The sequence below is a fragment of the Frateuria sp. GZRR35 genome (genome assembly GCF_051900415.1).
Taxonomy (GTDB): Bacteria; Pseudomonadota; Gammaproteobacteria; order Xanthomonadales; family Rhodanobacteraceae; genus Frateuria_A.
This window is the reverse complement of record NZ_JBHZGL010000005.1, coordinates 1-222,872: the sequence shown is the minus strand read 5'-3', so window position 1 is coordinate 222,872 and position 222,872 is coordinate 1. Positions and strand designations below refer to the sequence as shown.

The window sequence follows — 222,872 nt, the reverse complement described above, 5'->3', positions numbered from 1 at the left end:
ACGAGCCCTATGTCGCCAGCGTGTACGGCGGCGCGGTCGCCAGCCTGCGCCAGCCGGACGGCACACTGGCGCCGCTGGAGTCCACCTTTCGCGTGCGGCTGGATCATTGCGATGCGGCTCATGCGCTACCGCGCGAACTCTCCGGCCAGGCCGCGATCCACGGCCAGGCGCAAAGCCTGCTCGGCCGTTTCGCGCGGTGGCTGGGCGCGATCGTGCGGCGCGAAATCACCTTCTGACCGCCGCGCGGATCACCGCGCACTCACCCCGCCTGCGCTTGCATGACCGCTTCGGTGGCAAGGAGGGGACGCGTGGCGGCGCTGCGCATCGGCATTTCCGGCTGGCGCTATGCGCCCTGGCGCGGCGTGTTCTATCCGAAGGACCTGCCGCAGCGGGCCGAACTCGAGTACGCCTCGCGCCAGGTCCGCAGCGTCGAGCTCAACGGCTCGTTCTACAGCCTGCAGCGGCCATCGAGCTACGCGTGCTGGAACGCCGACACACCGCGCGGCTTCGTGTTCGCGGTGAAAGGCCCGCGCTTCATCACGCACATCAAGCGCCTGCGCGACTTCGACGGGCCGCTGGCCAATTTCCTCGCCTCCGGGCTGTTCGAGCTGGGCGCCAAACTGGGGCCGATCCTGTGGCAGTGCCCGCCGAACCAGCGCTTCGACGAGGCGCTGTTCGACCACTTCCTCGGCGCGCTGCCCCGCGACACGCTCCAGGCCGCCGCGCTCGCACGCCATCACGACCATCGCCTGAAGCATGGCGCGAGCGTGACGCCCGACCGCAAGCGCCGCCTGCGCCACGCGCTGGAGATCCGCCACGAGAGCTTCATCTGCGAGGAGTTCATCTCGCTGCTGCGCCGGCACAAGGTCGCGCTGGTGGTGGCCGATACCGCCGGGCGCTGGCCCTACCTGGAAGACGTCACGGCCGACTTCGTGTACCTGCGCCTGCATGGCGACGAGAAGCTCTACACCAGCGGCTACAGCGACGAGGCGCTGGAACGCTGGGCCGTGCGCATCCGCGCGTGGTCGCAGGGTGGCGAGCCGGCCGATGCGGTACGCGCCAGCCCGCGGCCGCCGCCGAAGCGTGCCCGCCGCGACGTGTACTGCTACTTCGACAATGACGCCAAGGTGCACGCGCCTTTCGACGCGCAAACGCTGATGCACAAGCTAGGTCTCTGAACGGATAGGATGGGCTTCAGCCCACCAGCAGGCCTGCGGCGGGGCGGCGGTGGGCTCAAGCCCACCCTACGGCGGTCGTGGCTTGTTCGCTGGCGATGAAGACGGCAGCGCACGATCCCTTCGAGGCCACGGCTCTGAGCGACAGGTAGGGCGGGCTTCAGCCCGTCATCGCGCTTGCGGCGGGGCGACGGTGGGCTGAAGCCCACCCTACGTGCACTATGACTTGCTCGCGGCCTTGGCTTCGTTGGCCTCGTTGCCCGGATCCTCGTGCAGCAACCGCCGCGTCACCCCGTTGGTCCAGCCGAAGCCGTCCTGCAGCGGGTACTCGCCGCCACCGCCACCCTCGGCGTCCTCGCCGTCGTGGGTGACCACGTACTTCTCCACCAGCTTGCTCTCCTTCTTGTAGAGCGCGCCCACCGTGCGCAGCCAGCGGCAGGCGATGTCGTCGGCGTCGATGTCGTAGTTGCGCATGCCGCGGATCGCCATCCACTGCAGTGGCGCCCAGCCGTTGGGCTGGTCCCACTGCTGGCCGCTGTCCTGTTCGCTGGTGCCCAGGCCGCCCTCGCGCAACAAGCGGTCGCGCAGCGCCTGGGCGGTGCGTTGGGCCTGCTCGCGGCTGGCCAAGCCGATGAACAGCGGCGCGGCGGTGGCGCTGTTGAGTGCCTCGCGCGGTGCAGCGCGCTCGAAGTCGTAGTCGAGAAAGGCGCCGGCCTGCTCGTTCCACAGCAATCGCTCGATGCCCTGCTTGCGCAGTTCGGCGCGCTGCTGGAACTTCTCCGCCTGCTTGCGCTGGCCCACCGCGTGGTTGAGCAGGCAGATCTGCCGCTCCAGCTTGTACAGGAAGCAGTTGAGGTCCACCGGCAGGATCGAGGTGGTGCGGATGGTCGACAGCTCCGAGCCGTCGCACCAGCGCGAGCTGAAGTCCCAGCCCGAGGCTGCGCCCGCGCGCAGTTCGCGGTACACCTGGTGCGCCGGTCGATCGGACTTGCGCGCGGTGAGCACGTCCTCGCGGTAGGACTCCTCGCGCGGCGTGTCGCGGTCGTCCCAGTAGCGGTTGAGGATGCTGCCGTCGTCCAGGCAGACGCAGTGGCCGCGCGTGTCGCCCGGGCGCATCTCCTCGGCGCCGGCCATCCAGAAGTTGTACTCCTTGCGCAGGCGCGGCAGGTATTCGATCGCCTTGCACACGCCGTTGGATTCGAACAGTTCCACCATCAGCGCGAACACCGGCGGTTGCGAGCGGCTGAGGTAATAGGTGCGGTTGCCGTTGGGCACGTGGCCGTAGGTGTCGATCAGGTAGGCGAAGTTATTCGCCATCGACGCCAAGAGGTCGTGCCGGCCGCTCTCGGCCAGGCCCAGCATGGTGAAGTAGGAGTCCCAGTAGTACAGCTCGGCGAAGCGCCCGCCGGGCACCACGTAGTCGTTGGGCAGCGGCAGGATCGACGCGTTCGGCGGATGCTGGCGCGGGTGGCGGGTGAGCACGTCCCACAGGCTGTCGATGTGCGCCTTGAGCGGTTGCCCCGGCGGTGACTTGTAGTGGCTGGTGTGCACCTGCGGCGGGTCGAAGTTCGCGTGCACGAAACCGGCCAGGTCGAAACCGTCGTCGTCGCATTGCTCGCGGTACTGCTCCAGGATGTCCTCCGGGTCGCCGCGCGGCACGCAGTCGACGAAGGTCTTGCTGTCGGTGAACACGCAGCCCATCTGCACCGCGATGAACAGCTCCTGGTAGCGGTCCGCCGGCGTGAGGGTGTCCGCCTTGGGGACGCTGGCCGCCTTCTCCTCGTTCTGGCGCTTGGTCTGGTCGGTCATTGCTCGGAGTAGTTCCACAGCAGCCCGCCGTCGATGAACAGCGTGCTGCCGGTCATGTAGCTGGCGTCATCGCCGCACAGGAAGGCCACCGCGCCGGCGACCTCCTCGGGCGAGCCGAGTCGTTGCAGCGGGATGTTGCGCTTGAGCGCGGTCATCAGCGCCGGGTCGCTCATCAGGTGCGCGTTGATCGGTGTCTTGATCGCGCCGGGCGCGATGTTGTTGATGGTGATGCCCAGCGGGGCAAGCTCGACCGACAGGTCGCGCATCAGCATCTTCACGCCGCCCTTGCTGGCGCAGTAGCTGGCGAAGTGCGGGAACGGCAGTTCCTCGTGCACCGAGCTGATGTTGACGATGCGCCCGCCGTCGCCGCGATCGCGTACGTGGCGCGCGAACGCCTGGGTGAGGAAGAACACGCCCTTGAGGTTGACGTCCAGCACCAGGTCGTAATCGGCCTCGGTGACGTCGAGGAACCCGGCGCGCCGCTCCACGCCCGCGTTGTTGACCAGGATGTCGACCCGGCCCATCTGCGCCACCGCCTCGGTCATCACCTGTCGGACGGCCTCGACCTGGGCGACGTCGCCCTCGATCAGGCAGGCGCGTGCACCGGTGGCCTGCACCTGCGCGAGGGTCTCGCGGGCGCGGTCGTTGGCGACGCGGTCCTCGATCACCACCGACGCGCCTTCCTGCGCCAGCCGCAGCGCGATCGCGCGGCCAATGCCCTGCGCCGCGCCGGTGACCAGCGCGACCTTGCCTTGCAGCCCCATCGCGGCTCCTTCGGAAGTGGATGAGGTCGCCCACCTTATGCCGGCGGGGGTGAAGATCGCGCTATCGGTCATGGCGGCACCGCTTCGCCGACCACCGGGCACGGTCCGCCGCAGCGCGCTGGCGGCCCGGTCCGCACGTGGGTCCCAATGACGCTCCCACCCACCGGAGCGATGCATGAACAAGCAGCTACTTTCCGTCCTGTTCGCGGGCCTCGCCGGCCTGGCCCTCAACAGCCCGGCCCGCGCCGCCGGACCCGACGAGGCGCAGATCGAACAGCTCATCGAGCGCTTCAAGACCGCGATCGTCGCGCATGACCAGAAGGGTCTGGAAGCTCTGTTCGTCGACCAGGGTGGTTCGTGGTTCGAGGTGCTGGGCGAGGATGCCTTCAGGCAGATCAAGGCGCGCAAGCCGGACCTTTCGCGCGTGCATCCGGACAACTACCGGCATTTCGCCAGCTTCGTGGCGGGCGCCAAGCAGCCGATCGAGGAGAAATTCGAGAACGTGCGCATCCACACCGATGGCGCCGTGGCCGCGGTGTACTTCGACTTTGTGTTCCTGGTCGATGGCAAGCGTAACAACGTCGGCAGCGAAACCTGGCAGCTGGTGCACACCAACGACGGCTGGAAGATCAGCGCGATGGCTTACTCGAGCTACCCGGACCGGGCGCGCTAAAGTGCGTGCGGGGGGCGTCCGGGCCTCCCGCCTCGAGGGGAATCCGCATGCTCCGTTCCAGCGCCGATCCGGTGGTCGCGCCGTTCTGGCTGCCGTGGCTGGCCGGCGTGCCGATGGTCGCGTGCATGACGGTGATGGCGCTGCCGGAGGTGGGCCACGCGCACGCCGTGGCCTTCCGCGTCCTGTACGCGGCGGCCTATCTGCTGTGGACGCTGCCGCTCACCTTCGTGCAGCGCTGGCTGCGCCGGCGCGCGCCATGGCCGCTCGCGGTCTTTGCGCTGCTGGCGCTGACCTACCTGATGTCGCTGGCCAACAACGCGCTGGCCGAGCTGCTGGCGTTGCACTGGCACGCGCTGCCGCGGTTCGACTGGCTGCGCCTGTTCGGCAGCCTGGATGGCTGCTGGCTCGCGCTGATCGCCTTTTGCGCCATCCACGCCGTGGTCGACCACACGCTGGCGCTGCAGGCCGAGCGCGCGCGGGTGCGCGAGGCGCAGGCCGCGGCGCGCGACGCCGAGCTGCGCGCGCTGCGCTACCAGCTCAACCCGCACTTCCTGTTCAACACGCTCAACGCGATCTCCACGCTGGTCGCCGAGCGGCGCAACACGGACGCCAACCGGATGCTCGCGCGGCTGGCCGACCTGCTGCGCGCCACGCTCGAGCGCGGCGAGGCGCACGAGGTGCCGCTGGCCGAGGAACTGGCGCTGACCGGGCATTACCTGGATATCGAGAAGATTCGCCTCGGCGAGCGCCTCGCACTGGAACTGCGCGTCGGGCCCGAGCTGCTGCAGGCCGCGGTGCCGGCCCTGCTGCTGCAGCCGCTGGTGGAGAACGCGATCCGCCACGGCATCGCGCCGCGCGCCGAGGGTGGCCGGGTGCGGTTGCAGGTCGAGCGCGCGGGCGAACGCCTCACGTTGCACCTGTTCAACGACGGCGTGCCGGTGCCGGCGAAAGACGAGCCGCATCCGGCGATCGGCCTGCGCAATGTGCGCGAACGGCTGGCCCGTTTGTATGGCGCGGCACACGCGTTCGACTTCTGCCTGGCGCCCGGCGGCAACTGCCGGGTCGAGATCAGCCTGCCGTTCCGCACCATGGCCGCCCCCGCATGACCCTACGCGTGCTCATCGTCGACGATGAGCCGCTGGCCCGCGGCGGCGTGCGCGCCCGGCTGGCCGGCCATGCCGATGTCACGCTGGTCGGCGAGTGCACGGACGGGCCTTCCGCGCTCGCTGCACTGCAGGCGCAGGCGCCCGACCTGTTGTTCCTGGACGTGCAGATGCCGGGCCTGAGCGGTCTGGACGTGCTCGAAGCGTTGCCGCCGGAGCGACGCCCACTCACCGTGCTGCTCACCGCCTATGAGCAGTTCGCGCTGCGCGCCTTCGAGTTGCGCGCGCTGGACTACCTGCTCAAGCCGATCGACGAGGAGCGCTTCGCCGACGCGCTGGACCGCGCGCGCCAGGCGCTGGCGTGGCAGCGTGGCGACGCGCCGGCGCGCGCATCGCGCCATGCCACGCGGTTCCAGGTGCGCCTTGGCCACCGCGTGCGGCTGGTGCAGGCGGACCAGATCGACTGGATCGAGGCGCAGGGCGACTACGCCGGCCTGCACGTGGGCGAGCAACTGCACCTGTTGCGCGAGCCGCTACAGCGGCTGGCCGGACGGCTGGACCCGGCGCAGTTCATACGCGTCCACCGCTCCGCCATCGTGCGGCTCGATCGCGTGGCCGAAATGCAGGCGCTGTCCAACCGCGACCACCTGTTGCGCCTGCGCGACGGTACGGTGCTGCGCGCCAGCCGCACCTATGTCGATGCGCTGCGTGCGGCACTGCTGGCCAGCGAGGCGTCTTGAACCGGCCTTGCGCAAGCCCGTGTTCTGCCCCGGCGTTGCCCGAACCGCCTCCACGCGGTCCGGCAGACTGCCGTTTCCGTGGCGTAGACAAGGACTCCTGATGCAACGCCTTCCCGGCCTGGACCTGCTGCGCGCGTGGGCCATCGTGTGGGTCATGCTGTTCCACTCCTACGTGGTCGGCGGGCTGGGCGAGCGTTTCGCCTGGCTGGGCAACGACGGCTGGATGGGCGTGGACCTGTTCTTCGTCCTCTCCGGCTACCTGATCGGCTACCCGCTGCTGGCGTCGCTGGCGCGCGGGGAGGCGTTGGCGTGGCCGGCGTTCTACCGGCGCCGCGCATTCCGCATCCTGCCGGCCTTCCTGGCGGTGCTCGCGATGTATCTGGCCTGGCCGGCGCTGCGCGAGGCGCCGGGTCTGGCGCCGGCGTGGCAGTTCCTGAGCTTCACGCTCAACCTGCTGATCGACTACGAACACGACAAGGCGTTCTCGCACGCTTGGTCGTTGTGCGTGGAGGAGCACTTCTACCTGCTGTTCCCGTGGCTGGCCTGGTGGCTGGTGCGACGGCCATCGCTGGGCAAGGCGCTGGCGGTGGGACTGGGCGTGGCCGCCATCGGCATGGCCGTGCGCGGCTACGTGTGGCTGCACGCGATGGGGCCGGTGATCGGGCAGCCAGGGCCGGCGTTCGGCCTGCGCTTCGTCGAGGGCATCTACTACCCGACCTGGGCGCGGCTGGACGGCCTGCTCGCCGGCGTGGCGCTGGCGGCACTGCGCGTGGGCCGGCCTCAAGCCTGGATGCACCTGCAGCGGCATGCGGGAGTGGTGCTCATGGCGGGGCTGGGCCTGTTCGCGCTGGCGTGGTGCCTGTTCCGCGAGCGGCTGGGGTTCTGGCCCTCGGTAGTGGGCTATCCGCTGCTGTCGCTCGCGCTGGCTTTGTGCGTGGGCGCGGCCACCGCGCTGCCCGCGGGCTGGGCGGTGCCGGGGGCGGGTTGGCTGGCGCGGGTTTCCTACAGCCTGTACCTCAGCCACAAGCTGGCGCTGCATGCGGTGGCGACGTGGTGGGTGGGTCCGTGGCAACTGCATGGGCTGAGCGCGTTCGCGCTGTACGCGGTTGGCGTACTGGCGGCCGGTGCGGCGCTGTACTACGCGGTGGAGCGGCCGTTCCTGCGTTGGCGCGAGTGGCTGGATGGGCGCCGGCCGCGCATTACTGCAGACATGCCCGAGGCTGCCTAGCTTGTTGTAGGAGCGCACCCGTGCGCGATCGGGAGGTTCACGGTCGCGCACAGGTGCGCTCCTACAGGGGGCGTGGCGCTCCATTACGCGGTGGAGCGTCCGTTCCCTGCGTGGCGCGAGCGGCTGGAAGGGCGCCGGCCGCATCACCGCGGACATGCCCGAGGCGCCTGGCTTGTTGTAGGAGCGCACCTGTGCGCGACCGGGATGTTCACGGTCGCGCACAGGTACGCCCCCACAGGGGGAGCTGTGCGTCAGCGCCGGCGCGAGCCGCGCAGGCTGGACAGCGAGAAGGTGGCGATCTCGCCTTCGGGGGTGCGGCGTGCCTGGCCGGGCGGCGGGCCCCAGGCATGCGCGGTGACCACTTCCCAGGTGGCCGGGATGCGGCCGTCCACACGCATCGCCTCGTAGGCGGCGAGCATGCCGCGGTAGTGGCTCTTGCCGGTGAGATTTCGCTCGCGCCCGCGGTCGGCATGGGTCGCGCCCAGGCCCTTGAGCTCCTTCAGCAGCGCGCGCGGCTCGCTGTAGGTGAGCGTGTAGCGGTTCACGTCCAGCACCGGGTCGCGCAGGCCCGCGTTGATCATCGCGTCGCCCACGTCGTGCATGTCCAGGAAGCGGCTGACGTGCGAGTGCTCGTCGACCGCCGCCCAGGCGGCGCGCAGTTCCTTCAGCGTATCGGGGCCGAAGCTGGAGAAGGCGAGCAGGCCGCCGGGCTTGAGCACGCGCACGCACTCGCCGAACAGCGCGGGCAGGTCGTCGATCCACTGGAAGCACAGGTTGGAATGCAGCACGTCGACGCTGCGGTCGGGCAGCGGCAGCGCGGTGGCCTCGGCGCAGACGCGCTGGAACGGGCGCAGCAGCGCCTGGTGCTTGCGCGCTGCGTGCAGCATGGGCTGCGCCAGGTCGACCGCGATCACCTGCGCCTTCGGGTAGTGCTTCTTCAGCAGCGCGCTGCCGCGGCCAGTGCCGGCGCCGACGTCCAGCACGCGTTCGGGCGTCTGCAGATAGAAGTCCAGACGGCCAAGCAGATCGGCCTGCACCTCGCGCTGCAGCACGTCGTGCTGCTCGTAGGTCGCCGCGGCGCGCGCGAAATTGCGGCGCACGCGGGCGCGGTCGAGATGGAACGTGCTCATGCCGGGATGTCCGCGAACAGGGGATGCAGTGCCTCGGCCACGGCATCGGCGTGGCCGATGAAGGGCGCGTGGCCGGCGCCGGGGATTTCCACGAAGTGGCCGCCGCAGCGCTCGGCCGACCAGGCCATGGCGGCCGGCGGCACCAGCCGGTCGCGGCGGCCGGCGATCCACGTGCTGGGTATGGCCAGTTGCGGCAGGCGCGCGCGCAGGTCGCTGCCTTCGAGCAGGCCGATGCCTTCCTGCAGCACGCGCAGTTCCGGTTCGCCGCGCTCGAAGGCTTCCGCGCGCAGGCGGCGCAGCTCGGCCTTGGGGTCGTTGCTGCCCATCGCCTCCAGCGCGAGGAAGCGCTCGAGCGTGGCGTGGTAGTCGGTTTCCAGGTCGAGCGCGAGCTGGTGCACCAGGGTGGCGTCGCTGCCGTGCGGCCAGTCGGCGCCGCGCACGAACCTGGGCGTCGCGCAGAGCATCGCCAGGCCGCGTACCTGTGTCGGCATGTCGAGCGCCGCCGTGAGTGCGACCAGGCCGCCCAGCGACCAGCCCAGCCAGGGAGCCGGAGGCGTGGCGGCGGCGATGGCACCGGCGATCGTGTGTGGTTCCAGCGGCAGGCCGCAGGCGCGCGAGTGGCCGTGGCCGGGGAGGTCGACCACGTAGAGCGTGCACTGCGCGGCCAGCGCCTCGACCAGCGGCGCGAATACGCCGCCGTGCATGGCCCAGCCGTGGAGGAGGACCAGCGGTTGCGGGCCGTGGCCCAGCTTGTCGATATGCAGGGTCATGCTATTGCTCCCTCTCCCCCGGCTCTTGTCGAAGCTGGGGGAGAGGGCTGGGGTGAGGGGTCGGGGCTCGAGGTGAAGGGCGTCAGTGCCGGGGCTTCCGATGCGGGTTCCGCGCAAGAGCCGTCCCTCACCCCAATCCTCTCCGCGGAGGGGAGAGGGAGCTCAGTCGGTCGCAAGGTGCGATCCACTGCCCCTCGCCCATCGAACACGAAGCAATCGCCTTCCCAGTGACTACCGTCGGTGTCTTCGAGGTACTTGAGGATGCCGCCCTCCAGCTGCAACACCTCGCCCAGTCCCAGCCCGGCCAGGTGCAGCGCGGCCTTCTCGCAGCGGATGCCGCCGGTGCAGTAGGAGACGATCGTCTTGCCCAGGTAGCGCTCGCGGTCGGCGAGCACCGCCTCGGGCAATGCGGTGAAACTCGCCAGTCGATAATCGACCGCACCGGCGAAGCGCCCCACGTCGGTCTCGTAGTCGTTGCGCGTATCCAGCAACAACACCTCGCGACCGGCATCGTCATGCCCCTGGTCGAGCCAGCGCTTGAGCGTGGCCGCCTCGACGGCAGGCGCCCGGCCCTGGTGGGGCGCGACCGGCGCGCGCAGGGTGATGATCTCGCGCTTGAGCCGCACCCGCAGGCGTCCGAACGGGACGTCCGCCGACAGCGATTCCTTCACCGGCAGGTCGGCGAAGCGCGCGTCTTCGCGCAGCCAGCCGAGGTAGGCGTCGATCGCCTCGCGGGTACCGGCCAGGAACAGGTTGATGCCCTCGGGCGCGAGCAGAATGGTGCCCTTGAGCGCCAGCGCGTCGGCGCGGGCGTGCAGGGATGCGCGCAGCGCGGGAAGGTCCGCGAGCGGGACGAAGCGGTAGGCGGCGACGTTGACGATCATGGGAATGGGATACGGCGAGCCGCCGATTATACCGGCGCGCCGTCTTCGCCCCGCGGCAGGGTCGCCAGCGCGTCGAGCAGGCGGTCGACGTGCTCGTCCTCGTGCGCTGCGCTCAACGTGATGCGCAGGCGCGCCTGGCCGGCCGGCACCGTGGGCGGGCGGATCGCGGTCACCAGCAGGCCCTGTGCCTCAAGCGCGTGCGCTGCCGCGAGTGCGTCGGCGGCATCGCCCAGCAGCAAGGGCTGGATCGGCGTGTCCGAGGCGGCGAGCGGCAGGCCCAGCTGCGCCGCGCCGGCGCGGAAGCGGGTGATCAGCGCGGCGAGCCTTTCGCGCCGCCAGTGTTCGCTGCGCGCCAGTTGCACCGCCGCGAGCGTCGCGGCGGCCACGGCCGGTGGCATGGCCGTGGTGTAGACATGGGTGCGGGCGAACTGGGTCAGCCCTTCGATCAGCGCGGCGGAGCCGGCGACGAAGGCGCCGTGGGTACCGAGCGCCTTGCCCAGCGTGGCCATCAGCACCGGCACGTCGCGCGGGCCCAGTCCCGCTTCGGCGACGCCGCCGGCGCCGTCGGGGCCGAGCACGCCCAGGCCATGCGCGTCGTCGACCATCAGCGTGGTGCCTTCGCGTCGGCACACTGCGGCCAGTTCGCGCAGCGGCGCGCGGTCGCCATCCATGCTGAAGACGCCGTCGGTCGCAAGCAGCGCGGCGGCGTCCGGCATGCCGGCGAGCTGGCGGGCGGCGGCCGCGGCATCGCCGTGCGGATAGCGGCGCAGCGTGGCGCCGGCGAGCGTGGCGCCATCGAGCAGGCAGGCGTGGTTGAGCTTGTCCTGCACGCACAGGTCGCCGCGGCCGAGCAGCGCCTGCAGCACGCCCAGGTTGGCCATGTAGCCGGTGGAAAACAGCAGTGCACGCTCGCGGCCGGTCCAGTCGGCCAGCGCGTCCTCCAGCATCGCGTGCTCGCGGCGGTGGCCGCAGACCAGGTGCGCGGCGGTGCTGCCCACGCCTTCGTCGTCGGCCACGCGCTTGAACGCGGCGATCAGCTGCGGGTGCTGGGCCAGCCCCAGGTAGTCGTTGGAGCAGAAGGCGAGCAGGCGGCGCTCGCCGATCTCCAGCCAGGGGCCCTGGGCGTGGTCGATGGCGCGGGCGCGGCGCAGCAGGTCCGCCTGTGCGCGTTCGGATGTCTGGACGGCCAGCCGCTGCAGCAGGTCCGCGCGCATGGCCGCGGTCAGGCGGATTCGAGGGTGTCGGCGTGCACCGTGCCCGAATGCTCCACCACGTCCAGCGGATGCAGGTCCAGCCGCGCGAACAGCGCGCGGTCGGCGGCGACGTCCGGGTTGCCGGTGGTCAGCAGCTTCTCGCCGTAGAAGATCGAGTTGGCGCCGGCGTGGAAGCACAGTGCCTGCACCGCCTCGTCCATCTGCTGGCGGCCGGCGGACAGGCGCACCATCGAGGCCGGCATCAGGATGCGCGCCACCGCAATGGTGCGCACGAACTCGAACGGATCCAGCGCCGCGGTGCCGTGCAGCGGCGTGCCCTCGACCTGCACCAGCTGGTTGATCGGCACCGACTGCGGGTGCTCGGGCAGGTTGGCCAGCGTCTGCAGCAGGCCGGCGCGCTGCTCGCGCGATTCACCCATGCCGACGATGCCCCCGCAGCAGGTCTTCAGGCCCGCGCAGCGCACGTGTTCGAGCGTGTCCAGGCGATCCTGGTATTCGCGGGTGTGGATGATCTGGCCGTAGAACTCCGGCGCGCTGTCGAGGTTGTGGTTGTAGTAGTCCAGGCCCGCCTGCTTCAGCGTGCCGGCCTGCTCGCCGCTCAGCATGCCCAGCGTCGCGCAGGTTTCTAGGCCCAGTGCCTTCACCGCGGAGACGATTTCCGCCACCTTGGCGACGTCGCGGTCCTTCGGGCTGCGCCAGGCCGCGCCCATGCAGAAGCGACTGGCGCCGGCGTCCTTGGCCGCCTGAGCGCGTTCCAGCACGGCCTCCACGCTCATCAGCTTCTCGGCCTTCACGCCGGTCTGGTAGCGCTGCGCCTGCGGGCAATAGGCGCAATCCTCCGGGCAGCCGCCGGTCTTGATCGAGAGCAGGGTCGACACCTGCACCGCGTTGGGATCGTGGTGTTCGCGGTGCACCGTATGGGCGCGGTGCAGCAGGTCGTTGAACGGCAGCGCGAACAGCGCGGCGACTTCCGCTCGTGTCCAGTCGTGGCGGATCGGGGCAGGGGACATGGGATGGCGACTCCGCGTGAGGACGCGGCAGTGTGGGAAGGGGGCCCGCCTCTGTCAACTGATGTCGAATGCATAGGGTTGACGCGGTGGCATCCACGCCGGTCCGCTACCATCGAGGCCTCCACCCCCAACGGAGCAACCAGATGAGCGCAGGTCAGGGCAGCACCGGCAATGTCATCGCGGCGGTGTGCAGTTTCTTCATCCCCGGCCTGGGCCAGCTCGTGCAGGGACGGTTGCTCAAGGCGATCATCATGTTCGTGCTCGCCGCGGCACTATGGGTCGTCTGGATGGGCTGGATCATCCACCTGTGGTCGATCCTCGACGCGGCGCTGTACAAGCCCAAGGACTGACATCCCCGATGCGCATGGATGCGCTTGCCCATCTGCTCTCCCGCCTGCACGCCTGGCTGCTGCCGTGGCGCTGCCTGCTGTGCGGCGATGCCGGCGGCGACGGGCTGGACCTGTGCCACGCCTGCGCCGCGGAGCTGCCCCGCAACACCAGTTGCTGCGCGCGGTGCGCGCTGCCCTTGCCCAGCGCGGTGGCGATGTGCGGCCGGTGTCAGCGCAAGCCGCCGCCGTGGGACGCGGCCTGGGCACCGTTTCGCTACGGCTGGCCGCTGGACCGGCTGGAGGCGCGCTACAAGTTCGGTAGCGACCTGGCGGCCGGGCGCACGCTGGCGCGGCTGTGGCAGTGCGCGGCGCCGCCGGTCGCACGGCCGGCGCTGATCCTGCCGGTGCCGCTGCATCGCTCGCGCCTGCGCCAGCGTGGCTACAACCAGTCGCTGGAGCTGGCGCGGCCGCTCGGTCGTGCACTCGGCGTGCCGGTGCGGCATGACGGACTGCTGCGCGCGCGTTTTACCGAAGCGCAGACCGAGCTGGATGCGGCGGCGCGGCGTCGCAACGTGCGCGGGGCATTCGCGCTGTGCGAAGGGCTGGCGCTGCCGGCGCACGTGGCGTTGCTGGATGACGTGATGACCACCGGCGCGACGCTGGCCGAGTGCGCGCGGGTGCTTAAGCGGGCGGGCGTGGCGCGGGTGGATGTGTGGGCATTGGCGCGGGCGCCTGCGCCGCGGCAGCGCCCTTTGTAGGAGCCCGCTTGCGGGCGATGCTGTGGTTCCGGCCTGCATCAGGGCATCGCCCGCAAGCGGGCTCCTACAAGGGGGCGCGCTTCACTTGACGGCCAGGCCCAGCACGATGCCGATCCACAACGTCAGGCCGACCCAGTTGTTGTGACGGAACGCGGCCAGGCAGGCGTCGCGGGCGCGAGTGCGGATCAGCCACAGCTGGTAGCCGAACAGGCCGGCGGCGGCGAGCAGGCCGAGCCAGTATGGCCACGGCAGCTGCGCGCGCTGGCCGACGAACAGCATGGCCAGCAGGAAGGTGCCGATCAGCATCCCCAGGATCGGCACGTCCGCATCGCCGAACAGGATCGCGGTGGACTTGGCGCCGACCTTGAGGTCGTCGTTGCGATCGACCATCGCGTACTCGGTGTCGTAGATCACCGACCACAGGATGTTGCCCAGGAACAGCAGCCAGCCCAGCGGCGGCACCGTGCCGGTCACCGCCGCGAACGCCATCGGGATCGACCAGCCGAACGCCGCGCCGAGCACCACCTGCGGCAGGTAGGTCCAGCGCTTGGTGAACGGGTAGATCGCCGCCAGCGCCGCGCCGGCGAAGGAGAGCTTGATGGTCAGCGCGTTGGTGAACAGCACCAGCACGAAGGCGAACGCGAGGAGCGCGCCGAACACGATCAGCGCCTCGCGCGGGCTCACCCGGCCGCTCGCGATCGGCCGCCCGGCGGTACGCGCCACCTGCGGGTCGAGCTTGCGGTCGGCGAAATCGTTGATCGCGCACCCGGCCGAGCGCATCGCGAACACGCCCAGGGTGAAGATCACCAGCGCGCCCCACGGCGGGAAATCGCCGGCGGCCAGCCACAGTGCCCACCAGGTCGGCCACAGCAGCAGCAGCGCGCCGATCGGCCGATCCATGCGGGTGAGCACGAGGTAGTCCGCGGCCTTTTCGCGCCAGTGCGGCGGCAACGGGCGCAGCAGCAGGTCGAGCACCCGCGTGGCGCGGGTCGAGCTGTCGGCCGGGCGGATCGGGCGGGCAGGAGTGGGTGCGGCGGGGCGCGGTCGCGCCGTGGTCGGCGGCGTGCGGCGCTGGCGCTTGCGGGGAGGAGGGGCCATGCGCGGCAGTTTAGCCCGGCCCGTCGCCCGGCGATTGCGCGGCACCACGCTTTTCCGTCCGGCGCGGCATCTCACCGCTTACGCGGTCGCGGCCCGGGACCCGTGGGCCGTGGCGATGCTCAGGGCGGCGGCGGTTGTAACGGATCGTTTTCTTCCAGCGGGCTTCCAAGCGGGTCCGGATCGGCGTCCCGCGCGGGACTGGCATGGCCAGGGTTGCGGATTTCCTCGTCGGGCCGCAGCTTGCCAGGCTGGGCGATCGGCGGCTCGGGATGCTGGGGATTGTTCGGCATGGCGTGGCTCCGTTCGGCGAGGCGGATGGCCGCCAGCCTCGCGCAAGGCCCGTCAAGCGCGCGGCAAAAAAATTTGCGTCTCGGCACGGCGTGCCGTTTGGTTCGAACCGCTCAAGTGCACGCTGCGGCCGCCGATAAGTCAGGCGAAGGTTCCGTTGCGCGAGCGACGGCCAAGCGTTGAAGCCATCCCCGGGAGCCGGGCATGTCCGTGGCATACGACATCGTTGCGCAGGAAGCCGCGTCGGCGCGCGCCTTGTCCGCATTGGCGCCGGCGCCGCGAAGCCCGATGGCGCCGGCGCAGGCGCGTCTGCTCGCCTCGGTCGCCGCCTTCACCCACCACCGCGACATCGACGCGCTCGACCACAGCCTGGCGCTGTCGCTGGCCGAGCTGGCACCGGCGTGCGCGGTCGTGCTGTGCAAGCGGGCAGCCGACGGCCGCCGCTTGGAAAGCCTGGTGCGATGCGCCGCCGATGCGCAGGGCGTGTTCTCGCTGCACGCCGGCGAGCCGGACGCCGACGATCCCGCGCTGGATCCCGTATGGCGTTGCATGGACCAGCAGCAGAGCTTCGCCGAGACGCTGGCCGACGAGCACCGCCTGTACGTGCCGATCCTGCACGAAGGACGCGCGCTGGGCGCGCTGCAACTGGAATCCGATACGCCGCTGGACGGCGCCCATGCGCTGGCCGAAGGCTTCGCGCGGATCTACGCCAATTACATCACCCTGCTCAACGAGAGCGAGCGCGACAAGCTCACCGGCCTGTACAACCGGCGCACTTTCGAGCGCCACCTGCAGCGGCTGTTCCACCATCCGGTCCCGGCGCGGGCGCCCGACGAGCGCCGCGCCGGCTACGCCGGCCCGGACAACGTGTGGCTGGCAATCTTCGACATCGACCATTTCAAGCGCATCAACGACACCTACGGCCACATCTACGGCGACGAGGTGATCCTGCTGCTGGCGCAGCAGATGCGCGCCAGCTTCCGCCAGGGCGACGTGCTGTTCCGTTTCGGCGGCGAGGAGTTCGTGGTGCTGCTGGCCGGCCACGACGAAGCCGAGGCGCGCGGAGCGCTCGAACGCTTCCGCCAGCGGGTGGCCAGCTACCTGTTTCCGCAGGTCGGCCACGTCACCGTCAGCGTCGGCTACGCGCTCGCCGCGATGGGCGATTACCCGGAGACGGTCATCGACCGCGCCGACAAGGCGCTCTACTTCGCCAAGGAACACGGCCGCAACCGCACCCACGGCTACGAGGAACTGGTCCGCCGCGGCGCGCTGGCCGCCGAGCCGGTGAGCACCGGCAGCATCGATCTGTTCTGAGCGAAGCGCGGCTTTCCGCTCCCCTCGTTCGGGGATCGCGCTCGTTCGGCGTTCTTCTCCGCTGCGGCCGCTCTTGCGGCTTGCCTCGACGTCGGCGGCATCTGTTCAGTGACGAAGTGCAAGCTCTCGAAGTTCACGTGCGCGCAGATCGCCGGTGTGCGTGAGCGACAGTGGAAGCGGAAGCGGAAGCGGAGCTTCGATCGCTGGTTTGGCGCCAGCCCGGGCACCCACGCCAGCGCAGGGCGCGCTGCTCCGCAGTGGCCGTCACGCGGGATCGTCTTCCATTCTCACGCTACGGTGCCGGGCGGCGACGCCGAAATCCTCGCGCAGCCGCCGGACCACTGCCGCGTCGTTCAACGCCGCGGCATAGTGCAGCCGCTCGTCTTCGCCCTGGTCACCCATGAGGATATTGAACGTCACGCCCTCGTCGAAGATGCCCGCGCGCCGCACGCCATCGAGGGCTTCTGCGCTCGCCTGGACGACGAAATCGCACAAGCGCGAATAGTCGTCGTCCCCCCACTCATCGTCGAAATCCTCATCGTCCACGTCGTCCTCGTCGATGGCGTCCCAGAGCATGTCCAGCTGCGCCTGCGCGGCAGCGAAGCCATCTTCCAGCGCCACGTGGTGTGGCGAATCGCAGGGGCTCCATTTCAGCTGCACCATCGCGACATCGAGGGTTTTCCAAGTGCGCCGGAAATCCGGCTTCTCCAGATAGTTGCGGGCGACCCGCTCGAGCCCGGCCTGCGTCGAAACCGAGGCGAACAGGTAGTTGTATTCGCCGTTGGTATACAGCGCGAACGAATAGATCCGCTCGGAACCGAAGCGGGCGACCGCTTCCCTGGCAGCGCGAAGTGTCGCGGCAGTCAACTCGGATCGAAATGCGTCCCTGGCGTCCATGGGGCTTCCTGCGTGTGTTGGTGCGCCAAGTATGCAGAAGCGAAGCCGCAGGCCGCGACCTCAATCGCGGGCCTTGGCCGACTCCCGGCTGCAAGCACTGACGGTGGATTTCATCCGCTGGGTGTTGGGCCTGCTTTACCAGTCGCTGGCCACCACTGCCCGTCGAGCACTGTCGGTCCTTGGATGAGATGACAGGAGCGCCATCGGCCGTTCGCTGGCGCTCCGCACAACCGCGCCGCAGCCACCTTCGGTTGCGCAGGACGCGACTGGGGCTTTGGGCTGGCAGCTACGCGGACGTCGGCGCCATCGAGCGCGCATCCGCGCTCCCTTTCCATTTCCACATCAACCCTACGGCCACCGCGTCCACCAACACCGCGAACACGCTCGCTTCCGGGCCGAACGCGCCGCCGGTGAGCCATTGCGGCTTGCCGAGCAGCTCCGGCAGCAGCCAGCCGGCCTGGCCGAAGCCGCTCACGTCGAAGCCGAGCAGCGCGCCTTGCGCCCAGTTCCAGCCGAAGTGGATGCCGATCGGCAGCGCCAGCGAGCCGGTGCGCAGGTAGGCAAGGCCCAGCAGGAGCGCACCGAGCACGGTGTCGATCGAAGCCCAGGTCAGCGTCGGCCCGTCCATGCCGGGGTTGCCCCAGTGCGCGAGCGCGAACAGCAGCGCCATCGCCAGCAGCGCAGGCCAGCGACCGAGGCCATCGATCAGGCGCTGGAATACGAAGCCGCGGAAGAGCAGTTCTTCCAGCAGCGCGACCCAGACGAACGCCCACGCGCCCATGGCCAGCGCGCCGAGGCCCCGCGCCGGATCGAGACGGAAGCGGACGCCGCCGGCAAGCGCGATCAGGCCTGCCACGATCAGGATCAGCGCGGTACCCAGGGCCGCGCCGCCGAGGACGCCGCGCGCCCACGCAAGATCCAGCCGAAGCCCGACCGCGGCGAGCGGCTCCCTGCGCAACCGCAGGCAGGCCCAGGTCACCAGCACCAGGAACACCACCGGCAGCGGCGCGAGCCACGACTTGTCCACGCCCAGCCCTTGCAGCGCCCTGGACGCGACGGTGTACGCCGGCTGGCTCGCCACGAACAGGGCGAGGAAAAGGAGGATCCACCAGCCGTTGCGCAGCGACCCCTGCCGGTCGCGGAAAAACTGTTTCATGTGCGTTCCCTGCCCGTTGAGTGGATGCAGGGTCGAGGCTTGCCGCCGCGGCGTAAATAGCCCGTTCGGCCGGATGCCCTTCGTCACGGGGGCCGGTCCGGTTTCAACCTTTTTGCCGTTCCCGGCATCGCGGATGGCCGCTCAGCGCAGCGCCCGCAGCCATCGCCCGAACGCGGTGTCGTCGGCGGGCATCGGCGCGGCCCGGCTCGGCCGATCGAGCATGGTGGCCAACGCGGGCGGCACCGGCACCAGGTGGCCGAGCAGGGGTTCGAGCACCAATTCGAACTTGGCCGGATGCGCTGTGGCGACGACCGCCCAGGCGTGCCCGTCGCGCCGCGGCGTCTGATCGAGCACCGCCAGCGCGGTGGCGGTGTGCGGGCAGACCACTTCGCCGTGGTCGCGCGCGTGGCGCAGCAAGGTGGCGCGGATCGCCGCGTCGTCGACGCTGGTGGCGCGCAGCGCGCGGCGCAGGGCATCGTCGTCGCCGTCGAACGTCCAGCGCAGCCGTTCGAAGTTGCTCGGCGCGCCCACGTCCATGGCGTTGGCCAGCGTGGCGATGGCATCGCGCGGGCGGTAGGCGGCACCGGCGAAGAACTCCGGCAGCGTGCTGTTGGCGTTGCAGGCCAGGCGGACGTCGCCGATCGGCAGCCCCATGCCGCGCGCCCACACGCAGGCCAGAGCGTTGCCGAGGTTGCCGGTGGGGATGACGAAATCGAGTGGCGTGCCATGGCGGCGCCACCAGCCAAGGGACGCGTGCGCGTAGTAGCTCATCTGCGGCAGCAGGCGGCCCAGGCTGATGCTGTTGGCGGAACTCAGTGGCACGGCCCGCTGCAGTGCCGCGTTGTTGAGTGCCGCCTTCACCATGCGCTGGCAATCGTCGAAGCTGCCCGCCACGCGCAGTGCATGGACGTTGTCGCCAAAGCTGCCGAGCTGTTGCGCCTGGCGCGGCGAGACGCGGCCGTCCGGATAGAGGATCGCCACGCGCACGCCGGGTTGGCGGTGGAACGCGGCGCCGACCGCGGCGCCGGTGTCGCCGGAGGTGGCGACCAGAATGGTGAGCGGCGGCGCATCGGTGGTGCGCAGGCGACGCAGACAGGCGGCGAGGAAGCGCGCGCCGAAATCCTTGAAGGCGGCCGTGGGGCCGTGGAAGAGCTCCAGCAGCGAGGCGTCCGCGCGCGCCAGCGGGCGCAGCGGCGCTTCGAAGGCGAACGCCTCGGCGCAGATCGCGGGCAGCGACTCGGCCAGCACGCCGTCATCGAAGAAAGGCGTGAGCAACGTGGTGGCGGTCGCGGCCAGGTCATCGTCCGGGTCGAACGCCGAAGGATTGACACGAGGCAGGCGCTCGGGGACATACAGCCCGCCGTCCGGCGCCAGGCCGGCGGCGATCGCCTCGCCCAGCGACACCGCGGGCGCGTGTCCGCGCGTGCTCAGGTAGCGCGGCGCGCTCATGCGAGCAACTGCGCGCCGGGTCCGTCGATGGGGCCGACCAGCACGTCGCTGTCCAGCCCTGCCTCGGCGAACGCTGCGCGCATTGCCTCGGCCGCGGCCTTTGCAGTGTGCGCATCCTCGAACCAGCCGAACACGCTGGGGCCGGCGCCGGAGATGCTGGCGCCGAGCGCGCCGTGGTCGAGCGCGGCCTGCTGCACGCGGGCGAAATTCGGCACCAGCGGCGCGCGGCGCGGTTCGACCAGCACGTCCTTGAGACCCTCGCGCACCAGCGCCGCGTCGCCCTGCCAGCAGCCGGCGATCACCTGCGCCAGATTCGCGCTCTGTGCGACGAACTCGGACAACGCATAGTTGCCCGCCAGCGCCGCGCGCGCGCGGCGTGTTTCCAGCACGCAATGCGGATGCACCAGCGCGCAATGCCAGTCCGACGGCACCGGGATGCGCACCAGCCGCGTGGCGGTAGCGAGCACCAGGCCGCCGAGCAGCTGCGGACCGACGTTGTCGCCGTGGCGGCCACCACTGGCCACCGCCTCGCCGTCCATCGCGAAGCCGTACAGCGCCTCGCGCGGCAGCGGATCGTCCAGCAGTGCATTGGCCGCGACCAGCGCGGCCACGCAGGAGGCGGCCGAGCCGGCCATGCCCGAGCCCAACGCAATGCCCTTGTGCAGGATCAGTTCGAAGCCGTTTTCCAGCCCGAGCCCCTCGCGCAGGGCGAGCAGCGCGGCGCCGGCCGTGTTGCGTTCGGCGTCCATCGGCAGGTCGCGCACCACACCTTCGATGCGCGCGATGCGCACCACCGGTTCGTCGATACGCCTGACCTGCGCGCGGTCGCCCGCGCCGGCCAGGGTGTGGCCCAGGATGTCGAAACCCACGCCCACATTGCCCACGCAGGCGGGGGCGAAGGCGCTGGCGGTGCGGACGGACGACATGGGCGGTTCCTTGATGAGGTTCATGCGCGTGCTCCCTGGGCCTCGGCGATGCGCAGCACGTCGGCGAACACGCCGGCGGCGGTGACCTGCGGCCCGGCGCCGGGACCCTGCACGATCAGCGGATTGTCGCAGTAGCGGGCGGTGCGCAGTTGCACGATGTTGTCGGTGAGCCGGGTATGCGCGAACGGATGACACGCGGACAGGGCTTGCAGCCGCACCGTCGCGCGGCCATGGGCGTCGAGGCTGGCGACGTGGCGCAGCACGCAGCCGGCCTCACGCGTGCGGGCGAGACGCTCGGCCAGCGGGGCGTCCAGTTCGGCCAGGCCGCCCTGGCCCAGACGATCGAGGAAGGTGTCGGCCGAAAGCGCAGCCAGCGCCGGCGGCACCAGGCTTTCCACCTCCACGTCCTCCAGCGACAGCGGCCAGCCGGCTTCGCGCGCCAGGATCACCAGCTTGCGCGCCACGTCGGTGCCGGAGAGATCCTCGCGCGGGTCGGGCTCGGTGTAGCCCTGTGCATGCGCCTCGCGCAGCAACGCGGAGAACGGCAGGGTGGCGTCGTACCGGCTGCACAGCCAGGCCAGCGTGCCGGAGAACATGCCCTCGACGGCGTGCAGGGTGTCGCCGGTGTCGAGCAGGTCGCGCAGCGTCTGGATCACCGGCAGGCCGGCGCAGACGGTGGCCTCGTAGCGCCAGCGCGAAGCACCGGCCGCCGCCGCGGCGCGGATCGCCTGCCAGCGTGCCAGCGGGCCGCTGCCGGCGAGCTTGTTGGGCGTGACCACGTGGGTGCCCGCGGCGAGCCAGTCGGCGTAACGGTCGGCCACGGCTTCGCTAGCGCTGCAGTCGACCAGCATGGCCATGTCCTGGGTACCGCGAATGTACGCGGCAAAGGCGTCAAGGTCGGCCGGGCGCCAGGTCTGCGCGCCGTTGCGCTGGTCGAGCTGCGGATCGTCGCAATCCAGCCACATGCGGCTGCGGGTGGCTATGCCGCGCAGTTCGAGCGCAAGGCCTGCCTGGTTGGCCAGGCGCGTGCGCGCCGCTCGCAGTTGATCGAGCAGGGCGCCGCCGACGCGGCCCGGTCCGATCACGCCCAGCGCCAGAAGGCGTGGGGTCGGCGAGGCGACGGGGTGCGGCCGTGGCCGGGAAAGTTCGACGGATGAAGCGACGATGTCCACGTGAGCCTCCTTGGGTAGGGGCCCCTGGCTCGCGTGGCGGATTCGGTGAGTGCTGCAGCCGGCCCGCCTCGTCGAGGGCGGGGCCGATGCGTGATGGAACTTAAGCGCGCACGGACACCCACCCGGACCGGGTCGTGGTCGTGGTGGTCGTGATCGTGGCGGCGAGCGAGTGCATGATGCCGCCGGCGCGCGCGGCCGTGTCCGGCAGGGCCGGAAGCGGGGGCATGCGCGGGTGGGCGGAAAGCGGCGACATGCGCCAGACGTTACGGGGTCGCCGGGAGTGGGTCAATGGCAGGCATCGCTTGCCGGTGCAACTTATCCGTGCAGGCGGTGAGCCTCGCCGCTGGCGGCGCGCCCTTCGGCTTGCGCGCTGCGAGCCGACGCCAAGGGTGGTCGGCGGCACCCGGCAACGACAAGCATCCACCCCTCCCGCTCCTCTTCCGGCGGGAGGGGTTTAGTGCGAGCTATTGGCGCGTGCGCTGGTGGACGGTCGGCCTGGAAGCGCCGGCCGGCGCCTTGCCCAGGTCGATCGCATACGTCGCGCTGCCGTCGCCGTGGTCGCGCAACTGGCGGATGTTCCGCAGGTCATCGGCCGCAGCGAGGGCCTGCTTGCCCGCCGCGGCGGTGAAGGTCACCGGACCGCGGGTCGTCATCGGCGCGAAGTGCCAGGAGGCCGCGGGCAGGTCGGTGCGATCGAGCGTGCCGGTGCGCTTGAGCCACGCGGCGACGATCTCGCGCACGCCATCCTGCGAGGCAAGCACGGTGTTGCTGCCGTCCAGCCCGGGGAAGTTGCCACCGCCGCTGGCGCGGTAGTTGTTGGTGGCGACGACGAAAGGCTGGCTCGGCGTCACCGGCTTGCCCTGGTACGTCAGCGACACAATGCGCTGGCCGACCGGCCTGCTCACGTCGATCGTGTAGCTGAGGTCGCCCTGGATCTGGTCGAAGTTGAATCCCGGCACGTGCGTGTTGATGAGCGCCTGTTCGCCGGTCGATGCCGGATCGATGCGATTGAAGCGCGCGGCGGATTTTTCCAGCCACGCCTTGACTCCGGCGCCGTCGGTCTTCACCGCCGCGAGCGTGTTCGGATAGAAGTACAGGTCCGCCGCGCTGCGCAGGGTGAGCGGGCCGGGCGGCACGTCGGTGTAATCGTCGGGACCACCGAAGCCGGTGCGGAACGCGGCTGCCGCGGCGAGTACCGGGACGCCGGCCAGTTCCGGATGCAGCTTGGGCAGCTCGCGCTGTACGTAGTCGCGCTGCGCAGCGTTGACCACGCCCAGCGCGGTCATGTCGCCCTCGTCGGCGAAATAGCTGGACAGGCGCACCGTGCTCTGGCCGATCGGCGTGTTCACGTAGGTTACGGTCGCCGCATGCGCCTGCGCCACCAGCGGAGCGATCGCCGGATCGGGGGGCACGCACTGGTTCTTCTGCGGGCAGATCGGGCGCACCTCGCTGTGCGTGTCATCGCGATCGATGGTCCAGCGGCCGTTCTCGCGTTCCAGCGCCAGCTTGATGACACCCAGGTCCTTGCCGAAGAAGCCGCCCATCACGGCTGGCTTGCCGCGCACGAAGCCGCGCGTGGCGTCCACGTCCTTCATGTCGGCGTAGCGTGGCCCCGGGAACTCGGTATGGGAGTGGCCCAGCAGCAGCACGTCGATGCCCGGCACGCCGGCCAAGTACCAGCCGCCGTTCTCCATGTCACTGGTGTAAGGCGCGGTGTTGAGGCCACCGTGCAGGATCGCCACCACCAGGTCCGGGTGCTGCGCCTGGATCTGCGGCAGGTAGCGCTGCGCCGCCTCGACCACGCCGCTGACGGTGACCTTGCCTTCGAGATGGCGCTGGTCCCACTTGAGGATCGGCGGCGGCGTGAAGCCGATGATCGCCACCTTGATCGGCACCTGCAGGCGGCTGCCATCGGGCGTGTAGGCCTCGATGGTCTTCTTCACCATCGTCCACGGCTTGAAGATCGGCTTGCCGCTCCCGGCGTCGAACACGTTGGAGAGCACCAGCGGGAAGTGCGGGCCGGCGCAGCGGTCGGTGCGCTTGCCGTCGATATCCATCGGCGTGCCGGTGACCTGCGACAGGAACGGCAAGCCATAGTTGAACTCGTGGTTGCCGGCGGTGCCGCCGTCGTAGCCCATCGCGTCCATCGCCTTGTAGATCGCCAGCTCCTGGTCGCAGCCGACCGGTGCGACCAGCGCCTGGTAATCGGCCAGCACGGTGCCCTGGATAGTGTCGCCGCTGTCGAACAGGAAGCTGTTGGCGAACTCGGCGCGCGCGCGGCGAATCAGCGTGGCGACGCGCTCGTAGCCGACCGTCGGGTCGTCCTTGGCCTTGAAGTAGTCCCAGCTAAGAACATTCGCGTGAACGTCGGTGGTTTCCAGGATCGCCACGTCGGCGCGCGTCCCGTCCGGCGTCGGGACCGGCGAGGTGGGGCTTGAGGCGCAACCGGCGAGCGCGGCGGCGGCGAGCAGGGACAACAGCGGGCGGAGCGACATCGGGAAGCGTCCAGCGGCAAACGGGCAGGGCGGGGAACGTAGCAGATCGGGAGGAGAGCGGCGGCGGGTTGCGCTGTCTTGTCCTTCCGAGTCCCTGCAGGAGGGCGCGCGTGCCCTGCGTGGTGGTATGTCGGTCGCGGAGTGGCCGCCATTCGACTTTTGCACCACAGATGTACCACCGCGTGAGCTGCGCCACGGTGAGTGCGCATGCAGCAGACTGAGACGGGCATTTGCCGCAAATCGCGTCACACAGCCGTTTCCACCGGGAAAGCGCGGTGACTTGAGATGTCTCGGGATGGTAATTGGTGGGCCCACCAGGACTCGAACCTGGAACCAAGGGATTATGAGTCCCCTGCTCTAACCATTGAGCTATAGGCCCGCCCGGGAGGGTGCATGGTAGCGGCAGCAGGGGAAGGGTCCAACGCGCCGCGGCCCTGCTCTTGTAGGAACCCGCTTGCGGGCGATGCTCTTCGGCACACTCAAGCCAGCAGCATCGCCCGCAAGTGGGCTCCTACAACGGCGTGGAAACGACGACGCCCGCGAGGCGGGCGTCGTGGTGGTGCATGAGGCTTGGCGCTTACTCGAGGTCGAGGAACGAGCGCAGCTGCTCCGAACGGCTCGGGTGGCGCAGCTTGCGCAGGGCCTTGGCCTCGATCTGGCGAATGCGCTCGCGGGTGACGTCGAACTGCTTGCCGACTTCCTCGAGGGTGTGGTCGGTGTTCATGTCGATGCCGAAGCGCATGCGCAGCACCTTCGCCTCGCGCGGGGTGAGGCCGGCGAGCACGTCGCGGACGGTCTCCATCAGGCCGGTCTCGGTCGCCGACTCGATCGGCGAGGAGGCGTTGGTGTCCTCGATGAAGTCGCCCAGATGCGAGTCTTCGTCGTCGCCGATCGGGGTCTCCATCGAAATGGGTTCCTTGGCGATCTTGAGCACCTTGCGGATCTTGTCCTCGGGCATCTCCATCTCCTTGGCCAGCTCCTCCGGCGTCGGCTCGCGGCCGAACTGCTGGAGCATCTGGCGGGAGATACGGTTCAACTTGTTGATCGTCTCGATCATGTGCACCGGGATGCGGATGGTGCGCGCCTGGTCGGCGATCGAGCGGGTGATCGCCTGGCGGATCCACCAGGTGGCGTAGGTGGAGAACTTGTAGCCGCGGCGGTATTCGAACTTGTCGACCGCCTTCATCAGGCCGATGTTGCCCTCCTGGATCAGGTCCAGGAACTGCAGGCCGCGGTTGGTGTACTTCTTGGCGATGGAGATCACCAGGCGCAGGTTCGCCTCGACCATTTCCTTCTTGGCGCGGCGGGCCTTGGCCTCGCCGATCGACATGGCACGGTTGATTTCCTTGATGTCGGTCAGCGGCAGGAACAGCTTCTTCTCGATCGCGGCCAGCTTGTCCTGCTCGGCGTCGATCGCCTCGCGGTGGTTCTTGATGTTCGGCGACCACTTCTGGCGCTTGCGACCCAGCTCGGCGGCCCACTCGACGTTGCCCTCGTTGCTCGGGAACGTCTTGAGGAACTCGGCCTTGGGCATCTTCACCTGCTTGACGAAGATGTCCATCAGCACGCGCTCGTGGTGGCGGATGTCGCCCACCACTTCGCGCAGCTTGCGCACGAAGCTGTCGATCAGCGCGGACGGCAGCTTGAGCTTGAGGAACTCCTCGGCCATCTGGTCGCGCAGCTTGACGATCTTCTTGTCGGTGATGCCGGTCGCCTTCGGGGCGGCCTTCTGGAACTTGGTGTAGTAGTCGCGCAAGAGCTCCATGCGGCGCTTGACCTCTTCCGGGTCCGGACCGGTCGGGCCGGCCTCTTCCTCTTCGGAGTCGTCGCCGTCGTCCTCGTCCTCGTCCTCGTCGGACTCGACGACTTCGCCGTTCGCGGCCGCTTCCTCGGCCTCGGCACGTGCTTCGTCGGCCAGCTGCTCCAGGTCGGCGAAGCCGGCCAGGATCTCGGACAGGCGGCGCTTGCCGTCCAGGTGCTGGTCGTACTCTTCCAGCAGCAGCTCGATGGTCAGCGGGAAGCTGGCCAGCGCGGTCTGCACTTGGCCCAGGCCTTCCTCGATGCGCTTGGCGATGGCGATCTCGCCCTCGCGGGTGAGGAGCTCCACCGTGCCCATCTCGCGCATGTACATGCGCACCGGGTCGGTGGTGCGGCCCACTTCGGCGTCGACCGCCGACAGCAGGGCGACCGCTTCCTCGGCGGCGGCCTCGTCGTCGTTGCCCGAGCCTGGGGCATTGTCGGCCAGCGGGTCGGCGTCCGGCGCGGCGTCGTGCACTTCGATGCCGACGCCCTTGAGCACCGCCATGATGTCTTCGATCTGCTCCGGATCGACGATGTCGTCGGGCAGGTGGTCGTTGATCTCCGCGTAGGTCAGGTAGCCCTGTTCCAGGCCCTTGGAAATGAGCGCCTTGATTTCGGACTGTTGCTCGGGAGCTTTGTTGTTCATACCTACCGCCGCAGATGCAGGAACCGATCAGTATAGCGATGTGGCGCTTTTTTGACCAGTTTCAAAGGGAAAAATTTCGCGTGGCCTACACGCAAAAATCGCGCCAGACGGGCGTTTGCGTGGGGATCGCGTGTCGTATGCCATCAAGTCGTTGGGGATCCGGTCAGGGCGCTTCGAGCCAGAAGGTGACCGGGCCGTCGTTGACCAGCCGGACTTCCATGTGGGCGCCAAAGCGCCCGATTTCCACCCCTCCCCCGTGTGTGGCGCGGGCCAGTTCCACCAGCCGCTCGAACCAGCGCCGGCCATGCTCGGGCGGGGCGGCGCGGGTGAAACTGGGGCGCATGCCCGAGCGGGTGTCCGCGGCGAGCGTGAACTGGCTGACCAGCAGCAGGCCGCCGCCGGTGTCGGCGAGCGAGCGATTCATCCGCCCGGCGTCGTCGGCGAACACGCGGTAGCCCAGCAGCCGTTCGAGCATGCGCTTCGCCTGTGCCTCGCCGTCGTCCGGCTGGACTGCCACCAGTGCGAGCAGGCCCGGGCCGATTGCGCCCACGGTCGCGCCGTCGACGTCGACGCTGGCGGAAAGCACGCGCTGGATGAGACTGATCATGGGGGCGGCAGGCGTCGGCAGGGCGTCCCTGCAAGAATAGGCAAAAACGGTGGAGCGTCTCCGGTCCTGGGCTTAACGGCAGGGCCGGCGTTCCCTTTACTTGCGCCGTCCGGCGCGGCAAGCGGCAATCCCCCATGCGCCCTGACATCTACCTGCTCTACCTCCTGCTGCGACTGTTCGGCCTGCTTCCGCTGCGCCTGCTTCATGCGATGGGTGCGGGCCTGGGCCGGCTGTCCCTGTGGTCGCACGGGCGTACTGCGCACGACACCACGGTGAACCTGTCGATCGCCCGGCCGACGCTGGACCGGCCAGCCCACGCCGCGCTGCTGCGCCGGGTGATGGCCGAGGGCGGCAAGTCGGTCACCGAGATCGTGAAGGTCTGGGGCGCGGGGCCGGAGAAGATGCTGGGGCTGGTGCGCGAGGTGCGCGGTGGCGAGTTGCTGGAGGCCGCGATGGCGCGGGGCAAGGGCGTGATCATCGCCGCGCCCCACCTGGGCTGCTGGGAGCTGCTCAATTACTGGCTGTGCAGCCGCATGCCGATGGCGATCCTGTACCGGCCGCCGCGTCTGGCCGCGATCGAGCCGCTGCTGCGCCGCGTGCGCGGTGCGCTGGCGCCGGAGCAGGTGCGCGCCGAGGGCGCGGGCGTGCGCACGCTGTACAAGCGCCTGGCCGCGGGCGGTGCGATCGGCATCCTGCCCGACCAGAAGCCGCGCGCCGGCGAGGGCGAGCCGGCGCCGTTCTACGGACGCGACGCGCTGACCATGGTGCTGCTGCCGCGGCTGGCGGCGCGCACGGGGGCGACCGTGCTGTTTGCGTTCGCCGAGCGGTTGCCGCGGGGGGAGGGCTTCCGCATCCACCTGCTGCCGGCGCCCGAGGGCCTGGACGATGCTGATCCGCAACGCGCCTGCGCGGCGCTCAACCGCGGCGTGGAAGCCTGCGTGGAACGCGCCTTCGTGCAGTACCAGTGGCATTACCGGCGCTGGTCGGGGCATGGGCTGCCTAACCCGTACAGGCGTGGCTGAACCTGGTCCTTCCCCCGTTCACGGGGAAAGGTACCCGGAGGGCGGCTGGGGGAGGCTTGCGAGGACGGGTCCCTCTGGATCCCGCCCAAAGGCGCCCCCATCCGCCTGTCGGCACCTTCCCCCGCGTTCGCGGGGGAAGGCTCGGACGTGGGGGCGGAAGCCGGGTGGGCGCTAGCCTGTTTGCGCGAGGCGGCGCAGGAAGAAGGCCATTTCCTCTTCGCCTGCTGACGCCGCGCTGGCTGGCCGCGGCGATGCCTGGCGCCAGTCCGGGGCATGGGTTGCCCAACCCGTACAAGCGCTGAGCGTGTCCTCGTTTACGGGGCAAGGTGCCCGGAGGGTGGCTGGGGAAGGCTCGGGCGTGGGGGCGGAAGCCGGGTGGGCGCTAGCCCGTTTGCGCGAGGCGGCGCCGGAAGAAGGTCATTTCCTCTTCGGACTGCTGACGCCGCGCTGGCTGGCTGCGGCGATGCCTGGCGCCACACCGGGGCATGGGTTGCCCAACCCGTACAGGCGCAGAGCGTGTCCTTCCCCCGTTCACGGGGGAAGGTGCCCGGAGGGCGGATGGGGGAGGGCTTGCGAAAGACTGGCCCCCGCTGCATCCCGCCCAAAGGCGCCCATCCGCCTTGTCGGCATCCTCGCCCCGGGCTCGCGGCGGAGGGCTCGGCCGTTGGGGGGAGGCAGCCCGAAGCCCACCCTACGCGAGGCGGCGAAGGAAGACCGTCATCTCCTTCTCCGCCTGCTTGTCGCCGCGCTGGCTGGCGGCGGCGATGCCCCGGCGCCAGGCTTCGGCGGCGCCGGGGCGATCGTCCATCGCCAGGCAGGCCTTGCCCAGCAGCTTCCACGCGGCCGAGTACGCCGGATCGAAGGCCAACGCCCGGCGCAGCTCGTCGGCGGCCTCGGCCGCCTGTCCTTCGCCGAACAGGGCGTTGCCCAGGGAGAAGCGTAACAGGGCGCCATCACGCGGGCCGCCGCACTGCGCACGCAGGCCGGCGATCGGGGAGGAACTCATGGCAACTGCCGCGAGCGGGCGTCGAGACTGAAGATGCGTGGTGGCTGGGACGGTTCCGGCGGGCGGTGGCCCGCGCGCAGGTCGGCCAGCGAGGTGGCCGGCCAGATCACCACCCAGGAAGAGCGGAACGGCTGGGCGAGTAACGGATAGCGCAGCGCGGTGGCGTCGAGCTTGTCCGGATGGGTCACGATCAGGCCATCGGGATGGGTACGGGCAAACGCCGCGATGGCCTCGTCGCTGTGCAGTTCCTCGATCGGGTGATCCAGCCGCCCGGCGAAATGGAACTGGCCCTCGTAGACGCCGGTGTAGCCGATCGCGCGGTTCTGCACGTCGGCCGCGGCAAGCAGTCGGGTCGCCGGCGTCAGGTCGTAGCGCGGCCACAGGGTCAGCGTGAACAGCGTATTGATCGCCAGCGTGCCCAGCAGTCCGGCGAACGCCAGCCGGCGCATCTCGCCGCGGCCGCGCAGCAGCAGCAACGCGCCCAGCAGCAGGAACACCACGGCGAAGAAGCGGCTGTAGCCGGCGGTGGTATCGAACCACTCGCCGTGCAGCCGCCCGCTCGCGACCAGCCACGGCAACACGAACAGGAACACACCGAAGAGGATGCCGCCGACCGCCAGCGGCCAGGTGCCCAGCCAGCGGTTGTAAGCCAATTCGGGCCGGCGCTCGCGCAGCAGCGCGATGGCGCCGGCCAGCAGCAGCACGGCGCCGGCAAACTCCGGCAGCGGGTAGTAGAGCTGCTTGCCGCTGATCAGCGAGAAGGTCACGAACACCGGCACCACCCAGCACAACGCGAAACGCACGCCGGCATCCAGCGGACGGCGCAGCGAGGCGAGCGCCACCCAGGCCCGCGGCCAGCCACTGAACGGGAACATCAGCAGCGGCAGCGCCAGCACATACCACCACAGCGGTCGCGCATGATCGAACGCATTCACCACGCGCCCGGCGGTCTGTGTGAAGAACAACCGCTGCCGGTACGCCTCGCCGCCGCTGAAGCCGGCCGGCAACGCCCACGCCAGCAGCATGGCAAAACCGAGCAGGAAGCCGAGCAGTCCGCGCCCGTACCAGCGCACGCGATGCTGGTTGGCCCAGTCGTTCCACAAGGGGCCGAGCAGCCACGGGAACACCACGTGCAGGGCCATCACCGGCCCCTTGGTGAGCAGCCCCAGGCCGAGACAGAGGCCGAACAGCCACCAGCGCGGCTCGTCCCGCGTGCGGGTGCGGGTCAGGCACAACAGCGCCGCCAGCGACCACACCGCCAGCAGCACGTCGTACATGATCTGCAGGCCGAACAGGAACGCGTAGGCCAGCGCCAGCAGCATCCAGGGCGCGGCGCGCGCCACCCACGGACGGTCCGGAAACAGCCGCCGCGCCAGCGCCGAGATCAGCACCAGCTGGCTGGCGCCGAAGATCACTTCCAGCACGCGCGGCCACACGTCGCTGACGCCAAAGACGAACCAGCCGGCGTGGATCAGCCAGAACAACAGCGGCGCCTTCTCGCTGTAGGGCGCGCCGTTGTTGTAGGGCACCAGCCAGTGGCCGTGGTTCCACATTTCCCAGGCGACCGCCAGCGTGCGGGTCGAATACAGCGGCATCGGACCGTGCGAGAAGATCGCCAATAGCGCCGCCGCTACCCACAGCGGCAGCCAGGGCCAGAGGGCGCGCAGGTGTTCGGTTCGGCTGTAGGCGTTGGGCGGCACGGGCAGACTCGTGGTGCAGGGAACCCGGATTCTAGCCGGGCCAGACGATCGACGCCGGCTATCGCGGCAGGCGCGCCGGTCCCCAGTAACCGATGCGCCGGCGCAGCTTGAACTTGCGCCAGAAGTTGAGCGGTTTGCGCCTGCGGTTGCGCCCGCCCGAAGCGACGAAGGCGTCGATCGCCGCCAGCACGCGCTCGCTCGCGTGGCCATCGCGGCAGGGATGGATCGCATCGGCATAGTCCTGGATCGCGGCCATCAGCTCGGGCGGCCGCGAAAGCGCACGCTCGATCGCCGGCTCGAACTGCGTCGGGTCGTCGATGTCGATCAGCTGCGGCCCCGGCCGGCGGTTGCGGAACGTGACCACCGGCTTGCCGGTGAGCAGGAATTCGTTGAGTGCCGAGGAAGTATCCGAGCACATCATGTCCACCTGCGTGAACAACTCCAGGATGTTGTCGTTTTCGGCAAAGGTGAGGAAGTCATTCTCCAGCGCCTTGTACCTGGCCACCGTCTCCGGGTTCATCTTGGGATGGAAGGTCACGATCCAGCGCCAGCGGCCATCGCGCGAGAGTCGCCTGACTTCCTCGTACAGGGTTTCGGCCGCACTCCACGAGGGCGAGAAAGTGGAGTGATAGAGGATCACCGGCGGCTGGCGCACCGGCGGAACGGGGCCGGCGATTTCCTTGAGGAAGGGATCGAGCTTCGTCCAGCCGGTCTCGGCCACGCTGAAATGGCCGAGCCGGTCGGCCAGCGCCTGGAACTGGGCGGTGTCGCGCGGGCCGGTGGTGCAGTAGAGATCGAAGAAGCCACGGATATAGATGTGCCGCGGCTTGCCCGCATCGAAACCGTGGAACACCTCCACTTTCACGCCCGGGAAAAAGTGCGGCAGGTGGTTGCCAGGCGTGAGTACCGCCACCGGGTTCCAGCGGCGTACCTCCTCCACGCTCAACAGGCGTTCGTCCGCGCTCAGGTCCTGTGCGCCGGGGCCATCGAAGAACCACGCCGCCTCGTCGCCGCGCGCACGGATTGCGGCCTGCAGCGGGCGCAGGATGGCAAGCGCATAGCGTTCGGAGCCGTAGAGCAGGTAGTGCCGTTTCGGAGGCGTATGCATGTCGGTATCGCAATGGAAAGGAGGATCGTCGGCGGACGAAGACTCGAAGGAGGTGTGCGCGATCAGCGGTCCAGCCCGTGTCGCGACAGCATCGTGCCGGCGCGCGCCACCGAGGGCGGGTTGTGCGTCATCTCGTAGTAGCGCATGCGCTTGTACAGCGCATAGCTCGCCGCCGTCTGCGCGATCATGAAGCCGCGCCAGCCATCGAGGAAGGCGAGCCGCGCGAAGTAGTCCTTCACGAACGCAAGCAGGTACACGAACGGCGCCTGCCACATGCGGACGGGCTTGCCCTTCTCCAACCAGTCGCGGCACTTGAGTTCGGCATAGCGCAGAACCTTCAGCTGCTTGTGCACCAGGGTCGGGTTGTTGACGTGGTCGAACGGCGCGTCGAAGGTGGGCGCCCGGCCGGTGAAGCGCAGCGACTCGTGCACCCGCGCATCGCTCCAGCGCGCGCGGTCGCGGTGGTAAAGGCGGGCCAGCTTTTCGCCCACTGCGGGGCGATACCAGCGCATCGGCCGGCCCATGTAGACCGTGCGCCGGCGCAACCAGGCTGCCGGTGCCTCGCCGGCCATCAGCGCGGGCAGGACCCGTTCCATCTCCGCGATCAGTGCGGGCGACAGGAATTCGTCCGCGTCCAGCACGAGGATCCACTCGTGCGCGCACTGGGTGGTGGCGAAATTGCGCTGCGCGCCGAAGCCCAGCCAGTCCTGATGCACCACGCGCGCGCGATGTGCCTGCGCGATCGCCACGGTGTCGTCGTCGCTCCCCGAATCGACCACCAGCTTCTCGGCCGCGAACGGCACGCTGTCCAGGCAGCGCGCGATGCTGTCGGCTTCGTTGTACGTGATGACGGCGAGCGTGAGGGGCAGGGTCGGCATGGCGGCATTCTAGCGGGCAGGCGCTACGGTCGTTTCCGCCGGCCCATCGTCATTGACGAAACATGAATCGGGTTTATGTTGTGCGACCGCCCGGTGGTATCCGGCGGGTGCCCTTCAGTCGCGCCCAGGCATGATGCGGATGCCGGCGCACGTGGGTACGGGTAGCAAGTGGAGTGACGATGAGGCAAGACGGCAAGGACACGGCGGAAGCGAATGGACGCGATACGTGGGTGCCCTCGCCGGCGCAGCACGCCGGATCAACGGATTTTCCGACCGGAGCGAAGCCGGACATGCGCAACCTGCCCTTGGCCTCCAGTCGATGGGAGAGCGTGATCGGCCTGGGCCTCGGTTGGCTGATGATCGGCATGCTGGTGATGCCGGCGGGTGTGTCCTTCAACCCCGGCCGCCTGTATCAGGTCAGTCTCGTCGTGCTGTTGTACCTGCCCGTGTTCTGCCTGGCGGTTCGCCAGCGCAGCGCGCTCTGGCGTGGACTGTGGCATCAGCCGGCGTTCCGCGCCTTCCTGTTGCTGGTGGCCTGGGCCACGCTGTCGATGTGCTGGGCGCAACAGGATCGGCCGGGCGACGAGTTCGGGCGCATCGTCAGCGTGGTGTTGTTCGTGCTCGGTTGCCAGTTGTGGGGCGGCGAGCGGACGGCGCGTATGGAGATGCTGTTGACCGCGGTGGGTTGGGCCATGGCGGTGACCGCGCTGGCCTACAGCATGGTCTTTCTGCGCGCGCCACACCCCGAGGACCTCGACCAGGCGCGCATCGCCGGCGAAGGCGTGATCGCTACCTCGAACTATGCCGCCGCAGCCATGGGCGCGGCCTGCGTGTGGTTGGCGCAATTGCCCGGCCGGGGGCGTGCGTGGCGGGTGGCGAGCATGGGGGCGTTCATGGCGCTACTGCTGTTCGTCGCGCTCACCCAGTCGCGCAGCGTGTGGCTGGCGCTGGCCGCCTGCGCCCTTGCAACGCCACTGTGGCAGCGCAGCCGCGCGGGCGTGCTGGTGGCGGCGCTGGTGGCGGTGGCGGTGCTGGTGCTGAGCGTGGTCGCACTGGCCTGGCCTTTGCCGGTGCTGATGGAGCGCGGGGCTTCCTACCGGCCGCAGATTCTGTTGAAGGCGCTGCACCTGATTGCGGCACATCCCTGGCTGGGGCTGGGCCAGGGCACGGATTTCACCATCGTGGTGGGTGGCCAGCACCTTACCCACAGCCACAACGTGCTGACCCAGGCGGCGATCCTGCTTGGCCTGCCGGGGCTTGCGGTGATGGCGGTGATGTGGGCGCTGGTGGCCTGGAGCGGCTGGCGGCACCGTAGCGAACCGCTGGGTCGCGTGACGCTGGGACTGTGGGTGTATGCCAGCGTGGCGCTGCAGTTCGATATGCCGCAGCTGCTGGACAGTCCGCGTCCGGGCTGGCTGCTGATCTGGTTGCCGTTCGCGCTGGCGCTGGGCCTGGAGGCGCGCACGCGGCGCGCGGCGCCGGCTCGCCTACACTAGGCGGCCGGCGCACGGCGCAGCTCAACCCACGAGGACGCATGAACAAGGTACTGGTCACCGGCGGCTCCGGTTTCCTCGGCTCGCACCTGTGCGACCGCCTGCTGGCCGATGGCCACGACGTGCTGTGCGTGGATAACTTCTTTACCGGCAGCAAGCGCAACGTGGCGCACCTGCTGAACCATCCGTACTTCGAGCTGATGCGCCACGACGTCACCTTCCCGCTGTACGTGGAAGTGGAGCGCATCTTCAACCTGGCCTGCCCGGCCTCGCCGGTGCACTACCAGCACGATCCGGTGCAGACCACCAAGACTTCCGTGCACGGTGCCATCAACATGCTGGGCCTGGCCAAGCGGGTGAAGGCGCGCATCCTGCAGGCCTCCACCAGCGAGGTGTATGGCGACCCGGAAGTGCACCCTCAGCGCGAGGAGTACTGGGGCCGGGTCAACCCGATCGGCTTCCGTTCCTGCTACGACGAAGGCAAGCGCTGCGCCGAGACGCTGTTTTTCGACTACCACCGCCAGCACGACCTGGACATCAAGGTGGTGCGCATCTTCAACACCTACGGTCCGCGCATGCATCCCAACGATGGCCGCGTGGTGAGCAATTTCATCGTGCAGGCGCTCAAGGGCCAGGACATCACCATCTACGGCGATGGCAGCCAGACGCGCAGCTTCTGCTACGTGGACGACCTGATCGAGGCCTTCGTGCGCATGATGGAATCGCCGCGCGGCTTCACCGGCCCGGTGAACATCGGCAACCCCGGCGAGTTCACCATGCTGCAATTGGCCGAGAAGGTGCTGTCGCTGGTAGGCGGCAGGTCGAAGCTGGTGTTCCGCCCGCTGCCCGCCGACGACCCGCGCCAACGCCAGCCCGACATTGCGCTGGCGCAGGAGAAGCTGGGCTGGCAGCCCAGGGTGGGGCTGGAGGACGGCCTGAAGGAAACCATCGCCTACTTCCGCCGGCTGCTGGAGGCCTGAGGTGGACGCGCCCACGTTCTCGGTCGTCGTCACCAGCTACAACTACCGCGACTTCGTGGCCGAGGCGGTGGACGGCGCACTGGCGCAGACGCATGCCCCGCTCGAGGTGATCGTGGTGGACGACGGTTCCACCGACGGCTCGCCCGACTATCTGCGCGGATGCTACGGCAGCGAGCCCCGCGTGAAGCTGCTGTGCGGCGAGAACGGCGGCCAGCTCGCCGCCTTCCAGCGCGGCCTGGCGGCGGCCCGCGGCGAGGTGGTGTGCTTTCTGGACGCCGACGATCGCTGGGGGCCGGACTACCTGCGCCAGCTGGCCGCGCTGTTCGCCGCGCGCCGCGACATCGACTTCGTGTTCTCCGACGTGCGCCTGGTCGGCAACGAGTCGGGCACACAGGGTTATGCGAAGGAAGCGGTGGACCTCGGCTACACCGTGCTGGGCACCTGGGTGCACGCGCGCTGGTACGGTGCGCCCACCTCGGCGCTGGCGCTGCGCCGCGGACTGGCTGCGCGGGTGCTCGACCTGCCGCCCGGGTTTGTGGCGAACTGGCGCATCAGCGCCGACAACTGCCTGGTGTTCGGCGCCAGCCTGCTCGGCGCGAAGAAATACTTCTTGCCGACCGGCAACGTCGACTACCGCATCCACGGCCGCAACGGCTGGTGGCACGAGCAGGCGCGCATGCGCGAGTTCGCCGCCCAGTTCCGCTCGCGTTGCCTGATCAACCACTACGCCGCACTCATGCACCTGGACGCACACGTGCTGGACCTGGCCAAGTCCGAGTTCAAGACCCGCGAGCGCCCGACCTGGGCCGAGGCCCGCCTGTACGCGGGCATCGCCATGCGTGGGCCGTCGCCGTGGCGCAAGCGCGTCGAGCGCGCGCTGGCCATCCTGCGCCGCGGCCTGCGCGGGCGTTGAGGAAGCCATGCGGGTCAGCGCCATCGTCCTCACCTACAACTGGCCAGCCGCGCTCGAGCGCGTGCTGGCCAGCCTGGCGGCGCAGGTGCGGCTTCCCGACGAGGTGATCGTGGCCGACGACGGCTCGGGCGCGGAAACCCGCGCGCTGGTCGAGCGCATGGCGCGCGGTTTCCCGGTGCCGTTGCGCCACCTGTGGCAGGAGGACAAGGGCTTCCGCGCCGCGCGCGCGCGCAATCGGGGCATCGCCGCCTGTCACGGCGACTACGTGATCCTGATCGATGGCGACATGCTGCTGCATCCCCATTTCGTGGCCGATCACCGGATGCTGGCCGAGCCCGGCTTTTTCCTGCAGGGCGGGCGCATCAAGGCCACCCGCGAGGAAACCGCGCGCCTGCTGGCCGGGGCAGCGCCGGTGTTCGCGCCGTGGTCGCGTGCGGATTTCCACGAGTTCGACGGCAGCAAGCGCCTGTATGCGTTCCGCCAGCCGCAACTGGCGCGCTGGAAGGCGCGCTCCAGGAGCGGCGGCCGGGTGATGAGCTGCAACATGAGCTTCTGGCGCGACGATCTGCTGTGCGTCAACGGCTTTGACGAGCGCATGGAAGGCTACGGCGCCGAGGACCGCGAGCTGGTGGCGCGGCTGGAGAACGCCGGCCTGCGCCGCCGTGCGTTGAAGTGGGCGGCGCTGGCGGTGCATCTGTGGCACGACTCGCGTGCCCAGCCCGACGTGAACGACCTGAGCCTGCCGAACAACCGCCTGTTCCACGCCACCCGCACAGAGGGCGTCGTGCGCTGCGAGCATGGCATCGATGGCCATCTTGCGGAGTTTGCGCGGGCGGATCGCCCGGACGGCTAAACGGCGCCGAGCGCCGCCTTCAGACGTGCCCCGAAGGCGGCACGTTCGGTGTCGTACCAGTCGCGCGCGGCAGTACCCAGCGCAGCGGCCTCGGTTTCCGGCATCGCCACGCAGCGCTCGATGGCCCGCTCCATGTCCGCGCCGGCGAAGCCGTACAGCGTGGCCAAGTCCTGCGAGCCCGTCGCCGTCGCCGGTACCAGCACGCCGCGTTCGGCCGTCACCAGCTCGTTCATCGGCTCGGCGTCGAGCGTTACCACCACCGCGCCGCAACTCATCGCCTCGACCAGGTGGTGGCCGTAGCCCTCGGTCTGCGAGGGACACAGGTGGAAACGATGCGCGTTCTGCAACTGCCGGTAGGCGTCGTCGTCGAGGTGTTCGCGGATCAGGTGGACGTTGGCCGGCAGCGTGTCCAGTTCGACGCGCTTGCGCCGCCAGGCGACGGTGAGCGTGGGCCATTCGGGGTGCGCGGCCCACAGTTTCAGCAGCGCCGCAGTGCCCTTGTTGTTGCTGCGGCCCGGGCCGTGGAAGAAGGCCTGGCGGCGCGGCACCGCGGGGTCCCGCCGGTCGGGGCTGGTGAAGCCGATGTAGCGCACCGGCATGCCCAGCGCCGCGAACAGGCGTTCGGCATGGCGGGTCTTGACCCATGCCTCCTCGACGCGAGCCAACGCAGCGCGGTCCCGCGCGCGGAAGTATTCGGGATTGGGCACCAGCACGTTGTGCCGCGCCGCGCGTGCGAATTCCGGCCGTACGCGCTCCAGCATCAGGGTGAAATCGAACGCGGGCGCACGACCGGCCAGGCGTGCGCGGGTCAGCCACTCGGCGACGCGGCCGCGGTGCGGCAGCGCGGTCGTGCGCACCGCGGCGCCGGCCTCTTCCAGTGCAGCGGCGAGCAGGGCCATGTCGCGACTGAGGCCGGCGCCGTTGTCGCGCGCCAGCAGCTGGATGCGAGGAGCGGCCATCAAGGACCGACCGGTGCGGGGGCTTCCGGCGCCGGGACGGCGCCGGCATCGGCATCGTCGTCCGGCAACTCATCCACTGCGGCGCTGGGTACGCAACCGGGCACCACCGCGTCGGCCTTGAACATCCACCAGTCGCGCTGGTTGGCGTGGCCGAGGTAGATCGCCCGGGTGCGGTCCACGCAATCGCCCATGGCCGGCTGCTGCACGAACAGCCAGCGCGTGGCCGGCGCCTGCGCCTGCCACTGCGTGGCGCGGGCGAATTGCAGGTGCCAGGGCACCTTGAAGCCGAAGTCGACGGCGGGGTGGTCCAGCATCAGCAGGTTCTGCTCCTTCCAGGCCACCAGGCCGAGCTCGTCGCCGGGGGCGAGGTGGCTGCGCACGTCCCGCATCAAGCCGGCCGACGAGCTGGAATCATTCAGCTGCGGCACCGCCCAGTAGCCCCAGGCTAGCCACAGTGCGGCCATGCCGCCGCACACGGCCCAGACCGCACGGCGCACGCGCAGCGTGGCGACCAGCACCAGCTGCACCGCGCCCAGCACCACGCACATCCACCACAACGCGGCACCGCCGTTGGCCAGGTCGCGGCGGGCGACGAACTGCGCCACCTTCGGCGAGTGCGAGTGCAGCGCCCACAGGCCCAGCCCGAGCATCGCGGCGCCGAGCACGGCGATGAACAGCAGGCCCATCACGCGCAGCCAGCGCCTGGGCAGCAGTTCGTCCAGGAACGGTGCGGTGGCCAGTGCCAACATCGGCAGCGCGGGCATGACGTACACGTCGCGCTTGCCCGGCGAGGCGCTGAAGAACAGCAGCACCAGCACCACCCAGCAAAGCGGCAGCAGCACGCGGGCGTCGTGTTCGCGCAACCGCTGCCACCAGCGCGGTACGCTGCCGGCGTAGGTCAGGGACAGCGGCAGCCAGCTGAACAGCACGATCGGCAGGTAGTACCACCACGCGTGGATGTGATGCCACGCATTGGCGTAGCGGTGGGCGGTCTGGCGGAACAGGATGTCGTGCACGTAGGCCGGGTAGGCAGGCATGTCGGCGCGTGCGTGCGCCGTCAGCAGCATCGGCGCCAGCCAAAGCGCGATCGCCGCCAGCACCGCCACCAGCCCCAGCACCCAGCGCCACCATGCGCCGCGACCGGGCCGCGCCACGCCGTCCCAGCCGCGCCAGGCGGCCCACGCATAGGGCAGCAACATGAACAGCGCGATGAAGCCCACGCCCTTGGTGATCACGCCCAGGCCGGCGCAGAAGCAGCCCAGCCAGAACATGGGCCAGTTCGCGCTTGCGCCGGTGTCCGCTGGCGCCAGCAGATGCCGCAGCAGGCCCCAGTTCGCCGCGGTGATGAAGAACATCACCAGCGGATCGATTTGCGCGCGCTGGCTCTGGTAGACGAACTGGAACGCCAGCAGCAGTCCGCCCGCCGCGTACAGGCCGGTGCGCCGGTTCCACAGTCGCCGGCCAAGGTCGTAGACCAGCAGCAGCGTGCCCAGCCCGGCCAGCAGCGAGGGCAGCATGAAGGCAAGGCGCCAGCTGCGCACCAGCTCGAAGCTGGCGGCCTGAAGCCACATCAGCATGGGTGGCTTGTCGGCGTAGAGCTCGCTGCCGCGGTGCGGGAACAGCCAGCCGCCGCTTTCCACCATCTGTTTGGCGGCCAGCGTGAAGCGCGGTTCGTCCGACGGCCAGGGATCGCGCAGGCCGATGCCGGCGCCGAGGATCACCAGTGCGATCAGAAGCAACAGCCAGAAACGGCGGCGCTCCTGCGGCGTGGCCGGGGAAAAAGCGGGCATGGCGGGGTTCTCAGCGCGGGGCAGATTTTTCGATGACCGCATAGTACATACCGTCCAGATCCCCATCGCCGGGCAGGATCTGCCAGCCGACCGCGGCGGCCTGGCCCTCCGGCAGGGTGAACGGCAGCGGGCGGGCGTCAGGCCCGGTGGCGAGCAGGGATTGCACGGCCGCCTCGTTCTCCGCGCGCAGCAGCGAGCAGGTTGCGTAGACCAGTTTTCCGCCCGGCTTGAGCAGCGGCCACAGCGCGCCGAGGATGCGCTGCTGCAGCGTGGCGAGCGTCGGGATGTCGCTTTCGCGGCGGTGCAGCCGTACGTCCGGTCGTCGGCGCAGCACGCCGGTGGCCGAGCAGGGTGCATCGATGAGGATGCGATCGTACGGCTCACCGTCCCACCACGCGGCGGGCGTGGCGGCGTCTCCGGCGACGAGGTCCGCATGCAGGCCGAGGCGGTCGAGGTTCTGGCCGATCCGGCGCAGGCGCGCGGGATCGGAGTCCAGCGCGGTAAGCGCCAGATCGGTGCGTTCGAGCAGGTGGCAGGCCTTGCCGCCCGGCGCGGCGCAGGCATCGAGCACGCGTTGGCCCGGTCGGGCGTCGAGCAGGTCGGCGGCGACCTGGGCGGCGCCGTCCTGCACCGCGAACAGGCCCTCGGCAAAGCCGGCGAGGCGGGTGACATCGCCACTGTGCGGCAGCACGATGGCGTCGGTGAGCCAAGGGTGGGCTTTGGCCGTCTGGCCGTCCGCGTGCAGGCGTTCGAGCAGCGCCTCGCGCGTGGTGCGGCGGCGGTTGGCGCGCAGCATGAGCGGCGGCTCGAGGTTGTCGGCGGCAAGCACCGCGTCGGACGACTCCGGCCAGTCGCGGGCGATGGCGTTAGCCAGCCAGACCGGGTGCGCGTGGCGGGTCGGCGGCGCGGCGTCGAGTGCAGCCAGCAGGCCGATGCGTTCGCGCTGCCAGCGGCGCAGCACGGCGTTGACCAGCCCGGCCAGGCGCGGGCGCTTGAGCGCACGGGTGGCCTCGACGGTGGCGGCGACCGCGGCGTAGTCCTGCAGTCCGAGGACCTCAAGCTGTACCAGCCCCAGTACCAGCAGCGCGTGGATCTGTGGCTCCTTGCGGCGCAGCGGCTGCTCGAGCAGGCGGTCGAGCGCCGGGTCGAAACGCAACCACCAGCGCGCGCCCTCGCTGAGCAGGGCCATCAGCAGGGCGCGGTCGCGCGGGTCGGGCAGCTTGGGCGCGTGGCGTTCCATCGCCTCGCGCAGCGAGGTGCCTCGCAGTGCGATCTCGGCGAGTGCGGTGGCGGCCAGGGCGCGGGTATCGGCCATCACCGATACCTGCTCCCTCTCCCCGCCGGAGAGAGGGCTGGGGTGAGGGGCCGGGGCTTGCCCGAAACTCCGCCGGAACGACAGCCTTTTATCAGCCACACCTTGCCCATCTTTCCCCGCAAGCCTTGGCCCTTCACCCCAACCCTCTCTCCCATCTTTGATAAAGGCCGGGGGAGAGGGAGCGAGTACGCGTTCACTTCGTGGCTCCGCGCAGTTCCGGGCGGGCGTTGAGGTAGTCGGCGGCGCTGATGCGCTTGCCGCCTGGGCGCTGCACCGCGGTCACCCGCAAAACGCCTTCGCCGCAGGCCAGTTCGATGCCGTCGCGGCCGGCCGCCATCACGGTGCCGGGCGTGGCGCCGTGCTGGCGATCGACGGCACGCGCACTCCATATCCGCAGGTTTTCACCGGCGATCACCCCCTCCGCCACCGGCCACGGATCGAACGCACGCACGGTGCGCTCCAGCTCGATCGCCGGTCGCGCGAAATCCAGCTTCGCCTCGGCCTTGTCGAGCTTGTGCGCGTAGGTCACGCCCTCGTCCGGCTGCGGCGTGGCGACCAACGCCTCGCCGGCAAGCGTGCGGCGCAGGCCGTCGGCGAGCACCTCGGCACCCAGCATCGACAGGCGGTCGTGCAGCGTGCCGCCGGTGTCATCCGGAGCGATCGGCGTGCGCTTTTCCAGCAGCACCGGGCCGGTGTCCAGCCCGGCTTCCATGCGCATCAGGTCCACGCCGCTCTCGGCATCGCCGGCGAGGATCGCGCGCTGGATCGGTGCCGCACCGCGCCAGCGCGGCAGCCGGCTGGCATGCACGTTCCAGCAACCCAGCCGTGGGATGGCCAGCACCTTGCGCGGCAGAATCAGCCCATAGGCGACCACCACCATCAGGTCCGGCGCGTAGCCGGCCAGCGTGGCCTGGGCTTCGGGCGACTTCAGCGTTTCGGGTTGCTCGACCGGCAGGCCGGCAGCCAGTGCCGCCTGCTTCACCGGGCTGGGCGCGAGCTTGCGACCGCGACCGGCGGGGCGATCAGGCTGGGTATAGACGGCCACCACCTGCGCGCCGCTGGCGCGGCAGGCTTCCAGGCAGGGAACGGAAAACTCCGGCGTGCCGGCGAAGACGATCCTCAAGCGCTCGCCGCCTGCTTGCGCTGCTTTTCCATGCGCTTGAGCAGCATGTTGCGCTTGAGCGGCGACAGGTAATCGACGAATACCTTGCCGGCCAGGTGGTCCAGCTCGTGCTGGATGCACACCGCCAGCGGGCCTTCGGCCTCCACCGTGAATGCCTTGCCATCCACATCCTGCGCCTTGACCGTGACCTTCAGCGCCCGGGTGACGTCGGCATAGATGCCGGGGAAGGACAGGCAGCCCTCCTGGTACACCTGGGTGCCTTCTTTGCCGACGATCTCGGCGTTGATCAGCGCCAGCGGCTGGTTGCGCTCCTCGCTCATGTCGGCCACCAGCACGCGCTTGTGCACGTTGACCTGGGTCGCGGCCAGGCCCACGCCGTTGGCGTCGTACATGGTCTGGAACATGTCGGCGACGAACTGCTTCAGCTCGGCGTCGAACGCGGTCACCGGCGCGGCCTGGGTACGCAGGCGGGGATCGGGGAATTCAAGGATGGTCAGCACGGACATGATTCGTTACCTCGGGGCGCCGTCGAAGATGCGGGCGAATCGTCGTAACGAAAGCCCCGGCGCAAACTAGAATGGGCCTCATTGTACGGCGGCAAGCTCCCGTGCGGCAGGCGATTTTGCCAACTGCTCCCGGTTGCGGGTCTTCACCATTCGGTTACACTCGCCCGAGCCTCGGGGTAGGGGAATCTGAGCACATGATCAAGAAGTCCATCGGGCTGCTGGCCGGCATGCTGGTCACCGTGGCCGTGTACGCCGCCGGAGCGCAGTTGCGCGCCGATCATCCCGATACCTACACCGTGCGCCGCGGCGACACGCTGTGGGACATCTCGGCCAAGTTCCTGTCCAAGCCGTGGCTGTGGCCGGAGATCTGGCAGGCCAATCCGCAGGTGCGCAACCCGCACCTGATCTACCCGGGCGACGTGCTCAACCTGTCCTTCATCAACGGGCCGCGGGTCAAGCTCGAACCGAGCGTGCACCGCGAGGCGGACGCCATTCCGGCGATCCCGCTCGACCAGTTGCGCCTGTTCCTCAAGGACATGCGCGTGATGGATGCGGACGAGGTCAAGTCCTCGCCCTACATCGTGGGCTTCGAGGAAGCGCGCCTGCGTGGCGCGGTTGGCCAGAACCTGTACGTGCGCGGCCTGAAGGCCGAGCCGGGCCAGCGCTTTGCGATCGTGCGTCCGACCCACGCCTTCCGCAGCTATGCCGCCGGCGATGGCGACAACACCGAAGAAGAGGTGCTCGGCCATACCCTCGACAACGACGTGTCCATGATGAACACGCCGTGGGAAGAGGACTTCCGCGACGACGGCCACTATGGCGAGGGCGACCCGCTGGGCGTGGAAGTCAGCGTGATCGGCACGGCCGAAGTGCTGCGCGGGGGCGATCCGTCCACCCTGCTGCTGCTCGATTCCACCCAGGAAATCCGCAGCGGCGACCGCGTGCTGCCGCTGGATGGTCCGGCCTACGATCCCTACTACTACCCGCACGCCCCGCGTTCGGTCCCGGCCAACGCCCGCGTGATCGCCTTCGCCGATGCCATGGACGCGGCCGGCCCGCGCCAGGTGGTGGCGTTGTCGATCGGTGCGAAGGACGGGGTGGACAACGGCCAGACCTTTGCCCTCTTCCAGCCCGGAGAGTCCATCCATGACGACGTCGCCAGCAGCAGCTGGAGCCGTGGCAGCGGCGAGCGCGTGACCTTGCCGGACGAGTTCGTCGGCCATGTGATGGTCTTCCGCACTTTCGATCGCGTGAGCTACGGCCTGGTGATGGACGGCCTGCGCCCGGTGCATCGCGGCGACCGCCTGGTGATGCCGGAGTAACCCCGCTTCGGGGTTATCCCACACGACGGCGCGGCCTTGGCCGCGCCGTTTTTCGTTGGGGCCGACCTAAACTGGCCGGATGAGTGACACGGATGCACTTCGCGCCTGGCTGATCTTGCTGCGCACCCCGGGCCTGGGGCTGGCCTCGCTGCGCGAGCGGCTGGCCGCAGCCGGCGACATCGAGGAGGTGCTGGCCGAGCTGCAGCACACGCCGACGGGCCTTGGCGCATCCGCCGGTGCCTGGCTCAAGCGCCCGGACGAGGCGCGGCTGGCGGCGGACCTGGCCTGGCTCGACAACCCCGGCCGTCGCCTGCTGTGCTGCACCGATGCCGACTTCCCGCCGCTGCTGGGCCACATCCCGCAGCCACCGGTGGCGCTGTTCGTCGACGGCGACACGGCGTTGCTGCTGCATCCGCAGGTGGCCATCGTCGGTGCGCGCGGCGCCACCGCCGGCGGCCTGGCGCACGCGCGCCACTTTGCCTCGGCGCTGGCGCAGGCCGGTTTCGTGATCACCAGCGGCATGGCCGACGGCGTCGACGGCGCTGCACACGCCGCTGCGCTGGCCGCCAAGGCGCCGACCATCGCGGTGGTCGGTACCGGTCCCGATCGCGTCTATCCGCGTAAACACCACGCGCTGGCGCAGGCCATCGCCGCCCGTGGTGCGGTGGTCAGCGAGTTCCCGCCGGGCACCGCGCCGCGGGCAGACCACTTCCCGCGCCGCAACCGCCTGATCGCCGGGTTGTCGCTGGGTACGCTGGTGATCGAGGCGGGGTTGAAGTCCGGTTCGCTGATCACCGCGCGACTGGCCGGCGAACAGGGGCGCGAGGTTTTCGCCCTGCCGGGCTCGGTGCAGAACCCGCTGGCAAGGGGCTGCCACCGGCTGATCCGCGAGGGCGTGCGGTTGATCGAGGAGCCGGGCGAACTCATCGAGGCACTGGTGCCGGCGGCGCGCGCGCTGGGTGTGGAGCTTGCCGCCCGGCTGGCGGAGCGCCCGGTGTCCGGAGCACCGGCCTCCGGAACACCGGCCTCCGGAACACCGGCGCCCGACACGCCAACCGCGTCGCCCGCCCGTCCGGAACACCATCGCCTGCGCCAGGCCATGGGCCACGATCCGGCCACGCTCGACGAGCTGGCGGGCCGCACCGGGCTGGCCCCGGCGGCGTTGTCCTCCATGTTGCTGATGCTCGAGCTCGAAGGGCAGGTGGAAAGCCTGCCGGGCAATCGTTACCACTGCGTGGCCTGACCGGCAGGCGCGCCCTGCGCCGCCGGCCGAGCCCCGCGAAAACCGCGCCGCATCGCGGTTTCACGCGATCCGGCTTGACAGTTCCGGCGAGCGCATGGCTCAACTAATAAAGAGTGTGCCCGCCAGACCGGCGGCACGGACGTCCCCGGAACCCCCCGCCCCATGGCCAAAAACCTCCTCATCGTCGAGTCGCCCGCCAAGGCCAAGACGATCAACAAATACCTCGGCAACGACTTCCAGGTCCTGGCCTCCTACGGCCACGTGCGCGACCTGAAGCCCAAGGAGGGCGCGGTCGACCCGGACAACGGCTTCGCCATGAAGTACGAGGTCATCGAGCGCAACGAGAAACACGTCGACGCGATCGCCAAGGCGGCCAAGGCGGCCGACGACATCTACCTCGCGACCGACTTGGATCGCGAAGGCGAAGCGATCTCCTGGCATATCAGCGAGATCCTCAAGGAGCGCGGCCTGACCGAAGGCAAGCGCATGCACCGGGTGGTGTTCTCCGAGATCACGCCCAAGGCGATCAAGGCGGCGGTTGCCGCGCCGCGCGACCTTTCCTACGACATGGTCGACGCGCAGCAGGCGCGCCGCGCGCTGGATTACCTGGTCGGCTTCAACCTCTCGCCGGTGCTGTGGCGCAAGGTGCAGCGCGGCCTCTCCGCCGGCCGCGTGCAGAGCCCGGCGCTGCGCATGATCGTCGAGCGCGAGGAAGAGATCGAAGCCTTCGTCGCCCGCGAGTACTGGACCGTCGAGGCGAAGCTCAAACATGCCGACGGCGACTTCGGCGCGCGCCTGACCCGGCTCAACGGCAAGAAATTCGAACAATTCGACCTCACCAACGAGGCCGACGCGATGGCCGCGCGCGGTGTGCTGAAGGACGCCGCGCAGGGCCGGATGACCGTCAGCGAGGTCACCTCGAAGGAACGCAAGCGCCGGCCGGCGCCGCCGTTCACCACCTCGACCCTGCAGCAGGAAGCCGCGCGCAAGCTCGGCTTCTCCACCAGCCGCACGATGAAGGTCGCCCAGGGCCTGTACGAGGGCGTCGGCCTGGGCAGCGAGGGCAACGTCGGCCTGATCACCTACATGCGTACCGACTCGACCGCACTCTCCAACGAGGCGACCGACGAGCTGCGCGCGCTGATCGCCCGCGACTTCGGCCGTGGCGCGCTGCCCGACGGCGTGCAGGTCTACCGCACCAAGTCCAAGAACGCGCAGGAAGCGCACGAGGCGATCCGCCCGACCTCCGCCATGCGCACGCCGCGCCAGGTCGCCGCCTTCTTGAACGAGGAGCAGCGCAAGCTGTACGAGCTGATCTGGAAGCGCACCGTCGCCTGCCAGATGATCCACGCCACCCTCAACACCGTGTCGGTCGACTTCGACCTGCCCAACGCCGCGGGCGGTCCCGCCGCGTTCCGCGCCACCGGCACCACCGTGGTCGATCCGGGCTTCCTGGCCGTGTACGAGGAAGGCCGCGACCAGAAGAGCGCCGAGGACGACGAGGAAGGCCGCCGCCTGCCGCGCATGGAGAAGGGCGAGCAGGTCGCGCTTTCGGACATCCTGGCCGATCAGCATTTCACCGAGCCGCCGCCGCGCTATTCCGAAGCGAGCCTGGTCAAGGCGCTGGAGGAGTACGGCATCGGCCGTCCGTCCACCTACGCCAGCATCATCCAGGTGCTGCAGAACCGCGAGTACGTGTTCCTGGACAGCCGCCGCTTCAAGCCGACCGACGTCGGCCGCGCGGTGGGCAAGTTCCTCACCCAGCACTTCAACCAGTACGTCGACTACGACTTCACCGCGAAGCTCGAGGACGAGCTGGACGCGGTCAGCCGCGGCGAGGAAGCCTGGGTGCCGCTGATGGAGCGCTTCTGGCAGCCGTTCAAGACCCAGGTCGAGGAGAAGACCGAGTCGGTCGACCGCAGCGAGGCGACCGGCGCGCGCGAGCTGGGCATCGATCCGAAGAGCGGCAAGCCGGTGTCCGTGCGGCTGGGGCGCTATGGGCCGTATGCGCAGATCGGCGACAAGGACACCGACGAGAAGTTGCAGTTCGCCAGCCTGCGCCCCGGCCAGAGCATGCACACCATCACGCTCGAGGAGGCGATGGAGCTGTTCAAGCTCCCGCGCCAGCTCGGCCAGTCCGAGGCCGGTGAGGACGTGAGCGTGGGCATCGGCCGCTTCGGCCCGTTCGTCAAGCAGGGCAGCACCTACGCCTCGCTCAAGGCCGAGGACGATCCGTACACGATCGAGCTGCCGCGCGCGCTGCAAATCGTGCGCGAGAAGCTGGAGATGCTCGCCAACCGCGTGATCACCGACTTCGGCAACGGTGTGCAGGTACTCAACGGACGCTACGGGGCGTACATCACCGACGGCGAGAAGAACGCGCGCATCCCCAAGGACACCGAGCCGAAGGACCTGACCGAAGCGCAGTGCCTGGAGCTGCTGGCCGCCGCGCCGGTCAAGAAGGGCCGCTTCGCGCGCAAGGGCGCCACCAAGCAGGCAGCGGCAAAGAAGGCGCCCGCGGCAAAGAAGGCGGCACCGAAGAAAGCCGCAGCCAAGAAGGCGCCGGCGAAGAAGACCGCGGCCAAGAAAACGGCGGCCAAAAAAACCGCTTCCAAGAAGACCGCGAGCAAGAAGGCGGCCGCGAAGAAGACCGCTGGCGCCTGATCGTGACCGAACGTTTCTCCCTCTCCGACTGCGACGCTGCCGTTGCGCTGATGCGGCGCGGTGGCGTACTGGCCTATCCGACCGAAGCGGTCTACGGCCTGGGTTGCGACCCGCGTGACCAGGACGCTTTCGAGCGCCTGTTCGCGCTCAAGCAACGCCCGCCCACCCAGGGCGTGTTGCTGATCGCCGCCGACTTCGCCCAGGTCGAGCGCTACATCGACCTGGCCCGCGTGCCGGCCGAGGTGCTGGTGCAGGTCAAGGCGAGCTGGCCGGGCCCGAACACCTGGATCTTCCCGCGCACCGCGGAAGTACCGGATTGGGTCGCCGGTGCGCATGCGGGCATCGCGTTGCGCGTCACCGCCCACGAACCGGCTGCCGCGCTGTGTCGCGCCTGGGGCGGCGCGCTGGTGTCGACCAGCGCCAATCCGCACGGTTCGCCACCGGCGCGCAGCGCACAGCAGGCGCTGGAATACTTTGGCGACGCCCTGGACGGCGTGCTCGATGCCCCGCTCGGCGGCCAGGAGCGCCCGACCGTGATCCGCGATGCCCTCACCGGCGCTATCATCCGCGCCTGAGCGTCCAGGGGGCGCCGCGGGCCCGTTGGACGGCCCACGGCCGGACAGCAGCACACACGCGCTTCACGCCGGCTTGCAACGGCCGGTCGCCATGCTGTGTGCGTCTGGCGCATGGCGAACTGGGAGATAGCGGCTTGGCCATCGTTTACGACACGTTCCAGCGCGAGGCGCCGCAGCGCCTGGCGCTGCTGCACGCGGACACGCCGGAGCGCGTGCTGGCCTGGCGCGATGGCGCGCCGGTCAGCGCCGCCCGGTTCCTGGGCCACGTGCGCCAGGTGGCGGCCACGCTGCCCGGTGCCGGTGCGGCGGTGAACCTGTGCGAAGACCGCTACGCCTTCCTGGTCGCCTTCTGCGCCATCGTGCTGCGCGGCCAGACCAACCTGCTGCCTTCCTCGCGCGCGCCGCAGGCGGTCGACGAGGTAATGGCCGCACACCCGGGTTGCTATGCGCTGGGCGAGCAGGCGCTCGATCCGGCTCCCACCGGCTACCACCGCATGCCGGCGTTGACTGCCGAGGCGCTGGACGAGGAGGTCGAGAGCTGGCCGCAGATCCCGGCAGACCAGGTCGTGGCGATCGGCTACACCTCCGGTTCCACGGGCGTGCCCAGCGCCAACCTGAAGACCTGGCGCAGCTTCCACGCGAGCAATGCGGGCAACCTTTCGATGTTGCGCACGGCCGTGGGCGAGCGCTTCGCCGTGGTCGCCACGGTGCCGCCCCAGCACATGTACGGCATGGAGATGAGCGTGCTGCTGCCGCTCCTGGGTGGCATCGGCGTACATGCAGGACGGCCGTTTTTCCCGGCCGACGTCGCCTCGGCGCTGGCCGAGGTGCCGGAGCCGCGCGTGCTGGTGACCACCCCGGTGCACCTGCGCGCGCTGGTCGAATCGGGCATCACGCTGCCGCCGCTGGCCGCCATGGTGTCGGCCACCGCGCCGATGCCGACCGAGCTGGCGCAGGCGGCGGAAGCGCGCTTCGGTGCGCCGCTGCTGGAAGTGTTCGGCTCGACTGAAACCTGCGTGTTCGCCAGTCGCCGCACCACGTCCGAGGAGGACTGGACGCTGTATCCGGACGTCCATCTCCACCCGCAACCGGATGGCACCCAGGTCGACGCGCCGCAACTGGACGCGCCACGGCTGCTGGCCGACATCGTCAGCCTGTCCACCGACGGCCGTGTCTTCCGCCTGCGCGGGCGCCAGGCCGACATGCTGGAGATCGCCGGCAAGCGTGCCTCGCTGGGCGACCTCACCCGTCGCCTGCTGGCCATCCCCGGCGTCGAGGACGGCGTGGTGTTCCAGCTCGATGGTGGCGACGCGCTCGGCGTGCACCGCATCGCCGCGCTGGCGGTAGCGCCGGGGCTGGACGAACACACCATCCTCGACGCGCTGCGCCGGGCGATCGATCCGGTGTTCCTGCCGCGACCGCTGCTGAGAGTCGCCGCATTGCCGCGCAACGAGACCGGCAAGCTGCCGCGCGCCGCGCTCCTGGCGCTGCTCGAGCGCCATCACGCCTGATTCCGCTCCCCTTGCAGGAGCCCGCTCGCGGGCGATGCTCGCCCCGCCCGGTGTGAGGCAAGGCATCGCCGCGCAAGCGGGCTCCTACAGGACGGCGCCCGGCCGCTACAATGCGCGCCTGCGCCGCGGGGCGCGCGACTTGGCTTCGGAGAGCGCATGAAGGTTCTGGTGATCGGCAGCGGCGGGCGCGAGCACGCACTGGCGTGGAAGCTCAAGCAGTCGCCGCGGGTCAGCGAGGTGATCGTCGCGCCCGGCAACGCGGGTACCGCGCGCGAGCGCGGCGTGCGCAACGCCGAGGTGGCGATGAACGACCTCGACGGGCTGCTCAAGCTGGCCAAGGCCGAGAAAGTCGAGCTCACCGTGGTCGGTCCCGAAGTGCCGCTGGTCGCCGGCGTGGTCGACCGCTTCCGCGCCGCCGGGCTGCGCATCTTCGGGCCGCGTGCGATCGCCGCGCAGCTGGAAGGCTCCAAGGCCTTCGCCAAGGATTTCCTGCTCCGCCACAACATTCCGACCGCGCGCTACGCGGTGTTCAACGAGCTCAACGCCGCGCTCGCCTACGTGCGCGAACAGGCCCATCAGAGCAGCGGCGCGCCGATCGTGATCAAGGCCGACGGCCTGGCCGCCGGCAAGGGCGTGGTGGTGGCGCTGACCCTGGCCGATGCCGAGCAGGCGCTGCACGACATGCTGGGAGGCCACATGTTCGGCAACGCCTCGGCGCGCGTGGTGATCGAGGAGTTCCTCGAGGGCGAGGAAGCCAGCTACATCGTGATGAGCGACGGCAGCCACGCGCTGCCGATGGCTTCCAGCCAGGACCATAAGCGTCGCGACGAGGGCGACCTGGGACCCAACACCGGCGGCATGGGCGCCTACTCGCCGGCGCCGGTGGTCACGCCGGCGGTCGAGCAGCGCATCCTCAAGGAAGTGATCGAGCCGACCTTGCGCGGCATGGCTGCCGAGGGCGCGCCGTTCATCGGCTTCCTCTACGCCGGGCTGATGATCGACAAGGCCGGCACGCCGAAGGTCATTGAGTTCAACGTGCGCTTCGGCGACCCGGAAACGCAGCCGATCATGCTGCGCCTGAAGTCCGACCTGGTCGAGTTGATTGAAGCGGCGCTGGACGGCGAGCTGCACCACACCCGCGCGCAATGGGACAGCCGCCCCTCCATCGGCGTGGTGGTCGCTGCCGAGGGCTATCCCGGCCGCGTGCGCAGCGGCGATCCGATCGGTGGCCTCGATGCCGCGTTCGATCCGACGGTAAAGGTGTTCCATGCCGGTACGAAGCTCGACGAGCAGGGCCGCGCAGCGACCGCCGGCGGACGCGTGCTGACCGTCTGCGCGTTGGGTAGCGACCTGGCCGTGGCGCGGGAACACGCCTACGAGGCGGTTTCCAAGATCCATTTCAACGGTGCGTTCTGTCGCCGCGATATCGCGCACCGGGCGCTGCGGCGCGCGGGCTGAACGGTGGGTCGCCGAGCGCCACACCGCGCGTGGCGTATATATAGCCGCACGCTCGTCGCTTACCCCAGGCTCCGTCTGGAAACGGCGAGCCAAGCGTCATGGCGGCAAAGGGAATGACCGATCAAGTGCTCGACCATCGGCGATCGATCCTGCGCGTCGGCATCGCGTTGTTGGGTGTCTCGGTCCTCCTCATGTGGCTGCCGGCGTTGCGCACGCCCTTCTGGGGAGACGATTACCTCTACATCTACGGCGCCCATGCGACGAACGCCTCGTCGGCGCCTTGGTGGTCGGACTTCGTGCCGAGGGTGCTCCCCAGGTTCTGGCGGCCGCTCTCCCAGGAAGGCTACTGGCGCCTGATCGACGGGGTGCTGCACGACAGCCCGTTGGCCACCCACGCGGTGAGCCTGGCCCTGCACCTGCTGGCGAGCGCGGGTGTCTTCCTTCTGGCGCTTGCCATCGGTCGTGCCTGCAAGTGGAGCGCGCCCCGGCTGACCGCGGCACTGGCGGGGGTCATCTACGCCGGGCTGGGCATGCACATGCTTCCGGTGCACTGGGCGGCGGCGGTCAACAACTCGTTGCTGACGTTGTTCACCACGTTGTGCCTGGCCGCCTGGGTCGAGGCAGCCAGCGCGGAAGGCTTGCGCCGCGCCCTGTGGCTGGCAAGCATGCCGCTGTCGCTGGCGCTTGCGTTGTTGAGCAAGGAATCGGCCGCGATGACGGTGGCCCTGATGGTGGTCGTGCGGCTGTTCACCGGGCAGCTGCGCGTGCGCGCCGGCGAGGTCGTTGCGATCCTCGCTTGCGCAAGCGTCACCGCGATCTGGCTGGTGCTGCGCGCGCACTTCGCGGCACAGGTCGATGCGGCCTACGAACTGACGTTCGGTCGCAACGTGGTTCGCAACATGGTTGCGTTCGCCGGCTGGATGGCCGGTGTTCCGCGCGAGGCCGTGCGCATGGCCGTCGGCGGCGACCGCTGGCGCGCCCTGGCGTGGATGGCGCTGACGGCACTGCCCTTGCTGGCCGCTTCGGCGATCGCCTGCTGGCAAGGTCGTTCGTTGCTGCGTGCGCGCCAGTGGCTTGCCATCGTGCTCTTTGCCGGTATCGCCTACGGTCCGTATTTCCTGCTCGCGTGGAACAGCTACCCGTATTACGCGGCGATCGCCGCGATCTTGCCCGCGATCGTGCTGGCGCACTGTTCGGCGGCCAGTCCGCGGGTGGCGATCATTCTTGGGTTGCTGGCGCTCTCCTCATGGTCGGCGGTCGAGGGGACGCGCCAGCTGGATCACCCGGGCCTGATCGGGCGTGCCCATTGGGGTGAGCGCCTGCTGGAGGATTTGGCGCGTCGAAACGTCCAACCGCCGTTGTGGGTTGCCGTCCGCGATGACCACCGCTTTTACGCGGTCGGGCAGTACGGCCTGGCGTGGCGCCTGCAGCTTCCGGTGGACAGCATCCACCTGGCCGGACAATGCCCGGCCACCGCCCGCCAGTGCCTGAGGATCGATGACGATGGCGCGTGGCACCTGGAGGGTTCCGCTCATCCCTCGGTGCCGATGCCGGGTGGGGCGCACCAGGAGTCTGGCGACAGGAAACTTTCGAGGCCGCTTTGAAGCCCTGAACGTTTCTGCCGCCCAGGCTTCTAGATCGCTGCCTTGTCCGTGGGTGATCGTCCGACCACCGTCGCGGTGCCAGGGCGCACCACCATGTAGAGCATCAGCAGCATGCCCAGCAGCACGCCGACCGAACCGATGCCCAGCAGCGGTTCCAGCGTCTCCTCGCCGGCCTTGCCGCCATAGAGCAGGAACAGGCCGGTCAGCAGCAGGATGGCCGCCAACTGGTGCAGCACGAACTGGGTCAGGGCCAGCGCGCGGCGCGGCGCATCCAGCCACAGCCGGTGGATGAGCCCGTAGACCAGCGAGAGCACGAAGCCGACCAGCAGCACGTGCGCGTGTGTCACCAACTGCCCATGGTTGTGCGAGGCGGCCATGTAGATGCCCAGCGCCATGCCGATGGCGGCATAGCACAACGCCCAGACCAGATATCTCCGGCTCATGTCCATCGCTTTTCCCCCGCTCGAAACGCAGGCACCAGGTCGGCGGGCGCCGTGTGCGCCGCGGAAGGCCTCACTGGCACGGGATACGGCCAGGCCACCCCCCGGTGGCAACCTCCGCGCGCCGAAGGTATGCCCATCGCGGCCTCCCCGCAACGAGGCGGTGGCCAAAGGCGGCTTTCACGCTAGGCTAGCGCCAGCTCTCAGCCCAGGACCCGCATGAGCCAATTCGCCTTGCTCGGCCAGCGCCGCTTCGCCCCGTTCTTCTGGACCCAGGCGCTGGGCGCGTTCAACGACAACGCCTTCCGCAACGCGTTGGTGATGCTGGTGGCGTTCCAGATGGGGCTGGACGACAAGAGCGTGTCGCTCTACACCAACCTGGCGCCGGCGCTGTTCATCCTGCCGTTCTTCCTGTTCTCGGCCACCGCCGGGCAGTTGGCGGAGAAATACGAGAAGACGCGCATCATCCGCGCGGTGAAGTTGTTCGAGATCGGTGCGATGGCGCTGGCGGCGATCGGCTTCCACACGCACGACACCACGCTGTTGCTGGTGGTGCTGTTCCTGATGGGGCTGCACTCGACCACCTTCGGGCCGATCAAGTACGCGATCCTGCCGCAGGCGCTCAAGCCCGGCGAACTGGTCGGCGGCAACGGGCTGGTGGAGATGGGGACGCAGCTGGCGATGCTGGTCGGCATGATCGCCGGCAATTCGCTGATGCTGGTCGCCGGTATCGGGCCGTGGCTCGCCTCGGCCGCGACGATCGCGGTGGCGGTGGCCGGTTATCTGGCCAGCCGGCGCATCCCGGCGGCGCCCGCGACCGCGCCGGATCTGAAATTCAACTGGAACCCGCTGAGCGAGACCGCGCGCGTTCTCGGGATCGTGCGGCGCGACCGTGCGGTGTTCAATGCGGTGCTGGGCATCTCCTGGTTCTGGTTCTTCGGCACGGTACTGATCGCGCAGTTGCCCAACTACACGCGCGAGACGCTCGGCGGCGACGGTTCGGTCAACACGCTGGTGTTGACCCTGTTCTCGATCGGCACCGGCGTGGGCGCGTTGCTGTGCGAGCGGATGTCGGGCAGGCGCGTGGAGATTGGCCTGGTGCCGCTGGGCGCGTTTGGCCTGACCGTGTTCGGCGTGGATCTCTACTTCGCGCGGCACGGCGCGGCGCTGGCGCAGGGGCTGGATTGGCTGGCCTTTCTGCAGGCTGCCGGCAGCTGGCGCGTGGCGCTGGATCTGACCTTGATCGGCGTGTTCGCCGGCTTCTATGTGGTGCCGCTGTTCGCGTTCGTGCAGGCACGCGCGCCGCGCGAGCAGCTCTCGCGCGTGATCGCCGGCAACAACATCGTCAACGCGCTGCTGATCGTGCTGGCGGCCGGTTTCGGGCTGGGCATGGGCGCGCTGGGTTTCGATGCGGTGGAGACCTTCCTTGGCGCGGCGCTGCTCAACGTAGCGGTGGCGGCGTACATCTTCACGCTGGTGCCCGAGTTCCCGATGCGTTTCATCACCTGGGTGCTGGTCAACACGCTCTACCGCGTGCGCGTGGAAGGCATGCGCCACGTGCCGGAGGAGGGGCCGGCGCTGCTGGTGTGCAACCACGTAAGCTTCATGGACCCGCTGCTGCTGATGGCGAACCTGCGCCGCCCCGCGCGCTTCGTCATGTACTACCGGATCTTCAACATCCCGCTGCTGCGCTTCGTCTTCCGCACGGCCAGGGCGATTCCGATCGCCGGCCAGAAGGAGGACCCGGCGGTGCTGGCGGCGGCCTACGAGGCGATCGACCAGGCGCTCGCCGCCGGTGAAGTGGTGTGCATCTTCCCCGAGGGCGGGCTCACCCGCGACGGTGAGATCGGACCCTTCCGGCCGGGTGTGTTGCGCATCCTCGAATGGCGGCAGGTGCCGGTGGTGCCGATGGCGCTGCGTGGTTTGTGGGGCAGCGTGTGGAGCCGGCGCGACACGCGCCTGGGACGGGCGCGCCTGCCGCGGCGTTTCCGCGCGCGGGTGGAGCTGGTGGTGGATGCACCGGTGATGCCGGAACAGCTGCGGCTGGACGCGCTCGAAGCGCGCGTGCGCGAGTTGCGTGGCACGCTGGCCTGAGGCCCTCTCTATGCAGGAGCCCGCAAGCGTGCTCCTGCATGGGTCATGTGAGCCAGCCGCCCAGCACGATCAACGCGACCACGCTCAGCCACGCCAGCAGGGCCCGCAGGAACGCGCCGCGCATGCGCACTAGTTCCAGCAGCGGGTCGGTACGCTCCTCGGCATAGCCATCGCCCGCCTCGATCTCCACCTCGATGTCGGCGCAGGCTGCGGCCGCCAGGAAATCGGGGCCCTCGGTGTACCAGCTGGTCGGCGCCGCGTGCAGGCGCCAGCGACGCCAGGCGGACATGACCGCATCCCAATGACCCACCAGCGCCAGGGTGAACACGAGCAGTTGCGCAGGCAGCCAGTCCAGCGCGTTGGCGACGTAGCGCGCGTGGCGGCGGCTGGCGGCATCGAGTGCCAGTGTGTCGTCACGGCCCAGCGTCTGGGCCAGCCGATAGAGCAGGGCACCGGCCGGCCCCAGCACGAAGAACCAGAACAGCACCCCGAAACGTCGCCGCAACGCGGCAAGCGCCACCGCCTCGCCCAGCGCATGCGCACTCCAGGCGACCTGCGCACCCGGTTCGGCCAGGCGCTGTGCGACGGCCTGGCGGGCGACCGGATCGGGTGCGTGCAGGATCGCCTCCAGGTCCGCCTCGAAGGCGTGCGGTCCGAGTCCGTAAAGCAATACCATCACGGCGAACGCCAACTGCAGGAAGCCGCCCAGCGGCACGCGGCCGAGCAGTTCGGCCACCAGCAGGCAGAGCACCGTCGGCACCACCAGCGTCAGCAGTACGCGCCCCCGTCCGGCGGTGTCGTCCAGCTGCTTGACCCAGCCACGGAACACGCCATCGCCGCGCCACTGCGCAAGCTGCGGCAGCAGATGCAGAAGGCCGAGGGCGAGGAGGGCGGCAAGCAGGCTGAGAGCCATCGGAGATTTCCTTGATACGCCTGGCCATTCTAGGACAAGCGATGCAGTCTCCCTGTAGGAGCGCTCCTATGCGCGACCGACACGCACGGCCTGGCCACGCGGTCGCGCACAGGAGCGCTCCTACAGGGGGTCGGCCGTGAGCTCGTCGAGTTCCAGTCCTGCGCGTTCGCGCAACCAGTGCGCCAGCAACTGGTAGGACACCGACAGCCGCGTCGGCGTGGCGAAGCTGCCGTCGGCCAGGCCGTCCACGATCTGCGCGGGCGTGAACCAGCGTGCCTCTTCCAGCTCGCCGTCGCGCAGGTCGATCGTCGTGTCGACCGCCTGGCCGATGAAGCCGACCATCAAGGATGCGGGTAGCGGCCACGGTTGCGAGGAGTGGTAATGCACGTCGCCAACGCGCACGCCGGCTTCTTCGGCCACCTCGCGGCGCACGGCGTCTTCCAGCGATTCGCCCGGCTCGACGAATCCGGCCAGCGCCGACCAGCGACCCTTCGGCCAGCTCGCCTGGCGCCCGAGCAGGCAGGCGCCCTCGTGTTCGACGATGGTAATGATCGCCGCATCGGTTCTCGGAAAATGGAGTCGGCCACACGACGCGTTGGTGCATCGCATGCGATGGCCTGCGGCGACCCGCTCCAGTGGCGCGCCGCAACCGCTGCAGAAGCGCGTCTCGCGCTGCCAGTGCGCCAGTCCCTTGGCGTAGGCGAACAGTCCCGCCTCGGCGGCGGGCAGGCGCAACCCGGCTTCGCGCAGGCCGATGCGGCGGGCGGCGAGACGGTCCTCAAGTGCTTCGGCCAGCGGCACTTCGTCCAGCGCGAGCAGGAAATGCGGGCAGCCTTCGGCGATGCCCAGCAGGCTGGCGGGCACGTCGGCGAACAGCTCGCGGCGCTCGGCTTCGCCCAGCCAGCGCAGATGTTCGGCTTCGCGCAGCAGATAACTCTCGCCCGAAGGATCCAGCACCAGATAGCGCGCCTGAGCGCAGCGACATTGCTCGGCGACCCACGCTTCCTCGTCGCGGCGCTCGGCCATGCGGTCGAGCACCAGGCTCAGCCCAGCGAAGATGTTGGTGACGGGCATGGCCATGCGGTTCAGGTGGAGAACGAGGAGCCGCAGCCGCAGGTGGTCTTGGCGTTCGGATTGCGGATCACGAACTGCGCGCCGGACAGGCTTTCTGCGTAGTCGATCTCGGCGCCGGTGAGGTACTGCAGCGACAGCGGATCGACCAGCAGGGTCACGCCCTCGCGGTCGAGCGCGAAGTCGTCCTCGGCCTGGGCTTCGTCAAAGGTGAAGCCGTACTGGAAGCCCGAGCAGCCGCCGCCGGAGATGTACACGCGCAGCTTCAGCGCGGGATTGCCCTCCTCGACGATCAGCTCGTGCACCTTGCGCGCGGCGGCCTCGGTGAACACCAGCGGCGCGTTGGCCTGGCGGTAGTCGGGGATCGGGACGAGGGTTTCCATGGGGCGAATGTGCGGTTGCGGAGGCGCGATCTCAAGGATAACGCCTGCCGGGCGGCCGGCGCTCGCGACACCGATTCCTCCGGATATCAGGCTGGCACGGCTTCGTCCAGCTCCGCGTCGGGCTGCGCCGGCGAGGGCAGCTCGCGCGCGGTCGGTTCCACGCGATGGCTCATGCGGCCGTTCACCTGCGCGCCGCCAGCCATTTCCAGCGTGCGGTAGTGGACGTCGCCGGTGATGCGCGCCAGCGGCGCCAGTTCCAGCCGCTCGCCGGCGTGGATGTCGCCCTGCACGGAGCCATTGACGATCACGTGCGGCACGTGGATGTCGCCCTGCACCTGGCCATACTCGCTCACGGTGAACACGGCGTCCTCGCCATCGGCCAGCACGGTACCTTCGATGCGGCCGTCGAGGTGGAGCGCACCGCTGAAACGCAGGTCGCCGCGGATCACCGTGCCGCGGGCGATCAGGCTGGTGTCGTTGCTGCTGTCGGAGCGGTCGGTGCGGCGTCGATTGAACATGATCAGTTTCCCCCTTCGATCGTGGTGAGGTTGCCGGACAACGCATCGTTCCACGCCACGGCGCGGTCGACGGCGGCGCCATCCCCGGGTTTGACGTGGATGCGCAGCCGCGTCGGCTTGAAGTCGGCCGGCAACATGAACGTGGCATGCAGCTGCTGGAAATAGCGGAAGCGGAAGGGCAGGCCGTCCTGTTGCGCGGCGTCGCCGAGCTGGGACCAGCCCAGCGCCACCACCTTGTCGCCACGCACGCCTTCGACGCTGAGCGTCACCGCGCCGCTGACGTCGCTGCCACGCTTGGCGTTCTGGGTCAGGCTGAGCGCGAGGTTCCAGGCGTGCGACCCATTGACCGGGCGCAGCTGCACCTCCTGCACCTTGAGGCCCTCGCGCTGCGCGTTGCCGCCGACCAGCCGCGAATAGAAGCCCAGGTCCGCGCGCAGGCCGTTGATCTCCTCGTCGCGCTCGGTGAGCGTGCCGCGCAGCGACTTGGTCGCGATGTCCGTTACCTGCTGCGCGCGCTTGAGATTGGCGAGCTGCTGCTTGAGCTGTTCGTTCTCGGCGGAAAGCTTCCTGGCCTCGCGATGGTCGACCGCGGCGGGCGTCGTGCGCCAGGCCAGCGTTCCAACCACGGCGCCGGTCAGTAGCACGCTGGCCAGCCAGGCCGCGCCCAGCCACAGCCGTCGGCGGCGCAGGCTCGCCTCATCGTGCGGGCGCACGACGAAGCGCGGAGGCGGGCGTGAAGCCATGGGAAAATCCGGGACTACTGGGGTGACCGGTATAGCCGCAGCGTGACGAAAGCGTCAAGGAACGGCCGCACGCTTTGCGCAACGAACCTCGCAGCGTGGCCCTCAGCCCAAGCGCGTCGCCGCGTCACCCAAGGGGGGGCTGACGCCCGCCTTGAAAGTCAAATCAGCCCATCTTGCTTTGCAGATAGCGCTCGGCACCGATGTCCTTGACCAGGTTCAGCTGGGTTTCCAGCCAGTCGATGTGCTCTTCCTCGTCGTGCAGAATGGTCTTGAACAGGTCGCGGCTGATGTAGTCGGCGATGCCTTCGCTGTGCGCGATCGCGGCACGAAGATCGATCGCCGCGGCCAGTTCCAGGTCCAGGTCGCCCTGGATGCATTCGAGCACGTTCTCGCCGATGCGCAGCTTGCCCAGATGCTGGAGGTTCGGCAGGCCATCGAGGAACAGGATGCGTTCGATCAGACGATCGGCATGCTTCATCTCCTCGATCGACTCCTTGTACTCGTGCTCGGCCAGCTCGCCGTAGCCCCAGTCCTTGAACATGCGGTAATGCAGGAAGTACTGGTTGATCGCGGTCAGTTCGTTGTAGAGCACCTTGTTGAGGTACTCGATGACCTTGGCGTCGCCTTTCATGGGGAAGTCTCCGGTGCAGGGTCGGCCGGTGACTATACGGGCTTGGGCGCCCGCAGGTAGAAACGCGAATGGTTGCGGTTTGGTGTTCGCCCGAGGCGGATCAGGCGGTGACCAGCGGCAGCGGGAACGTCACCTGCGCCAGCGCGGCGTCCAGTGTGGCGCGCGCTTCGGGTTCGCAACAGCCGCAGCAGTCCGAACAGCCCGTGCGCGCCTGCAGTTCGGCGAAGGTGCGTACGCCATCGGAGACGGCGCGGCGGATGTCGCCGTCGGTCACGGCGTTGCAAAGGCAGATGTACATGGCCGCGCATTCCAGCGCGAATGCGAATGATTGTCAACTAGGTTTCGCGGTGTCGTTCAGGCGACCGCCCGGTTGCCCGGCCGGGAGCCGTCGGCATGGCGTGGCAGGGCGCCGAGCTCGACGCTCAGCAACGCCTCCACCAGCGGCGCGAAGTGGCGCAGCGCCCGCTCGTAGACCTGGCGTTTGAAGCTGACCACATGCACGGCGGGATACCAGAAATCGACCCAGCGCCAGATGTCGAACTCCGGCTTGTCGCAGGCGTCCAGCTTCAGTGCGTCCTCGCCGCCGACCAGGCGCAGCAGGAACCACACCTGCTTCTGGCCGATGCAGGTGGGGCGCTGATGGTGGCGCACGTAGCGGTTGGGCAGGCGATAGCGCAGCCAGCCGCGGGTACTGGCGACGACTTCGACATGTTCGGGATGCAGCCCGGTTTCCTCGGCCAGCTCGCGGTACATGGCCTCCAGCGGAGTCTCGTCGCTGCGCATGCCGCCCTGCGGGAACTGCCAGCCGTCGTGGCTGACGCGACGCGCCCAGAACAGGCGGCCTTCCGCGTTCAGCAGCACGATGCCTACGTTCGGGCGATAGCCATCCGCATCGATCATGTCGCCTCCTCGAGCCCGCGTACCGCCCATCGAGCGGCCTGGAGCTTCGAATCCAACCATAGCGCGCGTGGCGATGGAAAGCGAAGAGGCTTGAACCGGCCGGGTGGGCCAATTACACTGCCGGGCTCCGTTGGCGCCCCGCGCCGGCGACGCCCCATGGCTATGTAGCTCAGCCGGTTAGAGCACAGCACTCATAATGCTGGGGTCGGTGGTTCGAGTCCACCCATAGCCACCACGCGCCCGCGGCGCCGTGCCTTCTTCCGAATCTTCTTTCGTCGTCCGGCGTTCGTCGTGGAACGACATACAATCGTTCGCCATGCATATCCATAAAGTGTTCCAGATCGAGGCGGCGCACCGGCTGCCCAACGTGCCGCCCGGACACAAGTGCGCGCGGTTGCACGGGCACTCGTTCCGCATCGAGATCCACGTCGAAGGCGAGCTGGACCCGGCCATGGGTTGGGTCATGGATTTCGCCGACGTCAAGGCGGCGTTTGCGCCGCTGTTCGAGCAGTTGGATCACCACTATCTGAACGAGATCGAGGGGCTGGAGAACCCGACCAGCGAGATGCTGGCGCGCTGGATCTTCCGCCGCCTGGAGCCGCGGCTTCCGGCATTGGACCGGGTGGTGGTGCACGAGACCTGCACCTCGGGTGCGAGCTGCAGCCGCGGGAGCTTCTGACGCGGCGCAGTACCGCACTGAGCGGGCATCGATGCCATTTCCAATGCGGAAATGTTGCGTTGCACAAAGATTGTTGCTAGGCTTGTCCTACTCCCAAGACTCCCGTGAGGGACAAGCCATGACCAAGTCGTTCGATTTCCAGGCGTTTGCCTATGCCCGCCAGTTCGCCGACAACGCCTTCAAGGCGCAGGCGCTGGTCCTCAAGGGTCTCGAGCAGGCCGCGGGCCTGCAGCTGGGGGCGCTGGAGCAGCAGTCCCGCTCCAGCGCCGATTTCCTGCTTGCTGCTGGCGAGGCGCGCGATCCCGAGGCCATGCGCGGCCTGTGGGACAAGGGTGTAGCGCTGGGTCGTGCGCAGGCCGAGCAGGCCGTGACTCTGAGCCAGAGCCTGGTGGCCGTTGGTCGCCAGACCGCCGAGTCGCTGGGTGCGCTGGTGCAGCCGCTCGCAGCCGCCAACGATGCGGTCGTTCCGGGTACAACCGGCGCCCGCAAGGCGGCCGCCCGCTAAAGGCTTCTGCCCGCGCCCCGTCCTCCCCGCCGAAGGCGCATTCCTGAGGGTCGGACTTTTGTCCGGCCCTTTTTTTCGCCCTGCGCAAGAAGTTGCGCCCCGTCCAAAGTGAACGTCAGCGCCCGCACGACAAGATGTCGCAGGCCTGCGGCTTGTCCCTGCAAATGGCCGGCTGATATACTTTTGCGGATTGGATCGTGGCCCGTAGCTGCAAGGGTGACGCCTGGTGCGAAGCCGCGCGGGAACACACGTGCTCAACAGTCTTGCCTCCGGTCGTCGTCTGGCCCTGCGCATCGTGATGTGGCAGGTCGCCGTGGCAGCGCTGGTCGGCCTCGTCTTCCTGATGCAGGGGCGCCGCGAAGCCTTGGCGGCCCTTGCAGGCGCCCTCGTGGTGGCGCTGGGCAACGCGCTGCTTGGCGCGCGGGCCTTCGCCGGGACGCACGGAGCGGGCATGGCGCTGGGACGTCTGCTGGTGGGCATGATCCTCAAGTGGATCGCGGTCATCGGAGGGATGGGCGTGATCCTGATCAAACTAAAACTGCCGCCGCTGGCCGCCATCACGGGGCTGGCGGCTGCTTACGCGGTTCATCTGCTGGCGTTTCGATTCAAGGGTTGACACATGGCAAGCGAGCCGCAGGGCGGTCTTACCGAATACATCTCGCACCACCTGAAGCACCTGACTCCGCACACCAATCCGGAGGGTTTCTGGGCGGTGCACATCGATTCGATCACCGTTTCGCTGGTGCTCGGCGTGCTGTTCTGCCTGTGGTTCTGGATGAAGGCGCGCAAGGCCACCGCCGGCGTGCCGGGCAGGGGGCAGGCGTTCGTCGAGATCGTGCTCGAGTTCGTCGACGGCCAGGTCAAGGACGTCTTCCACGGCGATCGCCGCGTGCTCGGCCCGCTGGCGTTGACGGTGTTCGTCTGGGTGTTCCTGATGAACGCGATGGACCTGCTGCCCGTCGACCTGCTGCCCTGGATCACCGAGAAATTCGGCATCGGCCATTTCCGCGCCGTTCCTACGGCCGACACCAGCATGACTTTCGCGATGTCGCTGACGGTGTTGGTGCTGATCGTCTTCTACAGCTTCAAGGCCAAGGGCTTCAACGGCTACATGCACGAGATGTTCACTGCGCCGTTCGGCAAGCATCCGCTGCTGTGGCTGCCCAACTTCGCGCTGAACCTGGTCGAGCTGCTCTCCAAGCCGGTGAGCCTGGCGATGCGACTGTTCGGCAACATGTATGCCGGCGAACTCGTGTTCATGCTGATTGCCGGGCTCTTCAGTGCCGGCAGCTGGCTGCTCTACGGCATGGGCATCGTCGGCTACACCGTGTGGGGCATCTTCCACATCCTGATCATTTCGATCCAGGCCTTCATCTTCATGGTGCTGACCATCGTTTACATCTCGATGGCCCATGAGCACCACTGATTTGCTGTCCGCTTCTAGTCGAACAATTTACTAGTCGAACAATTTTCAACCGAACAACGTTCAATCGAACAACAAAGCTTTTCTTTCTGAGGAGATCGTCGTGGAAGCTATCGTTCAAATCGCGCAAGTCCAGGGTTTCACCGCCATCGCGCTGGGTCTGATCATCGGCCTGGGTGCCCTCGGCGCCTGTATCGGCATCGGTGTGATGGGTTCGAAGTTCCTCGAAGCCGCTGCCCGCCAGCCGGAGCTGGTGCCGCTGCTGCAGGGCCGCATGTTCCTGCTCGCCGGCCTGATCGACGCGGCGTTCCTGATCGGCGTGGCGCTGGCGATGTACTTCGCGGTGGCCAACCCGCTGCTGGCCAGCCTGACGGCCGCCGGCTAAGTCGCCTTGACGGCGCTTCGGCGCCGTTCCCCTACGGGCGTCACCGTGGCGCCCGTAGCCGTACCACCCGCATTTACAGGTAATGCAGCGATGCTTCCCAACGCGACCTTGATCGGCGAAATGATCGCTTTCGCCATCCTGATCTGGTTTTGCGTCCAGTTCATCTGGCCGCACATCAACAAGGCCATCGAAGAGCGCCAGCTCAAGATCGCCGAAGGCCTTGATGCCGCCGAGCGCGCCCGCGCAGAGCTGCGCGATGCCGACAGCAAGGTCGCCGCCGAGATCAAGGTGGCGCGCCAGCAGGCCGCCGAGATCATCGACCGCGCCCAGCAGCAGGCCAACCAGATCCTGGACAAGGCCCGCGCCGACGCGATCACCGAGATCAACCGGCTGAAGGCCAGCGCGCAGGACGACATCGCCTCGATGGCCCAGCGTGCCCGCGAGGAGCTGCGCGAGAAGGTCGGTGCGCTTGCCGTGCAGGGCGCCGCCAAGATCGTGCAGCGCGAGATCGACCCGAACGCGCACAAGGCGCTGCTCGACCAGCTCGCCACCGAGATCTGACCATGGCCCAGGCAATCACCCTCGCCCGTCCGTACGCGCGCGCTGCTTTCGAGCTGGCGCACGAGGCCGGCACGCTCGGCGAATGGTCGCAGGCGTTTGCCTTTGCCGCCGCGGTGGCCAAAGATCCGCGCGTTTCCGCGCTGGTCGGCGACCCGCGCGTGCAGCCGGCGCAGCTGGTGGCGCTGCACCTGCCGCAGGGCATGGGCGCCGACACCGCGTTCGCGCAGTTCCTGCAGACGCTGGCCGAACAGCGCCGTCTTGCACTGCTGCCCGAAGTGGCGGATCTGTACGAGGAACACAAGCGCGAGGCCGGCTCTCAGTTGAAGGTCAAGGTGACCAGCGCGATGGCGCTGGATGCCGCCCAGGCCGAGCAGCTGAAGGCTTCGCTCAAGCGCCGCTTCAAGCGCGAGATCGAGCTCGAGGCCAAGGTCGACCCGGCGCTGCTCGGCGGCGTGGTGATCGATACCGGTAGCGAGGTGATCGACGGTTCCGCGCGCGGTCGCCTGCAACGTCTGGCCTCGGCGCTGGCAAGTTGATTCAAACGCGGCTTGCGTGCCGCGAGGCAGCACCGGCCATCCGGTGCTGAGAAAACATCGAAGAGCAAGCCGGCCATCGGGCCGGACGCTTGAAAAAGCATTCCCAAATTCAGGAAAGCGACCATGTCCAGCACCACTCTGAACCCGTCCGAGATCAGCGAACTGATCAAGAGCCGCATCGAGCAGTTCAAGCTCGGCGCCGAGGCCCGCAACGAAGGCACCATCATCAGCGTGTCCGACGGCATCGTGCGCATCCACGGCCTGGCCGACGTGATGCAGGGCGAAATGATCGAGCTGCCGGGCAACGCCTTCGCACTCGCGCTCAACCTCGAGCGCGACTCGGTCGGCGCCGTGGTGCTGGGTGAGTTCCAGCACCTGAAGGAAGGCGACACCGCCAAGACCACCGGCCGCATCCTCGAAGTGCCGGTCGGTCCGGAGCTGCTCGGCCGCGTCGTCGACGCGCTGGGCAACCCGATTGACGGCAAGGGTCCGCTCAACGCGAAGAAGACCTCGCCGATCGAGAAGGTCGCGCCGGGCGTGGTGTGGCGCAAGTCGGTCGACCAGCCGGTGCAGACCGGCTACAAGGCGATCGACTCGATGATCCCGATCGGCCGCGGCCAGCGCGAGCTGATCATCGGCGACCGCCAGACCGGCAAGACCGCCGTGGCGATCGACGCGATCATCAACCAGAAAGATTCGGGCATCTACAGCATCTACGTCGCTATCGGCCAGAAGCGCTCGTCGATCGCCAACGTGGTGCGCAAGCTCGAAGAGAACGGTGCGCTGGCCAACACCATCGTGGTCGTCGCCTCGGCTTCCGAGTCGGCCGCGCTGCAGTACATCGCGCCGTATTCGGGCTGCGCCATGGGCGAGTACTTCCGTGACCGCGGCGAAGACGCGCTGATCGTCTACGACGACCTGTCCAAGCAGGCCGTGGCCTACCGCCAGATCTCGCTGCTGCTCAAGCGCCCGCCGGGCCGCGAAGCCTACCCGGGCGACGTGTTCTACCTGCACTCGCGTCTGCTCGAGCGCGCCGCGCGCGTGAACGAGGCCTACGTCGAGAAGGAAACCAACGGCGAGGTCAAGGGCAAGACCGGTTCGCTCACCGCGCTGCCGATCATCGAGACCCAGGCCGGCGACGTCTCGGCGTTCGTGCCGACCAACGTGATCTCGATCACCGACGGCCAGATCTTCCTGGAGACCGACCTGTTCAACGCGGGCATCCGCCCGGCCGTGAACGCCGGTATCTCGGTGTCGCGCGTGGGTGGCGCAGCCCAGACCAAGATCGTCAAGAAGCTCTCCGGCGGCGTGAAGCTGTCGCTGGCCCAGTTCCGCGAGCTGGCTGCGTTCGCGCAGTTCGCCTCGGACCTGGACCCGGCCACCCGCGCCCAGCTCGACCGCGGCCAGCGCGTGACCGAGCTGATGAAGCAGAAGCAGTACGCGCCGCTGTCGATTGCCGAGCTTGCGCTGTCGGTGTACGCCGCCGAGAAGGGCTACCTGGACGACCTGCCGGTCGCCAAGGTGCTCGATTTCGAGCGTGGCCTGCACGCCTTCTTCCATCAGAACCACGAGGAACTGATGAAGAAGATCGTCGCGACCGGCGACTGGAACGGCGAGATCGAGGGCGTCTTCAAGGGCGGCCTGGACGAGTACAAGAAGACCGGTTCCTGGTGAACCCCGCCGGTGGGCCGTGAGGCCCGCCGCGCACGTTGACGGCGGACCTTGAGTCCGCCCCACGCAGGTCGAACCCAAGAGCAGACAGATGGCAAGCGGACGCGAAATCAAAACCAAGATCAAGAGCACGCAGAACATGCGCAAGGTGACGCGCGCGCTCGAGATGGTCTCGGCCTCGAAGATCCGCAAGGCGCAGGACCTGATGAAGGCCTCGCGCCCGTATGCGCGGATGATGCGCCGGGTGATCGCCCACGTGGCCCAGGCCAACACGGACTTCAAACATCCGTTCCTGATCGAGCGTGACAACGTCGCGCGCGTGGCCTTCATCGTGATCTCCACCGACCGCGGCCTGTGCGGCGGCCTGAACTCGAACCTGTTCCGCCGCGTACTGCCGGCCGTGCGTGAGTGGCAGGACAAGGGCGTGCAGGTCGACGTGGTGGCGATCGGCCAGAAGGCGATCCAGTTCTTCCGCCGCATCAAGGGCGTCAACCTGGTCGGCAGCGTCAGTCACCTGGGCGAGCGGCCGAAGCTCGAGCAGCTGGTCGGCGTGATCAAGGTCGTGCTGGACGCCTATACGGCCAACGGCCTGGATCGCGTGTTCCTGGCCTACAACGACTTCGTCAACACCATGACGCAGAAGCCGATGGTGGACGCACTGCTGCCGTTGCCGCTGGTCGCGGCGGAGCTGGCCGCGCAGCAGGGCTCCGGCGACAACGCGTACGCCGGCATCACGCTGGAGCAGACGCACGACTGGGACTACATCTACGAACCGGATGCCGCCGCGGTGCTCGAGCACGTGCTCGGCCGCTACGTCGAGTCGGTGGTGTACCAGGGCGTGCTGGAGAATCTCGCCAGCGAACACGCGGCGCGCATGGTCGCCATGAAGAGCGCCTCGGACAACGCCAACAAGGTCATCGCCGAGCTGACGCTCAGCTACAACAAGGCGCGCCAGGCGGCGATCACGCAGGAAATCTCGGAAATCGTTGGCGGCGCAGCGGCTGTATGAGTGCAGGCATCCATGCCTGCAAGAGCAAGTCAAAAAGCGGCCATCCATGGCCGCACTGTTGAACTAAGAGCGATCGCCTTGCGGTTGCACTAAATCAAGAGCGACGCTTCGGCGGCGCTGTGACGAAAACTCGAAAGAATCCATCCGGAGCACATCCATGAGCCAGGGCAAAGTTGTTCAGATCATCGGCGCGGTCATCGACGTCGAGTTCGCGCGCGATCAGGTGCCGCAGGTGTATGACGCACTGAAGATCGACGGCATGGACATCACGCTGGAGGTCCAGCAGGTGCTGGGCGACGGCGTCGTCCGTACCATCGCGCTGGGCTCCACCGAAGGCCTGCGTCGCGGCCTGGTCGCGCACAACACCGGCGAAGGCATCAAGGTGCCGGTCGGCAGTGCCACGCTCGGCCGCATCATGGACGTGCTCGGCAACCCGATCGACGAAGTCGGTCCGATCAACGCCGAAGACCATTGGGTCATCCACCGCGAAGCGCCGACCTACGACGAGCAGGCCGCCGCCAACGAGCTGCTGGAAACCGGCATCAAGGTCATCGACCTGGTGTGCCCGTTCGCCAAGGGCGGCAAGGTCGGCCTGTTCGGCGGCGCCGGCGTGGGCAAGACCGTGAACATGCTGGAACTTATCAACAACATCGCGACGCAGCACGCGGGCCTGTCGGTGTTCGCCGGCGTGGGCGAGCGCACCCGCGAGGGCAACGACTTCTACCACGAGATGCAGGACGCGGGCGTGGTCAAGCTCGACAACCTGCCGGAGTCGAAGGTGGCGATGGTGTACGGCCAGATGAACGAGCCGCCGGGCAACCGTCTGCGCGTGGCACTGACCGGCCTCACCATGGCCGAGTACTTCCGCGACCAGAAGGACGAGAGCGGCAAGGGCAAGGACGTGCTGCTGTTCGTCGACAACATCTACCGCTACACGCTGGCCGGTACCGAGGTGTCCGCGCTGCTCGGCCGTATGCCGTCGGCAGTGGGCTACCAGCCGACCCTGGCCGAGGAAATGGGCGTGCTGCAGGAACGCATCACCTCCACCAAGACCGGTTCGATCACCTCGATCCAGGCCGTGTACGTGCCCGCGGACGACCTGACCGATCCGTCGCCCGCCACCACCTTCGCGCATCTGGATGCGACCGTGGTGCTGTCGCGTAACATCGCCGCGCTGGGCATCTACCCGGCGGTGGATCCGCTGGACTCGACCAGCCGCCAGCTCGATCCGAACGTGATCGGTGCCGAGCACTACGACGTCGCCCGCCGCGTGCAGGGCACGCTGCAGCGCTACAAGGAGCTCAAGGACATCATCGCGATCCTGGGCATGGACGAGCTGTCCGAGGAAGACAAGCAGGTCGTCTCGCGCGCCCGCAAGTGCGAGCGCTTCTTCAGCCAGCCGTTCCACGTGGCCGAGGTGTTCACCGGCGCGCCGGGCAAGTACGTGTCGCTGGCCGAGACCATCCGCGGCTTCAAGATGATCGTGGACGGCGACGTCGACCACCTGCCGGAGCAGGCGTTCTACATGGTCGGCGGCATCGACGAGGCGATCAAGAAGGGCGAGGAGATGTCCGCCAAGAAGGCGGCCTGATCCGACGGCGGGCCGTCCGGCCCGCCTTCCCCTGAGCAGAACGAGACATCCACATGGCAACCACCATCCGCGTCGAAGTCGTCAGCGCCGAAGCCGCGATCTACTCGGGCGAGGCCACGATGGTCGTCGCCACCGGCGACCAGGGCGAGCTGGGCATCACGCCCCGCCACGCGCCGCTGATCACACGCCTGAAGCCCGGCAAGGTCGTCGTGACCGAGGCCGGTGGCGAGAAGGTCGACATCTCGATCACCGGCGGCGGCATTCTCGAAGTGCAGCCGCACGCGGTCACCGTGCTGGCCGACACCGCCGTGCGTTCCGAGGAAATCGACGAGGCTGCCGCGCTGGCCGCCAAGAAGGAAGCCGAGGAAGCCCTGGCCAACCGCTCCGACGCCATCGACGTGGCCGAGGCGCAGGCCAAGCTGGTCGCCGCGCTGACCCAGTTGCAGGCGCTCGAGCGCCTGCGCAAGAACCTCAAGCACTGATTGGCTGCGAAGCCTGATGAAGACGCCGGCCCCGGGCCGGCGTTTTCGTTTTCGCGGCCCTCGTCGTCGCCTGGTTCCCCTGCCGGGGGAAGGGTTGGGGTGAGAGCCGCCGTTGCGAAAGCGCCACCCATCCTGCCGCTATCCAACGCCTTCCCGTAAGTCCGGCTCCAGCGCCCCCTCCACACACATCACCGAGGGACGGGGGAGAGGGAGCAGAGGAGCATCCCGCTGATTGGCGCATGAGGTGCTCCCCGGTAGGCTGCCTCATGGCTTCCAGGAAGGACCGACCATGACTCGTACCGCCACGCTGTTCGCAGCCATCATTCTGTTGGCCGGCTGCGCTCACACTTCGCAAAAGCCCACCGCCGCGCCCGGCGTGGGCTCGGCCAGCTACCGCACGGCGGGAAACAGCAGCCTGGCGCACTACAACCTGGCGATAGGCCAGATCGCCATGGGCGCGACGCTTGACGCGCACGAGCCGCCCGCCTATCCCGCGGCCATGCTCGCCACCTGTCCGCCTGTGATCGAGCTGCCGGCGCGCGTGATCGTCAGCACCCAGGGCAATGTCGACGAAGTGCGCATGAACCCGCCAGCCGCGCAGCAGCCCTTCGCGGAGTCCGTGCGCGCAGCCGTTCGACGTTGGCGCTATACGCCGTTGACGATCACGCGCTGGGCCGCCGATGCCGATGGCACCAGCCATCCCGTGGACACCGAGGCCAAGCCGTTCAGCCTTGACTACGTCTTCACCTTTCGCTGCGAGCACGGCCGCACATCGGTCGCTTCCGGGTCGGAGTCGACCGCGCGGTGACCTGAACGCCGCGCCCACACGCGGCCGCCTAGACTTCGGCGGACTGGGCTGTCAGGAACGCGCATGAAACACGTCGCCCGCCGCACGCTGGTCATCGTGCTGGTTATCGTCGCGCTGCTGGTGGTAGCCCGACTGGCCCTGCCCTATGTGGTCAAGGACTACCTCAACCGCAAGATGGACCGCATGGGCGACTACCACGGCCACGTCGCCGACGTGGACATCCATCTGTGGCGCGGCGCCTATAGCCTGGGTGACCTGCGCATCGACAAGGTGGATGGCAAGGTGCCGGTGCCGTTCTTCTCCTCGGCCACCACCGATATCGCGATCAGCTGGCGCGCACTGACCCACGGCACGGTCCGTGGCCGCGTCGAATTCGACCACGCCAGCCTCAACTTCGTCGACGGTGGAAGCCGGGCGCCGAGCCAGGCCGGCACTGGCGTGGACTGGCGCCAGCAGCTCGAAGGACTGGTGCCGATCCGCCTCGACGAAGTGACCGTGCACGACAGCCAGGTCACCTTCCACAACTTCGTATCTCACCCGAAAGTGGACATGAAGATGACCGACGTGGAAGCCACGGCGGTCAACCTCAGCAACGCCGACCGCAGCCAGGGCAGCCGCGTGGCCGACTTCCACGCCACCGCGAAAGTCCTGGGCAACGCGCCGCTGATGGCCGACGCCAGTTTCGATCCATTGGACCCGAAGCTGCTGGACTTCACCTTCGACCTGCGTATCCGGCAGATTGAGCTCAAGCGCCTCAACGACCTCGCCCGTGCCTACGCCAAGCTCGACTTCGCCGGCGGCAATGGCACGTTCGTCATGCAGCTGCAGGCGCGTAACGGCGAACTCAACGGCTACGCCAAGCCGCTGCTGCACGACGTCAAGGTCTTCAGCTGGAAGCAGGACGTCGAAGAGGACAAGGAGAACCCCCTGCGGGTCGCCTGGGAGGCCATCGCCAGCGGCGTCACCTGGCTGTTCAAGAACCACGAGAAGGACCAGTTCGCCACCAAGGTGCCGATCAGCGGGCGTATCGACAGCAAGGACGTCGGCGCCTGGCGCGCAGTGATCAATGTGCTGCACAACGCCTTCGTGCAGGCCTACACGCCCAAGCTCGAGGACCTGGAGCCGGCGCCCCAGAAGCAGGACTGACCAGTCCGCTTCACGAACGCGCTGGTATCCTTCCCGGCCATCGAAAGCTTCCCCCGGTACCCGCATGCCCGCTTCGCCCCTGCACGTCGTGATCCTCGCCGCCGGCGAGGGCAAGCGCATGAAATCCCGCAAGCCGAAAGTGCTCATGCCGCTGGCCGGGCGGCCGTTGCTGGCGCATGTGCTGGATAGCGCCCGGGCGCTGTCCCCGCGCACCATCCACGTCGTTTACGGCCATGCCGGCGAACAGGTACACGCCGCCTTCGCCGCCGCGACGGATGTCGAGTGGGTCGAACAGGCCGAGCGCCTGGGCACCGGTCACGCCGTGGCGCAGGCGCTCGCTCACATCCCCGATGGCGCGCGTGTGCTGGTGCTCTACGGCGACGTGCCGCTGCTGCGCGCCGAGACGCTGGCGCCCCTGGTGGCTGCCGATCGCCTTGCATTGCTGGCCACCGTGCTGGAGAACCCTTACGGCTATGGCCGCGTGCAACGCGATGCCGACGGACGCATCGCCGGCGTGGTGGAGGAAAAGGATGCCGACGCCGCGCAGCGCGCCATCCGCCTGGTCAATACCGGCATCCTGGCCGGCGAGGCGGCCACGCTGCGGCGTTGGATCGGCAGGCTGGAGCGCAACAACGCGCAAGGTGAGTACTACCTCACCGACATTTTTGCGATGGCCGCCGCCGAAGGCGTTCCCGCCGACTGCATCGAGTGCGCCGACCCGGTCGAGGCCGCTGGCGCCAACAACCCATTGCAGCTCACCGAGCTGGAAGACCACCACCGCCGTCGCGCGACCCGCGAATTGCTGCTGGCGGGCGTGCGCATGGCCGATCCGGCGCGACTGGACGTGCGTGGCCAGGTGCAGGCAGGCATGGACGTGGAGTTGGACATCGACGTGGTGCTGGAAGGCCGCGTGACGCTGGGCGATGACGTACACGTGGGCCCGTTCGTGCGCCTGAAAGATGTGCAGCTGGCCGCCGGTACCGTGGTGCTGGCGCACTGCGACCTCGAAGGCGTCATCACCCACGGCCCGTGCACCATCGGTCCGTTCGCGCGCCTGCGCCCGGGCACCGAGCTTGCCGCCGGCGTGCACATCGGCAACTTCGTCGAGACCAAGCAGGCGCACCTGGGCGAGGGCAGCAAGGCCAACCACCTCACTTACCTGGGCGACGCGCGCATCGGCGCGGGCGTCAACGTCGGCGCCGGTACGATCACCTGCAACTACGATGGCGCCAACAAGCACCTGACGCGGATCGAAAATGGCGCGTTCATCGGTTCCAACAGCGCGCTGGTGGCGCCGGTGACGATCGGCGCCAATGCGACCATCGGCGCCGGTTCCGTGATCACCAAGGATGCGCCCGAGGGCGAGCTGACACTCGGGCGCGGGCGCCAGCAGACCATCCCCGGCTACACGCGCCCCATCAAGACGCCGAAACGGTAGGAGCGCACCCGTGCGCGACTGCAGGCTGCACGAGTCCGTGCGTTCCGCGGGCATGCGCCAAAAGACAGTCCGGCCAATCTAGGAGCGCGCGGGTACGCGATCTCCATGCATGAGCGTGCCGCACGGTCGCGCACGGGTGCGCTCCTACAAGGCGATACGCCGCTGCCAGGGATGTACGTCAGGCGTAGCGCCAGCCGTCGATTTCGACCAGCAGTTCGCTGCGGCAGATATCGCCGTGCAACAACAGCACCGGCACGCCGGGCAGGCGGTGGGCGATGAACTCGCGCACCTGCGCGGCATCGGCCGGGTGGCGGACGTAGGCCTTCAGCGGCGACTGCGTATCGAAGCCCGGTGCCAGCCGCCCGCGCGCCAGCAGCGCTTCAAGATTGGTGAAGGTCTCCTCCAGCTGCGCCTGCAGGTCGTCCTGGTGCGCCGAGGCGTGGCCGACCACGGCCGCAGTGCCGGAGATGGCCAGCGCGTCCTGCGCCGGCAGCAGCATCGCGCGGGCGAAGCTCGGCGGCGTGCGGCCGTACTGGCGTGGATAGCACCAGGCGCTGACCTGGCGCGGGTTCTCGATCCGCTCGCCCGGCTGATCGCAGGCCAGCAGGTAGACCTGCAGGCGGCCGGCGGGCTCGTGGTGCCCGATCGCGGTGGCGGCCGGGAAGCCCTCGGCGAAGAAATCGCCCATGCCGGCGGCGCGACCCTCGCAGAACAGCTTGTAGCGTTCCGCATCGCCTTCGCCCTGGTTGATCGCTTCCAGGTAATTCCAGATGCGCAGCACGTGCCGTTCCGGGCGGCTTTCGACCAGCCGGCGCAAGGCTTCGTAGGCATGCGTGGCCGCCGGGCAGGGGCCACCGTGGTCGTCCTCGTCCAGGTCCACTGCGGCGAACAGCCAGCCACCGCCGGCCGCCCAGCGCACGTCGCCGTCATGGCCGTGGTCCACCTCGGCATCCACCTGCCACAGCTCCAGCGACGCGGGCGCATCGAAACTTTCCAGCGCCACGCGGAACCAGCGCGGATCCTCTTCTGCCCGGGCGCCGCTGCCAAAACCGAACACCGCCAGCGTGCCGTACTCGGCCAGTGCGCTCGCCACGTCACCGCTGCGGTAGGCGACCCGAGGCGCGCGGCGCGGCAGCGGCTCGGCCAGTGCGTTTTCACAACCCTGCATCATGCCTTGCAAACCAGGAGCAACAGGGCCGCTATGTTACACTCCGCGCCTGTTGCCGCCGGGGGGAGGCACGCATGGGGTACGGAAAAAAGCATGGCAGAACAGACTGCGGCCCAGCACGAGCTGGCCACCTTGATCGTCCAGAGCCTCAACCTGGAATCGGTCGCGCCCGAGCAGATCGAGCCGGACGCCCCGCTGTTTGGCGGCGACCTGGGACTGGATTCGATCGACGCGCTGGAAATCGCGCTGGCGGTGTCCAAGCGCTACGGCTTCCAGCTGCGTTCGGACAATCCGGACAACAAGCGCATCTTCACCAGCCTGGCCACGCTCTCGGCGCACGTCGAGCAGAATCGCGCCGCCTGAGCCGGCGCGTCGGCGTCCTCGTGGCGCCCTCGCTCACCCGTCGCGCGGATCATCGCTCTTTCCCACTCTGATGCACGCGCACGTCATGTCCGATTTTCGGCGCCCCGGTGGGCGCCCGCTGCCGCTGTTGTTCGCCTATCCGCTGCTGGCCCTCGCCGGTGCGTTGCTGCACCGGCAGTTCCTGTCGCTGGCGGCGCTGTCGCTGCTGCTGGGCCTGCTGTGGTGGCCGGCCCTGCGCGAACGCCGCCCTGGCATCTGGCTGCTGTGGCTGGGCCTGTCGGGCGTGATGGCCGGGCTTGCCGCGCGAGGCCTGGCCTCGCTGCTGCTCGATGCGGTGCCGGTACTGCTCAACCTGCTGCTGGCGTGGGTGTTCGGTCGGACCCTGCAGGCTGGCCGCCAGCCGCTGGTGGCGCAGTTTATCGAGGCGATCGAAGGGCCGCCGCGGTTGCTCATGCCCGGCATTGCCCCGTACGCGCGCCGGCTCACTGCCTTCTGGAGCCTCCTGCTGACCGCCCAGGCGCTGCTGCTGGGCCTGCTGCTGTCCTGCCAGGTGCCCGGCGGGTTGCTCGAACGCGTCGGCGTGCCCTCGCCGTGGCCGCTGCCGCAGGCATGGGTGCAGGGCTACGTGCACCTGGGCGCCTACCTGCTGATGGCGGTGGTTTTCGCGCTGGAGTACGTGTTCCGTCGCTGGCACCTGCGGCACTTGCCGCACCTGAGCCTGCATGATTTGTTGCACCGGCTGGCGCTACGCTGGCCCCAGCTGATCCGCGGCAGGAACCGCGCGCCATGAGCACCGACAGCTACCACGCCACCTTCTCCTTCCCCGCCGGCCACCCGAGCCTGCCAGGCCATTTCCCCGGACGACCGCTGGTCGCCGGCGTGCTGCTGCTGGAGAAGGTCGCCGACGCCCTGCGCGTCTGGCGCGGCCAGCGTCTGGCCTGCGTGCGCGAGGCCAAGTTCGTCGCGCCGCTCAAGCCGGACGAGTCTGCCGAACTGCAATTGACGCCGTCCGGCGCGCAGGTACGCTTCGAGCTGCGCCGCGACGGTACCCTGCTGGCGCGCGGCCTGATCGAGGGAGCGACGGACGCATGACCCATCACTGGCAAAGCCGGCCCGAAGGCGGCGGACGCTTCGCGTTGTGGTTGATCCGCAATATCGCGCTGTACGGCGGGCGGCGGTTCGGGCGGCTGTTCCTGTACCCGATCACGCTGTACTTCTTCCTGCGCCGCGGTCCCGAGCGCGCCGCCTCGCGCGCGTATCTCTCGCGCGTGTTCGGACGGCGGGCGTCGGCGTGGCAGGTGATGCGGCACATCCATTGCTTCGCCGCCACGATCATGGACCGGATCTTCCTGCTCGCCCACGGCGAGAAGCCCTTCGAGATCGAGACGGTCGGGCTGGAGATGCTCGACGAGCGCCTGGCGCTCGGTCGCGGCGTGCTGCTGTTCGGTTCGCACCAGGGCAGCTTCGAGGCCTTGCGCGCGATCGGCGCGCGACGCCCGCAGATGCCGCTGCGCGTGCTGCTGGACAAGCAGAAGACCCCGGCGATGACCGAGCTGCTCGAAGCGCTGGCGCCGGAAGTGGGCGCGTGCGTGATCGATGCCTCGCAGGATGGCACCTCGATCACCCTGGCCATCGCCGAGGCCTGCCAGCAGGGTGCGCTGGTCGCGCTGCTGGCCGATCGCGGGCGTAGCCACGAGGCGTTGCGGCACGTGCCGTTCCTCGGGCAGAGCGCGCCGTTCCCGGTCGGTCCCTGGCTTCTGGCCCATTCGCTGAAGGTGCCGGTGGTTCTGTGCTTCGGCCTGTACATGGGCGGCCGCCGCTACCGCCTGGTGTTCGAGCCGATGGCCGACCAGGTGGACATTCCGCGCCACGACCGCGGCCCGGCACTGGATGCGCTCATCGCCCGTTATGCCCAGCGGTTGGAGCATTACGTCCACGTCGCCCCCTACAACTGGTTCAACTTCTATGACTTCTGGCAGCAAGATCAGCGCGGCGCTGTGCATCCTGGCCCTGACCTGCTCGGCGAACGCCTCGGCACCTGACGCCACCGACGCGCTGATCGGCCAGCTCGGCCGCCCCGCGCCCGCGCGCACCGCCTTCGCCGAAGCGCGTTTCATGCAGGTGCTGGAGCGGCCGCTGGTGGTTTCCGGCGAGCTGGCCTGGCTGGGCGGCGACACGCTCGAACGCCACGTCACCACGCCGCATGAGGAAACCGCGCGCATCGCCGACGGCAAGGTCACGCAGCAGCGCGAAGGCAAGGGCGAGCGCAGCTTCTCGCTGGAGCGCGCGCCGCAGCTGAAGGTGCTGGTGGACAGCTTCGTGGCGCTGCTCGGCGGCGACCCGGGCCGCCTGCGCCAGGCCTTCGCGATCGCCCGCCGCGGCGATGCCACGGGGGCCTGGACGCTGACCCTCACGCCGCGCGACCTGGAGGTCGCGCGCACCGTCGCCACCATTCGCATCGACGGCGAGGGCAATCAGGCGCGCTGCATGTGGATGCGGGAAGCCGATGGCGATGTCGCCGTCGACCTGCTCGGCAAGCTCGCGGCGAAGATGCCGTCCGAGCCCACCCGCGAGGCGCTCGCCGCGCTCTGCAAGGGCGCCTGACATGCCCCTGCGCGCGCGCGTCGCGCTGCTGGCCGGATGGCTGCTGGTCCTTGCCCTGCTCGGCCTGTGGGTGGTCAAACACCTGCAGGTCAGCTCCGACCTGCGCAGCTTCATGCCTGCGCCAACCACGCCCGACCAGCGCCTGCTGATGGAGCAGGTCGGCGAGGGTCCAGGCTCGCGCCTGTTGCTGCTGGCGATCACCGGCAAGGATGACGCCACGCTGGCGAAGCTGAGCCAGGCGCTCGCCACCAGGCTCAAGGGCGATCCGCGCTACGCACAGGTGCTCAACGGCAGCTTCGATCTCACAGCGCTCGACCCGAAGCTGCTGCCCTACCGCTACCTGCTCTCGCCCACGCTGGACACGCACGCGCTGGACGCAGAGTTCCTGGCCGATGAACTGCAACAGCGCCTGGACGAACTCGGCTCGCCCGCGGCCAGCCTGTTCAAGGGCCTGCTGCCGCGCGATCCCACGCTGGAAGTGCTCAAGCTCGCGCAGCGCTGGGCCCCGGCGCGCTCGCCGCAGATCCGCGACGGCGTGTGGTTCTCGCCACAGGGCGAGGCGCTGCTGCTGGTGCAGACACGCGCGGCCGGCTTCGATCCGGAGGCGCAGCAGGCAGCCATCGCCGGCATCGCGCAAACGTTGCATGCCTTGCCGGGCGGCGGCGATGCGAAGCTGATCGTCTCCGGGCCCGGCTACTTCAGCGTGGTCGCCAGCACGCAGACCCGCGAGCAGGCCGACTGGATCGGCCGCATCTCGACGATCGGGTTCATCGCCCTGCTGCTGCTCGCCTACCGCAGCATCGGCTCGCTGCTGCTGGCCGCGCTGCCAGTGGCCAGCGGCGCGCTGGGCGGCATCGCCGCGCTGACCGTCATCTACCCGCAGGTGCACGGCATCACGCTGGCGTTCGGTTTCACCCTGCTCGGCGTGGCGCAGGAGTACCCGATCCGCGTGTTGAGCCACCGCCGCGCCGGCGAGGACGCGGTGGCCAGCGTGCGCGACCTGTGGCCGCTGCTGCTCACTGCGATCGCCTCGGCGTGCATCGCCTACCTCGCTTTCTACGCGTCGGGTGTCAACGGCCTGAAGCAGCTGGCCGTGTTCACCATCGTCGGCCTGCTCGCCGCCGGCTTCAGCACGCGCTACCTGCTGCCGTACCTGCTGCCGGCGCGGGTGCGCGACGTCGCCGCGCTGCCGTGGCTCAAGCGCCTGCGCACGGCGGCCGACGCGTTGCCGCGGCCGCGCTGGATTCCCTGGGCGGTGGCCGTGCTGATCGTCGCACTGCTCGCGCTGGGGCGCGGGCCGTTCTGGCAGAACGATCTGGCCGCGCTCACCCCGCTACCGACCGACCTGCTGCAGCGCGACGCCCGCCTGCGCGCGGCGCTGGGCGCGCCGGACGTGCGTTACCTGCTGGTGCTGGAAGCGTCGACGCCCGAGGCCGTGCTTGCGCTGTCAGAGAAACTCGAGCCGAAGGTGGACGCGCTGGTCGCGGGCAAGGCGGCCGACGCCATCGAGCTGCCCTCGCGCTACCTGCCCAGCGCGGCGACGCAGCTTGCGCGCCAGCACAAGCTCCCGCACCGCGCGACGCTGGAACAGGCGCTCGCGCAGGCCACCGACGGCCTGCCGTTCCGGCGCGACCTGTTCGCGCCGTTCGTGGCCGACGTGGAAACCGCGCGCAGCCTGCCACCGCTCACGCCACAGGCGTTCGCGGCCAGCCCGCTGGGCCAGCGCCTGGCCGCGATGCTGGTCGAGCGCGATGGCCACTGGCTGGGCCTGGGTACCGTCAGCGGCGTGCACGATGCCGCGGCGCTGGCGACCCTGGCGCAAGGCGGCAGCGGCGCCGTGCGCGTGCTCGACCTCAAGGGCGCCGCCGAATCGCTGGTGGTCGCCTACCGCACGCGCATCCTGCAGGCCTTGCTCGTCGCCACGATCCTGCTGGTGCTGACCATCAGCCTGGCCCTGCGCAGCCTTCGCCGCGCCTGGCACGTGCTCGCGCCGATGACCCTGGCGACCTTCCTGGTACTGGCGGTCGAGCGCGTGGCCGGCGTGCAGGTCTCGCTGTTCCACCTGGTCGCGCTGATCCTGGCCGGCGGATTGGGGCTGCACTACGCACTGTTCTTCGAACGCGACACCGGCGACGCGGCCGAGCAGCGGCGCACGCTGCACGCCACCCTGGTGTGCGTGCTGTCCGCGCTGCTGGTATTCGGCATGCTGGCCTGGGCCACCATCCCGGTGCTGCGCGCGATCGGCCTTACCGTGAGCCTGGGCGTGGCCTTCCATTTCTGCCTTTCCATCCTGATGGCGCCGCACGCGCAGGCCGGACATGCTGCCGAAGAGTGACTGGGCGCACCTGATCCCGCACGCCGGCGGCATGTGCCTGCTCGATACGGTGCTCGACTGGGACGCGGACACCCTCCACGCCACCAGCGAGGGCCATGCGCGGGCCGACCACCCGCTGCGCGGCCCGGATGGCCTGCACGCGGTGCACCTGGCCGAATACGGCGCGCAGGCGATGGCCGTGCACGGCGCCTTGCGCGCGCGGGCGCAGGGCGTCGAAACGGTGCGTCCGGGCATGCTGGTGAGCCTGCGCGAGGTGCGGCTGGCGGTCGAGCACGTCTCCGCAAATGGACGCCTGGACGTCCATGCGCAGTGTCTCTACGCCGATGATGCCGGCGCGCAGTACACCTTCCGCGTCGAGCAGGGCGGGCAGCTGCTGGCCAGCGGCCGCGCCGCGGTGATCCATCCCGAAGGACCGATGCCATGAACACGAATCCCTCTTCCCGCCGTGCCCTCGTCACCGGCGGAAGCGGCGACCTCGGTGGCGCGATCTGCCGCGCGCTGGCGACGGCCGGCTACCAGGTGATCGTGCACGCCAACACCTGGCCCACGCGCGCCGAAGCGGTGGCGGCGGCGATCCGTGAGGAAGGCGGGCAGGCCAGTGCGATCGCCTTCGACGTCACCGATGGCGTCGCCACGCACGCCGCGCTGGAAGGGCTGCTGGCCGACGGCCCGATCCACGCCGTGGTCAGCAACGCCGGCGCGCACGACGACGCGCCGATGGCCGGCATGCGCGCCGAGCAGTGGCAGCGGGTCATCGACATTTCGCTCAACGGTTTTTTCCACGTCGTGCAGCCGCTGCTGCTGCCGATGGCGCGCGTGAGCTTCGGCCGCGTGGTGGCGGTGGGCTCGGTGGCGGGCCAGGTCGGCAACCGTGGCCAGGCCAACTACGCCGCGGCCAAGGCGGGCCTGCACGGCGCGGTGAAGTCGCTCGCGCGCGAGATGGCCTCGCGCGGCATCACCGCCAACGTGGTGGCGCCCGGCGTGATCGAGGGGCGGATGATCGGCGAGGCGTTCCCGCCCGAGCGCCTCCGCGAGATGGTACCGGCGCAGCGCGCCGGCAAGCCGGAGGAAGTCGCTGCGCTGGTGGCGTTCCTTTGCTCGGACGCGGCCGGCTACATCAACGGCCAGGTGATCGGTATCAACGGCGGCATGGCTTGACGCGATCGGGCAACGGCTGTCCCGAGCCTCCTCGCTAACGCCGGGCTCGGCCCCACTGCGGCGCCAACTACCGAGCCTTCCCCCGCGAACGCGGGGGAAGGTGCCGACAGGCGGATGGGGGCGCTTTTGGGCGATATCCGCAGGGAGCGTTTTTCGCAAGACCTCCCCCCATCCGCCCTTCGGGCACCTTCCCCCGTAAACGGGGGAAGGACTAGGCAGCTCTCCAGCCCGCGCAACGCGACGGGACTTGGTCAACCGCGGCGCCAACTACCGAGCCTTCCCCCGCGAACGCGGGGGAAGGCGCCGACAGGCGGACGGGGACGCATTTGGGCGATATCCGCAGGGAGAGTCTTTCGCAAGACCTCCCCCCATCCGCCCTTCGGGCACCTTCCCCCGTAAACGGAGGAAGGATTCGGTAACCACTCTTTTCCAGCCGGCGCAAGCGATGGGGCTTGGTCCACCGCGGCGCCAACTACCGAGCCTTCCTCCGCGAACGCGGGGGAAAGGATTCGGTAAACGCTCGTATCCGTCCCTGCAACCGCGACGGAGCTCGCCATCTCAGCCGCGGGCCGGTTGTGCCTTGCCCGTGCGGATGGCTTCCTGCAATAGCTGCTCCATCTGCTGCTCGGCCTTGTGAGTAACGTCCTGCTGGCGTTGTGCGAGCTTCTGCTGCTGCGCATCGAAAGCTGCCTGCTGCGATTCCAGTTCGCGCTGCTTTGCGGCGATGTCGTGCCGCATGGCGGCGTGCCGCTGCTCGAGCCGGGCCTGCCGCTGCTCGAGCGAACGCTGGCGTGCCTCATGCGCACGGGCGGCGGCTTCCTCCGAGCCTGCGCCGACTTCCACCGCCTCGGCAGCAAGTTCGGCTGCCTGGCCGGCAAGTTCCGCCTGTTGGCGGGCAAAGTCTGCGTCACGCTCGGCCAGCCCGGCCTGCTGGCCGGCCAGGCGTCCTTGCTCCCCGGCCAGCCTGCCCTGTTCGCTCGCCATGTCGGTCACCGGCGCGTAGATCGCCTTGGCCTGCGCGATCACAGCCGGGTCGTGCACGACATACGTCTTGTCTTCATGCCGGAACCAAACCAGGGGGTCGCCGCCACGATGCATCCGCTGCGCGGCGGACACGTCGGCCCGGGTACCGCTGATGATCGTGGTGTCGCCATCGAAGATCGCCAGGCCACTGCGCGCACCCGCGTCCATCTCGACATGCACCTGGTTGCCGAAGCTGGCCAGGCCCGGCGGCGGGGGCGGCGGGGGCGAGGGCGGAGCCGGCGGAGCGGGGGGCGCCGGCGGCAGCGCGGGAGGAGCCGGTGGTGGCGGCGGCGGGATGCGGACGTGCGCTGCCCGGGTGGCCGGTGTCGGCCGTGCAGCGGGTGACGCAGACGCCGCGGGCGCCGGCCGTGCTGCCGGAAGCGGCGTCGCAACCGGTGTTGGGGTGGCTGGCGCAACCGCACTGCCGGCGGTGACGCGGTAGGGCACCACGCCCGCCACCGCGATCGCAACAAGCAGCAGCCAGCCGCGGCTGCGGCGGGAAGTGGCCTCGATGTGCTGCAACATGGTCAGTCGCCTCTTGAGGTTGTGGAACGTGGGGGACGCACCGGCCAGGCCGGAGGGGAGCGGTGTGGCCACGCCCAGCCGCAGCAGCAGCCGACCGTAGGCCTGTGGGGCGCCGCCGGTCGCAGCGAGCGCCTGGGCGTCGCAGGCGGCCTCGCGGCTGAGCGCGTATTCGCGCATCGCCCAGGCCACCAGCGGATGGAAGAAGAACAGCCGTTGCGCCAGCGCGGGGATCCACCCCAGCCACAGGTCGCCGCGGCGCAGGTGCGCCAGTTCGTGCGCGATGGCCATCGCCGTCTCCTCGTCGGAGAGGCGTGCGTCGGCCGGAAACAGCACCAGGGGATGCCAGGCACCGAGTACCTGCGGCGAGCCGATGCTCGGCGAGAGCGCAAGCTGTGGCGCGCGGCGCAGGCCCAATCGCCCGGCCAGCGCCTGGCAGGCGCCCTGCCAGGCCGCTGGCGCCGGCTGTGCCCCGATACGGGCCCGTGCGACACGCCAGCGTTGACGCACGACCTGTGCGATCTGCAGTGCCACGCCGCCGAGCCAGGCCGCAAGCAGCAGCGCAGCCCATGGGAATGGCGGTTCCTGCGCGGGCAGGTCGGTGGCCGCGGTCGTCATCGGCGTCGTGTGGGTCGCCATCGGCAGCATCACGACCGGGGGCGCGCGCGTGACCATGACCGGCGATTCCTTGGGCGCCGGCAGCCAGTGCAACTGCAACGGCGCGTGCCAGGCCAGGCCCAGCACCAGCTGCGCGCCGACCAGCCACCAGAGCATGCAGCGCACCGCGGCCGGCAGCCGCGGGAGCAGGCGGCAGACCAGGGCAACCGCGCCGATCAGCAGGCACGCCTGCGCCGAGGTCCACAGCAGACGGGCCGAAAGCGCGTCGAGCAAACCGGCAAAGAGAGACATGGCTTTAGGACTCCTTGCGCCGTGACTGCAACTGCGCCACCAGCGCCTCCAGTTCAGCCAACTCGGTGTCGCTCACTTCGGCGCGTTCGGACAGGTAGGCGACGAACGGCGAAACCGAGCCGCTCAGGGTTTTCTCCACGAAACTGCCGACCGCGTGGCGCATGGCCTCGCCGGGCGCGGTCGCCGGGCTGTAGCGGTAGACGCCACCGGCCTGGCGGCGCTTGAGGTAACCCTTGCCGCGCAGGCGCTCCATCATGGTCAGCACGGTCGAGCGGGCCAGGCCACGCGTTTCGCCGAAGCCGGCGGCGACCTCACCGACCGAGGCGGGGGCGTGTTCGGCCAGGTAATGGAGCAGGGCGAGTTCCTGGTCACCGATGGTGGGGCGGGGCATGGCGGCTTTCCTGACTACAGTTGTAGTCAAGCTAGCGCTGACTACATTTGTAGTCAATAGGTCGATGGTTTAGCGGATAAGGCCCCCTCGTCCCTGTGGAGAGCGGGCTGGGCCCGGTTGGCTCCCTCTCCCCCAGCACTTATCAGGGATGGGGGAGAGGGCTGGGGTGAGAGGGCACGGCTTGCGGGGAGGGCCGGCGGGAGCGCTGCGGAAAAGCCTCGCCGTTTCGAATACCCCGGCGAGCCCCGGCCCCTCACCCCAACCCTCTCCCCGCAGGGGAGAGGGAGCTGGGAGGTCTATGGCAGGGGGATGTGGGGGCCGCCGGTAAAGACCGTCTGCCGCCCGCCGAGTGCGTGCACTCCCGGCCATCGATGCCGCGCGGATGCCGGCGTTCGATGCCGGTAATCGACAGCAGCGGGCTGTGGGCAGCACGTCACCCAAGCCAGGCTCATCGGTGCCTCGCGCATGCGAGACATGAGCCTCTCAGAACGCCATGTCGAACGCCACTTCGCCCTGCACGCCGACCTGGTAGGCCGACACCCGCCGTTCGAAGAAGTTGGTGACTTCCTGCACGTCCTGCAGGTCCATGAAGTCGAACGGGTTGGTGGCGCCGTATTTCTTCGGCAGGCCGAGCTGCACCAGGCGCTGGTCGGCGCAGTACTCCAGGTACTGGCGCATGTCCTTGACCGACAGCCCGGCCACGCCGCCGGAGAGCACGTCGTGCGCGAATTGCGTCTCGCAGTCGATGGCTTCCTCCAGCATCTGCTCGACCTGCAGGCGCAGCTCATCGTCGAACAGCTCAGGCTCCTCCGCGCGCACGGTGCGCACCACTTCAAAGGCAAAGGCCATGTGGCCCGATTCGTCGCGGAACACCCAGTTGGTGCCGGAGGCCAGCCCGTGCAACAGGCCGCGCGAGCGCAGGTAGTAGACGTAGGCGAAAGCGGCGTAGAAGAACAGGCCCTCGATGCAGGCGGCAAAGCAGATCAGGTTCAGCAGGAACTGCCGGCGCTGCTCGCGGGTTTCGATGCGGCGCAGATGGTGGACCGAATCGATCCACCGGAAGCAGAACGCGCCCTTGGCGCGGATCGAGGGAATCGCCTCGATCGCCGCGAACGCCTTGTGCCGCTCGGCCGGGTCGGGAATATAGGTATCCAGCAGGGTCAGGTAGAACTGCACGTGCAGCGCTTCCTCGTACAGCTGGCGCGAGAGGTACATGCGCGCTTCGGGCGCGTTGACGTGCTGGTAGAGGTTGAGCACCAGGTTATTGGCCACGATGGTGTCGCCCGTGGCGAAGAAGGCGACCAGTCGTTGGATCAGGTGGCGCTCGGCGGGCCCCATTTTGCCGTTGAGATCGTTGAGGTCGGGCGCGAAGTCGACCTCGTCCACCGTCCAGGTGTTGCGAATGGCGGCGCGGTACATCTCATAGAACGCCGGGTAGCGCATCGGGCGCAGGGTGAGGGCGTAGCCGGGGTCGAGCAGTTGGCTGGTCATGGGTGTGCCTTTGATTCTTCTTTCTCCCCTTCGGGAGAAGGTGCCCGAAGGGCGGATGAGGGTGCGGACCTTGCGCGGGATTCGGACGCACGGTCCTTCGGCTTGGGCGGTGCGCGCTTACGCGCGGGGCGAGCGCGCTTCGTGCACGCGGACACCCTCCTGTAGGAGCGCACCCTGTGCGCGACCGGACGTCCAGACTGCGTCGTTCGTGGTAGGGGCCGTACCCTCACCCCCGCGGTGTCCCGGTGGCAGAAAGGCTTTCAGACCTCGTAGTCGTCGTGGACGAACTTGCTGATGTACGTGGCCAGGCCCTCGCCCGCTTCCGCCAGGATCTGCATGTTCCGCACGTGCTCGGCACCCGCGCTGGCTGCCGAATACCGGTAATCCTTGCCGTTGACGAACCAAACCTGGATCCAGTCGGCGCCCAGTTCGTAGGCGACTACCCCCGAATGGCCGTCCAGATTGCGATATGGCTGCATGCGCCTCTCCCATCACTGGCAGGCCTCGCAATACTCCGGATTCTCCAGTGAACAGAACACCGCTGCGCTCGCCTGTTGCTGGTCCGGCGCGGCGACGGTGGTCTTGGCGATCTTCGTCGCCGGGCGCGAGCGCAGGTAATAGGTGGTCTTGATGCCCGCCTTCCAGGCGTACATGTACATCGAGGAAAGCTGCCCGATGTTTGGATTCTCCATGAACAGGTTCAGCGACTGGCTCTGGTCGATATACGCCCCGCGCGCGGCGGCCAGGTCGATCAAGGCCTTCTGCGGCAGCTCCCATACGGTGCGGTAGACCTGGCGCAGGCGCTCGGGAATCGCCGCGATGCCCTGGATCGAGCCCTCGGCCAGCTTGATCGCGTCGCGCACCTCGGCGGTCCACAGCCCCAGTGTCTTGAGCTCCTCGACCAGATAGCGGTTGACCACCAGGAAGTCGCCCGAGAGCGTCTCGCGCTTGAACAGGTTGGACACCTGCGGCTCGATGCACTCGTAGCAGCCGGCGATCGAGGCAATGGTGGCGGTGGGCGCGATGGCGATCAGCAGCGAGTTGCGTAGGCCGCCGGCCTGGATGCGCGCACGCAAGGCATCCCAGCGCGCGGAGTCGCTGACTGACGCCTGCGGCCAGTAGTCGAACTGCAGCTCGCCGCGGGCGGCGCGGGTCTGGCCGAAGCCCGGGTGCGGGCCGGCCTGCTCGGCCAGCGTGCAGGACTCGTCCAGCGCGTGGAAGTAGATTTCCTCGGCGATGCGGGTCGACAGCGCCAGCGCCTCGGCCGAGTCGAACGGCAAGCGAAGCTGGAACAACGCATCCTGCAGGCCCATCACGCCCAGGCCCACGGGACGCCACTTCTGGTTGGCGCGCCGGGCCGTCGCGATCGGATAGAAGTTGAGGTCGATCACCCGGTCGAGCTGCCGCACGGCGGTGCGCACGGTGTCGGCGAGCTTGTCGAAGTCGAAGGCGCCATCGCCGAGGTGGCGCGCCAGGTTGATCGAGCCCAGGTTGCACACCGCCGTCTCGTCGGTGCCGGTGACTTCCAGGATTTCCGTGCACAGGTTGGACAGGTGGATCACGTTGTCCGGCTCGGCCGTCTGGTTGCCGGTGGCGTTGCAGCGATCCTTGAAGGTCATCCAGCCGTTGCCGGTCTGCGCCAGCGTGCGCAGCATGCGCGCGTAGAGCTCGCGCGCCTTGACCGTCTTCACGGCAAGGCCCGCCGCTTCCGCGTCGCGGTAGGCGCGCTCGAAGGCCACGCCCCACAGGTCCACCAGTTGCGGCACCGCCTTCGGATCGAACAGCGACCAGTCGCCGTCGGCCTCGACGCGGCGCATGAACTCGTCGGGGATCCAGTTGGCGAGATTCAGGTTGTGCGTGCGCCGTGCCTCGTCGCCGGTGTTGTCGCGCAGCTCCAGGAACTCCTCGACGTCGGCGTGCCAGGGCTCGACGTACACGCAGCACGCACCCTTGCGCTTGCCGCCCTGGTTGACCGCGGCGACCGAGGCATCGAGCGTCTTCAGCCACGGCACCAGCCCGTTGGAATGGCCATTGGTGCCGCGGATCAGCGAGCCGCGCGAGCGCACGCGGGTGAACGCCAGGCCAATGCCGCCGGCGAACTTGGACAGCTTGGCGACGTCCGCGTACTTGTCGTAGATCGCTTCCAGCGAATCGGCCGGCGAGTCGAGCAGGAAGCAGGAAGAGAGCTGCTCGTGCGCGGTGCCCGCATTGAACAGTGTGGGTGAGCTGGGGATGTAGTCGAGCGAGGAAAACAGGCGGTAGAGCTCCAGCGCCTCGCCCACGTCGTTGCCGCCGAGCGCGCAGGCGATCCGCATGAAGAAGTGCTGCGACGTCTCGATCACCTTGCGCGTCTGTGGGTGGCGCAGCAGGTAGCGGTCGTACACCGTGCGCAGGCCGAAGTACTCGAAGCGGCGGGTCGCGAGCGGATCGATCGCGTCGTTCAACTTGCGCGCGTGCGCGGTGACGAAATCGCGCAGGCGCGCGTTGAGCAGGCTTAAGCTCGCGCCGCGCGCGATCGACTGCGAGAAGCTCTGGATCTCCTGCCCGCGCACTTCCTTGTCGATGTAGGCGCCGAGCAGGCGCGCGGCGAGCTGGCCGTATTCGGGCTCCTCCGCGGTGAGCGCGGCGGCGGTACGGATCGAGAGCTGGTCCAGCTCCGCCGTGCTGGCGCCGTCGTACAGGCCGCCGATGGTTTTCAGCGCCACGCGCAGCGGGTCGACCGCGTGCAGACCATCGGCGTTGCGCGTTACCGCGCGCACGATCTTGTTGACGTCCACGCTTTCGGTGGCGCCGTTGCGCTTGGTCACGCGCATCTGCGCGGGACTGTGCGGAGGGGTCAGGGCAAAGCTGTCGTCGGCATGCGCGGGCGTGCCTTCGGGGGAAGGAGTGTCGAGGGTGTCCATGCGGAAGCTCCGGAAGGGAAGCCGCCGCGCCGATACGGAGGAGAACGCACCGACGCGACGGTTCCGAAAACGTCAAACGCCTGCTCCCGCGCGCAGGGCCTGAGGGCTCGCTTCCGATGGACGGCACGCCCCACGCGGGCGCCAGAACGCCCGCATGCGACGCGCCTCCCCGCGGAAGCGGTCACCCGCGCTGGGTCGCGACAGGGTCGGGCGGCCGCGTCTCATGGAGCGCGACCGCCGGCCCATGGGGCCCGGCGTGCCGGCAGGTCTTCGGACTCGCGGACACCGGATCGTTCGATCCGTCCTACTTGCCCTCGCTTCCCAGGCGCTGCGGCCCAGTGCATGTGAGGACGTTCGTTTCCGCTTACCGCTGCGGGGCAGTTCCGGATTCGCACCGGATTCCCTTTTAAGCCCGACCGACAGTCGCGTCTGGACGGGCACCGACGAGACACAACATATCGGGGAGGTTGGCGGCGGTCAACCCATGATTTAGTGGTGCGAAGCTGAGGTCGAGTCTGCCGCCGACATCCCGGCTACACCTATTTGTAGGAGCCCGCTTGCGGGCGATGCTTTGGATGCAGGGGCACAAAAGCGTCGCCTACAAGTCGGCTCCCACGGGCTGTCCGACGAGTGCTGACAACGCCGCGCTCACCTGTCCGCCACGAGTGCGTGCCTATCGTCGCGAGCCATACCCAGCCACAACGGGAGCGGATGATGGCCACGACGAAAACCGCCAGGCGCGGCACCGGCACCGGCACCGGCAAGGCGGTAGCGAAAGAGCGGCAGGTGCAATCGCAGATCGATGCCGAGGACAAGCAGAAGCAGAAGGCCAAGGCGAGCAAGTCCGCGAGCAAGAAGAGCGCCGCCAAGAAACAGCCCGGCCAGACCAGCCCTCGCCCCAAACCGCGTCCGCCGCTGCCCGAGCAGCATCTGAGCAAGCCCGGCAAGGAGGCGAAGCTCAAGCCCCGCCCGCAGTTCGAGGCGCCCGACTACCGCGGCAGCGGCAAGCTCCAAGACATGGGCGCGATCATCACCGGCGCCGATTCGGGCATCGGCCGCGCGGTGGCGGTGTTGTTCGCGCGCGAGGGCGCGGACGTGGCGGTGGTGTACCTGTCCGAGGACGAGGACGCGCGCGAAACCAAACGCTACGTGGAGAAGGAGGGCCGCCGCTGCCTGCTTATCCGCGGGGACGTAAAGGATCCAGACTTCTGCGAGCAGGCGGTGCAACAGACCGTGGACGAGTTCGGCCGTCTGGACGTCCTGGTGAACAACGCGGCGTTCCAGGAACACGCCGACGCGCTGGAGGACATCACCGAAGAACACTTCGACCTCACCATGCGCACCAACATCTATGGCTATTTCCACATGGCCAGGGCGGCGCTGCCGCACCTGCACGAGGGCAGCGCGATCATCAACACCGGCTCGGAAACCGGCCTGTTCGGCAACGCGCACCTGCTCGACTACTCGGCCACCAAGGGCGCGATCCATGCCTTCACCATGTCGCTGGCGAGCAACCTGGTGTCGCGCGGCATCCGCGTCAACGCGGTGGCGCCGGGCCCGGTGTGGACGCCACTCAATCCCGCCGACAAGTCGGCCAAGCAGGTGGCCAAGTTCGGCCAGCAGAACCCGTGGGGCCGACCGGCACAACCGGAGGAGCTCTCGCCTGCGTACGTGTTCCTGGCCGCGCCCAGCTGTTCGAGCTATATCAGCGGCGCGATCCTCCCGGTGATGGGCGGCTCGACGGGCTGACGTCATGCACCTGTCGGACCCGTGGTGGGTGTATGCGCTGCGCGGGGCAGGCGTCTACCTTGGCCTGCTGGTCCTGCTGCGGCTGCTGGGCAAGCGCTCATTCGGCGAGATGACCACCTTCGACATCGTGGTGCTGATGCTGGTCGGCGGCACCTTGCGCACCGCGATCATCGGCGACGACAAGGCGCCGCTGGCGGCGATCATCGGCGTGCTGGCGATCTTCCTGCTGGACAAGGGCATCGCCTGGACCTGCGCGCGCTGGGCCGGCCTGGACCGGCTGGTCGAGGGCAAGGCCAGCCTGCTGGCGCGCGACGGCAAGGTGATCGAGGGCTCGTTGCGCAAGCACGACATGTCCGAGGAAGCCTTCCGCCGCGTACTGCGCGAGAAAGGCTTGCGCGAAGTGGGCGACGTGGCTGAAGTGCGGCTGGAGGCCAACGGCAAGATCAGCGTGCTGAAGGCCTCGAAGCAGTAGCCCGGGCGTCCGGCCGCGAACTGTCGCCAACTCCGGGTGCCCGCGGTAAAGCGGCGGCAGCTCCTCCAGGAGCAAGAGGGATCACCAGGCAAAGTGAAGTGCGCGCAGCGCTTATCCCCCGCCGGGCTTAGTCGCCATCTCTTTTGGGAGGTTCGCCGCAGGCGAGCCAAGTCGCGGGGAGACTCGCAAGAACGACAAGTAAGGCAGCGCTCTCGCAGGCATTCCCGCGAGCCCCGGCCCCTCACCCCACCCTCTCCCCGGAGGGGAGAGGGAGCCAAGTGCGGCGCTCCGGCACCCAAACGCGCAAGCCCTCTTGCCTCAGCTCCCGAGCGCCCGCGGTAAAGCGGCGGCAGCTCCTCTAAGAGCAAGCGACTGACCAAGCAAGGCGAGGCGGTACCTAGCTCTTATCCCTCACCGGGCTTAGCAGGCCATTTCTTTGGTTACTTTCTTTGGGCCAGCAAAGAAAGTGACCCGAGCGCCGGCAGGCGGTCGGAAGCCCGCGGCAGGCGAGCCCAGTCGCGGTGAGGCCACGCAAGGGCGACAACCAATGCAATCTCCGGACGAAACAGTCCCGCGAGCCCCGACCCCTCATCCCAACCCTCTCCCCGGAGGGGAGGGGAGCAGAGCCAGCGCACAACCTATGCTCCCCGCAAGTAGCGCTTCGGCGATGGCGGCCCGAGCCCACCCTAGATCGGCGGCAGGCCGGTCGGCTCGCAGTGCGCTTCGTAGGCCGGGTACAGCCGACCTTCCTCGCGACCGATGCGCTGCTGCAACACGGCCAGCAACTGACCCAGACTGCGCGAGAACGCCTGCGGTTCCGCACTGCCTTCACGATAGGTATCGAAAAAAGCGAGCAACGCAGGCGTGAGCTGCTGCATCTCCTCGGCGTAGCGGCTGGCCAGGACGGACGTGGAAGGGTTCGCGTGCAGGGCCGGGTAAAGCCGGCTGTCCTCCAGACTCAGGTGCGAAAGCATCGCCTGCCTCGCCTTCTGCAGCCGTTCGCGGCCTTCCGGACCAGTCAGCCCAAGGCGTTGCAGTTCGTCGAGCAGGGCGTACAGCTGCGCATGCTGGCCACGCAGGATGTCGGTCAACCTCACGGAGCGCCCTCGCCATCGACCTGATGCCAGTCGGCCGTGCGCTCCAGCCAGGGTGGCACGGCGGCGGCCGGCAGCGGGCGCGAGACGAAGTAGCCCTGCACCTCGTCGCAGTCCATGCGGCGCACCGCGTCGTAGATGCGCCGGGTTTCCACGCCCTCGACCACCACCCGAAAACCCAGGTCGTGCGCCAGCGCCGCGGTCGAGCGCACGATTGCTGCATCGTGGCGGCTGGCGTCCATCGCGCGCACGAAGGACTGGTCGATCTTCAGGCAGGTTGCCGGCATCTGCCGCAACGAGGCGAGATTGCTGTAGCCGGTGCCGAAATCGTCGATGGCAATGCCCGCACCGAGCTCGCGCACCGCCGCCAGGTGGCGGCGGGTCGCGTCGTTGTGCGCCAGCAGCGTGCTCTCGGTGAACTCCAGCTCCAGCGTGCGCGGCTCGACGCCGTAGCGGGTCGCCACGTCCTGCAGTCGCGTGACCAGGTCCGCGTCGAAATCGGCGTTGGAGATGTTGAGCGACAGCCCCACATCGCAGCCGGCGCGGCGCCACGCGGCCAACTGGGCGACACCGTGGTCGAGCACCCAGCCGGTCAGCGAGCGCATCAGGCCGGCGCGTTCGGCCAACGGCACGAACTGGCCCGGCGGTACTTCGCCCAGGGTCGGGTGGCGCCAGCGTGCGAGCGCCTCCATGGCGATGCAGCGGCCGTCACTCAGGCGTACGCGCGGCTGGTAATGCAGGTAGAGCTCGGTGCGCTCGGTCAGCGCGGCGGCCAGCTCGGTGACCAGGAAAAACTCCTGGCGGTGCCGTTCGTCCTGGCTGCGCTCGTACAACGCCCAGCCGCGCGGGTTGCGCTGGGCAGCGTAGGAGGCGCTCATCACCTGGCGCAGCGGATCGGAGCCGTCGAGCTGGCGCACGTCCAGGTCGAGCAGGCCGACGCCAGGCTGCAGGGTGAGCGGGATGTCCAGGCAGTCGAACGGTGTACGCAGGCGGGCGACCAGCGCGTCGAGCTGGGTGGTTTCCAGGGGTTTGTCGCCGTCGGGCAGTACCGCGGCGAAACGGGTGACGCCGACCTGGTAGAGGTTCGTGCATGGCGGCATCCAGTCGAGCACGCGCGCGGCCACGGCGCGCATCAGCTCGTCGGCATAGGGGAAGCCCATCGCGCGCACGAAGGCATTGAAGCGCTCCACCGGCGCCACTTCGATGGCAATCAGCCAGGCGCGCTGCGCGCCGTTCTTGTGGCGGCTGCGCAGGTCTTCGAAGAACGCGCTGCGGTGCGGCAGCTGGGTGACCGGGTCGGTGCGCCCGAGGTAGCTGCCCAGCACCACGCCGGCACCGGCCAGTCGGGCGGCATCGCGCAGGGCGGCCAGTCCGGCCTCGTCCAGGCCGCTGCGCGGGGGATGGTCCATCACGCATAGCGCGCCGACGTGCCTGCCGCTTAGGGTGAACACCGGTTCGCAGGCGAAGAAACGCAGGGTGGCCGGCGAGGGGCCGGTCAGGGGTGGCGTGTCGCGATAGCGCGCGTCGGCGGCGATGTCCGGCAGCACCTGGCCGGCACCGCGACGCGCGGCTTCCAGATAGAGCGGGTGCAGAACATGGGGAGTGCGCGGCCCGGCATCGCGGCTGTACCAGTAGGCGCTGCCGCTATCGAGCACCAGCGCGACCATCGCCACGCCCAGCGACGCGGAGGCGAGGTGGGCGACCGAATCGAAGCCCGGAACGGTGTAATGGTCGCCCGCGGCCAACGGGCCTGTCTCGTCGCTGGAGGCGGATTCCCCATCCAGGGCGGTCGCCTCCAGCGCGTGCTCCACGGTCGTATGCATGGCGTTCTCCCTCCGGCCGACCTGGTGGGAACCGCTTGTAACCCCTCCGGCCAGAGTACTTCGGCGGCGTCGACGGCCGCAATGCGGAAAAAAGAAATGCGGCGGGCGATGAGGCTCCTGCTGGAACCAGCCGTTCGTTCCTGCAGCTGAAGGCCTATTCGGGGCGGTGCGGTAGCGCCAGGTATTCCTCGCTCTGCATCTCGATCAGCCGCGATTCGGTGCGGCTGAACTCGGCGCGGTGGCGTTCGCCGTCGTACAGCTCGGTGATCGGCGCGGCGGCGGACAGCACGAGCTTGACGTGGCGGTCGTAGAACTCGTCGACCATCAACAGGAAGCGCCGCGCGGCGTCCTCGCTGTAGATCGAGAACTGCGGCACGCCGGACACGATCACCGTGGGCACCCGCCGCGCCAGCGCGATGTAGTCGGCCACCGCGCGTGGGCCCTCGCACAGCGCCTCGAACTCGAACCACAGCACGCCCGGCGCCTGCCGGCGCAGCGGGATCGGGCGGCCATTGACGTCCAGCGTGCCGCCCTCGTGTGCTTCGCCCTGCGCCTGGCTGGCAAAGATCCGCGCCAGCGCGCGCTCGGCCTCGGCGCCCGGCGGGGTCAGGTAGACCGGCGCCTGGGTCAGCGCGCGCAGGCGCCAGTCGCGTGGGGAGACCATCTCCACCACGTGGCAGTGCCGCTCGATCAGTGCAATGGCGGGCAGGAAGCGCGCCCGTTGCAGGCCGTCGCGGTAGAGGTTCTTCGGTGGCGTGTTGGAGGTGGTGACCAGCGCCACGCCGCGACGGAACAGGGCATCCAGCAGGTTGGCCAGGATCATCGCGTCGCCGATGTCGTTGACCAGGAACTCGTCCAGGCACAGCACGCGGCAGCGCCCGGCCAGGCGTTCGGCGACGTCCTCCAGCGGATCAGCGCGCTCGCCCAGTTCGCGCAGGTGTGCGTGCACCTCGCCCATGAAACGGTGGAAATGCCGGCGCAGCGCCACGCCGTGCGGCAGGCTGGCGGCGAACAGGTCCATCAGGAAGGTCTTGCCGCGGCCGACGCTGCCCCACAGGTACAGGCCCGGCACCGGCGGACGCTCGTCGTCGCCGAACAGCGATTTCAGTCGCCCGAAAAGCCCGCCGTTGTCCGGCGTGGCGCACAGAGCCGCGTGCATGCGGTCGAATTCCGGCAGCACGGCGAGCTGCGCGGGGTCGGCTTCCCAGCGATGGGCAGCGACGCCGTCGTGGTAGCGGGCGGAAGGGGTGAGGTCGGTCATGGAGCGGGGGCGGCCAGGGCATGCGTGGATTGCTCCTCTCCCTGCCTGCAGGGAGAGGCCAGGAGGCGGGTGTCCACGTTGGCGTGGGCCCCCTCCCCGACCCTCCCCCGTACGCAGGGGAGGGGGGATGAGCAGGTCATCCCGTGCGCCGTGGCGGCAGCCACGGCTGCACGGCATGCTTGACCGCGCCGCGCAGGTCCATCAGCCGGCGATGGAAGAAATGGCTGGTCTCGGGCATGCGCACCACGTCGGGTTCGACCGGCAGGCTCTCGATCCAGTCGAACACGGCCTGCGGCTCGACCACTTCGTCGGCCTCGCCCTGCACGATCAGCCAGGGGCACTGCGGCACGTCGATGTCGGTCAGCGCGAAGCGCCCGGCCGGCGGTGCGATGCTGACCAGCGCCGCGGCGCCCAGGCGCGCGGCGTTGCGGATGGTCACGTAGCTGCCGAAGGAGAACCCGGCCAGCCACAGCACGTCGTCGGGGCGGACGCGGCGCACCCAGGCGACTACCGCGGCCAGGTCCTCGCCTTCGCCGTTGCCCTCGTCGTAACTGCCTTCGGAGGTGCCGGTGCCGCGGAAGTTGAAGCGCACGGTGTCCAGCCCCGACTCGCGCAGGCTGCGCTCGACCATCGTCACCACCTTGTTGTGCATGGTGCCGCCCTGCACGGGGTTGGGGTGGCAGATCACCGCCACGCCGCTTCGGGCGTCGGCGGGCGCGGCGACGTTGCCGATCGCCTCCAGCTTGCCGACCGGGCCGTCGAGCGCGAAGCTCGCTTCTTCGCTCGGGAACGAGGCGGGATTGTCGGGAACGGTGATGGGCGTCATGCGCACAATGATAACCGTCGTGGCCGTGCATCGGCCGTCGTGCCGGGCACCGACGTGAACCACCTGGCGCACGCGCTGCTCGCCGGAGCCGACGGGGATCGTGTGCTCGGTGGAGTGCTCGGAGACTTCGTACGCGGCACGCCGGATCGGTCGTTGCCGGCCGGCGTGCGCGAGGGCATCGCGCTGCACCGGGCGATCGACGGCTACACCGACAGCCACCCGGAAGTCGTGGCGGCGCGCGCGTTGTTCGAGCCGCCGTACCGGCGCTACGCGGGCATCGCGCTGGACATGTGGTTCGATCATCTGCTCGCGCGCGACTTCGCCCGCTGGTCGCCGCTGCCGCTGGCGGGCTTCTCGACCGGCCTGCGCGGGTTGCTGCAACGGCAGGACGCGCTGCTGCCGCCGACCGCACGGCGTTTCGCGCACTACATGCAGGCCAACGACCTGCCCGCCGCCTATGCCGACCCGGCGGTGCTGGATCGCGCACTGGCCGGCATCGGCCAGCGCCTGCAGCGCGACAACCCACTGGGGCGGATGCTGCCGGTGCTGCAGGAAATGGATGCGCCGCTGCAGGCGCGCTTCGATGCGTTCTTCCCGCAGCTGCAGCGGTTCGCGCACGCGTGGACTCCGTAGGCGGCGCCCGCATCGCGGGATCGAGGGTGCCCGCGGCGAGGCGTGCGTGAAAAGCCTTCGAGGGCGTCGGCGAGGCTGACCCTCATCCAACCCTCTCCCCGGAGAAAAAGGGGCGAACAAAAAAACGCCGCCCGGTGGGCGGCGTTTCGATGATGGTTTTTCTGTCAGGCGAGCTTACTTGGCCTGGCTGACGATCCACTTGACCGTGCTGGCGACCTGCTCGTCGGTGAGCGAGGGCATGCCGCCCTTGGGGGGCATGAAGTTGCCGTCCGGGCCGTGGTAGCCCTCGATCGCGTGCTTGACCAGGGTGTCGATGCCCTGCGCGATGCGCGGCGCCCAGGCGGCCTTGTCGCCCAGCTTGGGCGCGCCGGCCACGCCGGCGGTGTGACAGCTGTGGCACAACCCTTCGTAGATCGTCTTGCCGTCGGTGCTGCCGCCGAAGGCGACCTGCGAGGCGGCGGCCTTGGCGGCGGCGTCCTGCGCGGCCAGCATCGCGGCGCGGCCGGTGTCGCCGGCGTACACCGCGCCGGCCGGGGCCAGGCGCTCGGCGACGCGCTGCGCTGCGTGCGGGTTGGTTTCCTTCGCCGCGTGGGAGTAGATGCTGTAGGCCATGATCAGCAACACCAGCGCCAGTACGTGCAGACCGGCGATCAGCCAGCTGAACTGGCGGATGAAGCTCTGGTCCGATTTGGTCATGGAACCGCTCACGCAAGTAACTCCAGATAATCAGTGGACGGGCCGGCGAGCCTCTAGACTGGCCGGCGCGGGGCAGACAAGACGCCGATTATAGATCAAAGCGCGCGGTAAGGTTCAGGCCGGACCCGCGATGCGATCGACGGCAGAGCGCCGCCGGTCACGTGTCATCGGTCATGGGGCACCCCTGTCAACTGGCATTGTCCAAGGCCGTTGCTGTAACCCTATGCTTTTCACAGGGTCGGCCCTGGCTGCGCGCCGTGCAGCCTGCAGGGGTTCGACAACATCCGGGAGCTTTATCAATGTCGCGTTTTTGGAAGATCGCGCTGATCGTGGTGGTGGTGCTGGTGCTGGCCTTCGTGGGTCTGCGCCTGATGCACAAGCCGGGCGGTCAGCCAGGGCAGGCCAATGCCCAGGGCCAGGGAAAAGAAGGCCAGCAACCGCCGGTGCCGGTCACCGTGGTGCCGGTGGCGCGCCAGGACGTACCGGTGTACCTCACGGCGCTGGGCACGGTGCAGGCGCTCAACACGGTGGCGATCAGCCCGCAGGTGAGCGGCCGCCTGATCAGCCTGGAGTTCACCGAGGGCCAGCCGGTGAAGAAGGGCCAGGTGCTGGCGCTGATCGATCCGCGTACCTTCCAGGCAACGTATGACCAGGCCGTGGCGCGGCTCCACCAGGACCAGGCGCAGCTGGCCACCGCCAAGGCCAATTACTCGCGCAGCCAGGAGCTGGGCCCGAAGGGCTACATCGCCAAGCAGGACCTGGACGCACTGCACAACACCGTGCGCCAGCTCGAAGCCACCCTCGCCTCCGACCAGGCGCAGATCCGCGACGCCGAAGTGCAGCTGGGCTACACCAAGGTGGTCTCGCCGATCGATGGCCTGGCCGGCATCCGCGGGGTCGACCCGGGCAACGTGGTCACCACCACCAGCACCATCGTCACACTGACCCAGCTGCACCCGATCAACGTGATGTTCAACCTGCCCGAGCAGAACCTGGACATGGTGCGCCAGGCCGCGATGGGCGAGGGCGAACTGTCCGTGGCCGCGCTCGATCGCGGCGATGCGCACGTGATCGCCGATGGCGGCGTGCTCAAGGTGATCGACAACCAGATCGATGCCAGCACCGGCACGTTCCGTCTGAAGTCGGAATTCCCGAACCAGAAGAACGAGTTGTGGCCCGGCCAGTTCGTCAATGTGCGGCTGAAGGTGCGCACCGTCGGCGGCGGCCTGGTGATCCCCGCGCAGGCGGTGCAGCGCGGGCCCGACGGGGATTACGTCTACCTGCTGCAGCAGGACAACACGGTCAAGATGCAGCCGGTGCAGGTCGCGCAGGAAGTGGGCGACAGCGCGGTGATGATCGCCAGCGGGCTGACCCAGGGCCAGAAGGTGGTCACCGAAGGCCAGTTCCGCCTCAAGCCCGGCAGCAAGGTCAATCCGCTCAAGCCCGGCGAAGTGCCACCGGCGCCGACCAAGGAAGAGCTGGAGAAGGCCAAAAAGAATGGCGGCGGTCGCCGCGGGCACTGATGGCTTCCGGTGCCTCCCCCTGCTCGCAGGGGGAGGCTGGGAGGGGGTAGGCGGAACTTGCCGCAGCGTGTGGAACCCTTCCCCGACCCTCCCCTGCACGCGGGGGAGGGAGTGACACATCACGCGGCATGAAGCCGCATCAAAGGTTCACATTCATGGGCTTTTCCACCCTCTTCATCCGCCGCCCGATCGCCACCTCGCTGCTGATGGTGGCGGTGCTGCTGCTGGGCGTGCTCGGCTATCGGCAGCTGCCGGTGTCCGCGTTGCCGGAAATCGACGCACCGAGCCTGGTGGTGACCACGCAGTACCCGGGCGCCAGCGCGACCACCATGGCGGCGCTGGTGACCACGCCGCTGGAGCGCCAGCTGGGCCAGATCTCGGGCCTGTCGATGATGAGCTCGGATTCGTCCGCGGGCCTGTCGACGATCATCCTGCAGTTCAACATGGACCGGGACATCGACATCGCCGCGCAGGACGTGCAGGCGGCGATCAGTTCGGCCAAGGGCACGCTGCCCAACAACCTGCCGTACCCGCCGGTCTACAACCGCGTGAACCCGGCCGATGCGCCGATCCTCACGCTGATGCTCACCTCCGAGAGCCGCCAGCTGCGCGAGGTGAACGACCTGGCCGATTCGATCATCGCCCAGAAGCTCTCGCAGGTGCAGGGCGTGGGCCTGGTGTCGATCGCCGGCAATGTGCGTCCGGCCGTGCGCGTGCAGGTCAATCCCTCGCAGCTTTCCAACCTGGGGCTGACGCTGGAAGACGTGCGCGCTGCACTGCAGGCGGCCAACGTCAACGCGCCCAAGGGCACCTTGAACGGCGCCACGCAAAGCTACTCGATCGGCACCAACGACCAGCTCGCCGATGCGGCCGCCTACGCGCAGACCATCATCAGCTACAAGGACGGCGCGCCGGTCCGCCTGAAGGACGTCGCACGCGTCGTCGATGGCGTCGAGAACGACCAGCTTGCGGCCTGGGCCAACGGCAAGCCGGCGGTGCTGCTGGACATCCGCCGCCAGCCTGGCGCCAACATCGTGCAGACGGTCGAGCAGATCCGCGCCGTGCTGCCCTCGCTGCAGGCGGTGCTGCCGGCCGACGTGCACCTGGACGTGTTCGCCGACCGCACGGTGACCATCCGCGCCTCGGTGCACGACGTGGAGTTGACCCTGCTGCTGACCATCTGCCTGGTGGTCGCGGTGATCTTCGTGTTCCTGCGCAGGTTGTGGGCGACCATCATTCCGTCGATCGCGGTGCCGCTGTCGCTGATGGGTACCTTCGGCGTGATGGCGTTCACCGGGATGTCGCTGGACAACCTCTCACTGATGGCGCTGACCGTGGCCACCGGCTTCGTGGTCGACGATGCGATCGTGATGATCGAGAACATCGTGCGTTACATCGAGCAGGGCAAGAGCGGCAAGGAGGCCGCGGAGATTGGCGCGAAGGAAATCGGCTTCACGGTGCTGTCGCTGACCGTTTCGCTGATCGCGGTGTTCCTGCCGCTGCTCTTGATGCCGGGCGTCACCGGCCGCCTGTTCCACGAGTTCGCCTGGGTTCTGACCATCGCGGTGGCGATCTCGATGCTCGTGTCGCTGACGCTGACGCCGATGATGTGCGCCTATCTCCTGAAGCCCGACCAGCTTCCGGAAGGCGACGACGCGCACGAGCGCCATGCCGCCGCCGGCAAGCGCGGCGTGTGGCTGCGCACGGTCGACTTCTACGGCCGCACGCTGGACTGGGTGCTCGACCACCGCCGCCTGACCATGATCGTGGCCGCAGCCACCGTGGTGCTCACGATCATCCTCTACGTCGTAATCCCCAAGGGCCTGCTGCCCGAGCAGGACACTGGCCTGGTCACCGGCGTGGTGCAGGCCGACGAGAACGTCGCCTTCCCGCAGATGGAGCAGCGCACCAAGGCGGTGGCCGAGGCGCTGCGCGCCGATCCGGCCGTGTCCGGCGTGGCGGCGTTCATTGGCGCGGGCACCATCAACCCCACGCTCAACCAGGGCCAGCTTTCGATCGTGCTCAAGGACCGCGGCGACCGCGGCGGCCTGGAGGAGGTGATGCCGCGCCTGCAGAACACGGTAGCCAACATCCCTGGCGTGGCGCTGTACCTGAAACCGGTGCAGGACGTGACGCTGGACAGTCGCGTCGCCGCGACCGAGTACCAGTACTCGCTGTCGGAGGTGAACTCGGCGGATCTGGCCAAGCGCGCCGAGCAGATGACGCAGGCATTGCGCCAGCGGCCGGAGCTCGCCGACGTGGACAACAACCTTGCCAACCAGGGCAACGCGCTCAAGCTCACCATCGACCGCGAGAAGGCCAGCCGCCTGGGCGTGCCGGTGCAGACCATCGACGACACGTTGTACGACGCCTTCGGCCAGCGCCAGATCTCAACCATCTTCACCCAGCTCAACCAGTACCGCGTGGTGCTGGAGGTGGCGCCGGAGTTCCGCTCCAGTCGCGACCTGCTCAACAAGCTCACCGTGCGCGGCAACGGCTCGGGCGCGCTGACCGGTTCCACCGCGACCAGTTTTGGCCAGCTGACCTCGGCCAACTCGGCGACACCCTCAGGGATCGGCAACACCGGCAACGTCGGCTTCCAGGTCGGTGGCGGCGGCACCATCCCGATCGCCTCGCTGGCCACGGCCGAAGTCACCAGCGCGCCGCTGGTGGTCAGCCATCAGCAGCAGCTGCCGGCGGTGACGGTGTCGTTCAACCTGGCGCCGGGCTACTCACTGTCGCAGGCGGTCGATGCGATCCACGAGGTCGAGGCGCAGCTGGACTTCCCGCCGCAGGTGCGCGGGCAGTTCATCGGCAAGGCGGCCGAATTCAACGCCTCGATCGGCGACGAGGTGCTGTTGCTGCTGGCCGCGATCGTGGTGATCTATATCGTGCTGGGCGTGTTGTACGAGAGCTACATCCATCCGCTGACGATCATCTCGACGCTGCCGCCGGCGGGTGTGGGTGCGCTGCTGGCGCTGATCCTGTGCGGCATGAGCCTGTCGGTGGACGGCATCGTGGGCATCGTGCTCTTGATCGGCATCGTCAAGAAGAACGCGATCATGATGATCGACTTCGCGATCGAGGCGCAGCGCGATGGACTGAATGCGCGTGAGGCGATCCGGCGCGCGTGCCTGCTGCGCTTCCGGCCGATCATGATGACGACCGCCGCGGCCATGCTGGGTGCGCTGCCGTTGGCGCTGGGCAATGGCATCGGCGCGGAGTTGCGGCGGCCGTTGGGCGTGTCGATCGTGGGTGGCCTGCTGTTGTCGCAGCTGGTGACGCTGTACACAACGCCGGTGATCTACCTCTACATGGAGCGCTTCTCCGACTGGCTGCGGCTGCGCCGCGAGCGCCGGGCACTGGAGCGCGCCGAGGCCGACGCCCGCGCGGTGTGACGCTTCGAGCGCCCCCTCCCCTCCGGGGGAGAGGGCTGGGGTGAGGGGCTGGGGCTCGCGGGGCTGTTCGTCCCGAGGTTGCTTTGGTTGTCGCTCATGCGGAGCCTCCCCGCGACTGGGCTCGCCTGCCGCGGGCTTCCGATCGCCTGCCGGCGCTCGGGTTACCTTCTTTGCTGGCCAAAGAAAAGTAACCAAAGAAATGGCCTGCCAAGCCCGGTGAGGGATAAGAGCCAGGTGCCACAGCGCCTTGCTTGGTCAGTCGCCTGCTCTTAGAGGAGCTGCGCCGATTTACCGCGGGCGCTCGGGAGCTGAGGCAAGAGGACTTGCGCGTGGATGCTGGAGCGCCGCACTTGGCTCCCTCTCCCCTGCGGGGAGAGGGTTGGGGTGAGGGGCCGGGGCTCGCGGGAATGCCTGCGAATGCCTCTGCGCGACTTGGCCTGCCTGCGGCGGGCTTCCGATGCTGCCGGCGCTTGGAGGAGCTGCCACCGCTTTACCGCGGGCGCTCGGAGCTGAGGCGAGAGGACTGACACGTTGGGTGCACGAGCGCCGTACCTGGCGCCCTCTCCATCCGTGGAGGGAGCTGGGTGAGGGGCTGGGGCTCGCGGGGAGGCGAGTCGCTTGTCCCTCACGTCTGACGGCATTCGGATGCGTCGCGCGGATCAACCGATTGGCCGGACGCGCGTTAGCACGGCGATGCCGCGTATCCTCCCTCTCTTTGCCTCGTTCTTCCCCGCCACCGCATGAACCTATCCGGTCCCTTCATCCGCCGCCCGATCGGTACCTCGCTGCTGGCCATGGGCGTGTTGCTGGCAGGGCTGATCTGCTACGCGCTCCTGGGTGTGTCGGCGCTGCCGCAGATGCAGTTTCCGGTGATCTTCGTGCAGGCGCAGCAGGCCGGCGCCGATGCCAGCACCATGGCTTCGACGGTGGCCGCGCCGCTGGAGCGCCACCTGGGACAGGTGCCTGGCATCGACAGCATGCGTTCGCGGAGTTCCGAGGGCAGCACGTTCGTCTTCATGATGTTCCGCGGCGGCACCGATCTGGACGCCGCCGCGCGCGATGTGCAGGCGGCGATCAACGCGGCCGCACCCGACCTGCCGGCCGGGCTCAACAGCCCGCCCAGCTACCAGAAGGCCAATCCCAACGACGATCCGGTGATCGCCTTCGCGCTGACCTCCGACACGCAGTCGGCCGCGGACCTGTACAACGTGGCCGACACCCTACTGGCGCAGCGGCTGCGCCAGTTGCCGGGCGTGTCCTCGGTGGAGATCGCCGGCGCCGCCACGCCGGCGATCCGCGTGGATGTGGACCTGCACGCGCTCAGCGCGATGGCGCTCACGCCCGACCAGTTGCGCAACGCGCTGATTGCGGCCAACGTCACCTCGCCGCAGGGCTTCCTGTCCAACGGCATCACCACCATGGCGGTCACCGCCAACGACCAGCTGCACACCGCCGACGACTTCGCGAAGCTGATCATCGCGGTGCGCAACGGCGTGCCGATCCGCCTCTCGGACGTGGCGCACGTCTACGCCGGCCAGCAGGACGCCTACCAGGCGGCCTGGTTCCAGGGCAAGCCGGCGGTGCTGATGTACGTCTACAAGAAGGCCGACGCCAACGTCATCGCCACGGTGGACGCGGTCAAGGACCAGGTACCCGCGCTGCGCGCCTACCTCTCGCCCGGCACCGCCTTGACGCCGTACTTCGATGGCACGCCGACCATCCGCGCCTCGTTGCACGAGGTGCAGGCCACACTGCTCATCTCGTTGGCGATGGTGGTGCTGACCATGGCGCTGTTTCTGCGCCGACTCGCGCCCACGCTGATTGCCGCGCTCACCGTGCCCCTTTCGCTCGCTGGCGCCTTCGTGGTGATGTACACGCTCGGCTACACGCTCAACAACCTCACCCTGCTGGCGCTGGTGATTGCCATCGGCTTCGTGGTCGACGACGCCATCGTGGTGATCGAGAACGTGATCCGGCACATCGACAGCGGCATGTCCCGGATGGACGCTGCGCTGATGGGCACGCGCGAGATCGGTTTCACCGTCGTCTCGATAACCGCCTCGTTGATCGCGGTGTTCATTCCGCTGCTGTTCGCGCCGGGTATCACCGGCATGTTCATGCACGAGTTCACCATGACGCTGGTGGCAGCGATCGCGATGTCCGCATTGATTTCGCTAACCCTGACGCCGTCCCTGTGCGCGTTGTTCCTGCGCGGCCACGGTGTGGCAAAGCCCTCCCGCATGGGGCGCGCGCTGGACGGCTTTCACGCAGGCATGCTGCGCATCTACACCCGTTCGCTGGACTTCGCGCTGCGCCACGCGCTGGCCTTGTCGCTGACGCCGCTTGTGCTGATCGTGGCCACCTACTTCCTGTTCGGACTGGTGCAGTCGGGGCTGTTCCCGCGCCAGGACACCGGCCTGATCTGGGGCCGCGCGACCGCCAGCGCGACGGTGTCCTTCCAGGACGCGATGGACCGCCAGCGCGGACTGACCGAAATGCTGCTGGCCGATCCGGACGTCAAGGCGGTCGGCTCGCGCCTGGGTACCAGTCGGCAGGGCACGAGTGGCTCGTTCAACATCGAGTTGAAGACCCGCGACGAGGGCCGCACCGACGATACCTTCGCGGTGCTGGCGCGCCTGTCGGCCAAGGCCGACCGCTACCCCGACCTCGATCTGCGCCTGCGTCCGATCCAGGATCTCCCCAGCGGCGGTGGTGGCGGCAGCCAGGGCGCGCAGTATCAGGTGTCGTTGCAAGGTAACGACGTGGCCGAGCTGCAGCTCTGGCTGCCGCGGCTGGTCGCCGAGCTGAAGAAGAACCCCAAGCTCAAGGACGTCGGCAGCGACATCGACGAGGCCGGGCTGCGCCAGAACATCGTGATCGACCGTGACACCGCCGCACGGCTGGGCGTCTCGATCGGCACCATCGACGGCGCGCTGTACAACGCCTTCGGCCAGCGTCAGGTCTCGACCATCTACTCGGACATCAACCAGTACAAGGTGGTGATCAACGCGCTACCCGCGCAGACGGCGACGCCGGCGGCGATCGACCGCATCTACGTACGCTCGGAGAGTGGCCGGATGATCCCGCTGGGCGCACTGGCGCACCAGGAAGCGGGCCTGGCTCCCTCGGAGATCTCGCACGAGAACCAGTACACGACGATGGATCTGTCGTTCAACCTGGCGCCGGGGGTGAGCATGGGCGAGGCGATGATGATCATCCAGCGCACCGTCGCCGGCATGCGCATGCCCGGCGACATCCGCCTCAACGTAGGCGGAGACTTCCGCCGCTTCATGGAGACGCATACCGGCATGGGATGGCTGATCCTGGCGGCGATCCTCACGGTGTACATCGTGCTGGGCATGCTCTATGAGAGCCTGATCCACCCGGTGACCATCCTCTCGACGCTGCCGGCGGCGGGCGTCGGTGCGCTGCTTGCGTTGTGGCTGACCGGCACGGAGCTGTCGGTGGTTTCGCAGATCGCGTTGGTGCTTTTGATCGGAATCGTCAAGAAGAACGCGATCATGATGATCGACTTTGCGCTGGTGGCCGAGCGCGAGCACGGCAAGGCGCCGCTCGATGCGGTGCGGGAGGCGTGCATCGTGCGCTTCCGGCCGATCATGATGACGACGATGGTGGCGATCCTGGCGGCGTTGCCGATTGCGATCGGGTTGGGCGAGGGGTCGGAGTTGCGGCGGCCGCTGGGTATCGCGTTGATCGGCGGGCTCTTGATCTCGCAGAGCCTGACGCTGCTCAGCACGCCGGCCTTGTATGTGATCTTCTCGTGCCTGGCGGCGCGCTGGCGGGCTTTCCGCTCGGGGGGTCGCCGGCGCGAGGTGGTCGAGGCCTCCTGATCCGGCTTCCTCTCCCCTTCACAGGGTTGAGGTGAGGGGCTGGGGATCGCGGGGCTGTTTCGTCCGGAGGTTGCTTTGGTTGTCGCCCTTGCGTGGCCTCTCCGCGACCGGGCTCGCCAGCGGCGGGCTTCCGATCGCCTGACGGCGCTCGGTTCACTTTCTTTGCTGGCCCAAAGAAGGTGACCAAAGAAATGGCCTGCTAAGCCCGGTGAAGGATAAGAGCCAAGTGCCGCCTCACCTTGCTTGGTCAGTCGCCTGCTCTTAGAGGAGTTGCCGCCGCTATATCGCGGGCGCTCGGAAGCTGAGGCAGGAAGAGCGCGCGGTTGTGCACGTCCGCCGCACTGTGCTCCCTCTCCCCTCCGGGGAGAGGGTTGGGGTGAGGGGCCGGGGCTCGCGGGGATGTTTCGTCCGGAGGGTGCTTTGGTTGTCGCCGTTGCGTGGCCTCTCCGCGACTTGGCTCGCCTGCCGCGGGCTTCCGATCGCCTGCCGGCGCTCGGGTCACTTGTCTTTGCTGGCCCAAAGAAAGTAACCAAAGAAATGGCCTAGCTAGGCACGGGGTGACTAAAAAGCTAGGCGCCTGTGCGCCTTGCTTGGTGGGCCTCTTGCTCTTAGAGGAGCTGCCGCCGCTATACCGCGGGCGCTCGGGAGCTGAGGCCAGGGAGGCATCCGGCGGATTGGCTGGTATCGGCGTTTTGCGACTCTCTCTCTCTCTCTCTCGCGAAGCGGACATTCGTCCTTGGTTGCCCGTAGGGCTCGCAATCATGAAGCGAAACCAACAGTTTGCCGTCGAGCCAAGAGTTCATGCCGGCGCGCCCGAACCACGACCGCTCTGAAGGCAAAATGGGTAGCCATTCCACGCCGCCGCAAAGCCACCCTTGCCCCAACTCCCGAGCGCCCGCGGTATAGCGGCGGCAGCTCCTCTAAGAGCAAGCGACTGACCAAACAAAGCGAGGCGGCACCTAGCTCTTATCTCTCACCGTGCTTAGCAGGCCATTTCTTTTGGTTACTTTTCTTTGGGCCAGCAAAGAAAAGTGACTCGAGCGCCGGCAGGCGATCGAAAGCCCGCGGCAGGCGAGCCCAGTCGCGGGGAGGCCACGCAAGAACGACAAGCAAGGCAGCGCTACTGCGGGCATCCCCGCGAGCCCCGGCCCCTCACTCCAGCCCTCTCCCCGGAGGGGAGAGGGAGTAACGCGCGGCGAACGTGCACATGCGCGCTCTTCCTACCTCAGCTCCCGAGCGCCCGCGGTAAAGCGGCGGCAGCTCCTCTAAAAGCAAGCGACCCACCAAGCAAGGCGAGAAGGCGCCTAGCTCTTATCCCTCACCGTGCTTAGCGGGCGGCCGGCAGGCGATCGAAAGCCCGCGGCAGGCGAGCCCAGTCGCGGGGAGGCCACGCAAGAACGACAAGCAAGGCAGCGCTACTGCGGGCATCCCCGCGAGCCCCGGCCCCTCACCCCAGCCCTCTCCCCGGAGGGGAGAGGGAGTAGCGCGCTGTGAACGTGCACAACCTCGCTCTCTTCCTGCCTCAGCTCCCGAGTGCCGGCAGGCGACCGGAAGCCAGCCGCAGGCGAGCCCAGTCGCGGGGAAACCACGCAAGAGTGACAACCAAAGCTCCCCATGCGGGAGGATTACCGCGACCCCGGACCCTCGCCCAGCCTCACCCCGCAGGAAGGAAACAGGCGCAGAGCACTAAGCGTCATCGAGCTGCAGCGCCGCGGTGAGATCGCCCGGCGGCGGCCCCCCGGCGGCGCGCATGGATTCCTCGCGCAGAGTCAGCCCAGGCAGCTTGCGCAGGCCGAAGCGGCGGGTCAGGAAGCGCGCGATCGAGCCGGTGTCGTACACCGTGTGATCCACGTGCCCCTTCCTCGCATGCGGCGACACGATGATCGCCGGAATACGTGATCCCGGGCCCCAGCGGTCCCCCTTGGGCGGCGCCACGTGATCCCACCAGCCACCGTTCTCGTCGACCGTGACGATCACCAGCAGCCCGGGCCACGCGGGCGACTTCTGCAACGCCTCGATGACCGTCATCACGTGGCGGTCGCCGGCGTTCACGTCGGAATAGCCGGCGTGCATGTTGAGGTCGCCCTGCGGCTTGTAGAAGGTCACTTGCGGCAGCGTGCCGGCCGCCACGGCGGCGAGGAAGTGGTTGGTCTCTGCGGTCTCGCCCACACCCGCGTCGCGCAGATGCTTCGCGCGCGCCGCGGTACCCGGCGCATACGCGGTGAAGTAGTTGAACGGCTGGTGGTGCGGCTGGAAGTTGGGTCGCTGTGGGAAGTCGGCCTGGTCGCCGTCGCCCTTGCCTTCGAGCGCGAGCTTCCAGCCGCCGGCGTACCAGGCCCAGTCCACGCCCGCCTCGGACAGCACGTCGCCGATGGTGGCGTGCTTCTGCGCGACCAGGGTGTTGGCGCTGTTGGGGTCGGCACGGGTGGGGTCGTTCGGGTCCTTGGAGAAGCCTGGTGCGTAGGGCGGGCCCATCGTGTTGACCGCCCAGAAATCCGGCGTCAGCGAGTTGGGTGTGAGTGTCTCCGGCTTGCCCTGCATCGCGCTGGCAGGCGAGTCGTGGGCGAGCTTGAGGTGGATGTCGGTGGCCTCGCCGCTGACCGTCTGCGCGATGTTGAAGCGCGCTGGGCTCTCATCCGCATGCGGGTAGTACGGCGGCTGCGCGGCGACCAGGTACTGGTGGTTGAGGAACGAGCCGCCGAACGCGCCCATGAAAAAGTGGTCGCACAGCGTGTACTGGCGCGCCAGTTGCCACAGCCGCAGGTTCGCGGCGTTGTCGCCGTAATAACCCATCACCAGTGCGCCGGAATCGCCCCAGGCGACGAAGCCGTCGTTCCTGCCGCCGTTGATCTGGCGCTGGTTCTCGTAGAAGCGGTGCCACAGGTCGCGCGTGACCACACCCTGCGGCAGCGGCTCGCCGCTGCCGGTGCGCAGTGCCCACGGCGCATTGGGCAGGCCGCTGATGTCCTCCTGGCGCACCACGTACTTGCGGTGGTTGACCACCTGTTCGTGCGGGGCCACGCCGTGCCACACCGGCGGCAGCGTCTTGAGCACCGAGCCATCGCGGTCGCGCTGCCGGTACTGCTCGGGCTTGAGTGCCCAGAGTGGTTCGGCCACGCCCGGGAAGTCGGCAAACAGGTTGTTGAAGCTGCGGTTCTCCGCGTAGATCACCACCACGCGCTGGATGTGCTTGCGCAGCAGCGCGTCCATCTGCGTGGGTGCCATCGCGGCGGCGCCCTTCGTGCCGGCCACGGCCTCGGCGCCGGCACCGGCGAGCGCCAGCCCGGCGCCGGCCGCGGCCAGGCCGCCGAGCAGGCGGCGACGTTGCGGATCGGTCGGCTGGTCGTCGGTGTCGGGAGGCAGGGGGAGGTCGGACATCGGAGGCTCCTCGGGGCATTCAGGCGTGCAGTATGCCGGCATCCGGCGGGGCTTCCCCCATCCGCCTGTCGGCACCTTCCCCCGCGTGGCGGGGGAAGGCTCGCAAACGGGGATTCGGAGTCACGCCACGCCTGCGCATGCTCGGAAGCGAGGATTCGGAGGCCTTCCCGCCTGTGGGGGAAGACTCGAGGACGGGAAACGAATCCTTCCCCCGCCTGCGGGGGAAGGTGCCGACAGGCGGATGGGGGAAGCCTTGCCTCAGCCCTCCACCGCGTGCGCCGCCTGCCACATCGCGCGCGTCAGGGGCCGGTTCGCGTGCGGCGTCTGCAACACCACCAGTGTGGTCGTGCTCACGCTCGGATGGATCTTCAGCAGGCGGTCGAGCACCGCCTCCAGGTGCGCCACCGACAGCGCGACCACATGCAACAGCGCCGAATCCTCGCCGGCCAGCCGGCGGCATTCCAGCACTTCGGGAATATCCGTGACCAGCGCGCCGATGCGTGCGCAGATGCCGCCGTCGCAACGCAGGCGGATCATCGCGTCAATGCTGTAGCCCAGCCGCTTCGGGTCGACGACGGCGCGGTAGCCGGCGATGACCCCGGCTTCCTCCAGCCGCCGGACCCGCTCGGCCACCGCCGGCGCGGACAGGCCCACCTGCCGGCCCAGTTCGGCGTAGCCCTGGCGCGCGTCCTGCTGCAGGGCTTCGAGCAGTTGCCAGTCGCGGGCGTCCAGTTCGGGTTTCGATACGAAGGCCATGGCAGGGACTCTACAATTCGTTCGTCGGCGAAGCATGCCATTGTGGATTGGTTGCATGCTTCCTGCGCATCCCGGCCGTCACTAGGATGCGCACTTCCCCGCACCGGAATTCCCCATGGACACCCCCCGTCTGGACGGGCGGACGCTGGCCCTGATCGGCGTCGCCCTGGTCACCTGGTCATCCGCCTACGCGGCGATCGCCTACGCACTGCCGGCCTTCACGCCGGGCGAGGTGGCATTCGCGCGCTTGGGCATAGGTTCGCTCTGCTTCGCGCTGTGGCTGCTGGCCAAGCGCCCGGCGCTGCCGGCCAGGCGCGACTGGCCGCAACTGGCGGCGCTGGGCGTGATCGGGCTGACCGTCTACCACATGGCGCTCAACTACGCCGAAACGCGCATCGCCAGCGGCACCGCGGCGATCCTCATTTCGCTGGTGCCGGCCGCCACCGCGGCGCTGTCGGCGCTGTGGCTGCGCGAGCGCCTGCCGGCACGCACCCTGGCTGGCCTGGGCGTGGCGCTGGTCGGCGTGGTGATGGTGGTGCTCGCCAGCGGCAAGCAGGTGAAGTTCGAGCCGATGGCCGCGTTGGTGCTGCTGAGCGTCATCGCCTCGGCGGTCTACTTCGTCGGGCAGAAGCCGCTGTTCGCGCGCTCGAGCGTGTTCGGCGTCACCGCGTTCACCTTCTTCGCCGGCACGCTGGGTGCGCTGCCGTTCGCCATGCATCTGCCGCAGGCGCTGGCTGCCGCGCCGTGGCCGCGCATCGGCGCGCTGTTGTGGCTGGGCTTCGCGCCGACCTTCGTCGGCTACATCGCCTGGAACATCGCGATCCACCGCAGCTCGGCGTCGCAGGTGTCGAGCTTCATCTATTTCTCGCCGCCGATCGCGGTGCTGATCGGCTGGTTCTGGCTGGGCGAGCGGCCGGGGCTGCTGACGCTGGTCGGTGGCGCGGTTACCGTCGGCGGCGTGATCCTGGCGAACCTGCGCCGGCGCCCGATGCCCGCGCGGGCCACGCTGGAGCCGCGCGCCTGTGGACGCTGAGGTCCTCGATCTGAACGCACTGGCGGCGCGGTTGCCGGAAGCGTGGCAATCGCGATTGCTCGGGTGCGTGGGCGACGCCCGGCTCAAGCTCGTGCGCATGAACCGGCGCCCTACGCCGAAGAGACGCACGACTGCGCCGAAGCGCTGCTCGTGCTCGACGGTGAATTGCGATTGCACATCGGCGGCACGCGCCGCGTCGTGCATGCCGGCGAGCTTTGCCTGGTGCCGGCCGGTGTTGCCCACGCGGTGGATGCGGGCAGTACCGGTACCTTGTTGATCATGGACGCGTGAAAGGAGCCATCGTGTACGAGCTCTATGTCGGCAACAAGAACTATTCGTCCTGGTCGTTGCGGCCCTGGCTGTTGATGGCCGAACAGGCGATCCCTTTCGACGAACACCTGGTCGCACTGCAGGACGGCTCCAGCTGGGACGCCTTCCGCCCCTTCGCGCCCAACGGCAAGGTGCCGTGCCTGCGCGACGGCGACACGGTGGTGTGGGATTCGCTGGCGATCGTCGAATACCTGGCCGAACGCCATCCGGGCGTATGGCCGTCCGATGCGAAGGTGCGCGCCTGGGCCCGTTGCGCCAGCGCCGAGATGCATTCGGGCTTCGCCGCGCTGCGCACCACCTGTCCGATGAACTGCGCCGTGCGGGTGGACCTGCACGGCATCGACGCGCCGCTGCAGCGCGATCTGTCGCGCCTGGCGGAACTGTGGAACGAGGGACTGGTGCGCTTTGGCGGACCATTCCTGGCCGGCACAGCGTTCAGCGCGGTCGATGCATTCTTCGCCCCGGTCGCCTGGCGCATCCTGAGCTACCGGCTGCCACTGGACGACGTATCGCTCGCCTACGCCCAGCGCCTGCGCGAGCTGCCCGGCATGCAGCGCTGGTATACCGCCGCACTGGCCGAAACGGTGCGGCTGACGGACAGCGAGGACACCGCGCGTCGCGTCGGCACGGTGCGCGAGGATCTGCGCACGCCAGCCTGAACCTCAGGCCGGCGCTTCGACGCGGACCATCGCCGGGTCGTCCGCGTGCTCCAGCAGCAGGCGCCGCACACGGTCCTGCCACAGCTCGCCGAAGGCGCGCCGCTGGTCGGCGGTGGCCGATGGCGCCAGCGCCTCGGCCATGCGTTCGCGCAGGCCGGGAGCGGGCGGTACGCGGGAAAGATCCAGCTCCACCGTGACCGCCTGTGCGGTGTCGCGCCGCTGGAAGCGCACGCCCGGCATCGGGTCGGTTGCATAACGCAGCAGGCCCTGACGCACGAAGCGTCCGCCGATGCCGTGGAAACCATTCGCCGCCGCCGCGCCGGTGACCAGCGTCAGCACCTGGCCGACCACGCCGGTGGTGCCTTCCTGCTCCGGCGCGCCCATTTGCACCGACACGCCGCCACGCTCGGCTGGCGCGTCGGGGTAGAGCGCACGAAGTGCGGCACGCGCCATCAGCCAGGCGCCGGCCACGGTGGGGCAGGAGTGCCCGGCCAGCCGCACCGCGTCGGCGTAGCCGTAGACCAGCAGACCGTCGTCGCTCGCACCCAGCAGGGCGGCGAGCGGGTCGCGCAGCGTAATGCGCGGCGCGAGATCGAAAAATGCGGGTAAGGCCATGGTTACTCGCCAGGCAGGCCGACGATGCCGAAATCCACCACCACGCCATGCGGCCCACGCTCGCGGTAGCTCACCGTCAGGTAGTCGCCGAAGCGCTCGCGCAGTTGCGTGAGCAACGGCAGCGGGTCGTGGTCGTTGATGAAGCGCATCGTCTCGCCCGAGCGCAGTGCGGAGAGCGCGCCGAAGATCGCCGAATGGCGGAAGCGGCGGGCGATGCCGCGGGCATCGAAGATGTGGGTGTTCTCTGCGGGACTGAGGTTGGCGTGCATGGCGGACACTCGCGGGATGGGAGCGCCACCGTACGGCGGCGCCCACCGCGTGCCCATGACCTGGATCAGCCGCTCAGGGCGTCGCCGGCGTGGCGAGCTGCCGCAGCGCGCGGCGGCGGCCGAGTGCGGCGTAGGCGCGCGCCAGCAGCGGGATCAGCAAGAGGAAAAAGTTGTTGTTGCCCGGCATGTGCCAGGCGGTCAGCAGTGCGATGGTCGCGGCGGTCGGCAGCGTCAGCGAACGCCAGCGCAACGCATTGATCTCTTCCGGCGGCACGTCCGCACGCACCCGTCCGGGCTTGAGCGCCACCTGGAACAGCAGCAACTGCAACAGGCCCGCGGCCAGCAGGGTGGCCGAGTAGAACACCTCCGGCACGCGTGCGAGCGGGTTGGAACTCATCAGCGCGGTGGCGAAGGGCATGAAGGCCATCACCATCAGCAGCAGCATGTTCGGCCACATCAGTTTCGGCTCGTAACCCTCCAGCACGCCGAACAGCCGGTGATGCGCCATCCACAGCGCGCCGATGGTGAGGAAGCTCAGCACAAAGCCCATGAAGCTGGGCACCAGGTGTGCCAGCGCGGCGAGGTAGGCCGCATCGTCCAGCGTGTCCAGCCGCGGCACGTGCACTTCGATCACCAGCAGGGTGATGGCGATGGCGAACACGGCATCCGAAAAGGCCTTCAGCCGCTCGAGTTGCGCACCGTGGTTCATGCCTTTAGAGCTTCCAGGCCTTGTGGATGGCGACGATGCCATTGGTGAGGTTGTGCACCTCCACGCGGCCGAAACCGGCCGTTTCCATCATGGCCTTCAAGGTCTGCTGGTCCGGATGCTTGCGGATCGACTCGGCCAGGTACTGGTAGCTGTCGGCATCGCCGGCAAACAACCGGCCGAGCTTCGGCAGCACCTTGAACGAATGGAAGTCGTAGAGCCTGCCGAACAGCTCGCTCTGCACGCGCGAGAACTCCAGCAACAGCGCGCGGCCGCCGGGCTTGAGCACGCGGCAGATGTCGGCCAGCGCCTTGTCCTTGTCGGTAACGTTGCGCAGGCCAAAGGCCATGGTGACGGCGTCGAAACTGTTGTCGGGGAAGGGCAGGCACTCGGCGTTCATCTGCGCCCAGCGCAGGCCCGAGACCAGGCCGCGGTCGGTCATGCGGTCGCGGCCCACGCCAAGCATGGCGGCGTTGATGTCGCCGACCACCACTTCGCCTTCGCCGCCGACCACCGGCTTGAGCAGTGCGGCGATGTCGCCGGTGCCGCCTGCCAGGTCCAGTACGCGGTCGCCGGGGCGCACGCCGCTGATCGCGACGAAGTGGCGCTTCCACAGGCGATGGACGCCGAACGACATGAGGTCGTTCATCAAGTCGTAGCTGCGTGCGACGGAGGTGAATACCTGGCCGACCAGCTTCTGCTTGTCGTCGACGGGGACGTCGCGGAAACCGAAATGGGTGGTTTTGGGCTGTTCGCTCATGGGCGGCAATGCTACAGCCTTTCGCTTTGGTTCCCGCCGCCCTCCTGGGACTGGGGGTGGGCTCGTGGGGGTGTCTCTCGCATGGGTGGCCTTGGTTGTCGTCCTTGTGTGGCCTCTCCGCGACTGGGCTCGCCTGTGGCGGGCTTCCGATCGCCTGCCAGCGCCCGGGAGCTGAGGCAGGAAGAGGGCGCGCTGGTGCACGTTCGCCGCGCGTTGCTCCCTCTCCCCTCCGGGGAGAGGGTTGGGGTGAGGGGCCGGGGCTCGCGGGGATGCTTCCTCCGGAGGTTGCTTGGTTGTCGTTCTTGCGTGGCCTCCCCGCGACCGGGCTCGCCTGCCGCGGGCTTTCGATCGCCTGCCGGCGCTCGAGTCACTTTTCTTTGCTGGCCCAAAGAAAAGTAACCAAAAGAAATGGCCTGCTAAGCCCGGTGAGAGATAAAAGCTAGGTGCCGCCTCGCCTTGCTGGGTCAGTCGCTTGCTCTTAGAGGAGCTGCCGCCGCTATACCGCGGGCGCTCGGGAGTTGGGGCAAGGGTGGCTTTGCGGCGGCGTGGAATGGCACCCATTTTGCCTTCAAAGCGGTCGTGATTCGGGCGCACCGGCATGACCTCTTGATTCGACGGCAAACTGTTGGTTTCGCTTCGTGATTGCGAGCCCTACGGGCAACCAAGGACGAATGTCCGCTTCGCGAGCGCGAGAGTCGCAAAAAGCCGATACCAGCCAATCCTCCGGATGCCTCCCTGGCCTCAGCTCCCGAGCGCCCGCGGTATAGCGGCGGCAGCTCCTCTAAGAGCAAGAGGCCCACCAAGCAAGGCGCACAGGCGCCTAGCTTTTTAGTCACCCCGTGCCTAGCTAGGCCATTTCTTTGGTTACTTTCTTTGGGCCAGCAAAGACAAGTGACCCGAGCGCCGGCAGGCGATCGGAAGCCCGCGGCAGGCGAGCCCGGTCGCGGTGAGGCTACGCAAGAACGACAAGCAATGGCAGCGCTCCTGCGGGCATCCCCGCGAGCCCCGGCCCCTCACCCGACCCTCTCCCCCGCAAGGGAGAGGGAGAGCAGACGCCGCGAGACCTGTTGCACCATTTAGTACATAAATGTAATATGTCCGAAGCAGCAAACGCGCCCCATGAGCAGCTTCCTCCCCACCGAACAGCGCCTCGCCGTCACCCGTCGGCGCCACCCTGCATTCCCGCGCGCCCCGGCCGTGCTCGTGCGCCTCATCAAGCACCTGCACAAGCGCGTCCATGACGACGCCAACGCCGCGCTCAAGCCCTTCGGCCTCAACCATCCGCAGTACAACCTGCTGATGATGCTCTACGGCACCGAGGGCGCGGGACTCAGTGCGTCCGAACTGGCGCAGAGCTCCGGCGAGAAGGCGGCGAACGTCACGCGGCTTACCAACGAGCTGTGCGAGAAGGGCCTGATCGAGCGTGCCGCCAGCGAGGACGATCGCCGCAAGCTGATCCTCAGCCTCACGCCCGCCGGGATCGCCTTGATCGAACGCTTCCTGCCCTCGATCTGCGCCCTGCTGGACGAACAGACCGAGGGATTGACCGCGCGCGAACAGGCCGAACTGGAACGGCTGCTCAAGAAATTCCTCGACGGGTTCGACCGTCGAGGCTGAGGGCTTCACCGACCATGTCCGCCACCACGACCGCCACGTTGCCGCGCTGGCCCTGGCTGCGCGCTTTCCTCGCCGAGGAATCGCGCGCCTGGCTGTTCGTCGCCAAGTCATTGCTGGCGATGTACGCGGCCGCGTGGCTGGCGATGTGGCTCAAGCTCGAACAGCCCTCGACCACGATGATCACCGTGGCCGTGGTGATGCACCCGCACAGCGGCATGGTGCTGGCGAAGAGTTTCTACCGCGCGCTGGGCACGCTGGCCGGCAGCCTGTTCGGGCTGGCGCTGATCGCGTTGTTTCCGCAGCAGCGCGAGTTGTTCTTTCTCGTCTTGTCGGCGTGGCTGGCGCTGTGCGCCGGCGGCGCCACGCTGTATCGGAATTTCATGGCCTACGGCTTCGTGCTGGCCGGCTATACCGCCGCCATCGTGACGTTGCCCGCGGTAGGCAATCCGCTGAACAGCTTCGACTCAGCGGTGATGCGCGTGAGCGAGGTACTGCTGGGCATCCTGGTCGCCGCCGTGTTCAGTGACCTGCTGCTTCCGCAAAGGCTGCGTGTGGTGCTCAGGCAGAGCGCGCGTACGCAGTTCGCACGTTTCATCGACTTCGTGCGCGAGAGCACCGGTGGTGCGCTGCCGCGGGCGCGGATGGAACAGGCGCACCTGGAGTTCGTGCGCGCGGCCGTGCACCTGGAGGACCTGCGCGCCTCGGTCATCTTCGAGGATCCGGAGGTGCGCACGCGCAGCGCGCGCATGCGCCTGCTCAACCAGCGCTACATGGCCGCCGCCACCAGCTTCCAGTCGCTGCATCACCTGATCAACCGGCTGCAGCGGCGTGGCCGTGATGCCGTGGCGCAGGCGCTGATCGGCGCGTACCGGCCGATCGGCGAGGCGCTGTCGCTGCCGCCGGCGGAGCAGCACGATCCGGCGCTGCTGACCCGGCACCTGCGGGCCTGCGTGGAAAGCCTGCCGGCACACGTCGCCGCGCTTGGCGAGCGCTTCGACGAGCCGGCAGCGCGGCTGGAATTCGACACCGGCGCCGCGCTGGTGCAGCGCTTTGCCGACGAATTGGCCGACTTCACCGCGGTGGAAGCCTCGCTGCGCGCCGGCAACCTGCGTGGCAGCGTCGAGCGCGTGCACTTCCGTCGCGGCAACGACCTGGCTGGCGCCGCGGTGGCGACGCTGCGCACCTTCCTCACCATGCTGGTGCTGGCCGCCTTCTGGCTGGCCAGCGGCTGGGCCTTCGGCGGCAGCGCGATGTTGCTGGCGACGATCTTCGCCGGCCTGCTGGCGGCCTCGCCGAACCCCATTGCCGCGGCCACGCGCACGCTGTACGGGTATGCCGGTGGCATGGCCGCGGGCTTCGTGGCGGTGTTCGTACTGCTGCCGGGCAGCAACGGGTTTGCCATGCTGGTCTGCGCGACCGCCGGCCTGTTGCTGATCGGGCCGTACCTGGCCACGCGCGACACATTGCCGGGCGTCGGCGCCGGCTACACGCTGGGCTTCGTCTACATCCTCGCGCTGAAGAACCCGATGGTGTACGACCCCACGCATTTCCTCAACGACGCCATCGCGCAGATCGCGGGCCTTGGCCTGTCCGGCGTGGCCTTCATGGTGATGCCCGGCGTCACCGGCACGGCGTGGCAGCGCCGGCGCCAGCTGCAGCGGTTGCGCGAACAGGTCACGCTGGCGGCCAGTGCGCCGCTGCCAGGCCTGGGCTGGCGCTTCGAGAGCATCAGCCGCGACCTGCTGCAGCAGGTGGTGGCACATACGCGGCCGGACAGCGACGAGTCGCGCCACCTGCTGGCTTGGTCGCTGGCGGTGCAGGAGAGCGGCCGGGCGGTGATCGAATTGCGGCAGGACCTGAGCGGCAACGAACTGTCCGCCGTCGCGCGCGATGCCTCGCGGGCTGCGCTCGCGGCGGTGGCCGACCTGTATCGCGCTCCGGAAGCGGCGCGCTGGGAGAGCGCCGACGCCGCCGTGCTTGCCGCGATCCATGCCGTGCCGCGCGGCGCCAGCGCGCGTCGGCACCTCTACCAGTTGCGCAGCGCGCTGCGCGACGAGGAATCGCCGCTGGGCGCCTACATGCCGCTGCCGGAGACCGCCCGTGCCGCCTGAGATCGAACTCTTCGGCGTGATGATGCCGAGCCTGCTGCCCGTGTTCCTGCTCAGCTTCGTGGTGATGGTAGTGCTGGACCTGGCCATCGGGCGGGCCGGCCTGTACCGACGCCTGTGGCATCCCTCGCTGTTCCGTTTCGCCCTGTTCGTCTGTCTGTTCGGCGCCGCCGGACTATTGCTGATCCGCTGACCCCATTCCCATGAAAGCTGCCTCGTTGCTCCGATTCCTGGTCACCGCCACTGTGGTGGTGCTCGCCGTGTTGCTGGGCCATGCGCTGTGGAAGCACTACCTTTACGCGCCGTGGACGCGCGACGGCCGCGTGCGCGCCGAGGTGGTGCGGGTGGCGCCGGACGTGTCCGGGCTGGTCGATCGCGTGGCGGTGGTCGACAACCAGTTCGTGCACAAGGGCGACCTGCTGCTGGTGATCGACCAGGCGCGCTTCCGCAATGCGGTGGCGCAGGCCGAGGCCAACCTGGCTGCCGCCGAAGCCGGCGCGCGCGCCGCCGGCGCCAACATCGCCGCGGCGGTGGCCAGCGCGAAAGCCCGCCAGGCGCAGTACCGTATGTATGCCGAGCAGGCGCAGCGGCGCGAGCAGATGGGCGACGTCATCTCGCGCGAGGCGCGCAGCGATGCCGCCGCCACCGCCAGCGCCGCCCGCGCGAGCTGGCAGCAGGCCCAGGCCGGCGGCAGCCAGGCCAACGCCGCGCGCGAGCAGGCTGCAGCAGCGGTCGAGCAGGCGCAGGTGGCGCTGGATCGTGCGCAACTGGACCTGGGACGAACCGAGGTGCGCGCTCCGGTCGATGGCTACGTCACCAACCTCGCCGTGCGCGCGGGCGACTACGCCGCCACCGGCACGCCGCGGCTGGCCCTGATCGACGCGCACAGCTACTACCTCTACGGCTACTTCGAGGAAACCAAGCTGCCGCAACTGCGCGTCGGCGATCCGGTCGACGTGCGGCTGATGGCCGGCGGCGTGCATCTGGACGGCACCATCACCGGCATCGCGCACGGCATCACCGATCGCGACAACCCCGCTGGCGGCGACCTGCTGGCGGACGTCAATCCGACCTTCAACTGGGTGCGGCTGGCGCAGCGCGTGCCGGTACGGATCGCGATCGATACATCGAAAATGCCGCCCGGGACGATGCTCGCGGCGGGGATGACCGCGACGGTGGAAGTGCATCCTCGCGTGGCGCGCTAGTTCCGGGCGAGCCCCGGCCCCTCACCCCAGCCCTCCCCCCCGGAGGGGAGAGGGGGCCAAGGGCGGATGCCTCGCGCAGCTCTGCTCCCTCTCCCCTGCGGGGAGAGGGTTGGGGTGAGGGGCCAAGGCTTGCGAGAAGCTCCGCGCGAAGCGGAAGCGCTAGCTTGAAGCCGCCAGCCGCACCAGTCGCAGCTCCAGCCAGCGCTTCACGTCTGGCCACTCCCGCTCGAGGATCGAATAGCACACCGTATCGCGCAGACTCCCGTCCGGCCGCCGCCTGTGCGCGCGAAGCACACCCTCGCGCTGCGCCCCGAGCCGTTCGATCGCCCGCTGCGAATCAAGGTTGCGTCCGTCGGTATGGAACTCCACCGCCACGCGGCCCATGCGTTCGAACGCATGCTCCAGCAGCAATCGCTTGCAGGCGGTGTTCAGGTGGCTCTTCTGCCAGCGCTTCGCGTACCAGGTGTAACCGATCGCGGCGCGCGGCGGCTCCTCGACGAGGTCGTAGAAACGGGTGGTGCCAACCAGCTCGCCGGTGGCGCGTTCGCGGATCGCGAACGGCAGCATCCGCCCCTCGTGCTGGCCGGCCAGCGCCTTTTCCACGTAAGCGGTCATTCCGCCCGGCGCCGGTACCGAGGTGAACCACAGTCGCCACAGTTCGCCGTCAGCCGCGGCGGCCTCCAGTGACGGAACGTGTTCGAGACAAAGCGGTTCGAGGACGACGTGCGCGTCCTCCAGCACGGTGGGCGTCGGCATCAGGCGTCCAGATCGGGGATCATCTTGCTTTCCAGTCGCGCGATGGCGTCCTTCAGCAGCAGCTTGCGCTTCTTCAGCCGCGTCAGTTGCAGCTCATCGCGGGCCGGGTGCGTGGCCATGTGGCTGATCGCCGCGTCCAGGTCGCGGTGTTCCTGGCGCAGTTCCGCCAGGCGGCGGGCGATCTGGATGGGGTCCTGGACCTGCATGACGGACGCGACGGTGGGGCACAGGCCAACAGTGTACCGCTGCCGGGGAGCGGCGGCGGGCAGGTACAATGACGCACATGTCCTCCGTTCTTCCTGACTCCCGCGCCGATCGCAAGCGGGCCCACGAGGCCGCGCGGCTGGCCAAGCGGCTGCGCCACCAGGTGGGCCAGGCGATCGTCGACTTCCAGATGGTCGAAGAGGGCGACCGCGTGATGGTCTGCCTGTCCGGCGGCAAGGATTCCTACACGCTGCTGGACCTGCTGCTGTCGCTCAAGGCGCGGGCGCCGGTGCGCTTCGAGCTGATCGCGGTGAACCTGGACCAGAAACAGCCCGGCTTTCCGGCGCACGTGCTGCCGGACTACCTCACTGCGCGCGGCGTACCGTTCCACATCATCGAGCAGGACACCTACAGCACGGTCACCCGCGTGGTCCCCCAGGGCAAGACCATGTGCAGCCTGTGCTCGCGGCTGCGCCGCGGCGCGCTGTACCGCTGGGCGGCGGAAAACGGCATTACGCGCATCGCGCTTGGGCACCACCGCGACGACATCCTGGCCACCTTCTTCCTCAACCTCTTCCATGGCGCCAGTCTCAAGGCGATGCCGCCGAAGCTGCGCTCGGACGATGGCCGCCACGTGGTGATCCGGCCGCTGGCCTACTGCCGCGAGAGCGACATCGCGGAGTATGCGCGCGAGCGTGCGTTCCCGATCATTCCCTGCAACCTCTGCGGTTCGCAGGAGAACATGCAGCGCAAGGCGATCGGCCGCATGCTGCAGGAATGGGACGCGCAGCACCCCGGTCGCTGCGAGACCATCTTCCGTGCACTGGGCAATGTCGTGCCCTCGCAGCTGGCTGACCGCAATCTGTTCGACTTCGCCGCGCTGGGCGCCGGCGAAGGTGTCGCACGTGCCGACCTGCACGGCTGGCTGGCCGGTGAGCCGGCCGATGTGACCGATAACGGCGTATAGACGTCTATACTTCCCTTTCCACTTCCTACGCGAGTCTTCCAGTGTCCCACTTTGCTTCCGTTGAAATGGCCCCGGGTGATCCGATCCTCGGCCTTACCGAGGCCTACCTCGCCGACCAGCGTCCGCAGAAGGTCAACCTGGGCGTGGGCATCTACGTCGACGAACAGGGCCACATTCCGCTGCTGCGCGCGGTGCGCGAGGTGGAGCAGGCGCTGGCGGCGCAGGCCAAGCCGCGCGGCTACCTGCCGATCGACGGCCTGCCGCTGTACGACACGCTGACCCAGCAGTTGCTGTTCGGCGAGGACTCGCCGTTGCTGGAGGCCGGTCGCGTGGCCACCGCCCAGACCATCGGCGGCAGCGGCGCGCTGCGCGTGGGCGCCGATCTGCTCAAGAAGGTGCTGCCCAAGGCGCGCATCGCGATCAGCAGCCCGAGCTGGGAAAACCACCGCGTGGTGTTCGGCAATGCCGGGTTCGAAATCGCCGACTACCGCTACTACGACGCTGCCACGCACGGCCTGGATTTTGCCGGCATGCTGGAAGACCTCGGCAAGCTTGAACCCGGCACCGTGGTGCTGCTGCATGCCTGCTGCCACAACCCCACTGGCGTGGACCTGGATGCGCAGCAGTGGCAACAGGTGGTCGACCTGGTCAAGGCGCGCAACCTGCTGCCGTTCGTTGACATTGCCTACCAGGGCTTCGACGAGGGCATCGACGCCGACGCCACGGCGATCCGCCTGTTTGCCGCCTCCGGCATCGAGGCCTTCGTGGTGGCCAGCTCCTACTCCAAGTCATTCTCGCTGTATGGCGAGCGCGTGGGTGCGCTGTCGATCGTCGGCGCCGACCGCGAGGAGGCGGCCCGCCTGCGCGCCAAGATCAAGCAGACCATCCGCGCCAACTATTCCAGCCCGTCCACCCACGGTGGCGCGCTGGTTGCCGGCGTGCTCGGCAGCCCCGAGCTGCGGGCGATGTGGGAGGCCGAGCTGGCCGGCATGCGCGAGCGCATCCATGCGATGCGCGCGGGGATGGTCGAGAAGCTCGCCGCGCACGGCGCGCCGCAGTTCGCCTTCATCCAGCAGCAGGCCGGCATGTTCTCTTACTCGGGCCTGTCGCGCGCGCAGGTCGACCGCCTGCGCGAGGAGTACGGCATCTACGCGCTGGGCACCGGGCGCATCTGCGTGGCGGCGCTCAACCGCAGCAACCTCGACTACGTGAGCGAGGCGGTGGCGGCGGTGAGCCGCTAGCCCGGTACCTGGCGCGCCTTTTCGACTCCGCAGCGCTACGTTCAGGGCGAACGGGTATCGGATAACCTCAGACGTTCGCCTGAGCGATATCCTTCACCGTTCACCCTGAGCGCCGCCCTCCGGAATCGAAGGGGCCGACTCACTTCCGAGATCGTTCACCCGGAGCGTAGGTCCGACGGACCGAAGCCGAAGGGCGCTCGATCAAAGCGCAAGCCCCAACCGGATCATCCATGTTCTTCCGCAATCTCACGTTGTTCCGCTTCTCCCCCGCCGTCGCCGAAGACCTCTCCCGCCTGGACGAAGCGCTCGGCGAGCACCGCCTGCGCCCGTGCGGCCCGCTGGAGCTGTTCACCAAAGGCTTCGTGCCGCCGATCGGTCGTGGCGAGGAAGCCGCGCTCACCCACGCGGTCAAGCACTGCACCTGGGTTTCGGTCGGTGGCGAAGACAAGCTGCTGCCAGCCGCCGTGGTCAACGACGAACTGCACCGCCGTGTGCAGAAGATCGCCGAGGAAGAAGGCCGCAAGGTCGGCGGGCGCGAACGCAAGCGCATGAAGGAAGACCTGCTCAACGAACTGCTGCCGCGCGCCTTCGTGCGCAATTCGCGCATGTCCGCCTACGTCGACCGCCAGCACGGCTGGCTGGTGCTCGATACCTCCAGTCGCAAGTCGGCCGAAAACGCGCTCACCCAGATGCGCGAGGCGCTGGGCAGCTTCCCGGCGGTGCCGCTGGCGCCGGAGGAAGGCCCGCGCGTGCTGATGACCGACTGGCTCGCCAACGGCACGCTGCCGGCCGGCCTGACCCTCGGCGACGAGGTCGAACTGCGCGACCCGGGCAGCAACACCGGCGCCATCGCACGTTGCCGTCGCCAGGACCTGGAGAGCGAGGAGATCAAGGAGCATCTGCGCAACGGCAAGCAGGTGTTCCAGCTCGGCCTGGTGTTCGACGACCGTATCAGTTTCGTGCTCGGCGAGGACCTGATCCTGCGCAAGCTCAAGCTGCTCGACGTGGTGACCGACGAACTGGCCGACAGCGCGCCCGACGCCGCGGCGGAGCTCGACGCCCGCTTTGCCCTGTTCACGTTGGAAATCGAGCGCCTGCTGGGCAAGCTCGAAGAATGGTTCGGCCTGCCGCGTCCCAAGGACGCCTGAGCTCAGCGGTCCTTCCCTCGCACGCAAGGGAATGTGTTTGAAGGGAGGATGGGGGAAGCCTTGCCCCATCCCTCCCGAACATGCCGCCCAAGAGCGCCCCCATCCGCCTGTCGGCACCTTCCCCCGCGTTCGCGGGGGAAGGCTCACCAGTACTACCGACCTCCCGACCGGTCCTTCCCCCGTACACGGGGGAAGGTGCCCGAAGGGCGGATGGGGGAAGCCTTGACCCAGCCCCCCGAACGAGGCGCAAATCGTCAACGCCACGTGAATGCCGGCGCGAAACCGCCGTCCAGCCGCATCCAACCCTTTCCTCACACCCCCCGTTGCAAGGTTATGCTCTACCGACGGGCTCGGGACCATGGCAGCAGAACTTCAAGGCGATTGGCTGGAACTGGCAACGGCGAGCGGCAGCACGATCCGCGTGCTCAAGGCCGCCCATCCGCGCGCGCGTCGCCTGCGCCTGACGGTCACGCCCAAGGGGGCCCGGGTGTCCTACCCCAACGGCACCCATCCCTCGCAGGTCAGCGCCTTCTTGCGCAGCCATGCCGACTGGCTGGAGCGCAAGCTCGACGAGCTCAACCTCATCGTCAAACCGCTGCCGGCGCTGCGCGTAGGGCACGCGACCGAATTTCCGCTGCGTGGTGAAACCGTCCTGCTGGACTGGGCCGAAGGCCCGTACCCGCGGGTGGAATCGTTCGACGGTGGGCTGACCCTGGTGATCCCGCGCCCGCACACCCGCGCATTGCCGGTGGCGCGCGGCCTGCTCGCCTCGCACTTCGAGGCGCAGATGCGCCGCGACGTCTCGCGCTGGATGGCCGGTTACGTGCCGCAGCTCGGGCTGGCCCCGACCTCGCTGCGCATCCGCCCGATGAAGAGCCTGTGGGGCAGCCTGGACACGCGCGACCGCATCAACCTGGATCTTGCCCTCGCGCTGGCCCCGCCGGCCGCGCTGCGCTACGTGCTGGCGCACGAGCTGTGCCATCTCAAGGTCCGCAGCCATGCGCCGCGCTTCTGGGCGCTGGTGGCCACGCTGTTCCCCAACTGGCGGGAACAGCGCGACTGGCTGCGCGTCAATGGCGCCACGCTGAAGGCGGAGCTGGACCGGCTGGTGGCCGACGTCGCCGATTAGCCGCGCGGCCTCCGCGTCGATAGAGCGACGCGCACTACATTGTTTTTCCACCGCCCGGATGGGAAGTCGTGTTCGACAAAGTCCTGGTCGTCTGCATCGGTAACATCTGCCGCAGCCCCACCGCGGAGTACCTGCTGCGCGAACGGTTGCGCGGGCGGGCGGTTACCGTGGCTTCCGCCGGGCTCGCCGCGCTCGCCGGCAATCCAATCGATCCCACGGCCGGGGCGTTGCTCGCCGAGCGCGGCATCGACGCGTCCGGCCATCGCGCGCGCCAGCTGGACGAGGCGGCGATCCTCGCGGCCGATCTGGTGCTGGTGATGCAGCGTACGCACCTGACCAGCCTCGCCAGGTACTCGTCGCACGCGGTGGGGCGGACCTTCCTGCTCGGCAAATGGCAGGGCGATCGCGACATCCCCGATCCGTACCGCAAGGAGCTCGACGCCTTCGAGTACGCCTATCGGCTCATCGAAGAAGGTGTGGATGCCTGGCACAGACACCTGTGATCGTTTGAGGCAAGGCGCACAATCTGGCTGCTCTGCCGGGCGAGTGCGTGCAAAATAGGTCCGACCGCCATCAAGGGGGCTTCCGGGCCTGGCAGGCGGGCACGAATCGAATGGGGTGAGGCCATGAACCTGGATGCACGCATCCTCGTCACCGGGCAGTGCGGATGGGTGGGCGGCGCGGTGGTGCGACGCCTGTGGGCGGCCGGTTACAACAACATCCGGTTCCTGGGGCCAGACGAGGTGAACCTCGCCCGGTCCGCGTCGGTGGATGCGTTCTTTCTTCGCCACCGGCCCGAATACGTGTTTCTCACCGCCGCGCGGGAAGCTGTTGCCGGCGGCCATTCGGACCAGGCGGTCCGCGAACGCCTGGCGATGCAGGCCAATGTGATCCACGCCGCTTGGCGAGCCGACGTGCGCAAGCTGTGTTTCCTCGCGTCCTCGAGCATCCATCCGCTCGGCGCGCTGCCGCCATTGCGCGAGGGTGCGCTGCTGTCGGCGGTGGTCCCGTCGGGCGAGAACGGTGAGGCGCTCGCGCAGCTTGCCGGCATCCGCATGTGCCAGGCCTATCGGCGGCAATACCGGTTCGATGCGATCGGCGTCGTGCCGGCCGAGCTGTATGGGCCGGGCGACAGCGCCGGCGCCCAGGCGGGGGCGTTGCCCGCGCTGGTCCGGCGTCTGCATGAGGCCCAATCGGACGGCCTGTCGCAGCTGGCGATCGATGGCGTGCCGACGCGTCCGTGGTTGCAGGTGGACGACTTTGCCGATGCGGCCCTGTTCCTGATGCGCCGGTACAGCAGCGACGTCCCGGTCAATGTCGATGGCGGCGAGGAAATCCCCTTCGCCGATGTGGCACGCATGGCGGCCGACGCTGTCGGCTACCAGGGACGACTGGTGCACCGCACGCGCGCGCTCGAATCCCTGGGCGCCCTGCCCGAAGGCCTGCGCTTGAACGGCATGGGCTGGGCGCCGTGCATGCCGCTGCGCGAAGGGATCGAGCAGATGTGCGCGTGGTATCTGCAGGTCGCCGGTGCACTGGTCGCGTAGAAGGGCGCGCAGGCTTGGCTGCTACAGGGCATCATGTGCCTTTCGCGTCGATGGGTTCCCCGGAGGGAGCGGACGGGCGCGCCAGGTTTTGATGGAGACGTAGATGATTCCGGTGATTCTTTCGGGTGGCTCGGGTACGCGCCTGTGGCCGTTGTCGCGCGAGTCGTATCCCAAGCAGTTCCTGCCGCTGGCAGGCAAGGACACCATGCTGCAGGCGACCTGGCTGCGCATCGCGCCGCTGGCGTCGTCCGCACCGATGGTGGTGGCCAACGAGGCGCACCGCTTCATGGTGGCCGAGCAGTTGCGCCAGGTCGGCTGCGTGCCCTCGGCGATCCTGCTTGAACCGGTCGGGCGCAATACCGCGCCGGCGATCGCCGTGGCCGCGCTGCAGGCGACGCGCGAGGGCGCCGATCCACTGCTGCTGGTGCTGCCGTCCGATCACGTGATCAAGAATGCAGCCGCGTTCCAGGCCGCCGTGCGTCAGGCCGAGCCGGCCGCGGCGCAGGGGCGGCTGGTCACCTTCGGCATCGTGCCCGGCGGGCCGGAGACCGGTTACGGCTACATCCGCGCCGGCGCCGACGTGGGTGAAGGCGTGCGCCGGGTGGCGCAGTTCGTGGAGAAGCCGGACGCGGCCACGGCGCAGCAGTACGTCGCCTCGGGGGAGTACTTCTGGAACAGCGGCATGTTCCTGTTCCGCGCGTCGGTGTACCTGGCCGAACTCGCGCGCCAGCAGCCGGCGATGCTGGCCGCCTGCCGCGCCGCGATCGAGGGTGCCGCGCGCGATGCCGACTTCGTGCGGCTGGACAAGGCCGCCTTTGCCGCGTGTCCGTCCGATTCGATCGACTACGCGGTGATGGAACACACCGATGCGGCCGCCGTGCTGCCGATCGACGTGGGCTGGAATGACCTGGGCAGCTGGTCGGCGTTGTGGGAGGTGGCCGAGCAGGACGGCGAGGGCAACGCGCACCACGGTGACGTGGTCGCGCAGGACTGCCGCGACACGCTGGCCTGGGCCGAGGGTCGCCTGGTCGCGCTGCTGGGCCTGGAGGACGTCGTGGTGGTCGACACCGCCGATGCCGTGCTGGTCGCACACAAGGACCGCGTGCAGGACGTCAAGGGCATTGTCGCGCGGCTCAAGGCCGAAGGCCGGGGCGAGCCGGCCAGCCACCGCAAGGTCTACCGCCCGTGGGGCAGCTACGACTCGATCGACGTGGGCGACCGGTTCCAGGTCAAGCGCATCACGGTCAAGCCGGGCGCCAGCCTGAGCCTGCAGATGCACCACCACCGTGCCGAACACTGGGTGGTGGTCAGCGGCACCGGCCGCATCACCCGCGGCGACGAGGTGCTCACGCTGACCGAGAACCAGAGCACCTACATCCCATTGGGCGTGAAACATCGGCTGGAGAACCCGGGGCGGCTGCCGCTCGAGCTGATCGAAGTGCAATCGGGCAGCTACCTGGGCGAGGACGACATCGTGCGCTTCGAGGATGTGTACGGGCGCGGTTGAGAACGGCCGATCGAGGGCTGGCGCACCCGGCCGGCAGGGCAGTGAACCCGTAGGGCGCACGCACAGGCCGCTGCAGGCCTGGCCGAGCATGGGTCCGGGTCGAAGCGCCACGCAGGCACGGTCCGCTCGACCGGCTGCCTGACGTCTCTCACGCTGCGGTCGCGCACGGGGGCGCGCGCCTGGAGGCCGTGCTATGGCGTGCTTTTCTGTCCCGCGACCGGGGGCGAGCGCTCGAAGCTTCCGGCGTCGCCCGGGAACACCACCGGGCTTTCGTAGCCGTCGGCCGAGAGCGACGACACGCCGAAGAACCAGTCGTCGATCACCACGTCCTCAAGTACGGCGTGGTCCACGTCGCCGACCGCACGCGCGTGCTGCCAGAGGGGTGCGGTGGTGTCGCGCCAATGCACGCGGTAGCCGGCCGCCCCGGGCACCTTGTGCCAGCTCACGGTGGTGTCGGTCGCCAGCGCGCCCTTGATGTCGACCGCGCCGGGCGGCGCAGGAGCGCGGCTCAAGGCCGCCATCGTGAGGGCGTCGAGCGCGGTGACGCGGGCCAGGTAGCGGAAGTCGATGCCGTCGAGGGTGTCGCCGTAGCCAGGCCTGAGGTCCTGGTGCTGGCGGGTGTAATCCTCGTGGCCCTCGGTCACCCGCACCGCCGGGAAGCCGGCCTGCAGGAACGGCACCTGGTCGCCGCCACGGCCGTAACGGTCGGTGCGGTAGACCATGCGCACGTCGAAGTCGGGCAGGTAGGCCTCGGCCAGGCGGTCCATGAAGCGCGCCAGGTTGCGCGAGGGCGAATCGACTTCGCCGCCGTGATAGCGGCGGTAGGCCGCCTGCTTCAGCGTCTCGTTGCTCCTGGTGCCCTCGGAGAACACGCGCACCACCGTGTTGTCGTGTACGCCGTTCTGCCCACGGCTGTTGCCCACGATGTCATTGTTGAGTTCGGCCTCCACGCGCCAGCCGTGCGCCACCGCGTAGTCGGCCAGCACCTTGCCGCCATACAGTCCCTGTTCCTCGCCGGAAAGTGCGGCGAACACGAGGGTGGCGCGGTTGTCCTGCCTGGACAGCAACCGCGCCGCTTCGATCAGTGCGGCCACGCCGGAGGCATCGTCGTTGGCGCCGGGGGCATCGTGGGTGGTGTCCATGACATCGGTGACGCGCGAATCCAGATGCCCGGTGATCACGATCACGCGGTCCGGATCGCTGCTGCCGCGCTTGATGGCGACCACGTCCATGACCTCGACCGGCCGGGGCGCGCGTTCGCCGGTAAAGCTTTGCGAGGGCGTGATCACCTCCAGGCAGCCGCCACAGTCCTGGCCGATGCGCTCGAAGCGTGCCTTGACCCAGCGCCGCGCCGCGCCGATGCCGCGGGTACCCGAGCGGGTCTCGGAGAGCGTGTGGCGGGTGCCGAAGCCGACCAGTGCGGTGATCGTGGCGCGCAGCTCGGTTTCGCTCGGCGCTTGGGCGAGGGCATGCAGTTCCGGGTGCTCGACCGGCTGGGCTGGGAGCTCGGTGGCGAGGCCCGTGCCGGCAAAGGGGAGCAGGGCGCAGAGAAGCAGGCGACGGCGAAGAAGCATGGGCGCGTGTCCACGGTGAAAGGCTCTTACCTTAGCGCTGTGCGGGGCCAAGGGCGTCCGCTCGATCCAGTGCCGCCCGGCATTCGGCGCGGCGCTCCTGCACACCCTTCACCGCCGCATTGCCTGCCTATTGCCAGCTGGTCCTGGCGAGCGTACGCCGCGGCGCGCGGACCTCGAAGCAGGCAACCCGGCTCAAACGGGCCTTTACACATACGCCTATTGCGCGTAAACCGGAACGGCCCAGACTGCCGCCGTCGCACCCGCGACGGCCCTCTGGAGACCGACCATGAAACCTTCCATCTGCCTGTCCGCCCTCGTCCTCGCCGCCGCCTTTGCCGCGGCAACCCCCGCCCTGGCCACGCCGGCTGACACCCCGATGTCCGCCGTCCCCGCCGCACCCAAGCTCGACGCCGCGCTGCGCGCGCTCTGGCACGGCCACGTCGTGCACACCCGCGACTACGCGCTGGCGGTACATGCGCATGACAGCGCCAAGGCCAAGGCTGCGGCCGACGCGGTGGTCGCCAATGCCAGGCAGATCGCCGATGCGGTCGGCGGCTTCTACGGCAAGCCGGCCGGGGCGCGCATGCTCGACCTGCTCGCCGGCCACTGGGGCGGCGTCAAGGCGTTGACCGATGCGCGCGCCGCAAACGACGCGGCGGCCGAGCGCAAGGCGATGGCCGACCTGCAGTCCAACGCCACCGAGATCGCCAGATTCCTCGCCGGCGCCAACCCGAACCTGCCCCAGAACGCCGTGCAGGGCCTGCTGGCCGCCCACGTGGCGCACCACGCGACCCAGATCCAGCAAATCATGGCCGGCGACATGAAAGGTGAGCAGTCCACCTGGCAAGCGATGCAGGCGCACATGGACGTGATCTCCGATGCGCTGGCGGCGGCGATCGCCAAGCAGTTCCCGGACAAGGCCGCCTGAGCATGAGCGCACTCGCACGGCTCGGATCGACCCAGCAGCGCCTGCTGCGCCAGTTGCTGATGGCGCCGGAGGGCTGCTCGGTGGAGGAGCTGTGCGAGCGCCTGCGCATCAGCCACAACGCGGTGCGCCAGCACCTGAGCGCCCTGCTCGCGCGCGACTTCGTCGAACGCGGGCAGGCGCGGGCGACCGGTGGCCGGCCGCAGGCGCGCTTTCGGCTCACCGAGAACGGGCGCGGGCTGTTCCCGCGCAACTACGGCCTGCTCGGCACCGCGTTGCTGGGCAAGCTGCGCGAGCGCTACGGCCCGGCCGCGCTGGAGGAGATGCTGCAGGACCTGGGCCACACGCTCGGCGGCCACGAAGTGCCGCTACCGCCCGAAGCCAGCCACGACGACGTCGTGCAGCGGCTGGCCAGCCAGCTCGATGCGCTGGGCTACGAGGCGGTGGTCGCCAGGCACGGCCAGGAGCCGCAGGTGGAAGCCTTCAACTGCGTGTTCCACGCGCTGGCCCGCAGCGTGCCGCAAGTATGCAAGTTCGATCTGGCCTACATGGAGGCGGCCAGCGGCCGGCGTATTCACCATATGGAGTGCATCATCCGCGGCGGGCACGTCTGTCGCTTCCGGGTCGGTGAGGTGAAGCGTTGAGTCTTTGCAGGAGCGCACCTGTGCGCGACCGACATGCGCCGCGGTCGCGCACAGGTGCGCTCCTACAAGGCGCTCACCACTGCGTGCGGCCAGGCAACAGGCCCTTCAGCTCCGCATCGGTGAGGTTGCGCCACTGCCCCGCCCGCAGGTGCCCCAGCCGTACGTTGTCGATGCGCACGCGGCGCAACTGGGTCACGCGGTAGTCGAAGGCTGCGGCCATCAGGCGGATCTGCCGGTTCAGACCCTGCGTGAGCACGATGCCGAAGCCGAATTTCGCGATCTTGCGTACCTTGCACGGCAGCGTCATCTGGCCATGGATGCGCACGCCGCGCGCCATCCCGGCGAGGAACGCGTCGGTCACCGGCTTGTTCACGGCGACCAGGTATTCCTTCTCGTGGCGGTTCTCCGCACGCAGGATCTCGTTGACGATGTCGCCGTTGCTGGTCAGCAGGATCAGCCCTTCCGAATCCTTGTCCAGCCGCCCGACCGGGAACACGCGCTCGCGGTGGTCGACGAAATCGACGATGTTGCCGGCCACGCTCTGGTCGGTGGTGCAGGTAATGCCGACCGGCTTGTTGAGCGCGATGTAGGTGGCCTTCTTCGCCGACGGCGTGGCGGCCAGCACGCGCATGCGCACCAGTTCGCCGTCGACGCGCACCTCGTCGCCTTCCAGCGCCTTGGCGCCGGTGCCGACCACCTCGCCGTTGATGGTGACGCGCCCGGCAATGAGCCACTCGTCGGCCTCGCGGCGCGAGCACAGGCCGGCCTCGCTGATGTACTTGTTGACGCGCATGGCAGGTCGGTCAGGAACGCAGGCCCACGCCGCGCTTGAGCAGCTGCAGCGCCACGATCGAAAGCCCGGCGACGAACGCGAGCATCACCACGAACGCCACGCCGATGTGCACGTCGCTGATGCCCAGCACGCCGAAGCGGAACGCGTTGACCATGTACAGGATCGGATTGGCGCGCGAGATCGCCTGCCACGGCTCGCCCAGCATGTTGACCGAATAGAACACGCCGCCGAGGTAGGTGAGCGGGGTCAGCACGAAGGTCGGCACCAGGGCGATGTCGTCGAACTTCTTGGCGTAGACCGCGTTGACGAAGCCGGCCAGCGAGAAGATCGTCGCGCCCAGCAGCACCGAGAAGAAGGTGATCAGCGGATGCGCAAGGTGCAGCGAGGTGAAGAACAGCGCAATCCCCAGCACCAGCGCGCCGACCACCAGTCCGCGCGTCACCGCACCGGTGACGTAGCCGAGCAGGATCACCCAGTTGGGCATCGGCGAAACCAGCATCTCCTCCACCGCGCGGCTGAACTTGGCGCCGAAGAAGGAGCTGGAGATGTTGCCGTAGCTGTTGGTGATGATGCTCATCATCACCAGCCCCGGCACGATGTACTGCATGTAGCTGAAGCCGCCCTGGATGGTGCCGATGCGGCTGCCGATCAGCTTGCCGAAGATGACGAAGTAGAGCGTCATCGTGATCGCCGGCGGGATCAGGGTCTGCGTCCAGATGCGCATGATGCGCACGATCTCGCGGCGCACGATGGTGTGCAGGGCGACCAGGTTGGCGGTGGTGTTGCTCATGTTTGGTCCTTTGCTTCTTCCGTCCGGAATGCCGGAAGAGGAATGGATGACGTTTTTGTCCCGGCAACGCCCGGGCAGGGAGCTTGAGATCAGGCCGCCTTGTCGCGCCCGTTCTCGACCAGCCGCACGAACAGCTCCTCCAGCCGGTTGGTCTTGTTGCGCATCGACTTGACCGTCACCCCGTGCGCAGACAACGTGGCGAACAACGAGTTGAGGTCATGCTCGCGCGCCATCTCCGCCTCCAGCGTGTAGTCGTCCACGCGGCGCAGCACCACGCCCGGCAGCGTCGGCAGCGTGTCCGGCGCGGCGACCACATCGAGGATGAAAGCCTCCACGTCCAGCGTCGCCAGCAGCCGCTTCATCGTGGTGTTCTCCACGATGGTGCCGTGATCGATGATCGCGATGTTGCGGCAGAGCTGTTCGGCTTCCTCCAGGTAGTGCGTGGTGAGGATCACCGTGGTGCCGGCCGCGTTGATGCCGCTGACGAACTGCCACATCGAGCGGCGGATCTCGATGTCCACGCCGGCGGTCGGCTCGTCCAGGATCAAGAGCTTCGGCTCGTTCATCATCGCGCGGGCGATCATCAGGCGCCGCTTCATGCCGCCGGAGAGCATGCGCGCCTGGTGCTGCGCCTTGTCCCACAGGCGCAGCTCCTTCAGGTATTTCTCCGCGCGCTGCGCCGCGAGCTTGCGCGGGATGCCGTAGAAGCCGGCCTCGTTCACGCAGATGTCGAAGGGCTTCTCGAACTGGTTGAAGTTGATCTCCTGGGGCACCAGGCCGATCAGCTTCATGGCTTCGTTGCGTTGCTGGTTGACCGACACGCCGAAGATGCGCGCATCGCCGCCGGTGGAGTTGACCAGCGAGGAAAGGATGCCGATCAGCGTCGACTTGCCCGCACCGTTGGGGCCGAGCAGCGCGAAGAAGTCGCCCTGCTGCACGGTCAGCGAGACGCCCTTGAGGGCTTCGACGCCGTTGCCGTAGGTCTTGCGCAGATTGTCGACGACGAGTGCGGGAACAGGGGACATGGGCTGCACCGTGGGGGCCAGCCCTTTATTATACGGGCCCGTTTACCTGCCGCCCGGTCACGCCGGACGTGCCCCGCGCTCCGGAATCCCATGGCTGACCACTTCACTCTTCGTCTCGTCGACAGTTTCATGCTTGCCCCCAGCGTGCGCCACCTGGTGTTCGAGCGCGCCGACGGACAGCCGCTGGCCTTCCAGCCCGGGCAGTTCCTGCAGGTGCACTTTCACTACGACGATGGCACCGCGACCAAGCGCAGCTATTCGGTGGGCACGGTGGGCGACGGCAGTGCGCCGGTGCAACGCATCGAGATCGCCGTGAGCTACGTCGAAGGCGGCGCCGCCACCAAACTGCTGGGCAATCTGCAGCCCGGCGAGACGATCGAGGCGAGCGGGCCGTACGGGCGCTTCTGCCTGCAGCCTGGCGACACCCATCCGCGCTACCTGCTGCTGGCCACCGGCACCGGCGTCACGCCCTACCGCGCGATGCTCCCGCTGATCCGCCAGCTGCTCGCCAAGGGCGACCGCGAAGTGGTGTTGCTTTATGGCGCCCGCAGCGAGGCGGAACTGCTTTACGGCGAGGAATTCGAGGCCTTCGCGAAGGAAAACCCCGGTTTCACCTTCCACGGCTGCCTCAGCCGCCAGCCTCGTGCCGTACCGCGCCCGCACGACCGCAGCGGCCACGTGCAGACCGTCCTGGCCGAGCTGGCCCCGCACGCCGACCGCGACATCGCCTACCTGTGCGGCAACCCCAACATGGTCGATGCCGCCTTCATCGCACTGAAGGAATATGGCTTGCCGGTCGCGCAGATCCGCCGCGAGAAATACATCTCCTCGCGCTGAGTAGGGCACGTTTGCGCTATGCGCGCGCTCCCCCGGCTTTGTCGAAGATGGGGAAGAGGGTTGGGGTGAGGGGCAAGGCTTGCGGGGAGCGTGGGCGCGCTGGCGCTTCTTCGTCCAGGCCAGAGCAACAGCCGCCCTGCCGACATTCCAGGCAAGCCGCGCCTCTTCAAGTTCGACTTGGTCGCGACGATAAGTACGCCACCAGCACAGCCTGTTAACCGACGCTCCACTACACCGCACTGAGGCCAAGGTCCGTCAAAAGTGTGACGCACCTCACGCTTTCAGGCGGAAGTCCGTCGCGTGCCATAAAGGGCGCGCGCAAGCTGCCGAAAGCACCTTTAGCTGCCGGGTATACCCGGTCGTATCGAGGGTCGCGGAATGGCAAATCGGCTTTGCAAGTGGATGGTTGGTGGCCTGGCCGCCTCCCTGCTCGTCTTGTCGGCCGGTCCGGCGACCGCCGACCAGGCCTCGGCCACCCTGCGGGTCTCGCTCAGGGTGGTGGCTTCCTGCAGCGTGCAGACCCAACCGCTGGCGCTGGCCGACTATGCTTCCGGCGGCCCGTCCACGGGCACCGCCATGCCGGGTGCGATCGACGTCACCTGCGCCCGCGGCACACCGGCGGCCGTCTACCTGGAAGGCAACCGCACGCTGCAGAGTCCCAACGGCGACCGGGTGGCCTACGAAGTGCGCGCCAACGGCAACCCCTGGCGGGAGGGCGAGGCTATCCACGTCAAGGGACTGGGGCGCACGCCCATCCACCTGGCCTTGTCAGGCTCGGTGCCGGCCGGCCAGCGGGTGCCGACCGGTGACTATGAAGACCAGGTAGTGGTTCGCGTCGTGTACTGATCGGCCAGCGCTGCCGCCCCGTCAGTAGTAGACGTACACCGTGACGGTATCGGCGTAGCTGCCCGGCGTCGGCGTGACCTGCGGGGGCACGCGGCCGTAAACCGCGATCTGCTGGCTGAAGCCACTCCCCGTGCCGGCGACGGTATCGGTGCCCTGCGTGTTGCCCCATCGCTGGCTGTATCCGTTGTCCCGATACAGATCGTAGGTGACGTAATCGTTGCCCGTACTCAACTTCATGCGCCGCGCGGTGCCGCTGGCACTGGTGCCGTCGTTCAGGCCCACCCGATACGGCGTCCCATTGACGCAGGTGACGCTGATGACCGAGGTGCCGTCCATGTTTGCCGTCAACAAGCCGGTGCTCTGGCCGAAGCTCAAGTCGGTAGCGGTGACGGCGCTGCACGACGGCTTGATGGTTGCCTGGACGGTGAACGGGCTCATCGTGCTGATGCCGTCGTCGTAGCTGTCGTTCAGGCAGCTGACGTTACCGAAGTTGCCCGTGAGCTTGGGGGTGAAACTGGCGTTGTAGGAGCCTACCGGGCTCGATTGGTTGCCGGGTAGGTGGGCGTAGATGTTGACCGTGCCGCTGTAGGTGCCGGGCGCTCCCCAGCGTTTGCGTGGAACAGTGAACACGTCCCGGGCGGGTTGGGGCATGGTGGCTTCATCGATGGAGCCGGCGATATAGCCACCCGCCGCATCGCGGTAGAGCTGGAACTCCAGGCGGGACGCGCCGGCGCCGGCCATCTGCCGGTTGCCGTCGGCGGCCGCGCCCGCTGAGCCGTAGCCGATATTGAAGCAGAGCGTCAGCTGCGCATCCTGGTTGTCGGTGTTGCGGCAGGTGTAGTTGATGGTGACCGGCACATCCACCGCAGTGGACTGCGAGGGATCGACGTTGCCGAAGTTGATGCCCCCATTCTGGATGCCGCTCTGGCAGGTGACGTCGGCCTGCGCGGAAGGCGCCCACATCAGGCCGAGGCCACCTATCAACACCAGGCAGCAGAGCAACAAGCGGTTCATGGCACCCTCGTCGTGATGCAGGTGAGCGGCCCGATTTGCGGGATGCCGTTCCCCTGTTGGCGATATTCAAAGCCGGTGCTGCAGCTGCCGCCCTCGGGCAGGCTCACGTCCAGCACGTTGTGTTCGTCCAGCGTGTCCAGATAGGCCGCGCCGTCGAAGCCGACCAGTACGGACTCGCCTGCCTGGCCGCGCACGCGCACCTGGCTGCCCAGCGGCAACGGCTTGCCTGCGGTGTCGCGCAGCAAAACCGAAGCGGCGCGGATCGGCTTGAGGCCGAAACTCACCAGCGTGCCGGCGCGATCGGTCGGCGTGGCCTGCACGTCGACGCGCCCGACGCGTACGTCCGCCGGCAACTGCATCGGATCGATGCTGAGTTTGTTGTTCTGGTAGGCGTTCAGCGGTGTGACCAGCAACAGCCCCTGTTCGTCGGTGTGACCGATCGGGTTGTTCTCCAGTTTCACCGGCACGTCCGGGATACCGTCAGTGGAGACCAAGGCGAACCCGTTGTAGATGCTGCGTGCGGCAAACGTGCTGCCCCCCATGAACACCAGGGCGCCGTTGCCGCCGGCGTAGACGGTGCTGTCGCCGCTGAAGCGCGTGACGCCCGCCAGCGCCTGGCCGTGGCGGCCCAGGTAATCAAGCTCGGCCAGACCGGTGCGGTTGCCCTCGCCCTGCTGGGTCTGGGCGCGCCAGCCGAAGCCGCCCTCGGTGGGCAGCGAACGGGTGATGCTGGCGTCGACCATGTTGCCGCCGCCCTGATGATCCAGGCCGGTGCTCAGGTAGGTGCGGTCGTCCAGCGACACGCTGAAACTGAGGAACACGCTGCGGTCGCGGGAGTCGTCCAGGTTCTGGTTGAGGTTCAGGCTGAGCGAGGCCATGCGGCCGATCGAGCGGTACCAGTAGCCGCTGGCGTAGCGGCTGGTCTGGTCCAGGTAGCGCAGGTGTACGTAGCTGATGCCGAAGTTGCCGAACGTGCCGGTGCTGATGCCGGCCTGCGCGCTGGCGCTCATTCGAGGCGACGGGCTGCCGTACAGCGCGGCCACGTCACGGTAGCCGCTGCTGCTGCGCATGCCCTGCGCGCTGAAGTTGAAGCGGTTGTTGATCCACTGGTAGCCCAGGCTCAGCTGCGAGCCACCGAGGCCGTGATCGCTGCTGCGCGCCACCGACCCGGACAACACGCCGGCGGTACCGAGCAGCCAGTCGCCGCCCACGCCGGCATTGGCCAGACCCTTTGTCACCTCGGCGTGCGCGCCGGCGGTGAACTGGTCGGTCAGGCCGCGTCGCCAGCTGCCGCTGGCCATAGCATCGCGGGCATAGGAGAACGAGCGCAGGCCATAATCCTGGCGGACAAAACCGAATCCGGCCGACCAGTCGGTCAGGCCCTGCTGCAGCATTTGTTGGGCGCCGTACAACGCGAAGTCGATGGTGGTGACGCGGCCCAGGGCGTCGGTCAGCACCAGCTGGGCATTGCCGGCGCCATTGATGCCCGGCACCGCGTTGAGCTGGAACGGGCCGACCGGCACCTGCCCGGTGTACTGCTTCATGCCCTCGACATACAGCTCCACCTGCGAGGGCAGGGTCGCCTGGCCGAGAAACTGCGGCAGGGGCGCCGTGACGCGGTAGGGTTGCAGCGCGAAGTTGGTGCCGATCTGCACGCCGCCGATGCGTGTGGGGCGTGACCACGAGGTTCCCCCGGTGAGCGTGTCGCCCACCGCCAGCGTGAGCAGGTGCTCGGGAAACGAACGGGTCCAGGTGGTGTCCAGGCGCACCGAGTGGCCGTGCCAGTCGCCTTCGGCGCGGCTGGCCTGGGTCAGTCCCGTGCTGCTCAGCACGCCGGCGCCGCCGAACAGGCGCAGCTCGGTGTAGGCGCTGGCAGTCGCGTTGCCCTGCGTATCGTGGGTGCCGTAAAGGTTGTAGTTGACCAGCGCGCCGGGCGAAGCGCTGGCATGGGGTGTCGGGCGTCCCCGCGTGTTGATCACGTTGGTTTCGAGGTGCAGCAACTTCAGCGGCACGGTGAGCGTGGCCGTCTGCTGCTGTGCGTCGTAGCTCACCTGCACGCCGGGCAGGCTGTCCAGCCGGACCGGGTCCGGCCCATCGGCGGGCAACGCGATACCCAGTTGCTCCAGCGTCTGGCGCGAAGCGAACAACTTGCCGTCCCGGTAGCCCAGGTGCACCAGGCCGCGGTGCATGCCGTTGAGAGTGAGGTCGAGGTAGAGATCGGTGGCCTCGATGGACGCCATCGCGCCCGCCGGACCGAACGAGAGTACCGCCCCATCGGCCGTGCTGGCGCCGCTGTCCAGGTCGACCGCCATCGCACGCGGGGCGGTGGCGATCAGGCAGGGCAGCAACAGCGACTCAGCGAGCGCGATCGGCCAGCGAGATCGTTTGCGTGGCCTTCGCGCCATTGATCGTTGCCTCCAGCGTGCCGGTTCCGGCGAAAACCGTCGCCGACTGCTTGAGTGTCCAGCGCATGGTGGCGCCCGGGAGCACGTAGCCCAGCAAGCCGGCGGCGATCGCCGTACGGTTGCCGGCTTGGTTGACGTAGTCGATCTCGGCCAGCTGCGCATGGCCGGTGCCGCTGTTGGATACCACCAGCACTGCGTGGTCGCCTTCGCGCTGCAACGTCCAGTGCAGAACCGGCGCCACGTCTGCCGCGCCCTGTGGCTGGACGAACACCGGGACGGAGTAGTGCAGTACGAACTGCAGGCCCTTCTGCCCGCTGTCCTTGACCGGCAACTCGTCGATCGCCAACCGGTAGGCCGCCTCGGCGGCGCCACTGCCTGAGGGCGGCGCGCCGATGCGGATAACCCGCACCAGCTGCCGGTCCCCCGGCTCGATGCCGAGCATGGGCGGACTGATTACCAGTTCCTGCGAGGGCGTGAGCTGATCCGTACCGTCCACCTGCGTCCAGCGGTACACGCGCACCTGCGCGTGCACCTTGCCGGTGCCGGTGTTGCTCAACCACAAGCCGTCGGCACGCTGGACGGACTGCAGGGTCAGCGAGACCGGCGCGACCTGCAGGCCGCTGGCCGACGCGCTGGCGCCGGCCAGAATCAGGCCGGCGCACCACAGCGCGCGCAGGAAGGAACGGCGCAACATCGGATGCTCAGTAGGTCACGTCGACCGAAACGGTGTCCGAATAGGTATCGGGCGCGACGTTCAGGCTGCTGCTCAGAACCTTGCCGTAGACGGTGAAGTTCTGGGTGGTGCCATTGCCGGTGTCGTTCTTGGTGTTGGTGCCGGCGACGTTGCCCCACACCGTATTGGCGTTGTCCTGATAGAGGGCGTAGGCGATCTTGTCGGCATTGGCGCCCGTGCCGGCCATCAGGCCGGTACCGTCCGTGTTCGTGGAGCTCGGGGTCAGGCCGATTTTGTAGGCGGTGGTCTTCGAGCACTTGACGTCGATGTTGCTGGCGTTCTGCGTCACGTCGCCGGCCGAATTGGCGTCGACGGTGCCCAGATCCAGCGCGCCGCTGGTGGTGACAGAGCAGGCCTTGTTGATCTTCAGCTTGACCTGGAAGGACGTGGAGGCCGGGTTGTTGGCACCCGAGGCGCTGACGGCAAACCCGCCAAGAGCAAGCAGGGCGGAAGCGAGCAAGGTCTTCTTGAACAGCATGGGTCTTCTCCGGGAAAGGGCTAGTGCCGGGTCCGCTTCGCAACAGCCGTGCCAAGCGGCTGGGCAGCACGCACACAGGCGGGTGTTTGCCGGGGATTGAAGCTGCATGGCGCTTCCAGCGCGCGGGTTCTGCAGCAGCCAAGGATTTGGCGTCTTGACGCGGCAGGTCCCCCAACTGCCGCGTCGTGTCACTTAGTTGACGTATGTGACACGGTTCTCATTTTTTCACAGTCCTTTCACCAGGGGAAGCCGCGTTCTTGTGAGTTTGTAAAGCGTGCTTGACACGCCGATGTGTAGCGCCCTACGCTTTTGTCAAGCTTACTTGACACGAACTCCTCCATGAGCCGCTTTCCTGAACCGGATTACCGCCGCCAGTTGTCGATTGCGATGGTGATCTACATGGCCGCCATGCTGCTGGTCTGGCCACTCAGCCGGACCGCCACCAGCGTGCCGCTGAAGGTGTTGCTGGCGGTGGTGCCGGTGTTGCCGATGCTGTTCGTGATCGGTCTGATGGCCCGGCGGATCGGCGCCAGCGACGAGTTCGAGCAGCGCGTGCACCTGGTGGCGCTGGGCGCCTCCACGGCCCTGCTCGGCGCGCTCAGCCTGGTCGGTGGGTTCCTGGCGGCCGCCGGTGTTCTTCGGCTCGACGGCAGCATCCTGATCTGGGTATTCCCGGTGACCATGCTTGCTTACGGCGCCGCCCGGTGGTGGCTGCTGGTGCGCCATTACGGAGGGAGTGCCGCCTGCGAGGGGACCTCGATGGGTTGGCAGCTCCTGTTGCTGGCCGTGCTGGCGTTGATGGTCCTGGGCGTGGCCTGGTGGCGCGGGCGACTGGACGATTTTGGGGCGGGCCTGTTGGTTGGCCTGCTGCCCGGCGTGCTGGTGGTGCTGGCGATCCTCGTGTGGCGCCGCTTGCGCCGCGGGGGCTGAACCGTGCGCATGCGATCCATGGCGAGGCTGCGGCGCCGATGAAGAACCAGGTACGCGACCTGCGCGGGGAGCAGGGCTGGTCGCAGGCGGACCTGGCCGAGCGGCTGGACGTCTCGCGCCAGACCGTCAATGCGATCGAGACCGGCAAGTACGACCCGAGCCTGCCGCTGGCGTTCAAGATCGCGCGGCTTTTCGGGCGGCCGATCGAAGTGATCTTCGAGCCGACCGACACACCAGGATAGGGAGAGAGAAGGGCATGAACAGGTTGCTGCGTCGCTATGCGAGCCGGCTCTGGTTGCCGACCACGGTGATGTTGATCGTGGTGGTGCTGTTCGAGCGGTATGCGCGGCAGCTGCCGCCGAGCGGCCAGCTGATCGCCGTGACCGTGCTGATGGCGAGCTACGCCTGGACCGGCTGGGCGGAGTTCCGTCACATGCAGCTGATGGACGAGATGCGCCGCCGGCTGGAGATGGAGGCGATGGTGCTGGCCTTCATCGCCGGTACGGGCACGGTGCTGGCGATGTTTTTCCTGCATTCGCTGAAGCTGGTCGTGGTGCCGTTCGCCGCGGCGCCGTTGGCGTTGTTCGGTTGCTACGTACTGGCGCAGCTGTGGGCACGGCTGCGCTACCGCTACTGGTCGCTGTAGGAGGTCGCGTGGGACACCGTACCGCCGTGATCGTCGCCGCGCTCGTGCTGCTGGTTTGCGCGCGCATGCCTGCCTGGTCGGCCGCGGCCGCGCGTGAGGCGGCGCGGGTGCCTGCGGCGTTGGTCGCATCCGGCAAGCGGGCCGGGGTGGATGTCGAATGGGGGCTTGCGCCGAAACTTGGGCGCTGGCTGGAAATCATCCGTGGGAAGGGAAGGGAGTTGAGGACATGGCTTTGAAAGCGCGCACCGTGTTGCGCATCGTGGTGGTCGCCGGCGGGCTTGGCCTGCTGGCGTGGAAGCAGTTTCATCCGCATGCGCCGACGGCGGCCGAAGCCGACGCGGTCGTGGCGACCGCGCCGGCGAAGGACCAGGCCCCGGCCCGGCCGCATACCTGGAAGCTGGGTCGGCTGACGCTGACGGCGTGCGAACTGGGCCGGCCAGACAGCGGCCTGTCCGCAGCCGCCTGGTGCGCACCGTTCGACGTACCGGAAAACCGCGACGATCCGGGCAGCCGAAAGATCACGTTGAACCTGGCGGTGATCCGCTCCGAGGCAGACGTCCCCGCCGGCGACATGCTGGTGTTCCTTGCCGGCGGCCCCGGCCAGGCGGCAACCGAAACCTGGCCGATGGTGGCGCCGGCATTGCAGCCGTTGGTCGCCCACCGCAACGTGCTGCTGATCGACCAGCGCGGCACCGGCAAGTCGAATCCGCTGGACTGCAAGGCGGCCGACACGAACGACAAGGCCGGCGTGGTCGCCGGCTTCGATGCCGAGCGCCTGCGTGCGCAGGTCACCACCTGCCTGAAGGAAGTGCAGGCCAAGGCCGATCCGCGCTACTACACCACCACCGCGGCGGTGGCCGACCTGGAAGACGCCCGCCAGGCGCTGGGCGCGCCGGCCTTCGACCTGGTCGGCGTGTCCTATGGCACCCGCGTGGCGCAGCAGTACGCGATGCATCATCCGGACGCGGTGCGCAGCATCCTGCTCGATGGCGTGGTGCCGAACGAGCTGGTGCTGGGCGAGGACTTCGCGCGCAACCTGGACGACGCGCTCAAGGCGCAGTTCGCCCGTTGCACCGCCGAACCGACCTGCAAGGCGCGCTTCGGCGATCCGTACCAGACGCTCTACCAGCTGCGCGATGCGCTGCGCGCCAATCCGCACAAGGTCAGCTTCCGCGATCCGCAGACCTACCAGAGCGTCGAGCGCACCCTGAGCGACGACGCGCTGGCGAGCGTGGTGCGCCTGTTCGCCTACTCGCCCATTACCGCCGCGTTGCTGCCGTTGTCGATCGACGCGGCCGCGCACGGCGACGTCGGCCCGCTGCTGGGCCAGGCCAAGCTGATCAGCGGCGACCTGGCCGACACCATGAACGGCGGCATGCAGTCCTCGGTGATCTGCAGCGAGGACGCCGACCTGCTCAAGCCGCGCCCGCAGGACGCCAACACCATCCTGGGCACGCGCATGATCGATACGCTCGAGGCGATCTGCTCGGTGTGGCCGCACGGCACGCGCCCGACCGATTTCCACGAGCCACTGAAGACTGCCATTCCAACGTTGTTGCTCTCGGGCCAGTACGACCCGGTGACGCCGCCGCGTTACGGCGAGGAAGTGCTCCGGGGCCTCTCCAACGGCCGTCACCTGGTGCTCAATGGCCAGGGCCACAACGTGATCGCCGCCGGCTGCATGCCCACGCTGGTGAAGAACTTCGTCGAGAAGCTCGATCCGAAGAAGCTCGACGCGAGCTGCCTGGACCGCCTGCAACCGACCCCGCTGTTCATCGACTTCAACGGAGCGACCCCATGATCGAGGTCAAGGACCTGCACAAGGCGTTCGGCGCGGTCAAAGCCGTCGACGGCGTCAGCTTCACCGCCCGCGACGGCGAAATCACCGGCCTGCTCGGCCCCAACGGCGCCGGCAAGACCACCACGCTGCGCATGCTCTACACGCTGATGACGCCCGACCGCGGCCAGGTGCTGATTGACGGCGTCGACGCGGCGACCGATGCGCTCACCGTGCGTCGCCACCTGGGCGTGCTGCCTGATGCGCGCGGACTGTACAAGCGCCTGACCGCGCGCGAGAACATCGACTACTTCGCGCACCTGCAAGGCCTGCCTGACGACGAGGTGCGCAGCCGCCGCGATGCATTGATCGAGGCGCTGGACATGGCCGACATCGCCGACCGCCGCACCGAAGGCTTCTCGCAGGGCCAGCGGGTGAAAACCGCAATCGCCCGCGCGCTGGTGCACGATCCGCGCAACGTGATCCTGGACGAACCGACCAACGGCCTGGACGTGATGGCCACCCGCGCGCTACGGCAGTTCATGCTGAAGCTCAAGGCGGAGGGCCGCTGCGTGCTGTTTTCCAGCCACATCATGCAGGAGGTCGCCGCACTGTGTGACCGCATCGTGGTGATCGCGCATGGCCGTGTGGTGGCCAACGAGACACCCGACGCGCTGCGTGCGCAGACCGGCGAGGCGAACCTGGAAGAAGCCTTCGTGAAACTGATCGGCAGCGAAGAAGGACTGGCCGCATGAACAAGATGGACAACCACCCGCTGCGCCGCAGCCGCGCATTCCTGACGGTCTTCCTGAAGGAGGTGCGCGAGAACCTGCGCGACCGCCGCACGCTGACCAGTGCCTTCCTGATGGGGCCGCTGCTGACGCCACTGCTGTTCGTGATGATCATCACCGTCACCATCAACCGCGAGCTGGACAAGGCCGAGCAGCCGCTCAAGGTCCCCGTGATCGGCGCGCAGTACGCGCCCAACCTGGTCGGCGCGCTCAAGGCTGGCGGCGTGGTGCCGCAGCCGGCGCTGGCCGATCCCGAACGCGCCGTGCGCGACCAGGAGGCGGATCTGGTGCTGCGCATCGCGCCGGACTACCCGAAAGCCTGGCGCAAGGGCGAGCCGGTGCAGGTGGAGTTGATCTACGACTCCTCCCAGCGCGATTCGAGCACGCCGGTCGAACGGGTCACCAGGCTGGTGGAGGGCTATTCCCGCCAGCAGGGCGCGATGCGGCTGATCGCGCGCGGCCTGTCGCCGGTGCTGGGCTCGCCGGTGGTCGTGGCCAAGCGCGACCAAGCCACCGCGCAGTCGCGTGCGGTGCTGATGTTCAACATGCTGCCGTACCTGTTCGTGCTGACCATCTTCATCGGCGGCATGTACCTGGCGATCGACCTGACCGCCGGCGAGCGCGAGCGGCAGTCACTGGAACCGCTGTTCGCCAACCCGGTGCCGCGCTGGAAGATCTTCCTCGGCAAGCTGGCGGCGATCTGCGCGTTCTCCACCGCCAGCCTGGTGATCTGCCTGATTGCCTTCTCGGTGGTCGGCGGCCTCATCCCGACCGAGAAGCTCGGCATGGAAGTGCACCTGGGGGCATCCTTCGCGCTCTACGTGCTGCTGCTGCAGTTGCCGCTGATCGTGCTGCTGGGCGCGCTGCAGTCGATGGTGGCGGCGTTCGCCAAGAGCTACCGCGAGGCGCAGACCTACCTGTCGGTGCTGATGATGGTGCCGATCCTGCCGAGCATTGCCCTGATGGTGATGCCGCTCAAGCCGCAGAACTGGATGTACGCCGTGCCGCTGCTGGGCCAGCACCTGGGCATCCTGGACCTGGTGCGCGGCGAAGGTGTGGCCGCCGTGCCGCTGGCGTTGTGCCTGGCCGGAACGTCGCTGGCCGCGCTGGTTGCCACCCTGGTGACGATGCAGCTCTACCGCTCCGAGCGCCTGGCCATTTCGGGCTGAGGGCAGAGGCGCCCGACCTTGGCTCCCTCTCCCCTGGGGGAGAGGGCTGGGGTGAGGGGGCAAGGCTTGCGGGAAGACAGGCTAGGCTGTGGTAACTCATGTCCTGAGCCGCTGAGAGCTCCAGGCGAGCCCCGGCCCCTCACCCCAACCCTCTCCCCGCAGGGGAGAGGGAGCTGTTCAAGGCGAGGTCGAACTGCTTGCCGGTGCCGGCTGCACCGGCGTCCTGTCCTCGGGCCGGCGCACCAGCTTGCCCTGTTTGAACAGTTCGGCGGCGACCTGGTAGTACGCGGTCGCATCGTCGATGTCTTCCGGATCGCGCGGATGCGCCGGTGACGCATCGCCGGTTTCGAAGTCCGGCCGCAGTTGTTCCAGCTTCTTCTGCGGCTCCAGGATCGTCAGCAGCCCCTGGTGCAGGTAGCCGAGCTTCTCGTAGGTGGCGGGGAAGGCCCGCTCACGCCCCGGCGGCAGCTGGAAGATGTCGTAGCCGAAGAAGCGGCTGCGGTAGCTGAAGTGCAGCAATCCCAGCAGCGTGGGCGCGATGTCGATCTGGCTCATGAACCGCTCCACTCGCCTGGGCGCGACGTGTGCGGGCGCGTAGATCCACAGCGGGATGTGGTAGCGGTTCACCGGCAGGCTGGTCTTGCCGGCGCTGGACGAATCATGGTCGGCGGTGATCACGAACACGGTGTCGTCGAAATATGGCTTCTTGCGCGCCCGCTCGATGAAGTCGGCGATCGACCAGTCGGTATAGGCCACCGCGCCCTCGCGCGTGCCGTTGCGCTCCTTCACCCGTCCGGCCGGGAAGGTGAACGGCCGATGGTTGCTCGTCGTCATGATGTGCAGGAAGAACGGCTTGCCCTGGCCGTGGATCCTGTCCATCTGGCCCAGCGCCAGCGTGTACAGGTCCTCGTCGGCCACGCCCCACACGTTTTCGCTGTGGATGGTGGCGTCCTTGGGGATGTCCTTGCGGTCCACCGGGATGTATCCGTTGTGGCCGAAGAAATAGTTCATGTTGTCGAAGTAGCCGTAGCCGCCGTAGACGAACTCCGACACGTAGCCGCGATCGTTGAAGATGTCCGCCAGCGAGAACAGGTTCTCGTTGTGGTGCATCTTGATCACCGAGTCGCCCGGGGTCGGCGGGATCGACAGCGACAGCGCCTCCAACCCGCGCACCGTGCGCGTGCCGTTGGCGTAGACGTTGTCGAAGAAAAGGCTGTTGCCGGCCAGCGCATCCAGGTGCGGGGTGATCTGCCCGTGGCTGGCGCCGAAGGTCTTGAGGAAGTCGGCCGACAGGCTTTCCACGCTGATCAGCACGACGTTGAGATGCTGCTCCGGGCCGGGGTTGCGGATCGCGCGGGTGAGATCGTAGGGGTCGTTGCTGACGTAGGTGGCGTCGGGGGTCTTCAGTCCCTTGCGCACGCGCTCGAACGCGGCCTGGTCGGGCAGCGTGCGGTAGAAGCGCGAGTAGTCCAGGTGGCTGCTGCGGAAGGCGTTGAAGAACTGGTAGATGCCGTTGCCGGCCAGTTCGTTGACGTAAGTGTTGTCGGTGCGGTCCTTCATGCCGCCGTTGACGACCAGCACCGAAAGGATGGTGAGCACCAGCCAGCCCAGCACCACCTTGCCGCGGCCCAGGAAACGGCTGCCCGGGTCGGCCGTGCGCAGCCAGCGGCGGCTGGACCAGACGATCGCCAGCGCCAGCAGGCCGATCAGGCCCATCCACAGGCCGATCGGGTAGGACTCGCGGATGTTGCCGATCACCTCGGTGGTGTAGACCAGGTAATCGACCGCGATGAAGTTGAAGCGCACGCCGAATTCGCCCCAGAACACGAACTCCGAGGCGGCCACGAACAGCAGCCAGTACATCAGCAGCAGCGCCAGCAGGTAGAGCGCCCACTGTCCCGCGCGCGACACGTAGGCGCGCCGTGGCACCAGCCACAGGAACAGCACCAGCGGCCAGGCCACGTAGAGCAGCGTGACCAGGTCGTAGCAGGCGCCGATGCCGAAGGCGTAAAGCCAGTACAGCGGGTTGTGCGGTACGCCGGGGCCGGTCATCGCCAGCAGCACGATGCGGGTCGCAGCGCCGATCAGCAGATAGGTGGCAGCGAGCCACCACAGCGGGCGGAAACGCCGGCGCAGCGGTTGGTCGGGCGTGGCGGACAAGGACATGACGACCCCTGGGTCGGACTGGATGGCAACGTGACTTTATACACGGCGGCGCTTGGCCGGTGCTTAGGAGGCCCGCCAGCGGGAACTCCAGGTGCCTTCTCCCCACGGGGAGAGGGCGCTTGCGGTTATCGAACAAGAGCATGCGCACATCACCCGCCGCTTCCCGCAAGCCTTGGCTCCTCACCCCAGCCCTCTCTCTGAAGGGGAGAGGAGGCCTGGTTTGCGGTGGTTCGCGGGCGGTGTTTCGCGGGCGGTGGTTTTGGGGACCGTGTGGACGGGAAGCCCCTGCTCCCTGACCTGGAGGGGAGGCAGGACGCTCAGTCTGTGGTGGGTTTCGGGACGGCTGCGATGGCCGCCACGCGCGCCTTGTCCATCGCCTCGCCGATCGCCGGTCCGCTCAGCCCGCGGGCAATGAATTCGGCCGCATTGACCGACGCAGCCGCGTCGCGCGTCGCGCGCAGGAATCCCGCCTGCGGATAGGCCGCCTCCGCGCGCCCCAGCCGCCCGCGCTTGTCTGCCTCGCACACGACGAGGAACGTCTCCAGCCGCTGCGGGCGGCGCAGGGCGTCGAGCCTGGTCAGCAGCCGTAGCACGGTTGCCGGTTTGAGCTCCAGGGCCCGGTGCGCATTGAGATGCTCGCGGCAGACCAGTTCGGCCAGCGCAGCGTGCTCGGCCGGCACCTTCAGCCGCGCGGCCAAAGCGCGCAGCGGTGCCACGCCGGCATGTTCGTGCCCGATGTGGCTGGGCAGCACGTCCGCCGGCGTGCATGCCTTGCCCAGGTCGTGGCACAGCGCGCAGAAGCCGACCAGGTCGTCGCCGGGGGCCAGGCGCGCGGCCATGTCCAGCACCAGTTCCAGGTGCACGCCGGTGTCGACCTCGGGGTGGTACTCGGGCCGCTGCGGCACGCCGTAGAGCGCGTCGACTTCCGGAAACAGCACCGCCAGCGCGCCAGCTTCGCGCAGCACGCGCAGGAAGGTGGACGGTTGCGGTTCGGCCAGCGCGCGCCGGGTTTCGGCCCACACCCGTTCGGGCACCAGGTGGTCGACTTCGCCGTCGGCCACCATCGTGCGCATCAGCGCCATGGTTTCCTCGGCCACGCGGAAACCCAGCGGTGCGAAACGCGCCGCGAAGCGGGCCACGCGCAAGAGCCGCACCGGGTCCTCCACGAACGCCGGCGACACATGCCGCAGCACGCGCGCTTCGATATCGCGCTGGCCGTCGAACGGATCGACCAGCGCGCCCGACTCGTCCTGCGCGATGGCGTTGATCGTGAGGTCGCGCCGCGCGAGGTCCGCCTCCAGCGTCACGCCGGGATCGGCGTGGAAGGCGAAGCCGTGGTAGCCGTGGCCGGTCTTGCGCTCGGTGCGCGCCAGCGCGTACTCCTCGCCGGTATCCGGATGCAGGAACACCGGGAAGTCCTTGCCGACCGGCCTGAACCCCTGGGCGAGCATCTCCTGTGGCGTGGCGCCCACCACCACGTGGTCGTGGTCGACCACCGGACGGCCCAGCAGCCGGTCGCGCACCGCACCGCCGACCAGGTAGCGGCGCATGTCAGCGGGTGGCGCCGGCGGTCGCGACCGCGCTGGCCGGCGCGGTGGGACAGGTCACGTCCTTGCGTGGCGTATGGACGTCCGGAAGGCTGTAAGGCTGCCCGATCGCCGGCATCCGCGAGGCCAGCGGCAGGGCCTTGCCGGAGAGGCGCCAGTCGTAGATCACGGCGAAGGCCATCACGCGGGCCACGTAGTCGCGGGTCTCATGGTAGGGAATGGTCGCCACGAACAGGTCCGGCGGCAAGTTGCCGCGTTCGCCGAGCCACTGGTCGACCTTGTTCGGACCGGCGTTGTAGGCGGCGCTGGCCAGCCACGGCGCGCCGCTGAAACGGGCGGCCATCTGCGCCAGGTAGCGCGTGCCGAGCATGATGTTGACCGCCGGGTCGTACAGCGACTGGCCGCCCTGCCAGGCCAACCCGTTCTTTTTCGCCACCTGCGCGGCGGTGGCCGGCACCAGCTGCATCAGGCCGCGCGCGTCGGCGCCGGAGTGCGCGTCGCTCATCCAGGCGCTCTCGGCGCGCGCGATCGCGTAGGCCCAAGACGGGTCGATGCCGGCCTGCTGCGCCTGCGGCACCACGCCATCCTGGCTGGCCAGCGGGAAGCGCTGGTCGTAGTAGCGCAGCGCATCGCCGCTGGAGTAGGTGAACACCGCGCGGTCGTACCAGCCACGCTCGTAGGCCAGCCGCGCGGCGATGCGCAGCGTGGTGGCGTCGGCATCCCCGAGCGCGCGCGACCATTCGCGGCGCGCGAGTTGCGGCAGGTCCACGGCGAACAGTTCGAAGGCGCGCTGCAGCCCGGGCTTGTCCAGCAGCGCCTGTTCGCGCTGGGCATCGTCCGGCGGGTCCAGCGGGCAGATCGCGTAGTCGTCCTGCACGCGGTCGGCGGCGAGGAAACCGTAGTAGGTCGGCTCCTGTGCGAGCTTCGCGTAGAGCGTGCCGGCCTGGTCGGCCTGGCCGGTGGCGGCCAGTGCGCGGGCGCGGAAGTAGCGCCACTCGTCCTCGTCCTGCTGGCCGGCGGGCATGGCGTCGATCGCGGCCAGCACGGCCGGCCAGTCCTGTCGTGCGAGCGCGACGCGCGCGCGCCATTCGCGGCTGGTGTCGGTCTGCACGTCGGCGGGCAGGCTGGCCAGGCGGACCAGCGCGTGCTCGTCGAAGTCGGTGGCGTGGAACAGCGCCAGCGCGTAGCGCACGCCATCGCGCTGGGCGGGGGTGAAGCTGAAGCGAGGCGCCAGGCGTTTCCAGCCGGCGTCGGCCGCGTCGGTGTCGCGCCGGGCCAGGCGCTTGAGCGCCAGCGCGGCCGCCTGGCGGTGGCGCGGCGTGTCGGGCCACTGGGTTGCATCGGCGACGGCGGCGGCCGGGTCGCGCAAGGCTTGCGCCAGTCGCGCGGCGGCCTTGCCTTCCTCGCCCGGCAGCCAGCCGGCCAGCGCCGCGATGGTGCCGCCCTGGCCCGCGTCGATCGCGCGATCGATACGTGCCCACAGGCGCGCGCTGGTGAGCAGGCCGGCATCGTGCGCGGCGTCGAGCACCGGATCGCAGGTGTTGGGCAGGCTGGGGCTGTTCCACAACGCGGCCAGGTCGCGCTCGAAGTCGAGCGTGCCGCCCTGCGCCAGTCTGGCCTGCAGCGCGTCGCAGGCCAGCGCATCGCCGAGGCCGCTCTGGTACAGCGCCAGGAAATCGTCCCAGTGCTGCTGGCGCGCCTGGCTGCGCAACCAGGCGCGGCGCAGGTCGGCAGCGGGCAGCAGGTTGGGGTAACGCTTGATGTAGTCGGCGACCGTGGCGCGGTCGAGCGTGTCCACGTCGTGCTCGAGCGCAGCTTCTTCCAGATAGGGATACAACGGGTAATCGGCCAGCTCCTTGGCCCAGCTGCGCCAGCCGTCGCCGCCCTGCTGGGCCACCGCCCAGGCCTGCCTGAAGGCGAGGCGCTGCTCGGCCAGCGAGGGCGCGGCATGTACCGTCGGCGCGAGGAAACACCAGGCGGCGAGGGCGAACAGGAGGTGCGACAAGGGACGCCGCGCGCGGGCGGCCGGGGAGGTGTTCGGGGTCATCGTCACAAGTGTAGTAATCCGCGGTAAGCGCAGCGTTAATCGCCGGCATCCAGACGCACGCTTGATAAGCTGGCGTTTTTGCCCGCCGCAGGAATCCATGTCCGCCACGCCGTCGCTTCGTTCCCGCCCGCACTGGCCCGCGTGGGCCGCGCTCGTGCTGGCAGCCCTGGCCGGCGTGCTCGGCTGGTGGTGGATGGGCCGGCCCGTGGCGCTGCCGGATGCGCCCTCCTCGCGCATCGCCTGCGTGTCGTATGCGCCGTACCGGCGCCCGGGCGAAACGCCGTACGACCCGAGCACCTTCATCAGCCCCGAGCGCATCGATGCGGACCTGCGCGCGCTGTCGCAGCGCTTCGACTGCGTGCGTACCTACTCGCAGGGGCAGGGCCTGGCGGCGGTGCCGTCGATCGCCCGGCGCTACGGCATGCAGGTGCTGATGGGCATCTGGCTCGGCCGCGACCCGGCGGCGAACGCGCAGGAAATCGCCACGGGCATCGCCACGGCCAACGCGAACGCCGACGTGCTGCGCGGGGTGATCGTCGGCAACGAGGTGCTGCTGCGCGGCGAGCTCGCGCCGCAGACGCTGGCCGGCTACGTGCGACAGGTGCGTGCGGCGATCCCGGCCTCGGTGCCGGTGACCTACGCCGACGTGTGGGAGTTCTGGCTGCGCTACCCGCAGATGGCGCAGGCGGTCGACTATCTGACCATCCACATCCTGCCGTACTGGGAAGACGAGCCGGTGCCGCCGGAGCACGCCGTGCGCCACGTGGCGCAGGTGTATGCGCAGATGCAGCGCGCATTCCCCGGCAAGCGGGTGATGATCGGCGAAACCGGCTGGCCCAGCGCCGGCCGCCCGCGCCGCGCCGCGCGCGCCACGGTGGTGAACGAGGCGCGCTACCTGCGCGAGTTCCTCGACTACGCCGCCAAGGTGCACATGCCCTACAACGTGATCGAGGCCTTCGACCAGCCGTGGAAACGCATGCAGGAAGGCACGGTCGGTGGCTACTGGGGCATCTTTGACGTGGACGCGCGGCCGAAATTTCCGATGACCGGACCGGTGGTGGAAGAGCCGCGCTGGTGGTGGGGCTGGATTGCCGGCGCGGCGGGTGCGGCGCTGTTCGGCATTGCCGGCGTGCCGCGCAACAAGCGCGCTGCGGGCGGCTTGCTGCTGGCCGGCTTCGCCAGCGGTGCCGCACTGGCCTGGCAGGGTCGGCAGATGATCTTCGCCTGCCGCGACCTGCTCGAGTGGGGCGCGTCCATCGCCGCCTGCGTGGCTGCGCTGGCGACGGCGTTCTGGCTCGCGCGCGGCGTCGTGCGTCGCCTGGCCGGACGGGAGGCCGTGCCGTGGGCACCGGCGTGGCTGTCGCTGGGCTGGCTATTCGCCATGGCCTGGTACGACCTGCTGCTGGTGTTCGATGGTCGGTACCGCGACTTCCCGCTCGGGCTGTTCGCGCTGCCGTGCGTGGGTTACGCGCTGGCCGGCTGGCTCGATCCGCAGCCGGCGCGTCCGCCGCTGGAGCACCGCCTGCTGGCCGTGCTGCTGCCGGCGCTGGGAACGCTGGTGGTGGTGCAGGAGGTGGGTCTCAATCTCACCGCCTGGCTATGGCTGGGGCTGAACCTCGCCCTCGCCGTGCCGGTGCTGGCGGCGTGGTGGCAGGCCATCCGCCTGGGCCCGCAGCAGGCGTAGCGCGCCGACCAGCAGCGCGAACGCGCCGGCCTCGAAGCAGTACAGCACCAGTGCGGCCACGCCCAGCGCGGCGGCCAGCCACGCGGCCAGCGGATGGCGCCAGAACAGCGCGATGAAGGCCGCGGTAAGCGCCGCGTAACCGTAGGTGTAGCTAAGGAAGCCCAGTACCGCCCATTCGCGCCAGGCGCACCAGGCCGGGCCTCCGCCGACGGTGCACAGGTTGGCCACCGCCGGTGGCTCGATCACGCCATAGCGCACCGCGGAGGCGGCGAGCGCGACCAGCGCGAGGGTGAACCAGGGCAGGACCAGGCGCAGCGTGCGGCTCATCGGCGCAACCGGTGGGCGCGTGGCGCCAGTGGGGCGGCCAGGCGGATCTCCGCCGCCAGCGGCAGGTGGTCGGAAAACGCCTGCGGCAGGGCCCAGACGCGTTCGAGCGTGAGCGACTCGGACAACAGGATGTGATCCAGCGCCCGCCGCGGCTTCCAGCTGGGGAAGGTCGGCGTGGGCTGCTCGGGCGGCTGCAGGCTGCAGCGCGCGAACAGGTGGCGCATCTCGGCGCTGTGCGCCTCGGTATTGAGGTCGCCCATCAGCACCACGTTGGGGTAGCCGTGGAGGACCTCGGCGATGAAGGCGAGCTGGCGCGCGCGCGCCTGCGCCGACAGCGAAAGATGGGCGATCATCACGGTGAGCGCCTCGGCCTCGGCGCCGTAGCGCACCAGCAGCGCGCCGCGGCCGGGAATGCGGCTGGGCAGCGGGTAGTCGTAGACGCTATGCGGCTCCATCCGGCTGATCAGGCCATTGGCCGAATGCGCCAGGCGCGCCATCGGCCGGTTCGGCTGGTGGCTCCAGAACGGCAGGCCGGACGCCTCGGCCAGGTAGCGGGTCTGGTTGAGAAAACCCGAACGCAGGCTGCCGGCGTCGGCCTCCTGCAGGCCGATCACATCGAATTGCGGCAGCACCTCGGCCAGGCGGTCGAGGTTGTCCAGCTTGCTGCGGCCGGGCAGCACCGCATTGATGCTGCGGGTGACGTATTCGCTGTAACGCTGCACGCTGGCGCCGGCCAGGATGTTGCAGCTGAGCAGGCGCAGGCGGCGTTCGGCGGGAGCCTTGTCGGGGAGGGCTTTGGCGGCGCTGGTCATCGAGGCGAATAGGGAAGGGCTTGGTGGGCGGTCATTGCTTGCACCGTTCACCCTGGCGTGGCGCAGCGAAATCGAAGCCGTTCGATTTCGCCGCTGGCCAGCGATCAGGGACAACGGTCACGGCAGCAGCATCGCCCCCCCTGTGTGAACGCGAGGCGCGCCTGGTTAGTTGCCGGCCAGTTCGCGATCGACCAGCCAGCGGGTGAGCTTGACCAGTTCGTCCAGCGTCTTCACGTGGGCGCTGCGGTACTTGCCGTCCACCACGATGGTCGGGGTGCCGTCGATCTGCCACTTCTGCAGCAGGTCGAAATCCTTCTTCATTTGCGCGGTCGCGGCGTCGGAGTTGGCGATCTGGAGGAACTTCGCGCGGTCCACGCCCTGGCGTGCGTAGAAGTCGGCCAGCTCGTCGAGCGTGTTGATTGGGTAGTGGTCCTCGAACTTGGCCTCGAACAGGGACAGGTGAGTGCGGTCGACCACGCCCAGTTGCCGGGCCGCGTAATAGGCGCGGGCGAACGGCATCCAGGCGTCGTTGAAGGGCGCCGGCAGCAGCTTGAACTCGACGCCCTTGGGCAGCGACTTGCGCAGCTCCTCGGCGGTCGGCGCGAAATGCGCGCAGTGCACGCAGCCGTAGGAGAACACCTCCACCACTTCGACCTTGCCCGCGGGGCTCAGGCGCTCGTGCGGTGCGGGCAGCGTCACGTACTGGTCGCCCTCGGTGAAGGGCGCGGGCGTCTCGGGTGACGCGGTGCAGGCGCTGGCCAGCAGCAGGCCGCCGAGCAGAGTCAGCAGACGCAGGCGGGCGAAGTGCTTGATCATGGAAGTCTCCGAGGAATGGATAGCGTGCGGCGCGTGCCGCGCGGATCCCGCGCATTGAACCACCTCTGCGCCGACCCGGCGAAGAACCCGTGCGCGGAAACGCGACCTTGGACCGCGGATCGCAGCAGCGAGTTTCACGGCCGCAGGCGCCGGGCCGCTGCGGGCGAAAGACATCGCCCGGACGTGCGCTGCGGTGGTCCTGCCGTGACGGAAATTACTTCCCGGCCGCTTCCTTCGACACCAGCCAGTTGGCCAGCTCGATAGTCTGCGGGTAGCCGCCGGCGTCGCCGACGTCGAAGCGGTACTTGCCGTTGACGATCAGCGTCGGCGTGCCGGTGACGCCGTAGGCCTTGATCAGGTCGTCGGCGCGCTTCATCTGCGTGTTGATGCTGAAGGAGTTGGCGACCGCCACGAATTCCTTCGGATCGGCGCCGCACTTTGCGTAGACCTTGGCGGCGTCGGCGATGGTCGGCAGCGCGTCATGCGGCTTCAGGCCGTTGCCCGCCTGGTTCATGGCCGACAGCTCGCCGCTCTTCCACACCGCGTCGTACATGGCGTCGTTGCACTTGTCGGCTACGCCCAGCGCCTTGGCGGTGAAGTAGGCGCGCTGCAGCATCGGCCAGTTTTCCTGCGGGATGAACGAGGCCGGGAGATAGGCCATCACGGCGTCGGAAGGCAGGCTCGCGGCGAGCTGGCTGACCACCGGGTGGAACTGGTTGCAGGCCGGGCAGCCGTAGGAGAACACCTCGGTCACCTCGATTTTGTCGGTGGAGGTGGCCTTGGGCTGGGCCGGCTCGATGCGGAAGTAGTTCTTGCCCTCGACCCACTTGCCGTTGTCGACGAACGGCGCGGCCGGCGGAGCGGTGGGCGTGGGCGTGCCCGAGGCGGCGGCGGTGGCGACGTTTGCCGGTGCGCTGGCGGCGGGAGCCGGGGCGCTGCTCGCGGCCGGCGCGGTGTTGGCCGCGGGCGCGGCGGCCGTGGTGCTGCTCGGGGTCGGCGATGCGGGCGCGCTGCCGGTGTCGCTGTCATGGCTGCAGGCGGCGAGGGCGAGCAGGGCGGCACACAGGATCGGCAGGCGCTTGAGCATGGGGACCTCGGAGCTTGGTCGGGATGCCGGCGGCATCCCGGGGCTGAAAACGGACACGCCGGCGGAGGCCGGCGTGTGGGATCGATCAGGGCGTGGCCGGCTTGTTGGGGCCCGCCGCGTCGTTCACATGCAGGCCTTCGACGTAGCTGGACAGGGCCGCGATGTCCTTGTCGTCAAGCTTCTTGGCGATCGCCGGCATGATCTTGGCCTGCGCGTCGTCGCCCCAGGTGGTGCCGTCGCGCCAGGACTTGAGGGTCTTCTCGACGTACTGCGCGTGCTGGCTGGTCAGCTGCGGATAGGCCGCACCCGGGTTGCCGCGGCCGTCGATGCTGTGGCACGCCATGCAGGCGGGGATGCCGCGCTCGACGTCGCCCTGGCGGAACAGCGTCTCGCCCTGCTGCACCAGCGCGGCGTCGGCCACGCCCGGCAGCGACTGCTTGGTGGCGAAGTAGGCGCCCAGGTCGTGCATGTCCTGCTCGGACAGCGGCGCGGCCATGCCCATCATGATCGGGTTCTGGCGCTGACCCGCCTTGAAGTGGGTCAGCTGGCGGACGATGTAGGACTCGTGCTGGCCGGCGAGCTTCGGGTACTGCGCGTCGGTGGAGTTGCCGTCCATGCCATGGCAGGCGCCGCAGGCGGCAGCCTTGCCCTGACCGGCAGCCGCATCACCGGGCTTGGCCACGGCGGCGACTTCGGCCGGCGCGGCCGGCTGGGCGGCGGAGGCGGCGGCCGATGGCGCGGCGCTCGCCTGCTTGCCGCTGTCGGCGGGTGCCGAGGGCAGCGCGTCGACGCCGGGCGCACCGGCCGAGCTCTTCTGCGCGGCAGTGGTGGCACTGGCCGGCGCAGCTTCCGCGGGCTTGGCGTCCTGCGCCACGACCACGCTGGCAGACAGCGCGAACACCAGGGCGATCATGCCGCCGAGGGCAGCGGGCCGGAAACCGGCGGACCGAAAACTCATACACTTGTCTCCCGAAAGACGGCTCAATCCGCCGTGGACCGCTGCCAACATGGCCTGCGGCAGGCAGAAACCGCCGAATTATCCCCGCGCCACCGCATTCCGGTCAAACCGTTCCCATGCCCAATCCGCTCAACGGCGCGCAGTTCGTGCTGGCCGCCCACCGCATCAGCCAATTGCCCGCCGACGAGGGCGCCGAAGTGGCCTTCGCCGGGCGCTCCAATGCCGGCAAGTCCAGCGCGCTCAACGCGTTGACCGGGCACAAGGGCCTGGCGCGCACCTCCAAGACGCCCGGACGCACGCAGCAGATGGTCGCGTTCTCGCTGCCGCCGCTTGCACAGGACGGAGGCGAGACGCCGCTGGAAGCGCGCCTGATCGACCTGCCCGGCTACGGCTACGCCAAGGTGCCGGAGGAGCTGCGCGCGCACTGGAAGCAGGAGATCGACGCCTACCTGCACCGCCGCCGCAGCCTGCGCGGCGTGGTGCTGATCGCCGACATCCGCCATCCGCTGAAGGAATTCGACCGGATGATGCTGCAGTTCTGCTTCGAGACGAACCTGCCCTGCCATCTGCTGCTGACCAAGGCGGACAAGCTCTCGCGCAACCAGGCCATGCAGGCGTTGGCGGCGGTGCGCAAGGGTTTCGGCGACGGGGTACAGGCCAGCGCGCAGGTGTTCTCCTCGGCCGACGGTACCGGCGTGGAACCGGCGCGCGAGGCGGTGCTGGCGCTACTGCGCACGCCGCGCGGCTAATGCGTCCTCCTGTAGGAGCGCACCTGTGCGCGACCGCCATGCATCCCGGTCGCGCACAGGTGCGCTCCTACGGGAGGCAATGGTCAATCAGCCCAGCGATTCCATGAACACTGCGCACAGCGCCGCCATGCCTTCGCGGTCGTCCTCGTCGAAACGACCCACGAGGGGGCTGTCGACATCCCACACGCCCAGCAGCGAGCCGTCCGGCTTGACCAGCGGCACCACGATTTCCGACTGCGAGGCCGCATCGCAGGCGATGTGGCCTTCGAACGCGTTGACGTCGTGCACCAGCTGGATTTCGCGCGTGCGTGCGGCGGCGCCGCACACACCGCGGTCCAGCGCGATGCGCACGCAGGCCGGCTTGCCCTGGAACGGGCCGACCACCAGCTCGGTGCCGTCGAACAGGTAGAAACCGGACCAGTTGAGGTCGGGCAGGCTGTTGAACACCAGCGCGCTGAAGTTGGCCGCGTTGGCGATCAGGTCGCGCTCGTCGGCGAGCAGGCCGCGCGCCTGGCTGGCCAGGTCTGCGTAGTGTTCGCGCTTGCTGGCGTAGGTGGTTTCGGCGAGGTGGAACATCGGCGCGTTTCCGTCGGCAAAGCCCGTATTATGCGCCCGACATCCGGTGGGGGCCGTGCGATGAGCCCGACCGAACAGCGCGAGGGCATCGAGGCAGGGCGGCTGGACATGTTCGTCGTTCCCGCCGTGCTGGGCCCGGCCTCGGCGCTGGCGGCGCTGCTGCTGCCGCTGTCCGCGCCGCCGGTGCTGTGGTCGCTGCCCGGCTGCCTGTACGTGCTGATGTACCTGATCGGCCCGCTCACCACGCGCTTTGGCCGTCGCCACGGGCTGGCCTGAAACCCGCCTTGCTTGCCCGTGGCCGCCGCGGCGCGGAACATGTCCGGTTCGCCACGATGTTCCAGGACCGCAATGCAGAACCTATCGAACGCAGGCGGCGCGCTGTTCGTCGCCGGCACCGACACCGGCATCGGCAAGACCCACGCCGCCTGCACGCTGATCCACGCGCTGCGCGCGCGGGGGCTGGCGACGTGCGGCATGAAGCCGGTCGCCAGCGGCTGCCTGGAGACGCCCGACGGGCGGCGCAACGAGGATGCGCTGGCGCTGCAGGCGGCCGCTAGCCGTCCGCTCGACTACGACGCGATCAACCCTGTCGCACTGCGTGAGCCGCTCTCGCCGCACCTGGCCGCGCGCCTGGAACGAACGACGGTGTCGATGGGGCCGTTGCACGCCGCCTTCGGCCTGCTGCGCGCCGCGCACGACATGGTGGTGGTCGAAGGCGTGGGCGGATGGATGGTGCCGCTCGCGCCTGGTTTGCTGGCCTCGGCCATCCCCCGACAGTGGGACCTGCCGGTGGTGCTGGTGATCGGCCTGCGGCTGGGTTGCCTCAACCATGCGCTGCTGAGCGCGCGGGCGATCCTCGACGATGGCTGCCGCCTGGCCGGCTGGATCGGCAATCGCATTGATCCGGCCATGGCGGCGGTCGAGGACAACCTGGAAACCCTGCGCGAGATGCTGCCCGCGCCCTGCCTGGGCGTGCTGCCCTATGGCCTGGACCCCGTCCAGGCCGCGGGGCGGCTGGAACTTGCGCCGTTGTTCGAACACCGAACCGTGGCCCTGTAGGAGCGCACCTGTGCGCGACCGCCATGTCCGGCTGTCCCGCGAGGCGCAGCATGGCGGTCGCGCACAGGTGCGCTCCTACAAAGGGCGTCCGCGTGGCGACCGCTTCACGCCACGCATGCTTCGATTCATCCGAGCCCAAACGCAGGAGTGCGCATGAGCAACCGCAATCACTATTACCTTTCGGTCGACGACATCCGCCACGCCCGCGGCGCGGACCCGGCGCTGGCCTGGCAGGGCTCCAGTCCGGACGACCTGGCCGCCGCGCTGCAGGAATCGCTGCGAGGTACCGGCCTGTTCGAGCGCTGGCGCGCCATGCAGCCGGACCCCGATGAGGTCGACATGAGCCTGGCCGCGACCGACCCGCAGGCCACCGCCAGTGCCAAGGTCGCCGACCTGCACGTGGACGTCGACCTGGTGACCGATCTGCCGATGCGCGTGGTGCGGGCGCGGCTCAACTGGCTGATCGGTTCGAACTGGCAGCTGCGCGACATGCGTGCCGCCTGAGCGCCCAGGCGACGGCGAGGCACTTCCGGCCCTTGGAAGTCGCGCCCCAGTGTGGTTAGAGTCGAACGCTTTGACTCACCCGTTCCGCGCCGCGGACGCCACTTCTGGGGAATACCGATGCCTCGTCTTCGCCTGCTCGTGATCGCCACTTCGATCGCCATGGCCGCCTGCTCGCAATCGTCCAACGACAACCAAGCCACGCCCGCGCCCACCGCGAGCGCGCCGGCGGCCAGCGCCAGCACGGCGCAGGCCAACCCGTTCTTCGCCGCCAGCACGCTGCCGTTCCAGGCGCCGCCGTTCGACAAGATCCAGGAAAGCGACTACCAGCCGGCGATCGAAGAAGGCATGCGCCAGCACCTGGCCGAGATCGAGAAGATCGCCAACAACCCCGAGCCGCCGACCTTCGATAACACCTTCATCCCGATGGAGAAGTCCGGTGCGCTGCTCAAGCGCGCGATGACCGCCTTCGACACGGTCACCGGCGCCAACACCTCCGACGCGCTGCAGAAGGTGCAGGAGGAGGAAGCGCCCAAGCTTGCCGCGCACCAGGACGCGATCTACCTCAACGACAAGCTGTTCCAGCGCGTGGAGACGATCTACAACCAGCGCGACAAGCTGAACCTCGATCCGGAATCCCTGCGCCTGGTCGAAGTCACCTACAAGGACTTCGTGCACAACGGCGCCAAGCTCTCGGCCGCCGACAAGGCCAAGCTGAAGGAGCTCAACAAGGAAGAGTCCACCCTCAGCACGCAGTTCACCAACAAGCTGCTGGCCGCCACCAAGGCCGGTGCGTTGACCGTCGATGACGCGGCCAAGCTCAAGGGCCTGTCCGAGGGCGACCTGGCCGCCGCCGCGCAGGCGGCCAAGAGCCGCGACCTCGACGGCAAGTGGACGCTCACGCTGCAGAACACCACCCAGCAGCCGGCGTTGAAGGACCTGGACGATCGCGCCACCCGCGAGGCGCTGTTCAAGGCTTCCTGGGACCGCGCCGAGCACGGCGGCGACAACGACACCCGCGCCACCATCGAGCGCATCGCGCAGATCCGCGCAAGCCAGGCCAAGCTGCTTGGCTATCCGACCTTCGCCGCCTGGAAGCTCGAAGACCAGATGGCCAAGACGCCCCAGCGCGCGCTGGACTTCATGCACAACCTGGTGCCGGCGGCCACCGGCCGCGCCGAGCGCGAGGCCAAGGACATCCAGGCCGTGATCGACAGCCAGCACGCCGGATTCAAGCTCGACGCATGGGACTGGCAGCACTACGCCGAACAGGTGCGCAAGGCCAAGTACGACCTGGACGAGAACCAGATCAAGCCGTACTTCGAACTGGACAACGTGCTGCAGAACGGCGTGTTCTACGCCGCCAACCAGCTCTACGGCCTGACCTTCAAGGAGCGCCACGACATCCCGGTGTGGCAGCCGGACGTGCGCGTGTTCGAGGTGTTCGACAAGGACGGCACTTCGATGGCGCTGTTCTATTGCGATTACTTCAAGCGCGACAACAAGGGCGGCGGCGCCTGGATGAGCAACCTGGTGGAGGAGTCGACCCTGCTGGGCACCAAGCCGGTGGTCTACAACGTCGCCAACTTCACCAAGCCGGCGCCGGGCCAGCCGGCACTGCTGTCGTTCGATGACGTGATCACGATGTTCCACGAGTTCGGCCATGCGCTGCACGGCATGTTCGCCGATACCAAGTACCCCTCGCTGTCCGGCGCCAACACCGCGCGCGATTTCGTCGAGTTCCCCTCGCAGTTCAACGAGCACTGGGCGACCAACCCGAAGGTGTTCGCGCACTACGCGATCAACTACAAGACCCACGAGCCGATGCCGCAGGCGCTGGTCGACAAGATCAAGCAGGCGCGCCACTTCAACAGTGGCTACGACATGACCGAGCTGGTTGCCGCGGCGCTCCTGGACATGGGCTGGCACACGCTGCCGGCCGACACGCCGAAGAAGGACGCGGACAAGTTCGAGACGGAGGTCCTCACCAAGGACAAGATCAACCTGTCCTACGTGCCGCCGCGCTATCGCTCCAGCTACTTCCAGCACATCTGGGGCAACGGCTACGCCGCCGGCTACTACGCCTACCTGTGGACGCAGATGCTGGCCGACGACGGCTTCGAGTGGTTCAAGGAGAACGGCGGCATGACCCGCGCCAACGGCGACCGCTTCCGCAAAATGGTGCTCTCGCGCGGCAACACCGAAGACCTGGCGCAGATGTACAAGGCCTGGCGCGGCAAGGAACCGAGCGTGGAACCGATGCTGATCGACCGCGGGCTCAAGGATGCGCCCGAGGGCAACGAGAAGTAAGCAAGAAGGGCCGGCGCAAGCCGGCCCTTCTGCTTTGGCCCCCTCTCCCCTCCGGGGAGAGGGCTGGGATGAGGGGCACGTTTGCGATAACACCACCACCGAGCGTGGCTCCGATCGATCAATCCCGCGAGCCCCGGCCCCTCACCCCGACCCTCTCCCCGGAGGGGAGAGGGAGCAGGGCGCTCAATAGGCGAACTCGCGGAACACCGGGTCGACGCTGCCGCCCCACGGCCCGTGGAACAGTTCGAGCTTGCGCTCGGCCGGCGTCTGGTTCGCCTCGACGATTTCGATCATCGGGTCGAGGAAAATGCTCTCGTCGGCACCGTTGCGGTTCAGTCGTGCGCGGCGCTTCAAACCATGCGCGGCGATCTTCAGCGTCTCGGCCGCAAGGTCCCGCACGGTGCCGCCACGGAAGGGCAGCTTGAGCGCCTGCCTGGGCACGCCGTCGCGCAGGGCGTGGCGCTCTTCCATGGTGAAGTCCTTCACCAGGTCCCAGGCCGCATCCAGCGCCTGGTCGTCGTACAGCAGGCCGACCCACAGCGCCGGCAACGCACACAGGCGGTTCCATGGGCCGCCATCGGCGCCGCGCATCTCCAGGTACTGCTTCAGGCGCACCTCGGGGAAGGCGGTGGTGAGGTGGTCGGCCCAGTCCTTCATCGTGGCGCGCGTGCCTGGCACCGCATCGAGCGTGCCGTCGAGGAAGCGTCGGAAATCCTGCCCGGCCAGATCGATGTAGCGGCCGTCCTGGTAGCTGAAGTACATCGGCACGCCCAGGATGTAGTCGACGTAGCGCTCGTAGCCGAAGCCTTCCTCGAACACGAAGTCGAGCATGCCGGTGCGATGTGGGTCGGTGTCGGTCCACACGTGCGAACGGTAGGAGAGGAAGCCGTTGGGCCGCCCTTCCGTGAACGGCGAATCGGCGAACAGCGCGGTGGCAATGGGCTGCAGCGCCAGGCTCGCGCGGAACTTCTTGATCATGTCCGCTTCGGACGAGAAATCCAGGTTGACCTGCACCGTGCAGGTGCGGGTCATCATGTCCAGGCCGAGGTTGCCGACCTTGGGCATGTACTCGCGCATGATCTTGTAGCGGCCCTTGGGCATCCAGGGCATCTGGTCACGGCGCCACTTGGGCTGGAAGCCCATGCCGAGGAAGCCCAGTCCGAGCCCGTCGGCCACCGAACGGACTTCCTCCAGGTGCGTGTTTACCTCGCAACAGGTCTGGTGGATGTTCTCCACCGGCGCACCAGAGAGCTCGAGCTGGCCGGCCGGCTCCAGCGTGATGTTCGCCTTGCCGCGCGTGAGTGCCACTGGCGTTTCGCCCTCGCGGGCGATCTCCCAGCCGTAGCGCGAGGCCAGTCCTTCCAGCAGCGCGCGGATGCCGCGCTCGCCCTCGAACGTCGGCGGCGCCAGGTCGTCCGTGCGGAAGCCGAACTTTTCGTGCTCGGTGCCGATGCGCCAGTCCTCGCGCGGCTTTTCGCCGGCGGCGAGGTAGTCCGTGAGCTGCTGGCGGCTTTCGATCGGGGTGCTCTTTACGGCACTGGGGATGGACACAGGCGATGCCTTGCTTCGGAGGAGCGGCCACTATGGGGATTGCGCCCGCGCCCTGAAAGGGGTGGACGTCGAAATAGTGTACGCCGAGGTTCTGGATAACCGCTGTGAAAGGCCGTGTCCGGTTGATTTGCAAGCAAAAACAGCCTTCTTCCGAACCGGCCTCGGCTGTGAGGAAAGCGTGAAATCACCCTTGACGGGGCAGGGCGCAAGATCGCGCGGCCTCGGGGTGGCATCTTGCGTAGGGAGAAACCTATGTTTACCAAGTTCGCGCGTCGCAGCGTGGCTGCGGTGACGCTTTGCCTGTTTCCCGCGGTGGCCGTCCTGGCCGCGCCAGCGGTCCCCACGGTGGAACCCCGCGTATCGAGCGCCGCAGGCGCGCCTTGCGTGGTGATCCTGTTCACCGACCAGCCGTTCGACGAATTCACCAGCTACAGCTACGCGCCGCCGCCGGGGTGTCCCGGCCCGTGGTCGAAGGTCGTCCTGAAGCTCAACCTCGGCGGCTCGCGCGCCGCCAATACCGCGCAGGTCAACTTGAGCCTAGGGGACGTCAGCCTGTTCAACGGGTCGCTGTCGCAGACCGATGACGTGGACAACTGGCACGTCGAACGCGACCTGACCGATTACGCCGCGCTGTTGCACGCGCCGCGTGTCGGCACGCTCAACTACCTGGACCTGGGCACACCCTACGGCGACGGCAGCCGCGTGACCGGCAGCGCGAAGCTGATGTTCTACCGCTCCACCGCCGGCACGCCGGCGCATCGCGTGCCGGACCGGGTGGTGCAGGCCAGCGGCAGCCCACAGAACCTGCCGCACAACATCGTGCGCGCCTACCTCGACGTAACCGCGCGCGCCGAGCCGCTCTGGTACACCTGCGTCCCGAACGCCTCGGCGGTGAGCTATCCGGCGCTGCTCAGCGTGCTGGCTCCGGGCATCAACCAGCCCGGCATCTTCCCGCAGCCGCAGGGGTGTACCGGCGGCAGTTTCCGGGAGGTGGAGGTGAGCGTCGACGGCACGCCGGCCGGCGTGGTGCCGGTGTTCCCGTGGTTGCCTAGCGACTTGAATGGCGTGTTCCACAATGCGCTGGATACACCGGTCCCGGGCGTGCAGGTGTTCAACCTGGTGCCCTACCGCGTCGACCTCACGCCGTTCGCGGCGATTCTCAGCGACGCCGGTCCGCACACGGTGACGCTCTCCGGTAATGCATGGACGGATGCGCAGTTGCTGCTCTACCTCGACCACGGCAGTGCGCACGTTACCGGGGCGGTCACCCTCAACACGCTGACCGATGGCGTGCCGACCCCGGTCGTCACCAACTCGCTGTCCGCCTCCGGCAACGTGCTGGAGGGCAACGTCGGCACCGAAGTGAACCGGCAGTTCGAGATCCACGGCTTCGTCAACACCTCCCACGGGCGCATCAACTCCCTGGTGAAGGAGAAGGTCAAGTTCAGCAACTTCCAGGGGTTCCATCTGGACGGCCTGGTCTACGAAGAACTCGAGTCGTACTGGCAGAACGTATGGCTGCAAAGTACCGTGGACCGCCACAGCCGCCGCACCCGCGGCAGCAAGGTGCTGAGCAACGATCACGAGATCGTCGCGTACCCGCTCACGCTCCACTACGCGACGTTCGGCGAATACGACCCCGATGGCGGCGACGGCCCGATCGTCTACCTGACCGGCTACCAGTTCGCGGTCGACCAGAAGCGGCACGTCGAGGGATGGCATCGGCGCCCCGGCATGCCCTGGTACGCCACCGTGCTGAACGACCGCTTCGTCGCCAGCCACGACATGGACGAGGGCACGCACAGCCACTGGAACAGCCTGCGCCGTTACGGCTTCAAGGACAGCTTCGGCAGTTGCTACAAGGCGGTGCGCACCAGCGCGAACGGCGTGCTGACCGGCTCGACCTTCGGCAATGGCTGCCCGGGCGACAGCAACCACGTGCGCTGGTACGCGCATGCGGATGGCTCCCCTGATGCGATCACCTGGCGGCCGTAGGCACGCCCGAAGGCACGGGGCCGGTGTGCCGCCGGCCCCGTGCCAAGTTGGCGGGCTATGGTTGACGAGGGATCGTGTGCGACAGCGGGGCCGGGCATGAGCGTTAGCATGGATTGTGCCGGCGCCTGACCCTTCCCGGCGAGGCCGGTGGCGCTTGCGCCCACGCGGTAGCTGCAACCAAAGGTCCGGTTTGCTTGGCAGACAGGTCGATAAACGGGAGCGAACTGAGCTGTTACTTTTTCGTAAGGACATTCCTTTGATGTACACACCCGCACGATAGGCGGGCAGGGGGACATCAGAGGAGGAACCATCACGATGTCTACCGAGACAGCGCGTCAACGACTGACGCAAGCGACGCTCCCGGTCGCGGCATTCGCCCTGCTTGCCCCCTGTATCGCGACGGCTTCGCCGCAGGAGGCGATCGAACGCGCAGGACCCCCGGTCCCCACGCCGCACACCCAGCCGTGCGAGGTGCAGCTGTTCACCGGTGCGCCGTTCGACACCCCCGCTACCGGCTTCGTATTCAGCCCGCCTGCCAACTGCCCGGGTCCCTGGGCCAAGGTCGTGCTGAGCATGGACTTGAGTGGTTCGCGCGACACCCGTACCCAGGGCGTGGCCCTGGCGCTCGACGACGTGACCCTGTTCATCGGTCCCACGGCGGATACCGCACAGCCCATGCAGTGGCACGTGGAGCGGGACCTGACCGATTACAGCGTCCTGTTCAAGCAGCCGGGCAACGGCACGCTGACCGCGTTGCGCGCGTTCCGCGACCTCGGCGGGAGCAGCATCAACGTCACCGGCACCGCGACCCTGCGCTTCTATCCGCCGCGGCCGGGCAACCCGGCGCCACGGGTGCCCGATGCCGTGTTCTCGACGTACGTCGACCAGCTCGCCGCACCGCCAGGAGTGAAGGATCTCGACGCGCTTCCCCACAACATCGAGCGCGCTTATCTGGACGTGACCGCCAAGGACGAGGCGTTCTGGTACAACTGCTTCACCCCTGAGGTGGCGCAGGCGCATCCGACCCTGATCAGCCGTGTCGCGCTAGGCCTGAGCCAGCGCGGGATCTTCCCGGTCGAACAGGGTTGTTTCCCCCACAGCTATTCCGACGTGCTGGTCACCGTCGACGGCACGCCGGCGGGTGTCGCGCCCGTCTTCCCGTGGCTGCCTACCCACTTCAGCGTCAACTCCGGGCCCAGGCGCTCGCCCTTCTGGAACGCGATGGATACGCCCACGGACAGTGCGCAGTCACTGGACTTCCTCCCCTACCGCGTGGACCTGACCCCGTTCGCCGCCATCCTCAACGAAGCCGGAACCCACCAAGTGGGCTTGAACATGCCTGCGCGCAGCGAGGTCAACGACCAGTGGTACCTTGCCCCGCGCACGGCCAACCTGCTGGTGTATCTCGACCCAGGCAAGAGTCGCCTGCCCGGTGCGGTGACCTTCAACTCGCTACCGGTCGAGCTGCCCGAGCCCGCGGTTACCGACGGACTGGTGCAGGACGGCAACCTGCTGGACGGGCGGCTCGGTGCGCGTCTGGACCGGAACTTCGAGATTCGCGGCTACGTCGATACCTCGCATGGACGTGTCGAATCGGTGGTGACCCAGCAATCCAGCTTCGAGAACGTGCGGCAGTTCCACGTCAAGGATGATCCGGCAACGAACGACCAGCCGTACTATCGCGAGGACTTGTGGCTGAAGAGCACGACGCAGAGCACCAGCCGCCGCACCCGCAATGGCAGCCTGCTCAGCGAGGACCAGCTCGCGGTCAGCTACCCGCTGGAGTTGCATTACATCGGCGCCGGCCGGCTGACCGATGCGTACAGCGAAGATGGCTCGCTCGACGTCGACCTGTTCGGTGGCGCAGTCAACGTGCACCAGCAGCGCCAGCTCGACGCCAGCCACTTCCGGCATGGCCTGCAGCCGTACACCACCCAGGTGCGCGAGGAGTTCGAAGGCAACCATCGCGTCGATCCGGACACCGATGCGGACAGCAACTGGCACGCGGCGCATACCTACGTGTTCACCGACAACCGCGGCAGCTGCTACCAGAAGGCGGTGCTGACCCAGAACGGTTCGCTGGACGACACGGCCACCGGCATGGATTGCCCCAACGGCACCAACCACGTGCGCTGGTACGCGCACCCAGACGGTTCGGCCGATGGGCTGAGCTGGCAGCGTCCGTAAAAAAAATGCCGGCCCCTGCGGGGGCCGGCGCTTCCCGGTCGGCTGGGTTCAACGATCGGCGCGCGCGGGTTCCGCCTCGCGCTGCAATGTGTCGAAAGCGCTGCGGATCTGCACGTCGCTGAAGTCGCAATGTCCCTCCCCGACCGGCGGGAGCACCGTCAGCAGCCGGGCCTTGCCCGCCGCCCGCACCTGGTCGGGATAGATGGCGTGGAAGCGCGCGGGAATGGTCTGGTCGTGGGTATTCCACTGCATTACCAGCGGCACCTCGATGCGCCCGCTGAGACTGACGTTGCGACGGCTGTAAGCAAGCGCCGCGGGCGAGCTGGCGTAGCGATGCACGCGCCGGTTGAAGGCCTCGTCGTCGCCGAAACCCCGGTAGACGGTGTGGCGGTTGTCCACGGGCATGCCGCCCGCGTGCTGCTCGAACTCGCGCAGCACCATGTAGTAAAGCGACAGCGAGGTCTGCGCTCCCTGCAGTCGCCGTGCAAGCAGCGCGGCCTGTTGCGGGTGCGCCTGAAGCGCCTGGGCGATCACCGCAGGAGGTACGAACTTCGGCGCGTCGGCTGCCGCCGGGTCGGGCAGCACGCCGGGTATCAGCGTGTCGAAGGCGACCAGCGGTGTCAGCACCCCGCGCGACAGCAGTTCCGGCGTGGAAACCGTGGCGCCGCACAGGATCAGCGCGCCCGTGTAGGCATGCGGATGCCGTTCGAGGCTCGCCGCCGCGCCGAGGCCGCCCAGCGACAGGGCGACCAGCCAGGTGTGGCGCGGCTGCCCGATGTCGCGCACGGCCAGTTGTCTCAGCCGTTCAGTGTCGAGGAGGGCATCGCCTACGGCCCATCCCTGCGACGCGTAATCACTCTGCGCGACGGCGTAGCCCTGCGCGAGAAAAAGCTGCGTGGGCTCCCATGGCTTCATCGGTGTCGTCCGCGGGGCGCCCTTGGGTTCGTAGCCGTGCATCAGCACGACCAGGTCCCCATTCCATGGAGCCGGAACGTCGATGCGGTAGGGCGCGCCCTCGAGCGTGCCGGCGCGGGACGCCGGTTGCGCTGCGCTGGCGAATGCAGGGAGAACCACCATGCCCAGACAGGCGGCCAGGGCCATCGACACCACGGCCCGGGCCGTTCGTGGTCGCCGGTGAATGGCGCCATTGGTCTGCGAGGACAGGTGGACGAGCCGGTTGATGATGGCGTGGTGCGGTGCTGTACGGTTCATCTGTTCACTCCTGTGGAAATCGCGGGCACGACAGAACCGTTGCGGCCATCCTGGAAGGCCACACAGGTGGATCGATTGGGCCGGGACCGTGCAAGAGCCGGCGACAACAAACGGGCTCAGCGGTGCCGGAAGGCGCTCACCAGGGTTCCCTGCTCGTCGAGCACCAGCAACACGTTCTCCGTGCCGTACCGGCGCTTGACGCGATAACTGTCCGAGCCGAATGCGCTGACGCCCGTGAACGCATAGGACTCGACCGGCCCCAGCTGGGCGAGATAGGCCTTCCTGGCCGCCCGGGTCTCGGTGCGCAAACGGGCAAGATCCGCACTCATGCCTGCGCCGCTGTCGGGGTCGCCAAGCAGCCGCCGCAGCGCTTCCTCGCTACCCGGGAAGGGCTTCTGGGCCGCGACGCGGGCGGCGAGCGCGGCCTGGATCCGATCCGCCGTCGCCTTGTCGACGCGTGGCGCATCGAGCACCTTGCGGCCGCGCCGGTAGGCAACCAGGCGCCGTGCCGGGCCCTGCGCTTCCTGGACGAACTCGACGCTGGCGTCCATGCCCTGCACGGCGAAGCGCGTCGGACTACGCGGCATGATGTGAAAGGGCTTCGGCGCGGCAATCTGTCCGCTGATGCGCACGGTGAGGCCGTCGCCGTCGCGCGTCACGGTCGCCAGCGAAATCGCGCTGATCCGATAGAACCCGACGTTGCGGGCCAGCGCGCCGGCGCCCGGGACCCTCGTGGCGTCCGCCAGTTGGAGGGTATCGGGCGGCGTCACCTGTGCCGCGAACACCGCCATGCCCAGCGAGATGCCCGCCAGCGCCGCCGCGCTCGTCCACTTGCGCGGCTTTCCCAGCATGAGGCGGATTCGTGTTTCCAGGAACGGCCCGGACATCGCCGGCATCACGTCGATCCGATGCGACCGGTGCTCGCCCACCTCGATCAGGGTTTCGCAGTATTCGCCAAGGTCGCGGCCATGCCGCAGCACGCGGGCGTCGCAGTCCACCTCGATGGCACGGCGCAGCCGACGGAACTGCCACCACAACAACGGGTTCCAGGGCATCAGCGTCAACAGCAGCAGGGCGAGCGCGACGAGCTGGGGGTCGCGCGCGTCCAGATGCGAGCGCTCATGGGCGATCACGCACTGCTGCCGTTCCGGTGGCGCCTGCAACAGCCACGCGGGAACGACGATGCGCGAGCGCAGCAGGCCGACTACCGCGGGGCCTGCATCAGGCGAGACCAAAACGCGCTCGCCGCTCATGTGCTGCTCGAACCAGCCGCGCTTGCGCCAATGCAGCGATACCGAGCTCCAGGCCAGGGCGAGCAGCATGAGGATCGAGGCGGCTGGCCAGGCTTCGTGCAGCAGCGCCTGGACACGAGGCGAACGGCCATAGGGCCGGGCGCCGCCGAAATCGACCAGCGCGGGCGGCATCGGTATCGAAGTGGCATCGCGCAAGGCGATCGATGCCGTCGAAACGTCGAAGCCGAGAGCGCCGGGAAGGCGGATCGATACCGAGGCGACGGCCGCGGGCAACGCCAGCGAGCCGGCTAGCGCGGCGATCCATATCCATCGCGTGGTACCGCGGCGACACTTGGCGGCCTGTTCGGCCGCCAGCGCTGCTGCACTCAGGGCCAGGGTGACCAGGACGACGTACGCCATCCAGCCGGTCACTTCCCGCGCTCCTTGCCGGCCCGCTCGGCAAGCAGTTGGCGCATGCGGCGTATCTGCTCGGGGCTGAGCTTCTGGTCGGAAACCAAGTGCGAGAACAACAGCTCGGCCGAGCCCTTGAACAGCTTGTCGGTCAGGTGTTGTACGGCGTTCTTGCGCGCGGTCGTCTGCTTGACGCTGGCGAAATACCGGTGTCCGCGACCTTCTTCCTCGTGTGCGACGTAGCCCTTCGCCTCGAGGGTGCGCAACACGGTAAGCACCGTCGTGTAGGCGAGTTCGTCGCTCAATCGCTCGCGGACCTCGGCCACCAGCGAAGGACCGTGGTCCCACAACGCCTGCATGACGTCGGCTTCCCGGTCGGTAAGAGAAATCTTCATCCGCGCCAGCCCGCCTTGCAAACTATGGCCATAGTTGATACAGCCGGGACGGAAGCTTGTCAACTATAAATATAGTAGAAGCCGTTCCGGCCGGTGCCAGGCCTGCTGGCAGTGACGGGAGCGCAAAGGGCCAGGCGCCGCAAAACGAAACAGGCCGGCATATGCCGGCCTGTTTCCTGGAAGGCGCTACGGTTCAGCGCTTCATCGAATTGAAGAACTCGTCGTTCGTCTTGGTGTTCTTCATCTTGTCGAGCATGAATTCCATCGCGGCCAGCTCGTCCATTGGATGCAGCAGCTTGCGCAGGATCCAGATCTTGGCGAGCAGGTCCGGGTCGATCAGCAGGTCCTCGCGGCGGGTGCCGGATCGGTTGATGTCGATGGCCGGGTAGACGCGCTTCTCGGCAATGCGGCGGGACAGGTGCACCTCCATGTTGCCGGTGCCCTTGAACTCCTCGTAGATCACCTCGTCCATCTTCGAGCCGGTGTCGATCAGCGCGGTGGCGATGATCGTCAGCGAGCCGCCTTCCTCGACGTTGCGCGCGGCGCCGAAGAAGCGCTTCGGGCGCTGCAGCGCATTGGCGTCGACACCGCCGGTCAGCACCTTGCCGGAGCTTGGCACCACCGTGTTGTAGGCGCGCGCCAGGCGGGTGATGGAGTCGAGCAGGATGATCACGTCCTTCTTGTGCTCGACCAGGCGCTTGGCGCGCTCGATCACCATCTCGGCGACCTGCACGTGCCGGGCCGCGGGTTCATCGAATGTCGAACTGATCACCTCGGCGCGCACCGTGCGGGCGATTTCGGTGACTTCCTCGGGACGCTCGTCGACCAGCAGGATGATCAGGTGCGACTCGGGGTGGTTGTACTGGATCGATTGCGCGATGTTCTGCAGCATCATCGTCTTGCCCGACTTCGGCTGCGAGACGATCAGGCCGCGCTGGCCCTTGCCGATCGGCGCGATGAGATCGAGGATGCGGCCGGTGATGTCCTCGCTGGAACCATTGCCGCGCTCGAGATGGAACGCCTTGCGCGGAAACAGCGGCGTCAGGTTCTCGAACAGCATCTTGTTCTTCGACGCCTCCGGCGGATCGCCGTTGATGTCGTCGACCTTGAGCATCGCGAAGTAGCGCTCGCCTTCCTTCGGATGGCGCACGCGCCCGGTGATGTAGTCGCCGGTGCGCAGGTTGAAGCGGCGGATCTGGCTGGGCGACACGTAGATGTCGTCCGGGCCGGCGAGGTAGGACTCATCCGCCGAGCGCAGGAAGCCGAAGCCGTCCTGCAGGATTTCCAGCACACCCTCGGCCCAGATGCCGCCGCCGGAGCGGGCGTGGGCCTTCAGGATCGAGAAGATCACGTCCTGCTTGCGGGCGCGGGCGACGCCTTCCTGGATGCCGAGCGATTCGGCGAAGGCCAGCAGTTCGGGCGCCCTCATCCGCTTGAGCTCGGTGAGGTTGATCAGCCGGTCGTTGCTGCCGATGTCGGCGTTCTCGTCGTCTTCGGGCAGGCCGCGCGGGTTGCTGCGGTTGGGCTGGCCCTGGTTGCCGCCCTGGCTGCCGCCTTGGCCGCCCTGCGGGCGCTGGCCGCGCTCGTGGCGGCGACGGCGGCCGCGGCCGTCACGTTCGTTGCGGTCGTTGCGGTCGTTGCGGCGCTCGTTGCTGCCGTTGCCGTTGGCCTGCTGCTGGCCGTTGCCGTTCTGGCCGCCTTCGCGGGCCTCCTGCGGCGCGCGCTGCGCGTTGTCGCCGGGCTCCATCGGCAGACTGGCCTGCGCGGGGGCCGGAGCAGGTGCCGGTGGGGAAGCGGGTGCCGGAGCGGGTACCGGAGCCGGAGCCGGGGCCGCCGCCTGGGCTGGCGCGGCGGCCTTCTCGGCAGCGGACTTGCGCGGCGCGCGGGTGCGCGGCGCATCCGCGCTCTTGGGTTCGGCGCGCTTGGCGTCGGACGGGTCTTGGGTTTCGATATCGGACACGGGCAAACCTCGTGGGGGCGCCGTTGGAGAAACAGGAGGGAGTGACGAGCGTCGCGCGGAGCGCGCGGGAGGGGCGAAGCGGACCGCCCCTGTCGGTCGTGAAAGGCAATCTAGCATCCGCCGCGCGGCGCCGTAAAGCGCGCGCGGCGGGAAAGGCGCGTCAAAGCGTCTTGTCGATCATCTGGGAGAGCTGGCCCTTGCTGACGGCGCCGATCTGCGTCGCCTCGACCTTGCCGTGCTTGAACACCATCAGGGTCGGGATGCCGCGCACGCCGTAGGTGCGAGGGGTCTTCTGGTTCTCGTCGATGTTGAGCTTGACGACTTTGAGCTTGCCCTCGTACTGCTTGGCCAGCTCATCGAGCATGGGCGCGATGGCCTTGCACGGGCCGCACCATTCGGCCCAGAAATCGAGCAGCACGGGGGTATCGGACTCGAGCACGTCCTTCTGGAAGGCATCGTCGTTGACGTGGGTAATCAGGTCGCTCACCAGGATCTCCATGGTTGCGTGGGAAAGGGGTTTGGGACCGCGCGGCCGGCATCGGCTACACTGGGGCGCCCATGTTGCGCGGGTTCCAACGGGAAGACTGCGGGATTGCCATTGCGGCAGGCCTCCATTCCAGCGTAACTCGGGTCGCGATTCAAGCGATTCAAGGGTGGCGACGGAGGGTTCCGTTGTCATAGGCGAGCCGGCCGGAAAAAGCTGCCCGCTCGCCTATGCCAGCGGAACCGTCGGTCCCAGCCTCCATCGGCGGAGATCAGCGACGTTGTGCGCACGGACCGGTCCTTAAAGAGACGGCCGGCAGGGCGCACTCGAGGTCGCCCCGCCCCGCAACTTCAACCGCTCCGCGCCACCGGCGGCGGAGCCGGGCCGGCCCAGGCGTCTGCCCGCATCCCACTCTGTGACCCATGTCCGAAACCGTACTGACCGACACCTTCTTCACCAATTTCGACCTTCACCCGCTGCTGCAGCAAGGCCTCGCCGAGGCCGGATTCACGCGCTGCACGCCGATCCAGGCACTGACCCTGCCGGTGGCGCTGACCGGCCGCGACGTTGCCGGCCAGGCACAGACCGGCACTGGCAAGACCTGCGCCTTCCTGGTCGCCCTGATGAACCGCCTGCTCACCCAGCCGGCGGTGGCCGAGCGCAAGGATTCCGATCCGCGCGCGCTGATCATTGCGCCGACCCGTGAGCTGGCTATCCAGATCGATAAGGACGCGCGCAACATCGGCCGCCACACCGGGCTGAAGACCGCGTTGATCTACGGCGGCGTCGACTACGACAAGCAGCGCCAGCAGCTCAAGGACGGCTGCGACATCATCATCGCCACCCCGGGCCGCCTGCTCGACTACTACAAGCAGCAGGTGTTCGGCCTCAACGGCGTCGAGGTCATGGTGATCGACGAGGCCGACCGCATGTTCGACCTGGGCTTCATCAAGGACGTGCGCTTCATCTTCCGCCGACTGCCGGCGCGCGAGCAGCGCCAGGTGCTGCTGTACTCGGCCACGCTCAGCCACCGCGTGCTGGAGCTGGCCTACGAGCACATGCACGAGGCCGAGAAGCTGGTGGTCGAGACCGACAACGTCACCGCCGACAAGGTCCGTCAGGTCGTCTACTTCCCGAGCAAGGAAGAGAAGATGCCGCTGCTGCTCAATCTGCTGGAGCGCGAGAAGCCCAGCCGCAGCATTGTCTTCGTCAACACCAAGGCCGCCGCCGAGCGCATCACCGAGCGGGTCAAGCGCCAGGGCTACCGCGTCGGCGCGTTGTCCGGCGACGTGCCGCAGCTGAAGCGCCAGAAGCTGCTGCAGCGCTTCCAGGAAGGCCAGCTGGACATGTTGGTGTGCACCGACGTCGCCGCGCGCGGCCTGCACATCCCGGCGGTCAGCCACGTCTTCAACTACGACCTGCCGCAGGATGCCGAGGACTACGTGCACCGCATCGGCCGCACCGCGCGCCTGGGCGCCGAGGGAGACGCGGTCAGCTTCGCCTGCGACCTGTACGCGATGAGCCTGCCGGAGATCGAGACCTACATCGGACAGAAAATCCCGGTGGCGACCGTCGAGGCGGACATGCTGGTGATGCCCAAGCCGCGCGAGATCGATCCGCAGTTCGCCGCGCAGGCGGCGGCCGACAGCGCGCAATTTGGCGACAAGGTCGAGGCGCGCGGGGACGAGCGCAAGGGGGCTCGCGACGGCTCGCGCCGTGGTGGCCGCGGCGGCGAGCGTGGCTCCCGCGAGGGTCGCCCGCCACGCGCAACGCGTCCGCCGCGGGCAGAGGGCGAGGCTGCTGTGGCGACCGAGCCGCAGCCGGGTGTCGTGGCTACGGGGCCGGCCGCCCCGGACGCCACCCCGGCAGCGGATGGCGAGGGCGCACGCAAGCGCCGGCGCCGCCGCGGTGGACGTGGCCGCCGCCGCGAGGGTGGCGAGAACGCCGCGCCGCAGGCCCAGGCAACGACCGAGAATCGTCCGCCGCACGGCGAGCGCAAGCCGCCGCGCGAGCGTAGCGCCGGCCCGTCCCGTCCGTCGCGCCAGGTGACCGTGCAGTCGGGCGTGGAGTCGACCGGCAAGAAGCCGGGCTTCTTCCGTCGCCTGACGCGCCTGTTCACTGGGCGCTGAGCTTTGATCCTTCTCCCTTCCGGGAGAAGGTGCCCCGCAGGGGCGGATGAGGGGCCGGGGCTCGCGATGGGCTCCGTCAAAGCCTCGCTTCGACGTAACCGTGCCGCAGGGGTGGCCCCTCACCCCAACCCTCTCCCCGGCGGGGAGAGGGAGCTTGGTCCGTGGCAACCTGGTGACCCTCAAGGAAGCGGGGGCTTCTTCCGCGCGCGACGGGCACCAACCGCACCAGGCATTCCCGTATCCTTTGCCTCTGGTGCGGGACAAGGAACCACACGCGGTGATCCGCTTCGACCAGGTGAGCAAGCGCTACGAGGGCGGCCATGAGGCGCTCTCGCAATTGTCCTTCGAGGTGGCGGCGGGCGAGATGGCCTTCGTCACCGGCCATTCCGGCGCCGGCAAGAGCACCCTGCTCAAGCTGATCGCGCTGATCGAGCGCCCCTCGCACGGGCAGATCGTGGTCGACGGCCAGGCGCTGGCGAAGGTCGGCCGTGGCGGCATCCCGAAACTGCGGCGTCGGCTGGGCATGGTGTTCCAGGACCATCGCCTGTTGATGGACCGCACCGTGTTCGCCAACGTGGAACTGCCGCTGCTGATCGGCGGCATCGCGCCGGCCGAACGCAGCCGCCGTGTACGCGCCGCGCTGGAAAAGGTCGGCCTGCTTTCGTACGAGCGGCAGTTGCCCGATTCGCTGTCCACCGGCGAGCAGCAGCGCGTTGGCATCGCCCGCGCCATCGTCGCGCGCCCGGCGGTGCTGATCGCCGACGAGCCGACCGGCAACCTCGATCCGCAACTGGCGGTGGAGATCATGGGCCTGTTCGCCGAGTTCCAGGACATCGGCACCACCGTGCTGGTGGCCAGCCACGACCTGCCGCTGATCAAGCGCATGCACAAGCGCGTGGTGGTGCTCGACCACGGCCGGCTGGTGGCCGACATCCCGGGTGAGGAGGTGCTGTGAACGCGCCTGCCGTCACCGAAAAGGCCGCGCCGCGCAGCGAGCGCAGCCAGTCCCGTCGCCTCGCCGGCTGGCGCGAGCACCACGGCTGGAGCGCGGCGGCGAGCCTGCGCCGGCTCGGCGGACGCCCGCTCGGCACATTGATGACCGTGGCCGTGCTCGGCCTCGCGCTGGCGCTGCCGCTGGCGTTCTACCTACTGCTGGCCAACCTGCAGTCGATGGGTGGCGCGCTGGGCCAGAACCCGGCGATCAGCGTGTTCCTGAAGGCCGACCAGGCCGGCCCGCAGGCCAATTTGCTGGCCGGCGAACTGCGCAGCCGGTCCGACGTCGCCGGCGTAACCATCAAGACGCCGCAACAGGGCCTGGACGAACTGGCCAACCTGCAGGGCTTCTCCGGCGCCGTGCACGCGCTGGACGATGCCAATCCGTTGCCGTGGGTGCTGGTGGTGCAACCGAAGGCGGGGCTGGATGCCCCGGCGGTGGACGCGCTGGTCGAAGCGCTGCGCGGCGAGCGCGCGGTCGAACTGGTGCAGGACAGCAGCCAGTGGCGACAGCGACTGGACGCACTGCTAGGCGTCGGCCATCGCGTGGTGCTGGTGCTGGCCGCGTTGCTCGCGCTGGCGGCGTTGCTGGTGGTGGGCAACACCGTGCGCACCGATATCGCCAGCCGCAGCGAGGAAATCGGCGTGTTGATGCTGCTGGGCGCAAGCCGCGCCTTCGTGCGCCGCCCGTACCTTTATGCCGGCGTCTGGTACGGCTTGTTCGGTGGCGTGCTGGCCTCGCTGCTGGCGCTGGCGATCGAACTGGCGCTGGCCGGCCCGGCGGCCGAACTGGACCGCGCCTATGGCGGCAGCCTCAGCCTCGGGGCGCTGCCGTGGTGGCTGCTGCTGGCCGTGCCGCTGGCGTCGGCGGTGCTGGGTTGGATCGGTGCGCGACTGGTCAGCGCACGGCAGTTGCGCAAGGCTGCGTAGGAGCCTGGCCGGCAGAAACGTCCGAAGCGAAAAACGGCCGCAAGGGGATGGACCTTTTGATCCGTTGTCGCCCCATAGTCGTTCCATCGGCCTGCAAAGGGCGAAATATGGCCCGCGCCGCTGCTTTTGCAGCCCGGAACGTATCTACCGCGGAGACTGCCCTGGGCGCCGGACGCCTTAGTGATCGCCTTCGCACCCGTGCAAGGCGCGATGATGCAAGATAGCCTTGGGTGCGCGCGGGGCGCACACGGGGTTCGATGTGGATGGGTGGGGCATGAATGCAGAGGTTGGCAGCCGCGCCGGCACCGCGCCGCGGGTGCTGGTAGTCGACGGCTCCAAGGTGGTGCGCCAGCTGATCACGCGCGTGCTCAAGGCCGAATTGCCGGAGGCCGAGCTGGTCGATTGCGGTAGCGGCGCCGAGGCGCGCGCGCTGATCGAGCAGGGCCCGTTCGACTTCATCACCATCGCCCTGCGCCTGCCCGACATGGACGGGCTGGAACTGGCCCGCCACGTGCGCGAATCGGCGCAGGCCTATGTGCCGATCGTGGTGGTCTCCGGCGACGTCGACGCGCGCCTGCACAAGCGCGAGCTGGGCGACGTTACCGACTACTTCGACAAGTCGCTCGGCTTCCAGGCGCTGGCCGATTTCATCCGTGGCTACGTGCGTCCGGAGGCGACCGCCGAGGGCACCGTGCTGTACGTGGAGGACAGCCGCGTGGTGGCGCTGGCCACCCGCCGCATGCTGGAGAAGATCGGCCTGACCGTGCGCCATGTGGTGAGCGTGGAGGACGCCCTCGCCATGCTGGAAACCGACCGCGCGCAAGGCCAGATCGGCGCGGACGTGGTGCTCACGGACGTCAGCCTGAAGGGCGAGCTGACTGGCGGCGATCTGCTCGAGCGCATCCGCAGCCATTTCGGCTACGGCAAAGGCGAGCTCCCCGTACTGGTGATGACCGGCGATGAAAATCCGGCCAACCAGGCCGCGCTGCTGAAGGCCGGCGCCAACGACCTCGTCGAGAAACCGGTCGAGGAAAAACTGCTGGTGACCAAACTCCTGTTCCAGTTGCGGGTGGCCAAGCACCTGCGCGCCCGGGCGCAAGACGCGTGAGCGAAACGGCCGACGCCGAACGCGTCCGCCTAGAGCCCTCCTGGAAGGCGCACCTGGGCGATTACCTGGAGCGCCCGGACATGCGCGAGCTGGCGGAATTCCTGCGTGCCCGGAAGCGTGCCGGCAAGGTGCTCTATCCGCCGGGCCCGGAGATCTTCAACGCCTTCGCGCACACGCCGTTCGACAAGGTGCGCGTGGTGATCCTGGGCCAGGACCCCTACCACGGCCCCGGCCAGGCACACGGATTGTGCTTCTCGGTCCGCCCGGGCGTACCGGTGCCGCCCTCGCTCAACAACATCTTTGCCGAGATCGAACGCGACCTCGGCATTCCGCGGCCCGGCCATGGCTGCCTCACGCCCTGGGCCGACCAGGGCGTGCTGCTGCTCAACAGTGTGATGACGGTCGAGCAGGGCCATGCCGGTGCGCACCAGAACAAAGGCTGGGAAGGCTTCACCGACGCCGCCATCGAGGCGTTGAACCGCGAGCGCGAAGGCCTGGTGTTCCTGCTCTGGGGTGCCTACGCGCAGCGCAAGGGACGGCTGGTCGACCCCAACCGGCACCTGGTGCTGAGCTCGGTGCACCCCTCGCCGCTGTCGGCGCACCGGGGCTTCATCGGCAACGGCCATTTCTCGGCCGCCAACCGCTACCTGGAAAGCCACGGCCAGGCGCCGATCGACTGGTCGCTGCCGCCGCGTTCGGAACTGGCCGCCTGACCGCTGCAAGGCGCGGCCACCAGTTCACGGCCGATAGATCGCCCGTGTGAACAATGGCGGCATGACCGGATGGCAGAGGGTTGGCTAGCCCACCCATATTGCTGTACGATTCGGTACAATAAATCCCGCAGCTGAACTTTTCGCCCTTTTAGCACTCCCAACAGTGGAGTGCTAAGCTGCGATTTACTTGCCGGAGGTTCCACATGTCCCAAGCCTTGGTGACCGCCAACCTGCCGATCCCCAGCGTCGTTGGCAGCCTGGATGCCTACATTTCCGCCGTGCACCGCATCCCGGTGCTCAGCCACGACGAGGAGCAGGCGCTAGCGCGCCGCTTTGCCGACGAAAACGATCTGGGTTCGGCCAAGAAACTGGTGATGTCGCACCTGCGTTTCGTGGTCCACGTGGCCCGTGGCTATTCTGGCTACGGCCTGCAGTTGGGCGACCTGATCCAGGAAGGCAACATCGGCCTGATGAAGGCGGTCAAGCGCTTCGATCCGGACCAGGGCGTGCGCCTGGTCAGCTTTGCGGTGCACTGGATCCGCGCCGAGATGCACGAGTTCATCCTGCGCAACTGGCGCATCGTCAAGGTCGCCACCACCAAGGCGCAGCGCAAGTTGTTCTTCAACCTGCGCAAGAGCAAGAAGCGCCTGGGCTGGATGAACGCCGAAGAAGTGCGCGTGGTGGCCCACGATCTGGGCGTGCCCGAGGCGACCGTGCGCGAGATGGAATCGCGCCTGTCCGGCCGCGACATCGGCTTCGAGGCGCCGGCCGATGCGGACGACGACGCCAAGCCGGCGCCGGAAGCCTTCCTGGTGGACGATGGCGCCGATCCGTACGACAACGTGTCCGACGCCGATCAGGCCGACAACCAGTTGGAGACGCTTTCCAGCGCGCTTTCGAAGCTGGACGAGCGTTCGCGCGACATCATCCAGCGGCGCTGGCTCAACGAGAACAAGGCCACGCTGCAGGACCTGGCCGACGAGTACGGCGTCTCGGCCGAGCGCATCCGCCAGGTCGAGGCGAACGCGATGAAGAAGATGCGCGCGTTGTTCTGAGCGTAGCCGCGCAAGCAAACGGCAAAGCGGCCCTTTCGGGCCGCTTTTGCTTTTTGCGATCCCCGCTGACCGGCACTGTCGCTAGTTCGAGCATCCGCCATGCATGTGTCAAAGCGTATCCAGCATGGAGCGCCATCGCCCTCGCGGTTGCAAGGCCCACGCTGGGACGCCTGCGCCGCGTCGCGACACCCGTGGGAAGAAGTCGCGAGATAAGGGTGGGCTTGCCCGCGCTCTATGCGACGCGCTCGATCACCCGCTGGAACGGCGGCAACGCACGTAGCATCCCGGCGCCGTAGCGCTTGGTCACCACGCGCCGATCCAGCAGCACGATGCGTCCACGGTCCGTCTCGCTGCGAATGAGGCGACCGCAATACTGCGTGAGCAGGCGGGTAGCTTCCGGAATGCTCACTTCCAGGAACGGGTTGCGTCCGCGCGATTCCAGCCATTCGGCGTAGGTCGCCCCGACCGGGTCGGTCGGCACCGCAAACGGCAGTTGGGTGATCACCACCGTTTCGCACAGCTTGCCGGGCAGGTCCAGGCCTTCGCCGAAGGAAGCCAGGCCGAACAGCGTGCTGCCCTTGCCCGATTCGACGTCGGCGATGTGTTCGGCGATCAGCTGCGCCTTGCCGAGCGAACCTTGCGCGCGCACCTTGCGCACCTTGTCGATCGGCAGCCGCTGCAGCACGCGGTCGAGCTTGGCGCGCGAGGTGAACAGCACCAGGTTGCCCGCGTTCCAGTCCAGGTGTTCGGCGAGCCAGTCGCAGATCGCCTGCGCATGGGCTTCGCGCGCGTCCGGCAGCACGTCGATCGCCGGCACTTCCAGCCGCGCCTGCGCGGCCAGGTCGAACGGCGAGGGCAGGCTCAGGGTGACGGCGTCGTCGGGCAGCCCCACGGCATCGGCAAAGCCCCGGAAATTGCCGCCTGCGCTAAGCGTGGCCGAGGTCAGTACCACGCCGCTGGCGTTGTTCCACAACACGTGGCGCAGCAGGCCGCCGGCGGAGACCGACGAGGCATGGCAGACCAGCTGCTGGTCGCCGGAAAGCGTTACCCAACGCGCCAGCGGCGGCGCGTTGTCCGCATCATCCCCGGCCCAGGCGCGCCAGGTGCGTTCCTGCCGGTCCAGCCGCTCCAGCGCCATGCCCAGTTCGCGCGCCAGGGCTTCCTGGGTCGGGCCGCCGTCGGTCATCTCCACCACCGCGCGGCGCACGGCAGTGAGCCAGCGCTGGATCTCGGCCGTCTGCACGTGCAGTGCCTGCGCCTGCAGCACCCAGTCCTCGGGCAGCTGGCCGAGCGAGCCGCGGTACATCGGCTCGTTCTCGGCCGGGTCGGGCAGCCAGGACAGACGGATGGCCTTTTCCAGCTCTTCCAGTCCATCGGAGAGTTCCTGCAGCTTTGCATCGCCGGCGTCGAGCGCGAGCTTGCCCAGCGACTCCTTGTCGGTCAGCGAATAGGCGGCATGCACCTGCCTGGCCAGTCGGCTCAGCTGGCGTACGCTGGCGCCGAGGTAGACCTCGGCCGCGCCGCGGTCGATCGCCTTGGACGGCACGTGGTGCGCCTCGTCGAACACGTACAGCGTCTCGCTCGGCTTGGGCAGGATCACGCCGCCCCAGCCTTCGTCCTCGCCGGGCATGGTCAGGTCGGCCAGTACCAGGTCCTGGTTGGCGACGATCACGTCGGCGTCCGCTACCGCGCGGCGCGCGGCGAAGAACGGGCACTGCATGAAATGGATGCACTTGCGCCCGGTGCAGCCGCCGGCGCTGGTGGTCAGCATCGGCTTGAGGAAGTCGCCGACCGGCTCCGGCGCGGCGTCCATGTCGCCGTTCCACTCGCCCCGCTCGAACGCGCCGGCGAGCTTGGACAGGGCCTGCTTGTCGCGCTCGGCCGGGGGCTTCGACCACAGCGCGAGATCCGCATCGAACCCCAGGCCCAGCTGGCTGGCTTCGGCGCCCATGCTTTGGCGTGCCATCGCCAGGTTGCGCGGGCACAGGTAGCGGCCGCGGCCCTTGGCCAGCGCGACCTTCGCCTCGCTGCCGTCGAGCTTGAGGTAGAGCGGGATGTCGCGCTCGACCAGCTGTTCCTGCAGCGCCACCGTGGCGGTGGCGATCAGCAGCTTCTTCTTCTGCGCGCGGGCCACTTCCATGCCGGCGATCAGGTAGGCCATCGACTTGCCCGTGCCGGTGGGCGCCTCGACCACGGCCGCGCCGCCCTCGGCCGCCAACGCCTTGGCCACCTCGGCGATCATCCGGCCCTGCGCGGCGCGCGGGCGGAAGCCGGGCAGGCCTTCTTTCAGGCGCGCGTAAGCGGCGCGGATCGCGTCCTTGGTGGCATCGGTGAGCATCGGGCGATTCTAGCCCGCGGGGCGGGGCTCCGCCGGGCGTGGCGCCACATGCACGTGGCTCAAGATAGGTTCGCGATGGTCGATCTTATGGTATGCATCACGAGTGGGCTGGAGCCGGGGGCATGACAGGAACTCCATGAAACGGCGCTGTTGCAGGGCAGGGGCGCATGAGCAGGCCGGTCGCTGCGGTGACGGGCTCCGCCGCCGTGGGGTGCCTGCATGAGTTCCCCCCGCGCCACCCCGCTTGAACCTTCGCAGGGGGGCGAAGCCGGCTGGCTGGCGCGCCTGGTGGGAGCGACCACGCCCGCCGAGGTCGCCACCGTGGTCGCCGCTTTCGCGCAGGAACAGGCCGGGTGCCGCCACGCGGTCGTGGCCTGGGCCGGCAGCGGCTTGCCGCGCACCTACAGCAGCAGTGGCCGGCCCGATCACGCGCGCATCGACCGCGCCCGGACCTTGCTGACATCCAACGCCAGGGGATCGGTACGCCAGGGGCAGGAGCTGCTGGTGCGGCTGCTGCCGCAGGAGCGTGCGTTCCTGATGCTCGAGGTCGAGCGCGGCCAGGCCCCGGAGCCCTTGCTGGGCCAGCTTCAACCCTTCCTGGAACTGGCCGGCCCGTACCTGCAGCGTGCGTTGAAGCTGGCCGACCTGGAGGACTCGCACAAGCAACTGGTGCGTTCGGAAGTACTCCAGCGCGCGCTGTTCGCCATCTCCGACCTGGCTGGCTCGGACCTGGACATGCCCGAGATGCTCAAGCGCATCCACGGCATCATCAGCACGCTGATGTATGCGGAGAATTTCTTCATCGTACGCAGCGATCCGCAGCATGGCACGATGCGGTTCCTCTACTACGCAGACATCGAAGACACCGACGCACCGGACACCAGCCACGACGTGCCGCTGGAAAGCCTGCGCAACTCCATGACCTGGCACCTGCTCACCGGCGGCAAGGCGCTGATGGGCAGCCTGGACCAGATCAGCCGACAGGTGTCGGGCATCTTCGCCCCCTCCGGGCCGGAGGCGGTGGACTGGCTGGGCGTGCCGATGCTGCGCGATGGCCAGGTGCACGGCGCGCTGGTGGTGCAGAGCTATCAGGCCGGCATCGGTTTCTCCGAGGACGATCGCGCGCTGCTGGAGTTCGTCGGCAGCCACGTGCTCACCGCGCTGGAACGCAAGCAGAGCAAGGACGAGCTGGAGGAGCGCGTGCGCCTGCGCACGCAGGAACTGGCCGAGGCCAACCGCGGCCTGCAGCAGGAAGTGCTCGAGCGCCAGCGTGCCGAGCGGTTGCAGGCGGCGCTGTTCCACCTGGCGCAGCTGGCTACCGCCGACATCGACGAGAACGAGTTCTACGAGCGCACGCACGCGGTGGTCGGCGAGCTCATCAACGCGGAGAACTTCTTCATCGCGCTGCTCTCGGACGACCGCCAGAAGCTGGTGTTCCCCTATTACGTCGACGCCGGCGTGCGCAAGGCGCAGGAGCGCCCGCTGGGCCGTGGCCTGTCCGAGTATGTGCTGCGCGGCGGGCAGCCCTTGCTGGCCTTCCAGGAAGACACCATGGAGCTCGCGCGCCGCGATGAGGTCGACCTGGTCCGCGTGGGTCGGCCGGCGGTGTGCTGGCTGGGCGTGCCGCTGCGGGTCGACGAGCAGGCGATCGGCCTGGTCGCGGTGCAGAGCTACACGCCCTCGATCGACTACGACCAGGCCGACCAGGAACTGCTCACCTTCGCCGCGCTGCAGATCGCCAACAGCATTCATCGCCGCCGCGCCGCCGTGTCGCTGCAGCGCGCCTACGCCGAGCTGGAACAGCGCGTGGCCGAGCGCACGTCCGAGCTGCGCCAGGAGATCACCGAGCGCGAGCGCGTGCAGAGCCAGCTCAAGCACGAGGTGATGCACGACGCGCTCACCGGCCTGCCCAACCGCGGTTTCCTGCGCGACCGGCTCGAGCGCGTGCTGGCGATCCTGCAGCGCGAGCCGGGCCGGCGCTGCGCGCTCTTGTACCTGGATGTGGACCGCTTCAAGGTCATCAACGACAGCCTCGGCCACCTGGCGGGCGACGCCTTCCTGAAGGAGATCGCCCGCCGCCTGCACGACTGCGTGCGCGAGCCGGACGTGGTCGCGCGGCTGTCCGGCGACGAGTTCGCGATCCTGCTGGAGGACATCGACATCCCCGCCGCGGCGATCGCGGTAGCGCAACGCGTGCTCGACGCGCTGAGCGTGCCGATGCAGGTCGCCGGCCGCGAACTGGCGCCCTCGGCCAGCATGGGCATCGCCATCGGCGACAACACCTACGTCACCGCCGACGAGGTGCTGCGCGATGCCGACATCGCGCTGTACCGGGCCAAGGAGCAGGGCCGCAAGCGCTACGAGCTGTTCGACGAGACACTCGCCAAGAACGTCATCGACGTGCTGACCATGGAAGGCGAACTGCGCCAGGCGCTGGCACGCGACGAGTTCGAGCCTTACCTGCAACCGTTCTGCCGGTTGGCCGATGGCGCGGTAGTGGGCTACGAGGCGCTGCTGCGCTGGAACCATCCGAAGCTGGGCGTGCTCGGGCCGGCCGATTTCCTCAAGGTGGCGCACGACAGCGGCCACATTGAATCGATCGACTGGCGGCTGTTCGAGCGCGGCTGCGAGCGCTTCCTGCAGCTGGCCGACAAGAACACCTTCCTGACCTTCAACGTGTCCGCGCTGCACCTGCGCCACCGCGACTTCGACGCCCGCCTGGTGCGCTTGCTCGAACGCACCGGCCTGCCGCCCTGGCGGCTGATCGTGGAGGTCACCGAAGGCTCGCTGCTGGACAACCCCGAACAGGTGCGCACGATGCTCGAGCGCCTGCGCGCGATCGGCGTGGGCGCGGCGCTGGATGATTTCGGCACCGGCTATTCCTCGCTGAGCTACCTGCACTCGCTACCGCTGCGCATGCTCAAGATCGACCGTGCGTTCGTGCATGCGCTGGGCGAAGACGAGCACACCACCGCGACCACCGTGGTCGCCGCGATCCTGGCACTGGCGCGTGCGCTCGACATCCAGGTGATTGCCGAAGGCATCGAGACACCCGCCCAATGCGAGGCGCTGCTCGGCATGGGCTGCGAACTGGGGCAGGGCTATCTGCTCGGCCACCCGGCGCCGATCGGGGCGTGGCTGGGGCGCGAGGGCCGCGCCGACTGAGAGCTCTGCTCCCTCGCCCCTCCGGGGAGAGGGCTGGGGTGAGGGGCCGCTCTTGCGGGAAACTCACTTCTGCGCTTCATGGCACCGAGGACCTCCCCCGCGAGCCCCGCCCCTCACCCAAACCCTCTCCCCGGAGGGGAGAGGGCTTCAGATCGCCCGAGGTTCCGACCCGGTGATCGCCAGCGCCACCGCTTCGGCGACGCGGATGCCATCCACTGCCGCCGACAGGATCCCGCCGGCGTAGCCCGCGCCCTCGCCGGCCGGGAACAGCCCGCGCGTGTTGAGGCTCTGGTAGTCGCCCTCGTCGCGCTTGACCCGCACCGGCGAGGACGTGCGCGTCTCCACGCCGGTCAGCATCGCGTCGTGCATGGCGAAGCCGCGGATCTGCCGGTCGAACAGCGGCAGCGCTTCGCGAATCGCGCCGATTGCGTAGTCGGGCAGGGCCGTGGCGAGGTCGGTCAGGTGTACGCCGGGCTTGTACGAGGGCACCACCTCGCCAAGCTCCCGTGACGGCCGGCCGGCCATGAAATCGCCCACGCGTTGCGCCGGCGCGCTGTAATCGCCGCCGCCCATGCCGAAGGCATGCGACTCCCAGTGCCGCTGCAGCGCGATGCCCGCCAGCGGCCCCTCGCCGTAGGCGGCGAAATCCGCCGGCGTGATGCCGCAGACGATCGCCGCGTTGGCGTTGCGCTCGTTGCGCGAGTACTGGCTCATGCCATTGGTGACGACGCGCCCGGGTTCGGACGTGGCTGCCACCACGGTGCCGCCCGGGCACATGCAGAAGCTGTACACCGAGCGGCCGCTCTGGCCGGCCTTGTTGCCGTGGTGGACCAGCTTGTAGTCGGCCGCACCGAGGATCGGGTGGCCCGCCTGCGGGCCGAAGCGCGCGCGGTCGATCACCGATTGCGGATGCTCGATGCGGAAGCCGATCGAGAACGGCTTGGCCTCCAGATAGACGCCGCGCGCGTGCAGCATCTCGAAGGTGTCGCGCGCGCTGTGGCCGACGGCCAGTACCACATGGTCCGAGCGCAGCTCGCCGCCGTCGGCCAGATGCACGCCGCGCACGTGCCGCGTACCGTCGGCCGCGGTCTCGACCAGCAGGTCGTCCACGCGCTGGTCGAAGCGGATCTCCCCGCCCAGCGCCTGGATGGTGCCACGCATGTTCTCCACCATGGTCACCAGGCGGAAGGTGCCGATGTGCGGCTTGCTGACGTAGAGGATCTCTTCCGGCGCGCCTGCCTTGACGAACTCGGTCAGCACCTTGCGCCCGTGGTGGTGCGGGTCGGAGATCTGGCTGTGCAGCTTGCCGTCGGAGAAGGTGCCGGCGCCGCCCTCGCCGAACTGCACGTTCGATTCGGGGTGCAGGTGACGCTTGCGCCACAGGTCCCAGGTGTCCCGGGTGCGTTCGCGCACGGCCTTGCCGCGGTCGAGCACGATGGGCGCAAAGCCCATCTCCGCCAGGATCAGCGCCGCAAAGATGCCGCACGGACCGAAACCGACCACGATCGGCCGGTGTTCCAGTCGTGCCGGCGCACGCGCGACAGGGTGATAGCGGGTATCGGGTGTGGGCTGCACGTGGCGGTCGTCGGCAAAGCGCGCCAGCACCGCCGCCTCGTCGGCCACGTCCAGGTCCAGCGTGTAGATCAGCGCGATCGCCCCGCGCTTGCGCGCGTCGTAGCCGCGGCGGAACACGCTGATGCCGCGCAGTGCGGATGCCGGAAGCTCCAGGCGTGCAAGCACCGCCTTCGCCAGCGCTTCGGGCGGGTGGTCCAGCGGGAGCTTGAGGTCGGTCAGTCGCAACATGGGTTCGCACGGTCTGGCGGCCACGACCGGAGGCGGTCGGGCTACGCCGGGCCGCGTATTGTCCGCGGGTCGGGTGCGCCGGAACAAGGCGAGCGCGGGTGACGCGGTGCGGCAGGCGCTGTCATCAGGCGTTCAAACCGCCACTGGCGCGTCGTCGGGCGGATGTGACGCGGCACGCCATTTACGCCGCGAGAATGGTCCGGAACTGCTCGCCGGTGGCTTGCGGGTGCAGCAGCACCACGCGCGAGCCGAACTTGCGCGCAGCCGGCGTGCACAGCTCGCCATCGTCGGTGACGACCGCCAGCGGCGTGGAGTGGCGCGAGTTCAGCGGGCGCTTGTAGACCAGCCCGTGCTGGGGGCCGCCGCAAATGATGCATTCGTAGAAGCTGTCCATGATCTGCTCAAGGGGTGAAGACTCGCGCAGGGACAAGCAGGGCTCGCGCCATGCAGCGATGGCGAGTGTGAGCACGGTCACGCTTCACGATGTGCCGGAAAGTTGGCACATCGCTTTCGTTCAGCCGGGCGCGACGGCATGCCGTCGCGCCCCTTGGAAAACCTACTGCTGGGCGCCGGCGATGAAGTCGGTCTTGCCCAGCTCCGCGCCCGCCTCGCGCAGGATCACGTAGGTCGTCGTGCAATGGAAATAGAGGTTCGGCGTCACGAAGCCGAACAGGTAGTCCTGGCCTTTGAAGTCCATCTCGCCGTTGCGCATCTTCAGGTGGATCTCGCGGCTCTCGCTGCCGTCGATCTGGCTCGCGTCGAAGCCCTGCACGTACTCGATCACGCGCTGGATGCGCGCGTGGATCTGCTCCAGCGTGGTTTCGTTGTCCTCGAACGAGGCCGGTTCCACGCCGGCCAGCCGGGCGGTGCCGCGCGCGACCATGTCGCAGGCGATCTGCACCTGCTTGACCAGCGGCAGCATGTCCGGAATCAGGCGGGTGTTCAGCAGCACCTCGTCGGTCACGCCCTTGGCCCTGGCGTGCGCCTCGCCCTTCTTCAGCACGTGGGCAAGATTCGACAGCGCACGCACGAACACGGGAACGGAAGCCTGGTACATCGAAAGCGTCATGGAGATCTCCAGCGTCAGTGGGAGGAATCGTGCGGCAGTGCGCCCGGGGCGTCCGCCGCGTCGTGGATGGAGCCGTCGTCGGCCAGCGGTGCGGTGCGCGCGGTCACGCGCGCCGCGATGATCGCGCCGGCGAGCAGCAGCAACGCCGCCAGCACGAAGGCCAGGCCTGGCAGGTGCACGGGCGATGTGGGCGCGATCGAGAAGGCGAACACCTGCGCGAACAGGTACGGCCCGAAAATGCCGGCAAAGCTGCCCAGGCTGGTGATCGCGCCCTGCAGGCGGCCCTGCTCGGACGGATCGACCTGATGCGTCATGATCGCCTGGATCGGCGGCCCGGACAGGCTCCACAACGCCATCAGCGGAATGCCGGCGAGGAACAGCCAGCCCTGTTTCGCCACGCCCATCAGCAGGAACGCGCCCACGCCGCAGACCAGGCCGGCCAGCAGCACCCGCCGTTCGCCGAAGCGCGGCGTCAGCTTGCCGGTGAGAAAGGCCTGCACCGAGCCGTCGCAGGCGCCCACCAGCATCAGCACGAAGCCCACCGCCTGCGGACCCCAGTCGTAGCGGTAGTCCGCGTACAGCACGAAGGTGGTCTGCAGCACGTAGTGCGCCAGGTACACAAGGAACATCACCACGCCCAGGCCCAGCACCTGCGGGTGGCGGCGGAGCAACTTCAGCGAGCCGAGCGGATGCGCGCTGTGCAGTTCGAAACGCGGCGTGCGTCGTTCCTTCGGCAGCGATTCGGGCAGGATGAAATAGCCGTACAGGAAGTTGCACAGCGCCAGACCGCCGGCCACCCAGAACGGCAGCCGCAGCGAGATGTCGCCGAGGAAGCCGCCCAGCCCCGGTCCCACGATGAAGCCCAGCCCGAACGCGCCGCCGAGCATGCCGTAGGCGGCCGCACGTTTTTCCTTCGGCGTGATGTCGGCGATGTAGGCGTTGGCGGTGGTGAAGCTCGCCGCGGTCATGCCCAGCAGCGCGCGGCTGACGAACAGCAGCCACAGCGTGGGCGCCAGCGCCAGGATCACGAAGTCGATCGCCAGCCCGAGGTTGGAGATCAGGATCACCGGCCGACGGCCGAAACGGTCCGACAACGCGCCCTGCACCGGCGAGAAGGCGAACTGCACCACCGCGAACACGGTGGAGAACACCCCCACCCACCACGCGGCCCTGGCGATACCGCCGCCAGCAAGTTGTTCGATCAGGTGCGGCAGCACCGGGATGACGATGCCGAACGCCAGCATGTCCAGCAGCACGGTGACGAAGATGAAGATCACCGCCGCGCGGCGGCGTGTGTCGCTGAGTGCGGTGTGGGTCGAATCCATGCGGCAGGGTCACCGTCGAACGAAGCGCGCACGATAGCGCATCGGTGCGGCCGGATTGCTGCGTGCGCGGCACGGATGGCGTGCGGCGGATGCAGGGTTCGGTTTCCCCTAGCCCGGCGGCTGCGCCAGTTCCTGCGCACTGAGGAAGCCGTCGTGGTTGCGGTCGGAGCGGCGGAACTGCGCGCGCAGGTCGGCCTGGAAGGCCGCCAGCGAACGCGGCATGCGGCGCGGCCCGGGTGGCAGTTCGCCGGCCTCGAGCACGCCGTCGCCGTTGGCGTCCATCGCATGGAAGCCGGCGCTGAGGTAATCGACGTATTCCTGCGGCGCGATGCGTCCGTCGCCGTCGCGGTCGAACCGCGCCAGGTAGGCGGAAACCGCGGTCGGGTAGTCGCTGGCGCGGGCCGTCGCGCAGAGCAGGGCCAGGAGCGGAAGCAGGTGGCGCATCGGCCCATTGGAGCAGGCCGTCCGCCGCAGCGGCAAGCGCTTCAGGCTGGCACCTCGTCCGCGGCCACGACGCGGTTGCGGCCGGCGCGCTTGGCCTCGTAGAGGGCGCGGTCCGCGCGGCGTACCAGGGCGGCGGCGTCCCGATCGGCGGGCGTGCGCACGGCCACGCCGATCGAGACGGTGATCGGCTCGACCTCGCCGTCCAGTTCCAGCGACATCGTCGCGACGTGCGCCCGCAAGGTCTCGGCCAGCGCGCGGGCGTCGTCCACGTCGCTGCGCGGCAGCAACAACAGGAATTCCTCGCCGCCGACCCGGCCCAGGATGTCGCCCGGCCGGAGCAACGTTCCGATGTCGTGGGCCAGTGCCGCAAGCACGCGGTCGCCGACGGCGTGGCCGAAGCGGTCGTTGATCGTCTTGAAGTGGTCGGCGTCGAGCATCAGAGCGGCGAGCCCCTCGCCCGCGTCGAACATCCGCAGGCCTTCCTCGTCCAGTGCCAGCCGGTTGAACGTGCCGGTCAGCGGGTCGGTGCGGGCCAGGCGGCGCAGTTCGGCCTGCGCGGCCTCGTTGTACATCAGCAGGAAGCCGAGGGTGGCGAACACCGGCTCCAGCGTGCCGTAGACCATATTGGCGATGTTGCCGGGGGTGGGCAGCAACAGCCCGACCTGCGGCAGCGTGGCCAGCTCGTGCAGGCGAAGGCCCCAGGCGACCGCGGCACCGGCCAGCACCAGCAGCATCACCCGTTGCGCGGTCGAGCCGCCGCGACGCAGCGCGTGGCGTAGGGGCCACAGCAGCATGCCCAGGTAGCAGCCCAGCATGGCCGCGGCGATGCACACGCGCGTGCGGTAATCCGGCTGGACGACGCCGAACCAGGCGATGCCCAGCCATGCAGCCAGGCCGATCGCGGCCAGCCATCCGCGCCGCTGCGGTACCTCCAGCAACAGGCGCAGTGCCCGCGCGGTTTCGGCGTAGGACACGATCAGTACGCCGTTGGCCAGCACGATCGACCACCAGTCGCTGATCTGCCCGCGCAGTGCCGCCAGCAACCAGCCCAGCGACTGCAGCACCAGCACCATGCCCCAGATGCGCAGGCTGGTGCGCGCGCGACCGGTATAGGCGCGCGTGGCCACCAGCAACAGTGGCGCAAGCAGCAGCGCCTGCAGGGCGCCGAGCAGGCTCAGGGTGGCAAGGTCGAAACGCACGGGGCAGGGGAGTCGTTGTAAACGCGCCCCTGTAGCGGCCGAGGGCCGCGAAACTTCAGCGTGCGCCGTGGATCCCGATGAACTGCAGAAACTCGGCGCGGGTTCGCGCGTCATCGCGGAAGGCGCCGAGCATCTGGCTGGTCACCATCGACACGCCGCGCTTGTGCACGCCACGGGTGGTCATGCATTCGTGGCTGGCGTCGATCACTACCGCCACGCCGGCGGGCTTCAGGTGTTCCTGGATGCAATGGGCGATCTGCGCGGTGAGCTTCTCCTGCACCTGGAAGCGGCGCGCGTAGCCCTCGACCACGCGGGCCAGCTTGCTGATGCCGACCACGCGGTTGGTCGGCAGATAGCCCACGTGTGCGCGGCCGATGATCGGCGCCATGTGGTGCTCGCAGTGGCTCTCGAACTCGATGTCGCGCAGCACCACCATCTCGTCGTAGCCCTCGACCTCCTTGAAGGTGCGCTTGAGGAACTCCGACGGGTCATCGGCGTAGCCGGAGAACCAGTCGCGATACGCCTTGGTCACGCGCCGCGGCGTGTCCAGCAGGCCCTCGCGCGAGGGATCGTCGCCGGCCCAGCGCAGCAGCGTTCGCACCGCTTCCTCGGCCTGGGCCTGGGTGACGTCGTTGGGGTTGCTCGGGTCGCTCATGCGGGTGCCTCGGGCTTGAGAATGAGTGGCTTGCCAGGGCCGCGCCGCTGACAGCGTTCCAGTGTAGCGACCGTGTCAAGCAAACCGGTTCTAGGGGTGTGCAAAGGGCGCCCAGTAGGGCAAAAGTATGGTTGACGCAACAAAATGTAACGTTTAGCGTACATGACATCCGAGGGGAGGGTTGTGCCATGAGCCGTTCGCTGCGTTATGCGGTGCTGATCCCGTTGTCCGTACTTGCGTTCTACGTGCTGTTCGTCCTGCCGGACGTCGACCTGGGCTGGCCCGGCGGCCTGGCCCTGCTCGCCGGTGCCTGGCTGGTCTGGTATCTGCTGTGGGCCACCTGGAAGGCCTCGGGCACCTCGCTGGGGGAGGCCGTGGCCGCTGTTTCGCCCGGCGAGCAACGGGCCTGGATCGGCCTGCTGTTCACCCTGGCGATCCTGCTGTACTTCGGGCTGCGCGCGACGCAAATGGTCGGCGCGGACGGCGGCCGTGCGCCCGAGGCCACCGCCATCGGCAGGCACATCGGCATGATGGTGGTGGCCTGGCTGGTCGTGATGCAGGTGCTTCGCCAGCGCTGGCGCGACAGGGTCGAGGCGGACGAACGCGACCGCGCGATCGAGGCGCGCGCCGCCGGTTGGGCACGCGCCAGCCTGGTGGTTTTCTTCGTCGCGCTCGCCGTGCTGTTCGCCTTCACGCCGCCCGACAGGCTGGCCTGGGCGCGGCCAATGACACTCTCCAACCTGCTGATGGCCGGACTGATCGGATCCTGCCTGCTCGAATACCTGGTCACCGGGCTGGCCTACTGGCGCGACCGGCGTTGAGAGCTCCCGGCACCCCGATCGCCAACGTCATCCGCCGCCTGCGCTTCGAGCACGGCGAGATGACCCAGCAGGCACTCGCCGACGCCTGCGGCATCACGCGGCAGACGGTGATCGCGCTGGAGGCCGGCAAGTACGCGCCATCGCTGGAGCTGGCCTTCCGCATCGCGCGCACGTTCGGCGCGGGCGTGGAGGATGTGTTCGAGTGGAAGGCGTGAGCGCCCCCCGCACGGAGCGCCCCCATCCGCCTGTCGGCACCTTCCACCGCGTTCGCGGGGGAAGGCTCGGGTCGCGGGTGGGGGGGGGGGGGCCCCCCCCCCCCCCCCCCCCCCCCCACGACTCCACGCCTCGAAGCTTGCGCCTCGCGTTCGCAGGGAAAGACCGGGCACGTAGGCCCCGCGCGCTGACGCTTCCCCACTCCAGGGGAAGCTCAGGCCATTCGATCCTTCCCCCGCCCGCGGGGGAAGGTGCCCGAAGGGCGGATGGGGGAAGCCTTGCGGGAAACCCCCCTCACTCGAGCGTGCTTTCCTCGACGTCGTCATCGAGTTCCGGCACTACGCCCAGCAATTGCTGGGTGACCTCGCCCGAGAGCGTCTCCACGCCGCGCAGCTTGCGCTCGATCGCCCGCGTGCGCACGCCGGTCGCATCGATGTGCTTGCCGGCCTCGTCGAGCTTCTTCTTGACCTTGTCCAGCACGTCGCCGAACTTGCCGAATTCGGTCTTCACCGCGCCCAGGATGTTCCACACCTCCGAGCTGCGCTGGGCGATGGCCAGCGTGCGGAAGCCCATCTGCAGGCTGTTGAGCAGGGCGCTCAGCGTGGTCGGGCCAGCCACCACCACGCGGTGGTCGCGCTGCAGCAGTTCGAACAGGCCCGGGCGGCGGATCACTTCGGCGTAGAGGCCCTCGGTGGGCAGGAACAGCACGGCAAAGTCGGTGGTGTGTGGGGCCGCGACGTACTTGGTCCTGATGCGCTTGGCCTCCTCGCGCACGCGTACCTCCAGCGCGCGACCGGCGACGGCGGCCGCTTCGGCGTCGGCCAGTTCCTGGGCTTCGAGCAGACGCTGGTAATCCTCGACCGGGAATTTCGCGTCGATCGGCAGGTAGAGCTGGGCGACGTCGCCCTGGCCGGGCATGCGGATGGCGAACTCCACCCGCTCGTTGGAGCCAGGTACGGTGACCACGTTGGATTCGTACTGCTCGGGCGTGAGCAGTTGCTCCAGCAGCGCACCGAGTTGCACTTCGCCCAGGATGCCGCGGCTCTTCACGTTGGACAGCACCCGCTTCAGGTCACCCACCCCGTTGGCCAGGCTCTGCATCTCACCCAGCCCGCGCTGCACGGCTTCGAGCCGCTCCGACACCAGCTGGAAGGACTGGCCCAGGCGCGTTTCCAGCGTGCTCTGCAGCTTCTCGTCGACGGTGGCGCGCATCTGCTCGAGCTTGGCCGCATTGTCGTCCTGCAGCGCCTTGAGTTTGGCCTCCAGCGTGGCGCGCACTTCGCCCATGCGCTTTTCGTTGTCGGCGGTGAGCGCGGCCAGCTGCTGGCGCTGCTGGTCGCTGGCGCGGGTTAGGGTGAGGACCATTTCCTCGCGGCTCTTGCGTGCATCGTCGGCAAGGCGCTGGGCAAGGCCCTGCAGCCCGGCGTCGGTGCGCGTGGTGAGACCATCCAGGCGCTGGCCGAAGCCGTCGATGCGCTCAGCCTGCTGGCGCGACATGCCGCCCAGCTGCTCCGCGACATGGGTACGGAAGCGGTCGAAACCCTGTTGCAGTTCCTCGCGACCGGCGCGCTGTTCCTCGCGCAGCGTGCGTTCGAGGCGCTCGCCGTCGCTCTTCAATGCGTCCAGGCGGATGGCGAGGCCGTCGTCGGCGCGGCCACGGCGCAGCAGCACCACCTGCAACACGAGGATGGCAAGGGCGACCAGGAGCAGGAGGGCGAGCAGTACGTCGGCGAGGGGCATGGCAGGTTCCGGCAAGCTACGGAACCGAAGTTTACGCGTACCCGTCTCAGCTGCCGCGACGCTTCGGCTTCAGACGTTGCCGCAGGAAGCGCAGCGTGGCTTTTTCCAGCTCCCGCGGCTTGCCCGCACAGGCTTGGGTGATCGTGCGCTGCAGGCTGCCGTCGCGCCAGCCCTCGAACACTTCCGGATGGATGTAGGACTTGCGGCAGACCGCCGGCGTGTTGCCCAGCACCTGGGCCACCTGCTTGACCGCCTCCACCAGTGCGTGGCGGCGGGCGCGTTCGCCGCCCTTTTCAGGCAGCGGCGTGCAGGCCAGCACGCCGGCGGCGTGGGCGGTGCCGCCCCAAGTGCGGAAATCCTTGGCGCTGAACACCTCGCCGCAGGCCTCGTGCAGGTAGTCGTTGACCATGCCCGAGTCGACCGGCTGGCGCTCGCCCGCGTCGTCCAGGTACTGGAACAGGCGCTGGCCGGGCAAGTGCTGCACGCGGCGCACGATCCGCGTCAGGCGCGAGTCGTCCAGTTCGACTTCCTGCTCCTGGCCGCTCTTGCCCTTGAAGCAGAAGCGCAGCCGGCCGCGCGCCACGCGTACGTGGCGCGAGCGCAGCGTGGTCAGGCCGTAGCTCTTGTTGGCGCGCGCGTAGCTTTCGTTGCCCACGCGGATCAGCGTTTCGTCCAGCAGGCGCACCAGCAGCGCCAGCACCTTCTCCCGCGGCAGGCCGGTCAGTGCGAGGTCCTGGCGGGTGCGCCGGCGCAGCCTGGGCAGCGCGGCGCCAAAGGCGAGGATGCGGTCGAACTTGCCGTGGTCGCGCAGCGCGCGCCAGTCCGGGTGGTAGCGGTATTGCTTGCGCCCGCGCGCATCGCGCCCGGTCGCCTGCAGGTGGCCGTCGGGGTTGGCGCAGATCCACACGTCCTCGTAGGCCGGCGGGATCGCCAGCGCTCGGATGCGCGCCAGTTCGACCCTGTCGGTGACCGGCTGGCCATCGGCATCGCGGTAGCCGAAGCCCTTGCCCCGCCGCAGCCGGCGGATGCCCGGCTGCGCGTCGCTGACGTAGACCAGGCCGGCCTTGCGTACCTCGGCGCGCAGGGTCGGATCGGGTTCGCTGGGGCGGGTGTTCATCGACCCCAAGTGTGGCGGGCGCGGCGATCAAGGCCGTGTGCAGGCGGGCTTTGCACCGGGGCGCCCGCCGCACCCGTCGAACGGGCGCATGATGGTCGGAGGGCAGGTCACGGGAGCGAGACATGGAATACGCGTACGACTACCTGATCATCGGCGGCGGCATGGCAGGCGATGCGGCGGCCAAGGCGATCCGCGCCGCGGATGCGGCGGCCAGCATCGGCCTGGTCAGCGCGGAAACCTCGCCGCCCTACGAGCGGCCGCCGTTGTCGAAGGCGCTGTGGAAGGGCGACAAGACGCCCGAATCGATCGACCTGGGCACCGCCGCCACCGGAGCGACGCTGCACCTGGGTCGGCGCGTGCAGTCCTTGGACCGGGCCGGCCGCCGTGTCGGCGATGACCACGGCGACGGCTACCGCTACGGCCGCCTGCTGCTGGCCACCGGCGCCACGCCGCGGCCGCTGCCCTTCGACGCGGGCGATCGCGCCATCGCGTTCCGCACGCTCGACGACTACCGGCACCTGCGTCGCCACGCCGTGGCGGGTGCGCATGTCGCCGTGGTCGGTGGCGGTTTCATCGGCAGCGAACTGGCCGCCTCGCTCCGCGGCATCGGCTGCAAGGTGACCCTGCTGTTCCCGGGCGCGTCGATCGGCAGCGGGCGCTACCCGCCGGCGCTGTCGGCGTTCCTGGACGACTACTACCGCGAGCGCGGTGTGGAGCTGCTGTCCGGGGTGAAAGTGGTCGATGGCAAGGACAGCGACGCCGGCGTCGACCTGGTGCTCTCCGACGGCCGGCGCCTGTGCGTGGATGCCGTGGCCGCGGGCCTGGGCGTGACGCCCGACACCGCACTGGCCGCGCAGGCGGGCCTGGAGGTCGGCGATGGCGTAGTGGTCGATGCGCAGTTGCGCACCAGCGACCCGCACATTTGGGCCGCCGGCGACATGGCCAACTTCTTCAACCCGTCGCTCGAGCGCCGGTTGCGTGTGGAGCACGAGAACGCGGCCGTCGAGACGGGCACGCATGCTGGCCGCGCGATGGCCGGTGCCGGCGGTGACTTCGTCACCCTGCCGTATTTCTACTCGGACCTGTTCGATCTCGGCTACGAGGCGGTCGGCCTGCTCGACGCGCGCCTGCAGGTGGTGGAGGACTGGAGCGAGCCACACCGCAAGGGCGTGGTCTATTACCTGGACGACGGCCGCGTACGCGGCGTGCTGCTGTGGAACGTGTGGGGGCAGGTGGATGCCGCGCGTGAACTCATCGCACAGGCCGGACCGTGGGAGCCATCCTCGTTGCGCGGACGCATCCCGCACGACGGCTGAGGGCAGGGTCCTCCAGCCGACGACCGGAGCGGCGGGCAGGGCTTCTGATGGCCGTGCGGGTATTAAGAAACCGCGAAAAACCCTGTGATAGAGTTCACAAAAACGCGCTTGCGCGCAGATTGACCGTCCGTTTTCCGGCAGCCGACCGGGACAGAACGGACAGGACAGGGGGACAAACGGCATGGCCATTCGAGGCCCCATTCCGGTGGGCAGCCGGCGTGTTGCGCTCGCCGTCGCCGTGTGGGCGGCGTTGCTGGCCGCGCCCGCCCTCGCCGGCGCAGCCGATCCCGGCGAGGCCGTGGCAACGATCGACCGCCTGCGTCAGGCCGGAAACTGGACCCGCGCGCTGGCGGTGTGCGAGGACGCGCTGCGCGAGCATCCCGAGAACGCACAACTGCTGCGCCGCCAGGTGCTGATCCTTGCCGACGCCGGCGCCGTCGGCCGCGCCCGCGAGCTGGCGCAGGCGATGCCGGCCGATCCCGCGCTTAGGGCGCGGCTGGATGCCGACGTCGCCGCGCAGCGCGCGCGTCGCGCGGCGCGCGATCCGGTCGCCCCCGACGCCGATCCCTACGCCGCGGCGGACGCAGCCGTACGCGCGCTCGACACCGTGATCGCGCGCCATGCCGACGACCCGGTGATCGTGCGCCGCGGCTATCTCGACCGGTTGGTGGCGCTGCAGGCGGCGGGCCGTCCGGCCGAGGTGGTGGCGGCCTATGACGCCATGAGCCCGGAGCAACGCGAAACTCTGCCGACCTACGTGATGCGGCCGCTGGCCGAGGCGCTGCTCGACCGCGAGCGGCCGGAGGAGGCCGCCCGCCTGCTCGAGCGCGCGGGTCCGGCGAATCCGGGCAGCATTCCCGAGGCCGAGTCCGACCCGGCCATCGCGCTGATGTACGCGTACAGCGAAGCCGGCCAGTACGCCAAGGCCAGGCAGACCATCGACGCCGCCGCGGCGGCGCAGCCAGTGTGGCTGCGCAAGCCAGGGCAGTCTGCCCCGGTGGCCAATCCGCACCGCAGCGAGGACGACCTCAACGCGGCTCTGTTGCGCGGCTACGGCGGCCTGCTGGCCGAGGCCAACGCGCGCCTGGCCGCGGGCGTGCGCGAGGCGCCGGCCAGCGCGCCCTGGCGGCGCGAGCTGGCCAACAACGAACGCAGCCGTGGCTGGCCACGCCGCGCGGAAGCGGACCTGGCCATCGCGCACGGGCTGGACCCGCAGGACATCGGTGTGCGCCTGGGCCAACTGGAAACGCAGCGCGAGCTGGGCGATTTCGCCGGCGTCGAACCGGGCCTGGAAACGCTTGAGGCACGCTACCCGCGCAACGCCCAAGTGCAGCGCGCGCGTCGCGCCTGGGACCGCCAGCGTGGCTGGCAGTTCGATGCCGCGCAGGCTTTCGGCCGCGGCAACACCATCGACTACGGCGATCGCGACCAGAACAGTTTCGCCACGCTCGCCTCGCCGTTGCTGGCCGACCACTGGCGTGTCTACGCCATCGCTCGCCGCGCGCAGGCCTCGCTACCCGAAGGCGACGCCCGCCGCACCGACGCGGGGCTGGGTGTGCGCGGCCAGTGGCGCGGCCTGCGGGCCTACCTGCAGGCGCTGCCGTCGCACGGCACCGGCAGCGATCCCATGGCCGTGGAGGCGGGTTTCGACTGGACGATCAGCGACCACTGGGCGTGGAGCACCGACGCCAGCAGCGCCGGCGCCGGCATCCCGCTGCGCGCGCGCTACTACGGCATCCATGGCGGCACGCTGGACAGCACGGTCCAGTGGCGCGCGAGCGAACTGCTCGCCGCGCGGCTGGGCGTGCAGGCGGCCAACTTCAGCGACGGCAACCGCCGACGCGCGGCCGACCTGGGCCTCAGCGGTCGCGTGCTGACCCGCCCGCGGCTGCAGCTGGACCTGGGCGCGGACCTGTACGCCTCGCACAACACCCTGGCCGATACCGCCTATTTCAACCCGGAGCGCGACGGCGCCGCTACGGTCACCGCGCACCTGGACCACGTGCTGGCCGCACGTTACGGGCGCAGCTGGCACCAGCTCGTCGACGTGGCGGTCGGCAGCTACGCGCAGCAGGGCCAGTCGGCCGGCTGGGTCGCCGACGTCGCCTACGGACAGACCTGGCAGCCGCACGAGGGGCTCGGTTTCGGCTGGCGCCTGGGCTGGCACAGCCAGCCCTACGACGGCCGCCGCGAAACGCGCGCCACGCTCGAACTGACCCTGCACTGGGGGGAGTGACATGCGTTACCTGATCCTCGCCCTGCTGTTCCTGCTGGCCGTACCCGCGCATGCCGGCCGGCTGGTGATCCTGAGCTACCACGACATCCACGACCCCGCGCAGGGGCCGACCACCGATCCGGACGCGACCAGCCTCGACCACCTGGTCGGTCACCTGGAGTACCTGCACGCCAACGGCTGGACCGCGGTCAGCGCGGCACAGGTGCGCGCCGCCGGGCAGGGCGGTCCCGCACTGCCGGACAAGGCCTTCCTGCTCACCTTCGACGACGGTCTGGAAAGCTTCTACACGCGCGTCTACCCGCTGCTTCAGGCCTACCACTATCCCGCGCTGCTGGCGCTGGTGACCGGCTGGATCGAGACCGCGCCCGGTGACCGCCTGGACTACAACGGCCGCGACTGCGATGCCGCCTGTTTCGTTACCTGGGCGCAGGTGCGGCAGATGCAGCGCTCGGGGCTGGTCGAGATCGCCTCGCACACGGACGCGCTGCACGAGGGCATTCTCGGCAACCCGCAGGGCAACCTGCTGCCCGCAGCGGTGACGCGCCGCTACGACCCGGCCAGCGGCAGCTACGAAACCGAAGCGGCCTGGCGCGAGCGCATCACCAGTGACCTCACGCGCAGCGTGGCGGCAATCCGCGAGCACACCGGCGTGGCGCCACAGGCGATCGTCTGGCCCTACGGCGCGTTCAACCGGCCGGGACGCGAGATGGCCGCGGCCCTGGGCATGGAAATGTCGCTGACACTGGGCAACGCCGTGCCCGATCCTGCGCGCGACCACACGCTGGATCGCTTGTTGATGGGCGGCGATCCGGGCGTGGTCGACCTGGCCTGGCAGCTGCTGCCGGCCCATCCGGTCGAGCCGCGCCGCGTGGTGCAGGTCGACCTCGACTATGTCTACGACCCCGACCCCGCTCAGCGCGAGCGCAATCTTTCCAAACTGCTCGACCGCATCAAGCGCATGGACGTCGACCAGGTCTGGTTGCAGGCCTACGCCGATCCCAATGGCGACGGCGTAGCCGATGCGCTGTATTTCCCCAACCGCCACCTGCCCATGCGCGCGGACCTGTTCGCGCGCGTGGCTTGGCAGCTCAGGACCCGCGCCGGCGTGCAGGTCTACGCCTGGATGCCCTCATTGGCGTTCCGCCCGCGCGCGAACGATCCGGTGGCGGCATGGGTGCTGGCCGGCAGGGGCAGGGACGTGGCACGGCTGGACCCCTCGCAACCGGCCGTGCGCGCGTGGGTCGGTGACCTTTACGAGGATCTTGCCAGCCATGCTGCCTTCGCCGGCCTGCTGTTCTCCGACGACGCACTGTTGCGCGACACCGACCGCCTGCACGATGCGCCGCCACCCGGCCCCGCGCGCACCGCATGGCTGATTGATTACACCCACGAGCTGGTCGAACGCGCACGCCGCTGGCGGCCACAGCTGCGCACCGCGCGCAATCTGTTCGCCGCACCCGTGCTCGACGGCAAGACCGAGTCGTGGTTTGCGCAGTCGCTGCCCGCGTTCGTGGCCGGCTATGACGAGGTGGGGCTGATGGCGATGCCGCAACTGGATCACGTCAGGCCCCGCAAGGCATGGTTCGAACGCCTCGCCACAGCGGTCGCCGCGGTACCGGGCGCGCGCGAGAAGACGGTGTTCGAGCTGGCTACCCGAGATTGGCGCACCCGCCAACCGATCGATACCGCGACGGTGCTCGACCGCATGCGCCTGCTGCAGGTCCAGGGTGCGCTGCATCTGGGCTATTACCCGGACGACTTCCCGGCCGATCATCCCAAGCTCGAGCGCATCCGCCCGGGCATCTCCTCGGCCACCTATCCGTACAGGGGGCGCTGATCGTGGAAACGACGAACCACGCCCTCTCGGTGCTGCTCGACTTCGCCTTCTACTACCCGCTGGTGATGTCGATGCTGTGGATGAGCGGCAGCATCCTCTACTTCCTGCGTTGGGAGCGCCGGCAGCCGCCGCGCACCGAACTCCAGCCGCTGCCCGAGCAGCCGCCGATCAGCATCCTGGTGCCCTGCCACAACGAGGGCACGCACATCCGCGAGACGATCGAGCAGCTGGCGCGCCAGCGCTGGCCGGAATTCGAGATCATCGCTGTCAACGACGGTTCCACCGACGACACCGGCGCGCAACTGGACGCGCTGGCGAAGGAAGTGCCGCAGCTGCGCGTGATCCACTTCGCCGCCAACCAGGGCAAGGCGATGGGGCTGCGCATGGCGGCGCTTGCGGCACGCCATGAGTTCCTGGTGTGCATCGACGGCGACACCCTGCTGGACGAACACGCCGCGCACTGGATGATGCGCCACCTGCTGGACAGCTCGCGCGTGGGTGCGGTCACCGGCAATCCGCGTATCCGCAACCGCTCGACGCTGCTTGGGAAGCTGCAGGTCGGCGAGTTTTCCTCGATCATCGGCCTGATCAAGCGCGCCCAGCGCGTGTACGGGCGCATCTTCACCGTGTCGGGCGTGATCGCCGCGTTCCGCAAGCGCGCGCTGCTGGATGTCGGCTACTGGAACGTCGACATGGTCACCGAGGACATCGACGTCAGCTGGCGCCTGCAGATGCGCCACTGGGACGTGCGCTACGAGCCCAACGCGCTGTGCTGGCTGCTCACCCCCGAAACCGTGCATGGCCTGTGGCGCCAGCGCCTGCGCTGGGCGCAGGGCGGCAGCGAGGTGTTGCTGCGCTACGCCAGCGGCCTGTTCAACTGGCGCCGCCGGCGCATGTGGCCGGTGGCGCTGGAATACCTGCTCAGCCTGGTGTGGGCCTACCTGATGCTGGTGGTGGTCGCGCTGTGGGCGGTCGGCAAGTTCGTTGCGCTGCCGCCGGAACTGGCGGTGCCCAGCCTGCTGCCGCGCTGGCACGGCGTCATCCTCGGCCTGACCTGCCTCACCCAATTCATGCTCAGCCTGGTCATCGACCGGCGCTACGAGACACGCATCGGACGCAACTATTACTGGATGATCTGGTACCCGATCGCCTACTGGATGATCAACACGCTGACTACCGTCGTGGCGTTTCCCAAGGCGCTGCTCAAGCGCCGCGGCGTACGCGCGGTATGGGTCAGCCCGGACCGGGGGCTGCGATGAAAGCCGAAGGTTTCCTGATCCAGAACGAGCGCCGCCGCACGCCGACACAGCGCGCGCTGTCCTCGCTGGTCACGCTCGTGGCGTGGATGCTGTGGTTCTACCTGTGGCTGCCGGTGATCACGCTGGTCGCCTGGCTGGCCGGCGTGCGCACGGCATGGATCGAGTTGTCGGCCGAGGCCTACGCGAACCAGACGACCGATCTGCTGACGATCCTCGGCTATGCATTGGTCAGCGCCGTGGTATTCGCCAGCTGGGCCTACTACAACCAGGCCCGCTTCGCGCACAGGACCCGCCGCCGGCAGGGGCCCGCCGCCGTGACGCTCGTCGAGGAAGCGATGGCGATGGACGTCGACCCGCGCGAGGCCCAGGCCCTGCGCAGCCAGCAGCACAGCACGCTGGTGTTCGACAAACATGCGCGACCGGTGGTACGCCGCTCGCCGGATCGCGAACCCGAGCCGGCCTAGGTTTCGTAGGGTGGGCTTCAGCCCACCATCGGATGTGCGCCGAAACAGCGGGCTGAAGCCCACCCTACTTGCCGCGGACCGGCGTTCCGCGAGCGGCATGCATAGGTGCTCGAAAGACATGCGTGGCGGCTTCGCCGGATCGCAAGGCTGGAGCCCGTAGGATGGGCTTCAGCCCGCCATCGGATCTGCGGCGGAGCAGCGGTGGGCTGAAGCCCACCCAGCGGGGATCACTCGACCCGGCAGAACACTGCCTTGAGATAGCGCCCCTCCGGCACGTCGGCTCGCACCGGATGGTCGGCGCCGGCGCCGGCGACCTGCAGCACCTGGATCTCGCGGCCGGCATTGAGTGCCACGCGGCGCAGCATCTCCAGGAAGTCCGCCTCGGCCACCAGGCCGGTGCACGAGCAGGTCAGCAGCAGGCCGCCGGGCGGGATCACGTCCAGCGCCAGGCGGTTCATGGCGAAGTACTTCTTCAGCGCGTCGAACACCTTGTTGCGATCGCGCGTGAGTTTGGCCGGATCGAGGATCACCGCGTCGTATTGCTCGCCACGCGCGGCGGCCTCGCGCAGCCACTCGAAGATGTCCGCCTGCTGGAAGTCGATCGCCAAGTCGTTCGCCGCGGCATTGGCGCGCGCGATCTCCAGGATGCCCGCATCCATGTCCACGCCGACCGCCTCGCGCGCGCCGGCGGCCATCGCGTGCACGGCGAAGCCGCCGGAGTTGCAGCACAGGTCGAGCACGCGCCGGCCGCGCGCGAACTCGGCGAAGCGGCGGCGGTTCTCGCGCTGGTCGGCGAAGAAGCCGGTCTTGTGCCCCAGCCCCGGCGCCGCGTGGAAGGCCAGCCCGTGCTCGTGGACCTCGACCGGCGCCGGCGGCTCAGGGCTGCGGCAGTCGAACGATTCCTGCTTCTGCACGTGGCTCTCGGCAAACCAGTACAGCCGCGCACCGGGGAAGTGTTCGAGCAGGGCGGTGTGGATCGCCTCGCGGAACTTCCACATGCCGGCGGCGAAGTACTCGATCACCAGGATGTCGGCGTAGCGGTCGACCACCAGGCCGGACAGGCCGTCGCCCTCGCTGTGCACGACGCGCCAGGCGTCGCTGGCGTGGTCCAGGTGCAAAAGTTCGCGGCGCAGTTGCACGGCGCGCGCGATGCGTGCGGCGATCCAGTCCGCGTCGATCGCTTCGGACGGATCGCTGGTGAGCAGGCGCAGCGCGATGCGGGCGTGGCCGTTCCAGAAGGCGCGGCCGACGAAACGGTCCTTGCTGTCCACCACCTCGACCACGCTGCCCGGCGGCAGCCGCTGCTCGGGCTTGTACACCTGCGCCGACCACACCCACGGGTGGCCTGGCGCGCGGTCGGATTTGAGGCGGATGCGAGGTTGCGCGGCGGGATCTTGCGGGGAAGGGGTGTTCATCCCGCCATGATACCCGGCGCCGCCCTCGACACCTGTAGGAGCGCCCTTGGGCGCGACCGCCATGCGGGGGTTTGCGTTGCCGACGGACATGGCGGTCGCGCCCAAGGGCGCTCCTACAATCCGGTTAGCGCAGCTTGAGGATCAACCAGGACACCACCGCCAGCAGGTTCACGCCAATCCGCGACACCGACGGCCCGGCCACCGCCAGCACGAAACCCTGCGTGCCGAAGTTCCAGTCCAGCCACGGCCGCGCCAGGTGGAAGGTGGTGTGGATGTTGAGGAAGGCTCCCGCGTGCAACGCATAGCTGAACACCGGCGTGGCGAGCAGCGGCAACTGCAGCAGCTGCGCCACGCGCGAGAACGCCACGCCGCGATCGCTCCCCTCGACCAGCCACACGCCCGCCAGCAGCACGAAACCGAAGGCGATCAGCGCCAACAGCGCATGCAACATGTCGTAGGTCGAGCCCATTACCAGCAGCCGGCGCAGTGCGCCCGCGGCGCCGTACAGGCCACCGGCGATTTCGAGGATGCCGATCAGGCGGAAGAGAAAACTGCGCATGCAAGAGGTTCCGGGCACGTGGACGAAAGCGCGGAGTGTGCCGCGTTTGCGGCGCCGCGTGTGCGACTTCAGTCCAGCGTGTCGGCCAGTTCGTGCAGGTCGGCGACATGCTGCTCCCACCAGCGCGGTTCGGCGGCGAACGGGAACGCGGCGGGGAACGCCGGGTCGGCCCAGCGCTGGGCGATCCAGCCGGCATGGTGGACCTGGCGCATGGCGCGCAGGGCGGGGATGAGCGCGAGCTCGGCGTGGTCGAAGTCGCGCATGGACGTATAGCCCGCCAGCAGCGCGTCCATCGCCGCGTCGTCGTGCGCGAGCATCCACAGATCCTGCACTGCAGGGCCGCTGCGTGCGTCGTCCAGGTCGACGAAGTGCGGGCCGGCATCGGTCCACAGCAGGTTGCCCGGATGGCAGTCGCCGTGCAGCCGCAGCTGGCGCACGGGACCGACCGCCTCCCGTCGTGCGGCCACCGCCTGGTCCAGCCGTTGCACGGCGGTGCGGTAGGCCTCGGCCAGGTGCGGCGGCAGCAGCGACGAGGCCAGCACCGCCTGCGCAGGACGCTCGACCAGCGTGCTCCGGTCGATACGCTCGCGGTGGCGGAACGGCGAGCGCGAACCGACCGCATGCAGGCGCGCGATCAGGCGCCCCAGCCACTCCAGTTGCTCGGCCGATTCCAGCGAGGGCGCGCGCCCGCCCCGGCGCGGGTAGAGCGCGTAGCGGTAGCCGGCGTGGTCGAGCAGGGTGCGGCCGTCGAACACCAGCGGCGCGACCATCGGCAGTTCGTCCGCGGCCAATTCCAGCGCAAAGGCGTGTTCCTCGGCGATGGCTTCGTCGCTCCAGCGCCCGGGCCGGTAGAACTTGGCGATCACGGGCGTCGCATCCTCGATGCCGACCTGCCAGACGCGGTTCTCGTAGCTGTTGAGCGCGAGCAGGCGGCCATCCGGCCACAGGCCGCAGGCGCCGACGGCGTCGAGGACGAGGTCGGGGGTGAGGTTGGCGTAGGGGGCGGCGCTCATGCTTCTAGCTCCCTCTCCCCTTCTTTGATAAGGGCCGGGGGAGAGGGCTGGGGGGAGGGGCCGGGGCTCGTGGAAAGGGTTGTTCGTAGCGTGGGAGAAAAGGGGAGGTACTTGCGGCGCTCTTTCGCAAGAGCGACTCCTCACCCCAACCCTTTCCCCCATCTTCGAAAAAGGCTGGGGGAGAGGGAGCAGTGAACGCGCGCTCCGACCCGTAGCTCACCGCACCACCGCCCGCCGCGGCACCACCGCCATGGTCAACCGCGAGATGCACACCAGCGCGCCTTCCTCGTTCTCGATGCGGATCTCCCACACCTGGGTCGAGCGGCCCAGGTGCAGCGCTTTCGCCGTCCCGGTGACCACGCCCGAGCGCACGCCGCGCACGTGGTTGGCGTTGATGTCCAGCCCGACCGCCACCTCCTGCTCCGGGTCGAGCGTCAGCAGCGCGCCGGTGCTGCCCAGCGTTTCGGCCAGCGCCACCGAGGCGCCGCCGTGCAGCAGCCCGAACGGCTGGTGCGTGCGCGCATCCACCGGCATGGTGCCGGCGAGCCAGTCCTCGCCGATCGCCGTGAAGCGGATGCCGAGCACCTGCATCAGCGTGTTGTCGCTCCACGCATTGATGCGCTCGAGGTCGGGTGCCTGCTTCCAGATCGCCATGGGGAACGCGCCGCTTCAAGGGAAAGCATGCATTGTCCGTCCACGGCCCTCGCGGCGACAATGCGCGGGTGTTCACCATCACCCTCCAGAACTCCGGCCGTACCTTCCCCGCCGCGCCGGGCGAAACTGTGCTCGAAGCCGCGCAGCGCGCCGGCATCGCGCTGCCGTACTCATGTCGCGCCGGCGTCTGCGGCAGTTGCAAGGCCACGCTGCTGGCCGGCCAGTGCGGCTATCCGCGCAATCCGCCGGTCGCGCTGAGCGGCAGTGCGATGGCGCGCCACGCGATCCTGCTGTGCCAGGCGGTGCCGGCCAGCGACCTGACCATCGCCGCGCGCGAGGTCACGTCGGTGGAGGACATCGCGCGCCGCCGTCTCACCGTCGAGGTGACCGGCAAGCAATCGCTGGCGCCGGGCGTCACCGGCCTGGTACTGCGTCCCGTGGCCGGCCAGAAGCCGCTCAACTGGCTGCCGGGCCAGTACCTGGATGTGCTGCTGGAGGAGGGCAGGCGCCGGCCGTTCTCGATCGCCAGCGGCCCGAAGGAGGACGGCAGCATCGAGCTGCACGTGCGCCACGTCGCCGGCGGCGGTTTCACGTCCTGGGTGCACGAGGGCCTGGCGATCGGCGCGCGGCTGCACGTCGAGGGGCCGCTGGGCACCTTCGTGCCGCGCGAGGATTCGGAACGGCCGATGGTGTTCATGGCCGGCGGCACCGGCTTCGCGCCGGTCAAGGCGATCGTCGAGCATTTCCTGGCGCTGCCCACGCGCCGGCCGATGGCGCTTTACTGGGGCGCACGCAGCGCCGGCGACCTGTACCTGCGCGCTCTGGCCGAGCGCTGGGCCCGCGAGGCGCCGAACCTTGCCTTCCACCCGGTCCTGTCCGATCCCGAGCAGGCCGCCGCCTCGGGCGTGCGCGCCGGCCTGGTGCACGAGGCGGTGCTGGAGGACCAGCCGGACCTGTCCGGCCACGAGGTCTACATGAGCGGGCCGCCGGCGATGATCGACGCCGGCCGGCAGATGTTCGCCGAGGCCGGGTTGCCCGACGAGCGGCTCTATTTCGATTCGTTCGAATACGCGCCCGACGTGCTGGCGCAGATCCTGGCCGGGCGCGCCGGCATCGGCGAATAGACGGCCAGCCGTCCCGGGGTTACTTGTTGCCCTTGGCCAGCGGTAGCTGCGCCTGCTGCCAGGCCAGCACGCCGCCGCCCAGGGTGTAGACCTTGGTGAAGCCGGCCTTGACCAGCCGCTGCGCGGCCTTGTCCGAACCGCGCCCGTCCTTGTCCATCACCACCACCGGCAGGTCCCTGGCTTTGGCCAGGTCCTTGTGCTCGGGGTCGAACTGGCTGGGCAGCACGTGGCGCGCGCCGGGCACGTGCATCTTCTCGAAATCCGCGCGGGCGGAAAGGTCCACCAGCAGCGGGCTCTCGCGGTTGATCAGCAGGGTCAGCCCGCCCGGGGTCAGCTCCTTGTACTTGCGCAGCAGGCGACCGAACTCCATCGCCACCAGCGCGAGCAGGATGATCACTAACAACGCCGACAGCGCGAGGTGGTTGCCCACGAAGGTGGGGAGCTTGTGCAGGAAGTCGTTCATGGCGGGCCTGGCCGGATGCGCAAACCGGCGATTATCCGGGACTGCACCAGCGGGCGCAAAGGTCGCCCCCGGCGCGCTGAAGCCCTCTCCCCGGCGGGGAGAGAGTTTGGGTGAGGGGCCGGGGCTCGCGGGAAAGGTTGTCCGTAAGACCAAGCCTTTCGGGCAGGAGGCTCCGAAGACGCTACTCCCGCGTGATATCCGGCAACCCGCTCATCAACCACCAGCGCTTCTTCTCCGGGTCATAGCGCCAGCTCTGCCGATCGACCACGGTCCGCTCGGACTGCGTGTTCACGTTGACCAGGCCGATCTGCACCACCTGCCGCACCTGGTTCTCGCCGTCCGGCACCGGACCGGCGCCCTCGTCATAGCCGGTCACGCGCACCTGCTCGTAACGCGCCAGGTCCAGCGAACTGACCGGATTGGCCTCGCGCACCTTCGGATCGACGAACTGCTGCGCGCTCCGGAAGTCGCCCCAGCGCAGCGTGCTGGCGTAGGCGTTGAGCGTGGTGACCAGCGCCTGGTTGCGCTGATCGGTGGCGCAGCCGGCGCAGAGCATCGCGACGAGCGCGAGCAGCGGGAACAGATAGCGACGCATGGGCGATCCCCTTACGGAAACAAGTCGTCATTGTGCCCCAGCCCGCCGCTTGGCGACGAAGCGCGCCTGAAGCGTGGCGGCTGGGCGCTCGCCGTTGCCGGGCACCTCGCAGCGCACGTCGATGCGCGCCTTGCCGCGCTCGGCGAGCGTGGCGAAGAAGATCGCAAAGTCCGCGTCCTCGGCCAGCCGTGCCTCGGCGCGGAAGTCGTCCCACACCGGCTCCAGGTAGCGCACGTGCGAGTCGCCCACGAACACGTCGCAGTCCTCGCCGTGCCGCTTGAGTTCGAGCTCCACCAGTGCCCAGCCGGCGAGCGTCATCACGCTGGCCAGGCTGCCGCCGAAGGCGCAGCCCTTGTCGTTGACGTTGGGCGCCAGCGGTGCGGCCAGCGCGAGGCCGTCCGGGTCGTAGCGGTGCAGGCGCAGATCCATGGCGCGGGCAAGCGGGATCTTGTCGCGGATGAAGCGGAGCAACTCGTCGGCAAGCAGTCGGGAATCGGCAGTCACGGTTCGACACACGGGGGGAAAGCGGCAAGTGTAGCGAGCGGCTTACACTGCCCACTGTTTTGGCTGCATGGGCTCACGCGGTGCCACACGCTTCCACCTCCGGCGAGCTCAAGGGCCGCGTGATCGTGATCACCCGCCCCGCCGGCACCGCTTCGGCCTTCGCGCGCCAGGTGCGCGCACGCGGCGGGGTGCCGCTGCTGCTGCCCGGGCTCGCCCTTCGCTCCGGCGACGATGGCGCGCAAACGGTGTTGCGCGAGGCCCTGCGGCGGGACGACCTGCTGCTGTTCACCAGCCCCGCGGCGGTGCGTTTCGCCGCTGCGCTGGCGTCGCTGCGCACGCGCGCCACGGTGCTGGCGGTCGGGCAGGGCACCGCCGCCGCGTTGCGCCGCCACGGCCTCGCCGTGCAGGCGCCCACGCGGCAACAGGACAGCGAAGGCCTGCTCGACCTGCCGGCGCTGCACGACGTGCAGGGCCGCGGCGTGGCGCTGGTCGGCGCGCCCGGCGGCCGTGGTCTGCTGCAGCAACGCCTGGTCGATGGCGGCGCGCGGCTGCGCGAAGTGTGGGTCTATCGGCGCACGCCGCCGCGGCTGGATCGCCGGCACGTCGAGGCGGTAAGGCAACTGCGCCCGAATGCCCGCGTTCTGCTGTCCAGCGCGCAGGCGCTTTCGAACCTGCACGAGGGCCTGCCGCCGGATGCGTGGGCGCGCTTGCGCAACGCCGTCGCCGTGGCCAGCAGCGAGCGCCTGGAAGCCGCGGCACGCGAGGCCGGCTTCCGCCACGTCCGTCGTGCTGCCTCGGCCATGCCCGCCGATCTCCTGGCCGCGGCCCGCTGACCCTGTAGGAGCGCACCCAGTGCGCGACCGCGATGCACATGGCCCAGAGCGGCACTGCCGCGCGTCGCGGTCGCGCACAGGTGCGCTCCTACCCTGGCCGCTATCGGCTTCACACCGGTCATGCGAACCCCGCCGGGCGGGCTGCTAGCATGGCGCGCATGAACCAAGACGACCTCGCTTCCGATCGTCCCGCCGCGCCGGTTCCGGCCGCCGCGCCGCGTCCCGCGCCCGCACCGGCCCCCCGCCGAGGCGGCACGCTTGCCCTCGCGCTGCTGATTGCCCTGCTCGCGCTCGGCCTGGCTGGCTACGTGGCCTGGCGCCAGTGGCAGCAGATGCAGGGCGCGGCCGGCGACCACCTCGACCAGCGCGTGGGCCATCTGGAAGACACGCTGACCACGCTGGGTGACGAGCGCTCCTCGCTGCGCCAGCGCCTGGGCGACGCCGAGCAGGTCAACCGCAGCCTGCGCGAGGAAATGCTGGGCCAGTCCGAGCGCCTGCGAAACCTGGAGGATGCGGTCGCCAAGCTGTCGGAAAAGAGCCTCTCCGGCCACGACGCGATGCTGCTGGACGAAACCGAAACCCTGCTGCGCATGGGCCAGCAGCGCTATGCGTTGTTCCATGACGCGCAGGGCGCGGCGGCCGCCTACGGGCTGGCCGACCAGGCGCTCGCCGCAGTGAACGACGGAGCCTTCTCCGGTGTGCGCCAGAGCCTCGCCGCCGAGCGCGAGGCGCTGGAGCAGAGCGTGCCGCGCACCCGTGCGGTCGATACCCTGCAACAGCTCCGTGGTGCCGTCGGGACGCTCCCGCTCAAGCGCGAGGACGCCGCCGCCGCACCGGCCAACCCGGGCGCCTGGGCGCGCATCCGCCATGCACTGGGCAGCGTGGTCAACGTGCAGCGCGACAACGGCGCGCCACTGGCGGTGGCCGATGCCCGCTTCGCGCGCGAGCTGACCGCGCTCGACCTGGCCCAGGCGCAGGCCGCACTGCTGGCCGCCGACGTCGACGCAGCGCACGCCGCCATCGTGCGCGCGCAGGCGAGCCTTGCCGCACAGTTCGACATCGCCGAGCCGTCCGTCGCGCATGTCCAGGCCGAGCTGGCTAACCTCGCCTCGACGCTCAAACCCGCCACGCCAGTGCGGTTGGGCGCCGCGCTGGCCGAACTTCGCAACCTGCGCGCAGTGCACGCCCTCAAGGCGGTCGATGCCACGCCGGCACGCGCGGCCAGCACGGGGCGCCGGCCGTGAAGCTCTGGCGCTGGCTGTTGCTGCTGATCGTGGTCGCGGCGCTGGCCGCGTTCGGCTGGCACTGGGTCGCCGAGGACCCTGGCTACGTGCTGGTACGCCTGCGCGGCTGGCGCGTGGAAACCACTGTGGTCGTCGCGCTGGTCATCGTGCTGCTCGCCTGGGCGATCCTGGCCGGCCTGTGGCGGCTGGCGCGCTGGCCGTTCGGCGCGATGTCGCGGCGGCACCGCCGGGTCAGCCGGCAGCGGCTGGGCGGTGGCCTGGTCGCGCTGATGGAAGGTCGCCACGGCGAAGCCGAGCGCGACCTGGAACGCGCCGCCCGCCTCGATGAGCTGCGCGGCCCGGCGCTGGTCGCGGCGGCCGAAGCCGCCTCGCGTCGCGGCGAACCGGCACGCGCGCTGGAGATCCTCAATCGCGCCGGCCAGGTCGCGCCGCAGGCAGCGCGGGTCGTGCGGGCGCGCGTGCTGCGCCGCGACGGCAAGCCCGCCGAGGCGCTCGCACTGCTCAACCCGGAGGCCGACAGCGGTAGCCTCACCCCCGGTGGCTGGCACGAACTCGCGCTGGCCGCGCTGGCCGCCGGCGAACCGCGCCGCGCGCTGGCCGCGCTGGAGCCGCTGCAGAAAAGCGGCGCGCTCGGCACGCAGCGCTACGCCGCGCTGGAAACCCGGGTGCTCATCGCCGCCATTCTCGCCGCACCCGACGGCCAGGCGCTCAACGCGCTGTGGTCGCAACTGCCCAAGGGCCAGCGCCGCGCGTCCGCGGTGATCGACGCCTACGCCCGCCGCGCTGCCGTCTTCGGCCTCGCGCTGCCGGCCATGGACGAACTGGAATCGGCCCTGCGCCGCGAGTGGTCGCCGCAACTGGCCGAAACCTGGGGCACGCTGGAGGGCGACGACCTCGACGCCCGCCTGCGCCGCGCCGAAGCCTGGCTGGACGCCCACCCGAACGACCCCGGCCTGCTGCTCGCGCTCGGCCGCATGTGCGTGCGCCAGCAACTGTGGGGCAAGGCGCGCACCTATCTCGAACGCTCGCTCGCCATCGCGCCCAGCGCTGGTGCCTGGGAAGCCATGGGCGATGCCTGCATCGGCCAGGGCGACATCCCGCTCGCGCAGCGCTGCTACCGCAACGCGCTGGCGCTCACCCGCGGCGACGCCACGCTCGATCTGCCGCGCGACGGCCGGCTATCGCATCCGGACACGCGCTCGCTGGCGGTGGAAGAACGCGACGAGCACGGCATGCCGCGGTTGCGGAAGTGAACGTGCGCGGGAGTCCGCGGCAAGCGCTAGCCATGACCTTGCTCGTCTGCAGCATCGGTACCGCTGCTGCGACTTCCGATGACACGTGGTACCTGCACAGCTCGTTCCAGGAAACCTACGCGCACGCCCAGGTCGTCGAGGCCACCACGCTTGGCGGTGCCTACGGGCGATCGCTGCGCGAGGGTAGAACAGCAGACACGCTCGCCGCGATGTTCAAGGCCTGCGTGCGACAGCATCCGGAGCAAGCGATCGCCGAATACATGCTCGTCGGTTTTGTGCTGAAGGACGGTCGCATGGTCAATACGCAAGTGGGTCCGGCCAACGAGCTGGCCATCTGCTTCGGTCGCGCCGTGGCGGGGCTTGCCTTTCCGCCGCCCCCGGCGCGCCATGTTCCCTACGCCGTCGCCATCCGGTTCGATGGCAGGACTCTGCGGCAGGTATCGCCTTTCCCGCCGACGGACGTCCCACCGCCGCTGCCGGCCTGGTGAACATCAGGCTTCGGTTTGACCCTCCTCCAGGCTCGCAAAAAAAGCGGACGCGGGGGATGTGCATCGCTAGAGCGCCTCACCCCAACCCTCTCCCCGGAAGGGAGGGAGCGCAGGAGCGCGCGGTGACGCCGAACTCCCGCGGCGTGCTACCCCAGTCACCAAGTCCCTGCCGATCACCAGGTGCTGGTCGGCCATCGCCGCCACGCCCTCCCGGTGCGACACGACCACCACGATCGAGCGCGGCAAGCGTCGCTTGAGCGCGGCCAGTACGGCCCGTTCCGATGCCGCGTCGAGCGCGCCGGTGGCTTCGTCCAACACCGCCAGCAACGGCTGGCGCAGGATCACCTGGGCCAGCATCAGCCGTTGCAGTTCGCCGCCTGAGAGACGGCTGGAACTGCCGTAGAGCGGCGCGTCCAGCCCTTCGTGTGAGGCGACGAGCCACCGCCCCAGGCCTACCTCCTCCAGCACGTCCAGCATCGTCGCATCGCTCGCCGCGGGTGCCGCCCAGGCCAGGCAGTCGCGCACGGTGTGCTGCCACGGGCGCACGCTCTGGCTGACGTAGGCGCCGTTGCGCACCAATGCCCGGTAGTCGTCGAAGTCGATCGGGTGCTCGCCGATCGACGCGCTGAACTCCGCCGGCAGGGTCATGCCGGCCAGTACGTCGACCAGGCTGCTCTTGCCGATGCCCGAATCGCCCGAGACCAGCGTCAGCTCGCCCGGTGCCAGCACCAGGTGGCGCACGCACAGCGGCTCCAGCGGCGCGCGCAACCGCAACTGGTCGATGACCAGCACGTCACCGACTGCCAAGGCGTGCGCGGGCACGGCCGGCAACGCGTCGTGCCGGTGCCGCATGTGGCGCTGCCACAGGTCCAGCGCCGGCGCCGCCGAACGCAGTTGCTGGCAGCTCTGCCGGGTCGACACCAGGTAGGGCAGCAGGCGACCGAGCAGCAGGCTCACCGCGATCAGCGACGCACTGTCGATGCCGTGCCAGCGATGGGCGAGCACGAACACGCCGGCGATGCCCGCGGCGGCGACCAGTTCGAGCATCAGCCGGCCGGCCGCGACCAGCTCCAGCTGGCGCCGATAACCCAGGCCCAGCCGCGCGGAGATCGCGCCGTAGCCGGCCTTCTCCGCGCTCTGGCGTTCGAACGAACGCACGTAGCGCAGGCGCCGCGGAAAATCCTCGCTGAGCCAGAACAGCCGCGTCATGTCGGCCACGTACTGCCGGCTCACCGCCGACTGCTCGCGGCCGTAGGCGCGCGCGGCGAACAGGCCCAGCGCCACCAGCACCGGCGAGACCAGCAGCAGCGTCGGCGACACCCAGAACACGAACGCCAGGCTCACCGCGGTGGTGAGGCCGATCACCGCCAGTTGCAGCAGCGCGCCGAAACCCTGCACCAGGATCTCGATGTTGTAGGTCAGCACGTTGGCGATCTCGGCGGAGCTCGCATCGGCCAGCTCGCCCAGCGGCGCATCCACCAGCCGCGCGTGCACCATCCGCCGCAGGTTCATGCCGCAGCGGCTGACCAGCTCGGCACCCAGCCGCGCGACCTGCCAGCGCATCAACGCGAAGCTGCCAGTGGCGATGGCGAAGGCCGCCGCCTGCATCTCCACGCGGGTGTAAGCGGCGAACGCGGGGGACGAACCGGGCTGGACCAGCGGCACCAGGCAGATCGCCGCGAGGCTGCCGGCCAGTGCGGCGCCGAGCGACAGCGCCACGTAGCTCGCGATCTGCACTGCATCGCGGCGACCGAGCGCGAGCGCGAAGGCGCGCCAGAAGCGTGACGCCGGCAGCGCGCGGAGCAGTGCCGTCGCGGCGCGCTGGTGCCAGGGTGCCAGACCGTGGCGCTCCAGCGTCGCGTCTTTGCCGGGTATCGTGCTCATCTTTCCTGAGTGCAGGCGGTCCTGCGAAAGGTTGGTCCGCCCGGGCCTCGCGCGTCCCGAGTCGAAGGTTCGGTCGCCGCACGCGTGCCTTTGCCAAGCAACCGCCATAGCGCGTCCACCGACGCCTGGGGATCGCGCCCACGTCGCAAGCGGTACACGCCGCGGTCGACCAGTGCCGCGACGAACGCCTGCCAGCCCGGCTGGCCTGCCGCATAGGGTTGGTTGGCCGCCAGCCAGTTCGCTGCCGCGCCGGCATCGACGGCTGAGAGCAGCTCGCCGTCGGCCGGTTCGCCGGTCGCCATTACCGCACCGACCAGCTCGAGCGGGGCGTCCGCAAGCCGGCCCACGCCGTGGCGAAGGTCCGCCTCGATCTTCTCCACGCCGCTGCGGCGGTGTATGCGTGGCGAGCGTTGCAGCCAGTCGCGCGTGGCGTCGTCGTTCAGCCGTCCCATCGCATCCGGGCGGACGTGAAGAAAGTTCGGCACGCCGGTCGCCAGCAGGCTGTCCGGTTGCACGAACACCGCGTCCTCGGCGAGGAAGTCCAGCCCGTGCAGCAGGCTGTGCAGGGACAGCGTCGACTTGCCCGCACCGCTGTCGCCCAGCAGCAGCACGCCGCGCCCGTCGTGCCCCACGCAGGCACCGTGCAGCGGCACCAGGCCCATGCCGCGCGTGGCCAGGGTGAACACGGTGAACTCGATAAGCTCGTAGCGCAGGTGGTAAGGCCGCCTGAGCATGGCCTGCGAAGCGACCACCAGCGCGCGGCGCTCGCCTGGATCGAGCACCGCGTAGTTGTACTCGTCGATCACACCGCAAAGGAACCCCGCGCCCGCCTGGTGCCGCACCGGCGGCGGCTCGCGCCGGTAGCTCGTGCGGACCGGCAGCAGGCGCAGCTCGACATGAAAGTCGTGCGCACCCGGCAGTTCCTGCGCGGGAAGCCCGCCGTAGGCGGCCTCGACCAGCTGCAATAGCGCCGCATTGTCGCTGGCAAAGTGAAAGCGTCCGCCCAGCACCTTCCGCTGCAGCCCGAAGCCGCAGGCGATGCGTTCGCCGAACGGATCGGCGACGGTGGCGGGGGAGGCGGGCGGAGTCATTCCCGCGTGAGTGCGCTTGCGGGAGGCGGAGGTTTTGCTCGCTCTCACCTGCGCGAGCTAACTTCCGATGCGCCGCGAACTGGCGCCCTCTCCCCTCCGGGGAGAGGGCTTCAGGGCGTCGAACATCAAGCGTGCGCCGCGTCTGCTCCCTCTCCCCTCCGGGGAGAGGGCTGGGGTGAGGGATCGCTCTAGCGATGGGTTCACCAGCTTGAGCCGTCGCTCAAGCCAGCTTCCTGGCGAGCCCCGGCCCCTCACCCAAACCCTCTCCCCGGAGGGGAGAGGGCTCCAGTGCGCACGAGGTTGGAATACCGCGACACAACCTCGATCGACCCGCCCGGCACTTACCCGCATGCACGCCCCAGGGCGCCGCACGGCCGCCCCGCGCGGCCTTCTTCGCCAACGGCCGGGCCGACACCCATGCTCAATATCCAGGTCAGCCACTCCTACTACCTGCAGTACGACCGCAAGCAGTGGGAACGTGGCAAGCCCTATCCGCCGCTGGCGACGATCCAGGTGGCCGCTTTCCTGCGCCAGCACGGGCACGAGGTGGTGCTGTTCGACACCATGCTGGCTGATGGCGTGGAGGCTTACGCCGATGCACTGCACGATGCAGCGCCCGCGCTCGTGGTGCTCTACGAGGACAACTTCAACTTCCTCACCAAGATGTGCCTGAGCCGCATGCGCGAGGCGGCCTGCCGGATGATCGGCGAGGCGCGCGCCAGCGGCGCCCGCGTGATCGTGGCCGGCTCGGATGCCTCCGACCAGCCCGACGCCTTTCTCGCCGCCGGTGCCGACGTGGTGCTGCTCGGCGAAGGCATCGCCGCGCTGTCCGCGCTGGTCGAACGCTTCGATCGCGACCGCGCGATCGACACCCGCGACTGGGCCGCCGGCCTCGCCGGCGTCGCCTTTCGAATGGACGGCCAGACGCAACTGCAGCGCATCGGCATCCAGCCACCGGACGCCCGGCTGGTCGGCCACCCGGCCTGGGACCTGATCGACATCGAGCGCTACCGCGCCTTCTGGAACGCGCGCCACGGCTACTTCAGCCTCAACATGGCCGCCTCGCGCGGCTGCCCGTTCCGCTGCAACTGGTGCGCCAAGCCGATCTGGGGCAACCACTACCGCCAGCGCAGCGCCATCGACGTGGCTACGGAAATGGCGCACCTCAAGCACACCTTCGGTCCGGACCACATCTGGATGGCCGATGACATCTTCGGCTTCTACGTCGACTGGGTGCAGACCTTCGGCGAGCACCTGCACGCGAGCGCCGGTTCGGTGCCCTTCACCATCCAGGCGCGCGCCGACCTGTGCAGCGAGGCGATGGCCGAGGCGCTGGCGAAGGCCGGCTGCGTGGAGGTATGGATCGGCGCCGAAAGCGGCAGCCAACGCGTGCTCGACGCGATGAGCAAGGGCACCCGTGTGGCCGACCTCGTCGGCGCGCGCGAGCGCCTCGGTCGCCAAGGCATCCGCGTCGGCTTCTTCGTGCAGCTGGGCTACCTGGGTGAAGAGCTGGAAGACCTGCTGGCCACGCGCGAGCTGATCGCGCGCGCCGCGCCGGACGACATCGGCGTCAGCGTGTCCTACCCGCTGCCGGGCACGAAGTTCTACGAGAAGGTGAAAGCCCAGCTCGGCCGCAAGACCCACTGGGAGGAAAGCAACGACCTCGCGATGATGTTCCGCGGCGCCTACGACTCGGATTTTTACCGGCACGTGCGCGACCTCCTGCACGCCCAGGTCGAACTGCAGCAGTCGGCCGCGACCCAGCCAGTCGAACACCACGCGCTGGCCCGCGCCGCGCTCGACGCGCGCTGGAACGCGCTGATCGCCAACGAACAGGCGCACCGTACCGGGCAGGTTTGCCGCCCCGCCACGGCGACGCTCAGCCATGCCTGAGAACCTGCCGCCGCTACGCACCGTCCGCGCCGGCCTGCGCCGTGCGACCGAGGCGCTCGCCGCCGAGCTGGCGCTCCCTGGCCGCGGTACGCCCGACTGGACGCCGCTCGAATGGCGCCTGGCCATGGCCGCGTCCGCTGCGCACGGGGTCTCGCCGCTGCTCGACCGTCGCCCCAGCTGGCAGCACGCGCAATGGAAGCGTTTCCTGGCCAGCCAGCACGAGCATGTCGAACTGCGCCATCGGCGCATCGTCGCGCTGCTGCACCGGCTGGACGCCGCCGCCCGCGCCGCCGGCGTGCCGCTGGTGCCGCTGAAGGGCTCCGCGCTGCACGCGCTGGGCCTGTACGCGCCCGGCGAGCGGCCGATGGCCGACATCGACCTGCTGGTGCACCCGGGCGACGCGCAGCGCGCGGCTGGCCTGCTGCAGGAGCTGGGCTACGAGGCGTCCTTCGCACAGTGGAAGCACCAGGTGTTCAAGCCGGTCGCGCAGGCGCCGGTGAACGCGCTGGGGGAGCATCGCGACACCCCGGTCAACATTGAACTGCACACGCACATCCACGAGCGTCTGCCGCTGGCTACGGTCGAGCTCACCGCCATGGTCTATCCGCACGACGCCCACGCCGGCCTCAACACCTACCCCTCGCACGCCGCGCTGATGGGCCACCTGTTGCTCCACGCCGCCGGCAACGTCTGCGGCCGCAGCCTGCGCCTGCTGCATCTGAACGACATCTCGCTGCTGGCTACGCGCATGACCCTGCGCGAGTGGGACGTGCTGTGGGACGCACGCGAACCACCGTGGTGGGCCTTGCCGCCGCTGCGCCTGGTGACGCGCTACTACCCGCGCTCCGTGCCCGAGGCCGTGCTCGCCCGGCTCGAGCGCGACTGTCCGCCACTGCTGCGCGCGTTCGCCCGGCGCTGGACGCTGAGTGCGGTGTCCTGCTCGGACCTGTGGCTGCACGGCCTGGCCGGGATGGAATGGTGCCGCTCGCCCGGCGAGGTGGCGCGCTACCTGCGCAACCGGCTCAAGCCCACCGACGAGGCCCGCCGGGAACGCGCCGACATGGTGCGCACGCAGTTGTGGCTTCAGGGGCAAAGCTGGGTGACCTCCTCGCAGCGGCGGCGCATTTTGGCCTGGCTGACCCGGCCGGTGCCGCGGATGGATACGTTGTACGTGGTGCGTGCGGCGTTGGCGCGGGTGGATTGAGTGGGGCTTTCCCGCAAGGCTTCCCCCATCCGCCCTTCGGGCACCTTCCGCCGTGGGACGGGGGAAGGCTCGAACGCGTAGTCGCCTGAGCCTCCCTGCGCAGGGGAAGACTCGAAGCGTGCTCCCTCGGTCCTTGCCCCGCGCGCGGGGGAAGGTGGACGGGGGAAGCCTTGCCGCAAACGTCCACCCCACCCTCACAGGCGTACCATCCCCCCCCGTTGAGACCTGCCTCAGCGGGGTGCTTCGCGATGCCCGAGCCCACGCCCATGTCGCTCGACCAGTCGGCCGAGGCGCTGTTCGTCACGGTGTACGCGCGCCTCAAGGCGATGGCAGCCAAGCAACTGGCCAGCCGCCGCAACGCCACCCTGGACACCACCGAGCTGGTGCACGAGCTGTACCTGCGCATGGGGCAGCGCGAGGGCCTGCAGTTCGAGCACCCGGCGCAGTTCTTCAGCTACGCCGCGCGCGCCATGCGCCACCTGCTGATCAACCGCGCCCGCGACCGCCTGCGCCTGTGCGCCGGCGGCCAGTGGCAGCGCGTCACGCTGGACGACCAGTCGCTCAAGCTCGCGCTCGATACCGCCGAGCAGGCGCTGGCGCTGGACGCCGCGCTGGACGAACTGGAGCAGGCCGACGCGCGCGCCGCGCAGGTCGTCGAACTGCGCTTCTTCGCCGGCCTCAGCCTGGAGCAGGTCGGCGAGACGCTGGGCCTGTGCCGCCGCACCATCGACCGCGACTGGCGCTTCGCCCGCGCCTTCATCAAGGCCCGCATGGATTAAAAGCCCTCTGGGGACACCGTCCGGTCGTGCGCGATGCCCGAGGGAAAGCAGCACGGCAAAAGGCTCCCAGGCGTGCCGGGGGAGAGAGGGAGACTGGCAACAGGTCGCAAACCGTACCCATCCGGGGTTTATCGAAGGGCAAAGCCAATCGTCGGGAGAGGCGCCATGGCATCCATACCGTCGCTGCGCGAGCTGTTCGAAGCGGCCCTCCCGCTGCCGGAGCCCGCGCGCGCCCGCCTGCTCGCCGAACGCTGCCCCGACGTCGGCCAGCGCGCGCAACTGGAGCGCATGCTGGCCGCCGACGCCACCGAGGGCGAGCTGCTTTCCACCGGCGATGCGGCGCGCGCCGCACGGGCGATCGGTGATGCCAGCGTCAGCGACGCGCTTCCCGCCGGCAGCACGATCGGTTCCTTCGAACTGGTCGAGGTGCTCGGCGAAGGCGGCTCGGCCACTGTCTTCCGCGCCTTCCGCGAAAGCGAGGGCGTGCGCCAGGAGGTGGCGATCAAGCTGCTCGCGCGGGGCCTCTATACCGCCGAATCGCAAAACCAGTTCCGCCGCGAGCGCGAGGCACTGGCGCGGCTGCGCCACCCCGGCATCGCGCGGCTGATCGAGGGCGGCATCACCCAAGGCGGCCAGGCCTACATCGCGCTGGAATTGGTCGATGGCCAGCCGATCACCGGCTATGCGCGCGAGCGCCGCCTGGCCCTGCGCCAGCGGCTGGTGCTGTTTCTGATGGTATGCCGCGCGGTCGAGACCGCCCACCGCGCGCTCATCGTGCACCGCGACCTCAAGCCCTCCAACGTCCTGGTCACCCCCGAGGGCGACGTCAAGCTGCTGGACTTCGGCATCGCCAAGCTGCTCGACGAAGACATCGATGCCGCCCCGCGCACGCAGCATTGCGCGCTCACCCCGGCGTACGCCGCGCCGGAGCAATTCGCCCAACAGCCGATCACCACCGCGACCGATGTGTACGCGCTGGGCGTCCTGCTGGACGAACTGCTCAGTGGCCGCCGCCGCGCCGCCAGCACCACCACCACGCCACCCTCGCGCACCGACACCCCGACCCTCGCCGGTGCCTACGGCCTCACGCCCTCGCCGGCGGCGGTCGGGCCGCTGCGGCGCAAGCTGCGCGGCGACCTCGACAACATCGTGCTGAAAGCCGCGTGCCCCGAACCCGAGCGGCGCTACGCCTCCGCCGGTGCGCTGGCCGAGGACATCGAACGTCACCTCGATAGCCAGCCGGTGCAGGCGCATCCACCCTCGCGCTGGTACCGCGCGGGCAAGTTCGCCGCGCGGCATCGCGGCGGCGTGGCGATCACCGGGACCTTCCTGCTCGCCATCCTCGTCTCGCTCTCGGTCGCGCTGTCGCAGGCGCGCGTGGCACGGCACGAGGCGCAGCGGGCCGAGGCCATCCGCGACTATGTTGTCGACCTGCTCGGCAGTACCGCGCCGGATGTTCCCGCCGCCCAGCGCCCGGACGTGCCGACCCTGGTCTACAACGCCGCCGAAAGCCTGCCGCAGGAACTGCGTGACCAGCCCGACCTGCACGCCGAACTGCTCTACACGCTCGGCAACGTGCTGCGCGACATGGGCGATCCGGAGCGTTCGGAAACCCTGCTGCGCGCCGCCGAAACCAACGCCGCCTCGCTGCCCGAAACCTCATCCGTGCGCGTGCAGACCGGCATGGGGCTGGTGCGCACACTCGTCCGCCTCGGCGAGTACGACGAAGCCGCGCGGCACCTGGCCCCGTTGCTCGCCATCGCGCCACGGCGCCTGCCCTCCGACGTATCGCGCGCCGAGCTGCTGAAGATCGCCATGGCGGTCGAGGACGGCCGCGGCCACATGGCGCAGGCGGTGGCCTACGGCCGCCAGATGATCGCCGCCTATCGCGCCGACTGCGCGGCGGGGCAGCGTTGCAACCAGTTGGGCTTCGCCACCCACGACCTGGCCAGCGTGCTGCTCGATGCCGACCGCATCGCCGAGGCACGCGCACTGGCCGACGAGGCGCTGGCACGCAAGCAGCGCGACGCCACGCCCATGAGCCTGGCCAACACGGTCGAGCTGGAGTCGAAGATCGCGCTCTACCGCGGCGAGCTGGACGCCGCCGAGGCCGACGCGGTCAAGGCCCAGGCGCTGGTCGATTCGCTCGGCGACAGCCTGCACCGCAAGCCGCTGGAGCCGCGCGTGCAGCGCATCGACGTCCTGCTGGCGCGCGAGAACGCCGCCGACGCGCTGACCCAGGTCCATGCGCTGCTCGACACCCAGCACGCGCGCAAGTCGTCGCGCTGCTCGATCGCCTGGAGCGAACTGCAGCAGTCGCGCGCCCAGCTCCTGCTGCATCGGCCGCAGGAAGCCGCCGCCGCCGCGGCGCGCGCACTCGACGACGGCGCCACCTGCCATCGCGTCCGCACCGTCACCTTGGCGCTGGCCGGCATCGAGCAGGGTCGCGCCCTGGCTGCCGCGGGTGATCGCCTCGGCGCCGAGGCGGCCTACGCCAGCGCGGTCGCGTTCAACGCTCCCGTGCACGCCGACGACCCCTTGTCCTGGCCGCTCTACCTGATCGAAGCCACCCGCCTGGCCAGCGCCCTGGATCACCAGGACGCCGCCGAGCGCACCGCACGCCAACTGATCGTCGCGCTGGATCGCGCGCAGGCCCCGCCCAGCCATCCCTGGCGCCTGGAAGCGCAACTCACCCTCGCCGCCGCGGCCTCCGGAACACCCAGCGTCGCCGCTGTCGACAGCCCCACATTCGACACCGCGCTCGGCCGCATCCACGCCTGGCCGGTCGGCGCCCGCCTGGCGCAGTGGCGCGCCGGCGTCAAGGCGAACACCACCAGGTAGCCCGCGCTTGAACCCTCTCCCCTCCGGGGAGAGGGCAGGGTGAGGGGCCGGGACTCGCCGGGAAGGGTGACGGCGGCGCGGCTTTTCAGGAGCTTTCGACAAGGTGGCTCTTCGCCCGTGCGACCCCTCACCCCAACACGATCACCGGGG

Annotated in this window: 201 protein-coding genes, 2 tRNA genes, 1 pseudogene and 1 riboswitch (1 of these 205 running past the window's edge); of the genes and pseudogenes, 107 read left to right on the top strand and 97 right to left on the bottom strand. The window is 69.0% G+C overall.

Features of this window, described 5'->3' with window-relative positions; genetic code table 11:
• Positions 1-236, top strand: partial view of an HlyD family efflux transporter periplasmic adaptor subunit gene (locus ACFWZ3_RS08530; RefSeq protein ID WP_439707308.1) — the end only. 1,888 nt of this gene lie to the left of the window's left edge; only the last 236 of its 2,124 coding nucleotides appear in the window; the start codon falls outside the window, past its left edge; the stop codon is at positions 234-236.
• A gap of 42 nt (positions 237-278) precedes the next feature.
• Positions 279-1,178: a DUF72 domain-containing protein gene (locus tag ACFWZ3_RS08525; protein ID WP_439707307.1), complete on the top strand. Its 900-nt coding sequence runs from the start codon at positions 279-281 to the stop codon at positions 1,176-1,178.
• A 216-nt stretch (positions 1,179-1,394) separates the two neighbouring features.
• Here ACFWZ3_RS08525 and treF read toward each other — a convergent pair whose 3' ends face one another.
• Complete coding sequence (gene treF, locus ACFWZ3_RS08520; RefSeq protein ID WP_439707306.1) at positions 1,395-2,984, bottom strand: alpha,alpha-trehalase TreF; 1,590 nt, start codon at positions 2,982-2,984, stop codon at positions 1,395-1,397.
• Entirely contained in the window at positions 2,981-3,748 is a 768-nt protein-coding gene (locus ACFWZ3_RS08515; RefSeq protein WP_439707305.1) for an SDR family NAD(P)-dependent oxidoreductase, read from the bottom strand. The genes treF and ACFWZ3_RS08515 overlap by 4 nt, the downstream gene beginning before the upstream one ends.
• Before the next feature lie 175 nt (positions 3,749-3,923).
• On the opposite strand from ACFWZ3_RS08515, the gene ACFWZ3_RS08510 reads away from it, so the two are divergent.
• From ACFWZ3_RS08510 to ACFWZ3_RS08495, 4 genes are all read left to right on the top strand, one after another.
• A complete protein-coding gene (locus ACFWZ3_RS08510; protein WP_439707304.1) occupies positions 3,924-4,421 on the top strand; it encodes a hypothetical protein in 498 nt (165 codons plus the stop codon).
• Positions 4,422-4,468: 47 nt separating this feature from the next.
• A complete protein-coding gene (locus tag ACFWZ3_RS08505) occupies positions 4,469-5,527 on the top strand; it encodes a sensor histidine kinase (protein WP_439707303.1) in 1,059 nt (352 codons plus the stop codon).
• Positions 5,524-6,264, top strand: coding sequence for a LytR/AlgR family response regulator transcription factor (locus ACFWZ3_RS08500; protein ID WP_439707302.1), 741 nt, complete (start codon positions 5,524-5,526; stop codon positions 6,262-6,264). The genes ACFWZ3_RS08505 and ACFWZ3_RS08500 overlap by 4 nt, the downstream gene beginning before the upstream one ends.
• 100 nt (positions 6,265-6,364) lie before the next feature.
• Complete coding sequence (locus ACFWZ3_RS08495) at positions 6,365-7,492, top strand: acyltransferase family protein (protein WP_439707301.1); 1,128 nt, start codon at positions 6,365-6,367, stop codon at positions 7,490-7,492.
• A gap of 251 nt (positions 7,493-7,743) precedes the next feature.
• On the opposite strand, the gene bioC is transcribed toward ACFWZ3_RS08495, so the two are convergent.
• From bioC to bioB, 5 genes are read right to left on the bottom strand one after another with little or no spacing between them, the layout of a single operon-like run.
• Complete coding sequence (gene bioC / locus ACFWZ3_RS08490; protein ID WP_439707300.1) at positions 7,744-8,622, bottom strand: malonyl-ACP O-methyltransferase BioC; 879 nt, start codon at positions 8,620-8,622, stop codon at positions 7,744-7,746.
• Complete coding sequence (gene bioH, locus ACFWZ3_RS08485) at positions 8,619-9,392, bottom strand: pimeloyl-ACP methyl ester esterase BioH (protein WP_439707299.1); 774 nt, start codon at positions 9,390-9,392, stop codon at positions 8,619-8,621. The genes bioC and bioH overlap by 4 nt, the downstream gene beginning before the upstream one ends.
• Entirely contained in the window at positions 9,389-10,276 is an 888-nt protein-coding gene (locus ACFWZ3_RS08480) for a sulfurtransferase (RefSeq protein ID WP_439707298.1), read from the bottom strand. The genes bioH and ACFWZ3_RS08480 overlap by 4 nt, the downstream gene beginning before the upstream one ends.
• Before the next feature lie 26 nt (positions 10,277-10,302).
• Positions 10,303-11,490: an 8-amino-7-oxononanoate synthase gene (gene bioF / locus ACFWZ3_RS08475; protein ID WP_439707297.1), complete on the bottom strand. Its 1,188-nt coding sequence runs from the start codon at positions 11,488-11,490 to the stop codon at positions 10,303-10,305.
• An 8-nt stretch (positions 11,491-11,498) separates the two neighbouring features.
• Positions 11,499-12,500, bottom strand: a complete 1,002-nt coding sequence (bioB, locus tag ACFWZ3_RS08470) for a biotin synthase BioB (protein WP_439707296.1) — start codon at positions 12,498-12,500, stop codon at positions 11,499-11,501.
• A 143-nt stretch (positions 12,501-12,643) separates the two neighbouring features.
• Between bioB and ACFWZ3_RS08465 the strand changes: the two genes are divergently transcribed.
• Both ACFWZ3_RS08465 and ACFWZ3_RS08460 read left to right on the top strand, forming a co-directional pair.
• Positions 12,644-12,850 (top strand): hypothetical protein, encoded by a 207-nt coding sequence (locus ACFWZ3_RS08465; protein ID WP_439707295.1) that lies wholly within the window; start codon positions 12,644-12,646, stop codon positions 12,848-12,850.
• A 14-nt stretch (positions 12,851-12,864) separates the two neighbouring features.
• Positions 12,865-13,587: a ComF family protein gene (locus ACFWZ3_RS08460; RefSeq protein ID WP_439707294.1), complete on the top strand. Its 723-nt coding sequence runs from the start codon at positions 12,865-12,867 to the stop codon at positions 13,585-13,587.
• An 81-nt stretch (positions 13,588-13,668) separates the two neighbouring features.
• On the opposite strand, the gene ubiA is transcribed toward ACFWZ3_RS08460, so the two are convergent.
• Together ubiA and ACFWZ3_RS08450 are read right to left on the bottom strand one after the other, a co-directional pair.
• Positions 13,669-14,598, bottom strand: a complete 930-nt coding sequence (gene ubiA / locus ACFWZ3_RS08455) for a 4-hydroxybenzoate octaprenyltransferase (RefSeq protein ID WP_439707338.1) — start codon at positions 14,596-14,598, stop codon at positions 13,669-13,671.
• Between the two features lie 206 nt (positions 14,599-14,804).
• The gene (locus tag ACFWZ3_RS08450) at positions 14,805-14,975 is read right to left on the bottom strand and encodes a hypothetical protein (RefSeq protein ID WP_439707293.1); all 171 of its coding nucleotides are present in this window, start codon (positions 14,973-14,975) and stop codon (positions 14,805-14,807) included.
• A gap of 202 nt (positions 14,976-15,177) precedes the next feature.
• Here ACFWZ3_RS08450 and ACFWZ3_RS08445 point away from each other — a divergent pair, with 202 nt between their 5' ends.
• Positions 15,178-16,287: a diguanylate cyclase gene (locus ACFWZ3_RS08445; protein ID WP_439707292.1), complete on the top strand. Its 1,110-nt coding sequence runs from the start codon at positions 15,178-15,180 to the stop codon at positions 16,285-16,287.
• 264 nt (positions 16,288-16,551) lie between these two features.
• Here the strand turns inward: ACFWZ3_RS08445 and ACFWZ3_RS08440 are convergent, their stop codons facing one another.
• From ACFWZ3_RS08440 to dtd, 9 genes are all read right to left on the bottom strand, one after another.
• The gene (locus tag ACFWZ3_RS08440; protein ID WP_439707291.1) at positions 16,552-17,184 is read right to left on the bottom strand and encodes a DUF4303 domain-containing protein; all 633 of its coding nucleotides are present in this window, start codon (positions 17,182-17,184) and stop codon (positions 16,552-16,554) included.
• 286 nt (positions 17,185-17,470) lie between these two features.
• Positions 17,471-18,340 carry a lysostaphin resistance A-like protein gene (locus ACFWZ3_RS08435; protein ID WP_439707290.1) on the bottom strand — a complete coding sequence of 290 codons (870 nt, stop codon included), beginning with the start codon at positions 18,338-18,340 and terminating at the stop codon, positions 17,471-17,473.
• 141 nt (positions 18,341-18,481) lie between these two features.
• Positions 18,482-19,789, bottom strand: a complete 1,308-nt coding sequence (gene thrC, locus ACFWZ3_RS08430; RefSeq protein ID WP_439707289.1) for a threonine synthase — start codon at positions 19,787-19,789, stop codon at positions 18,482-18,484.
• The gene (locus ACFWZ3_RS08425; protein WP_439707288.1) at positions 19,786-20,739 is read right to left on the bottom strand and encodes a homoserine kinase; all 954 of its coding nucleotides are present in this window, start codon (positions 20,737-20,739) and stop codon (positions 19,786-19,788) included. The genes thrC and ACFWZ3_RS08425 overlap by 4 nt, the downstream gene beginning before the upstream one ends.
• Positions 20,736-21,881 (bottom strand): homoserine dehydrogenase, encoded by a 1,146-nt coding sequence (locus tag ACFWZ3_RS08420; protein WP_439707337.1) that lies wholly within the window; start codon positions 21,879-21,881, stop codon positions 20,736-20,738. Before ACFWZ3_RS08420 ends, ACFWZ3_RS08425 begins: the two co-directional genes overlap by 4 nt.
• Positions 21,882-22,351: 470 nt before the next feature.
• A complete protein-coding gene (locus ACFWZ3_RS08415; RefSeq protein WP_439707287.1) occupies positions 22,352-24,382 on the bottom strand; it encodes a bifunctional 2',3'-cyclic-nucleotide 2'-phosphodiesterase/3'-nucleotidase in 2,031 nt (676 codons plus the stop codon).
• A 303-nt stretch (positions 24,383-24,685) separates the two neighbouring features.
• Positions 24,686-24,761, bottom strand: a tRNA-Ile gene (locus ACFWZ3_RS08410).
• 198 nt (positions 24,762-24,959) lie between these two features.
• The gene (gene rpoD / locus ACFWZ3_RS08405) at positions 24,960-26,828 is read right to left on the bottom strand and encodes an RNA polymerase sigma factor RpoD (RefSeq protein ID WP_439707286.1); all 1,869 of its coding nucleotides are present in this window, start codon (positions 26,826-26,828) and stop codon (positions 24,960-24,962) included.
• 163 nt (positions 26,829-26,991) lie between these two features.
• The gene (gene dtd / locus ACFWZ3_RS08400; protein WP_439707285.1) at positions 26,992-27,435 is read right to left on the bottom strand and encodes a D-aminoacyl-tRNA deacylase; all 444 of its coding nucleotides are present in this window, start codon (positions 27,433-27,435) and stop codon (positions 26,992-26,994) included.
• Between the two features lie 134 nt (positions 27,436-27,569).
• Here dtd and ACFWZ3_RS08395 point away from each other — a divergent pair, with 134 nt between their 5' ends.
• Positions 27,570-28,457: an LpxL/LpxP family acyltransferase gene (locus ACFWZ3_RS08395; RefSeq protein WP_439707284.1), complete on the top strand. Its 888-nt coding sequence runs from the start codon at positions 27,570-27,572 to the stop codon at positions 28,455-28,457.
• Positions 28,458-29,148: 691 nt separating this feature from the next.
• Here ACFWZ3_RS08395 and ACFWZ3_RS08390 read toward each other — a convergent pair.
• The 4 genes from ACFWZ3_RS08390 to ACFWZ3_RS08375 all read right to left on the bottom strand — a co-directional run bounded on the left by ACFWZ3_RS08390 (position 29,149) and on the right by ACFWZ3_RS08375 (position 33,149).
• Positions 29,149-29,463: a tetratricopeptide repeat protein gene (locus ACFWZ3_RS08390; protein WP_439707283.1), complete on the bottom strand. Its 315-nt coding sequence runs from the start codon at positions 29,461-29,463 to the stop codon at positions 29,149-29,151.
• Positions 29,460-31,163, bottom strand: a complete 1,704-nt coding sequence (locus tag ACFWZ3_RS08385; RefSeq protein ID WP_439707282.1) for an ArnT family glycosyltransferase — start codon at positions 31,161-31,163, stop codon at positions 29,460-29,462. The genes ACFWZ3_RS08390 and ACFWZ3_RS08385 overlap by 4 nt, the downstream gene beginning before the upstream one ends.
• A 58-nt stretch (positions 31,164-31,221) precedes the next feature.
• The gene (locus ACFWZ3_RS08380) at positions 31,222-32,271 is read right to left on the bottom strand and encodes a CDP-glycerol glycerophosphotransferase family protein (protein WP_439707281.1); all 1,050 of its coding nucleotides are present in this window, start codon (positions 32,269-32,271) and stop codon (positions 31,222-31,224) included.
• Between the two features lie 62 nt (positions 32,272-32,333).
• Positions 32,334-33,149 (bottom strand): glycosyltransferase family 2 protein, encoded by an 816-nt coding sequence (locus ACFWZ3_RS08375; protein ID WP_439707280.1) that lies wholly within the window; start codon positions 33,147-33,149, stop codon positions 32,334-32,336.
• 290 nt (positions 33,150-33,439) lie between these two features.
• On the opposite strand from ACFWZ3_RS08375, the gene ACFWZ3_RS08370 reads away from it, so the two are divergent.
• The 4 genes from ACFWZ3_RS08370 to ACFWZ3_RS08355 are packed head-to-tail and all read left to right on the top strand — an operon-like array spanning position 33,440 to position 37,388.
• Positions 33,440-34,645 carry an O-antigen ligase family protein gene (locus tag ACFWZ3_RS08370; protein ID WP_439707279.1) on the top strand — a complete coding sequence of 402 codons (1,206 nt, stop codon included), beginning with the start codon at positions 33,440-33,442 and terminating at the stop codon, positions 34,643-34,645.
• 38 nt (positions 34,646-34,683) lie between these two features.
• A complete protein-coding gene (locus ACFWZ3_RS08365; RefSeq protein WP_439707278.1) occupies positions 34,684-35,622 on the top strand; it encodes a UDP-glucuronic acid decarboxylase family protein in 939 nt (312 codons plus the stop codon).
• Between the two features lies 1 nt (position 35,623).
• Positions 35,624-36,535, top strand: a complete 912-nt coding sequence (locus tag ACFWZ3_RS08360) for a glycosyltransferase family 2 protein (protein WP_439707277.1) — start codon at positions 35,624-35,626, stop codon at positions 36,533-36,535.
• Positions 36,536-36,542: 7 nt separating this feature from the next.
• On the top strand, positions 36,543-37,388 hold the full coding sequence (locus ACFWZ3_RS08355; protein ID WP_439707276.1) for a glycosyltransferase family 2 protein: 846 nt from the start codon (positions 36,543-36,545) through the stop codon (positions 37,386-37,388).
• On the opposite strand, the gene ACFWZ3_RS08350 is transcribed toward ACFWZ3_RS08355, so the two are convergent.
• The 5 genes from ACFWZ3_RS08350 to def form a co-directional block, all read right to left on the bottom strand.
• Positions 37,385-38,347, bottom strand: coding sequence for a glycosyltransferase (locus ACFWZ3_RS08350; RefSeq protein ID WP_439707275.1), 963 nt, complete (start codon positions 38,345-38,347; stop codon positions 37,385-37,387). The genes ACFWZ3_RS08355 and ACFWZ3_RS08350 overlap by 4 nt on opposite strands.
• Positions 38,347-40,137 carry an ArnT family glycosyltransferase gene (locus ACFWZ3_RS08345; RefSeq protein WP_439707274.1) on the bottom strand — a complete coding sequence of 597 codons (1,791 nt, stop codon included), beginning with the start codon at positions 40,135-40,137 and terminating at the stop codon, positions 38,347-38,349. Before ACFWZ3_RS08345 ends, ACFWZ3_RS08350 begins: the two co-directional genes overlap by 1 nt.
• Before the next feature lie 10 nt (positions 40,138-40,147).
• A complete protein-coding gene (rsmB, locus tag ACFWZ3_RS08340) occupies positions 40,148-41,452 on the bottom strand; it encodes a 16S rRNA (cytosine(967)-C(5))-methyltransferase RsmB (protein WP_439707273.1) in 1,305 nt (434 codons plus the stop codon).
• A 193-nt stretch (positions 41,453-41,645) separates the two neighbouring features.
• Positions 41,646-42,575, bottom strand: a complete 930-nt coding sequence (gene fmt / locus ACFWZ3_RS08335) for a methionyl-tRNA formyltransferase (protein WP_439707272.1) — start codon at positions 42,573-42,575, stop codon at positions 41,646-41,648.
• On the bottom strand, positions 42,572-43,081 hold the full coding sequence (gene def / locus ACFWZ3_RS08330) for a peptide deformylase (RefSeq protein ID WP_439707271.1): 510 nt from the start codon (positions 43,079-43,081) through the stop codon (positions 42,572-42,574). The genes fmt and def overlap by 4 nt, the downstream gene beginning before the upstream one ends.
• Positions 43,082-43,275: 194 nt before the next feature.
• Here def and ACFWZ3_RS08325 point away from each other — a divergent pair, with 194 nt between their 5' ends.
• From ACFWZ3_RS08325 to ACFWZ3_RS08295, 7 genes are all read left to right on the top strand, one after another.
• Positions 43,276-44,403, top strand: a complete 1,128-nt coding sequence (locus ACFWZ3_RS08325; protein ID WP_439707270.1) for a LysM peptidoglycan-binding domain-containing protein — start codon at positions 43,276-43,278, stop codon at positions 44,401-44,403.
• Between the two features lie 79 nt (positions 44,404-44,482).
• Positions 44,483-45,646 carry a DNA-processing protein DprA gene (dprA, locus tag ACFWZ3_RS08320; protein WP_439707269.1) on the top strand — a complete coding sequence of 388 codons (1,164 nt, stop codon included), beginning with the start codon at positions 44,483-44,485 and terminating at the stop codon, positions 45,644-45,646.
• A gap of 162 nt (positions 45,647-45,808) precedes the next feature.
• Entirely contained in the window at positions 45,809-48,310 is a 2,502-nt protein-coding gene (locus tag ACFWZ3_RS08315; protein WP_439707268.1) for a DNA topoisomerase I, read from the top strand.
• Positions 48,311-48,312: 2 nt separating this feature from the next.
• Positions 48,313-48,885, top strand: a complete 573-nt coding sequence (locus ACFWZ3_RS08310) for an L-threonylcarbamoyladenylate synthase (RefSeq protein WP_439707267.1) — start codon at positions 48,313-48,315, stop codon at positions 48,883-48,885.
• 134 nt (positions 48,886-49,019) lie between these two features.
• Positions 49,020-50,396 (top strand): AMP-binding protein, encoded by a 1,377-nt coding sequence (locus ACFWZ3_RS08305; RefSeq protein ID WP_439707266.1) that lies wholly within the window; start codon positions 49,020-49,022, stop codon positions 50,394-50,396.
• 156 nt (positions 50,397-50,552) lie between these two features.
• Entirely contained in the window at positions 50,553-51,854 is a 1,302-nt protein-coding gene (purD, locus tag ACFWZ3_RS08300) for a phosphoribosylamine--glycine ligase (protein WP_439707265.1), read from the top strand.
• 113 nt (positions 51,855-51,967) lie between these two features.
• A complete protein-coding gene (locus ACFWZ3_RS08295) occupies positions 51,968-53,458 on the top strand; it encodes a hypothetical protein (RefSeq protein ID WP_439707264.1) in 1,491 nt (496 codons plus the stop codon).
• A gap of 29 nt (positions 53,459-53,487) precedes the next feature.
• Here the strand turns inward: ACFWZ3_RS08295 and ACFWZ3_RS08290 are convergent, their stop codons facing one another.
• Entirely contained in the window at positions 53,488-53,901 is a 414-nt protein-coding gene (locus ACFWZ3_RS08290) for a TonB-dependent receptor (protein ID WP_439707263.1), read from the bottom strand.
• Positions 53,902-54,117: 216 nt separating this feature from the next.
• On the opposite strand from ACFWZ3_RS08290, the gene ACFWZ3_RS08285 reads away from it, so the two are divergent.
• Positions 54,118-55,992: an MFS transporter gene (locus ACFWZ3_RS08285; RefSeq protein WP_439707262.1), complete on the top strand. Its 1,875-nt coding sequence runs from the start codon at positions 54,118-54,120 to the stop codon at positions 55,990-55,992.
• A gap of 43 nt (positions 55,993-56,035) precedes the next feature.
• Here the strand turns inward: ACFWZ3_RS08285 and ACFWZ3_RS08280 are convergent, their stop codons facing one another.
• The 8 genes from ACFWZ3_RS08280 to ACFWZ3_RS08245 form a co-directional block, all read right to left on the bottom strand.
• Positions 56,036-56,905 (bottom strand): beta-lactamase induction protein, encoded by an 870-nt coding sequence (locus ACFWZ3_RS08280; protein ID WP_439707261.1) that lies wholly within the window; start codon positions 56,903-56,905, stop codon positions 56,036-56,038.
• A gap of 120 nt (positions 56,906-57,025) precedes the next feature.
• Entirely contained in the window at positions 57,026-57,994 is a 969-nt protein-coding gene (nudC, locus tag ACFWZ3_RS08275) for an NAD(+) diphosphatase (RefSeq protein WP_439707336.1), read from the bottom strand.
• Complete coding sequence (gene erpA, locus ACFWZ3_RS08270; protein ID WP_439700892.1) at positions 57,991-58,359, bottom strand: iron-sulfur cluster insertion protein ErpA; 369 nt, start codon at positions 58,357-58,359, stop codon at positions 57,991-57,993. Before erpA ends, nudC begins: the two co-directional genes overlap by 4 nt.
• Before the next feature lie 86 nt (positions 58,360-58,445).
• A complete protein-coding gene (locus ACFWZ3_RS08265; protein ID WP_439707260.1) occupies positions 58,446-58,877 on the bottom strand; it encodes a bactofilin family protein in 432 nt (143 codons plus the stop codon).
• A gap of 2 nt (positions 58,878-58,879) precedes the next feature.
• Positions 58,880-59,620 (bottom strand): DUF6776 family protein, encoded by a 741-nt coding sequence (locus ACFWZ3_RS08260; RefSeq protein WP_439707259.1) that lies wholly within the window; start codon positions 59,618-59,620, stop codon positions 58,880-58,882.
• Between the two features lie 163 nt (positions 59,621-59,783).
• Entirely contained in the window at positions 59,784-60,251 is a 468-nt protein-coding gene (bfr, locus tag ACFWZ3_RS08255) for a bacterioferritin (RefSeq protein WP_439707258.1), read from the bottom strand.
• A gap of 100 nt (positions 60,252-60,351) precedes the next feature.
• Positions 60,352-60,549: a (2Fe-2S)-binding protein gene (locus ACFWZ3_RS08250; protein WP_439707257.1), complete on the bottom strand. Its 198-nt coding sequence runs from the start codon at positions 60,547-60,549 to the stop codon at positions 60,352-60,354.
• 56 nt (positions 60,550-60,605) lie between these two features.
• Entirely contained in the window at positions 60,606-61,151 is a 546-nt protein-coding gene (locus ACFWZ3_RS08245; RefSeq protein ID WP_439707256.1) for an RNA pyrophosphohydrolase, read from the bottom strand.
• Between the two features lie 158 nt (positions 61,152-61,309).
• Between ACFWZ3_RS08245 and ACFWZ3_RS08240 the strand changes: the two genes are divergently transcribed.
• The 15 genes from ACFWZ3_RS08240 to glmU all read left to right on the top strand — a co-directional run bounded on the left by ACFWZ3_RS08240 (position 61,310) and on the right by glmU (position 73,385).
• Positions 61,310-61,386: transfer RNA gene (locus ACFWZ3_RS08240), tRNA-Met, on the top strand.
• Between the two features lie 81 nt (positions 61,387-61,467).
• Positions 61,468-61,830 carry a 6-carboxytetrahydropterin synthase QueD gene (queD, locus tag ACFWZ3_RS08235; protein ID WP_439707255.1) on the top strand — a complete coding sequence of 121 codons (363 nt, stop codon included), beginning with the start codon at positions 61,468-61,470 and terminating at the stop codon, positions 61,828-61,830.
• Positions 61,831-61,948: 118 nt separating this feature from the next.
• Positions 61,949-62,335, top strand: a complete 387-nt coding sequence (locus ACFWZ3_RS08230; protein ID WP_439707254.1) for a phasin family protein — start codon at positions 61,949-61,951, stop codon at positions 62,333-62,335.
• A 250-nt stretch (positions 62,336-62,585) separates the two neighbouring features.
• Entirely contained in the window at positions 62,586-62,951 is a 366-nt protein-coding gene (locus tag ACFWZ3_RS08225) for a hypothetical protein (RefSeq protein WP_439707253.1), read from the top strand.
• 3 nt (positions 62,952-62,954) lie between these two features.
• A complete protein-coding gene (gene atpB, locus ACFWZ3_RS08220) occupies positions 62,955-63,761 on the top strand; it encodes a F0F1 ATP synthase subunit A (RefSeq protein ID WP_439707252.1) in 807 nt (268 codons plus the stop codon).
• Between the two features lie 100 nt (positions 63,762-63,861).
• The gene (atpE, locus tag ACFWZ3_RS08215; protein ID WP_209614961.1) at positions 63,862-64,143 is read left to right on the top strand and encodes a F0F1 ATP synthase subunit C; all 282 of its coding nucleotides are present in this window, start codon (positions 63,862-63,864) and stop codon (positions 64,141-64,143) included.
• 90 nt (positions 64,144-64,233) lie between these two features.
• Positions 64,234-64,704 (top strand): F0F1 ATP synthase subunit B, encoded by a 471-nt coding sequence (locus tag ACFWZ3_RS08210; protein ID WP_439707251.1) that lies wholly within the window; start codon positions 64,234-64,236, stop codon positions 64,702-64,704.
• Positions 64,705-64,706: 2 nt separating this feature from the next.
• Positions 64,707-65,240 carry a F0F1 ATP synthase subunit delta gene (locus ACFWZ3_RS08205; protein ID WP_439707250.1) on the top strand — a complete coding sequence of 178 codons (534 nt, stop codon included), beginning with the start codon at positions 64,707-64,709 and terminating at the stop codon, positions 65,238-65,240.
• Between the two features lie 123 nt (positions 65,241-65,363).
• The gene (gene atpA / locus ACFWZ3_RS08200) at positions 65,364-66,914 is read left to right on the top strand and encodes a F0F1 ATP synthase subunit alpha (protein WP_439707249.1); all 1,551 of its coding nucleotides are present in this window, start codon (positions 65,364-65,366) and stop codon (positions 66,912-66,914) included.
• A gap of 88 nt (positions 66,915-67,002) precedes the next feature.
• Positions 67,003-67,920 (top strand): F0F1 ATP synthase subunit gamma, encoded by a 918-nt coding sequence (atpG, locus tag ACFWZ3_RS08195; RefSeq protein ID WP_439707248.1) that lies wholly within the window; start codon positions 67,003-67,005, stop codon positions 67,918-67,920.
• A gap of 157 nt (positions 67,921-68,077) precedes the next feature.
• Positions 68,078-69,511, top strand: a complete 1,434-nt coding sequence (atpD, locus tag ACFWZ3_RS08190; protein WP_439707247.1) for a F0F1 ATP synthase subunit beta — start codon at positions 68,078-68,080, stop codon at positions 69,509-69,511.
• A gap of 53 nt (positions 69,512-69,564) precedes the next feature.
• On the top strand, positions 69,565-69,993 hold the full coding sequence (locus ACFWZ3_RS08185) for a F0F1 ATP synthase subunit epsilon (RefSeq protein ID WP_439707246.1): 429 nt from the start codon (positions 69,565-69,567) through the stop codon (positions 69,991-69,993).
• Positions 69,994-70,282: 289 nt separating this feature from the next.
• Positions 70,283-70,801, top strand: a complete 519-nt coding sequence (locus ACFWZ3_RS08180; RefSeq protein ID WP_439707245.1) for a hypothetical protein — start codon at positions 70,283-70,285, stop codon at positions 70,799-70,801.
• A gap of 63 nt (positions 70,802-70,864) precedes the next feature.
• Positions 70,865-71,947, top strand: coding sequence for a hypothetical protein (locus tag ACFWZ3_RS08175; RefSeq protein ID WP_439707244.1), 1,083 nt, complete (start codon positions 70,865-70,867; stop codon positions 71,945-71,947).
• A gap of 64 nt (positions 71,948-72,011) precedes the next feature.
• The gene (gene glmU, locus ACFWZ3_RS08170; protein ID WP_439707243.1) at positions 72,012-73,385 is read left to right on the top strand and encodes a bifunctional UDP-N-acetylglucosamine diphosphorylase/glucosamine-1-phosphate N-acetyltransferase GlmU; all 1,374 of its coding nucleotides are present in this window, start codon (positions 72,012-72,014) and stop codon (positions 73,383-73,385) included.
• 178 nt (positions 73,386-73,563) lie between these two features.
• Here the strand turns inward: glmU and ACFWZ3_RS08165 are convergent, their stop codons facing one another.
• Positions 73,564-74,556 (bottom strand): pteridine-dependent deoxygenase, encoded by a 993-nt coding sequence (locus tag ACFWZ3_RS08165; protein WP_439707242.1) that lies wholly within the window; start codon positions 74,554-74,556, stop codon positions 73,564-73,566.
• A gap of 90 nt (positions 74,557-74,646) precedes the next feature.
• On the opposite strand from ACFWZ3_RS08165, the gene ACFWZ3_RS08160 reads away from it, so the two are divergent.
• From ACFWZ3_RS08160 to fabG, 8 genes are all read left to right on the top strand, one after another.
• The gene (locus ACFWZ3_RS08160) at positions 74,647-74,916 is read left to right on the top strand and encodes a phosphopantetheine-binding protein (RefSeq protein WP_231350313.1); all 270 of its coding nucleotides are present in this window, start codon (positions 74,647-74,649) and stop codon (positions 74,914-74,916) included.
• 85 nt (positions 74,917-75,001) lie between these two features.
• Positions 75,002-75,706: a xanthomonadin biosynthesis protein gene (locus ACFWZ3_RS08155; RefSeq protein ID WP_439707241.1), complete on the top strand. Its 705-nt coding sequence runs from the start codon at positions 75,002-75,004 to the stop codon at positions 75,704-75,706.
• Positions 75,703-76,008: a hydroxymyristoyl-ACP dehydratase gene (locus ACFWZ3_RS08150; protein WP_439707240.1), complete on the top strand. Its 306-nt coding sequence runs from the start codon at positions 75,703-75,705 to the stop codon at positions 76,006-76,008. Before ACFWZ3_RS08155 ends, ACFWZ3_RS08150 begins: the two co-directional genes overlap by 4 nt.
• Positions 76,005-76,958 (top strand): LpxL/LpxP family acyltransferase, encoded by a 954-nt coding sequence (locus tag ACFWZ3_RS08145; RefSeq protein ID WP_439707239.1) that lies wholly within the window; start codon positions 76,005-76,007, stop codon positions 76,956-76,958. Before ACFWZ3_RS08150 ends, ACFWZ3_RS08145 begins: the two co-directional genes overlap by 4 nt.
• Positions 76,882-77,520: a LolA-related protein gene (locus ACFWZ3_RS08140; RefSeq protein WP_439707238.1), complete on the top strand. Its 639-nt coding sequence runs from the start codon at positions 76,882-76,884 to the stop codon at positions 77,518-77,520. The genes ACFWZ3_RS08145 and ACFWZ3_RS08140 overlap by 77 nt, the downstream gene beginning before the upstream one ends.
• A gap of 1 nt (position 77,521) precedes the next feature.
• Positions 77,522-79,855: an MMPL family transporter gene (locus ACFWZ3_RS08135; RefSeq protein ID WP_439707237.1), complete on the top strand. Its 2,334-nt coding sequence runs from the start codon at positions 77,522-77,524 to the stop codon at positions 79,853-79,855.
• Entirely contained in the window at positions 79,839-80,279 is a 441-nt protein-coding gene (locus ACFWZ3_RS08130) for an ApeP family dehydratase (RefSeq protein WP_439707236.1), read from the top strand. Before ACFWZ3_RS08135 ends, ACFWZ3_RS08130 begins: the two co-directional genes overlap by 17 nt.
• Positions 80,276-81,013 (top strand): 3-oxoacyl-ACP reductase FabG, encoded by a 738-nt coding sequence (gene fabG, locus ACFWZ3_RS08125; RefSeq protein WP_439707235.1) that lies wholly within the window; start codon positions 80,276-80,278, stop codon positions 81,011-81,013. The genes ACFWZ3_RS08130 and fabG overlap by 4 nt, the downstream gene beginning before the upstream one ends.
• 558 nt (positions 81,014-81,571) lie before the next feature.
• On the opposite strand, the gene ACFWZ3_RS08120 is transcribed toward fabG, so the two are convergent.
• From ACFWZ3_RS08120 to ACFWZ3_RS08100, 5 genes are all read right to left on the bottom strand, one after another.
• Positions 81,572-83,467: a M56 family metallopeptidase gene (locus ACFWZ3_RS08120; protein WP_439707234.1), complete on the bottom strand. Its 1,896-nt coding sequence runs from the start codon at positions 83,465-83,467 to the stop codon at positions 81,572-81,574.
• A 4-nt stretch (positions 83,468-83,471) separates the two neighbouring features.
• Positions 83,472-83,858: a BlaI/MecI/CopY family transcriptional regulator gene (locus ACFWZ3_RS08115; protein ID WP_439707233.1), complete on the bottom strand. Its 387-nt coding sequence runs from the start codon at positions 83,856-83,858 to the stop codon at positions 83,472-83,474.
• A 483-nt stretch (positions 83,859-84,341) separates the two neighbouring features.
• Positions 84,342-85,349, bottom strand: coding sequence for a ribonucleotide-diphosphate reductase subunit beta (locus tag ACFWZ3_RS08110; RefSeq protein WP_439707232.1), 1,008 nt, complete (start codon positions 85,347-85,349; stop codon positions 84,342-84,344).
• A 260-nt stretch (positions 85,350-85,609) separates the two neighbouring features.
• Positions 85,610-85,828 (bottom strand): hypothetical protein, encoded by a 219-nt coding sequence (locus ACFWZ3_RS08105; RefSeq protein WP_439707231.1) that lies wholly within the window; start codon positions 85,826-85,828, stop codon positions 85,610-85,612.
• Between the two features lie 12 nt (positions 85,829-85,840).
• Positions 85,841-88,252: a ribonucleoside-diphosphate reductase subunit alpha gene (locus ACFWZ3_RS08100; protein WP_439707230.1), complete on the bottom strand. Its 2,412-nt coding sequence runs from the start codon at positions 88,250-88,252 to the stop codon at positions 85,841-85,843.
• 244 nt (positions 88,253-88,496) lie between these two features.
• Positions 88,497-88,712, bottom strand: a riboswitch (cobalamin riboswitch).
• A 170-nt stretch (positions 88,713-88,882) separates the two neighbouring features.
• Between ACFWZ3_RS08100 and ACFWZ3_RS08095 the strand changes: the two genes are divergently transcribed.
• Positions 88,883-90,001 carry an SDR family oxidoreductase gene (locus tag ACFWZ3_RS08095; RefSeq protein WP_439707229.1) on the top strand — a complete coding sequence of 373 codons (1,119 nt, stop codon included), beginning with the start codon at positions 88,883-88,885 and terminating at the stop codon, positions 89,999-90,001.
• A 4-nt stretch (positions 90,002-90,005) separates the two neighbouring features.
• Complete coding sequence (locus tag ACFWZ3_RS08090; protein ID WP_439707228.1) at positions 90,006-90,473, top strand: DUF421 domain-containing protein; 468 nt, start codon at positions 90,006-90,008, stop codon at positions 90,471-90,473.
• 686 nt (positions 90,474-91,159) lie between these two features.
• Here ACFWZ3_RS08090 and ACFWZ3_RS08085 read toward each other — a convergent pair.
• The 4 genes from ACFWZ3_RS08085 to ACFWZ3_RS08070 all read right to left on the bottom strand — a co-directional run bounded on the left by ACFWZ3_RS08085 (position 91,160) and on the right by ACFWZ3_RS08070 (position 95,477).
• Positions 91,160-91,570 carry a hemerythrin domain-containing protein gene (locus ACFWZ3_RS08085; protein WP_439707227.1) on the bottom strand — a complete coding sequence of 137 codons (411 nt, stop codon included), beginning with the start codon at positions 91,568-91,570 and terminating at the stop codon, positions 91,160-91,162.
• Entirely contained in the window at positions 91,567-93,390 is a 1,824-nt protein-coding gene (locus ACFWZ3_RS08080; RefSeq protein ID WP_439707226.1) for a putative bifunctional diguanylate cyclase/phosphodiesterase, read from the bottom strand. Before ACFWZ3_RS08080 ends, ACFWZ3_RS08085 begins: the two co-directional genes overlap by 4 nt.
• A 154-nt stretch (positions 93,391-93,544) precedes the next feature.
• On the bottom strand, positions 93,545-94,651 hold the full coding sequence (zapE, locus tag ACFWZ3_RS08075; RefSeq protein WP_439707225.1) for a cell division protein ZapE: 1,107 nt from the start codon (positions 94,649-94,651) through the stop codon (positions 93,545-93,547).
• Positions 94,652-94,787: 136 nt separating this feature from the next.
• Positions 94,788-95,477 (bottom strand): alpha/beta hydrolase, encoded by a 690-nt coding sequence (locus tag ACFWZ3_RS08070; protein ID WP_439707224.1) that lies wholly within the window; start codon positions 95,475-95,477, stop codon positions 94,788-94,790.
• 54 nt (positions 95,478-95,531) lie between these two features.
• On the opposite strand from ACFWZ3_RS08070, the gene ACFWZ3_RS08065 reads away from it, so the two are divergent.
• The gene (locus tag ACFWZ3_RS08065) at positions 95,532-96,110 is read left to right on the top strand and encodes an ACP phosphodiesterase (RefSeq protein WP_439707335.1); all 579 of its coding nucleotides are present in this window, start codon (positions 95,532-95,534) and stop codon (positions 96,108-96,110) included.
• Between the two features lie 174 nt (positions 96,111-96,284).
• Here ACFWZ3_RS08065 and ACFWZ3_RS08060 read toward each other — a convergent pair whose 3' ends face one another.
• Positions 96,285-96,806 carry a c-type cytochrome gene (locus ACFWZ3_RS08060; RefSeq protein WP_439707223.1) on the bottom strand — a complete coding sequence of 174 codons (522 nt, stop codon included), beginning with the start codon at positions 96,804-96,806 and terminating at the stop codon, positions 96,285-96,287.
• 299 nt (positions 96,807-97,105) lie between these two features.
• Here ACFWZ3_RS08060 and ACFWZ3_RS08055 point away from each other — a divergent pair, with 299 nt between their 5' ends.
• The 3 genes from ACFWZ3_RS08055 (at position 97,106) to ACFWZ3_RS08045 (ending at position 105,578) form a co-directional block, all read left to right on the top strand.
• Complete coding sequence (locus tag ACFWZ3_RS08055; RefSeq protein ID WP_439707222.1) at positions 97,106-98,329, top strand: efflux RND transporter periplasmic adaptor subunit; 1,224 nt, start codon at positions 97,106-97,108, stop codon at positions 98,327-98,329.
• A gap of 155 nt (positions 98,330-98,484) precedes the next feature.
• Entirely contained in the window at positions 98,485-101,727 is a 3,243-nt protein-coding gene (locus ACFWZ3_RS08050) for an efflux RND transporter permease subunit (protein ID WP_439707221.1), read from the top strand.
• A gap of 740 nt (positions 101,728-102,467) precedes the next feature.
• Positions 102,468-105,578: an efflux RND transporter permease subunit gene (locus tag ACFWZ3_RS08045; RefSeq protein WP_439707220.1), complete on the top strand. Its 3,111-nt coding sequence runs from the start codon at positions 102,468-102,470 to the stop codon at positions 105,576-105,578.
• A 1,686-nt stretch (positions 105,579-107,264) separates the two neighbouring features.
• On the opposite strand, the gene acpA is transcribed toward ACFWZ3_RS08045, so the two are convergent.
• Both acpA and ACFWZ3_RS08035 read right to left on the bottom strand, forming a co-directional pair.
• Positions 107,265-108,956, bottom strand: coding sequence for an acid phosphatase (gene acpA / locus ACFWZ3_RS08040; RefSeq protein ID WP_439707219.1), 1,692 nt, complete (start codon positions 108,954-108,956; stop codon positions 107,265-107,267).
• A gap of 258 nt (positions 108,957-109,214) precedes the next feature.
• Positions 109,215-109,712: an Lrp/AsnC family transcriptional regulator gene (locus tag ACFWZ3_RS08035; RefSeq protein WP_439707218.1), complete on the bottom strand. Its 498-nt coding sequence runs from the start codon at positions 109,710-109,712 to the stop codon at positions 109,215-109,217.
• Positions 109,713-109,827: 115 nt separating this feature from the next.
• On the opposite strand from ACFWZ3_RS08035, the gene ACFWZ3_RS08030 reads away from it, so the two are divergent.
• Genes ACFWZ3_RS08030 through ACFWZ3_RS08020 form a run of 3 tightly spaced genes read left to right on the top strand, consistent with a single transcriptional unit; the run spans position 109,828 to position 111,734 of the window.
• Entirely contained in the window at positions 109,828-110,745 is a 918-nt protein-coding gene (locus ACFWZ3_RS08030) for a DMT family transporter (RefSeq protein ID WP_439707217.1), read from the top strand.
• Between the two features lie 42 nt (positions 110,746-110,787).
• A complete protein-coding gene (locus ACFWZ3_RS08025; protein WP_439707216.1) occupies positions 110,788-111,036 on the top strand; it encodes a cupin domain-containing protein in 249 nt (82 codons plus the stop codon).
• 11 nt (positions 111,037-111,047) lie between these two features.
• Complete coding sequence (locus tag ACFWZ3_RS08020; protein WP_439707215.1) at positions 111,048-111,734, top strand: glutathione S-transferase family protein; 687 nt, start codon at positions 111,048-111,050, stop codon at positions 111,732-111,734.
• 3 nt (positions 111,735-111,737) lie between these two features.
• Here the strand turns inward: ACFWZ3_RS08020 and ACFWZ3_RS08015 are convergent, their stop codons facing one another.
• The 4 genes from ACFWZ3_RS08015 to ubiE form a co-directional block, all read right to left on the bottom strand.
• The gene (locus tag ACFWZ3_RS08015; RefSeq protein WP_439707214.1) at positions 111,738-112,349 is read right to left on the bottom strand and encodes an FmdE family protein; all 612 of its coding nucleotides are present in this window, start codon (positions 112,347-112,349) and stop codon (positions 111,738-111,740) included.
• 2 nt (positions 112,350-112,351) lie between these two features.
• On the bottom strand, positions 112,352-112,618 hold the full coding sequence (locus ACFWZ3_RS08010) for a DUF2249 domain-containing protein (protein ID WP_439707213.1): 267 nt from the start codon (positions 112,616-112,618) through the stop codon (positions 112,352-112,354).
• A 73-nt stretch (positions 112,619-112,691) separates the two neighbouring features.
• Complete coding sequence (locus ACFWZ3_RS08005; protein WP_439707212.1) at positions 112,692-113,327, bottom strand: TMEM175 family protein; 636 nt, start codon at positions 113,325-113,327, stop codon at positions 112,692-112,694.
• A 4-nt stretch (positions 113,328-113,331) separates the two neighbouring features.
• Complete coding sequence (gene ubiE, locus ACFWZ3_RS08000) at positions 113,332-114,084, bottom strand: bifunctional demethylmenaquinone methyltransferase/2-methoxy-6-polyprenyl-1,4-benzoquinol methylase UbiE (protein WP_439707211.1); 753 nt, start codon at positions 114,082-114,084, stop codon at positions 113,332-113,334.
• 1,119 nt (positions 114,085-115,203) lie between these two features.
• Here ubiE and ACFWZ3_RS07995 point away from each other — a divergent pair.
• Genes ACFWZ3_RS07995 through ACFWZ3_RS07980 form a run of 4 tightly spaced genes read left to right on the top strand, consistent with a single transcriptional unit; the run spans position 115,204 to position 119,014 of the window.
• On the top strand, positions 115,204-115,701 hold the full coding sequence (locus ACFWZ3_RS07995) for a MarR family winged helix-turn-helix transcriptional regulator (protein WP_439707210.1): 498 nt from the start codon (positions 115,204-115,206) through the stop codon (positions 115,699-115,701).
• A gap of 14 nt (positions 115,702-115,715) precedes the next feature.
• Positions 115,716-117,812, top strand: coding sequence for an FUSC family protein (locus ACFWZ3_RS07990; RefSeq protein WP_439707209.1), 2,097 nt, complete (start codon positions 115,716-115,718; stop codon positions 117,810-117,812).
• A complete protein-coding gene (locus ACFWZ3_RS07985; RefSeq protein ID WP_439707208.1) occupies positions 117,802-118,002 on the top strand; it encodes a DUF1656 domain-containing protein in 201 nt (66 codons plus the stop codon). Before ACFWZ3_RS07990 ends, ACFWZ3_RS07985 begins: the two co-directional genes overlap by 11 nt.
• A 10-nt stretch (positions 118,003-118,012) precedes the next feature.
• A complete protein-coding gene (locus ACFWZ3_RS07980; RefSeq protein WP_439707207.1) occupies positions 118,013-119,014 on the top strand; it encodes a biotin/lipoyl-binding protein in 1,002 nt (333 codons plus the stop codon).
• Positions 119,015-119,173: 159 nt separating this feature from the next.
• On the opposite strand, the gene ACFWZ3_RS07975 is transcribed toward ACFWZ3_RS07980, so the two are convergent.
• Both ACFWZ3_RS07975 and ACFWZ3_RS07970 read right to left on the bottom strand, forming a co-directional pair.
• Positions 119,174-119,770 (bottom strand): GNAT family N-acetyltransferase, encoded by a 597-nt coding sequence (locus ACFWZ3_RS07975; protein ID WP_439707206.1) that lies wholly within the window; start codon positions 119,768-119,770, stop codon positions 119,174-119,176.
• Positions 119,770-119,976: a YdcH family protein gene (locus tag ACFWZ3_RS07970; protein ID WP_209618745.1), complete on the bottom strand. Its 207-nt coding sequence runs from the start codon at positions 119,974-119,976 to the stop codon at positions 119,770-119,772. Before ACFWZ3_RS07970 ends, ACFWZ3_RS07975 begins: the two co-directional genes overlap by 1 nt.
• A 77-nt stretch (positions 119,977-120,053) precedes the next feature.
• On the opposite strand from ACFWZ3_RS07970, the gene ttcA reads away from it, so the two are divergent.
• From ttcA to ACFWZ3_RS07935, 7 genes are all read left to right on the top strand, one after another.
• Positions 120,054-120,941 carry a tRNA 2-thiocytidine(32) synthetase TtcA gene (ttcA, locus tag ACFWZ3_RS07965; protein WP_439707205.1) on the top strand — a complete coding sequence of 296 codons (888 nt, stop codon included), beginning with the start codon at positions 120,054-120,056 and terminating at the stop codon, positions 120,939-120,941.
• Between the two features lie 41 nt (positions 120,942-120,982).
• Positions 120,983-122,182 (top strand): aromatic amino acid transaminase, encoded by a 1,200-nt coding sequence (locus tag ACFWZ3_RS07960; RefSeq protein WP_439707204.1) that lies wholly within the window; start codon positions 120,983-120,985, stop codon positions 122,180-122,182.
• 230 nt (positions 122,183-122,412) lie between these two features.
• Positions 122,413-123,330, top strand: a complete 918-nt coding sequence (locus ACFWZ3_RS07955; RefSeq protein ID WP_439707203.1) for a recombination-associated protein RdgC — start codon at positions 122,413-122,415, stop codon at positions 123,328-123,330.
• A 358-nt stretch (positions 123,331-123,688) separates the two neighbouring features.
• Positions 123,689-124,459, top strand: a complete 771-nt coding sequence (locus ACFWZ3_RS07950; protein WP_439707202.1) for a M48 family metallopeptidase — start codon at positions 123,689-123,691, stop codon at positions 124,457-124,459.
• A gap of 68 nt (positions 124,460-124,527) precedes the next feature.
• Complete coding sequence (locus tag ACFWZ3_RS07945; protein ID WP_439707201.1) at positions 124,528-124,962, top strand: low molecular weight protein-tyrosine-phosphatase; 435 nt, start codon at positions 124,528-124,530, stop codon at positions 124,960-124,962.
• Between the two features lie 123 nt (positions 124,963-125,085).
• Positions 125,086-126,006 (top strand): NAD-dependent epimerase/dehydratase family protein, encoded by a 921-nt coding sequence (locus tag ACFWZ3_RS07940; RefSeq protein WP_439707200.1) that lies wholly within the window; start codon positions 125,086-125,088, stop codon positions 126,004-126,006.
• 103 nt (positions 126,007-126,109) lie between these two features.
• On the top strand, positions 126,110-127,513 hold the full coding sequence (locus tag ACFWZ3_RS07935) for a mannose-1-phosphate guanylyltransferase/mannose-6-phosphate isomerase (RefSeq protein WP_439707199.1): 1,404 nt from the start codon (positions 126,110-126,112) through the stop codon (positions 127,511-127,513).
• A 191-nt stretch (positions 127,514-127,704) separates the two neighbouring features.
• Here the strand turns inward: ACFWZ3_RS07935 and ACFWZ3_RS07930 are convergent, their stop codons facing one another.
• Entirely contained in the window at positions 127,705-129,087 is a 1,383-nt protein-coding gene (locus ACFWZ3_RS07930) for a M20/M25/M40 family metallo-hydrolase (RefSeq protein ID WP_439707198.1), read from the bottom strand.
• 286 nt (positions 129,088-129,373) lie between these two features.
• Between ACFWZ3_RS07930 and ACFWZ3_RS07925 the strand changes: the two genes are divergently transcribed.
• Entirely contained in the window at positions 129,374-130,015 is a 642-nt protein-coding gene (locus ACFWZ3_RS07925; protein WP_439707197.1) for a hypothetical protein, read from the top strand.
• A gap of 2 nt (positions 130,016-130,017) precedes the next feature.
• Entirely contained in the window at positions 130,018-130,656 is a 639-nt protein-coding gene (locus tag ACFWZ3_RS07920) for a helix-turn-helix transcriptional regulator (protein WP_439707196.1), read from the top strand.
• A gap of 73 nt (positions 130,657-130,729) precedes the next feature.
• Here the strand turns inward: ACFWZ3_RS07920 and ACFWZ3_RS07915 are convergent, their stop codons facing one another.
• The 3 genes from ACFWZ3_RS07915 to ACFWZ3_RS07905 all read right to left on the bottom strand — a co-directional run bounded on the left by ACFWZ3_RS07915 (position 130,730) and on the right by ACFWZ3_RS07905 (position 133,264).
• The gene (locus ACFWZ3_RS07915; protein WP_439707195.1) at positions 130,730-131,449 is read right to left on the bottom strand and encodes a pseudouridine synthase; all 720 of its coding nucleotides are present in this window, start codon (positions 131,447-131,449) and stop codon (positions 130,730-130,732) included.
• Between the two features lie 10 nt (positions 131,450-131,459).
• Positions 131,460-132,239, bottom strand: coding sequence for an ABC transporter permease (locus tag ACFWZ3_RS07910; protein ID WP_439707194.1), 780 nt, complete (start codon positions 132,237-132,239; stop codon positions 131,460-131,462).
• An 89-nt stretch (positions 132,240-132,328) separates the two neighbouring features.
• Complete coding sequence (locus tag ACFWZ3_RS07905) at positions 132,329-133,264, bottom strand: ABC transporter ATP-binding protein (protein WP_439707193.1); 936 nt, start codon at positions 133,262-133,264, stop codon at positions 132,329-132,331.
• Between the two features lie 90 nt (positions 133,265-133,354).
• Here ACFWZ3_RS07905 and ACFWZ3_RS07900 point away from each other — a divergent pair, with 90 nt between their 5' ends.
• Entirely contained in the window at positions 133,355-134,101 is a 747-nt protein-coding gene (locus ACFWZ3_RS07900) for a ferredoxin--NADP reductase (protein ID WP_439707192.1), read from the top strand.
• A 378-nt stretch (positions 134,102-134,479) separates the two neighbouring features.
• A complete protein-coding gene (locus tag ACFWZ3_RS07895) occupies positions 134,480-134,947 on the top strand; it encodes a spore coat protein U domain-containing protein (protein WP_439707191.1) in 468 nt (155 codons plus the stop codon).
• Between the two features lie 21 nt (positions 134,948-134,968).
• Here ACFWZ3_RS07895 and ACFWZ3_RS07890 read toward each other — a convergent pair whose 3' ends face one another.
• The 4 genes from ACFWZ3_RS07890 to ACFWZ3_RS07875 are packed head-to-tail and all read right to left on the bottom strand — an operon-like array spanning position 134,969 to position 139,577.
• Positions 134,969-135,961: a Csu type fimbrial protein gene (locus tag ACFWZ3_RS07890; RefSeq protein WP_439707190.1), complete on the bottom strand. Its 993-nt coding sequence runs from the start codon at positions 135,959-135,961 to the stop codon at positions 134,969-134,971.
• Complete coding sequence (locus ACFWZ3_RS07885) at positions 135,958-138,309, bottom strand: fimbria/pilus outer membrane usher protein (RefSeq protein ID WP_439707189.1); 2,352 nt, start codon at positions 138,307-138,309, stop codon at positions 135,958-135,960. Before ACFWZ3_RS07885 ends, ACFWZ3_RS07890 begins: the two co-directional genes overlap by 4 nt.
• Positions 138,310-138,316: 7 nt before the next feature.
• A complete protein-coding gene (locus ACFWZ3_RS07880; protein WP_439707188.1) occupies positions 138,317-139,060 on the bottom strand; it encodes a fimbrial biogenesis chaperone in 744 nt (247 codons plus the stop codon).
• A 7-nt stretch (positions 139,061-139,067) separates the two neighbouring features.
• Positions 139,068-139,577 carry a Csu type fimbrial protein gene (locus ACFWZ3_RS07875; protein WP_439707187.1) on the bottom strand — a complete coding sequence of 170 codons (510 nt, stop codon included), beginning with the start codon at positions 139,575-139,577 and terminating at the stop codon, positions 139,068-139,070.
• 339 nt (positions 139,578-139,916) lie between these two features.
• Between ACFWZ3_RS07875 and ACFWZ3_RS07870 the strand changes: the two genes are divergently transcribed.
• From ACFWZ3_RS07870 to ACFWZ3_RS07840, 7 genes are read left to right on the top strand one after another with little or no spacing between them, the layout of a single operon-like run.
• Positions 139,917-140,507, top strand: coding sequence for a hypothetical protein (locus ACFWZ3_RS07870; protein WP_439707186.1), 591 nt, complete (start codon positions 139,917-139,919; stop codon positions 140,505-140,507).
• Positions 140,508-140,545: 38 nt separating this feature from the next.
• Positions 140,546-140,749 (top strand): helix-turn-helix transcriptional regulator, encoded by a 204-nt coding sequence (locus tag ACFWZ3_RS07865; RefSeq protein ID WP_439707185.1) that lies wholly within the window; start codon positions 140,546-140,548, stop codon positions 140,747-140,749.
• 14 nt (positions 140,750-140,763) lie between these two features.
• Positions 140,764-141,153 (top strand): hypothetical protein, encoded by a 390-nt coding sequence (locus ACFWZ3_RS07860; RefSeq protein WP_439707184.1) that lies wholly within the window; start codon positions 140,764-140,766, stop codon positions 141,151-141,153.
• Between the two features lie 8 nt (positions 141,154-141,161).
• On the top strand, positions 141,162-141,389 hold the full coding sequence (locus tag ACFWZ3_RS07855) for a hypothetical protein (RefSeq protein ID WP_439707183.1): 228 nt from the start codon (positions 141,162-141,164) through the stop codon (positions 141,387-141,389).
• Positions 141,380-142,954 (top strand): alpha/beta hydrolase, encoded by a 1,575-nt coding sequence (locus ACFWZ3_RS07850; protein WP_439707182.1) that lies wholly within the window; start codon positions 141,380-141,382, stop codon positions 142,952-142,954. The genes ACFWZ3_RS07855 and ACFWZ3_RS07850 overlap by 10 nt, the downstream gene beginning before the upstream one ends.
• Complete coding sequence (locus tag ACFWZ3_RS07845; protein WP_439707181.1) at positions 142,951-143,685, top strand: ABC transporter ATP-binding protein; 735 nt, start codon at positions 142,951-142,953, stop codon at positions 143,683-143,685. The genes ACFWZ3_RS07850 and ACFWZ3_RS07845 overlap by 4 nt, the downstream gene beginning before the upstream one ends.
• Positions 143,682-144,890, top strand: a complete 1,209-nt coding sequence (locus ACFWZ3_RS07840; RefSeq protein ID WP_439707180.1) for an ABC transporter permease — start codon at positions 143,682-143,684, stop codon at positions 144,888-144,890. Before ACFWZ3_RS07845 ends, ACFWZ3_RS07840 begins: the two co-directional genes overlap by 4 nt.
• Before the next feature lie 177 nt (positions 144,891-145,067).
• Here the strand turns inward: ACFWZ3_RS07840 and ACFWZ3_RS07835 are convergent, their stop codons facing one another.
• The 3 genes from ACFWZ3_RS07835 to ACFWZ3_RS07825 form a co-directional block, all read right to left on the bottom strand.
• Positions 145,068-147,056, bottom strand: a complete 1,989-nt coding sequence (locus ACFWZ3_RS07835) for an LTA synthase family protein (protein ID WP_439707179.1) — start codon at positions 147,054-147,056, stop codon at positions 145,068-145,070.
• Positions 147,057-147,373: 317 nt separating this feature from the next.
• Positions 147,374-148,606: a multifunctional CCA addition/repair protein gene (locus tag ACFWZ3_RS07830; RefSeq protein ID WP_439707178.1), complete on the bottom strand. Its 1,233-nt coding sequence runs from the start codon at positions 148,604-148,606 to the stop codon at positions 147,374-147,376.
• Between the two features lies 1 nt (position 148,607).
• Positions 148,608-150,650: a transglycosylase SLT domain-containing protein gene (locus tag ACFWZ3_RS07825; RefSeq protein ID WP_439707177.1), complete on the bottom strand. Its 2,043-nt coding sequence runs from the start codon at positions 150,648-150,650 to the stop codon at positions 148,608-148,610.
• 97 nt (positions 150,651-150,747) lie between these two features.
• On the opposite strand from ACFWZ3_RS07825, the gene ACFWZ3_RS07820 reads away from it, so the two are divergent.
• Positions 150,748-152,334, top strand: coding sequence for a glycoside hydrolase family 17 (locus ACFWZ3_RS07820; protein ID WP_439707176.1), 1,587 nt, complete (start codon positions 150,748-150,750; stop codon positions 152,332-152,334).
• On the opposite strand, the gene ACFWZ3_RS07815 is transcribed toward ACFWZ3_RS07820, so the two are convergent.
• The 5 genes from ACFWZ3_RS07815 to ACFWZ3_RS07795 form a co-directional block, all read right to left on the bottom strand.
• The gene (locus tag ACFWZ3_RS07815; RefSeq protein ID WP_439707175.1) at positions 152,248-152,661 is read right to left on the bottom strand and encodes a hypothetical protein; all 414 of its coding nucleotides are present in this window, start codon (positions 152,659-152,661) and stop codon (positions 152,248-152,250) included. The two genes, ACFWZ3_RS07820 and ACFWZ3_RS07815, sit on opposite strands and share 87 nt — an antisense overlap.
• Entirely contained in the window at positions 152,658-153,473 is an 816-nt protein-coding gene (locus ACFWZ3_RS07810) for an endonuclease/exonuclease/phosphatase family protein (protein WP_439707174.1), read from the bottom strand. The genes ACFWZ3_RS07815 and ACFWZ3_RS07810 overlap by 4 nt, the downstream gene beginning before the upstream one ends.
• Before the next feature lie 165 nt (positions 153,474-153,638).
• On the bottom strand, positions 153,639-154,289 hold the full coding sequence (locus ACFWZ3_RS07805) for a thiol:disulfide interchange protein DsbA/DsbL (RefSeq protein ID WP_439707173.1): 651 nt from the start codon (positions 154,287-154,289) through the stop codon (positions 153,639-153,641).
• A gap of 214 nt (positions 154,290-154,503) precedes the next feature.
• Complete coding sequence (locus tag ACFWZ3_RS07800) at positions 154,504-155,376, bottom strand: thiol:disulfide interchange protein DsbA/DsbL (protein WP_439707172.1); 873 nt, start codon at positions 155,374-155,376, stop codon at positions 154,504-154,506.
• Positions 155,377-155,461: 85 nt separating this feature from the next.
• The gene (locus ACFWZ3_RS07795; protein ID WP_439707171.1) at positions 155,462-156,334 is read right to left on the bottom strand and encodes a c-type cytochrome; all 873 of its coding nucleotides are present in this window, start codon (positions 156,332-156,334) and stop codon (positions 155,462-155,464) included.
• Positions 156,335-156,450: 116 nt separating this feature from the next.
• Here ACFWZ3_RS07795 and yihA point away from each other — a divergent pair, with 116 nt between their 5' ends.
• Positions 156,451-157,083, top strand: coding sequence for a ribosome biogenesis GTP-binding protein YihA/YsxC (gene yihA, locus ACFWZ3_RS07790; RefSeq protein ID WP_439707170.1), 633 nt, complete (start codon positions 156,451-156,453; stop codon positions 157,081-157,083).
• An 87-nt stretch (positions 157,084-157,170) separates the two neighbouring features.
• On the opposite strand, the gene ACFWZ3_RS07785 is transcribed toward yihA, so the two are convergent.
• Positions 157,171-157,659 carry a GAF domain-containing protein gene (locus ACFWZ3_RS07785; protein WP_439707169.1) on the bottom strand — a complete coding sequence of 163 codons (489 nt, stop codon included), beginning with the start codon at positions 157,657-157,659 and terminating at the stop codon, positions 157,171-157,173.
• Positions 157,660-157,719: 60 nt separating this feature from the next.
• Here ACFWZ3_RS07785 and ACFWZ3_RS07780 point away from each other — a divergent pair, with 60 nt between their 5' ends.
• The 4 genes from ACFWZ3_RS07780 to dcp all read left to right on the top strand — a co-directional run bounded on the left by ACFWZ3_RS07780 (position 157,720) and on the right by dcp (position 161,529).
• Entirely contained in the window at positions 157,720-157,935 is a 216-nt protein-coding gene (locus ACFWZ3_RS07780; protein ID WP_439707168.1) for a hypothetical protein, read from the top strand.
• A 72-nt stretch (positions 157,936-158,007) separates the two neighbouring features.
• Positions 158,008-158,718, top strand: a complete 711-nt coding sequence (gene bioD, locus ACFWZ3_RS07775; RefSeq protein WP_439707167.1) for a dethiobiotin synthase — start codon at positions 158,008-158,010, stop codon at positions 158,716-158,718.
• A 153-nt stretch (positions 158,719-158,871) separates the two neighbouring features.
• On the top strand, positions 158,872-159,222 hold the full coding sequence (locus tag ACFWZ3_RS07770) for a hypothetical protein (RefSeq protein ID WP_439707166.1): 351 nt from the start codon (positions 158,872-158,874) through the stop codon (positions 159,220-159,222).
• Between the two features lie 117 nt (positions 159,223-159,339).
• Positions 159,340-161,529, top strand: a complete 2,190-nt coding sequence (dcp, locus tag ACFWZ3_RS07765; RefSeq protein WP_439707165.1) for a peptidyl-dipeptidase Dcp — start codon at positions 159,340-159,342, stop codon at positions 161,527-161,529.
• A gap of 183 nt (positions 161,530-161,712) precedes the next feature.
• Here dcp and ACFWZ3_RS07760 read toward each other — a convergent pair whose 3' ends face one another.
• Positions 161,713-163,080, bottom strand: coding sequence for a glutamate--cysteine ligase (locus ACFWZ3_RS07760; protein ID WP_439707164.1), 1,368 nt, complete (start codon positions 163,078-163,080; stop codon positions 161,713-161,715).
• Between the two features lie 252 nt (positions 163,081-163,332).
• On the opposite strand from ACFWZ3_RS07760, the gene ACFWZ3_RS07755 reads away from it, so the two are divergent.
• Together ACFWZ3_RS07755 and ACFWZ3_RS07750 are read left to right on the top strand one after the other, a co-directional pair.
• Positions 163,333-165,075: a peptide-N4-asparagine amidase gene (locus ACFWZ3_RS07755; protein ID WP_439707163.1), complete on the top strand. Its 1,743-nt coding sequence runs from the start codon at positions 163,333-163,335 to the stop codon at positions 165,073-165,075.
• A gap of 315 nt (positions 165,076-165,390) precedes the next feature.
• A complete protein-coding gene (locus tag ACFWZ3_RS07750) occupies positions 165,391-167,262 on the top strand; it encodes a peptide-N4-asparagine amidase (RefSeq protein WP_439707162.1) in 1,872 nt (623 codons plus the stop codon).
• Between the two features lie 48 nt (positions 167,263-167,310).
• Here ACFWZ3_RS07750 and ACFWZ3_RS07745 read toward each other — a convergent pair whose 3' ends face one another.
• The 5 genes from ACFWZ3_RS07745 to trxA all read right to left on the bottom strand — a co-directional run bounded on the left by ACFWZ3_RS07745 (position 167,311) and on the right by trxA (position 172,959).
• Entirely contained in the window at positions 167,311-168,474 is a 1,164-nt protein-coding gene (locus ACFWZ3_RS07745; RefSeq protein ID WP_439707161.1) for an alpha/beta hydrolase family protein, read from the bottom strand.
• Positions 168,475-168,590: 116 nt separating this feature from the next.
• A complete protein-coding gene (locus ACFWZ3_RS07740) occupies positions 168,591-170,000 on the bottom strand; it encodes a M56 family metallopeptidase (RefSeq protein ID WP_439707160.1) in 1,410 nt (469 codons plus the stop codon).
• Between the two features lie 134 nt (positions 170,001-170,134).
• Positions 170,135-170,512, bottom strand: coding sequence for a BlaI/MecI/CopY family transcriptional regulator (locus ACFWZ3_RS07735; RefSeq protein WP_439707159.1), 378 nt, complete (start codon positions 170,510-170,512; stop codon positions 170,135-170,137).
• Positions 170,513-170,705: 193 nt separating this feature from the next.
• Positions 170,706-172,472 carry a transcription termination factor Rho gene (rho, locus tag ACFWZ3_RS07730; protein WP_439707158.1) on the bottom strand — a complete coding sequence of 589 codons (1,767 nt, stop codon included), beginning with the start codon at positions 172,470-172,472 and terminating at the stop codon, positions 170,706-170,708.
• A gap of 160 nt (positions 172,473-172,632) precedes the next feature.
• A complete protein-coding gene (gene trxA / locus ACFWZ3_RS07725; protein WP_439707157.1) occupies positions 172,633-172,959 on the bottom strand; it encodes a thioredoxin TrxA in 327 nt (108 codons plus the stop codon).
• A gap of 419 nt (positions 172,960-173,378) precedes the next feature.
• Here trxA and ACFWZ3_RS07720 point away from each other — a divergent pair, with 419 nt between their 5' ends.
• The 6 genes from ACFWZ3_RS07720 (at position 173,379) to rpoH (ending at position 179,884) form a co-directional block, all read left to right on the top strand.
• Positions 173,379-175,085 carry a DEAD/DEAH box helicase gene (locus ACFWZ3_RS07720; protein ID WP_439707156.1) on the top strand — a complete coding sequence of 569 codons (1,707 nt, stop codon included), beginning with the start codon at positions 173,379-173,381 and terminating at the stop codon, positions 175,083-175,085.
• 277 nt (positions 175,086-175,362) lie between these two features.
• Positions 175,363-176,040, top strand: a complete 678-nt coding sequence (gene ftsE, locus ACFWZ3_RS07715) for a cell division ATP-binding protein FtsE (RefSeq protein WP_209618628.1) — start codon at positions 175,363-175,365, stop codon at positions 176,038-176,040.
• Positions 176,037-177,008, top strand: a complete 972-nt coding sequence (ftsX, locus tag ACFWZ3_RS07710; protein ID WP_439707155.1) for a permease-like cell division protein FtsX — start codon at positions 176,037-176,039, stop codon at positions 177,006-177,008. Before ftsE ends, ftsX begins: the two co-directional genes overlap by 4 nt.
• 274 nt (positions 177,009-177,282) lie before the next feature.
• The gene (locus tag ACFWZ3_RS07705) at positions 177,283-178,116 is read left to right on the top strand and encodes a response regulator (protein ID WP_439707154.1); all 834 of its coding nucleotides are present in this window, start codon (positions 177,283-177,285) and stop codon (positions 178,114-178,116) included.
• Positions 178,113-178,829: a uracil-DNA glycosylase gene (gene ung / locus ACFWZ3_RS07700; protein WP_439707153.1), complete on the top strand. Its 717-nt coding sequence runs from the start codon at positions 178,113-178,115 to the stop codon at positions 178,827-178,829. Before ACFWZ3_RS07705 ends, ung begins: the two co-directional genes overlap by 4 nt.
• Before the next feature lie 203 nt (positions 178,830-179,032).
• Positions 179,033-179,884, top strand: coding sequence for an RNA polymerase sigma factor RpoH (gene rpoH, locus ACFWZ3_RS07695; RefSeq protein WP_439707152.1), 852 nt, complete (start codon positions 179,033-179,035; stop codon positions 179,882-179,884).
• Positions 179,885-180,116: 232 nt separating this feature from the next.
• Here the strand turns inward: rpoH and dinG are convergent, their stop codons facing one another.
• Positions 180,117-182,222: an ATP-dependent DNA helicase DinG gene (dinG, locus tag ACFWZ3_RS07690; protein ID WP_439707151.1), complete on the bottom strand. Its 2,106-nt coding sequence runs from the start codon at positions 182,220-182,222 to the stop codon at positions 180,117-180,119.
• A 219-nt stretch (positions 182,223-182,441) separates the two neighbouring features.
• On the opposite strand from dinG, the gene ACFWZ3_RS07685 reads away from it, so the two are divergent.
• Positions 182,442-185,387, top strand: a complete 2,946-nt coding sequence (locus tag ACFWZ3_RS07685) for an EAL domain-containing protein (protein WP_439707150.1) — start codon at positions 182,442-182,444, stop codon at positions 185,385-185,387.
• Between the two features lie 147 nt (positions 185,388-185,534).
• Here ACFWZ3_RS07685 and ACFWZ3_RS07680 read toward each other — a convergent pair whose 3' ends face one another.
• From ACFWZ3_RS07680 to folE, 7 genes are all read right to left on the bottom strand, one after another.
• On the bottom strand, positions 185,535-187,190 hold the full coding sequence (locus ACFWZ3_RS07680; protein ID WP_439707149.1) for an NAD(P)/FAD-dependent oxidoreductase: 1,656 nt from the start codon (positions 187,188-187,190) through the stop codon (positions 185,535-185,537).
• A 181-nt stretch (positions 187,191-187,371) separates the two neighbouring features.
• Positions 187,372-187,584, bottom strand: a complete 213-nt coding sequence (locus tag ACFWZ3_RS07675) for a hypothetical protein (RefSeq protein WP_439707148.1) — start codon at positions 187,582-187,584, stop codon at positions 187,372-187,374.
• A 162-nt stretch (positions 187,585-187,746) separates the two neighbouring features.
• Positions 187,747-188,259 (bottom strand): DUF1993 domain-containing protein, encoded by a 513-nt coding sequence (locus tag ACFWZ3_RS07670; RefSeq protein ID WP_439707147.1) that lies wholly within the window; start codon positions 188,257-188,259, stop codon positions 187,747-187,749.
• A gap of 14 nt (positions 188,260-188,273) precedes the next feature.
• Entirely contained in the window at positions 188,274-189,584 is a 1,311-nt protein-coding gene (locus tag ACFWZ3_RS07665) for a TCR/Tet family MFS transporter (RefSeq protein WP_439707146.1), read from the bottom strand.
• A 108-nt stretch (positions 189,585-189,692) separates the two neighbouring features.
• Positions 189,693-190,028: an EF-hand domain-containing protein gene (locus tag ACFWZ3_RS07660; protein WP_439707145.1), complete on the bottom strand. Its 336-nt coding sequence runs from the start codon at positions 190,026-190,028 to the stop codon at positions 189,693-189,695.
• Between the two features lie 41 nt (positions 190,029-190,069).
• Positions 190,070-191,227, bottom strand: a complete 1,158-nt coding sequence (locus ACFWZ3_RS07655) for a diguanylate cyclase (RefSeq protein ID WP_439707144.1) — start codon at positions 191,225-191,227, stop codon at positions 190,070-190,072.
• Positions 191,228-191,282: 55 nt separating this feature from the next.
• The gene (folE, locus tag ACFWZ3_RS07650; RefSeq protein ID WP_439707143.1) at positions 191,283-191,882 is read right to left on the bottom strand and encodes a GTP cyclohydrolase I FolE; all 600 of its coding nucleotides are present in this window, start codon (positions 191,880-191,882) and stop codon (positions 191,283-191,285) included.
• A gap of 188 nt (positions 191,883-192,070) precedes the next feature.
• On the opposite strand from folE, the gene ACFWZ3_RS07645 reads away from it, so the two are divergent.
• Together ACFWZ3_RS07645 and ACFWZ3_RS07640 are read left to right on the top strand one after the other, a co-directional pair.
• Positions 192,071-192,703, top strand: a complete 633-nt coding sequence (locus tag ACFWZ3_RS07645; protein ID WP_439707142.1) for a hypothetical protein — start codon at positions 192,071-192,073, stop codon at positions 192,701-192,703.
• Complete coding sequence (locus ACFWZ3_RS07640; protein WP_439707141.1) at positions 192,700-192,918, top strand: helix-turn-helix transcriptional regulator; 219 nt, start codon at positions 192,700-192,702, stop codon at positions 192,916-192,918. Before ACFWZ3_RS07645 ends, ACFWZ3_RS07640 begins: the two co-directional genes overlap by 4 nt.
• A gap of 292 nt (positions 192,919-193,210) precedes the next feature.
• Here ACFWZ3_RS07640 and rmuC read toward each other — a convergent pair whose 3' ends face one another.
• Positions 193,211-194,656 (bottom strand): DNA recombination protein RmuC, encoded by a 1,446-nt coding sequence (gene rmuC / locus ACFWZ3_RS07635; RefSeq protein WP_439707140.1) that lies wholly within the window; start codon positions 194,654-194,656, stop codon positions 193,211-193,213.
• Positions 194,657-194,702: 46 nt separating this feature from the next.
• Positions 194,703-195,773, bottom strand: a complete 1,071-nt coding sequence (locus ACFWZ3_RS07630; RefSeq protein WP_439707139.1) for a DNA topoisomerase IB — start codon at positions 195,771-195,773, stop codon at positions 194,703-194,705.
• Positions 195,774-195,895: 122 nt separating this feature from the next.
• Here ACFWZ3_RS07630 and ACFWZ3_RS07625 point away from each other — a divergent pair, with 122 nt between their 5' ends.
• The 5 genes from ACFWZ3_RS07625 (at position 195,896) to pgaD (ending at position 202,885) form a co-directional block, all read left to right on the top strand.
• Complete coding sequence (locus ACFWZ3_RS07625; protein WP_439707138.1) at positions 195,896-197,089, top strand: NAD(P)/FAD-dependent oxidoreductase; 1,194 nt, start codon at positions 195,896-195,898, stop codon at positions 197,087-197,089.
• A gap of 181 nt (positions 197,090-197,270) precedes the next feature.
• Entirely contained in the window at positions 197,271-199,325 is a 2,055-nt protein-coding gene (gene pgaA / locus ACFWZ3_RS07620) for a poly-beta-1,6 N-acetyl-D-glucosamine export porin PgaA (protein WP_439707137.1), read from the top strand.
• Between the two features lies 1 nt (position 199,326).
• Positions 199,327-201,162: a poly-beta-1,6-N-acetyl-D-glucosamine N-deacetylase PgaB gene (pgaB, locus tag ACFWZ3_RS07615; RefSeq protein ID WP_439707136.1), complete on the top strand. Its 1,836-nt coding sequence runs from the start codon at positions 199,327-199,329 to the stop codon at positions 201,160-201,162.
• 2 nt (positions 201,163-201,164) lie between these two features.
• The gene (pgaC, locus tag ACFWZ3_RS07610; RefSeq protein WP_439707135.1) at positions 201,165-202,421 is read left to right on the top strand and encodes a poly-beta-1,6-N-acetyl-D-glucosamine synthase; all 1,257 of its coding nucleotides are present in this window, start codon (positions 201,165-201,167) and stop codon (positions 202,419-202,421) included.
• Entirely contained in the window at positions 202,418-202,885 is a 468-nt protein-coding gene (pgaD, locus tag ACFWZ3_RS07605; protein WP_439707134.1) for a poly-beta-1,6-N-acetyl-D-glucosamine biosynthesis protein PgaD, read from the top strand. Before pgaC ends, pgaD begins: the two co-directional genes overlap by 4 nt.
• Positions 202,886-203,112: 227 nt before the next feature.
• Here pgaD and ACFWZ3_RS07600 read toward each other — a convergent pair whose 3' ends face one another.
• The 4 genes from ACFWZ3_RS07600 to ACFWZ3_RS07585 all read right to left on the bottom strand — a co-directional run bounded on the left by ACFWZ3_RS07600 (position 203,113) and on the right by ACFWZ3_RS07585 (position 206,526).
• The gene (locus ACFWZ3_RS07600) at positions 203,113-204,300 is read right to left on the bottom strand and encodes a class I SAM-dependent rRNA methyltransferase (protein ID WP_439707133.1); all 1,188 of its coding nucleotides are present in this window, start codon (positions 204,298-204,300) and stop codon (positions 203,113-203,115) included.
• Between the two features lie 124 nt (positions 204,301-204,424).
• Entirely contained in the window at positions 204,425-204,859 is a 435-nt protein-coding gene (locus ACFWZ3_RS07595; RefSeq protein WP_439707132.1) for a hypothetical protein, read from the bottom strand.
• A 68-nt stretch (positions 204,860-204,927) separates the two neighbouring features.
• Positions 204,928-205,872, bottom strand: coding sequence for a serine/threonine protein kinase (locus tag ACFWZ3_RS07590; protein WP_439707131.1), 945 nt, complete (start codon positions 205,870-205,872; stop codon positions 204,928-204,930).
• A gap of 216 nt (positions 205,873-206,088) precedes the next feature.
• Positions 206,089-206,526: a hotdog fold thioesterase gene (locus ACFWZ3_RS07585; protein ID WP_439707130.1), complete on the bottom strand. Its 438-nt coding sequence runs from the start codon at positions 206,524-206,526 to the stop codon at positions 206,089-206,091.
• 32 nt (positions 206,527-206,558) lie between these two features.
• Between ACFWZ3_RS07585 and ACFWZ3_RS07580 the strand changes: the two genes are divergently transcribed.
• A complete protein-coding gene (locus ACFWZ3_RS07580) occupies positions 206,559-207,650 on the top strand; it encodes a 2Fe-2S iron-sulfur cluster-binding protein (RefSeq protein WP_439707129.1) in 1,092 nt (363 codons plus the stop codon).
• A 19-nt stretch (positions 207,651-207,669) separates the two neighbouring features.
• Here ACFWZ3_RS07580 and ACFWZ3_RS07575 read toward each other — a convergent pair whose 3' ends face one another.
• The 3 genes from ACFWZ3_RS07575 to ACFWZ3_RS07565 form a co-directional block, all read right to left on the bottom strand.
• Complete coding sequence (locus ACFWZ3_RS07575) at positions 207,670-208,113, bottom strand: rhodanese-like domain-containing protein (RefSeq protein WP_439707128.1); 444 nt, start codon at positions 208,111-208,113, stop codon at positions 207,670-207,672.
• Between the two features lie 181 nt (positions 208,114-208,294).
• Positions 208,295-208,708 (bottom strand): hypothetical protein, encoded by a 414-nt coding sequence (locus ACFWZ3_RS07570; RefSeq protein ID WP_439707127.1) that lies wholly within the window; start codon positions 208,706-208,708, stop codon positions 208,295-208,297.
• Between the two features lie 27 nt (positions 208,709-208,735).
• A complete protein-coding gene (locus ACFWZ3_RS07565; RefSeq protein WP_439707126.1) occupies positions 208,736-209,212 on the bottom strand; it encodes a YiiD C-terminal domain-containing protein in 477 nt (158 codons plus the stop codon).
• Positions 209,213-209,292: 80 nt separating this feature from the next.
• Here ACFWZ3_RS07565 and ACFWZ3_RS07560 point away from each other — a divergent pair, with 80 nt between their 5' ends.
• The 4 genes from ACFWZ3_RS07560 to ACFWZ3_RS07545 all read left to right on the top strand — a co-directional run bounded on the left by ACFWZ3_RS07560 (position 209,293) and on the right by ACFWZ3_RS07545 (position 213,030).
• Entirely contained in the window at positions 209,293-210,045 is a 753-nt protein-coding gene (locus tag ACFWZ3_RS07560) for a uroporphyrinogen-III synthase (RefSeq protein ID WP_439707125.1), read from the top strand.
• Positions 210,046-210,203: 158 nt separating this feature from the next.
• Positions 210,204-211,289: a uroporphyrinogen-III C-methyltransferase gene (locus tag ACFWZ3_RS07555; RefSeq protein WP_439707124.1), complete on the top strand. Its 1,086-nt coding sequence runs from the start codon at positions 210,204-210,206 to the stop codon at positions 211,287-211,289.
• Entirely contained in the window at positions 211,286-212,542 is a 1,257-nt protein-coding gene (locus ACFWZ3_RS07550) for a heme biosynthesis HemY N-terminal domain-containing protein (RefSeq protein WP_439707123.1), read from the top strand. Before ACFWZ3_RS07555 ends, ACFWZ3_RS07550 begins: the two co-directional genes overlap by 4 nt.
• 32 nt (positions 212,543-212,574) lie before the next feature.
• On the top strand, positions 212,575-213,030 hold the full coding sequence (locus tag ACFWZ3_RS07545; RefSeq protein WP_439707122.1) for a hypothetical protein: 456 nt from the start codon (positions 212,575-212,577) through the stop codon (positions 213,028-213,030).
• Positions 213,031-213,096: 66 nt separating this feature from the next.
• Here ACFWZ3_RS07545 and ACFWZ3_RS07540 read toward each other — a convergent pair whose 3' ends face one another.
• Together ACFWZ3_RS07540 and ACFWZ3_RS07535 are read right to left on the bottom strand one after the other, a co-directional pair.
• On the bottom strand, positions 213,097-214,914 hold the full coding sequence (locus tag ACFWZ3_RS07540; RefSeq protein WP_439707121.1) for an ATP-binding cassette domain-containing protein: 1,818 nt from the start codon (positions 214,912-214,914) through the stop codon (positions 213,097-213,099).
• A 95-nt stretch (positions 214,915-215,009) separates the two neighbouring features.
• Positions 215,010-216,005: pseudogene (locus ACFWZ3_RS07535) on the bottom strand (serine kinase); the annotation flags it as partial.
• A 417-nt stretch (positions 216,006-216,422) separates the two neighbouring features.
• Between ACFWZ3_RS07535 and ACFWZ3_RS07530 the strand changes: the two are divergent.
• From ACFWZ3_RS07530 to ACFWZ3_RS07515, 4 genes are all read left to right on the top strand, one after another.
• Positions 216,423-217,898, top strand: a complete 1,476-nt coding sequence (locus ACFWZ3_RS07530) for a B12-binding domain-containing radical SAM protein (protein ID WP_439707120.1) — start codon at positions 216,423-216,425, stop codon at positions 217,896-217,898.
• Entirely contained in the window at positions 217,891-219,102 is a 1,212-nt protein-coding gene (locus ACFWZ3_RS07525) for a nucleotidyltransferase family protein (protein ID WP_439707119.1), read from the top strand. The genes ACFWZ3_RS07530 and ACFWZ3_RS07525 overlap by 8 nt, the downstream gene beginning before the upstream one ends.
• A gap of 248 nt (positions 219,103-219,350) precedes the next feature.
• Positions 219,351-219,881: an ECF-type sigma factor gene (locus tag ACFWZ3_RS07520; RefSeq protein WP_439707118.1), complete on the top strand. Its 531-nt coding sequence runs from the start codon at positions 219,351-219,353 to the stop codon at positions 219,879-219,881.
• A 165-nt stretch (positions 219,882-220,046) separates the two neighbouring features.
• On the top strand, positions 220,047-222,722 hold the full coding sequence (locus tag ACFWZ3_RS07515) for a protein kinase domain-containing protein (RefSeq protein ID WP_439707117.1): 2,676 nt from the start codon (positions 220,047-220,049) through the stop codon (positions 222,720-222,722).
• The last annotated feature ends 150 nt before the right edge of the window (positions 222,723-222,872 follow it).

What these genes read in the sequence shown, in the direction of transcription:
- ACFWZ3_RS08525 (WP_439707307.1), top strand. Translation starts at nt 279, where the DNA reads ATGACCGCTTCGGTGGCAAGGAGGGGACGCGTGGCGGCGCTGCGCATC.
- treF (WP_439707306.1), bottom strand. Translation starts at nt 2,984, where the DNA reads ATGACCGACCAGACCAAGCGCCAGAACGAGGAGAAGGCGGCCAGCGTC.
- ACFWZ3_RS08515 (WP_439707305.1), bottom strand. Translation starts at nt 3,748, where the DNA reads ATGGGGCTGCAAGGCAAGGTCGCGCTGGTCACCGGCGCGGCGCAGGGC.
- ACFWZ3_RS08510 (WP_439707304.1), top strand. Translation starts at nt 3,924, where the DNA reads ATGAACAAGCAGCTACTTTCCGTCCTGTTCGCGGGCCTCGCCGGCCTG.
- ACFWZ3_RS08505 (WP_439707303.1), top strand. Translation starts at nt 4,469, where the DNA reads ATGCTCCGTTCCAGCGCCGATCCGGTGGTCGCGCCGTTCTGGCTGCCG.
- ACFWZ3_RS08500 (WP_439707302.1), top strand. Translation starts at nt 5,524, where the DNA reads ATGACCCTACGCGTGCTCATCGTCGACGATGAGCCGCTGGCCCGCGGC.
- ACFWZ3_RS08495 (WP_439707301.1), top strand. Translation starts at nt 6,365, where the DNA reads ATGCAACGCCTTCCCGGCCTGGACCTGCTGCGCGCGTGGGCCATCGTG.
- bioC (WP_439707300.1), bottom strand. Translation starts at nt 8,622, where the DNA reads ATGAGCACGTTCCATCTCGACCGCGCCCGCGTGCGCCGCAATTTCGCG.
- bioH (WP_439707299.1), bottom strand. Translation starts at nt 9,392, where the DNA reads ATGACCCTGCATATCGACAAGCTGGGCCACGGCCCGCAACCGCTGGTC.
- ACFWZ3_RS08480 (WP_439707298.1), bottom strand. Translation starts at nt 10,276, where the DNA reads ATGATCGTCAACGTCGCCGCCTACCGCTTCGTCCCGCTCGCGGACCTT.
- bioF (WP_439707297.1), bottom strand. Translation starts at nt 11,490, where the DNA reads ATGCGCGCGGACCTGCTGCAGCGGCTGGCCGTCCAGACATCCGAACGC.
- bioB (WP_439707296.1), bottom strand. Translation starts at nt 12,500, where the DNA reads ATGTCCCCTGCCCCGATCCGCCACGACTGGACACGAGCGGAAGTCGCC.
- ACFWZ3_RS08465 (WP_439707295.1), top strand. Translation starts at nt 12,644, where the DNA reads ATGAGCGCAGGTCAGGGCAGCACCGGCAATGTCATCGCGGCGGTGTGC.
- ACFWZ3_RS08460 (WP_439707294.1), top strand. Translation starts at nt 12,865, where the DNA reads ATGGATGCGCTTGCCCATCTGCTCTCCCGCCTGCACGCCTGGCTGCTG.
- ACFWZ3_RS08450 (WP_439707293.1), bottom strand. Translation starts at nt 14,975, where the DNA reads ATGCCGAACAATCCCCAGCATCCCGAGCCGCCGATCGCCCAGCCTGGC.
- ACFWZ3_RS08445 (WP_439707292.1), top strand. Translation starts at nt 15,178, where the DNA reads ATGTCCGTGGCATACGACATCGTTGCGCAGGAAGCCGCGTCGGCGCGC.
- ACFWZ3_RS08440 (WP_439707291.1), bottom strand. Translation starts at nt 17,184, where the DNA reads ATGGACGCCAGGGACGCATTTCGATCCGAGTTGACTGCCGCGACACTT.
- ACFWZ3_RS08435 (WP_439707290.1), bottom strand. Translation starts at nt 18,340, where the DNA reads ATGAAACAGTTTTTCCGCGACCGGCAGGGGTCGCTGCGCAACGGCTGG.
- thrC (WP_439707289.1), bottom strand. Translation starts at nt 19,789, where the DNA reads ATGAGCGCGCCGCGCTACCTGAGCACGCGCGGACACGCGCCCGCGGTG.
- ACFWZ3_RS08425 (WP_439707288.1), bottom strand. Translation starts at nt 20,739, where the DNA reads ATGAACCTCATCAAGGAACCGCCCATGTCGTCCGTCCGCACCGCCAGC.
- ACFWZ3_RS08415 (WP_439707287.1), bottom strand. Translation starts at nt 24,382, where the DNA reads ATGTCGCTCCGCCCGCTGTTGTCCCTGCTCGCCGCCGCCGCGCTCGCC.
- rpoD (WP_439707286.1), bottom strand. Translation starts at nt 26,828, where the DNA reads ATGAACAACAAAGCTCCCGAGCAACAGTCCGAAATCAAGGCGCTCATT.
- dtd (WP_439707285.1), bottom strand. Translation starts at nt 27,435, where the DNA reads ATGATCAGTCTCATCCAGCGCGTGCTTTCCGCCAGCGTCGACGTCGAC.
- ACFWZ3_RS08395 (WP_439707284.1), top strand. Translation starts at nt 27,570, where the DNA reads ATGCGCCCTGACATCTACCTGCTCTACCTCCTGCTGCGACTGTTCGGC.
- ACFWZ3_RS08390 (WP_439707283.1), bottom strand. Translation starts at nt 29,463, where the DNA reads ATGAGTTCCTCCCCGATCGCCGGCCTGCGTGCGCAGTGCGGCGGCCCG.
- ACFWZ3_RS08380 (WP_439707281.1), bottom strand. Translation starts at nt 32,271, where the DNA reads ATGCATACGCCTCCGAAACGGCACTACCTGCTCTACGGCTCCGAACGC.
- ACFWZ3_RS08375 (WP_439707280.1), bottom strand. Translation starts at nt 33,149, where the DNA reads ATGCCGACCCTGCCCCTCACGCTCGCCGTCATCACGTACAACGAAGCC.
- ACFWZ3_RS08370 (WP_439707279.1), top strand. Translation starts at nt 33,440, where the DNA reads ATGCGCAACCTGCCCTTGGCCTCCAGTCGATGGGAGAGCGTGATCGGC.
- ACFWZ3_RS08365 (WP_439707278.1), top strand. Translation starts at nt 34,684, where the DNA reads ATGAACAAGGTACTGGTCACCGGCGGCTCCGGTTTCCTCGGCTCGCAC.
- ACFWZ3_RS08355 (WP_439707276.1), top strand. Translation starts at nt 36,543, where the DNA reads ATGCGGGTCAGCGCCATCGTCCTCACCTACAACTGGCCAGCCGCGCTC.
- ACFWZ3_RS08350 (WP_439707275.1), bottom strand. Translation starts at nt 38,347, where the DNA reads ATGGCCGCTCCTCGCATCCAGCTGCTGGCGCGCGACAACGGCGCCGGC.
- ACFWZ3_RS08345 (WP_439707274.1), bottom strand. Translation starts at nt 40,137, where the DNA reads ATGCCCGCTTTTTCCCCGGCCACGCCGCAGGAGCGCCGCCGTTTCTGG.
- rsmB (WP_439707273.1), bottom strand. Translation starts at nt 41,452, where the DNA reads ATGGCCGATACCCGCGCCCTGGCCGCCACCGCACTCGCCGAGATCGCA.
- def (WP_439707271.1), bottom strand. Translation starts at nt 43,081, where the DNA reads ATGTCCGTGCTGACCATCCTTGAATTCCCCGATCCCCGCCTGCGTACC.
- ACFWZ3_RS08325 (WP_439707270.1), top strand. Translation starts at nt 43,276, where the DNA reads ATGATCAAGAAGTCCATCGGGCTGCTGGCCGGCATGCTGGTCACCGTG.
- dprA (WP_439707269.1), top strand. Translation starts at nt 44,483, where the DNA reads ATGAGTGACACGGATGCACTTCGCGCCTGGCTGATCTTGCTGCGCACC.
- ACFWZ3_RS08315 (WP_439707268.1), top strand. Translation starts at nt 45,809, where the DNA reads ATGGCCAAAAACCTCCTCATCGTCGAGTCGCCCGCCAAGGCCAAGACG.
- purD (WP_439707265.1), top strand. Translation starts at nt 50,553, where the DNA reads ATGAAGGTTCTGGTGATCGGCAGCGGCGGGCGCGAGCACGCACTGGCG.
- ACFWZ3_RS08295 (WP_439707264.1), top strand. Translation starts at nt 51,968, where the DNA reads ATGACCGATCAAGTGCTCGACCATCGGCGATCGATCCTGCGCGTCGGC.
- ACFWZ3_RS08290 (WP_439707263.1), bottom strand. Translation starts at nt 53,901, where the DNA reads ATGAGCCGGAGATATCTGGTCTGGGCGTTGTGCTATGCCGCCATCGGC.
- ACFWZ3_RS08285 (WP_439707262.1), top strand. Translation starts at nt 54,118, where the DNA reads ATGAGCCAATTCGCCTTGCTCGGCCAGCGCCGCTTCGCCCCGTTCTTC.
- ACFWZ3_RS08280 (WP_439707261.1), bottom strand. Translation starts at nt 56,905, where the DNA reads ATGGCTCTCAGCCTGCTTGCCGCCCTCCTCGCCCTCGGCCTTCTGCAT.
- erpA (WP_439700892.1), bottom strand. Translation starts at nt 58,359, where the DNA reads ATGGAAACCCTCGTCCCGATCCCCGACTACCGCCAGGCCAACGCGCCG.
- ACFWZ3_RS08265 (WP_439707260.1), bottom strand. Translation starts at nt 58,877, where the DNA reads ATGTTCAATCGACGCCGCACCGACCGCTCCGACAGCAGCAACGACACC.
- ACFWZ3_RS08260 (WP_439707259.1), bottom strand. Translation starts at nt 59,620, where the DNA reads ATGGCTTCACGCCCGCCTCCGCGCTTCGTCGTGCGCCCGCACGATGAG.
- bfr (WP_439707258.1), bottom strand. Translation starts at nt 60,251, where the DNA reads ATGAAAGGCGACGCCAAGGTCATCGAGTACCTCAACAAGGTGCTCTAC.
- ACFWZ3_RS08250 (WP_439707257.1), bottom strand. Translation starts at nt 60,549, where the DNA reads ATGTACATCTGCCTTTGCAACGCCGTGACCGACGGCGACATCCGCCGC.
- ACFWZ3_RS08245 (WP_439707256.1), bottom strand. Translation starts at nt 61,151, where the DNA reads ATGATCGATGCGGATGGCTATCGCCCGAACGTAGGCATCGTGCTGCTG.
- queD (WP_439707255.1), top strand. Translation starts at nt 61,468, where the DNA reads ATGCATATCCATAAAGTGTTCCAGATCGAGGCGGCGCACCGGCTGCCC.
- ACFWZ3_RS08230 (WP_439707254.1), top strand. Translation starts at nt 61,949, where the DNA reads ATGACCAAGTCGTTCGATTTCCAGGCGTTTGCCTATGCCCGCCAGTTC.
- atpB (WP_439707252.1), top strand. Translation starts at nt 62,955, where the DNA reads ATGGCAAGCGAGCCGCAGGGCGGTCTTACCGAATACATCTCGCACCAC.
- ACFWZ3_RS08210 (WP_439707251.1), top strand. Translation starts at nt 64,234, where the DNA reads ATGCTTCCCAACGCGACCTTGATCGGCGAAATGATCGCTTTCGCCATC.
- ACFWZ3_RS08205 (WP_439707250.1), top strand. Translation starts at nt 64,707, where the DNA reads ATGGCCCAGGCAATCACCCTCGCCCGTCCGTACGCGCGCGCTGCTTTC.
- atpA (WP_439707249.1), top strand. Translation starts at nt 65,364, where the DNA reads ATGTCCAGCACCACTCTGAACCCGTCCGAGATCAGCGAACTGATCAAG.
- atpG (WP_439707248.1), top strand. Translation starts at nt 67,003, where the DNA reads ATGGCAAGCGGACGCGAAATCAAAACCAAGATCAAGAGCACGCAGAAC.
- atpD (WP_439707247.1), top strand. Translation starts at nt 68,078, where the DNA reads ATGAGCCAGGGCAAAGTTGTTCAGATCATCGGCGCGGTCATCGACGTC.
- ACFWZ3_RS08185 (WP_439707246.1), top strand. Translation starts at nt 69,565, where the DNA reads ATGGCAACCACCATCCGCGTCGAAGTCGTCAGCGCCGAAGCCGCGATC.
- ACFWZ3_RS08180 (WP_439707245.1), top strand. Translation starts at nt 70,283, where the DNA reads ATGACTCGTACCGCCACGCTGTTCGCAGCCATCATTCTGTTGGCCGGC.
- ACFWZ3_RS08175 (WP_439707244.1), top strand. Translation starts at nt 70,865, where the DNA reads ATGAAACACGTCGCCCGCCGCACGCTGGTCATCGTGCTGGTTATCGTC.
- glmU (WP_439707243.1), top strand. Translation starts at nt 72,012, where the DNA reads ATGCCCGCTTCGCCCCTGCACGTCGTGATCCTCGCCGCCGGCGAGGGC.
- ACFWZ3_RS08165 (WP_439707242.1), bottom strand. Translation starts at nt 74,556, where the DNA reads ATGATGCAGGGTTGTGAAAACGCACTGGCCGAGCCGCTGCCGCGCCGC.
- ACFWZ3_RS08160 (WP_231350313.1), top strand. Translation starts at nt 74,647, where the DNA reads ATGGCAGAACAGACTGCGGCCCAGCACGAGCTGGCCACCTTGATCGTC.
- ACFWZ3_RS08155 (WP_439707241.1), top strand. Translation starts at nt 75,002, where the DNA reads ATGTCCGATTTTCGGCGCCCCGGTGGGCGCCCGCTGCCGCTGTTGTTC.
- ACFWZ3_RS08150 (WP_439707240.1), top strand. Translation starts at nt 75,703, where the DNA reads ATGAGCACCGACAGCTACCACGCCACCTTCTCCTTCCCCGCCGGCCAC.
- ACFWZ3_RS08145 (WP_439707239.1), top strand. Translation starts at nt 76,005, where the DNA reads ATGACCCATCACTGGCAAAGCCGGCCCGAAGGCGGCGGACGCTTCGCG.
- ACFWZ3_RS08140 (WP_439707238.1), top strand. Translation starts at nt 76,882, where the DNA reads ATGACTTCTGGCAGCAAGATCAGCGCGGCGCTGTGCATCCTGGCCCTG.
- ACFWZ3_RS08135 (WP_439707237.1), top strand. Translation starts at nt 77,522, where the DNA reads ATGCCCCTGCGCGCGCGCGTCGCGCTGCTGGCCGGATGGCTGCTGGTC.
- ACFWZ3_RS08130 (WP_439707236.1), top strand. Translation starts at nt 79,839, where the DNA reads ATGCTGCCGAAGAGTGACTGGGCGCACCTGATCCCGCACGCCGGCGGC.
- fabG (WP_439707235.1), top strand. Translation starts at nt 80,276, where the DNA reads ATGAACACGAATCCCTCTTCCCGCCGTGCCCTCGTCACCGGCGGAAGC.
- ACFWZ3_RS08120 (WP_439707234.1), bottom strand. Translation starts at nt 83,467, where the DNA reads ATGTCTCTCTTTGCCGGTTTGCTCGACGCGCTTTCGGCCCGTCTGCTG.
- ACFWZ3_RS08115 (WP_439707233.1), bottom strand. Translation starts at nt 83,858, where the DNA reads ATGCCCCGCCCCACCATCGGTGACCAGGAACTCGCCCTGCTCCATTAC.
- ACFWZ3_RS08110 (WP_439707232.1), bottom strand. Translation starts at nt 85,349, where the DNA reads ATGACCAGCCAACTGCTCGACCCCGGCTACGCCCTCACCCTGCGCCCG.
- ACFWZ3_RS08105 (WP_439707231.1), bottom strand. Translation starts at nt 85,828, where the DNA reads ATGCAGCCATATCGCAATCTGGACGGCCATTCGGGGGTAGTCGCCTAC.
- ACFWZ3_RS08100 (WP_439707230.1), bottom strand. Translation starts at nt 88,252, where the DNA reads ATGGACACCCTCGACACTCCTTCCCCCGAAGGCACGCCCGCGCATGCC.
- ACFWZ3_RS08090 (WP_439707228.1), top strand. Translation starts at nt 90,006, where the DNA reads ATGCACCTGTCGGACCCGTGGTGGGTGTATGCGCTGCGCGGGGCAGGC.
- ACFWZ3_RS08080 (WP_439707226.1), bottom strand. Translation starts at nt 93,390, where the DNA reads ATGCATACGACCGTGGAGCACGCGCTGGAGGCGACCGCCCTGGATGGG.
- zapE (WP_439707225.1), bottom strand. Translation starts at nt 94,651, where the DNA reads ATGACCGACCTCACCCCTTCCGCCCGCTACCACGACGGCGTCGCTGCC.
- ACFWZ3_RS08070 (WP_439707224.1), bottom strand. Translation starts at nt 95,477, where the DNA reads ATGACGCCCATCACCGTTCCCGACAATCCCGCCTCGTTCCCGAGCGAA.
- ACFWZ3_RS08060 (WP_439707223.1), bottom strand. Translation starts at nt 96,806, where the DNA reads ATGACCAAATCGGACCAGAGCTTCATCCGCCAGTTCAGCTGGCTGATC.
- ACFWZ3_RS08055 (WP_439707222.1), top strand. Translation starts at nt 97,106, where the DNA reads ATGTCGCGTTTTTGGAAGATCGCGCTGATCGTGGTGGTGGTGCTGGTG.
- ACFWZ3_RS08050 (WP_439707221.1), top strand. Translation starts at nt 98,485, where the DNA reads ATGGGCTTTTCCACCCTCTTCATCCGCCGCCCGATCGCCACCTCGCTG.
- ACFWZ3_RS08045 (WP_439707220.1), top strand. Translation starts at nt 102,468, where the DNA reads ATGAACCTATCCGGTCCCTTCATCCGCCGCCCGATCGGTACCTCGCTG.
- acpA (WP_439707219.1), bottom strand. Translation starts at nt 108,956, where the DNA reads ATGTCCGACCTCCCCCTGCCTCCCGACACCGACGACCAGCCGACCGAT.
- ACFWZ3_RS08035 (WP_439707218.1), bottom strand. Translation starts at nt 109,712, where the DNA reads ATGGCCTTCGTATCGAAACCCGAACTGGACGCCCGCGACTGGCAACTG.
- ACFWZ3_RS08030 (WP_439707217.1), top strand. Translation starts at nt 109,828, where the DNA reads ATGGACACCCCCCGTCTGGACGGGCGGACGCTGGCCCTGATCGGCGTC.
- ACFWZ3_RS08015 (WP_439707214.1), bottom strand. Translation starts at nt 112,349, where the DNA reads ATGGCCTTACCCGCATTTTTCGATCTCGCGCCGCGCATTACGCTGCGC.
- ACFWZ3_RS08010 (WP_439707213.1), bottom strand. Translation starts at nt 112,618, where the DNA reads ATGCACGCCAACCTCAGTCCCGCAGAGAACACCCACATCTTCGATGCC.
- ACFWZ3_RS08005 (WP_439707212.1), bottom strand. Translation starts at nt 113,327, where the DNA reads ATGAACCACGGTGCGCAACTCGAGCGGCTGAAGGCCTTTTCGGATGCC.
- ubiE (WP_439707211.1), bottom strand. Translation starts at nt 114,084, where the DNA reads ATGAGCGAACAGCCCAAAACCACCCATTTCGGTTTCCGCGACGTCCCC.
- ACFWZ3_RS07995 (WP_439707210.1), top strand. Translation starts at nt 115,204, where the DNA reads ATGAGCAGCTTCCTCCCCACCGAACAGCGCCTCGCCGTCACCCGTCGG.
- ACFWZ3_RS07990 (WP_439707209.1), top strand. Translation starts at nt 115,716, where the DNA reads ATGTCCGCCACCACGACCGCCACGTTGCCGCGCTGGCCCTGGCTGCGC.
- ACFWZ3_RS07980 (WP_439707207.1), top strand. Translation starts at nt 118,013, where the DNA reads ATGAAAGCTGCCTCGTTGCTCCGATTCCTGGTCACCGCCACTGTGGTG.
- ACFWZ3_RS07975 (WP_439707206.1), bottom strand. Translation starts at nt 119,770, where the DNA reads ATGCCGACGCCCACCGTGCTGGAGGACGCGCACGTCGTCCTCGAACCG.
- ACFWZ3_RS07970 (WP_209618745.1), bottom strand. Translation starts at nt 119,976, where the DNA reads ATGCAGGTCCAGGACCCCATCCAGATCGCCCGCCGCCTGGCGGAACTG.
- ttcA (WP_439707205.1), top strand. Translation starts at nt 120,054, where the DNA reads ATGTCCTCCGTTCTTCCTGACTCCCGCGCCGATCGCAAGCGGGCCCAC.
- ACFWZ3_RS07955 (WP_439707203.1), top strand. Translation starts at nt 122,413, where the DNA reads ATGTTCTTCCGCAATCTCACGTTGTTCCGCTTCTCCCCCGCCGTCGCC.
- ACFWZ3_RS07950 (WP_439707202.1), top strand. Translation starts at nt 123,689, where the DNA reads ATGGCAGCAGAACTTCAAGGCGATTGGCTGGAACTGGCAACGGCGAGC.
- ACFWZ3_RS07940 (WP_439707200.1), top strand. Translation starts at nt 125,086, where the DNA reads ATGAACCTGGATGCACGCATCCTCGTCACCGGGCAGTGCGGATGGGTG.
- ACFWZ3_RS07935 (WP_439707199.1), top strand. Translation starts at nt 126,110, where the DNA reads ATGATTCCGGTGATTCTTTCGGGTGGCTCGGGTACGCGCCTGTGGCCG.
- ACFWZ3_RS07930 (WP_439707198.1), bottom strand. Translation starts at nt 129,087, where the DNA reads ATGCTTCTTCGCCGTCGCCTGCTTCTCTGCGCCCTGCTCCCCTTTGCC.
- ACFWZ3_RS07925 (WP_439707197.1), top strand. Translation starts at nt 129,374, where the DNA reads ATGAAACCTTCCATCTGCCTGTCCGCCCTCGTCCTCGCCGCCGCCTTT.
- ACFWZ3_RS07920 (WP_439707196.1), top strand. Translation starts at nt 130,018, where the DNA reads ATGAGCGCACTCGCACGGCTCGGATCGACCCAGCAGCGCCTGCTGCGC.
- ACFWZ3_RS07915 (WP_439707195.1), bottom strand. Translation starts at nt 131,449, where the DNA reads ATGCGCGTCAACAAGTACATCAGCGAGGCCGGCCTGTGCTCGCGCCGC.
- ACFWZ3_RS07910 (WP_439707194.1), bottom strand. Translation starts at nt 132,239, where the DNA reads ATGAGCAACACCACCGCCAACCTGGTCGCCCTGCACACCATCGTGCGC.
- ACFWZ3_RS07905 (WP_439707193.1), bottom strand. Translation starts at nt 133,264, where the DNA reads ATGTCCCCTGTTCCCGCACTCGTCGTCGACAATCTGCGCAAGACCTAC.
- ACFWZ3_RS07900 (WP_439707192.1), top strand. Translation starts at nt 133,355, where the DNA reads ATGGCTGACCACTTCACTCTTCGTCTCGTCGACAGTTTCATGCTTGCC.
- ACFWZ3_RS07895 (WP_439707191.1), top strand. Translation starts at nt 134,480, where the DNA reads ATGGCAAATCGGCTTTGCAAGTGGATGGTTGGTGGCCTGGCCGCCTCC.
- ACFWZ3_RS07890 (WP_439707190.1), bottom strand. Translation starts at nt 135,961, where the DNA reads ATGAACCGCTTGTTGCTCTGCTGCCTGGTGTTGATAGGTGGCCTCGGC.
- ACFWZ3_RS07880 (WP_439707188.1), bottom strand. Translation starts at nt 139,060, where the DNA reads ATGTTGCGCCGTTCCTTCCTGCGCGCGCTGTGGTGCGCCGGCCTGATT.
- ACFWZ3_RS07875 (WP_439707187.1), bottom strand. Translation starts at nt 139,577, where the DNA reads ATGCTGTTCAAGAAGACCTTGCTCGCTTCCGCCCTGCTTGCTCTTGGC.
- ACFWZ3_RS07870 (WP_439707186.1), top strand. Translation starts at nt 139,917, where the DNA reads ATGAGCCGCTTTCCTGAACCGGATTACCGCCGCCAGTTGTCGATTGCG.
- ACFWZ3_RS07865 (WP_439707185.1), top strand. Translation starts at nt 140,546, where the DNA reads ATGAAGAACCAGGTACGCGACCTGCGCGGGGAGCAGGGCTGGTCGCAG.
- ACFWZ3_RS07860 (WP_439707184.1), top strand. Translation starts at nt 140,764, where the DNA reads ATGAACAGGTTGCTGCGTCGCTATGCGAGCCGGCTCTGGTTGCCGACC.
- ACFWZ3_RS07850 (WP_439707182.1), top strand. Translation starts at nt 141,380, where the DNA reads ATGGCTTTGAAAGCGCGCACCGTGTTGCGCATCGTGGTGGTCGCCGGC.
- ACFWZ3_RS07845 (WP_439707181.1), top strand. Translation starts at nt 142,951, where the DNA reads ATGATCGAGGTCAAGGACCTGCACAAGGCGTTCGGCGCGGTCAAAGCC.
- ACFWZ3_RS07840 (WP_439707180.1), top strand. Translation starts at nt 143,682, where the DNA reads ATGAACAAGATGGACAACCACCCGCTGCGCCGCAGCCGCGCATTCCTG.
- ACFWZ3_RS07835 (WP_439707179.1), bottom strand. Translation starts at nt 147,056, where the DNA reads ATGTCCTTGTCCGCCACGCCCGACCAACCGCTGCGCCGGCGTTTCCGC.
- ACFWZ3_RS07830 (WP_439707178.1), bottom strand. Translation starts at nt 148,606, where the DNA reads ATGCGCCGCTACCTGGTCGGCGGTGCGGTGCGCGACCGGCTGCTGGGC.
- ACFWZ3_RS07825 (WP_439707177.1), bottom strand. Translation starts at nt 150,650, where the DNA reads ATGACCCCGAACACCTCCCCGGCCGCCCGCGCGCGGCGTCCCTTGTCG.
- ACFWZ3_RS07820 (WP_439707176.1), top strand. Translation starts at nt 150,748, where the DNA reads ATGTCCGCCACGCCGTCGCTTCGTTCCCGCCCGCACTGGCCCGCGTGG.
- ACFWZ3_RS07815 (WP_439707175.1), bottom strand. Translation starts at nt 152,661, where the DNA reads ATGAGCCGCACGCTGCGCCTGGTCCTGCCCTGGTTCACCCTCGCGCTG.
- ACFWZ3_RS07810 (WP_439707174.1), bottom strand. Translation starts at nt 153,473, where the DNA reads ATGACCAGCGCCGCCAAAGCCCTCCCCGACAAGGCTCCCGCCGAACGC.
- ACFWZ3_RS07805 (WP_439707173.1), bottom strand. Translation starts at nt 154,289, where the DNA reads ATGATCAAGCACTTCGCCCGCCTGCGTCTGCTGACTCTGCTCGGCGGC.
- ACFWZ3_RS07800 (WP_439707172.1), bottom strand. Translation starts at nt 155,376, where the DNA reads ATGCTCAAGCGCCTGCCGATCCTGTGTGCCGCCCTGCTCGCCCTCGCC.
- ACFWZ3_RS07795 (WP_439707171.1), bottom strand. Translation starts at nt 156,334, where the DNA reads ATGAGTTTTCGGTCCGCCGGTTTCCGGCCCGCTGCCCTCGGCGGCATG.
- yihA (WP_439707170.1), top strand. Translation starts at nt 156,451, where the DNA reads ATGCCCAATCCGCTCAACGGCGCGCAGTTCGTGCTGGCCGCCCACCGC.
- ACFWZ3_RS07785 (WP_439707169.1), bottom strand. Translation starts at nt 157,659, where the DNA reads ATGTTCCACCTCGCCGAAACCACCTACGCCAGCAAGCGCGAACACTAC.
- ACFWZ3_RS07780 (WP_439707168.1), top strand. Translation starts at nt 157,720, where the DNA reads ATGAGCCCGACCGAACAGCGCGAGGGCATCGAGGCAGGGCGGCTGGAC.
- bioD (WP_439707167.1), top strand. Translation starts at nt 158,008, where the DNA reads ATGCAGAACCTATCGAACGCAGGCGGCGCGCTGTTCGTCGCCGGCACC.
- ACFWZ3_RS07770 (WP_439707166.1), top strand. Translation starts at nt 158,872, where the DNA reads ATGAGCAACCGCAATCACTATTACCTTTCGGTCGACGACATCCGCCAC.
- dcp (WP_439707165.1), top strand. Translation starts at nt 159,340, where the DNA reads ATGCCTCGTCTTCGCCTGCTCGTGATCGCCACTTCGATCGCCATGGCC.
- ACFWZ3_RS07755 (WP_439707163.1), top strand. Translation starts at nt 163,333, where the DNA reads ATGTTTACCAAGTTCGCGCGTCGCAGCGTGGCTGCGGTGACGCTTTGC.
- ACFWZ3_RS07750 (WP_439707162.1), top strand. Translation starts at nt 165,391, where the DNA reads ATGTCTACCGAGACAGCGCGTCAACGACTGACGCAAGCGACGCTCCCG.
- ACFWZ3_RS07745 (WP_439707161.1), bottom strand. Translation starts at nt 168,474, where the DNA reads ATGAACCGTACAGCACCGCACCACGCCATCATCAACCGGCTCGTCCAC.
- ACFWZ3_RS07735 (WP_439707159.1), bottom strand. Translation starts at nt 170,512, where the DNA reads ATGAAGATTTCTCTTACCGACCGGGAAGCCGACGTCATGCAGGCGTTG.
- ACFWZ3_RS07720 (WP_439707156.1), top strand. Translation starts at nt 173,379, where the DNA reads ATGTCCGAAACCGTACTGACCGACACCTTCTTCACCAATTTCGACCTT.
- ACFWZ3_RS07705 (WP_439707154.1), top strand. Translation starts at nt 177,283, where the DNA reads ATGAATGCAGAGGTTGGCAGCCGCGCCGGCACCGCGCCGCGGGTGCTG.
- rpoH (WP_439707152.1), top strand. Translation starts at nt 179,033, where the DNA reads ATGTCCCAAGCCTTGGTGACCGCCAACCTGCCGATCCCCAGCGTCGTT.
- dinG (WP_439707151.1), bottom strand. Translation starts at nt 182,222, where the DNA reads ATGCTCACCGATGCCACCAAGGACGCGATCCGCGCCGCTTACGCGCGC.
- ACFWZ3_RS07685 (WP_439707150.1), top strand. Translation starts at nt 182,442, where the DNA reads ATGAGTTCCCCCCGCGCCACCCCGCTTGAACCTTCGCAGGGGGGCGAA.
- ACFWZ3_RS07680 (WP_439707149.1), bottom strand. Translation starts at nt 187,190, where the DNA reads ATGTTGCGACTGACCGACCTCAAGCTCCCGCTGGACCACCCGCCCGAA.
- ACFWZ3_RS07675 (WP_439707148.1), bottom strand. Translation starts at nt 187,584, where the DNA reads ATGGACAGCTTCTACGAATGCATCATTTGCGGCGGCCCCCAGCACGGG.
- ACFWZ3_RS07670 (WP_439707147.1), bottom strand. Translation starts at nt 188,259, where the DNA reads ATGACGCTTTCGATGTACCAGGCTTCCGTTCCCGTGTTCGTGCGTGCG.
- ACFWZ3_RS07665 (WP_439707146.1), bottom strand. Translation starts at nt 189,584, where the DNA reads ATGGATTCGACCCACACCGCACTCAGCGACACACGCCGCCGCGCGGCG.
- ACFWZ3_RS07660 (WP_439707145.1), bottom strand. Translation starts at nt 190,028, where the DNA reads ATGCGCCACCTGCTTCCGCTCCTGGCCCTGCTCTGCGCGACGGCCCGC.
- folE (WP_439707143.1), bottom strand. Translation starts at nt 191,882, where the DNA reads ATGAGCGACCCGAGCAACCCCAACGACGTCACCCAGGCCCAGGCCGAG.
- ACFWZ3_RS07645 (WP_439707142.1), top strand. Translation starts at nt 192,071, where the DNA reads ATGAGCCGTTCGCTGCGTTATGCGGTGCTGATCCCGTTGTCCGTACTT.
- rmuC (WP_439707140.1), bottom strand. Translation starts at nt 194,656, where the DNA reads ATGCCCCTCGCCGACGTACTGCTCGCCCTCCTGCTCCTGGTCGCCCTT.
- ACFWZ3_RS07630 (WP_439707139.1), bottom strand. Translation starts at nt 195,773, where the DNA reads ATGAACACCCGCCCCAGCGAACCCGATCCGACCCTGCGCGCCGAGGTA.
- ACFWZ3_RS07625 (WP_439707138.1), top strand. Translation starts at nt 195,896, where the DNA reads ATGGAATACGCGTACGACTACCTGATCATCGGCGGCGGCATGGCAGGC.
- pgaA (WP_439707137.1), top strand. Translation starts at nt 197,271, where the DNA reads ATGGCCATTCGAGGCCCCATTCCGGTGGGCAGCCGGCGTGTTGCGCTC.
- pgaB (WP_439707136.1), top strand. Translation starts at nt 199,327, where the DNA reads ATGCGTTACCTGATCCTCGCCCTGCTGTTCCTGCTGGCCGTACCCGCG.
- pgaD (WP_439707134.1), top strand. Translation starts at nt 202,418, where the DNA reads ATGAAAGCCGAAGGTTTCCTGATCCAGAACGAGCGCCGCCGCACGCCG.
- ACFWZ3_RS07600 (WP_439707133.1), bottom strand. Translation starts at nt 204,300, where the DNA reads ATGAACACCCCTTCCCCGCAAGATCCCGCCGCGCAACCTCGCATCCGC.
- ACFWZ3_RS07595 (WP_439707132.1), bottom strand. Translation starts at nt 204,859, where the DNA reads ATGCGCAGTTTTCTCTTCCGCCTGATCGGCATCCTCGAAATCGCCGGT.
- ACFWZ3_RS07590 (WP_439707131.1), bottom strand. Translation starts at nt 205,872, where the DNA reads ATGAGCGCCGCCCCCTACGCCAACCTCACCCCCGACCTCGTCCTCGAC.
- ACFWZ3_RS07585 (WP_439707130.1), bottom strand. Translation starts at nt 206,526, where the DNA reads ATGGCGATCTGGAAGCAGGCACCCGACCTCGAGCGCATCAATGCGTGG.
- ACFWZ3_RS07575 (WP_439707128.1), bottom strand. Translation starts at nt 208,113, where the DNA reads ATGAACGACTTCCTGCACAAGCTCCCCACCTTCGTGGGCAACCACCTC.
- ACFWZ3_RS07570 (WP_439707127.1), bottom strand. Translation starts at nt 208,708, where the DNA reads ATGCGTCGCTATCTGTTCCCGCTGCTCGCGCTCGTCGCGATGCTCTGC.
- ACFWZ3_RS07555 (WP_439707124.1), top strand. Translation starts at nt 210,204, where the DNA reads ATGAACCAAGACGACCTCGCTTCCGATCGTCCCGCCGCGCCGGTTCCG.
- ACFWZ3_RS07545 (WP_439707122.1), top strand. Translation starts at nt 212,575, where the DNA reads ATGACCTTGCTCGTCTGCAGCATCGGTACCGCTGCTGCGACTTCCGAT.
- ACFWZ3_RS07540 (WP_439707121.1), bottom strand. Translation starts at nt 214,914, where the DNA reads ATGAGCACGATACCCGGCAAAGACGCGACGCTGGAGCGCCACGGTCTG.
- ACFWZ3_RS07530 (WP_439707120.1), top strand. Translation starts at nt 216,423, where the DNA reads ATGCTCAATATCCAGGTCAGCCACTCCTACTACCTGCAGTACGACCGC.
- ACFWZ3_RS07525 (WP_439707119.1), top strand. Translation starts at nt 217,891, where the DNA reads ATGCCTGAGAACCTGCCGCCGCTACGCACCGTCCGCGCCGGCCTGCGC.
- ACFWZ3_RS07520 (WP_439707118.1), top strand. Translation starts at nt 219,351, where the DNA reads ATGCCCGAGCCCACGCCCATGTCGCTCGACCAGTCGGCCGAGGCGCTG.
- ACFWZ3_RS07515 (WP_439707117.1), top strand. Translation starts at nt 220,047, where the DNA reads ATGGCATCCATACCGTCGCTGCGCGAGCTGTTCGAAGCGGCCCTCCCG.